This is a genomic window from Microbacterium foliorum (assembly GCF_006385575.1).
Taxonomy (GTDB): domain Bacteria; phylum Actinomycetota; class Actinomycetes; order Actinomycetales; family Microbacteriaceae; genus Microbacterium; species Microbacterium foliorum_B.
Genome location: NZ_CP041040.1, coordinates 3,166,276 through 3,396,386 on the forward strand (window position 1 = coordinate 3,166,276; position 230,111 = coordinate 3,396,386).

The following is a 230,111-nucleotide window of genomic DNA, read 5'->3' on the forward strand; positions in this document are numbered from 1 at the left end:
GAGCACCCGGCGAAGGCCCAGCACGTCGTCGATCTCGGCGGCGGTCACCGCACCGGCATCCGATGGCTGCGGCAACGGGTCCGCGACGAACGTGCCGCCGTACCGACCGCGCTTGGGCACCAGGTACCCGGTGTCCGCGAGCTCGCGGATCGCCTCGCGCACCGTGTCGCGGCTCACTCCGAAGGATGCCGCGAGCTCGCGCTCGGGTGGCAGCGACTCCCCCGGCGCGACCACGCCGAGACGGATGGTCTGCACGAGGCGAGCGACCGCATCCTCGAGGGCGTTGCCCCGGCGCAGCGGACGGTAGACCGCCCGGCGCACCCCGACGAGATCGCCGTCGGAAGGGTGCTCGCTCATGCTTCTCAGCCTGTCACAGCGACATGATCCCGCTTCACAGCGGGGTGACGTAGGCGTTGGTGATGCCGCCGTCGACGACGAAGGCACTGGCGGTGATGAACGATGAGTCGTCCGAGGCGAGGAAGGCCACGGCCGCCGCCAGCTCCGACGGTTCGGCGAAGCGCCCCATCGGCACGTGCACGAGTCGGCGCTGCGCGCGCTCGGGATCTTTCGCGAAGAGCTCCTGCAGCAGCGGGGTGTTCACCGGTCCGGGGCACAGCGCGTTGACGCGCACACCCTGCCGGGCGAACTGCACGCCGAGTTCGCGCGACATCGCGAGCACGCCGCCCTTCGACGCGGTGTAGCTGATCTGCGAGGTCGCCGAGCCCAGCAGCGCCACGAAGGAGGCCGTGTTGATGATCGACCCTCGACCTGCCGGCACCATGTGACGAAGCGCGGCGCGGCTGCACAGGTACACGCTCTTGAGGTTCACGTCCTGCACGCGATCCCAGGCCGGCAGCTCGGTCGTCTCGATCGAGTCGTCGTCGGCGGGCGAGATCCCGGCGTTGTTGAACGCGATGTCGATGCGTCCGAACTCGGCGGCGACCCCGTCGAAGAGCGTGTTGACCATGGCCTCGTCGGCGACGTCGACCGGGCGGAACACGCCGCCCACCTCGGCCGCTGCCGCTTCGCCCGTGGCGGGGTCGACGTCGGCGATGACGACGAACGCGCCCTCGGCGGCGAAGCGCTGGGCGGTGGCGAAGCCGATTCCACTCGCGCCACCCGTGATGATGGCGACGCGGTCCTTGAGGCGCTGGGTCAGATCGATGGTCATGTGTGTTCTCCGTTGCAGGGTGGTGAGCGGGTCAGGATTCGTCGGTCGCGAAGAAGACGTTCTTGGTCTCGGTGAAGTGCTCGGCGGCATCGGGCCCGAGCTCGCGCCCGAGACCGGATGCCTTCATGCCGCCGAACGGCGTCGCGTACCGAACCGACGAGTGCGAGTTCACCGACAGCACGCCGCTCTGCACCCCGCGCGACACACGCACGGCGCGGCCGAGGCTCTCGGTCCAGATCGAGCCGGCGAGACCGTAGGCGGTGTCGTTCGCCAAGCGGATCGCGTCGGCCTCGTCCTCGAACGGCATCACCGCGACGACCGGGCCGAACACCTCCTGCTGGGCGATGCGGTCGGAGGGATCGGCGAGCACCACGGCGGGCGCGAACCAGAATCCGTCGCCGCTCGGAGCGCTGCCGCGGAACGCGATGTTCGCGTCGTCCAGGAACCCCGACACCGTGTCGCGGTGCGCGGCCGAGATGAGCGGCCCCATGTCGGTGTCGGCGCTCGACGGGTCACCCACTCGCCAGGCGGCGACAGCCGGTTCGAGCATCTCGAGGAACCGGTCGTACACCGACCGCTGCACGAGCAGCCGACTGCGGGCGCAGCAGTCCTGCCCCGCGTTGTCGAACACCGACCCCGGAACCGCCGCGACCGCCTTCTCGAGATCGGCATCCGCGAAGACGATGTTGGCGCTCTTGCCGCCGAGCTCCAGCGTGACGGGTTTGAGCGCTCTGGCGCAGCCGGCGGCGACCTCGATGCCGACCTCCGTCGACCCGGTGAACACGACCTTGCGGACATCCGGATGCTCGACGAGCCGCTGCCCGACGACCGAGCCAGAGCCTGTGACGACCTCGAAGAGTCCTTCGGGGAGGCCCGCCTCGAGGGCGAGCTCGCCCAGGCGGATGGCCGTGAGTGGCGTGAGCTCGGCGGGCTTGAGCACCACCGCGTTGCCCGCGGCGAGCGCCGGCGCGAACGCCCAAGCGGCGATCGTCATCGGGAAGTTCCACGGCACGATCACGCCGACCACGCCGTACGGATCATGGAAGGTGACGTCGAGTCCGCCGGCCACCGGGATCTGCCGGCCCGACAGCCGCTCGGGGTCGGCCGAGTAGTAGTTGAGCACCTGGGCGACATGGCCCGCCTCCCACCGGGCGGACCCGATCGGATGCCCGGAGTTCAGCACCTCGAGCTGAGCGAGTTCTTCGACCGCGGCCTCGACGGCGCGCGCGAACGCGCGCAGCGCATCGGCTCGAGCGACCGGGGCCAGCGCCGCCCATCGGCGCTGCGCCGCGACGGCGCGCGCGATCGCGGCATCCGTCTCTCCGATGTCGGCTCTGGCGATCTCGCGGATCGCCGCTCCGGTCGACGGGTTGATGACTGTGAACGCGCTCATCGGGCGTCCTCCTTCCGCCGCGCGGCGAACGCACGGGCCTGTGAGACGAGATCTGTGAAGAGACGCCGGTCTTCGGCGTTCTCCTCGGGGTGCCACTGCACGCCGACGATGTGACCCGCCGAGGTGTCGACAAAAGCCTGCACGAGGCCGTCGTCGGAGTGCGCCGCAGCGACGAGTCCGTCGCCGAGACGATCGACGCCCTGGTGGTGGTAGCTGTGCACGCGCATCTCGGTCTCGCCGATGATCTCGGCGAGCGGGGTGTCGGTCGACACCTCGACGTCGTTCTCGGCGAAGACACCGCCGCCGATGCGGTACTTCTCGGTGCCGAGCGACTCGGGCAGGTGCTGCTGCAGGGTGCCGCCGCGGGCGACGTTCACGAGCTGCAGACCGCGGCAGATCGCGAGCACCGGGACGCCGCGGCGCTCCGCCGCCTGGAACAGCGCGAGTTCCCACGCATCGCGATCGACCCTGGCGGGGTCGGTGAGCGGATGCCTGTCCTCGCCGTACAGCTCGGGGGCGACGTCCGCCCCGCCGGAGAGCACGAGGCCGTGCATGCCCGAGATGGCCGCATCTGCAGCATCCGGATCCTGTGGCGGAAGAAGAAGTGCGATGCCGCCGACGGAGGTCACGCTCGTGAGGTACTGCTCGGGCAGGAACGCCGCTCGCACATCCCACACCCCCTGCTTCGCGCGCTCGAGATACGTGGTGACGCCGATCAGCGGCGCGGGGTCAGAGTCGCTCGAAGCCACGGATGCGCTCCCAGTCGGTGACGGCCGCGTCGTAGGCCTCGACCTCGATGCGGGCCTGGTTCAGATAGTGCTCGACCACGTCGTCGCCGAACGCGGCCCGCGCGATGGTCGACTCGCTGAAGAGCTTCGCCGCCTCGCGCAGAGTGGTGGGCAGGTGGTCGACCGCGTCCTCATAGGCGTTGCCGGTGAACCGCTCGGGCAGCGGGAGTTCGTTCTCGATGCCGTACAGGCCGCCCGCGATGATCGCCGAGATGGCGAGGTAGGGGTTCACGTCTCCGCCGGGCACCCGGTTCTCGACGCGCAGTCCCGATCCATGGCCGACCACCCGCAGAGCGCAGGTGCGGTTGTCGATGCCCCACGCGACTCCGGTCGGTGCGAAGCTGCCCTTCGCGAAGCGCTTGTACGAGTTGATGTTCGGTGCGAGCAACAGGGTGAACTCCCGCAGGGTCGCGAGGATGCCGGCGATCCAGTGCTCCATGACGGGGCTGAAGCCGTGCTCGCCGTCGCCCGCCATGACCGGAGCACCCGACTCGTCGCGCAGCGACAGATGGATGTGGCAGCTGTTTCCCTCACGCTCATTGAACTTGGCCATGAACGTGAGCGCCTTGCCGTGCTGCTCAGCGATCTCCTTCGCACCGTTCTTGTAGATCGCATGCTGGTCGGCGGTCTCGCGCACCTCCGCATAGCGGAACGCGATCTCCTGCTGACCGAAGTTGCACTCGCCCTTCACGCCCTCGCAATAGAGCCCCGCGCCGTCCATGCTGTTGCGGATGTCGCGCAGCAGCGGCTCCATGCGGGTCGAGGCGAGCAGGTTGTAATCGACGTTGTAGTCGGTCGCGGGCGTCAGCCCCTCGTACTTGCGCGCCCACGCGTCGCGATACGTGTCGTCGAAGACGATGAACTCGAGCTCGGTGCCTGAGTAGGCGGTCCAGCCCCGCTCGGCGAGGCGGTCGCGCTGGCGGTCGAGGATCGCGCGGGGCGACGGCCCGACCGGCTCGCCGTTCTGCCACACCAGATCGGCCATGACCAGCGCGGTGCCGTCGAGCCACGGGATGTTGCGCATCGTCTCGACGTCGGGCTTGAGCACCATGTCGCCGTAGCCGCGATCCCAGCCCGACATCGCGTAGCCGTCGACGGTGTTCATGTCGACGTCGACCGAGAGCAGATAGTCGCAGGCCTCCGCGCCGTGGGCCAGGATGTCCTCCTGGAACAGCCGCGCCGACACACGCTTGCCGACCAGTCGACCCTGCGCGTCGGCGAAGGCCACGATCACCGTGTCGATCTCGCCGGCGGCGATGCCGGCATCCAGCTGTTCGATGCTCAGGTTGCCCGCCATCTGACGCTCCGTTCTCGTGCTGTAAAGCGATCGGCCGACCGGCTTCGCCCTCAGAGTAGATCACCTTGCGGTTTAAAGGTAGACGAAACCACCATTGAATGTCACAATCATCCGCAAGGTGCACCCGGCGCCTGCACGCATGCGAACGGAGAGCGGATGTCCCAGCAGAGCAATGAATCCCGCAAGGTCGCCGGAGCGACCTATACACGCGCCGCGAGTGACTATTTCGAGAAGCGCACCCTGAAGAGGTCGGCCGGAGTCTGGGGACTGTGGGGCCTCGCGGTCGCCGCCGTGATCTCGGGCGACTTCTCGGGGTGGAACTTCGGCATCGACTTCGCAGGCTTCGGCGGGATGCTCATCGCCTTCGCGATCCTCGTCGCGATGTACTACGGCATGATCTTCGCGATCGGCGAGATGGCGGCCGCGATGCCGCACACCGGGGGCGCCTACTCGTTCGCCCGCTCGGCCATGGGTCCGTGGGGCGGCCTCGTCACCGGAGCCGCCGAGACGATCGAGTACGTCGCGACCACGGCGGTGATCGTCTACTTCTCGGCGTCGTATGCCAACGGCATCACGAGTGAGCTGCTCGGCCTCGAACTACCCGGATGGGTCTGGTACCTCATCCTCTACATCGTCTTCATCGCCCTGAACTCCGCGGGCGCCGCCATCTCGTTCCGCTTCGCGATCATCGTGTCGGTGATCTCGATCGGGATCATCCTGGTCTTCTCGGCCATGGCGCTCTTCTCAGGCGCGTTCTCGTGGGATGCCCTGTGGGACATCGTCCCCGACGAGGGCCAGTCGACCTTCCTCCCCCACGGCGTCCTGCCGATCCTCTTCGCGCTGCCGTTCGCGATGTGGTTCTTCCTGGGCATCGAGGAGCTGCCGCTCGCGGCGGAGGAATCGCACAACCCGACCCGCGACATCCCCAAGGCGGGATTCTGGGCTCGCGGCACCCTCATCGTCACCGGCCTCCTGGTGCTCTTCCTCAACACCGGCGTGCTCGGTGCCGAAGCGACAGGCACCGCGGGCGAGCCGCTGCTCGACGGCTTCCGCGCGATCGTGGGCGACCAGCTCGCCGCCGTGCTGGCGCTGTTCGCGCTGATCGGCCTGCTCGCTTCGCTGCAGGGCATCATGTTCGCCTACGGACGCAACATGTACTCGCTGTCTCGCGCCGGGTACTACCCGCGCTTCCTCTCGCTCACCGGCAAGCGCCAGACCCCCTGGGTCGCGCTCACCGTCGGCGCCGCAATCGGCTTCGTGGCGCTCATCGTGCTCGACGTGCTCACCGCGGTCGACTCCGAGGGCGCGGGAAACGTCGCGGGTGCGATCGTGCTGAACATCGCCGTCTGGGGCGCCGTCGTCGCTTACGCGCTCCAGCTCGTGTCGTTCATCATCCTGCGCAAGAAGTTCCCGAACGTCGACCGCCCGTACGTCAGCCCGTGGGGCATCCCGGGTGCCGTGATCGCGCTGGTGATCGCCGCGCTGATCTTCGTGGGCTTCCTGCTCAACCCGACCTTCGGCCCGGCGATCATCGCGATCGCGATCGTCTACGCGATCATCCTGCTCGGATTCGGCCTGTTCTTCCGGCACCGCCTCATCCTCTCCCCCGAAGAGGAGTACGCGCTGTCGGGCGGCTCACACGGAGACCCACAGGCCGAGGGGTACGACGCGATGGAGGGCGAGATCTTCGACGGCAAGCGGTGACGGCGCAGGAGCGCGGCTCTACTTGCGGTCGAAGTCGAACGCCTTGAGCAGCTCGTCGACAGCCTTGTCGCGCTCCTCCCCGCCCTCGTCGAACATGTGCGTCACGTGCGTCCGCAGATGATTCTCGAGCAGCAGACGGTTCAGCGACTCCAGTGAACGCTGGATCGCGCGGGACTGCGTGATGATGTCCATGCAGTACTCCTCGTTCTCGATCATCCGCGCGACGCCGCGCATCTGACCCTCGAGGATGCTGGTGCGGTGCAGGGCACGCTTCTTGATGTCTTCGATCACGTTTCGAGGGTACTCGGGTCCTGCGCGTATGGCGCTGGCCGAGCTCAGAGGGAACTCCGCGTGAAAGGATGACGTCATGCCGCGAACACCGATGGCGCTCCTGTCGCCCGCAGACCAGGCGCGGCTCCGCGCTCTCCGACGGATGAAAGCGGTGGCGCTGGGCGCGCTGATCTTCATGGCCGTCGTCTTCGTCTTCGCGTTCGCGTTCCAGGAACGGCAGCCCTGGCTGGGCTACGTGCGGGCAGCCGCAGAAGGCGGGATGGTCGGCGCGCTGGCCGACTGGTTCGCCGTGACCGCGCTGTTCCGTCGGCCGCTCGGCCTGCCGATCCCGCACACGGCGATCATCCCGAACCGCAAGGACGAGATCGGCCGCACGCTCGGCGAGTTCGTCGAGACGAACTTCCTCGAGGCGAGCGTCGTGCGCACCAAGCTCGCCAGCACCGCGATCGCCAAGCGCGCCGGCGAATGGCTGAGCGAGCCCGCCCACGCCGAGCGCGTGGGCGCCGAGGGAGCGACGATCGCGACTGCCGTGCTCAACGCCCTCAGCGACGACGACGTGCGGGACCTCATCACCGACCTCGCTCGCGAGCACCTCGTCTCCCCCGAGTGGGGCCCGCCCGCCGGCGCCTGGCTCGAGAAGATCGTCGAGGCAGACGCGCACCACGGAGCCGTCGACCTTGCCGCCGACAGCATCGGCCGGTGGCTCGATGCGAACGCCGAGTCGTTCTCGGGGCTCATCTCGCGGAGACTTCCCGGGTGGGTGCCGAAGCTCGCGCACCGGTTCGTCGACGACACCGCCTACAACGAGGCCGTCAAGTTCGTGCGCGCTGTGCAGGCCGATCCGCAGCACCCGGCCCGAATCGCCGTCGACGGGTACCTCGCCCGCCTCGCCGACAGCCTGCAGAACGACCCGGAGACCCGGGCCAAGCTCGAGAACGCCAAGTCCTCGCTGTTCGACAGCCCTCGCGTGGGCGCCCTCGCCGCCGAGGCGTGGAACACCGCCAAGAACGGACTCCTCGCCGCCCTCGCCGACCCCGAGAGCGGACTGCGCGTGCGCGCGGCTCAGGCCCTGCAGGAGGTCGGCCAACGACTGACGACGGATGCCGCGCTGCAGCACCGCGTCGACACGTGGGTGTCGGATGCCGCCGTCTTCCTCGTCGACCGCTACCGCCACGACATCGCGTCGATCATCACCGACACCGTCGAGCGCTGGGACCCGGTCGAGACCACCGAGAAGATCGAGCTCATGGTCGGCCGCGACCTGCAGTACATCCGCCTGAACGGCACGTTCGTCGGCGCGCTCGCGGGCCTCGCGATCTTCACGATCGCGCACCTGGTCATTCCCGGGGTCTGACCTCGCATCCGTGCCTAGCGACAGCGAGCTGCGCCAGGTCGGCACGCCGAACAGCACGGCATCCGCGTCATCCTCCGCTGCTGCGAACGTGGGCCGGCACGCGGCCAGAGGTCATCGTGCGGCAGTGCCGAGATTCCCCGCGGCACGAGCCGCGATGACCGCAGCACCGTCTTTCCAGACCTGATCGACGAGCGGCACTCCCGGTCGATACGCGAGATGGATGCGAGTGGGAGCTTTCAGCAGCACGAGATCGGCCCGCGCACCCGGCGTGATCACGCCGACGTCGTCGCGCCGCAGCGCGAGGGCGCCACCCGCGGTCGCCGCCCACACGGCTTCAGCGGGTGTCATCCCCATGTCGCGCACCGCGATCGCGATGCAGAACGGCATCGACGAGGTGAAGCTCGATCCCGGGTTCGTGTCGCACGCGATCGCCACCGTGACGCCCGCGTCGATGAGTCGACGCGCATCGGGGTACGGCTGGCGGGTCGAGAACTCGACGCCGGGCAGCAGAGTGAGCACGGTGTCGGATGCCGCGAGCGCGGCGACATCGGCATCCGTCAGGTAGGTGCCGTGGTCGACGGATGCCGCGCCGAGCTCGACCGCGAGACGGACTCCATCACCGGGGCCGAGCTGGCTCGCGTGCACGCGGGGCAAGAGGCCCTTCGCGATGCCGGCTTCGAGCACGCGCCGGGACTGCTCGACGGAGAACGCCCCGGTCTCGCAGAACACGTCGATCCACTTCGCATACGGCGCGCACGCCTCGAGCATCGGGCCCGCCACCAGCTCGACGTACTCGTCGGCACGGTCGGCATAGTCCGCGGGAACCACGTGCGCACCGAGGAAGGTGACCTCCGGCGTCACCTCGGCGGCGAGCCCGACCAGGCGCTCCTCATGCTCGACGCTCAGCCCGTACCCGCTCTTGATCTCGACCGTCGTCGTGCCCTGCTCGAGCATCTCGTCGAGGAATCCGCGCAGTCGTGCGCGCAGCTCGTCATCGCTCGCCGCTCGAGTCGCCGCGACGGTCGAGCGGATGCCGCCGGCAGCGTATCTCTGCCCCGCCATCCGCGCCTCGAACTCGGCGGCACGATCGCCGCCGAACACGAGGTGGCTGTGGCTGTCGACGAACCCGGGGATGACAGCGTGACCGGACGCATCCACGGTCTCGTCGGCATCCGGTGCGTCGGCGGCGGGTCCGACCCAGGCGATCCGCTGGCCGTCGATGAGAACGGCCGCGTCGACAAGGGTCCCGAAACGGTCGCCGCCGGATGAGCCGACGTTGGTCGTCAGCTCTCCGATGTTCGTGATCAGCGTGGTGCTCATAGCATCGGCACCTTCAGGCCGCGCTCCCGGGCGATGTCGCGAGCGTGCTCGTACCCTGCGTCGACGTGTCGCATGACACCGGTGCCCGGGTCGTTCGTGAGCACGCGTTCGAGCTTCTCCGCGGCGAGCGCCGAGCCGTCGGCCACGGTGACCTGGCCCGCGTGGATCGAGCGGCCGATCCCGACGCCGCCGCCGTGGTGCAGAGACACCCACGAAGCGCCGGATGCCGTGTTGAGCAGCGCGTTCAGCAGCGGCCAGTCGGCGATGGCATCCGAACCGTCCTTCATGGCCTCGGTCTCGCGGTAGGGCGATGCGACCGAACCCGAGTCGAGGTGGTCGCGGCCGATCACGATCGGCGCAGCCAGCTCACCCGACGCCACCATCTCGTTGAACTTGAGGCCCGCCAGGTGACGTTCCTTGTAGCCGAGCCAGCAGATGCGGGCGGGCAGTCCCTCGAAGTGCACCTTCTCGCCGGCCTTCTCGAGCCAGCGGTGCAGAGCCTTGTCTTCGGGGAAGAGCTCGGCGATCGCACGGTCGGTCTTGTAGATGTCCTCGGGGTCGCCCGAGAGCGCGGCCCAGCGGAAGGGCCCGCGGCCCTCTTCGAACTGAGGGCGGATGTACGCCGGCACGAATCCGGGGAACTCGAAGGCACGGTCGAAGCCGCCCAGCTGCGCCTCCGCGCGGATCGAGTTGCCGTAGTCGAAGACCGCGGCGCCTGCGTCCTGGAACGCGACCATCGCCGCGACGTGCTGCGCCATCGATTCGCGCGAGCGGCGGGTGAACTCCTCGGCATCCCGCTCGGCCTCGGCCCTCCACTCGGCGACGGTGATGCCGACCGGCAGGTACGCGAGCGGATCGTGCGCACTGGTCTGGTCGGTGACGATGTCGATCGGCACGCCCCGACGCAGCAGCTCGGGGAAGACCTCCGCCGCGTTGCCGACGACACCGACCGACAGAGCCTCGCCGGCATCCTTCGCCGCGACGACGCGGGCGATCGCCGCGTCGAGGTCTGTCGTGTACTCGTCGAGGTATCCGTGCTCCACCCGACGCGCGAGGCGCGACTCGTCGACGTCGACGATGAGCACGGCCCCGTCGTTGAGGGTGACCGCGAGCGGCTGCGCGCCGCCCATTCCGCCGGCGCCGCCGGTCAGAGTCAGAGTGCCCTTCAGCGATTCCCTGCCGAGGGATCGGGCGACCGCCGAGAACGTCTCGTACGTTCCCTGCAGGATGCCCTGGGTTCCGATGTAGATCCATGACCCTGCGGTCATCTGGCCGTACATGATCAGACCGAGCTCTTCGAGGCGGCGGAACTCGGGCCAGTTCGCCCAGTCGCCCACGAGATTGGAGTTGGCGATGAGCACCCGCGGTGCCCACTCGTGGGTGCGGAAGACACCGACCGGCTTGCCCGACTGCACGAGAAGCGTCTCATCGGGCTCGAGCTCGTCGAGGGTGCGGACGATCGCGTCGTACGCCTCCCAGCTGCGCGCGGCCTTGCCGGTGCCGCCGTAGACGACGAGGTCTTCGGGGTGCTCGGCCACTTCGGGGTCGAGGTTGTTCATCAGCATCCGCTTGGCGGCTTCGGCACCCCAGCTCTTGGCGGTGCGCTGGTTGCCGCGGGCGGCTCGGACCACGCGCGGCCCCGCCGCGGTCGGCGTCGAGGTTGCGGTCGTCGACGTGGTGATGGTGTCAGTCATGCGCGTGCTCCTTTGCGATGCGGGCGATGGCACCGGACTGCACGAGTGCGGTCACGGCTTCGATGTCTGGAGAGAGGTAGCGGTCGGGCCCCGGTCCCGCGGCGACGGTGCGCACCAGATCGCGCACGGCGCCGGTCGCAGGTCCGGCCTGCAGCGGAGCCCGCAGGTCGAGCGCGCGTGCCCCGGTGAGGATCTCGATGGCGACGACCCGGCCGAGTCCGTCGATCGCCCGACGGAGCTTGCGGGCCGCGGCCCAGCCCATCGACACGTGGTCCTCCTGCATCGCCGACGACGGGATCGAGTCGACGGATGCCGGCACGGCAAGGCGCTTGAGCTCCGAGACGATGCCTGCCGAGGCGTACTGAGCGATCATCAGCCCCGAGTCGACACCGACCTCGTCTGCCAGAAACGGAGGCAGCCCGTGGTTGCGTGCCGGATCGAGCGCCCTGTCGGTGCGACGCTCGGATATCGAGGCGACGTCTGCGACCGAGATCGCGAGGAAGTCGAGCACCGCAGCAACCGGCGCGCCGTGGAAGTTGCCGTTCGACTCGATACGGCCGTCGAGGGTGATGACCGGGTTGTCGATCACGCTGGCGAGCTCTCGCTCGGCGATCGTCGAGGCATAGCCCATCGTGTCGCGCGCGGTCCCATGCACCTGAGGCGAGCAGCGCAGCGAGTACGCGTCTTGCACGCGGCCGTCCTCCGGACCCTTGTGGCTGTGCACGATGGGCGAATCACCGAGGAAGGCCCGCAGGTTCGAGGCCGATTCCGCCTGGCCCGACTGCGGACGCAGCGCCATGAGGTCGGCCGCGAACACGGCATCCGTCCCCATCTGCGACTCCACCGACATCGCCGCCGCCATGTCTGCCGTGAGCAACAGCGTCTCGAGGTCATGCAGCGCCAGCACGAGCATTCCCAGCATGCCGTCGGTGCCGTTGATCAGCGCGAGTCCCTCCTTCTCGACGAGAGTGAGCGGTTCGATGCCTGCGGCTGAGAGCGCCTCGGATGCCGGAACGAGTTCGTCATCCGCCGTGCGGACGTCTCCCTCCCCCATCGTGGCGAGGGCGATGTGAGCCAGTGGAGCGAGGTCGCCCGAGCAGCCGAGCGAGCCGTACTCGCGGACGATCGGGGTGATGCCCGCGTTCAACAGAGCCGCATAGGTCTCGACGACGACCGGCCGTACGCCCGTTCTCCCCGAGGCCAGCGTCTGCAGGCGCAGCAGCTGCAGCCCGCGCACGACCTCGCGCTCGACCTCGGCGCCGGTTCCTGCCGCGTGCGAGCGGATGAGGCTGGCCTGCAGCTGCAGCCGGCGATCCGGGGCGATGAAGGTCGTGGCGAGTGCACCGAACCCGGTGGAGACCCCGTAGTGCGGGTGCGGGTCGGCGGCGAGGCCGTCGATGACCCGGCGCGTGTCCGCCACTCGGGCGAGAGCTGCGGGGCTGATCGTGACGGGGGCGCTGTGCCGGCCGACCGCGACGACATCGGCACTACTCAGGGGGGCATCGCCGACGAGGACGGGGGACAGTTCGGTCATGTGTCGATTCCACACCCGCCGAGTCGCGGGCGACAGCGGTTCGTGGGATCCTTTGTCTGTGATCCCAGACAGATCGGATGCCGCAACTCAGGTCCCGGCAGCGGACAACACGCTGCGTATCCTGCGCTACCTCGCCGGGCGGCCGGCCCCGGTCGCTGCATCGGCCATCGCTCGCGAGCTCGAGCTGCCGCGTTCGACCGTGTATCACCTGCTCACCACTCTTGCGGCGCACGGCTTCGTGCTGCACATGAAGGAGGACCGGCGCTGGGGCCTCGGCACTTCGGCGTTCGAGCTCGCGGGAGGCTATGCGCGACAGCAGCCTCTGGCACGTCTGGGGCGACCGCTCGTCGCGGCGCTGTCAGACCGCCTCGGCGAGAGTGCGCACCTCGCGGTGATGAGCGGTGGCGACGTGCTTTATATCGTCGAAGAGCGTGCGCCACGACGTCAGGCCCTCATCACCGATGTCGGAGTACGACTCCCGGCTCATCTGACCGCGTCGGGTCGAGCGATGCTGGCGGCGCTCCCCCGGGAACAGGTCCGCGCTCTCTATCCGAGCGCTTCAGCGTTTCCCGATCGCACCGGACTGGGGCCCCGCACACCGAGCCAACTGCGCGAACTGCTCCGCACGGTGCGCGCACGGGGTTATGCCACGGAAGACAGCGAGGTCGCCGACGGTCTGCGCAGTGTCGGCGCCGTCGTCCGGGATCATGCGGGGTGGCCCGTCGCCGCGGTCGCGGTGACCTGGGCGGGGGGCGAGCTCGATGGACGCACGCTCGCGGATCCCGTGATCGAGACGGCCGCCGTGCTCGAGTCCCGGATCAAGCGGTGATAACGCGCGCGGGCACGAACGCACGTTAACGCAGAAAAGCCACCCAACATTGGGTGGCTTTTCTGTGTAAAAGAAGTCCGGCGGTGTCCTACTCTCCCACAGGGTCCCCCCTGCAGTACCATCGGCGCTGTGAGGCTTAGCTTCCGGGTTCGGAATGTAACCGGGCGTTTCCCTCACGCTATGGCCGCCGAAACACTATAGATGTTTCAATCAAAACACATAACAAAGTCATTGTCATGCGGTTCTCGACCGTACATCGAGAACCACTCAGTGGACGCGTAGCACCAACAAACGGTGTGTTATCAAGTCATCGGCTTATTAGTACCAGTCAGCTGCATGCATTACTGCACTTCCACATCTGGCCTATCAACCCAGTAGTCTGGCTGGGAGCCTCTCACCCGAAGGTATGGAAATCTCATCTTGAGGCCGGCTTCCCGCTTAGATGCTTTCAGCGGTTATCCATCCCGAACGTAGCTAATCAGCGGTGCTCCTGGCGGAACAACTGACACACCAGAGGTTCGTCCAACCCGGTCCTCTCGTACTAGGGTCAGATCCTCTCAAATTTCCTACGCGCGCAGCGGATAGGGACCGAACTGTCTCACGACGTTCTAAACCCAGCTCGCGTACCGCTTTAATGGGCGAACAGCCCAACCCTTGGGACCTACTCCAGCCCCAGGATGCGACGAGCCGACATCGAGGTGCCAAACCATGCCGTCGATATGGACTCTTGGGCAAGATCAGCCTGTTATCCCCGAGGTACCTTTTATCCGTTGAGCGACAGCGCTTCCACAAGCCACTGCCGGATCACTAGTCCCGACTTTCGTCCCTGCTCGACCTGTCAGTCTCACAGTCAAGCTCCCTTGTGCACTTACACTCGACACCTGATTGCCAACCAGGTTGAGGGAACCTTTGGGCGCCTCCGTTACTTTTTGGGAGGCAACCGCCCCAGTTAAACTACCCACCATGCACTGTCCCTGAACCGGATTACGGTTCGAAGTTAGATATCCAGAGTGACCAGAGTGGTATTTCAACAATGACTCCACATGAACTGGCGTCCATGCTTCACAGTCTCCCACCTATCCTACACAAGCCACACCGAACACCAATACAAAGCTATAGTAAAGGTCACGGGGTCTTTCCGTCCTGCTGCGCGTAACGAGCATCTTTACTCGTAATGCAATTTCGCCGAGTTCGCGGTTGAGACAGTTGGGAAGTCGTTACGCCATTCGTGCAGGTCGGAACTTACCCGACAAGGAATTTCGCTACCTTAGGATGGTTATAGTTACCACCGCCGTTTACTGGGGCTTAAATTCTCAGCTTCGCCTTGCGGCTAACCGGTCCTCTTAACCTTCCAGCACCGGGCAGGCGTCAGTCCGTATACATCGTCTTGCGACTTGGCACGGACCTGTGTTTTTAGTAAACAGTCGCTACCCACTAGTCTCTGCGGCCTCCAAACGCTTTCGGAGCAAGTCCTAATACGTCGAAGGCCCCCCTTCTCCCGAAGTTACGGGGGCATTTTGCCGAGTTCCTTAACCACGATTCTCTCGATCTCCTTGGTATTCTCTACCTGACCACCTGAGTCGGTTTGGGGTACGGGCGGCTTGAACCTCGCGTCGATGCTTTTCTTGGCAGCATAGGATCATCCACTTTCTATCCGCATCGTGTCTCAGCCTCTGTGAGAGACGGATTTGCCTATCTCTCGGCCTACGCACTTGCACCGGGACAACCATCGCCCGGCTGGACTACCTTCCTGCGTCACACCTGTTAATACGCTAACCGCACCAGAATGGGGTCGTGCGCTAGGCCCAACGCGTCACCCCGAAGGGATCAGTCACTGGGATTCAGACACTTAGCACTACTGGATTAGTTTGGGCGGTTCTTCGCCGGTACGGGAATATCAACCCGTTGTCCATCGACTACGCCTGTCGGCCTCGCCTTAGGTCCCGACTTACCCAGGGAAGATTAGCTTGACCCTGGAACCCTTGGTCTTTCGGAGGACGTGTTTCTCACACGTCTTTCGCTACTCATGCCTGCATTCTCACTCGTGTAGCCTCCACGGCTGGTTTACACCGCCGCTTCGCTGGCCACACGACGCTCTCCTACCCATCAACACGGCTGGACCACGAAGGCCTACCAATAATGTCAATGCCACAACTTCGGTGGCGTGCTTGAGCCCCGTTACATTGTCGGCGCGGAATCACTTGACCAGTGAGCTATTACGCACTCTTTCAAGGGTGGCTGCTTCTAAGCCAACCTCCTGGTTGTCAAGGCAACTCCACATCCTTTCCCACTTAGCACGCGCTTTGGGACCTTAGTTGGTGGTCTGGGTTGTTTCCCTCTCGACTATGAAGCTTATCCCCCACAGTCTCACTGCTGCGCTCTCACTTACCGGCATTCGGAGTTTGGCTGACGTCAGTAACCTTGTAGGGCCCATCGGCCATCCAGTAGCTCTACCTCCGGCAAGAAACACGCAACGCTGCACCTAAATGCATTTCGGAGAGAACCAGCTATCACGAAGTTTGATTGGCCTTTCACCCCTATCCACAGCTCATCCCCTCAGTTTTCAACCTAAGTGGGTTCGGTCCTCCACGACGTCTTACCGTCGCTTCAACCTGGCCATGGATAGATCACTTCGCTTCGGGTCTAGGACATGCGACTGAATCGCCCTATTCAGACTCGCTTTCGCTACGGCTACCCCTCAACGGGTTAACCTCGCCACATATCGCTAACTCGCAGGCTCATTCTTCAAAAGGCACGCTGTCACAGCTACTAAGGCTGCTCCAACGGTTTGTAAGCAAACGGTTTCAGGTACTATTTCACTCCCCTCCCGGGGTACTTTTCACCTTTCCCTCACGGTACTTGTCCGCTATCGGTCATCTGGGAGTATTTAGGCTTATCAGGTGGTCCTGACAGATTCACACGGGATTTCACGGGCCCCGTGCTACTTGGGATACTCTTCGCGCCAAGGGAGGCATTTCGACTACGGGGTTGTCACCCTCTATGACCGGCCTTTCAAGACCGTTCGTCTATACCATCTTGTAACGCCGCCATCTCGGCAGAGATGACTGAAAAGTCCCACAACCCCCAACGTGCAACGCCTGCCGGCTATCACACACGCTAGGTTTAGCCTGTTCCGGTTTCGCTCGCCACTACTAACGGAATCGCGGTTGCTTTCTCTTCCTGTGGGTACTGAGATGTTTCACTTCCCCACGTTCCCTCTACCCGCCCTATATATTCAGGCGGGAGTCACTAGGTCGGCACGCCGCCCAGCGGGGTTTCCCCATTCGGACACCCTCGGATCAAAACTTGCTTATCAGTTCCCCGAGGCTTATCGCAGATTGCTACGTCCTTCTTCGGCTCCAGATGCCAAGGCATTCACCGTTTGCTCTTAAAGACTTGATAAATCACATGAGTTTGAATCAGAATCGACACCAGACACAAGGCCTGGCTTGAAATTGACTAATGATCTTTAAGATCATCTTGTGCAACCGACCGAAGCCGGCTGCAAGATGCTCGCGTCCACTGTGTAGTTCTCAAAGTACGGGCGGTACCCCTTCTCGCCTCCCCCACAAGGGAAACAACAAGAGGCCCAGAGGTACAGAAACGATCCGAAGATCGCATCCGGTCCCTCAGGACCCAACAGCGTGCAGGCACGACACCCGAAACCCTCCCCGTTCCCACCGCAAGCGGTGTACTAAGCGAGAGCTTCTTCCTTCGCACCATGTCAAATGTTCCACCCATGAGCTCCCAGCGAGAAACGAACGTCCTCGATCTGGGTTCTGGACTCCGAAGAGTCAGATGCTCCTTAGAAAGGAGGTGATCCAGCCGCACCTTCCGGTACGGCTACCTTGTTACGACTTAGTCCTAATTACCGATCCCACCTTCGACGGCTCCCTCCACAAGGGTTAGGCCACCGGCTTCAGGTGTTACCGACTTTCATGACTTGACGGGCGGTGTGTACAAGACCCGGGAACGTATTCACCGCAGCGTTGCTGATCTGCGATTACTAGCGACTCCGACTTCATGAGGTCGAGTTGCAGACCTCAATCCGAACTGGGACCGGCTTTTTGGGATTCGCTCCACCTCGCGGTATTGCAGCCCTTTGTACCGGCCATTGTAGCATGCGTGAAGCCCAAGACATAAGGGGCATGATGATTTGACGTCATCCCCACCTTCCTCCGAGTTGACCCCGGCAGTATCCCATGAGTTCCCACCATTACGTGCTGGCAACATAGAACGAGGGTTGCGCTCGTTGCGGGACTTAACCCAACATCTCACGACACGAGCTGACGACAACCATGCACCACCTGTTTACGAGTGTCCAAAGAGTTGACCATTTCTGGCCCGTTCTCGTATATGTCAAGCCTTGGTAAGGTTCTTCGCGTTGCATCGAATTAATCCGCATGCTCCGCCGCTTGTGCGGGTCCCCGTCAATTCCTTTGAGTTTTAGCCTTGCGGCCGTACTCCCCAGGCGGGGAACTTAATGCGTTAGCTGCGTCACGGAATCCGTGGAATGGACCCCACAACTAGTTCCCAACGTTTACGGGGTGGACTACCAGGGTATCTAAGCCTGTTTGCTCCCCACCCTTTCGCTCCTCAGCGTCAGTTACGGCCCAGAGATCTGCCTTCGCCATCGGTGTTCCTCCTGATATCTGCGCATTCCACCGCTACACCAGGAATTCCAATCTCCCCTACCGCACTCTAGTCTGCCCGTACCCACTGCAGGCCGGAGGTTGAGCCTCCGGATTTCACAGCAGACGCGACAAACCGCCTACGAGCTCTTTACGCCCAATAATTCCGGATAACGCTTGCGCCCTACGTATTACCGCGGCTGCTGGCACGTAGTTAGCCGGCGCTTTTTCTGCAGGTACCGTCACTTTCGCTTCTTCCCTGCTAAAAGAGGTTTACAACCCGAAGGCCGTCATCCCTCACGCGGCGTTGCTGCATCAGGCTTGCGCCCATTGTGCAATATTCCCCACTGCTGCCTCCCGTAGGAGTCTGGGCCGTGTCTCAGTCCCAGTGTGGCCGGTCACCCTCTCAGGCCGGCTACCCGTCGACGCCTTGGTGAGCCATTACCTCACCAACAAGCTGATAGGCCGCGAGCCCATCCCCAACCAATAAATCTTTCCAGTAACTGACCATGCGGTCGCTACTCGTATCCAGTATTAGACGCCGTTTCCAGCGCTTATCCCAGAGTCAGGGGCAGGTTGCTCACGTGTTACTCACCCGTTCGCCACTGATCCCACAGAGCAAGCTCCGTGTTCACCGTTCGACTTGCATGTGTTAAGCACGCCGCCAGCGTTCATCCTGAGCCAGGATCAAACTCTCCGTAAAAAAGAAATGCATACGACACCGGGAAAACGGTGACGCAGCGAGTTTGATGCTGACCAAAGAGACAAATTCATTGCTGACTTCATCCGAATGCCAACCCCCCGAAAGGAGTTGGTCTTTGATCCAAAGGAATTCTCACCCAGCCGAAGCTAGACGAGGATAATTTGGCATTTGACAAGTGCACGCTGTTGAGTTCTCAAGGATCGGATGCTCCCACGACCCAGTCATCACAACCAGGCCCGAAGGGCAACTTCTCTATCTTATCTTCGCATTTCCGGCTGTCAAATCGACACGCCGTAATGTTCAGAACCAGATCTGCAGCTCGGGGCTCAAGGCCGCCGAGGCAACTTCACTAGCTTATCCGTTCCGGAGTCGCTGTCAAATCGACCGCTTCTCCGTAGTGGAAGCTCCAGGTCAGACAGAAGTATGTCTGCGATCTGCTCCGAGGAGCTGATCGAGTGGAGGTGGTTCTCCGCTTGAGGGGGGTGAAGCTCTCGGCCTCTCCGCTTCCCTGTGGGGCGAACAAGTAATAAGTTACGTGGGTTCCGGGGTTACGGCAAATCCAGGCTGTCCGCCGGGCGTGTCGCCCGGCGGACAGGGGATTCAGTCCCCCAGTACCAGCTTCAGCTGCTCGACGGCCCAGTCGAGCTCGGTCGCGCGGATGACGAGCGGCGGCGCGATGCGGATGGTCTGCCCGTGCGTGTCTTTCACCAGCACCCCACGATCGAGCAGCTTCTCGGCGACCTCGCGTCCGGTGCCCTTTGCGGGGTCGATGTCGACGCCCGCCCACAGGCCGGCGATGCGCACCTCGGTGACACCATGACCCTTCAGCGGTTCGAGCCCGGCGGCGAGGTGGGCACCGAGTGCGCGAGCGCGCTCCTGGAACTCCCCCGACTCGAGCATCTCGACCACGCGCAGGCCCACAGCTGCGGCGAGCGGATTGCCACCGAAGGTCGACCCGTGCTCACCGGGACGGATGACTCCGAGCACATCGGAGTCGCCCACCACAGCGGACACCGGCAGGATGCCGCCACCCAACGCCTTGCCCAGCAGGTACAGGTCGGGCACGACACCCTCACGGTCGCATGCAAAGGTCTCGCCCACGCGTCCGAGGCCGGACTGGATCTCGTCGGCGATGAACAGCACGTTCTTCTCGTCGCAGATCTCGCGGATGCGGCGCAGGTACCCCTCCGGCGGGATCACCACTCCGCCCTCGCCCTGGATCGGTTCGATCAGCACGGCGGCGGTGTCTTCGGTGATCGCGGCGGCGATGGCATCCGCATCCCCGTAGGGAACCACGTCGAAGCCCGGCGTGTAGGGGCCGAAGTCGGCTCGCGCCTGCTCGTCGTCGCTGAAGCTGACGATCGTGGTGGTGCGTCCGTGGAAGTTCCCGGCGGCGACGATGATCCGCGCCTGACCGTCGGCGATGCCCTTGACCCGATATCCCCAGGCGCGGGCGACCTTGATGCCCGTCTCGACTGCTTCGGCACCGGTGTTCATCGGCAGCACCATGTCTTTGCCGGCGAGCTTCGACAGCGCCGCCGCGAACGGCTCGAGCCGATCGCTCTGGAACGCCCGGCTGACCAGCGTGACCCGACCGAGCTGCTCGGTGAGAGCCGCGACGAGAGCAGGATGCCGGTGGCCGAAGTTCACCGCCGAGTAGGCGGCGAGCAGATCGAGGTACCGCTTGCCCTCGACATCCGTCACCCAGGCTCCGTCACCGCGCGCGATGTTGACCGGCAGCGGGTGATAGTTGTGGGCGACGTGCGGCTCTGCCGACACGTCCGCGTCGACGGCGGTCACGCCTCACCGCGCAGTTCGAGAGTGCAGCACTTGATGCCGCCGCCGCCGAGCAGCAACTCGGACAGGTCGACCATGATCGGGTTGTAGCCGCGCTCGCGCAGCTGCTTCTCGAAGCCGAGGGCGCGCGGCGAGATGACCACGTTGTAGCCGTCGCTCGCCGAGTTGAGGCCGAACACGGACCCGTCCTCGTCGGACACGAGGATCGCGTCGGGGAACCGCTCCTCGAGGATCGCCCGACTGGCGTCGTCGAAGGCACCGGGCAGGTACGCGATGTTCGCGCGCTCGGGGCCGCCGTTCTCGACGCCCTGCACCGGGTCCAGCACGGCGATCGCGGTGTCGAGGTGGTAGAAGCGCGGGTCGACGAGGTTGAGCGACACGACCTCACGGCCGAAGACCTCACCGACCTCGCGGTGGCTGTCGCCTGTCGAGCGGAAGCCTGTGCCCGCGAGGATCACGTCGCCGACGAGCAGGAAGTCACCCTCGCCCTCATTGACCTCTTCGGGGATCACGGTGTCGTAGCCGGCGCCGCGGAACCAGTCGGCGAACGCGGGGGCCTCGCCCTGACGCTCGACGAAACGGAACTTCGGCACATACGCGCGACCGTCGATCAGGAACCCGCCGTTCGCGGTGTAGACCATGTCGGGGTACCCGGCGAGGGGCTCGATCAGCTCGACCTCGTGACCGAGCTCGAGGTAGAGGTCGTGCAGCTTCTGCCACTGCTCGACGGCCCGCGCGGTGTCGGTGGGCTTCGCCGGCTCCATCCACGGGTTGATCGAGTAGTTCACCGTGAAGTGCGACGGCTTGCACATCAGATAACGACGGTGGTGTGCGGTGCGGACCGGGGTTGCGGTCTCGGATGCCGGCGCAGTGGTTTCGACAGACATGGGGCTCCTCGAACGGATGCGGCGGACGCTGTCCAGGGGCCCGGCGGTCCTTCGACCCGCGTCGCTCGGTGAGAGCCGACGCCAGGGGAAGATGCGACTCGGGCACGCCAGCATCCATTCTGTCACCCGCCCCCTGGACGCCGCCAGAGCGCGGCGCCTCGGGGTCAGATTCCGCGCACGACCACCTTGCCCACCGTGTGGCCCGCCTCGAGGTGAGCGAGGGCGGCGGACGCCTCGTCGAAGGAGTACTCCCGCTCGATCACGGGCGTGATGCGCCCCTCCGCCGTGAGCTCGAGCAGCTTGGCCAGGATCTCGGGTCGAGCCGTCGCCGCCAGCGGATGGATGCGGCGACTCGACCCGATCGACAGGAACGCCGCCTTCAGCATCCGCGGGATCGGTCCGAGCACGTGCCCTCCGTCACCGGTCACGAGCACCACCGAGCCGCCGCGCACGACGAGTCGCTGCAGTTCGCGCAGCCCCATGCCGCCGGCGATGTCGATCACCGCGTCGAAATGCGCGGCAGGCAGATCGGCCAGCGGCGACGTGCGGTGGTCGAGGGTGCGCACGGCACCGAGGTGCTCGACGAGCCGGGCGTTGCGTTCGCCGCACGTGGCCCAGACCTCGGCGCCGCGCAGTGCGGCGAGCTGCACCGTGAACGTGCCGACTCCCCCGGAGGCTCCGATCACGAGAACGCGCGGAACGTGTCCGGCGGCGCTGCCTCTGGCCGGGCGAAAGCCGATCCCCGCGCGGTCGAGAGCCTGCCAGGCCGTACCCGCCGAGACCGTCAGGCACGCTGCGGTCTCGGATGTGACATCGGGCCGGATCGGCACGAGACGGGCAGCAGGCACAGCGACATGCGACGCGAGTCCTCCACCGCCGGTGAGCTCACCGACGACGCGTTCTCCGAGTTCGGCGCCGATCGCGTTCGGGCCCACCTCCACGACGGTTCCGGCGACCTCCATGCCGCGCACCGGATACTTGGGACGTGTCAGCCCGAAGATCGGGCGCACGAGCAGCGGATCACCGAGCATGAGACGGACGTCACCGGCGTGGAGCGCGGTCGCCTCGACTCGCAGCACCACCTCGCCGTGTCGAGGCACGGGAACGGGGATCTGCTCGAGTCGGAAGCCGTCGGCCGAGCCGTAGGTGTCGCGACTCCACGCCGGCATCATCTCGGTCTTGTTCGTCGGGGTCTTGTCGGTCTCGGTCATGTCACACCTCCGTGCTCGTGGGTTGCGGGTACTGGAACAGGTCGTCGAGCCCCACGCCGAAGGCGCGGGCGATCTGGAACGCGAGCTCGAGCGACGGGGAGTACTTCTCCTGCTCGATCGCGATGAGCGTCTGCCTGGTCACGCCGATGCTGCGGGCGAGTTCGGCCTGGGTGAGTCCGGCCGCTTCGCGGTGAGCGCGGATACGGTTGGAGACGAGTGTGGGCTTGACCATCAGACGAGTCCCCGGCGGTAGGCGACGACTCGCGCGACGCTGCCGACCATGGCCGAGACGGCGAACCCCGCGAACATCGTGTTGGCGATCCAGAAGAGGTCGGCGCCCACCGCGCACAGGGTGATCACGCCGAGACCGGCGATCACGACGAAGGACTGCTCGACGCGGCTGCCCATGCGACTGATGTCGCGGTCGCGGACATCGGACTTGCCGACCCCATCGGGATCCTTCGCGCCGGCGATCATCCCCCAGACGATGCTGAGCACGATCGTGGCCACGATGCCGACACCGATCGTCCACATCATGAGCGGAAACCAGTCGACGTCGGCCACCGGGCCGCCGGCGGCCTGCTGCAACACGATGACGACATATGCCCCGATCACCACCACGCCGACGATGAGCCCGGCCCAGGCATTGCGCTCTTCGTAGACCATGATGCCTCCCATGTAAAAGATTCTTGACACGAGAGTACGCCTGCGGCATCCGCGGTGTCAAGAATTCTTTACACATGTGCCGTGCGCCCCCAGCCGGGGTCAATAACGCATCCGCGCTCGCAGGCGGGGTCAAGAACGCACCGGAATCGCGCGATTCCGGTGCGAATTGACCCCGTACAGCGGCGGGGCGGAGCTCGGGACGCGGATGCCGACGCGCGGGAGCCTCAGATGACCGCGGCGCTCCAGTCGTCGGGGTTGCCGTAGCGGTGCGCGGTGATCGCGATCGCCTGCTCGTGCACGAAGGGCAGCAGCTCGATGCGCCCGGCAGAGGTGACCTCGCCGTCGTACACCGCGAGATCCGGGTCGCCTTCGACTGCGGCGGCCAGCGCACGGTGCAGTGCGGCCACCGAGTCTCGCGGGCCGACCAGCCGTGCCCGGCTCGGCCGCAGCTCGCCGTCGATCGACTCGAGCACTGCACGGGAGTCGTCGCCGCGGCGCCGCATCCGCTCGATCCATTCGTCGTCGGTCTCCATGTAGACGACGGCCCCGAGTTCGCCGAGCGCGTGGCGCACCGCAGGGGGCAGACCGACGGGGGTCGAGAGCACGAATCCTGCTCCGGCGCGCACCGCGGCGATGACGACGCGCAGCAGCTCCTGCCAGCCGGCATCCGCAGTGGCCCTGATCGCGACAGGCACGGGACGGTAGCGGAACAGGTTGCGCTCGACACCGAGGTGCGAGACGTCACGCACCTGCCCGAACTCGCGGTCCCAGGCGAGCGCATCCGCGAGCGCCGAGCGACGCAGCCACTCGAACGCCTCGAAGCCGAGCGAGGGCTGTGCCGACTCGATGAGGTCGGTGATGCGCGAGTCGAGTCCGCGCAGGTGCAGCGTGCTCGACACCGTGCCGGATCCGCTCGAGCGCCACGACCCGAGTCCGATCAGGTAGTTCGGTCCGCCCGCCTTGGCACCGGGTCCGACCGACGAGCGCTTCCACCCGCCGAACGGCTGCCGCTGCACGATCGCACCGGTGATGCCGCGGTTCACATAGAGGTTGCCGGCCTGCACCCGATCGAGCCACAGGGCGAGCTCGGCCGGGTCCTGCGTGTGCAGCCCCGCCGTCAGGCCGTACTCGACCGCGTTCTGCAGCTCGATCGCCCGCTCGAGCGTGGGTGCGTGCATGATGCCCAGCACCGGCCCGAAGAACTCCTCGGTGTGGAACCGCGACCCCGGTTGCACTCCGACGCGGATGCCCGGTCGCCACAGCCGACCGGTGGGGTCATCGTCCGAGACGGCCGGCTTGATGAGCCACTGCTCGTCACCCTCGAGTTCGGTGAGCGCCCAGGCGAGCTTGCCCTGGGGGCGTTCGATCACGGGTCCGACCTCGGCCAGCGGATCGGCAGGCCAGCCGACGTGTAACGAACGCGTGGCATCGGCCAGCTGTCGGGCGAATCTCTTCGACCGCCCGACCGGGCCGACGAGGATCGCGAGCGAGGCCGCCGAGCACTTCTGCCCCGCATGCCCGAAGGCGCTGCGCACCAGATCGGCGACCGCGAGATCGAGATCCGCCGATGGGGTGATGATCATCGCGTTCTTGCCGCTCGTCTCGGCGAGCAGCGGCAGGTCGGGCCGCCACGAGCGGAACAGCGCAGCTGTCTGCCACGAGCCGGTGAGGATGACGCGGTCGACCGACTCGTGCGAGATCAGCTCGCGACCGAGGTCGCCCTCTTCGATGTCGACGAGCGCGAGCACATCGCGCGGCACACCGACCTCCCACAGGGTCTCGGCGATGACGGCGGCGCAGCGACGCGACTGCGGGGCGGGCTTGAACACGACGCCGGAGCCTGCGGCGAGCGCGGCCAGCACTCCCCCGGCCGGAATCGCGAGGGGGAAGTTCCACGGAGGAGTGACGACCGTGACGCGCGCCGGTTCGAATGCGGCGCCGGCGACGGCATCCAGCTCTCTGGCCTTGGCCGCGTAGTAGCGGGCGAAGTCGACGGCCTCGCTGACCTCGACGTCGGCCTCGGCGAACACCTTGCCCGTCTCGGAGGCGGCGACCTCGATGAGGTCTCCTCGCCGCCCCTCGAGCGCTGCCGCCGCGCGCAGCAGCACCTCGGCGCGTTCGGTGGCGGGTCGCGCGCCCCAGAGGTCTGCGGCCTCACGCACCCCGGCGATCGTGCTCTCGAGCGTATCGGCGTCGTCGACGCGGGCCGCGTCGATGGTCGCGACACCGAGGGTCGAGTCGGCGATGCGCTCATGGATCTCGCGCGCCCAGTCGCGGTTGGCCGGAAGCGACGGATCGCTGTCAGGGGTGTTCACGAAGCCGGGAGCACCACCCGTCGCCTCGTCGAGCTCGCGCGGAGCGTAGACCGCCGTCTCGAGGAACGGCCCGCCGGTGTCATCCGACCCGCGGGAGATGCCGAGCACCGCCTGGGTGAGTCCTTCTTCGGGCGCAGGCGCCACGGGCACGGGGCGCATCGACTCGTGCACCGGCGCCAGCCGATCCTGGCTGCGCAGCGCGCCCACCCGCAGCGTCGGCGACGTCGAACGGTCGACGGCATCGAGGAACCTGTCGCGCTCTCGCACGAAGAGCGACTCGTCGTCGCCCAGCCGGAACGCGGCGGAGAGGAAGTTGTCGCTCGACGCGTTCTCTTCGAGCCGACGCACGAGATAGCTGATGGCGACATCGAACTCGCCCGGGTGCACGACCGGCACGTAGAGCAGCACCTCGCCGACCTCGCGCGACACCGCCTGCACCTGCCCCTGCGCCATGCCGAGCAGCATCTCGAACTCGACCGGCGGCTGGGAGTTCGCGGCCGCCCCGTCGACGGCACGCACCCCGCGCTCGCCCGCGAGCAGCCACGCATAGGCGATGCCGAAGAGGTTGTGCCCGGCGATGCCCAGACGCACCGCATCGACGTTCTCAGGACGCAGGGCCCAGTCGAGGCAGCGCAGATAGTTGGCGTCGGTGTCGAGCTTGGTGTCGTAGGTGGCCTGCGTCCACCCGTGCATGCGCGCCTCGACCCGCTCCATCGCGAGGTTCGCTCCCTTGACGAGCCGCACCTTGATGGGGGCTCCGCCGTGGTCGACGCGCTCGCGCGCCCAGGCGGTGAGCTGCTGCAGGGCCGGCAGGGCGTCGGGCAGATACGCCTGCAGCACGATGCCCGCCTCGAGGCCTTCGAGACGCGGATCCTCGAGGATGCGGGTGAACACCGCGATCGTCAGATCGAGATCGCGGTACTCCTCCATGTCGAGGTTGATGAAGGTGCGATCCGAGGTGGCCGTCAGGTACAGCGGAAGCAGTCGCTCGACGACCGACTCGACGACCTCGTCGAACGCCCACATCGAGATGTGGCTGATGATCGCCGACACCTTGACCGACACGTAGTCGACATCGGGGCGACGGATCAGCTCGTGGATGCCGTCGAGCCGCCGCTGCGCCTCGTCCTCACCCAGCACCGCCTCGCCGAGCAGGTTGAGATTGAGCCTGGCGCCCGATTCGCGGATCTTCGCGATCGCGGGCCCGAGCTTCGCCGGGCGGGCGTCGACCACCAGGTGGCCGACCATGTCGCGCAGCACCCGACGGGCGATGGGCACCACGGGTGTCGGCAGCATCTGGGCGACGCCGCCACCGAGCCGCACGGCCGACCGCAGGTACCAGGGCAGGAATTCGGGCACGATCGGAGCGATGCGGTGCAGCTGGGATGCCGCGGCGCTCAGGCTCTCGGGGCGCATGACGCCGTCGACGAATCCCAGCGTGAACGGCAGCCCGTTGGCATCCTGCAGCACACCGGCGAGGCGCTCTGCCGCCGGGTCGACATCGGCGGCCGCGGCCTCGATCACCCAGCGACGGGCGAGCTCGACCGCACGGTCCGCGAGCGAGACGGATTCGGGATCCGTGGTGGGCATCGGGTCGGCCATGAGCTCAGCCTAGGACTGCAGTGCCCGCCTGCCCGTGAGCGACGGTCGCGTCGGGTGGTTCCTGTCGCAGTCCGTGCCGTCGGCCGCGCGAACGGGCGGCACGAAGTGGACCGCAACCGAGAGGGAGCGCTCAGAGCGCGGCGATCATCTCGTCGTAGCCCTCACGGAAGGTCGGATACTCCAGATCGCCGAGGAACTCCTGCAAGAGGCGCCCCTCGAGCACAGTCCCGCCGCCGACCTCGGGATCGAGATACGGCGGAGGCGCGACTCCGAGCCGGGAGGCGATGTGCGCGACGACGTCTCCGAGCAGCACCGGCTCGCGATCCACGGCATGGATCAGCGGGGGCGCGGAGTCGGCTCGCAGCATCGCCTCGAGCAGCCGCACGAGATCGGTCTCGTGGATGCGGTTGGTGCGGCGGGTGTGGTCGACGGCCGCACCCTCGCGCACCCGTCGGATGAGGAAGTCGCGACCGGGTCCGTAGATGCCGGCCGGGCGCACGATGCGCGCACCGAACAGCTCCATTGCCAGGTGCTCGCCCTCGACCAGATCGCCGCCCCGCTCGCTCGACACCCGCGACGCATCCCGCTCGGTCAGCGGCGTCTCGCCGGGGCGCCCCTCGAACACCCGCGTCGACGACACGAACACGACCCGCTCCGGCATCGTCGGCAGGGCTTTCGCGAGGCCCCGCAGCGCGGGCGGATAGATCGAGGTGCCCTCGGTGCTCGGCGGCAGGGTGATCACGACCGAGTCGAACGCCGGGAGTTCGACTTCGAGCGGATGCCGCAGATCGGCCTCGATCGTCGGGAACGGCATGTCGCCCGCGTTGCGCCGCATGGCGGTGACGTGGGAGCCCGCTGCCGTGAGTCGCTCGCCGAGGCGGATGCCGAGCTTGCCGCATCCGACCAGCAGCACGTCGCCCGGTGCGCGTGTCTCGAGACCCCAGGGATCGGTCACGGCGTCAGTTCCACACGCTCGGCGCGGGGGTGCGCACGGGAGGCAGAGCGGATGCCGCGGCCCAGTCGTGCACCCAGGCGTCGATCTCGGGCACGCCCTCGGGCTTGCCGACGGCGGCGAACAGCTCTTCGTTGCTGACCGTGCCGCCGGTGCGACGCAGCATCCGCGAGCGCACGATCACCCGTGCATAGATCTCGCCGCCGACGACGGCTCGGTGCTCGAGGAACACGGCCTTGTCGTCATGTCCGATGAACCGGGACTGCACCTCGAACCGCTGCCACAGCTGCAGGGACTTGCGGAAGGTCACGGTCTCGCTCGACACCACGGCGTACCAGCCGCGCTCGTTCATCGCGTCGAACAGTCCCGTGCGGATCAGTAGGTCCCAGCGGCCGAGGTCGAACAGAGACAGGTATCGACCGTTGTTCATGTGGCGCAGGATGTCGATGTCGGTGGGGAGGGTCGTCAGTCTGATGCTGCTGACGGAGGCAGCGTCGAGGGTCTTGCCCCGGCGCACTCGACGTCGGGCGGAGAGAATCACGAGGAGAGTGCGCCAGATCACGTTCACGAGGATCGATCGTAGCCATCGACGAACGATTCGCGAACATCGTTGTGCGATCCCTCCAGGGGTGCATTCTCGGCCTGGGAACGCTCCCGCTCGATTTCCGGTTCGCGGAGGCCGCGCGTAGAGTCGCGCTATGAGCGCCGAAGCCCAGCCTGAAGTCATCGTCCGTCCGGTCCGTGATGTGGATGCGGAAGCCCTGGGTCGCGTGCACGCGCAGTGCTGGCACGAGACCTACGACCACCTGATCAGCAAGGCCGCGCTCGAGAAGGTCTCGCCCCGTCGCATGGCGGAGCTGTGGACGCACTGGGCCTCTCAGGGCCCCGATTTCACGATGCGTGCCGCCCTCGTCGACGGCGAGATCGTCGGCTTCGTCGGCTCGGGTCCCGCCCGCGACAAGGACGCCCCCGCGTTCCGCGAGCTGTACTTCATCTACCTGCTCGACGCGTACCACTCGACCGGCATCGGCCAGAAGCTGTTCGACGCGGCCGTCGAGAAGGACGAGCCCCTCTACCTGTGGGTCGCGGAGGACAACCCCCGCGCACACCGCTTCTATGCACGCAACGGCTTCGCGCTCGACGGCGCCAGCCACACCGAGCCGTTCCTCGGCGAGACGCTGACCGAGGTGCGCTTCGTGCGCTGATCCTCGCATCTCGTGAACGTCGCGTTCACGATTCAGCATGAACGGCCCCCTGCCACCGGCAGGGGGCCGTTTCGCTGGGTCTGGGAGAGATCTGTGCTGAATCGTGAACGGATCAGCGACCTGAGACGCTGCCGAACAGCTTCGCGATCGGGGCGATGACCAGCGGGCGGGCGGCGACCCAGCCGATGGCGATCACCACCAACGACGCCACGAAGACCCAGAACCCGGTCCAGCCGACGGCATCCGATGAGGCGTACATGTGGTTGAGGTTGCGCAGGAACCCGGTGAGGAACACCAGCGCGACGTGTCCGATGATGAATACGACGAAGTAGATCATGACCGGGAAGTGCAGCGCGCGCGCCCACTCGATCGGGTACGCCTTCGACAGCCGCTCGGCCTTCTTGGGCCACATGCCCGACATGCGGAAACCGGTCGCCGCGGCCAACGGGGCCGCGATGAACACGGTCACGAAGTACGCGAGCTGCTGCAGGCTGTTGTAGTTCACCCAGCCGTGCTCGGTCGGCCAGTCGAACGACACGTACTGCAGCGCCGCCGACAGCGCGTTGGGGATGACCTCCCAGCTGGTCGGCACGATGCGCGCCCAGTGTCCGGTGACGAACAGCAGCACGACGAAGATCACGCCGTTCACGAGCCAGAGGATGTCGAGCGCCTGGTGGAACCAGATCGTCAGACTGACCTTGCCCTTGGGATCGTTGCGCGGGGTCCAGAAGGCGGTGGGCCGCTTCTCGTTGCGGATGCGAAGGCCCGACCGGATGATCAGCACCATCAGGAACACGTTGAAGAAGTGCGCCCAGTTGACCCACGGCGCGAACCCGGGCTCGACGGCGACGGCCGGCTCGTACTCGCCGGGGAACGCCGCGAGGAAGTCCTGCATGACGGGGAAGCTCAGCAGTGCCCGCACGAAGGCCACGGCTGCCGCGGCCAGGATGCCGAGGGCTGCCGCCCCGAGCAGTCCGGCGATCGCCTGGGTCCAGGTGGGCCGAGGCCGGTCGGATGCCGGAGCGGTCGACGTGACGTGCCGCGGAGCGCTGCCGTTCCAGACCGTGCGAGGAGCCGGCAGCGGAATCGACGGATCGCCGAGAGCGGGCGCCGTGCGGGTGGCGACGGCGGTCTCGTCGTCGCCACCCGCCGCAGCATCCGCCCGCTCGTCGTCGACCGGCGCGGCATCCTCCCGCCCTTCGAGCGACGACGGCGCGGCATCCTCCCGGTCGTTGAGCGAGGACGGCGAAGCCGACCGAGACGAAACGCGCTCCGCGACCTGGGTGTCGGCAGGCGGCCAAGGCTCGCCGCCCGGCGTGCGCGGAAGACCGCGGCGTACGGATGCCGCGCGCTGTGCCGTCGCCCCGCCCAGCGCGGGGGCCGACACACCAGATGTCGGATGCTGCGGGGCGGACGGCCCTTCACGTGGTGTGTCGGACCCCGAAGTGGAAGGGGTGGCACCGCCCGAGGGTTCGACACCGGCGGCCGCGGCCGCGGGGGCCGCACCGGTGACGCCCGGCGCGGCACCTTGCGGCGCGGCACCTCCCGGCATCGCATCCGCCGGCGGCCATGGCTCGCCGCCCGGCACCCGCGGAAGCCCGCGACGCACGGAGGTGGAGCGCCGCGCTGCCGTCTCGTCCAGAACGGGGGCCGACACACCAGATGTCGAACGCTCCTGGACAGGCGACCCTTCGAGTGGCGTGTCGGCCCCCGAAGTGGCAGGCACGGCCGCAGCGGACGCGGGGGCGGAAGACGCGGCAGCGGCAGGCTCGTCCGCGTCGGCGACACCGTCACCGACGTCGACAGCGAGCCCGGGAGGCCACGGCTCACCACCGGGCACACGCGGGAGCCCGCGCCTGAGCGTTCGCGTCGCCATGACTACTTCTTCCGCGACTCGAGGCCCGCGATCACCTGCGGGACGATCGTGAACAGGTCGCCGACGATGCCGAAGTCGGCGACGTCGAAGATCGGCGCCTCGCCGTCTTTGTTGATCGCGACGATGTTCTTGGCCGTCTGCATGCCCGCGCGGTGCTGGATCGCACCCGAGATGCCGAGGGCGACGTACAGCTGCGGAGACACCGAGACACCTGTCTGACCGACCTGGTGCGACTGCGGGATGTATCCGGCATCCACCGCGGCCCGCGAAGCGCCGACGGCTGCGCCGAGCGCATCGGCGAGCTCTTCGACGAGCACGAACTTCTCTTTCGACGCGAGTCCGCGGCCACCCGAGACGACCCGGGTCGCACCGCGCAGCTCGGGGCGAGACGACGTGGCCTCGACCGCTTCGACAGCTCCCACGGTGGCGGCAGGGAAGCCGGATGCCGCAACGGTCAGGGTCTCGACGGTCGGCGATGCGACCGCCTCTGCCCGAGCATCGACAGCACCCTGGCGCACCGTGATCACCGGGGCGCCGAAGGTGGGGGCCGAGTCGGTGAGATAGGCACCGCCGTACACGGAGTGGTTCGCGACGATGCCCTCGTCATCGCGCGAGACGCCGACGGCATCGACCGACAGCGCCAGCTTCGCGCGCACCGCGAATCGGCCGGCGACGTCGCGCCCCGCGATCGAGTTCGAGAGGAGGACGGCATCCGGTCTCACCTGCTCGAAGGCGGCCTGCAGCGCATCGACGACCGGCATCGTGAGGATCGTCTCGTCGGCGTCGGCCGTCAGCACGACGGATGCTCCGGCGGCGGCCACCTGAGCTGCAGCCTCGGCCGAACCGCCGACGACGAGCGCGACCGGCGCGCCGACGGTCGAGGCGGCGCCGATCAGGGCCGCCGTGCTGCTGGCGGGGTTGCCTGCCGGGTCGAGGTCGACCACGACGAGGATCGGGTTCTCGGGGTAGGTCATGTCACACCAGCCTGTTCTGCACGAGGTATTCGACGAGCTTCTCGGCGGCATCGCCCTCATCGACGATCTTCACGCCGGCCGCGCGCGGCGGCTTCTCGGCGACCGAGGTCATGATCGTGCGGGGAGCCGCGGCCGGGTCGGCCGAGACGCCGAGGTCGTCGAGGGTCAGGACCTCGAGCGGCTTCTTCTTCGCCGCCATGATGCCCTTGAAGTTCGGGAAGCGCGCGTCGGGGAGCGCTTCGGTGATCGAGACCACGGCAGGGAGGGATGCCGAGATCGGCTGCGCTCCGGCATCCGCCCCTCGTGTGCCCGTGATGCCCTCGGGCGTGATCTCGACCGAGGTGAGCGCGGTCGCGTGTGCCCAGCCGAGGTGCTCGGCGAGCATGGCGGCCATCACTCCGCCCGAGCCGTCGGTCGACAGGTTGCCGGTGATCACCAGGTCGGGCCCTCCCCGTCGGATCGCCGCGGCCAGCGTCTCGGCCGTGAGTCCAAGGTCGGCACCCGCGAGCTGCTCGTCGGCGATGTGCACGGCCGACCCTGCGCCGATCGCGAGTGCCCTCCGCACCGACGCCGTGGAGCCGCCGGGGGCCATCGCGACAGCGACCACCTCGGTGCCCTCGTTCTTGTCGGCATGGCTGAGTGCGACCTCGAGCGCACGCTCCGTGATCTCATCGAGCACCACGTCGCCGGCACCTCGCTCGGCGAGGCCTGTCTCGAGATTCAGCTTGCGGTCGCCGTAGGTGTCGGGCACCTCTTTGACCAGGACGAAGATCTTCATCGATTGCTCCTCACGACTGCGTCGATTCTAGCGCCTTGATACTGAGTCCCACCCGACGAGCAACTGAGAACCAGCCGCCGTCCCGGCGGGCACATCCCCGGAGTCCGAGCGCGATGCCCTACCGTAGAACCGTGGTCCGACCCCGCCCCCTGCCCGTCGATCCGCTCGCCGAGGCGAAGCGGCAGTGGCTGGCGCACGGATGGACGGATGCCGCCGACGGCATGACCGTGGTCACCTCGGTGATGCGGGCCCAGCAGCTGCTGCTCGCCAGGGTGGATGCCGCGCTCAAGCCGTTCGCGCTGAGCTTCGCCCGCTACGAGATGCTGCGCCTGCTGGCGTTCAGCCGCTCCGGTCGTCTGCCGCTGTCGAGCGTGGTCGCCAGACTCCAGGTGCACGCCACGACCGTCACGAGCACGGCCGAGCGTCTGGTGCGTGACGGGCTGATCGTGCGCGAGCCGCACCCGCACGACGGCCGCGCTGCTCTGCTCGCTTTGACGGAGACGGGCCGCGAACTCGTCGAGCGCGCCACCTCCGCCCTCAACGCCGACGTCTTCGCCGACCCCGGCATCGGCAGGGAGGACGCGACCGAACTGGTCGCGATCGTCGCGCGCATGCGCAAGGCGGCCGGAGACTTCAGCGACCCGAAGCCGCAGCCGGACGCGCTCTGACGTGTCGGAGTTCGTGCTCGAACGCGTGATCGACGCTCCGCGTGCGACGGTCTTCGCTGTGGCACTCGACCCCGGGCTGCATCTGCGGTCGATGGCACGGTACGGCGAGACGATGGTCGAGGCCCCGGCGGGCGGCGTGTTCAGCGAAGGGTCGACCGTCACCTGGCGGGCGCGGCACTTCGGCATCCCGTTCCGGCTGCGTTCCGTCGTGTACGACGTCGATCCGCCGCGCGGGTTCCGCGACCGGCAGATCTCGGGGCCCTTCGGCTCGTTCTGGCACGAGCACGTGTTCGAGGAGCACCCGCGGGGCACGCTGATGCGCGACACGATCAGATTCCACTCGCCGTTCGGCCCGATCGGTCGCCTGGTCGACCGGCTCGTCCTTCGCGAGTACATGCGACGCCTGATCGAGCAGCGCAACGACCAGCTGGCCGCAGAAGCAGAGGCCGACGCAGAGGGGCGCGGGCGTACACTGCCCGCATGAGCGAACTGCGCCTGCACACGACCCTCGAAGGCCGTGGCCCGGCCGCCGCGATCATCCTCACCGACGACCAGGTCGCCTCGTTCGGGGCGGGCAAGACCTTCCCGGTCGCCGTGACGATCGACGGACGCACCGCACGCCTGCGCCTGGCCCGCATGGGCGGGCAGAACATGATCGGGTTCAGCAAAGCCGCCCGATCCGAGCTCGGGGTCGAGATCGACCAGGAGGTCGATGCCGTCATCCGTCTGGATGCCGCCGAGCGCGAGGTCGAGGTCCCACCGGCCCTGGCCGCGGCCCTCGATGCCGACCCTGGGCTGCGGCCTTCCTTCGATGCCCTGTCGTACTCGGTGCGCAAGGAGCATGCCCGCACGGTGGCCGAGGCCAAGCAGGACGCGACCCGAGACCGCCGCGTCGAGAAGATCGTCGAGGCACTGCGCGGCTGAACCGCCCGCCGCTCGTTCACAACTCAGCATCAACCGCTGACGGGCGTGCCGGATCGGCACCGACGGGCCGATCCGGCGCCATCCATGCTGAGTTGTGAACCGCGGCGCGGCGCCGCCTTCGCGGAACTCAGCGGTTCTGGAAGTCGGGCGCACGCTTCTCCCGGAAGGCCGACATGCCTTCCTTCTGGTCTTCGGTGTCGAACAGCGCGGCGAACGCCCGCTTCTCGTGCGCGAGCCCGTCGGCGAGCGTCGTCTCCATGGCGGCGTCGAGCGCGGCCTTGGCCGCGAACAGCGACGGCAGCGACTTCGACGCGATCGTCTCGGCCAGCTTCGTGGCCTCTGCGAGCAGCTCGGATGCCGGCACGACGCGCGACACGAGGCCGGACCGCTCCGCCTCTTCGGCGCCCATGAACCGGCCGGACAGCACCAACTCCGCCGCCTTGTAATACCCGACCGCGCGGATCAGGCGCTGCGTGCCGCCCATGCCCGGAATGACGCCGAGGTTGATCTCGGGCTGACCGAACTTGGCGGTGTCGGCAGCGAGGATGATGTCGCACATCATCGCGAGCTCGCATCCTCCCCCGAGCGCGAAGCCCGAGACGGCGGCGATCACGGGGGTGCGCACCGCGGCGAACTCGTGCCAGACGCCGAAGTGATCGGTCTCGGTCATCTCGGCAGCCGACATGCCCTCCATCTCCTTGATGTCGGCGCCCGCGGCGAATGCCTTCTCGGATCCGGTGACGACGATCGCGCCGACGCCGTCGTCGAGGTCGAACGCGACGGCGGCCGCCGTGACCTCCTCCGCGAGGCGGCTGTTCAGCGCGTTGAGGGCCTCGGGGCGGTTGAGGGTGATCCACCCGACTCGTCCGCGCTGCTCGACCAGGATCGTCTCGTACTCGGTCATCGTGAAGCCCTCTCCGTCGTGGTCATCTCAGTATGTCGCGGCCCGGTCGCCGCGTTTCGTCTCGGGCGCTGCGCCGTGCTCGCTCAACGGCCGGAGGGCGCATCGCGGATGTCGGTGATGATACCCGAGAAGTCGCGGGTCGCGCCCTCGCCCGCCGCGAAGGCGGCGTAGAGCTGCTGCGCGAGCCGCCCCATCTGCGCGTCGGTCGACGTCTGCTCGATCGCCTGCAGCGCGAGGCCGAGGTCCTTCGCCATCAGGGCTCCGGCGAATCCGGGCTGGTAGTCGCGATTCGCCGGGCTCGTCGGCACGGGCCCCGGCACGGGGCAGTTCGTCGTGATCGACCAGCACTGACCGGATGCCTGCGACACGACGTCGAACAGCGCCTGATGCTCGAGTCCCAGCCGCTCGCCGAGCACGAACGCCTCGGCGACGGCGATCTGCGACACCGCGAGCACCATGTTGTTGCACACCTTCGCGGCCTGCCCGAGTCCAGGGCCGCCGCAGTGCACGATGCGCTTTCCCATGACCTCGAGCACGGGCAGTGCGGCCGCGAAGTCCTCCTCCGAGCCGCCGACCATGAACGCGAGCGTGCCGTTCTCGGCACCCACGACACCGCCCGACACGGGTGCGTCGACGTTGCGATGCCCGGCCGCGAGCGCCAGCGCGTGGGCGGCACGGGCTTCGTCGACCGCGATCGTCGACGACTCGATGAACAGGGTGTCCGGTCGAGCGGCGGCCAGCAGCTCGGTGCGGTAGGCGTCGATCACGTGCCGTCCGGCCGGGAACATCGTGATCACGACGTCGGCCTCGCGCACGGCATCCGCCCCGCTGGCTGCCACCGGGATGCCGGCGGCCTGCGCCGCCTCGATCGCGGCAGGCACGAGATCGAAGCCGTGCACCTCATGCCCCGCCGCGACCAGGTTCTTCGCCATCGGCAGGCCCATGTGGCCGAGTCCGAGGAACGCGATGCGCACCTTCGTCGGCTCGCTCATGATGCGCTCCGCATCGGGTCTCCGCCGGTCCGCTGAAGGGACGCCGACCCAGCCGGTCGCAGCATCTCGCGGCCGACGATCAGGCGCATGATCTCGTTGGTGCCCTCGAGGATCTGGTGCACCCGCAGATCGCGCACGACCCGCTCGATGCCGTAGTCCTGCAGGTAGCCGTAGCCGCCGTGCAGCTGCAGAGCGCGGTTGGCGACGTCGAATCCGGCATCCGTCGCGAACCGCTTGGCCATGGCGCAGCGCATGGTCGCGTCCGGCGCCTGCTCGTCGACGGCCAGCGCGCCGTCTCTGACCATGAGGCGAGCGGCCTGCAGATCGGTGCGCATGTCGGCGATCGCGAACATGATCGACTGCTTCTCGGCCAGCGGTTCGCCGAACGCGACGCGCTCGTGCACGTACTGCACGGCGCGGTCGAGCGCCCACTGCGCGCCGCCCAGCGAGCAGGCCGCGATGTTGAGGCGGCCACCGTTGAGTGCCGACATCGCGATCGCGAAGCCACGGCCCTCGTCGCCGAGCATTCCGGATGCCGGGATGCGCACGCCGTCGAGGATCACCTGGCGGGTCGGCTGCGCATGCCAGCCCATCTTCTTCTCGGGTGCCCCGAAGCTCAGGCCCTCGGCGTCTCCGGGAACCAGGAAGGCGCTGATGCCGCGGGCACCCGGCTCGCCGGTGCGCGCCATGACGACGTAGACCGCGGCCTCGCCGGCGCCCGAGATGAATTGCTTCACACCCGTGAGCAGGTAGTCGTCTCCGTCGCGCACCGCACTCGTGGCGACGTTCGCGGCGTCGGATCCGACGCCAGGCTCGGTCAGGCAGTATCCGCCGAACTCCTGCATCGCGGTGAGTGCGGGCAGCCACCGGCCGCGCTGCGCGTCGTCTCCGTAGGTGTCGATCATCCAGACCACCATGTTGTGGATCGAGATGTAGGCGGCGACGGCAGGGTCGCCCTTGGCGAGCTCTTCGAAGATCGCGACCGTGTCGGAGCGGCTCAGCCCAGTGCCGCCGAAGTCCTCGCGCACGTAGATGCCGCCGAGCCCGAGCTCGCCCGCCTTGCCGAGCGACTCGCGGGGGAAGATGTGCTTCTCGTCGCGTTCGGCCGCGAACGGTGCGAGCTCGGTGTCGGCGAACTCGCGGACGGCGTCGAGAATGGCCTCGCGCTCTTCGGCGGTGGTGGTGACGGTGGTCATGGTCATGTCGATTCCTTGTGGGAGGTCAGCGCGGGGGTCAGTGCATCGTGGGGATGACGAAGCTCGCGCCGTCGCGGATCCCGGCAGCGGGCCAGCGGCTCGTGACGGTCTTGGTCTTCGTGTAGAAGCGGAAGGCGTCGGCGCCGTGCTGGTTGAGGTCGCCGAATCCGCTGCGCTTCCAGCCTCCGAACGTGTAATACGCGATCGGTACGGGGATCGGCACGTTCACGCCGACCATGCCGACCTCGACCCGGGCGGCGAAGTCTCGGGCGGCGTCGCCGTCGCGGGTGAAGATCGCGACGCCGTTGCCGTATTCGTGCTCGGATGCCATGCGCAGCGCCTCTTCGTAGTCGGCGGCGCGCGCGATCACCAGCACCGGTCCGAAGATCTCCTCGCGGTAGATCGCCATGTCGGTCGTGACGTGGTCGAACAGCGTCGGTCCGAGATAGAAGCCCTGCTCATGGCCCGGCACCGAGAAGCCTCGGCCGTCAGCGAGGAGGGTCGCGCCCTCGTCGACGCCCTGCTGGATGTAGCCCTCGACCCGCTCGACCGCTGCTCGTGTGACCAGCGGACCGTAGTCGACGTCGGCCGAGAGCGAGGGCCCGATGCGCAGCTGCGCCACACGCTCAGTGAGCTTGGCCGCGAGAGCATCCGCCGTCTCCTGTCCGACCGGGACCGCAACCGAGATCGCCATGCAGCGCTCGCCCGCCGAACCGTAGCCCGAGCCGATCAGAGCGTCGACGGCCTGGTCGAGGTCGGCGTCGGGCATCACGATCATGTGGTTTTTGGCACCGCCGAAGCACTGCGCGCGCTTGCCGTGCGCGGCCGCCGTCGAGTAGATGTACTCGGCGATCGGGGTCGAGCCGACGAATCCCACGGCCCGGATGCGGTCGTCGGTGAGCAGCGCGTCGACGGCCTCCTTGTCTCCGTGCACGACGTTGAGCACGCCGGCGGGCAGCCCCGCCTCGAGGAACAGCTCGGCGATGCGGACGGGGACCGAGGGGTCACGCTCACTGGGCTTGAGCACCACGGCGTTGCCGGCGGCGAGCGCGGGGCCCGCCTTCCACAGCGGGATCATGGCAGGGAAGTTGAAGGGCGTGATCGCGGCGACCACTCCGAGGGGCTGCCGCATCGAGTAGACGTCGATGCCCGCACCGGCGCCGGTCGAGTACTCGCCCTTCAGCAGGTGCGGAGCGCCCGCGGAGAACTCGATGACCTCGAGGCCCCGCTGGATGTCGCCCTTCGCGTCGTCGACCGTCTTGCCGTGCTCGCTCGCAAGCAGCTCGGCGAGCGACTGCATCTCGCGCTGTGCCAGATCGAGGAATCGCAGCAGCACGCGAGCGCGCTTCTGCGGGTTGGTCGCCGCCCACTCGACCTGCGCGGCCTCGGCGTTCGCGATCACCTCGGCGACCTCCGCGGTGGAGGCCAGCGGCACGCGCGCCTGGACGGATCCGGTGCTCGGATCGAACACGTCGGCGAAGCGGCCACCCTCGGGGGTGAAGTGCTTTCCGCCTACGAAGTGGGGAATGGTACGAGTCATTGTGCGATGTCCCTTCGCGCCGTCGTTGGCACTATGACTATAGTACTTCGGCATCCTGAGATTTACTAGGGCGTCCTTGCAGTTGCTTTCTCAAGATCGGGAAGAAAAGTCCTTGCCCGTATAGACGTCGCGATATAGAGTCTGAAACGTTTTAACCACCTGAAACGTTTAAAGTCCGTTTCGGCCCTTCGACAATGAGGTTGATCATGGCACTCGCTGCTGACCAGGATCTGGTTCTCCACGCTCGCAACATCTCTCGCCGGTACGGCGCCGTCACCGCTCTCGCCGACGCCTCGCTCGCCCTGCGCCGCGGCGAGGTCATGGGCCTGGTCGGTGACAACGGCGCCGGCAAGTCCACACTGCTCAAGGTGCTCTCGGGTGCGGTGGTGCCCGACGGCGGCACCATCAAGGTCGAGGGCAAGCCGGTCGACTTCCGTCGACCGACCGATGCTCTGGCCGTCGGCATCGAGACCGTCTACCAGGACCTGGCGCTCGTCGACACCATGTCGGCCGTGCAGAACGTGTACCTCGGTCGTGAAGAGCTGTCGACCAATCCGATCCTCAAGGCGCTGAACGTCGTGAACGACCGAGGCATGCGTGCCCGCTCGCGCGAGGTGCTCGCCGAACTCGGCGTCGGCATCCAGTCGGTCAACGTGTCGGTCAAGGGCATGTCGGGCGGACAGCGCCAGTGCCTCGCGATCGCCCGTGCCCTGCTCTGGGGCCGCAGCATCGTGATCCTCGACGAGCCCACCGCCGCGCTCGGCGTGCGCGAGTCGCAGCAGGTGCTCGACCTCATCGGCCGCCTGCGCGAGCACGGAGTCAGCGTGATCCTCGTGAGCCACAACATGCAGCAGCTGCACACCGTCGCAGATCGCGTCACCGTGATGCGCCTCGGCCGGTCGGTCGCCGTGCGTGACATCGCCGACGTCACCGCGCAGGACATCGTCGGCCTGATCACCGGGGCACTCCCCGCAGACGTCCCCACCCCGGAGGACACCGAGACCCTCGTCAGCTGACGACGAGCAGACTTCACCACTTCACCACTCGCACCACCCCCAACACACCCACTCAAGAGGAGCACTGCAATGACGCATCACTCATCCCGCACCGCCCTGCGCCTGCTCGGCGCAGGCGTGGCACTCGTCTCGGCCATCGCGATGGTCGGCTGCGCCGATCAGGCATCCGGCGGATCCGGCGGCGGAGACGACGACACCTTCACCCTCGGCTTCGCCGTCGGCGGTCAGGCCGACGCCGACTGGCAGGACTACCAGGGCGACGTCGCCCAGGCACTCGCCGAGCAGCGCGGCTGGAAGTACGTCGAGCTCAGCAACGACGGCGACGAGGCCACCGCGGTGAAGAACGCCGACCTCTTCGTGCAGCAGGGCGTCGACGCCGTGATGATGTTCAACGGACGCCCCGAGGCGAACCCGGTCATCGCGAAGAAGTACGCGGATGCCGAGATCCCGGTCATCACGTTCGACATCGCCCAGGAGGGCTGGTACTTCGTCGGCATCGACAACGCAGCAGCCGGCACCGAGGGCGGCACAGCCCTCGGCGAACTCGCCAAGAGCGAGTGGGACTGCGACGTCGACCTCGTCATCTCGGCGCAGGGCACCGCGGCCGGGCAGATCGACACCTGGCGCACCGGCAACGCCGCGACGGCGATCGGCGAGGTCTGCCCCGACATCCCCGAGGACGCGTACGTCGCGTACGAGGCCGACGGCAACCTCACCACCTCGCTGCAGAACGCGCCAGGCGTCTTCGCGGCACACCCGGATGCCGAGAACATCCTCGTCGTCGGACTCAACGACCAGGCGGTGGTCGGCGCCCTGCAGGCGGCGACGCAGCTGGGCCGCGACGCCAACATCATGGGCTGGGGCCAGGACGGCGGCCTGATCACGGGCGACAACGTCGACCCGAACCTCGCCGGCAGCGTCATGTACTTCCTCGAGGGGTACGCGGCCTACGCCTTCCAGATCCTGGACGAGATCGCAGCCGGCGATGCGCCCGAGGTCAAGGACACGGGCGACGACGCAGCGGTGAGCGTGCAGCCGTGCGCCGTGACGCAGGAGCAGGCCGCCGCGATCCCCGGCATCGAGGAACGCGTCGCTGAGATCTCCCAGGCCGACGAGGGCACGACCCTCTACGACCTCTACTGCAAGAACTAACCGTTCCTCCCGGATCGGTCTCGAGAAGAACGAGACTCACATGACGACTCCCACCCTCACGGCCGATCCGGCCGCCCCGCGTTCGGGTGCGCGCACAGCGCGCCCGGACGCGGGGAGCCGCACCGCCCTGCGCGATGCGCTCACCATCGCCGCGGTCTGGTTCCTGCTCGCCGCGGCGACCACCATCGTCCGCCCGGACTTCCTCTCGACGCAGTCGCTGCTCGCCATCACCTTCACGATGGCGATCTCGGGCGTCCTCTCGGTCGCGCAGGGCATCGTCGTCATCGGCGGCGGCCTGCTCGACCTCAGCCTGCCCGTCGCCCTGGTCGTCAGCGCCTGGGCCACCGTCACCCTCCTGGGTGCCGGTGTGCCCGACCTGCTCGCGGTACTCTGCGGCATCGTCGCCGGCGGCGCCTGGGGCCTGCTGAACGGCCTGATCGTCGTGTACGGCAAGCTCAACCCGATCATCGTCACGCTCGCCACCGGCTTCGGCGGCCTCGCGATCATGATGATCGGATTCAAGTCGGCGCAGATCCCGTCGGGCTCGGCTCTCCGCGCCTTCGGACTCGGGCAGTTCCTGGGCCTCCCGAACATCTTCTGGCCCATGCTCGTGATCCTGGTGGTCGCAGGGCTCGCGATCACGTGGACGCGCTGGGGTCGACGCCTCACCGCCGTGGGCGGCAACGCACAGGCCGCGCGTGCTCGCGGTATCTCGCTGCGCCGCGTGCGACTGGCGACGTTCTCGGGAGCAGGCGCGGTCGCCGGGGTCGCCGGCGTGCTGTTCGCCTCCGTCACCCCGAGCTTCACCCCCAACGCCGGAGCCAGCTACCAGCTCATCGTGATCGCCGCGGTGATCCTCGCCGGCATCAGCCTCTCGGGCGGCAAGGGCAACTTCCTGGTGCTGCTGCTCAGCGTCGGATTCCTCTCGACCATCCCGGTGTCGATCGCCTTCTTCGGACTCCCGCCGGCATTCGCGCTGATCTTCCAGGGCGCACTCCTCATCATCGCCGTCGGCATCGACGGCTTCCGCATCAAGAGAGGTGCACGATGACCACGGCATTCGCCCCGGCATCCGACGTGCAGACACCCCAGGCTCTGCTCCCCCGGGTGCTCTCGTACCTCAAGGGCCCGGTCGGCAGCATCGCGCTGATGCTCGCCGCCGTCGTCATCATCGGCGCGATCTCGGTCGGCCCGGCGTTCTTCTCGGCCTCGAACGTGCGCATCGTCGGCGTGGCCGTCGCGATCCCGCTCATCGTGGGCGTGCTCGCATCGTTCGCCCTGCTCGCCGGCGTCGTCGACCTGTCGATCGGCTCGATGGTCGGTTTCGGCGCCGTGGCCTTCAACCAGCTCGTCGCCTCGGGCATCGACCCGTGGATGGCCGCGGGCGTCACAGTCCTGCTCGGGGTCGTCGTCGGCTCGATCAACGCGTTCGTGATCGTGGGTCTCGGGGCCGAACCGCTCGCCGTCACGCTGGGTATGCTCACGCTGCTGCGCGGGGTGTGCCAGGCGATCGTCGTGCAGGCACCGCCCACGACTCTCATCGAGCCTCTCTACGACGTGACGCAGGGCACGACCTTGGGCATCCCGACTCTGCTGCTCATCGGCGTGGGCCTCACCCTCGTCGCGGCGGGCGTGGTCTCGAAGACGCGCATCGGCCGCAAGGTCCAGGCCGTCGGCGGTGACCCCCGGGCCGCACAGCGCGCCGGCATCTCGGTCGTCCGAGTTCGCACGGTCGCACTGATCGTCAGCGCGGTCGGCGCAGCGATCGGTGGCATCTTCTATGTGGGGCAGCTCGGCTCGGCATCCAACATCCTCGGCACGGGACTCGAGTTCCAGATCTACGCGGCGCTGATGATCGGCGGATACTCGATCACGCGAGGTGGCGTGGGCAACCCGATCGGCGCGCTGCTCGGCCTGCTCGTCGTCGCCGGCATCACGAACATCCTGAACGTGAGCTTCATCGATCCGGACTACCTCGACCTCATCGTCGCGGTGATCCTGCTCGCCGCGGTGCTCGTCGACCGCTTCCGCGGTGGGGACGCGTTCGAGTGAGCGCTCATCCGCAGACGGCTCTCGCGAGCCGGATCCTGGGCCGCACCGGCCTGTCGGTCTCGCCGATCTGCATCGGCACCGCGGCCTGGGGCGTCTCGTCTCCCGTGCACGGTCTGACCGTGCAGGAGGAGGATGCGGTGCAGCTCACGCTCGCCGCGTTCGACAGCCCCGTGACCTTCATCGACACCTCGAACAACTACGGCGACGGCGAGAGCGAGCGCCGCATCGGCCTCGCCGTGCGTCGAGCCGGCGGCGTGCCCGACGGGTTCGTGATCCAGACGAAACTCGATCGCGATCCCGAGACCGACTCGTTCGACCCCGACCGCATGCGTCGCTCACTCGATGAGAGCCTCGACCGGCTCGGCATCGACAGGGTGCCGATCCTGCACCTGCACGACCCCGAACACATCGGATTCGAGGCCGCGATGGCGCCGGGGGGTCCCATCGACGTGCTGCAGGCTCTGCGCGATGAGGGCTACGCCGACTTCATCGGCATCTCGGGAGGGCCGGCGCGCATGCTGACCCAGTTCGTCGAGACCGGTGTGTTCGACGTCCTCATCACCCACAACCGGGCGACGCTCGTCGACCGCACGGCCGATGCCCTGCTCGATGCCGCGACCGCAGCCCGGATCGGCGTGGTCAACGCGGCGATCTACGGCGGGGGGATCCTGGCGAGCTGGCCCAGGACCTCCGACCGCTACCACTACGCACCCGCCGCGCCCGAGATGCTCGCCGCGATCGATGCGATGGGAGCGGCATGTGAGCGCCACGGGGTCCCCCTGATCACGGCCGCCCTGCAGAGCTCGCTGCGCGACCCCCGCATCCATTCGACGGTGTGCGGACTGGTCACCCCGGCGCAGCTCGACCAGACTGTGCGCATGGCAGAGACCGTCGTTCCCGATGCCCTCTGGGAAGAGCTCGAGGCCCTGCGCCCGTCGAAGGAGACCTGGATCGATGACTGACCGCCCGGCCCTCCTCATCACCGGTGTCGGCGCGCACGCCGATCCGTGGCACGGCCTCGCCGCGACGAGCACCGCACTCGCGACCGTGCTGGAACAGCGGATGCCGGTGCACCGCCTCGACACCGACGAGGTCGCGGGCGGCCCTGCGCTGACCGACGCCGCACTGATCGTCGTCAACATCAGCGGCGACCTCGCGACCGATGCCGCTGCGGCGAGCGCGGTGCTCGATCCCCTGCTCGACGCCGTGGCGTCCGGCATCCCGCTGCTCGCCGTGCACTCCTCCTCACTCGCCTTCCGTGACGACCCTCGGTGGGCAGAGCTGCTGGGCGGACGGTGGGTGCCCGGGGTGACCATGCATCCGCAGATCGGGTGGAGCCTGGTGCAGCCGACGGCGCCGCTCGCCCCGTTCCGTGTCTACGACGAGCGCTATTCGCATCTCGAGGTCGGCTCGGGCTCGGACCTCCGTGCGGTCCACACCGACGACGGGATCACCCACGGACTCGCCTGGTCGCGGCGGGGAGCCGCCGGGCATGGCGGGGTCGCGTACTCGGCGCTCGGCCACGGCGTCGAAGCGTACCGATCGGCGGGGACCCGCGAGCTCGTACATGCACTGGTCGACGAACTGCTCGGCGAAAAGCACACGGCACGCCCTGTGCCCTCGTCGCCGCCGGCCACGGGCGCCAGTGCCGATCTCGAGGCCGCCGCACTGGACTACGAGCTCATCGCTCTCGCGCCGCACGGCGTGGCTGTCGCAGACACGGGTTTCACCGATCGCTTCGACGACGGCGAGCTGCTGACATCCGGATACCTGCTCGTCGAGCGTCTGCCGGAGGGCGGCGCGGCGCTGCACAGTCACGGTCGCGAGGTGGGACGGATAATCCCCGATGCCCGTGGGCTGCAGGTCGACCTGCCCGGCGCCGAGGTCGACGGACGGACGCTGCGCGCAGCGGCCGCCGGCATCGCGCTCGTCGCCGAAGCGGGCGAATGGCGAAGCACGGGCGATGGATCTGCGATCCTGCTCGGAGAGGACTGGCGCGTCGTCGTGGTGCACGGCCCGGCGTCGACCAAGCTCGACAATCGCATCCGGCTGCTCGACGACCTGAGGGCGCTGCCCGAGACGCAGAAGGAGCAGCATGCCTGACATCGGCCTGCGAGACGTCGCCGAACGTGCGGGGGTCTCGATCGGCACCGTCTCGAACGCGCTCAATCGACCCGAACTCGTGTCCGAGGCGTCGGCGGCCCGCGTCGCCGCGGCGGTCGACGAGCTCGGCTACGTGCCCAACATCGCCGCCCGCCAGCTCAAGGCCGGCCGCAGCGACGCCATCGGGTTCTCGGTGATCAACATCACCAACCCGTTCTTCGCCGACCTCGCGTTCGGTGCCGAAGAGCAGGCGCTGACCGCCGGGTACTCGGTGATCGTCGGCAACGGCTTCGACTCGGCCGAGCGCGAGTCGCGCTACCTCGACCTGTTCGAGCGGCAGCGGGTCGACGGGGTGCTCATCGCCCCGGTCGAGTACCACGAGGAGTATCTCGAGCGCTTCCGCCGCCGGGGCGTGCCGGTCGTGCTCGTCGATCAGCGGCATCCGAACGGCACGTTCTCGTCGGTCTCCGTCGACAACCGGCTCGGCGGACGCATCGCGGCGCAGGCGCTGCTCGACGGCGGATGCCGGCACCTCGCCTTTGTGGGCGGCCCGACGTCGCGCGAGCAGATGAGCGAGCGTCTCGCGGGGCTGCACGAGGTGGCGGATGCCGCGGGCGTGCGCACCACGCTCATCGAGACGACCACCCTCAACACCGGACTCGGCCGCGAGATCGGCGAGCAGATCGCCGACCTGCCGGAGGCCGACCGCCCGGACGGCGTTTTCGCCGGCAACGACCATCTCGCCCTCGGGCTGCTGCAGGGTCTCGTCGGACGTGGGCTGCGCGTGCCCGAGGACATCTCTCTCGTCGGCTACGACGACATCGAGTTCGCCGGCGCAGCAGTGGTGCCGCTGACCTCGGTACGCCAGCCGGCACGCGAGATGGGGGCCCGTGCGATCGAGCTGCTCATGCACCATCTCGCGGGATCCGACGATCCGATCGAAGCGCGCTTCGTACCCGAGCTCGTCGTGCGGGCGTCGACCCGCACCCCCTGACCGCTTCCGTCCGAGAACCCACCGCCCCGGTCATCGCGACCACCGACCCAGGAGACCCATGCACTACGGCGCCGACTACAACCCCGAGCAGTGGCCACGAGAGGTGTGGCCGGACGACGTCAGGCTCATGCGAGAAGCAGGGGTGACGATGGTGAGCCTCGGCATCTTCTCGTGGTCGCGCATCCAACCGGCTGAGGGCGAGTTCGACTGGGAGTGGCTCGACGAGATCATCGGGCTGCTGCACGAGGGCGGCATCCAGGTCGACCTCGCCACCGCCACCGCATCCCCGCCGCCGTGGGCCACGACCGCCTACCCCGAGATGCTGCCGCAGGATGCCGACGGCACGACCTTCTGGCCGGGCAGTCGACAGGCGTTCGCCCCCTCGTCTCCGGTCTACCGGCGCCTCGCCGCCGAGCTGGTCACCGCCCTCGCCGAGCGCTACGCGCAGCATCCGGCCGTCGTGCTCTGGCACGTGAACAACGAGTACGGATGCCATCTGCACTACGACTACTCCGACTCGGCACGTGACGCCTTTCGGCTGTGGGTGCAGCGCAAGTACTCGACGATCGACGCGCTGAACCACGCCTGGGGCACCGACTTCTGGTCGCAGCGCTACACGGCGTTCGAGCAGATCCTGCCGCCGCGCAAGGCTCCGTACAGCATCAATCCGACCAGTGTGCTCGACTTCAAGCGCTTCACCTCTGACACCCTGCTCGAGCTGTACCTCATGGAGCGCGACATCATCCGCGCCTCTGGTGCGACCCAGCCGATCACGACGAACTTCATGGGCGCGTTCCCGCCGGCCGACTACTGGAAGTGGGCGGCCGAGGTCGACGTGATCAGCGACGACAACTACCCCGACCCCAACGACCCCGAGTCGTTCCGCGGGGCGGCGTTCGCCCGCGAGCTGATGCGCGGCCTGAAGCCCGGCGTGCCGTGGATCCTCACCGAGCAGTCGACGAACGCCCTGAACTGGCGACCGACCAACGCCCCGAAGGCCCCCGGCCAGATGGCGGCGATCAGCGCCCAGGCGGTCGGCCGCGGCGCCGACGGCATCATGTTCTTCCAGTGGCGGCAGTCGCGTCGGGGCAGTGAGAAGTTCCACTCGGCGATGGTTCCGCAGGCAGGGCTCGACACCCGCACCTGGCGCGAGGTCGTCGAGCTCGGCGAGCAGCTCGCCCAGCTGCCCGAGATGCCGGACGTCTCTTCGGGCGCGAAGATCGCGCTCGTCTTCGACTGGGAGAACTGGTGGGCCATCGACGGCCGCGACCACCCGATCGTGCTCGACTACCTGACGCTCGCGCACCGCTGGTACGCGGCGCTGCACCGGCAGAACCTCGCCGTCGACATCGTGAACACCACGAGCGATCTCAGCGCCTACTCGCTCGTCGTCGCACCGCAGCAGTACCTGCTCGGCGACGAAGGTGCGGCGAACCTCTCGGCCTATGTCGAACGGGGCGGAAACCTGTTCGTCTCGGCGTTCAGCGACGTCGTCGACCAGGACGACGCGTTCCGCGAGGGCGGTTTCATCGTCTCGCTGCGGGGTGTTCTCGGAGTCGCTCTCGAGGACTTCGGGGCGCTGGTGCCGCCCGAGTCGGTGCGCTCGGCCGATTCGGCCGGAGAGGTCGCGAGCCACGCCGTGCCCGATGGACCCGGCCAGTCGGAGGCACCGCTCGACGGACCCGCAGGCCGGATCGTCGGTCAGTACTTCGCCGAAGAGCTGATCGTGCAGGATGCCGAGGTGCTCGGCCGCTTCACCGAGGGGCGCACCGCGGGGCGTGCGGCCTTCACGCGCAAGGCCTTCGGCGCAGGGCGCGGGTACTACCTCGCGACGATCCCCGACGACGACGGCATGGCCGCGGTGCTGCGCTGGCTCGCCGCCGAAGCCGGGGTGACGGCCGAGATCGAGGGATTGCCCGAGCACGTCGAGATCGCGCGCCGCGGCAGCATCCTCACCGTCATCAACCACAGCGCCGAGCCGATCGCCGTCGACGTGCCGGGAACCGATGTGCTCACGGCGTCGATCGACGCGCACCGCGAGCTCGGCGCGTACGGGTGGGCGTTCATCGACACGAGCGACTCGCCGTCATCGCAGCACTCACAGAAGGAGAACAGCTGATGCAGTACACACGTCTCGGACGAGCGGGGGCGCGCGTGAGCCGCCTGGCTCTCGGCACCATGAACTTCGGTCCGGTGATCGACGAGGACGCCTCGCGCGCCATCCTGGACCGCGCGACCGACGCCGGTATCGACTTCATCGACACGGCCGATGTCTACGGCGGCGGCCGGTGGGGCGACCACCCCGGACAGTCGGAGGAGATCCTCGGCCGCTGGATGAACGACCGCGGCAACCGCGACGACCTGATCGTCGCGACCAAGGTGTTCGGCGTGATGGGCCCTCGATCGAACGATCGGGGCCTGTCAGCGGTGCACATCCGCGCATCGGTCGAGGCCTCGCTGCGGCGGCTCGGCACCGACCACATCGACCTGTATCAGATGCATCACATCGACCGCGATGTGCCTCTCGACGAGACGCTCAGCGCCTTCGCGACGCTGCGCGAGCAGGGCAAGATCGTCTACCTCGGCAGCTCGAACTTCGCCGGCTGGCACCTTGCGCGCGTGCACGAGATCGCCGCGGCCGCGGGCTATCCGGCCCCGGTCACAGAACAGTCGCTGTACAACCTCACCGAGCGCACCGTCGAGCTCGAGGTCGTGCCCGCCGCAGAGCAGTACGGCATGGGGCTGCTGCCCTGGTCGCCGCTCGCCAGCGGACAGCTCGGCGGGGTGCTGCAGAAGACCGATCGCTCGCGGTCGAGCCTCGACGCGCTCGGCGATCGACGCCCCGCGATCGAACGCTACGAGAAGTTCTGCGCCGAGCTCGGCATCCGCCCCGGTGTCGTCGCGATCGCCTGGCTGCTGCACCAGCCGGCGGTGACCGCGTCCGTGATCGGTCCGCGCACGATCGACCAGCTCGACTCGGCCGTCGAGGCGCTCGAGGTGACGCTGGACGCCGACACGCTCGCCGAGCTCGACCGCATCTGGCCGGGCCCCGGCGGCACAGCCCCCGAGGCATACGCCTGGTAGCGAGCCCGCAACGAAGACCGGATGCCGGGGACATGCGCCCCGGCATCCGGTCTCTTCGTTCTAGTAGACGATCACGGGCAGACTGCGCGGGCCGCGGGAGTCCTGCCACGGCTCCGTGCCGTCGAATCGCACCGTGAGCAGGTGGATTCCACGACCGAGCTTCGGCACCGAGACCGTGACCCTGCCCCTGTCCGCCGGCGTCAGCTCGACCGTCGCGACGACCTTGCCGCGGTCGTGCACCGTCACGGTGCCCACCGGGGCCGTGTCGTCGGCGGCGGTGACCGTCACCTTCACGGTCGCGCTCTTGCCCGCCTTCACGAGGACGTCCGACGTAGCTCGCACCCGAGTGTCGATCGGCTGCACCTGGTCGTCGACGAGCACGGCGACCGAACGGGCGGGGATCGTCACGGTGCCGGTCGCGGCATCCCAGGTGGTGGTCTTGACGACGGCATCCGCTCCGTTCGCCTGGGCCGGCGTCAGCGCGAACGAGCGCCCGGCCAGGCCCGCAACCGTCTGCGTGACCGGCGTGGGTGACGAGTTGAACGCGACGAGTGCTCCGTCGAGCTCGGCGTCGGCATCGGGACCTGCCAGGTCGTCGATCTGCATGAGGATCACGCCGGGCGCTGCGTCCGCTCCACCGTTCGGGAAGGTGACCTTCTGCTGGATCAGCTCGGCAGAGCCGAGACGCAGCAGGTCGACCTCTTCGCGCACCCGCAGCAGATCGAGGGCGGATGCCTCGGCTGCCGCCATATCGGCGGGAGCCGGCTTGAGCGCGGGGTCGGCGAGCAGCGGCGCCATGATCGGCCACTTCTCCTCATTGTCGGCCGCGGCCGGAAGCCCGGAGCCGAACGTCGACTCCTGCCCCGTCCAGTCGATGCGGTTGAACCAGTCCCCGGCGTTGTAGCTGTTGCGGTCGAGGGACTTCGAGCGCAGCAGCTCGGTGCCGGCGTGCCAGAACGAGGGCGACTGCGAGAGCGTCACGGTCGCCAGCGACAGTGTGTTCATGCGCACGCGGTCGGCCATCGGAGTGTCCGCGGCCAGCTTGAGCACCGAGAGGTCGTAGAGCGTCTCGTTGTCGTGCGCGTCGACGTAGTTGATCACCTCGTCGGGCTGGTCGGCATAGCCGGCCGCTGAGCCGCGGTAGTCGATGGCGTCCCCAGCCGTCACCGCGCCGTCGCTCGTCGTGAACGAGAAGTCGCGCAGGTTGCCCGCGAGCCCGAGCTTGACCAGATCGGTCTCGTGTCCGAGGTCGGCGAGCGCCTGCTCGACGGTGCCGTTGATCGGGTCGCCGTTCGGATCGGTGCCGAGACCTGTGCCGAAGCCCTGGCGGAACGTCGACGACGAGTCGACCGGGCTGCCGCCGTGCACGGCATCGCGCAGCCGATCGTTGAACGTCCCGATGCCGGTGCCGCCGAGCTGGCCCTGCGTGGCCTGCTCGAACAGGGCGTTGTCGGCGACCTCGCCGAAGTTCCAGCCCTCGCCGTACAGGTGGATCGCGGATCCGTCGACGCCGTCCTTCTTGAGGGTCAGCGCGTCGAGCGCGTCACGGATCGCCTGCATGTTCGTCGTCGAATGGTGCCCCATGAGGTCGAACCGGAAGCCGTCGACCTTGTAATCACGCGCCCAGGTCACGACCGAGTCGACCATGAGCTTCTCTGCGGCGAGGTGCTCGGTTGCGACATTCTGGCAGCACGTCGAGGTCTCGACGCCACCCGCCGCGTTGAGCCGGTGGTAGTAGCCGGGAACCACCTGGTCGAGCACCGACTTCTCGGCCTGGCCGGATGCAGCGGTGTGGTTGAACACCTGGTCGAGCACGACCTGCAGGTCCATGTCGTGCAGCGCACCGACCATCGACCGGAACTCGCTCACCCGGGCGCCGCCCTCGGCGTCGACCGCGTACGAGCCCTCGGGGGTCGAGAAGTGGTGCGGGTCGTAGCCCCAGTTGAACGCATCGGCATCGGCGACGGCCTGGATGCACGCCTGCTGCGCCGAGTCGGCGGGGCCGAACGAGGCGAGGTCGCAGTCGGGCACGGCCTGTGCCGCTCTGTCTTCCTCGATCGACGCGATGTCGAATGAGGGCAGCAGATGAACGGTGTTGATACCGGCATCCGCGAGCTGCGTCAGCTGGTCGGTGCCCGCACTGTCACGCGTGAACGCGAGGTAGGTGCCGCGCTCCTCGGCCGGAACCGTCTCGTCGCTGATCGAGAAGTCGCGGATGTGCAGCTCGTAGATCGCGCGGTCGACCGCTCGCTCGACGACCGGCGCCTCGGCCTTCTGCCACTGCTTCGGCTGCCAGGCCTTGTCGTCGAGATCGATGGCGACCGAACGCCGCGAGTTCAGCGTGAGGGCGATCGAGTAGGGGTCGGTGACCTGGTTGGTCTCGATCGCGCCGGTGGTCGGAGCGTAGACGACGACCTCCCAGAGATACTCGTCACCCTTGAGATCCTTCTTGCCCTTGACCGACCAGACACCGGATGCGGAATCCCACGTGGCCTCGTGGCGCACCGGGTCACCCTCGGCACCCTCGTTCCAGGTGAGCAGCGTCGCGCTCTGCGCAGTCGGCGCCCACAGCCGGAACGTCGGGTTCTTGCCCGAGAACGTCACACCGAGCTCGACGTCGGCGAGGGCAGCGGCGTAGAGGTCGTCGAGCACTCCCGCGATCTGCACGCCGCTGAACGCCGTGAGCGTGCCCGCCTCGTCGCGCTGGGCGACCGCGAGCTGCGTGCGCAGCAGCGCGGCAGCATCCGCATCGGTCACCCGCAGGGCGAGGTAGCCGTCGAGCGCCGGGAATCGGGCGAGCTGCTCGTCGCTCAGGCCACCCTCGAGCACCTCGAGCGCAATCGGCTCGCCACCCGCGATGTCGCCGTCTGCCACAGCGAGTGACGCGTCAGCCGAGGAGTACAGCTGGTAGGCAGCCCTGTCGACCGACCCGAGGGTCGCCGGCCACGCGATCGTCTCGGCATCGACCCAGTGCGCGCGCTGTTCGCCGGCGCCGGGAAGCTGCGGGGTGTCGCTGCCGACCTCGAGGACGTGCGTCGCCAGCGTGTAGCGGAACGACGTCACCGTGCCCTCCGCGGCGCTGAACGAGATGTTCGCGCCGCCCGGCACTCCGTCGGCGCCGTAGTTCTCATCCCAGCTCAGGCCGTGCGCGACCTTGAGCTCATAGGCGCCGGTCGGCAGATCCGCGGTCGAGAACTCGTAGACGCCGTCGCGGTCTCCGTCGGCCATGAGCGTGCCGAGGCAGTCGGGCGACCAGTCGGCTGCGCAGCCGAGCTCGTCCTGCAGCGAGCCGGGCAGCGTCACGATGGGGCCGTCTGCCGTGGACTGCACGATGTTCGTGCGCGGATCGAAGTAGAAGGTGATCGGTCCGCCCGCGTGGGTGAGCGTGACGTTCGCACCGTCGGGTACGCCGTTCGCTCCGTAGTTGATCGCCCAGCTGCCGTTCACCGCGGCCTTGTACTCGTAGTCACCGGCAGGCAGGTCGAACGTGCCCGCCCACACTCCGTCGGCACGCAGAGTCAGCTTGGCTTTCTCGCACGCCGGGTCCCAGTCGCCCGCGCAGCCCATCTCGGAGTTGAGGCTGCCGGGAACCGTCAGCATGTCGATCGGCGACTCGGGCTCCTCGCCGACCTCGAGCGTCACGGCATTGCCGACCGACGCGTAGGTCGAGGCGGCGGCGTGGTTGCCGGCGGCATCCGTCGTCACGGCCCGATACTCGATCAGCGTGCCGTTCGCGAGATCGCGGATGTCGTGGAAGACCCGCGGATCCGTGTCTTCCGCCGTGCCGAGAGGTTGCCAGTCGTCCGAGCCGACGACGCGCCAGGCGAAGCTGGTCTGCGCCCACTGGTCGGCGATGTCGGCCTGCACGGCGGACTGTCCGGTGACACCGGCTCCGGCGGTCGGCACGGCTACCTCGACGGATGCCGCCTCGGTCGGCGCCGTGACGGTGGAGTCGGCCTTCCAGACCACGGCCGACAGAGCGGGCACCGTGATCGAGGCAGCCGCACCGGCATCCGTCGTGAGGGGTGCGGCGTCGCCGTAGAGCACCTCGTACGACGCATCGGCGGTGAGCGTCGCGAGGTCGACCGTCTGCGCGGTCGCGGCGTTGTTCACCGCGACCAGGTACTCGACCTTGTCGTCGGCATCGACCCGCGAGAAGGCGTAGACCCCCGCGCCGGCCGCCGCATAGCGCTCGATCTGCGCGCCCTCGCCGAGCGCCGGGTTCGCCTCACGGAGTTCGGAGAGCGCGGCGATGTGCTCGTAGAGCGCGGCATCCGTCGCGTAGCGGTCGACGGACCCGGCCTGCTCGCCGGTGATCAGGTTCTGGTCGGCGTACTCGGCGACCTGGGTGGCGAACAGCGACTGCCTGGCGTTCTTGTCGCCGCCGGCGCCCGTGAAGCCCTGCTCGTCTCCGTAGTAGACGACGGGCTGGCCGCGGGTGAGGAACATGAGCTCGTGCGCCAGCTCGTCGCGCTGCAGCGGAGCATCCGTCGACTGCAGGAAGGATCCGACCCGCCCCATGTCGTGGTTGCCGAGGAACGTGGGCAGGGCTGTCGACGACGAATCGGGCGTCGTGTAGCGATCGTCGCCCGCGAACAGCGACTGCAGCCCCTTGGCCGAGTTGCCCGACGCGTAGCTGACGGCGGAGGACTGGAAGGTGAAGTCGAGGATCGAGTTCATGTCGGTGTCTCGCACGTACGGCGCGAGCTTCACCGGGTCGGCGTCGTAGACCTCGCCGAACATGAAGAAGTCGTCGTTGCCCTGCTCATGCGCGTAGTCGAGGACGTCGGCGGTCCACTTCTCCCAGAACTCGAAGTTCACGTGCTTGACCGTGTCGATGCGGAAGCCGTCGATGCCGAGATCGATCCACTGGTTGTACACCTCGACGAAGCCGTTGACGACCGTCGGGTGCTCGGTCATCAGGTCGTCGAGCCCGTCGAAGTCGCCGTAGGTGACCGACTCGCCCGACCAGGTCGAGTTGCCGCGGTTGTGGTACAGCGTGGGGTCGTTCAGCCAGGCGGGGACCTTGACGTCGGCCTCGCTGTCGGCGACCACCGGCGTGTAGGGGAAGCTCGTCGCCGGGTCGAGCTCGGGGAAGCCGTCGGTGCCCGCGTGGTCGGCCGGATCGAACGCCGCGCCCGCGGCATCCGTGTAGGGGCTGGTCGCCTGGTCGATGTAGGAGTACTGGCCCTCGGCGTAGTCGATCACGTCGGCCGTGTGGTTCGTGATGATGTCGAAGTACACCTTGATGCCGCGGTCATGGGCCTCGGCGATCAGCGCCTGCAGCTCTTCGTTCGTGCCGAGGTGCGGGTCGATGCGCGTGAAGTCGGTGATCCAGTAGCCGTGGTACCCGGCCGAGGCGTTCGCGCCCTCGCCCTGCACCGGCTTGTTGGCGAAGCTCGGTGTCAGCCAGATGGCCGACGTGCCGAGGCCCTCGATGTAGTCGAGGTTGTCGCGGATGCCGGCGATGTCGCCGCCCTGGTAGAAGCCCTTGTCCGTGGGGTCGAACCCGGTCGTGAGCCTGTCGCCCTCGAGACCGCCGGTGTCGTTGGAGGTGTCGCCGTTCGCGAAACGGTCGGTCATCACGAAGTAGAACTGCTCACCGGCCCCGGCCTGGCGCACCGGGCTCGTGATCAGCGCGTCGTCGTCTGCCGTGTATCCGCCGCGCAGCTCGGTCGTCTCGAGACCCACCCGCTTGAGGGTGTCGTCGAACGTGAAGCGGAGCGTCGTGGGGCCCGCGACCGTGAGGGGGATGTCGTCTGCGCCGCCGTCGAGGCCATACGCCTCGTCCCAACCCTCGTTCAGCGCGACCTTGTACTCGTAGCTGCCCGCTGGCACCTCGAACTCGGCGGAGTAGATGCCCTCCGCGCCCGTGGGCTTGAGCTCGGTCTCGGCGCAATCGGGGGCCCAGTCGGCAGCGCAGCCGAGCTCGGACTGCAGTGAGCCGACGAGGGCCACGGTTCGATCGGCGGCAGAGGCGGGCGCGCCGCCGAGAGTGCCGGCTGCGCCGAACCCAGAGACGACGAGCGCGGCGGCGGCGAGAAGGGCGAGCGGACGTGAGGCGGTCGTCTTCGACCGAGCCGGCTTGAACAAGTGATGCTCCCTGGGTGGCGGGCGGACACGTCGACGTGTCCGAAGGCTTGCGAGTGAAGTTAGCAGGGCGGTGCGGCGGGCTGCAAGCGCTTGCAGGATTGCTTTAGCGAAAAGTCAGGGGTGTGCGAGACGCCGCTGGCCGAAAGTCGCAAGCGCTTCCAACGTCACGAATCCCCGAGGATGGGGATTTCTCGCCGCGTTCACCGCCCGGACACCTTCGCCGACTACAACTGCACATGCGCGGACACAGACTCAGACCGGATCGGGTAGTCACGTCATCCGCGCATACGGTGAGCGTCTGCTCCCGAAGAGACCCCCGCCGAATCGGGTCGGCGGGGGTCTTCTCCTGTCCTGTCTGGTTTGGGTGCGCGCGCTTGGCAAGTCCGTGTGCGCTTCGCAAGTCCGAATTCTCCGGATTCGGACTCGGCTGGCGCACATCGACTCGGCACGCGTACGCCGGATGCCGATGCGGATTCCGCGACGGATGCCGGAGGAGGGTGCGGATGCGGGGCTACAGCCGCTCGATGATGGTGGCGTTCGCCATGCCGCCGCCCTCGCACATGGTCTGCAGGCCGAATCGCCCTCCGACCGCGTCGAGCTGGTCGATGAGGGTTCCGAGCAGGCGGGTGCCCGACGATCCGAGAGCGTGCCCGAGGGCGATCGCCCCTCCGCGGGGGTTGAGCTTCGCGGCATCCGCTCCGACCTCGACGGCCCACGCCAGCGGCACCGATGCGAAGGCCTCGTTGACCTCGTAGGCGTCGAGGTCGTCGATCGTGAGTCCGGTGCGCTCGAGGATTCGCCGCGTGGCGGGGATCGGCCCGGTCAGCATCATCAGCGGGTCATCTCCGACCACCGAGAACGCGTGGAACCTCGCTCGCGGCGTGAGGCCCAGCGCATCGGCCCGCTCGGCGCTCATCAGCAGAGCGGCAGATGCTCCGTCGGTGAGCGGTGACGAGTTGCCGGGCGTGATCCGCCAATCGACCTCGGGGAATCGCGCGGAGAGCGCGTCGGTGCGGAACGCCGGGTTCAGCCCCGCGAGCCCCTCGGCCGTCGTGCCGGCGCGGACGGTCTCGTCGGCAACGGCATCCGGTGCTTCTGCGACCGGGATGACGGTGCGGTCGAAGAACCCCTCGGCCCAGGCATCCGCCGCACGGCGATGCGACTCGGCGGCGTACTCGTCGAGCACCGCACGATCGAGGCCCCAGCGCGCGGCGATGAGCTCGGCCGAGACGCCCTGGTTCACGAGCCCTTCGGGGTAGCGCTCACGCAGTCTCGGCGACATCGGGCTTCCACCGGCTGCCGACAATCCGAGCGGCACCCGGCTCATCGACTCGACACCGCCCACGATGACCGCGTCATATGCCCCGGCCATGATCCCCTGCGCCGCGAAGTGCACCGCCTGCTGGCTCGACCCGCACTGACGGTCGATCGTCGTGGCGGGGATGGTCTCGTCGAAGCCCGCCGCGAGCACGGCCTGACGGGCGATGTTCGACGACTGATCGCCCACCTGGCTCACACAGCCGAGGATCACGTCATCGATCTGCCGCGAGTCGAGGCCGTTGCGTTCGAGGATCGCGGCGAGCGCACCAGCAGCCAGATCGACGGGATGCACGCCCGACAGGGCGCCCCCCGGCTTGCCCCGGCCCACGGGTGTGCGGACGACATCGATCAGGACGGCTTCGCTGCGCGTGCTCATGCCTCCTATTCTCACCCCGTCGTGGAGTTCGGGACGGATGCCGCTTCGCTGCCCTGCGCCAGCCTCGGCCATGCACGTCTGCGAAGGCCGAATTTCCGGCATCCGGCCTTCGCAGGCGCAATTGGCCTCCCGAAGCGCCCGGCATCCGGCACCCGGCCTCAGGCATCCGGTCTCAGGCGCCCGGTCAGGGCCTCGGGATGCCGTCTTCGCGCGCCGCGAAAACGGGTAGTGGCCACCGGCATCCGAAATACAATCGATGGTGCGCCCGCACCCTGGCGCATCCCCCACCGTCGAGGCGCCCGTGATCCGGGCGACCGCACTTTCTGAGGACCCACCATGTCCAGCGAACCCATCACCGTCTCCATCCGCCGTGAGCTCGACCCCGAGCACGTGGCCGAGGCCACTGCCTGGGTGCAGACCGGCGTGAATCTCGCCCACCGGTACCCGGGGTTCCTCGGATCCGGGTGGGTGCGCGACGGCGAGGATTCGCACGTCTGGCACATGCTCTACCGGTTCTCCGACGAGAAGTCGCTCGTCGCCTGGGAGCAGTCCGGCGAGCGCGAGTGGTGGAAGTCGACCGGCGAGCAGTTCGTGCGCAGCGAGCGCGTGCGCCGCCGCAGCGGCATCGAGGGCTGGTTCGACGAGCCGACCACCGACACCATCACCCTCCCCCGGGCCGACGGCTCGACGACCACCGTGGCGATGGTCAGCACTCCCCCGCGCTGGAAGCAGGCCGTGTCGATCTGGCTCGGGTTCTTCCCCCTCAACCTCGCCTTCACCTATGCGATGAGCCCGATCCCCGGCTGGAACGAGCTGCCGATCTGGCTGCGCGTGCTCGCGACGACGGTCGTGCTGACGCCGATCATGACCTACTGGGTGCTGCCGTGGGTCACGCGTTCGCTGCGGAACTGGCTCAACCGCTGACGCGTCGGGCGGGCTCGGCTCGGCTCGGCTCGGCTCGGCTCGGCTCGGCTCGGCTCGGCTCGCGGCAGGGTGCGCGGGCCGGGTGGTCGGCGCGCTGCGGGGTCAAAAACGCACCGGAAACGCCTGTTTCGGATGCTCTTTTGACCACGCACCCCGCCGCGCGAGCTGAGCGCGGGCAGTCAGAGACCGGCGACGGCGGCGCGCAGCGCCTGCTCGACGACCGCGACCCCCTCGGCCAGCGGGCCGGGCCGGCGAACGAGGTGCAGAGTGTTGATCGGCGGGTCCTCAGTCGGACGCAGGTCGATGAGCCTCCCGTCGGTGAGCTCGTCGGCGATCAGGTAGGTCGGCAGCGCGGTGACGCCGGCTCCGGCCACGGCAGTGGCGGCGAGCGCACGCAGATCGGGGAAGACGAGAGCGGGCTCCCGATCGAGACGGATGCCGAAGACGTGCCGCCAGTAGCGCCGCACGATCGGCACGTCGCGGTCGTAGGCCAGCAGGGGCGCCTCTGCGAGAGCACTCGGCGCGAGGCTCGGTGAGGGTTCGATGCCCAGCGAGGGAGCGGCGACGAGCGCGAACTCCTCGTCGAAGAGCGGCGTGCTCGGCAGCGTGCGTCCTCGCGGACGCACCGCCGATATCACCAGGTCGAGGCTGCCGACCCTGAGCTGCTCGAGCAGATCGTCGGCCAGACCGGTGGTCACCGCGAGCCGCAGCCCGTCGGCGACAGCGGGGGCGAGGGCTGGAGCTGCGACGCGGGCCAGGAACTCGGCGGCGCCCCCCACGCGCACGATCGGCGATTCGGCGGCGGGGCGGGTGCCCAGAGCATCCGCCAGCGCGTCGAGAGGACCGGAGAGTCGAGCGGCGAACTCGTCGGCCCGCGGGGTCGGACGGATGCCGCGGGCATGACGCATGAACAGCGGCCCGCCGACGCTCGTCTCCAGCGCCTGCAGCTGCGACGTCACCGATGACTGCGCGAGTCCCAGTGTGCGCGCGGCCGCCGACACCGAGCCCGATCGGTGCGCGGCGAGGAAGGTGCGCCACAGTCCGAGGTCCTGCAACCCATCGGAATTCCGATTGCTCATATCGGCAATCTATCGGAATCGCTCCCCTACGCTCACGGTTGTCACGGATATCACGTACGCACGGCATCCGTCGTCCGATCCTTTGGGAGCAACCATGTCATCCGTCCTCTTCGTCGTCACCGGTGCCCGCACCTGGACCCTCACCGACGGCACCGAGCACCCCACCGGCTACTGGGCCGAAGAGCTGCTCGCCCCCTACCGCCTGCTCACCGCAGCGGGCCACGAGGTCGTCTTCACGACTCCGGGCGGCGTCGAGCCGGTCGCCGACGCCGGAAGCCTGGGCGACGGTGATGCCGCTGCGCTCGCGCAGATCCCGGGGCTCTCCACTCCCCTCGTGCTCGCCGACGTCGACGCCGCCGACTACGCGGCGGTCTACTACCCCGGCGGTCACGGTCCGATGCAGGACCTCGCAGTGGATGCCGACTCGGCGGCGCTCATCTCGGCGACCGTCGCCGCCGGCCACCCGCTGGCTGCCGTATGCCACGGTCTCGCCGCTCTGCTTCCTGCGCTCGATTCCACTGGTGAGCCCCTTGTCGCCGGACGCCGCATCACCGGCTTCTCCGACGAGGAGGAGCGCATCGGCGGGCTCGCCGACCGCGCCCCGTTCCTGCTCGAGACGTCGCTGCGCGACCTCGGAGCCGACGTCGATGTGACCGACCCCTGGAGCGATCACACCATCGTCGACGGACAGCTCATCACCGGACAGAACCCGCAGTCGTCGGCATCCGCCGCCCGGGCGCTGATCGCGGCTCTCGCCTGACGCATCGCCGGCGCGGCTCTGGCGCCGCGCCGTACGGGGTCTGTGCGGGGAAGTTTCGCACCGGGGTCTCGGTGCGGGGTCAGTTGCGCACCCAGCGTTAGCTGCGGGGTCACTTGCGCACTGGAAACGTGCGATCCGGATGCGATTCTGACCCCGCACGCTGCGGCATCCGCGGCTCACACCGGCCGCACCCACCCGGGCTCAGTTGCACACCCGACACGCGGGGTCAGTTGCGCACCGGGCCCACGCAGGGTCAGTGTCGCACCGTATCCGCGGAGTCAGTCACGCACCGGACCCAAGCGGGGTCAATTACGCACCGCAAACGTCTGATTCCGGTGCAAAATTGACCCCGCACCGGACATCCGATGCAAAACTGACCCCGCACCGGACGTAGGGTGCGAAATCGACCCCGCACCGCCCCGCGCCCAGGCCAGGGCTCGGCTCGGCTCGGCACCGCACGGCCGGCGACGCGCCTCAGACGGCGGAGATCCTCCAGGATGCCGCGTGCGTCGCGCCGGGTTCGAGCACGACGAGGTCCGTTCCCGAGTTGAAGGCGTCGGGCGGGCAGGTCATCGGCTCGACCGCGAGGCCGATGCGGTGGATCGCATCGATCCCCGGGTTGTCGGCCGTGTGCACCTGCACCCACGGGCAGCGCTCGTCGAACGTCATCGCGACGCCGGTTCCGGCATCCGTCACGAGTCGCACCTCTGCCACCTGGCCGTCACGAGCAAGACCCGTGAACGCGTGATCGATGAAGACATCGCCGATCGGGCGCGCAGCGCGGAAGTCCCACTCCGGATGCTCCGACACGGCCTCGAGCGCCACAGGGCTCAACCGTTCGGGGGTGACCGTGAGCACCTCGGATGCCGGCAGGGTCAGCGTCCAGTCGTCCACGCGACCGTCGGGGCCGGCGACGAGATAAGGATGCGGCCCCGTGCCCCAGGGCGCAGCATCCGCGCCGAGGTTGTGCGCGGTGACGGTCTGGCGGAGGCCGTCGGCGTCGATGCGGTACTCGGTCTCGACCTCGATACGGAACGGGTAGCCGGTCTGCGGCTCGATCACGGCGGCAAGCACGACGCGGTCATCGAGCACGAGGCGATCCTCGAACTCGGCCCACGCCAACAGTCCGTGCAGCGCCTGGCCACGGGCTGGCTCGGTGAGGGCCAGCTGGTGCTCACCGCCGCCGAACGTGTAGCGACCGTCGACGATGCGGTTGGGCCACGGCGCGAGAGTGGTGCCGCGGTATCCGGGCCTGACCTCGTCGGTGTCGAACGGCACGACCAGGTCGCGCCCGTCGAACGTGAGCACGCGCAGCGATGCGCCGACGCTCGCGATGACAGCCTCGTAGCCGTGACCTGCGATGCGCAGCTGACGCCCCGAGCGCGGACGCGCCGCGGTCGCGACCTCCACGGCCGCCGCGGAACCCTGCGTCATCACAGCCCCTGCGCGAGTCGGTAGTACGCCTGGTTCCAACGGACCTGCTTCTGGAACTCGGGCAGCGTGGTCGCATCATCGATCACGAGCAGCTCGACCTCGGCCATCTCGGCGAAGTCGCGGAAGGCCTCGAGCCCGACGGCGGTCGACATGACGGTGTGGTGCGCGGCACCGGCGGTCAGCCATGCGGCGGCGGACGTGTTGAAGTCGGGCTGCGGCTTCCACACGGCGCGGCCGACGGGCAGCTTCGGCAGCGACTGACGCGGCGGCACGTTCTCGACGACGTTCGCGGTGAGGCGGAACCGGTCGCGCATGTCGCTGAGCGCGACGACGATCGCGGGGCCGGGGTCGGCGGTGAAGACCAGGCGCACCGGGTCGCCCTTGCCGCCTATGCCCAGCGGGTGGATCTCGAGCGTCGGCTTCGCGGTGGTCAGCGACGGCGAGACCTCGAGCATGTGCGCCCCGAGGATCAGCTCGTCGCCGGGAGTCATGTCGTAGGTGTAGTCCTCCATGAGGCTCGCACCACCGGGCAGCCCCGCACCCATCACGTTGGCGACGCGCACGAGGATCGCCGTCTTCCAGTCGCCCTCGGCACCGAAGCCGTAGCCCTCGGCCATCAGGCGCTGCACCGCGAGACCGGGCAGCTGCGTCAGGGCACCGAGGTCTTCGAACGAGGTCGTGAAGGCGCCGAAGCCGCCCTCTTCGAGGAACGTCCGCAGACCGATCTCGATCGCGGCGCCGTCACGCAGCGACTGGTGGCGATCGCCACCGCGACGCAGCTCGGGCACGACCTCGTAGAGCTCTTCGTACTCGGCCACGAGCGCGTCGATCTCGGAATCGGATGCCGCGGCGACGGCCTCCGCCAGATCGTTCACGCCCCAGGTGTTGACCTGCACGCCGAAGCGCAGCTCGGCCTCGGTCTTGTCGCCCTCGGTGACGGCGACGAAGCGCATGTTGTCGCCGAAGCGGGCGAGCTTGAGCGAACGGGATGCCGCGAGGCCGGCGGCCGCACGCTGCCAGGTCGCGATCTCCTGACGCACTCGAGGGTCGCTCGCGTGACCGACGACGGTCTTGCGCGGCACACCGAGGCGCGTTTGGATGTAGCCGAACTCGCGGTCGCCGTGCGCCGCCTGATTGAGGTTCATGAAGTCGAAGTCGATGTCGGCCCAGGGCAGCTCGACGTTCGCCTGCGTGTGCAGGTGCGCGAGGGGCTTCTGCAGCGCGTCGAGACCGGCGATCCACATCTTCGCGGGGCTGAACGTGTGCATCCATGCGATCAGGCCGATGACCCGGTCATCGGCGTTGGCCTCGAGCGCGGTGCGCTTGATGGCGGCGGCATCCGTGAGCACGGGCTTCCAGACGATCTTCACCGGAACCTCGCCGGCCTCGTCCAGGATGCGGGCGATCTGCTGCGACTGCTCGGCGACCTGCGCGAGCGTCTCGGGGCCGTAGAGGTGCTGGCTGCCGGTGAGGAACCAGACCTCGTAGCCGTCGAGCGAGGTGGTGAGCGGGGTGCGGGTCATGAGGGGCCTTTCATAGTCGGTCGTTGAGCGAGGAGCGAAGCACCGAGACGAAACGTGGTGCGGCTCTCGCGCTCAGCGACGTGAAGAGATCAGAGGGAGTCGATCGCGGCAGCCTCGATGGCGAGGCCGGCACGGTAACGGTCGAGGTAGGCGGTGAAGCCGACGACGTCGGCAGGATCGGGGTCGGCGACCGAGAGGGATGCCGACGCGAACACGTCCCGTTCGAGGTACTCGCCGAGCGAGGCGGAATCGGCGTGCGCGAGGTATGACGCGAGCACCGCGATGCCCCAGGCGCCGCCCTCGGAGGCGAGTTCACCCACCGTGACAGGGGCGCCGAGCGCTCCGGCGAGGAAGCGCTGCGCGACTCCTGCCGTGCGGAACATGCCCCCGTGGGCGAACATGCGGTCGAGCTCGACGCCCTCTGCGGCGAGCACCTGCATCCCCAGCGCGAGCGTGCCGAACACGCCGTACAGCTGCGAGCGCATGAAGTTGCCGAGCGTGAAGGCGCTGTCGGGCGTGCGCACGAACAGCGGTCGTCCCTCGGTGAGGCCGGCGATCGGCTCGCCCGCGAGGTGGTTGTAGGCGAGCAGTCCACCGGCATCCGCCTCTCCGTCGAGTGCCTCGCGGAAGAGGGCGTCGAAGACGGCGTCTTCGCTCAGCGGCTGACCCGCTGCCGCCGAGAAGCGGGTGAAGAGACCGGCCCAGGCGGCGAGCTCGCTCGCGCCGTTGTTGCAGTGCACCATGGCGACGGCGTCACCCGCGGGAGTCGTCACGAGGTCGAGTTCGTGATGTACCTCGGCGAGCGGGCGCTCGAGCACGACCATCGCGAAGATGCTCGTGCCCGCCGAGACGTTGCCCGTGCGCGGAGACACCGAGTTGGTCGCCACCATGCCGGTGCCGGCGTCGCCCTCGGGCGGGCACAGCGGGATGCCGGCCTGCAGCGCGCCTGTCGGGTCGAGGAGCCTCGCACCCTCCACCGTGAGAGATCCTGCGGCGGCGCCGGCGGGGAGGACTTTCGGGAGCAGGTCTTTGGCGGTCGTCGGAAGGCGAACTGCGGCGAGGGCGTCGTAGGCATGCAGCATCCGCTCGTCGTAGTCGCCGGTGGCCGAGTCGATCGGGAACATGCCGGAGGCGTCGCCGACGCCGAGCACCCGCTCGCCCGTGAGCTTCGCGTGGACGTACCCGGCGAGGGTCGTGACCGCGTCGAGCCGGGGCACGTGCGCCTCTCCGTCGACGACCGCCTGGTGCAGGTGCGCGATCGACCAGCGCAGCGGGATGTTCACGCCGAGCAGATCTGTCAACTCCGCCGCCGCCACACCCGTGTTGGTGTTGCGCCAGGTGCGGAACGGCACGAGCAGCTCGCCCTGAGCGTCGAACGCGAGGTAGCCGTGCATCATCGCCGAGATGCCGATCGCGCCGAAGGTCTCGGGGCGCACACCGTGGCGCTCGTGCGCGTCGGCGATGAGCTCGGCGTAGGCGGCCTGCAGGCCCGTCCAGACCTCGTCGATCGCGTAGGTCCAGAGGCCGTCTTCGAGCCGGTTCTCCCACGCGAACGATCCGGTGGCGAGCACCTCGGTGGCATCCGAACCGATCAGGCAGGCCTTGATGCGCGTAGAGCCGAGCTCGATGCCGAGGCTGGTGCGGGCGGCGAGGATGTCGTCGCGGGCCGTGGTCGCATCTGCCGTGTCGCTCATCGTCGGGCGTCCGAGTTCTGTCCGTAGACGTTCTGGTATCGGTGGAAGAGGCTGTCGATCGCCTCCTGCGGAATCGGGACGAGCGGGCCGGCCTCGCGGGCGTGGTGCACCGTGCGGGCGACGTCCTCGACCATGACGGCAGCCTTCACGGCATCCTTCGCGTCGGTTCCGATCGTGAACGGGCCATGATTCTGCATGAGCACCGCGCGGCTGCGGTGGCCGCTGAGGGTCTGGACGATGCCGCGGCCGATCGAGTCGTCGCCGATGATCGCGAACGGGCCGACCGGGATCGGGCCGCCGAACTCGTCGGCCATGGCCGTGATGACGCAGGGGATCTCCTCGCCGCGGGCGGCCCAGGCGACGGCGAACGTCGAGTGTGTGTGCACGACACCTCCGACGTCGGGCATGTGGCGGTAGACGTAGGCGTGGGCGGCCGTGTCGCTCGAGGGCGAGCGGTCGCTGCCGGGCGTGCCGGGGATGACCGCACCGTCGAGATCGCACAGGATCATGTTGTCGGGGGCGAGGTCGTCGTAGCTCACGCCCGAGGGCTTGATCACGAACAGGTCGGCGCCGGGCACGCGGCCCGAGACATTGCCGCCTGTCCAGACGACGAGTCCGTAGCGCACGAGTTCGCCGTGCAGACGGGCGACGTCCTCGCGGACGGCCTGGATGGATGCGTCGATCTCGGCGGAGAAGACGTTCTCGTCAGAGAAAGCGGGGGCTTCGTTGCTCACGGGTACCTCAGGGTCGGCGGTGGTCACTGTGACCGGTCACAGTAGTGTGACACGAGGTGCGCGGGCGGTCAAGGCGCGGCGCACCCCGGTGGACGACCGCGGTGCGGGGTCACTTTCGCACCTCCCACCCCGTGCGGGGCCACTTGCGCACCGGATTCGGCCGTTTCCCGTGCACAATCGACCCCGCGAGGTCAGGTGCGAAATCGACCCCGCATGGGGCCACCGCAGGGCTCAGCGGGGCGGGGCGACCGAATCCCGGGTCACCAGCACCGGGGCGACCGGTGCGAGATCGGATGCCGATGCTCCGGCGCTGTCCGCGAGCACCGCCGCCACCGCGCGGCGCGCCAGCTCGCTGAAGTCCTGCCGCACGGTCGTGAGCTTCGGCCAGTAGTAAGCGGCATCGGGGGTGTCGTCGAAGCCGACCACGCTGATGTCGCCAGGCACCGAGAGCCCGGCCTCGTGCAAGCCGCCGAGCAGCCCGAGCGCCATCTGGTCGTTCGCTGCGAACACCGCCGTCACTCCCGACGAGCGCACGGCGTCGACCGCCGCGTAGCCCGAGCCTGCAGTCCAGTCGCCCTCGAACACGGCGCCGGCGGCGAGTCCACGAGCGGCGAGCTCGTCTGCGAATCCCTGCGTGCGGGACTCGGCTTCGAGCCAGTCGGCGGGTCCGGCCAAGTGTGCGATGCGCGTGTGCCCGGCGTCGGCGAGCGCCGCGACGGCGAGCCTCGCTCCGGCCGCCTGGTCGACCGAGAGGCCGCGGGCTCCCCGGTCGGCCGCATGCAGGGTCACGATCGGCACCCCGATGCGCAGTTCATCGAGGGCGTCGAGGGTGTGGGCGTGCGGGGCGACGACGACGACGCCCTCGACCCCCTGCATCACGAGGTGATCTACCGCGGCGACGACGGAGTCCGCATCACCCGCATCCGCGAAGGCCGCACTCAGCCAGTATCCGACCTCGCGGGCCGACGCCTCGAGCGCGGCGATGCTGCGCGAGGGACCGTAGTGCAGCGCGTCGGTGGCCAGCACGCCGAGCGTGCGGGAACGCCGGGTGCCCAGCGCCCGCGCGGCGTTGTTCATGCGGTAACCGAGCTCGGTCATCGCGGCGAGCACGCGCTCGCGGGTCTCGACGGCGACCTCGGGGTGGTCGTTCAGCACCCGCGACACCGTCTGCCGCGAGACCCCGGCGAGCACGGCGACGTCGCGCACTCCGACGGTGCGACGGGGCTCGCTGCTCGTGTCACTCACGCCGACGAGTGTATGCCGAGCGGCCCCGGCGCCTCTGCTTCGTGCCACTCTGGTGACATGCGCATCGCACTCACCGGATCATCGGGCAAGCTCGGCAGCGTCGTCGCGAGGGAGCTCCGCGCCCACGGATACGACGTCATCGGCATGGACGTCGCAGGCACACGCGGCCCCGACTTCGTGCAGGTCGATCTGACGGACTATGGCCAGGTGGTGGATGCTTTCACTGCGGTCGGCGACCGGCACGACGGCATCGACGCCGTGGTGCATCTCGGCGCGATTCCCGCCCCCGGCATCCGCAGCGATGTCGCGACCTTCCACAACAACATGCCCGCGACGTTCAACGTCTTCTGGGCGGCGGTGCGTCTCGGCATCCGCCGCGTCGTCTACGCCTCGAGCGAGACCGTGCTGGGCCTGCCGTTCGACGTGCCGCCGCCCTACGTGCCGGTCGACGAGGACTACCCGGCCCGCCCCGAGTCGGTCTACTCGCTGGTCAAGACGCTCGAGGAGCAGCTGGCGACCGAGCTCGTGCGCTGGCACCCCGATCTGTCGATCACAGCCCTGCGGTTCTCGAACGTCATGAACCCCGAGGACTATGCCGAGTTCCCCGACTTCGACGCCGACGCCCTGCGCCGCAAGTGGAACCTCTGGGGCTACATCGACGCCCGCGACGGCGCCCAGGCTGTGCAGCGAGCGCTCGAGGTCGCGGCTCCCGGGTTCGACAACTTCATCATCGCGGCCGCCGACACCGTGATGACGCGCCCCAACGCCGAGCTGCTCGCCGAGGTCTTCCCCGACGTGCCGGTCGCCCGCGAGTTCGGACCGAACGAGACACTGCTGTCGATCGACAAGGCCCGCCGCGTGCTGGGCTTCGACCCTCAGCACTCCTGGCGCAACCACGTCTGACCTCCAGGCCGCCTTCGAATCGCGCGAATGACCCTGTTTCGCGAAGAAATGTGGTCATTCGCGCGATTCGAACACCCGAGAGGGCTGTCAGCGCCGAGCGATGGTCGATCCGCGGATCACCAGCCGCACCGGCAGGTGGTGCGTGCCTTCGCCGATGTCGATGCCGTCGATCGCGTCGAACACCCGCAACGCCGCCTGACGACCGAGCTGCTGCAGGTTGGCGTCGATGCTGGTGAGCTCGGGCCTCGCGTTGGTCGCAAGCACCTCCCAGTTGTCGTAGCCGATCACCGCGAGGTCATCGGGCACGGTGCGGCCGAGATCCCTCGCCGAGTCGAGCACGCCACGCGCGATCTGGTCCGACCCGCAGAACACGGCATCGATGTCGGGATGCCGCTGCAGCAGCATCGCCGCGGCATCGCGGCCCCAGTGCTCCGTCCACTCCGAGAACATGGGCTCGCCGACGAGTTCGAGTCCTGCCTCGCCCAGCGCGGCCCGCGCTCCCGCGAGACGGTCCTGCGCGGCGGCGTACGCGGGATCACCCGAGATGTGCGCGATGCGCCGGCGCCCGCAGGCGAGCAGGTGCTCGATCGCGAGGCGCCCTCCGGCGTAGTTGTCGGGGGTCAATGACAGATCGCGCGGGTCATCTGACGGCGCGTACGCGTAGACCACCGGCACGGGGATCTCCTGGCCGAGCGACGGCCGCGGGTCGGTCTGCCGGCCGACCACGATGATGCCGTCGACCCGACGACTGAGCAGCTCGCGCAGGTGGTGCTGTTCGCGAATCGCGTCGCCGCGGGCGTCGCACAGGAACACGTTGATGCGACCGGCGCCGAAGGCGTCCTCGGCCCCCATCAGGATCGGCAGCATGAAGCGACCCTCGAGGTCACTCGTGAGCAGGCCGACCGTGCCCGTGCGCCCCGCGAGCAGGCCGCGGGCCATCGCATTGGGAGTGAAGGCGAGCTCCTCGGCGATCGCCCGCACCTTGGCCCGTGTCGCCGCCGAGACGTCACCGCGATCGTTCAGCGCCTTGGACGCCGTCGAGATCGACACCCCCGCGCGCGCGGCGACGTCACCGAGGGTCACAGCCCGCGCTCCAGTCGTATCGGTCATCCCACTCCCTGTTGCTGAAAGGTTATCGGAACAAGGGTTGACGCCCCCTCCACAACCACGCTATACCTTTTCGAAAGGGTTTTCGTAGATTTCGAAAAGCCCGATCGCGCACCACCTCACTCCCGGCGCTGCACTGTCGAAGCGCCACACCGCATCCGCTCGAGGAAGAGCCCAGAGGAGCCCCCGCCCATGAACACCACCCGAACCCAGGCCGCACGTCGGGCCGCAGCCGCCGTCATCGCGGCCGGCCTGATCGTCGGCGGCCTCGCCGCCTGCACCCCCGCCGCCGACGAGGCGTCGAACGAGCCGATCCCCGCCGAAGGCACCGACGACGGCACGACGCTGACGCTCTGGACCCGCGCGCCCATCGAGCGCCAGGCCAAGCTGCTCGTCGACGCCTACAACGAGAGCCACGAGAACCAGGTCGAGCTGACGGTCGTCCCCAACGACGACTACGTCGCCAAGGTCGGCGCCGCTGCGGGGTCGGGCGGTCTGCCCGATCTCTTCGCCGCCGACATCGTCTACGTGCCCAACTGGGCGCAGCAGGGCCTGTTCCAGGACATGTCCGAGCAGATCGACGGCCTCGACTTCAAGGACGAGATCAACCCCGGTCACCTCGCGGCCGGAACCGTCGACGACGCCGAGTACGTGCTGCCGTTCGCCCTCGACCTCTCGATGCTGTTCTGGAACAAGGAGCTGTTCGCCGAGGCCGGACTCGATCCCGAGAAGGCGCCAGCCACGCTCGAGGAGTTCGCCGAGGCCGCGATGGCCGTGCAGGCGTTGAACAAACCCGACACGTACGGCACCGCGACCGGCCTCAACTGCGGCGGCTGCCTGGTGTTCACCTGGTTCCCCTCGATCTGGGCGTCGGGTGACGAGGTCATGAGCGACGACGGCACCGAATCACTGCTCGATGGAGACTCGGCACAGGCCGTCTACGATACGTGGGCTGAGCTGCAGGATGCCGGGGCGATCCTCCCCAGCTCGACGGACGAGGCCGGCCCCACCTGGACCGCAGCGTTCAGCGAGGGCAAGGTCGGCGTGATGCCGTTCCCCGCGACGCTGCTCCCCTCCCTCGAGTTCGACGCAGGAGTCGCCGGCATCCCCGGTGTCGACGGCGGCGCCTCGACGTTCGTCGGCGGCGACGGCATCGGCATCTCGAAGGACTCTGAGAAGGCGGCGCAGGCCTGGAACTTCCTCAACTGGATGATGTCGGAGGAGGCGCAGGTCGAGGTGCTCGCGAAGGACGGCAACGCCGTCTCACGCGGCGACCTCGCCGACAACGAGTACGCGGCGGCCGACCCTCGGCTGGTCACGATCAACGAGGTCGCCGCTCAGGGCGACACCCCGGTGGCGCTGAACTTCCAGCAGGCGTTCAACGCACCGGGCAGCCCGTGGCTCACGCTCGTGCGCAACGCGGTGCTGGACGGCGAGGATGCCGTGCCGGCCGACAACGAGGAGATCACCGCGATCCTGTCGCAGTGACCCGCCGCGGGGGCGGCGCCGCGCGCCGCCCCCGCATCCACCTCGTCAGTCCCCCGATCGAAAGAGACCGAGATGACCTCGACCGCACCCCCGCTGCGTCGCCGCAGGCCGCGCACCGCATTCGGCGGCCCGGTGCAGGGCTGGCTCTACGCAGCGCCGACGGCGATCTTCGTCGCCCTGCTGTTCATCGTCCCGCTGGTGCTCGTGGTGCAGATGTCGGCATCCGACTGGCCGCTGCTGAGCGGCAACCAGGGCATCAACTTCCCCGAGAACTACACGGATGCGGTGACCCACCGCCTCTTCTGGGACTCGATCCGCTTCACCCTGCTCTACACGCTCATCACGACCGTCATCCTGATCGGCCTGGGGCTGGGTCTCGCCCTGCTGGTGCAGGAGTCGACGCGGTGGAAGGGCTTCCTGCGCACCGCGTTCCTGATCCCGAGCGCCCTGGGCCTGGCATCCGCGTCGCTCCTGTTCTACGTGCTGTACTCCCCCATCGCCGGCCCGTTCGCGAACCTGATGAAGTCGTGGGGAATCACCTTCCTCGGCACCCCCGAGGGCGCACTGTGGTCGACGATCTTCCTGATCGTCTGGCGGTATGCGGGGTTCTACATGCTGCTGATGCTGGTGGGCCTGCAGGGCATCCCCGACGATGTCTACGAGGCGGCGCGCATCGACGGTGCGAACCGCTGGCAGACGTTCCGGGACATCACGGTGCCGCTGCTGAAGCCGACCTTCGCGCTCACGACCGTGATGTGCGTGACCGGATCCCTGCTGGCGTTCGAACAGTTCTACATCCTCACCAAAGGCGGGCCCGACAACAGCACCATGACGGTCGTGCAGCTGATCTACAACGTGGCCTTCCAGGGGCAGAACAGCCTCGGCATCGCCGGCGCCCTCTCGGTGATCGTGCTGCTCGCACTCATCGTCATCAACGTCTTCCAGCTGCGCGCGTTCCGACGCACGGATGAGAACTGAAGCGAGAGCTGAGAATCATGTCCCAGACCATGACCCGCACCATCGTCGCGCCGAACCATCAGCCCACCGCGCCGCGGTACCGCTCGAAGGCCGCCCGCGTCGTCTTCGGCATCCCCTACTGGGTGTTCACGACCGCCCTCGCGGTGATCTTCCTCTACCCGCTCATCTGGACCGGCGTCTCGTCGGTGAGCCCGATGGCCGGCACCAGCCAGACCGACGGCTGGGGTTTCGGCAACTACGCCGCCCTCGGCGAATACCAGGCCGGCATCTGGGTGTACCTCGGCAACTCGCTGTTCGTCTCGGTGCTGACGGTCGCTCTGACGCTGTTCATCTCGCTGCTCGGCGGGTACGCGTTCGCGCGCTTCTCGTTCCCCGGCAAGAACGCGCTGTTCCTGCTCACCCTCGCGATCCTGATGGTGCCGTACGCGACTCTGCTGATCCCGCTCTACGTGATCCTCAACGCGGTAGGCCTGCAGAACTCGCTCGTCGGCGTCGCGCTCGTGATCACGATGTTCCAGCTGCCGTTCTCGATGTTCATGATGCGCATCTCGTTCGAGTCGATCCCGCGAGAGATGGACGAAGCGGCGATGGTCGACGGATGCTCCAGCTGGGGTGCACTGTGGCGGGTGCTGCTGCCCGCGGTGAAGCCCGGGCTCGTCACGGTCGGGCTCTTCGCATTCCTCACGGCATGGAACGACTTCATGGCCCCGCTGATCCTCATCAACGACACCAACCGCATGACGCTGCCGCTCGCGGTCGCCAACCTCCGTGGGCAGGTGCAGGGCGTCGTCGACTACGGCGCCACCGAAGCGGGCGTCGTCGTGCTGGCGCTCCCCTGCATCCTGCTCTTCCTGATCCTGCAACGACACTACGTGCGCGGCTTCATGTCCGGCGCTTTCAAGGGATGACCATGTTCGACACCACAACACCCGCCGCTCCCGTGGTCCCCACACGCGGCCGCCTGCGCCCTCTCGGCCTCGACGAGGTGCGCATCACCGGAGGATTCTGGGGTGAGCGCCAGACTGTGAACGGCGCTGCCACCCTCGCGCACATCGAGTCGCGCCTCGAGTCGGAGGGGTGGCTGCCGAACTTCGACCTCGCCGCGGCCGGCACCCTGCCGGCGGGGCGCCGCGGGCGCGAGTTCTCAGATTCCGAGATCTACAAGTTCCTCGAGGCGATGGCATGGGAGATCGGACGGACGGATGCCGCGGCCGACGGCGACCTCGAACAGCGGCTCCGCCGCGTGGTCGGCCGGATCGCCGCCGCGCAGGAGCCCGACGGGTACCTCAACACGATGTTCGGGCGCGAGGGGCAGGGCGAACGCTGGTCGGCGCTGCAGTGGGGGCACGAGCTCTACTGCCTCGGACACCTGTTCCAGGCGGCGGTCGCCCGGGTGCGCACGAGGCCGGATGCCGACGACGGGCTGGTCGACGTCGCCCGCCGCGCCGCCGACCTCGTGTGCCGGGAGTTCGGCGCTGACGGACGTGACGCGATCTGCGGACACGCCGAGGTCGAGGTCGGTCTCGCGGAGCTCGGCCGAGCGCTCGGCGAGCAGCGCTACGTCGACCAGGCTGAGCTCTTCGTCGAGCGACACGGCCGAGGATCGCTGGGCGAGATCGAGTGGGGGCAGGAGTACTTCCAAGACGACGTGCCTGTGCGCGACGCCGAGGCGCTGCGCGGCCACGCGGTGCGCGCCAACTACCTCGCCTCCGGAGCGACCGACGTCGCGATCGAGAAATCGGATGCCGAGCTGCTCGACGCCCTGCGAGGTCAGTGGGATCGCACGGTCGAGCGCCGCACCTATGTGACCGGTGGCCAGGGATCGCACCACCAGGACGAAGCGTTCGGCGACGACTGGGAGCTGCCGCCCGACCGCGCCTACTCCGAGACCTGCGCCGGGATCGGATCGATCATGTTCTCGTGGCGTCTGCTGCTCGCGACCGGTGACGTCAGGCATGCCGACCTCATCGAACGCACCCTGTTCAACGTGATCGCGACGTCACCGGCCGACGACGGCCGCGCGTTCTTCTACGCCAACACGCTGCATCAGCGCACGCCGGGGACGCCGGCGGATCCGGATGCCACGTCGCCACGCGCCTCGTCGTCGCTGCGCGCCCCGTGGTTCGAGGTGTCGTGCTGCCCGCCGAACGTGGCGCGCACCTTCGCGAGCCTCGGTGCCTATGTCGCCACGGCGGATGACGACGGCGTGCAGCTGCACCAGTACGCGCCGTCGTCGGTGCGGACCACCCTTCGGAATGGACGGGTCGTCGCGTTCGAGGTGTCGACGAACTACCCCGCCGACGGCGATGTACGGGTGGCGATCGCCGAGGATGCCGAGTTCACGCTCACGCTGCGCGTGCCGTCGTGGGCCGACGGCGCCGTCGTTCGGGTGCACAGCGGAGATGAGATGACGGAGTCACCGGCCCCTGCCGGCACCGTCGAGGTCACCCGGGCCTTCCGTGCCGGCGACATCGTCGAGCTGAGCCTGCCGATCGTGGCGCGCGCCACGTCACCGCATCCGATGGTGGATGCCGTGCGCGGCAGCATGGTGATCGAGCGCGGCCCCGAGGTGCTGGCTCTCGAGTCGATCGACCTCGGCAGCGACATCGGCGACGCGGTCATGGCGGGCGAGCCCGTCGAGCGCGACGGTCACGTCGTGCTGCCGGTGCGCCACCGCGCGACGGGTGAGACGGTCAATGCTCCCCTGATCGCTTATCACGACTGGGCTCGCCGCGGTCCGTCGACCATGCGGGTGTGGATCCCGACGGTGTGACGACGTTCCGACGCCGGATCAGCTCCAGAGGCCAGCGACGTGGGCTTCAGCCTCGCGAGTGCGCGCCTGCGCGCGGACGGCGGCGGTCGCGGCGCTGGTGAGAGCGGACTGCATGGCGTCGGCGCAGTCGGTCCATTCGTGTTGAGCGCGGACGTAGGCCTCCTGAGCGTGGCCGGTCCACTGCTGCCTCAACCCGGAGACCTCGGCATCGAGGCCGTCGAGAAGGTCGCGAATCCGCTGCGCGGTATCAGCGAGAACCGCGATCGACTGGGCGAGCGGTTCGTGATCGACGCGGATGCGCATCAGCCAGCGCCCTCATTGGCTTCGGGCTTCGGCCAGCTGAGGTGGAGATCGCGGAGCTCATAGGGCTGAGACACCTCATTCATGAGGAAGTACGTGTAGAACACGACGGCTGCTTCGTCAGCGGTGAAGACCTCGTGCGGGTAGACGGTGGTGCTGTGGCGGCCTTCGTCCCAGTGGATGACCTCGGTCGGCTCACCCGTGCGGTCGCCGCCGGGCTTGCCGACCGTGTACTGGTGGGCCGTGCCGTCAGGGTCGAGGCGACGGACCTCGATCGTGAGGGCGTCGGCTGTGCCGGCGCACTGCATGTACTCGTCGTTGAAAGGCAGATCTCGGAGAAGGTCGGCTCCTTCCGGCGCCCGCCACAGACCCCACGCCCAGAACGATGACCCATTCATCCGGTTCAGCGAGAATCGGATCTGATCCGGATACGGGCGAACACTATCGATCAAAGCCATGCGACTGTAGCCGTTTCGCTGTGTGACATGTGTGCGAGTGATAGCCATATGGTGACTCTCTTCTAGGCGTTGGCGGCTGGCAGGTTCACGGAACATGTTTGAGGATCACATCCACGATCCGGATGGGCTGGCCATTCAGCGTCGCGATCGCGGGGCGCTCGCGACTCACCATTGCGTCGAATCCCTCCTGCGCAGCATCACGGGACCCAGTACCGCCCTTCACTTCGATCGCTGTCCAAGTCCCGTCGCCGTTGCTGTAGAGGCCGTCAAAGTATCGGTGTTGATCCGAAGTCATCCCAGGCCGGTGATGGTACCCCTCGATCGTCGCACGCACCTTGTCGCGGATGACATCCGTTCCGACATCATCCGCGACTTCGTCCAACCCGATCTTCTCCGTGTCGACCCAGGGGCGTTGCCCGTCACCGTTGTAATGGCCGAGAACGTCACGACCCCCGTGCTCGGGGTGCGGTGGCGGTCGCTCCACGATGCGCACCGCATCGTCACCGGTCGCCTCGTTCATCCAGCGGCTGCTCGCGTGCCCGGCGGCCGCGAGGCCTGCTCCGGCGACACCGACGCCGGCCCACGCGAGTCCGCCACCGGGTGCAGCTCCCACCCCGGTGAGCGCGAGGGCGCCTCCGCCGCCGATCATGGTGCCGCCACCGACGACGAGTGCGACCCCGCCGAGGAGTTCGAGAAGGATGTCGGGGTGGTTGATGAGGGCGTTGCCCATGGAGGCGATGAAGTTCAGCTGGTCTATCGCCGGGTTGAGCACGGCGGTCTCGAACACGACCGTGCCGATCGCCCCCGCGACCGCCCAGTTCTTCGTGCTCTCCGCCTGCTTGGGCGTCTCGAGTGGCGCCGCGTCCGCCGCCTCGTAGATGGCATTCGCGGCCTCTGCGGCGTAGCGATCCAGCACGCCCCGCGCGTTGGTCAGGACCTCCACGGCCTGCGCGCGCAGTTCTGCCCCGCCATCGATGAACGGGACGTCGAGCTCGACGTGTCGCAGGCCGAGGTCGCGCTCCAGCTCCCGGACCTTCACCCGGTGCGCCTGGCGCGAGGCGATCGTCGCCGCCTCCGCCTGCTCCCACAGGTCGATCGTCCGCGCTGCCTCCTCCTGCGCCCACCGCAGAGCATCCCCATAGGCAGACAGAGCCGCGGCACCGCTCATCAGGTACTCGCCGCACTTCTGCCACGACGACCGCACATACTCGGCCCGTTCGAGGTACTTCTCGTACGGGTACCCCGTCCATGCGGACTCGACCTCGAGACCCCGCAACCCATCCCGCAGCGTCGTAGCGGCCTCCGACCGAGACCGCCACGCCGACGCGACCGTGTGCGCCGCGGCATACGAGCCCGGGATCAGTGCGACCGGGTCGTTCGTCATCCCCAACTCGGACATCAGTAGTCGCTCTCGGCCCAGATCATCTGGTCGAGTTCGCTGCTCGACGCCTCGTCTCCCCGGTCGAACACCTCAGCCGTCTGCCGCAGATTCTCGGCGAGCATGTCGACATCCCCGAGACGACGCCCCAGAGCCTTCGACCAGGTATCACCGAAGCGCGCCACTGCCTCGTCGATCGAGTCCGCTCCCAGCCCCGACGACTGTGCGACCACCGCCGACCCGAAGCCTCCCCGCACACTCTCCGCCTGTGTCGCGAAAGCTCGGAGCTCGTCGGTCTCCACATCTGTCATCGCGCCCCCACATGCCCGAATGAAGACGTTACATAGTCATATGAGGTGTTTTAAGATCTATCCGTGCTACATGCCGGTGTTCAGGGATACCGCGCGGTCGAGGCGAGGAGATTTTGCGGGGAACGCAAAAGACCCCCTGTCCATCGGGACAGGGGGTCCTTCACGCGATCGAACCGACAGCTACTCGCGTTTTCGGGTGACCGCCCGCTGCAGCAGCACGAACACGAGCAGGATGCCGCCGGTGATGATCGTGGTCATCTCGGGTGGGATCCCGCCGTCGCGAGTGATCAGCACGTTCATGAGTCCGAGCACCAGCGCCCCGATGACCGACCCGAGCACGTAGCCGTACGCACCGGTCAGCACGGTGCCTCCGATCACCGCTGCGGCGATCGCGTCGAGCTCCCACCCGATGCCGGTGATGTTCTGCGCGGTTCCGAGTCGTGCGGTATACAGCACCGCCGCAAGGCCGGCCAGGCCACCACTGATCACGTAGACCAGCACCTTTGTGCGCTGCACGGGAAGTCCCATCAGCAGAGCGGAGCTCTCGGAGCCGCCGATCGCATAGACCGTGCGCCCCGTGCGGGTGCGGTGCAGCACGAAGAACGCGGCGGCCACGACGATCACCGCGACGAGCACCGCGGGGGTGATCACGAGGTCGTTGACCTTGGGGCCGTCGATGATCTTCAGCTGCGTGCCGATCCAGCGGATCGGTGAGTCCTCGCCGAGTCGCTCGGGCTTGGTGCTGAGCAGCGATGCGAGGCCGCGCCCGAGGAACATCATCGCCAGCGTCGCGATGAACGGCTGCACGTTGAAGTACCTGATCAGCACGCCCGAGACGATGCCGAAGAGCATGCCGATGCCGATCATCGCGATGATCACGGCGTACGCGTTCCAGCCGGCGTTCGAGAGCATGACCCCGGCGACCGACGAGACCGCGATGATCGAGCCGACCGACAGGTCGATGCCGCCGGTGAGGATCACGAACGTCAGCGCGACGGCGAGCACGATGAGGTGCGCGTTGTTGATCAGCAGGTTCGACAGCGTGTTGAACTGCAGGATGCGGCCGTAGGCGACTTCCCCGAAGATCACCATTCCGACGAAGATGACGACAGAGGCGATCGTCGGCAGCACGGACGGGTTGGCCGTGATCATTCGGCGTACGCGGTCGATGACGGTCTCGGTCGCCTGCGGAGCGGGGGTGGCGGTCGCGATGCTCATGCGGACACCTCTTCCTTGGCGATGATCTGTTCGACCGGTCGGGCCTTGCGACGTGAGCGGAACCAGCTGCGCACCCGCTGCGACTGCAGCAGGCACAGCGCGACGATGACGATGGCCTTGAACGCCGGGGTCGCCGACGACGAGACGCCGAGATACAGCACGGTCTTGTCGAGCGTGGCGATGAGCAGCGCTCCGACGAATGCGCCGCTGAGCGAGAACTTGCCGCCGGCCAGCGATGCGCCGCCGATGACGACCGCGAGGATCGCATCGAGCTCGAGTTGATATCCGGTGCGCGAGATGTCGACGGTCATCACGCTGCCGACCGACATGATTCCGGCGATCCCCGCGAGGATACCGCTCATGATGTAGGCCGTGAGCAGCAGGCCCTTCGGCTTGATGCCGGCCATGCGACTGGCTCGGGGGTTGATGCCGATCGCCTCGATCATGAGACCCAGCGCGCTGCGCCTGACGACCCACCCGACGGCGATCACGATGAGCACGGCGAGGATGAACACCACGGGGATGCCGATCACGAAGCCGTTCGCGATCCACCGGAACGAGTCGTTCGACGCCGTGGTGTTCTGCCCGCCCGTGATCACTTTGGCGATGCCGCGACCCGCGAGCATGAGCACGAGTGTCGCGATGAACGGCTGCAGCCCGACATAGGCGACGAGCAGACCGTTGACCGCACCGAGGATGCCGGTGATGACCAGCGCGAGTCCGACCGCGGCGAGCGCCGCACCGAAGGAGTCGCCTGCGGCGCTGAGGAACTCCATCGAGACAGCCCCGGCGACAGCCATCAGCGAGCCGACCGAGAGGTCGATGCCGCCGGTGGCGATCACGAGCGACATCCCGATCGCGATCATCATGATCGGCGCCGCCTGGCGCAGGATGTCGATCAGGTTGCCGACGAGGTTGCCGTTGTTGGGGTTGATCGAGAGCGCGAGGTAGGTCGGGTCCTTGAGGACGTTCAGGGCGAGCAGCGCGAGGATCGCGACGATGCCCCAGAAGAACGGCTTGTGGATCAGATCCCGCCAGATGGCGGTGCCGGCTGACGCGGTCATCGCGCTGCCTCCTTGTCGGTCGTGGGGGCGATGCTATCGGGCACGGCGCCGTCTGTGTCGTCGAGCGTCTCGGCCGCGGCCTCCACTCCGTGAGCGGCGATTACATCGACGATCACCTGCGCGGTGACGTCGGGACCGTTCTGGATCTCGCCGATCTTGCGGTGGTCCTTCAGCACGACGATCCGCTCGGAGAGACGCACGACCTCTTCGAGCTCCGACGAGATGAACACCACGGCGACGCCGTCTTCGGCGAGCTCGGCGACCGCCTCCTGTATCTCGGCCTTCGCGCCCACGTCGATGCCGCGGGTCGGCTCATCGAGGATCAACAGCTCGGGCTGCGTGGCGAGCCAGCGTCCGAGCAGCACCTTCTGCTGGTTGCCGCCGGAGAGGTTCTTGATCATCCGGTCGGGGTCGGCTGGGCGGACGTGGAACTGCTCGATGTAGCGGTCGACGATCGCATCCTGCTCCTTGCGGCTCATGGGCCGCGCCCAGCCGCGCTCGGCCTGCACCGCGAGGATGATGTTCTCGCGCACGGTCAGGTCTCCGATGATCCCCTCGTCGCGGCGGTTCTCGGTCGAGAAGGCGATGCGGCGCGGCAGCGCATCGGCGGGCGACTTGAGGTCGACCCGGCGTCCGTGCAGCTCGATCGTGCCCTCGTCGGCGCGATCCGCTCCATAGAGCAGTCGGGCGAGCTCGGTGCGCCCGGAGCCCAGCAGACCGGCGAAGCCGATCACCTCGCCGGGGCGGATGTCGAGGTCGGTCGCCTCGACCGCGCCTCGTCGCGCGATGCCGGATGCTGCGAGCAGCGGCTTCTCGTCGGCGTCGCGCGGTGCGCGGCGGCGGTTGCCTCCGAGCGACGTGAGCGTGTCGAGGTCCTTGCCGATCATCTTCGAGATGAGGGCATGGCGGTCGAGGTCTCGAGTGAGGTACTCGCCCTCGTACTGGCCGTTGCGCAGCACCGTCAGTCGGTCGCTGATCGCGTAGACCTGATCGAGGAAGTGCGAGACGAAGAGGATCGCGACGCCCTGGTCGCGCAGAGCCCGGATCACGGTGAAGAGGCCTTCGACCTCGGCGGCGTCGAGACTGGAGGTCGGCTCGTCGAGGATGAGCACCTTGGCCTTGATCGCCATCGCGCGGCTGATGGCGACGAGCTGCTGCAGCGCGATCGAGAGCGTCGACAGCGGTTTGCGGGTGTCGAGGTGGCCGAGGCCGAGTCGGGAGAGGGCGTCGGTCGCAGCGCGGTGGGTGGCCGTCCAGTTGATGCCGAACACACCTCGCGTCTCATGACCGAGCATCACGTTCTCGCCGATCGAGAGGTTCGGGGCGAGGTTGACCTCTTGGTAGACCGTCGAGATCCCGGCATCCTGCGCGTCGCCGGCGCCGCCGAAGCTGCGCTCCTGCCCTGCGACGACGATCGACCCGGAGTCGATCCGGTAGACACCGGTCAGTGCTTTGATCAGGGTCGACTTTCCGGCGCCGTTCTCTCCCATGAGCGCGTGGACCTCGCCCTGGAACAGCCGGAAATCGACCCTGTCGAGGGCTTTCACGCCTGGGAACTCGATAGAGATCCCGCGCATCTCGACGATGGGCAGTGCTTCGTTCATCGCTGTCTCTCCGTCCGCAGAGCCCGGGTGGCGCAGTGCTCCTGCCCCACCCGGGCTCGCTGCCGGATCGCTCCGGCGTCGGTTTCGGTGCTCGGTCAGTACTTGCGGTCGGCGAGCACGGCCTGCGCCGCCTCGGCGGAGTCGAATGCCTCGCTGGGCACGACGATGTACGAGTCGACATCCTCGCCCGCGAGGGTCTTCTCGACGACCTCGAGCGCGGTCTCACCGAACAGCGGGTTGTACTCGTGCACGTAGCTGAGCTGGCCGTCGGCGAGCGCCTGCATGGCGTTCTTGGTGCCGTCGATCGTGGCGATCTTGACGTCCTCACCGACGACGAGGCCGGCCTCCTCGGCAGCCTGAGCCGCACCGAGACCCATCTCGTCGTTCTGTGCGAACACGAGCTGGATGTCGTTGTTCGAGGACTTCAGCATCGTCTCGAAGACGCTCTTGCCCTCTTCCGCCGACCAGTTGGCGGTCTGCGCGTCGAGCTTGGTCAGCGACGAGTCGCCGAGGCCCTCGTCGAAGCCCGTGTTGCGCTCGTTCACGACACCCACACCGGCCGGGCCCTCGAGCACGACGTAGTTGCCGCCGTCGGGGAACGTGGCCGCAGCCCAGGTGCCGACCTCCTTGGCGACCTCGACGTTGTCGGGGGCGATGCGCGTGACGTAGAGGCTGTCATCGTCGGGCTCGATGCCGCGGTCGAGCAGGATGACGGGGATCTCCGCCTCCTGTGCGCGCTTGAGCGAGTCCTCCCAGCCGGAGGCCTCGGTGGCCGACAGCAGGATGACGTCGACACCCTCATCGACGAACGACGTGAAGGCGTCGATCTGCGACTTCTGGTCGAGGTTGGTGGCAGGGGCGTACTTGAGCTCGTATCCGGCTTCCTCCGTGAAGGTGTCCTGGATGTTCGACTCGTTCGCCTCGCGCCAAGCGCCTTCGGGGCCGACGGCCACGAACCCGACGGTCGTGATCTCCTCCGAGCCTCCACCGCCGCCGGCGCCCGAATCGCCGGTCGAGCAGGCCGCAAGGCCGATGGTGAGTGCGCCGACTGCTGCCAGGCCGAACGCGACGCGGATGCGCTTCTTCGCGGACATTTCTTCTCCTCTTTGAGATGCCGGTGGTCACTCCGGCAGTGGCGGACCAGTCATGGTCCTGTCGTGATTGCAGGACAGCTGCTTCGCATGTCCTGCGGCGATGTTACCGGGAACAATTTCTGTAACACAAGAGTTCGTTATCAAATCGGCCCCATCAGGGCCGAGTTGGATTGTTACCGATCACAGTTCTGCGCTGTGACTCAGTTCGGCCGCGATCATTTCGACCACCGTGTCGACGGTCACGCCCGGACCGTTGCTGAGCTCGCCGATCTTCTCGCGGTCCTTCAGCACGATGATGCGATCGCTCAGCCTCACGACCTCTTCGAGCTCGGACGAGATGAACACGACGGCCACTCCGTCTCCGGCGAGCTGACTGATGCGGCGCTGCACCTCGACCTTCGCCGCGATGTCGATCCCCCGGGTCGGCTCGTCGAGGATCAGCACATGGGGGCGCACCGCCAGCGCCCTGGCGAGAAGCACCTTCTGCTGCGTTCCCCCCGACAGGAGGCCGACGGGACGGTCGAGGTCCGCGGGGTCGAGGTGCAGCGCCTCGACGTACGTCTCCACGAGACCCCTCGACTCGGCGTGCGAGAGGGGACGAGTCCATCCACGCAGCGCCTGCAGGGAGAGGATGATGTTCTCGCGTGCCGTGAGCTCGCCGATGATGCCCTGTGTTCCCCGATTCTCGGCCGACAGCGCGATGCGGTGCCGCAGCGCGGCCGAGGGACTCCGCAGCTGCACCCGTTCGCCGTCGACCCAGAGTTCCCCGCTGTCGGTGCGCACCGAACCGCTGAGCAACGAGGCGAGCTCGGTGCGACCAGACCCCCGGAGTCCCGCGAGCCCCACGATCTCACCCCGCTGGATCTCGACGTCCATCCGCTCCAGTTCGCCGCGTCGACCGACACCGGACGCCTGCATGGCAGGCTCCCCGTCGTACGCGTAGTGATGAGCCTTGCGCTCGGAGCCGAGCGCTCTCAGGCTGTCGATGTCCTTGCCGAGCATCTTCGAGATCAGATCGGCTCGGTCGAGATCGCGCGTCGCGTACTCGCCCACGCGTCGTCCACCGCGCAGCACCGTCATGCGGTCGCTGATCGCGAACGCCTGCTCGAGGAAGTGCGAGATGAACAGGATCGCGACCCCCCGCTGGCGCAGGCCCCGGATGACCCGCATCAGGGTGGCGACCTCGGCGACGTCGAGGCTCGAGGTGGGTTCGTCGAGGATCAGCACCCGCGGATCGTCGACGACCGCGCGAGCGAGTGCGACCAGCTGCTTCTGCGCCGGCGTCAGCATCGACAGCGGCGTCTTCGGGTCGAGGTCGTCGAGCCCGAGCCTGGCCAGCGCCTCGGCGGCATCCGCCCTGGTCCTGCGCCAGTCGATGCCGAACCGACCCCGACGCTCTCGCCCGAGCATCACGTTCTCCGCCACGCTGAGGTTCGGACTCAGCTGGGCCTCCTGGAACACCGTCGCGATGCCGGCCGCCCGACTGTCGGCGACTCCCGAGAAGCGACGCGGCTCGCCGTCGACGCACACCACGCCCTCGTCAGGAGAGAGCGTGCCGGTGATCACCGCGACGAGCGTCGACTTGCCCGCGGCGTTCTCGCCCATCACGGCGTGCACCTCACCGGGGAACAGGCGGAAGTCGACGCCGTCGAGCGCGCGCACGCCGGGGAACTCGACCGTGATGCCCTCGAGCCGCACCACCGGCTCGGGACCACGGTCGGAGGTCATCGCACCTCCCTGGGTGCGGCCGTCGACGCTCGGGCGACGAGCTCGGTCGGGATACGGGTGAGCGCCGGGATGTCACGACCCTCGATCGCCGCGCGCAGCATCTCGACCACCGCCACGCCCAGCGCCCCGAAGTCCTGGCGCACCGTCGTGAGCGGAGGGATGAAGTGCCGCGCGAGCGGGATGTCGTCGAACCCGACCACGCTGAGGTCCCTCGGCACCTCGAAGCCCCTGTCGTGCAGGCCGTGGATCAGGCCCATGGCCATGTCGTCGTTGGCGGCGAAGATCGCCGTGTAGTCCGGCAGCCGGGTGAGGCCCTTCGCGAAGTCGTAGGCGAAGTCAGCCGACCAGTCTCCGACGACGATCGGCCGTTCGCGGATGCCCCACGACTTGGCCCTCGTGTGGAAGGCACGCTCCCTCGCACGCGCGTCGAGCCAGTCGAGCGGGCCGGAGAGGTGCAGGATGTCGCGGTGCCCGAGCGCGACGAGGTGGTCGACCACTGACGTCGTGCCGGCGTGCTGGTCGATCGAGACCGTGAGGAAGGTCGGGTCGGCGTCGGCCTTGACGACGAGCATGGGCACCGTGATCGCGATGCGCCGCAGCGCAGCCACGGACGACGAGCGGGGCGCGATCACGCACAGCGCGTCGACCCCCTGCGTCACGAGATGGTCGACCGCCTCCTGGGGAGACAGCGCGTCGCCCTCGTGCAGAGCGATCGGTGTGACCGAGTATCCGGTGGCCCGCGCCGACAGCTCGACGGCCCGCAGAATGCTGGTGGGCCCGTGCGCCACCGCGCTCTCGACGATCACGCCGATGCGCCGGGTGCGTTGGGTGGCGAGCGCCCTGGCGACGAGATTCGGGCGGTAGTCGAGCTCCTCGATCGCCTCGAGGACGCGGCGCTTCGTATCGGGCTTGATGTTCGGGTGATCGTTGAGAACACGCGACACCGTCATGTGCGAGACGCCCGCGATGGTCGCGACCTGACGGATGTTGGGCTTGTCGGAGCCGACGTTCGCCATGCGCACCTCCGTCGGCCGGGCCTCGGAGAATGTTACCGAGAACAACCGGGGTGGTGCAATGGATCCTGCTACAGCCCGAGGCGCTCGAGGTACGGGTTCACGAGTCGGCGCTCGGGGTCGAACCGTCGCGCGAGGGCGGCGAAGTCGTCCCACCGCGAGTAGCGCGAGCGCACCTCTGCGGCATCGAGAGTGAAGACCTTGCCCCAGTGCGGGCGGGCGGTCTCGGGCAGTGCCGCCTCCAGCGTCGGCAGGAAGGCGCGCACAGCCGCCTCGTCGGGCTTCCACGTGAAGTGGATGCCGACGGCATCCGTGCCCTGCGACGAGCTCAGCCAGAGGTAGTCGGGGGCGACCGTGCGGATCTCGTTCACGAGCAGCAGCGGCGCGATCTGACCGGCGAGTGTGCGCACCGCCTGGATGGCGGCGACGGCGTCAGCCCGGGGCACGAGGTATTCGCTCTGGATCTCGGCACCGGCCGACGGCGTGAACTCGAGCTTGAAGTGCGCGAGGCGCTCGAACCACGGCCCCGGCTGGCCGAGCTGCTCGGTGCAGGCGACAGGATCGACGCCGATGATCGGATGCCGCTTGGCGGTCGCCGGATCTGCTCCGAGCCGGGCGAAGAGATCGGCACGGGTGTTCTCGCGAGCCTCCGGCTGGCGCTGCTTGACCCAGATCTGGTCGGCGACGTCGGTGTGCTCCCAGCGCGAGAAGATGCTGACGCTCGTGCCGATGCTCGTCACCTCGTCGAAGTCGGCGAGGATCGCATCCCACGACGGCTGCTCGAACACGTGCTGGGCGACCTCGTAGGACGGCTCGACGTCGAGCGTGAGGTCGACGACGGCGCCCAGCGCACCGAGGCTGACGACAGCGCCCTCGAAGTCGTCGTCACCGCGGGCGAGGGTGCGCGTCTCCCCCGCCGGGGTGACGATGGTCAGCGCGCGCACCGCCGAGGCCAGCGAGCCGATCGCGTCGCCCGACCCGTGCGTGCCGGTGGCGACCGCGCCGGCGATCGAGATGTGGGGCAGCGAGGCGAGGTTCGCGAGCGCGAGCCCCTCGGCGTCGAGCAGCGGAGCGAGGTCGCCGTAGCGCAGACCGCCCGAGACGCGCACCGCGTCACGCGCATCGTTCACCTCGAACACGACGGGCAGCCGATCGAGAGCGATGAGCACGCCGTCTGTGTCGGCGATGTCGTTGAAGCAGTGCCTCGATCCGAGGATGCGCACCGCTCCGCCCCGGGCGAGCAGATGCCGCAGCTCGTCGATCGAGCCGGGGTGCTCGACGGCGGATGCACGGTAGGTGAGGTTGCCGGCCCAGTTGCGTTCGATGGTCATCGGGCCATAGTAACCAGGGGGTGCGGACATGCATCGATGCGGTGCGCTCGCGGGCGAGGCGATGGATAGGCTGACCGGATGACAGCGATGCCACCGCCGCGCGCGACGATGAAAGACGTCGCCGCACTCGCGGGCGTCTCGCCCAAGACGGTCTCGAACGTCGTCACCGGCACCGTCGCGGTGCGCGAGGAGACCAGACTTCGGGTCGAGGCGGCGCTGACGCAGCTCGACTTCGTGCCGAACCTCAACGCCCGCGGGCTCCGCAAAGGACGCTCGGGCATCATCGCGGTGGCCCTGCCCGACCTCGCCACCGCGTTCTCGGCCGAGCTCATGCATCGCATCGTCGACGCCGCGCATGACCGCGGCCTCGCCGTGCAGATCGAGGAGACCGCGACCGACCCCGAACGCGAGAGGGAGCTCGTCTCCCGGGCTCGCGCGCACCTGGTCGACGGCCTGATCCTGAACCCCATCCGTCTCGAAGACAGCGTGCTGAAGTACGCCGACCGGCTGCCCCCGCTCGTCGTGCTGGGCGAGGTCGAGCAGAACAGAGCCGACCATGTGCGCATCGACAGCCGACGAGCCGCGGCCGATGTGACCAGGCACGTGCTGTCTCGCGGAGCGACGCGCATCGCCGTGATCGGCGCCGATGACGACCCTTCGGTCGCGACCGCGACGGGTCGTCTGCGACTCGAGGGGGTGCACGATGCGCTTCGTGAGGCCGGCATCCCCCGCGACTCCGCCTTGGAGATCAATCCGATGCCGTGGTCGATGACGGGTGGGGCGGATGGCGTGCAGACGCTGTTCCGTCGGGGCGTGGCATTCGACGCGATCATCGCCTTCACCGACTCGCTCGCGCTCGGCGCCCTGCACGCCCTGCACGACCACGGCGTGAACGTGCCGGACGACGTCATCGTGACGGGCTTCGACGACGTCGAGTTCTCGCGCTACACGTCTCCGTCGCTCACGACGATCGCCTTCGACCGCCGAGCCTTCGCCGATGCGGCCCTCACCCTGCTCGAGTCGCGCATGGATGACCGCGCCACCCCGCCGCGCGCACTCACGCTCTCGCACCATCTGCTCGAGCGCGACAGCACCCGGGGCCGCCCGCGCGGCCATCGCCCCTGACGCGGCGCGCCCTTCCCCTTCCTTCTCCTTTCGCCAGGCCAGACCTTGCCGTTTCGATTACATCGATGTAATGATGTACTCCGACCCCGCCCGCTGTCACGAAGGAGTGACGATGACGCCCCCGCTCGATCTGTCTCGGCGGCAGTTCCTGACTGCCGCCTCCGTCACGGCCGCCGCGGCGCTGCTCGCCGGCTGCGCCCCTGGCTCCGTCCCCGGTTCGAACACCACGACCCTGCAGTTCTGGCATCTGCTGTCGGGTGGCGACGGCGTGACCATGTCGCAGCTGCTCGACACCGCCAACGCGGCGCAGAGCGCGTACCGCATCCGCCCCACCGTGCTCGCGTGGGGCACGCCGTACTACACGAAGCTCGCCATGGCCGGCGCGGGCGGCCGGGCTCCCGACGTCGCGATCATGCACGCGACGCGCACGGTCGGCTGGGCGCCCGGTGGCCTGCTCGACACCTGGGACCTCGACCGGCTCGCAGACCTCGGCGTCGACGCCTCGACGTTCCCGAAGCCGATCTGGGAGAAGGGCTTCGTCGGCGAGAACATGTACAGCATCGCGCTCGACGCCCACCCGTTCGTCGCGATGTTCAACACCGACATCTGCGACGCCGCGGGTGTGCTCGACAGCGACGGACGCCTGCAGGAGACATCGTCTGCTGACGAATTCCTCGACCAGCTGCGCGCCATCGGCGGCCAGGCCGAGGGGCACGCGCTGTCGTACGGGTACCTCGGCGACGGCGCCCAGATGTGGCGCCTCTTCTACACCTTCTACTCGCAGCACGGTACGGCGATGGAGCTGCCGGCCGGCGGCAAGGCCGTGATCGACAAGGATGCCGCGGTCGAATCGCTCACCCTCATGCGCACCCTCCTCGACGGCGAGATCGCCCTCGCCCAGGCCGACTACGGCAGCGCGGTGGCCGAGTTCGCGACCGGCAAGAGCGGGATGCTGTTCACCGGCGTCTGGGAGCTGCGCACCATGCAGGCGGCCGAGCTCCCCCTGGGTGCCACGATGATCCCCACGCTGTTCGGCACGCCGGCGGTCTACGCCGACTCGCACTCGTTCGTGCTGCCCCACCAGACCAACGCCGATCCTGCGAAGCGTGACCTGACCTACCGGTTCGTCGCCGACATGCTCAAGGGCTCGTTCGGCTGGGCCGAGGCCGGGCACATCCCCGCGTTCCTCCCCGTCACCGAATCCCCCGAATACGCCGACCTGATTCCCCAGGCCAACTACGCCGAGGCCGCTCAGCACGTCGTCTACGACCCGACCGCGTGGTTCACCGGCTCGGGATCGAACTTCCAGGCCGAGTTCGGCGCCGCCGTGCAGGGAGTGCTGCTCTCGGGCGACGACCCCGCCGCAGCCATCGACCGCTTCGAGGCTCGCGTGAACACGCTCCTCCGGCAGCCCAACCCGGCCGACCCCGAGGGGACGTTCGCATCATGACCACGGCAACCGACTCCACGCGCACGATCGTCACCGGCTCCAAGGCGGCCGCCCCCGCACGCCGCGCCGGCTCCCGCAACCGCGAGCAGCTCATCAGTTGGGCGTTCCTCGCTCCCTTCCTCATCGCCTTCGTGCTGTTCCTCGCCTGGCCGATCGTGCACGGCATCATCCTCAGCTTCACCGACCAGTCGCTCACCGGGGCAGGCGGGTCGTTCATCGGCTTCGCGAACTATGCCGAGGCGCTCACCGACCCCAAGATGTGGCAGTCGATGGGCAACACGGTGTGGTTCACGCTGCTGTCGACGGTCCCTCTCGTCGTGATCGCGCTGCTCATGGCGGCGCTCGTCGACCGCGGGCTGCCGGGCCAGTGGCTGTGGCGGCTGTCGTTCTTCATGCCGTATCTGCTCGCATCGACCGTGATCTCGCAGATCTGGGTCTGGATCTTCAACCCGCAGATCGGCGCGGCCAACAACATCCTCGAGTTCTTCGGCCTCGAGCCGCTCGCGTGGTTGCAGAACCCCGAGACCAACATGCTGTCGATCGTCATCGCCACCGTCTGGTGGACGGTGGGATTCAACTTCCTTCTCTATCTCGCCGCGATGCAGAACATCCCACCGCAGCAGTACGAGGCGGCATCGCTCGACGGCGCAGGCCCGTGGCGTCAGTTCTGGTCGATCACGCTCCCCCAGCTCGGCCCCGCGACCGTGCTCATCCTGATCCTGCAGATCCTCGCATCCCTGAAGCTCTTCGATCAGGCCTATCAGATGCTCGGTGGCGTCGCGAGCGACACCACCCGCTCGATCGTCCAGTACATCTACGAAGCCGGCTTCGTCAGCTACCGATTCGGCTACTCGGCCGCGATCTCTTACGTGTTCTTCGCTCTCATCGTCATCATCGGCGTCGCGCAGGCTCTGATCATGCGCCGCCGGAAGGAGTCGCAGCTGTGATGTCCACCGCCACACTCACCGAGACCATCACCACGGCCAAGCCGCCGCGCGCGCGCCGCTCGCACCTGCCCGGCCAGAAGCCGTTCGGCGCGCTGCGCATCAGTGCCCTCGTCGTCCTGATCATCCTGGCGATCGGCTGGCTGCTGCCGTTCCTCTGGGCGGTCGCCACGGCGTTCAAGACCGAGACGGATGCCGCCAGCGGTGACCCGTCGTGGATCGGCGCCTCCGGGCCGACGATCGAAGCCTTCACGGCGATCCTGTCGCAGGGGAATGTCTACACGTGGGCGTTCAACAGCCTGTGGACCTCGGTCGCCGTGACACTGATCACGCTGACGATCTCCGCCCTGGCCGCCTATGCGTTCTCGCGCCTCGACTTCACCGGCCGCAAGTGGCTGTTCGTCGTCATCATCGCCTCGATCGTCGTGCCGCCGCAGGTGCTGATCATCCCGCTGTTCTACGAGATGCTCGCGTTCAACATGATCGACACCTACTGGGGTCTGATCCTGCCGCAGGTCGTGGCCCCCGCGATGGTGTTCATCCTCAAGCGCTTCTTCGACGCCATTCCGATCGAGCTCGAAGACGCGGCCCGCGTAGACGGCGCCGGGCGACTGCGCATCTTCTGGTCGATCGTGCTGCCGCTGTCGCGGCCGATCCTGGCATCCGTCGCGATCTTCGTGTTCATCGGAGCGTGGAACAACTTCCTCTGGCCGTTCCTCGTCATCAACGACACCACGCTGATGACCCTGCCGGTCGGACTCCAGACGGTGATCAGCGCCTACGGCGTGCAGTACGCGCAGGTCATGGCGCAAGCCGTGCTCGCGGCGCTGCCTCTGATCATCGTGTTCATCATCTTCCAGAAGCAGATCGTCAAGGGCGTCGCGACCAGCGGCTTCGGCGGTCAGTAGTCCCCCACCCGGCTCGAGAGCCAGAATCTAGGAGAGCAATGTCTCAGGCCCGCATCACCATCGACCGCGACTTCACCATCGCCGACGTCCCCCGGAGGCTCTTCGGATCGTTCGTCGAGCACATGGGGCGCTGCGTGTACACCGGCATCTACGAGCCGGGGCACCCGCAGGCCGACGAGCGCGGCTTCCGTCAGGACGTCCTCGCCCTGGTGAAGGAGATGGGTCCGACCGTCGTCCGCTACCCCGGAGGCAACTTCGTCTCGGGCTACCGCTGGGAAGACGGCGTGGGCCCGGTCGAAGACCGCCCCGTGCGCATCGACGGCGCATGGCACACCATCGAGACCAACGCGTTCGGTCTGCACGAGTTCATGGACTGGGCCAAAGAGGCCGACGTCGAGGTCATGGAGGCGATCAACCTCGGCACGCGCGGTGTCGAAGAGGCTCGTTCGCTCGTCGAGTACGCGAACCACCCGAGCGGCACCTATTGGTCTGACCTGCGTCGCAAGAACGGCGCGGAGCAGCCGTTCGACATCAAGCTGTGGTGCCTGGGCAACGAACTCGACGGCCCGTGGCAGATCGGCGGCAAGACCGCGACCGAGTACGGTCGCCTGGCGCAGGAGTCGGCCAAGGCCATGAAGCTGGTCGACCCGACGATCGAGCTCGTCGCGGTCGGCTCGTCGGGCCGGTCGATGCCGACGTTCGGCACCTGGGAGCACACGGTGCTCACGCACGCGTACGACGAGGTCGACTTCATCTCGATGCACGCCTACTACCAGGAGCACGACGGCGACGCCGAGTCGTTCCTCGCCGAGTCGGTCGACATGGACGCCTTCATCGACGGCGTCATCGCGACGATCGACGCCGTGAAGGCCGCCGGCAAGCACACCAAGCAGGTCGACATCTCGTTCGACGAGTGGAACGTGTGGGACCAGGTGAAGTTCAACGACGTCGAATCGGTCGAGATCGCGAAGGCGGGATGGAAGAAGCATCCGCGCGTGATCGAGGACACCTACAACGTGACGGATGCCGTCGTCGTGGGCACGCTGCTCAACAGCCTGCTGCGCCACGGCGACCGGGTGAAGATCGCCAACCAGGCGCAGCTCGTCAACGTCATCGCGCCGATCCGCTCGGAGGAGAACGGTCCGGCCTGGCGCCAGACGAGCTTCTGGCCCTTCGAGCGGATGGCCCGTCTCGCGAAGGGCCGCATCCTGCGACTCGCGGTCTCGGCTCCGCAGATCGAGACGAAGCGCTACGGCGGCGTCGACTCGGTCGATGCGGCGGCGACGTGGGATGAGGAGACCGGACGCGTCGTGGTGTTCGTCGCCAACCGCTCGCTCGACGAGGAGAGCGACCTGACGGTCGAGCTGCGCGGCCTCACCGGTCTGCGCGTCGTCAACGCCGAGACGCTCACGATCCCCGAGGGCGGCGATCGCCACACCGCGAACCTCGAGACCACGCAGGATGCCGTGCACATGGTGCCGCTCGCGGCCGCCGAGGTGGTCGACGGCGCGGTGCGCGCGACGCTGCCGCCGCTCTCGTGGTCGGTGATCGAACTCGCCTGAGGCTCGCCTCGACAGCAGAAGGCCCGGCATCGGATTCCGATGCCGGGCCTTCTTCTCTGCCGCGGCATCCGCGCACCGCACGTGTGCGGGCCCACGGCAGACGCGAAGAAGCCCGGTATCGACCGATACCGGGCTTCTCGGCGAGGGGTTCACGGCCGGGGCCGGTCACACCCTCAAGAGGTGATCAGTGTGTTCAGCTCTCGATGAGCTGGCGACGACGGAAGACCAGCAGCAGTCCACCCGACAGCAGCGCGAGCGCGATGGCTGCGGCTGAGAGCGGCACGAGCATGTCGGCACCGGTCACGGCGAGTCCGCCGTCACCGGGTGCGGCTGCGCCACCGTCACCGGGAGCTGCTCCGCCACCACCGGCGACCGGTGCGGCGAGGACAGCGAATGCCAGGTCGGTCGGAGCCGACGAGACGCCGTCGATGGCCTGCGTGGCCGAGACCGTGTAGGTGCCCGACTCGAGAGCCGCGCCGAAGTCGACGCTCCATGCACCGTCCTCGACCGTGGCCGTGAACGTGCCGCTCGCTGCGGCGAAGGCGCCCGCGAGAGCAGCCGTGTTCGCCGACGCCGGCTCAGCGCCGTTGAGCTTCACCGTGACGGTCGCGCCGTCGATGCCCGAGCCGGCGAGTCCGGAAGGACCGTCGTTGTGGGCGAACTCCGCGCCGTTCGTGACCGAGGTCACGGCCGGCGAGACGGGGCGGACAGCGAACAGTGAGGTGGCCTCAGGTGAGACCTCTTCTTCGCCGTCGATCGTGCGGGTCAGCGTCACGACGACGCTGTGCTCGCCGTACTCGAAAGAGAGTCCGTCGACGGTCCAGGAACCGTCTGCGGCGACCTCGGTCGTGCCGAGCACGTCGCCCTGGTCGTCCGCCACCGTCACGGTGGTGGTCGGCAGGCCGGTACCGCTGACCGCGGTGACGGTCTCGGTGACCGTCGAGCGGTCAGTCGGCGAGGTGATGACAGGCGCGACCAGCGGAGCCGGCACGACTGTCACGTCGATCGTCGTGCTGTCGGAGGAGCTGAGGCCGTTGCGCGCGGTGACCGTGATGGTCTGCGCACCGAGCTCGACAGGTCCGACGAACGAGAAGGCGCCGTCGACGACATCGACCGTCTGGTCGGCGCCGAAGCCGCTGACCGTGACCTCGGTCGCTCCGGGAGCGGTTCCGGTGACTGCCGTTCCCGGCTGCACCTCTGCGTTGTCGGTCGGGCTCGTGATGACCGGGGTGTCGAGGTCGAGTGCGACCTCGTAGCCACCCGTCTTGGGGAGCGCTGTGGTGAGCGATGCCGCCCAGGTCCACTGCTCCTGCCCTGGCCCAGCCTCGATACCACCCGAGATGAGGCCGACTGCGGTGTTGCCCTGGATGACGGCTCCACCCGAGTCGCCGGGACCCGCCTCTGTATTGCTGGAGAAGCCCTGCACCCAGCGGTCCTCGATCTGCAACCACCCATCGACGATGTCGTTGTCATCGATCGCACCGGTCGTGAAACCGGTCGTGCGACCGCTCTTCGACACGGCGCCAGGAACCACGGCGCCGACTGCCTTGACCGAGACTCCGCTGTCTGCGAGCGAGTCATAGGCCGTGGTGGCCGTGGTCCAGTCCGTGACGAACGGGAGCGGGTTCGTACCGGCTACGACATCGATCACCGAGATGTCGGTCGCATTCGTGTCGCCGTTGGAACCCGGAGCGTTGTTCGTGCTGCCGAACTGAGCGAAGCTGAAGGTGCCGAGAACCCTGGGGGTCGCGGGCAGCTCGTCGTCGCCGCCCGCTGCGGGCTGCTCGCTCGGAACACTCCAGAAGGTTCCGACCATCGAGTTGTTGTCGTCATCGAGCGCGCAGTGTCCTGCACTCAGCAGCGCCGGGTCACCCTGCGGGCTCCAGGCGGCGAAGCCGACGGAGCAGTTGTAGAGCAGATCGTCCTGATCCAGGCTCAGATATCCCTGTCCACCGACGATGTCGCCGTCGGCGAACGCCTTCGGAGTTCCAGCGACCGTCACGACAGTTCCTGTCGGGATGTCAGCCTCAGACGCGAAAGCCTCGACAGCGGCGTCATCGGTCGCGCCATCCTCAGAGATGACGGTGATCTTCCCACCGTCAGCGCCTACACCGCTGGCCACGAACTCGACGCCATGGTCGTCTGCGGCCTCCGCGATCTTCACGACGTCGGCCGGAGGAGCGTCCTGAGTCTCGACGGCAGGAGCCTCGGTCTCGACCGGCGCATTCGTCTCCGACGTCGCGGTCGGAGAGGGAGTCGGGGTCGACTCTGCGCCGTCCTCGGCATATGCCGGTCCCGCCACGAGCAGGCCCGAGAGGGCGATCGTCGTCGCGGCGGTCAACGCGAGTGCGCGCCGCCCCGTGGTTCTTTGCTTCATGTGATGTATGTCCTTGCTGGTCACGGATCGTCAGTCAGTTTCATATCCGGCAATGTGCGTTGCACACAGAACCTTTCGCCTCCCGGTGGAGGCGTGAACTGCGACGCTGGCCCCCCGACAAGCAGGATCCTGTTCGTCGGGACGAACAGGGATCTCTAGAAGAGTACCCAGTAAATCCACAGAATGGGAAAATTGTTTACCGGAATTTCACCCCTTGACCTGGACCTCCTCTATGCGATACGCGCGCACGCGCTGTCGGGTCCGAGAGGGCGGACCGGTCAGCACCGACCGGATCGGGATTGCGATTGTGTTCGCAGGCGGCACCGTTACCATGTCCAGCATGAGCACCCACCGCAGAGCACGAAACCTCGTCGGCCTCGCGATTCTGGGAGCCTTCGCCCTCATGGGTGCGGCCTGCGCGTCGGGTGCCCCCGGTGGCGCGCCGACATCGAGCAGCGACCCGAGCAGCGGAGACGACGCCGTCGTCGAGAACCTCGTCGGGCTGTGGGGAGAGGACGCGAAGGGCCAGCCGCACCTCGAGTTCACGGCCGACGGTGAGGTGCGCGGCAGCGATGGCTGCAACGGCATCGCGACGACCTACTCGGTGAACGGCGACCGCGTCGACCTCGCCCGATTCGCCTCGACTCTCAAGGCCTGCCCCGGCGTAGACGACTGGATGCGCGGCATCCGCGCGGTCGAGATCGACGGCGACGTGCTCGTGATCAAGGATGCCTCCGGCGCGGAGCTGGGCAACCTCTCGCGCGCGAGCTGATCGCCGCCGCGCCCGTCGCGACGTTTCGTCTCGCTCCGCTCGCTCAACGAACGGCAGCCTCCGGTCGTTGAGCGAGCCGCGAAGCACCGAGACGAAACGGAGTCAGTTCTCGATGTGCCGCTCGTCGACGCCGTTGTAGAGCGACAGCGGGCGGATCAGGGCGTTGGCGCCGGCCTGCTCGATCACGTGCGCCGTCCACCCGGTCACACGCGCCGCGACGAACAGCGGCGTGAAGGTGAGGGTGTCGAAGCCGATCAGGTTGTAGGCAGGGCCGGACGGATAGTCGAGGTTGGGGTAGATGCCCTTGCGCTCGACGAACTCCGATGCGAGCGCGTCGTACAGCTCAGCCACCTCGGCGCGGTCGTAGTGCTCGACGAGTGTGTCGAGCGCGGCCTTCATGGTGGGCACACGCGAGTCGCCGCTCTTGTAGACACGGTGGCCGAAGCCCATGATCTTGCGCTTCTCGGCGAGCGCGTCGTCGAGCCACGGCACCACGTTGGATGCCTCGCCGATCTCGTCGAAGATGTGCAGCACGGCCTCGTTGGCGCCGCCGTGCAGTGGACCCTTGAGCGCGCCGATCGCTCCGACAACGGCTGAGTAGAGGTCACTGAGCGTCGACGTGATCACTCGGGCGGTGAACGTCGAGGCGTTGAACGAGTGCTCGGCATACAGGATCATCGAACGGTTGAAGGCGTCGACGACCACCGGATCGGGCTCTTCACCGAACGTCATCCAGAGGAAGTTCGCCGAGTAGTCGAGGTCGTCCCGCGGCTCGATGAGCTGTTCGCCACGACGGCGGCGCTGACCGTAGGCGACGATCGCCGGCAGGGCGGCGAACAGACGGATGCTGCGCTCGAGGTTCTGCTCGGGGCTGCCACCGGCATCGAGCACCGATCCGCCCGCATTCGGGTCGGAGGCGCCGATCAGGCTGACCGCCGTACGCACCTCATCCATCGGGTGCGCCTCGACGGGCACCAGGTCGATCGCCGCCCTGACGTTGTCGGCGAGCGCGCGGTGCTGGCGCTCGGTCGCGCGCAAAGCAGCCAGCTGTGCGGCATCCGGCAGCTCGCCGTGCCAGAGCAGGTACGCGACCGCCTCGAAGGGCTGCGTCGCCGCCAGCTCCTGCACGGGGTAGCCGCGGTAGAGCAGGCTGTTCGTCTCGGGGTTGACCTTCGAGATCGCGGTCGTGTCGACGACGACCCCGGCGAGGCCCTTCTTGATGTCCGGCTCGGTCATGCTCACTCCTTCGTGACTGTGAAGCCTGCGACGCCCGAGTCGAACTGCGTGTAGGACTCGTAGTCGATCAGGTCGTAGAGATCTGCACGGTGCTGCATCTCACCGAGCTTCGAGGTGAGATGCCCCTCCTCTCCCAGCGTATCGAGCGCACGGCCCGCCGCGCCCATCGCGATGCGCAGCAGCGACACCGGCCAGATGACCATGTTGACGCCGGCATCCCGCAGCTGGTCGACCGAGAAGAGCTCGCTCTTGCCGAACTCGGTCATGTTGGCGAGGATCGGCACGTCGAGCGCGTTCGCCATGGCCTCGAACTCGGCGAGCGTGCGCATCGCCTCGGGGAACACGGCATCGGCTCCGGCATCCACCAGCGCCTTGGCGCGGTCGATCGCCGACTCGAGTCCTTCGACCGCGCGGATGTCGGTGCGCGCCATGATGAGGAAGTTCGGGTCGCGACGCGCGTCGGCCGCCGCACGGATGCGGCGGATCGCCGTGCGCTCGTCGACGACGCTCTTGCCGTCGAGGTGGCCGCAGCGCTTGGGGTTGATCTGATCTTCGATGTGGGTGCCGGCGAGCCCGGCATCCTCGAGCTCCTGGATCGTGCGGGCGACGTTCATCGGCTCGCCGAACCCCGTGTCTGCATCGACGATCGCGGGAATGTCTGTCATGCGCGCGATCTGCTTCGCTCGCCCCGCGACCTCAGTCAGCGTGGTGAGGCCGATGTCGGGCACGCCGAGGTCGGCAGACAGCACCGCGCCCGAGATGTAGACGCCGTCGAAGCCCTTCTGCTCGATCAGTCGCGCGCTCAGCGGATTGAACGCGCCGGGGAACCGCAGCAGCTCGCCGCTCGCGAGTCGCTCGCGGAACAGGCGGCGCTTCTCGGCCGGCGTGACATGGGAGTACAGCATCAGAACAGGCCCTTCGGGGCGTCGGCGCCCTCGAGCAGGCCGGGCTTCGCGATGATCGACAGCTCGCCGACCTCGGCGGCCGTCAGCTCGGGCAGACGCTGCACGAGCTCGAGGAAGCGCTCGATCTCGGCGGGCTCCAGCACCGGCTCGGCCAGCAGACGGAACTTCGCGATGTAGTTCTCGCGGGCGAACGGACGAGCGCCGAGCGGATGCGCGTCGGCGACGGCGATCTCGTCGACCACGGTCGTGCCGTCGGTGAGGCGGAACTCGACGCGACCGCCGAACGCCTTCACGTCGGGGTCTTCGGAGTGGTAGCGGCGCGTCCACTCGGCATCCTCGGCCGTGGTGATCTTGTGCCACAGCGCGACAGTGTCGTCCCGCCCGGCCCGCTCGGGTGTGTACGAGTCGACGTGGTGCCAACCGCCGTCCTGCAGCGCGACCGCGAAGATGTACGGGATCGAGTGGTCGAGCGTCTCGCGCGACGCCGTGGGGTCGTACTTCTGCGGGTCGTTCGCGCCCGAGCCGATCACGTAGTGGGTGTGGTGGCTGGTGTGCAGCACGATGGCCTCGATGTTCGCGGGGTCACGCAGCGCCGGGTTCTCGGTGCCGAGCTTGCGGGCCAGGTCGATCCACGCCTGCGCCTGGTACTCGGCCGAGTGCTCCTTCGTGTACGAGTCGAGGATCGCGCGCTTCGCCTCGCCGGCGGCGGGCAGCGGCACCTCGTAGGCGGCGTCCTTGCCGTCGAGCATCCAGGCGATCACGCCGTCTTCGCCCTCGTAGATGGGGGCGGGGCTGGTCTGGCCGCGCATCGCCCTGTCGACCGCCTCGACGGCGAGCTTGCCCGCGAAGGCCGGGGCGTGCGCCTTCCACGTCGAGATCTCGCCCTTGCGGCTCTGACGCGTGGCGGTGGTCGTGTGCAGCCCCTGACCGACGGCCTGGTAGATCGTCTCGATGTCGAGGCCGAGCAGGGTGCCGATGCCGGCGGCGGCCGACGGGCCGAGGTGCGCGACGTGATCGATCTTGTGCTTGTGCAGGCAGATCGCGCGCACGAGGTCCATCTGGATCTCGTAGCCGGTGGCGATGCCCCGCAGCAGCGCGCAACCGTCGGCCTGCACGTGCTGGGCGACCGCGAGGATCGGCGGGATGTTGTCGCCGGGGTGCGAGTACTCGGCCGCGAGGAACGTGTCGTGGTAGTCGAGCTCGCGCACGGCCACCCCGTTGGCCCACGCCGCCCACTCGGGGCTGGTGCGGTGATCGAGTGCCGCGCCGAACACGGTGGCGCCGATGCCGCCGGTCGAGACGGGGTGACTGAACGCCTGGGCGCGGGCGGCATTGATCGGCCCGCGGGTGAGGGATGCCGCGGCGACCGACGCGTTGTCGATGATGCGGTTGATGATCATGTCGGCGACGTCCTGCTCGACCTCGACCGGGTCGGCGGCGACCTCGGCGATCTTCCAGGCGAGCTGGTCTTCGCGGGCGAGGTTCTCGTCGCTGCGGTGGACGCGGACGTGGTGGGTGACGGTCATTTCACACCTTCGGGGTTGGCGGTCAGGGAGTCGAGGATGCCGGTGAGCGCATTGTGCAGGTGCACGTGCGTGGCGTGGGCGGCCAGGTCGCCGTCTCGGGCGGCCAGCGCTGCCGCGATCGTGCGGTGCTCGGCGGCTGAGGCGGCGAGGCGGGCGGGCTTGTCGCGGGCCATACGGCGCACCCGCACGAGGTGGGTGCGCACGGTGCGCAGCGCCGAGGCGATGTAGTCGTTGTCGACGGCCTTGTCGAGAGCTGCGTCGAAGCGGGCGATGAGGGCGTAGTAGGCGTCTCGCCCCTCGACGGCTGCGAGGTCGACGTGCGCGAACTCGTCGGCGAGCGCGGCGAAGAGGTCGGCGTCTCCTCGGTGGGCGGCGAGGCGGGCCGAGGTCTCCTCGAGCGCACGGCGGATCTCGAACAGCGCGCGGATGTCGTCGGCATCCAGATCCGCGACCACCGTCACCCTCGGCGACTGCTGCACGACCAGGCCGTCGGCCGCGAGGCGGCGCAGGGCCTCGCGCATCGGCGTACGACTGATGCCGAGGCGGGCGGCCTGCTCTACCTCGCCGAGCACGAAGCCGGCGGGGAGGGTGCCCGACTGGATCTCCTCCAGCAGTGTCGCGTGGGCTCGATCGCTCGCGCTGATGCGATCGGCGACGGAGCTCATACCTTCAGTGTATACATAAGCGCGACTCGTGGCACCCGAGGTGCACCTTGGACCGCTTCACGTATACATAGAGGGTCGCTGCGGTGACCCCACGACATCCGGAATCGGCTCGACGAACTCGGCGGGCCGCGGCTCGCCGAGCTTCACGACCACCACTCCGACCAGCACGAGCGCACCGCCGAGCGCCTGCAGCAGGTCGGGCAGCTGTCCGAGCAGCAGCCAGCCGAACAGCAGCGCGGCGACGACCTCGGAGAGAGCGACGAAGGATGCGAGGCGCGAGCCCAGCATCCGAGTCGAGGCGATGCCCAGCACGTAGGCGAGCGCAGTGGCGATGAGGCCGATCGCGATCACCGGCACGAACCACGGCACGGTCCCGAAGCGGTAGGTGATGTCGTCGGTCGTCCAGGCGATGGGCAGGATGCCGACGAGGCCCGCGATCGTCAGCGCCACGGCGCCGAGCAGCAGCCCTCCCCCGGCGAGCGCGATCGGCGGCAGGCCCGTGTCGGCCTTGGCGGAGAGCAGGAAGTACGTGGCCGCGCCGACCATGGCTGCGAGCGCCCAGAGGATGCCGGCGACGTTGACCTCGGCACCGGTGATGATGTCGAGCATCAGCACGAGACCGACGAAGGCGATGGCCGCGCCGATCACGCTGCGCCGGCTCGGGCGTTCGCCTCTGCGGAGCCACAGCCAGAGGATGACGGCGATCGGGGCCGTGTACTCGATGAGCAGGGCGAGGCCGACGTCCATCACCGCGACGGCCTGGAAGTAGCAGAGCTGCGTGGCGGTGACGGCGAGCAGTCCGTAGGCGGCGACCATGCCCGCGTTCTTCCTGAGCACTACCCACCGGCCCCGGAGCGAGAGGATCGTGGGCACGAGCAGCACGAGCGCGGCGACCCACACCCGCGCGGTCACTGCCGCGCCGGGGGTCCACCCCGCGTCGATGAGACCGCGAGCCCAAGCACCGGACATGCCGAACGCGAAGGCCGCGCCGATCGCCAGCGGCAGACCGAATCGCACGCCCGGCACGCTGATGTCATTTGCAACCTTGCTCATGACAAGTGACGCTACTCGCGTGGGATGTAAGGTGTCAACATGAACTTCACCGATGACACGGAAGAGGCTCTTCGCTCAGCCGTCTGGCTGGTGAACTCGGCGGAGGACCCCGAGACGCTCGAGAACCTCGCCGACTACGACGCCTTCCTCGCGGACTTCCCCTATTCGGGTCGACTCGATCGCGACGAGGCCGAACTCGCCTCGCTCCGTGACCTGCGCCCACGCCTGCGCGCCATGCTGGTCGCGCCCCGCGACGAGATGGCCGAGCACGTGAACGCCGCCCTCGCCGAGACTCACCTCGCCCCGAGGCTCGTGCGCCACGACGGAGTCGACTGGCACCTGCACGCGGTGGCCGACGAGCGCCCGCTGGCCGAGCGCGTGCTGATCGAGACCGCCATGGCGCTGATCGACGTCATCCGATCCGATGAGGGCTCACGCATCTCCATCTGCGCCGACGACACGTGCGAGGCGCTGGCCCTCGACCTCTCTCGCAACCGCTCCAAGCGGTTCTGCTCGACGACCTGCACCAACCGCAACGCGGTGGCCGCGTATCGCGCCCGCCGCACCCGGAGCGACACTCACGCATGACCTTCGCCTCGCCCCACGACACCTGGTTCCCCGACGCCGCCTTCGATGCCAGTTACGGTCACACGCTCAAGACGCTGCGCGGGATCGCTCCGATCGCACCGCCCGAGGGCTTCGCGAAGCGCTGGATGCGGTGGCGCGACGAGGCGCGGCAGGTGGATGCCGCCCCGGTCGTTCTGTCGGTCGATTCCGCAGCGGGCCGCCGCGTCTCGGTGATCGAGTACTCGGGGGCCGACGGAACGCGCCTGCGCGCGTGGGTCGTCGAACCTGTCTCGGGTGCCGCGCGCATCGGCGTCGTGCACAGCCACGGCTACGGAGGACGGGAAGCGATCGATCTCGCTCGCGTGCCCGATCATGCGGCCGCCGTCTTCCCCGTCGCCCGAGGCCTGCCGACGCTCAACGCCGGCGTGGGCGCCCCCGAGCCGATCGCCGAGCACGTGCTCGCCGGCATCGACGACCCCGATCGCTACGTGCTGGGTCTGTGCGCCCGCGATCTGTGGCTCGCGGCCGACGCTCTGCTCGCCCTGACCGGCGATACTCCTCTCTATTACGTGGGTGAGAGCTTCGGCGGCGGCATCGGCTCACTCGCCCTCCCCTGGGACGACCGCTACATCGGCGCGACACTGATCGTGCCGAGCTTCGGCCAGTACGACGAGCGATTGGCCGTGCACTGCCTCGGCAGCGGCGAGGTCGTGCGCGCTCACGTCGCCGCTCACCCCGAGGCCCGCGAGGTGCTGCGCTGGTTCGACGCATCGAGCTCGATGACGCTGACACAGGTACCTGTGCGCGTCGAGGCAGCGCTGTGGGATCCGTACGTGCCACCCCAGGGCCAGTTCGCGGTGGCGAACGCCGTCGGCGAGCTCGACCTCGAGGTGCTGCCCGCCGGGCATGCGGACTACCCCGGGTCGGAGGACGTCAGGGCCGCGGCGATCCGCCACGGCCGCGCGCACCTCGAACGCGTTCTCGGAGCCAGCTGAGTCCGGCAGAGTGAGATGCCGAACCGGCCGACGTCGAACCTCTCGCGGCACTTCGGGATGCTCGGTCGGACGACCATCGAGGCGTCACTCGCCGCGCAGCCAGCCCAGGAATCCACCGCGGCGCGGGCGGGGTTCGTCCACCGGCACCGCCGATCGCCGGCCGACGCGGTAGAACGCCTCGGCATTGCGCCACATGATGGCGTCGACGTCGTGCCCGCGGCGCTCGGCCCACGCGATCACGGCATCCGCCCACCGGCTGCGCGCCGTCGGCTGATAGGTGGGCGAGCCGTCTTCCGGAGCATAGGGATCGCCCTCCTCCGCAGGACCGATGACCGAGACCGGCCAGTCGCTGCCCCACATGAGCCGTTCGACTCCGAACGCGTCGGCCGCGGCATCGAGGAACGGATGCAGTTGCTCAGCCGACCAGTCGCCGCCGGCCTCCGCCGGAAGACCCGACAGCTTGCACCACGTGTTCGGATGCCGTGCGAGGTCGTCGAGATCGCGCACCCACTCCATGGTCGGCACCACGGGAGCATCCGCGGTGCCCACCTCGGGCTTGCCGAGGTGATCGAGCACGATCCGCAGTTCGGGCACGGCCCCGGCGAGGCGGGCGATCTCGGGCAGCTGCGCCGCGCGCACGCACGCGTCGAACGTCCACCCGCGGGCTGCGAGCTCGCGCGCACCGGTCACGAACGCGGCCGACACCGCGAGGCCGTCCGGTTCGATCTGCAGATCGTGGCGCACGCCGACCACGAGCGGCTCGGCGGCGAGTCCCTCGAGGTGCGCAGTGGTGTCGGTGCCGCGGTCGAGGCGTGCTCCCGCGACGATGCCGACCACGCCCACCTCATCAGCCTGTTCGACGACCCACCGCACCTCGGCGAGGAAGTCGTCTTCGATCGTCCCGGCCTGCACGAAGACCGACTTCTCGACCGTGGCGACGTCGATCGGCGAGTGCTCAATCTCGAGCGCAGCGAACTCCCACGCGAGCGGTCCCTCGAGCCACGTGTAGGTCAGAGTCGAGGGCGACCACAGGTGCAGGTGCGAATCGAGTATGCGCATGCCCCCATCCTGCCGCAGAGGTCGTCGAGCACGACATCCCTTCCCGCTCGTCCCACCTGTGGTTACAGGTTCGGATTCGGCTAATGTATGACAGCCGCGGAGGATGTCGACGCACCCCGCATCGACGACGATCAGGAGCGCCATGACAGCCGCCACCTCGCCCGATCGCACCGGCGTCGTCATCGTCGGCAGTGTGAGCGCAGACGTGACGACCTTCTCGACCCGGCTCCCGGCCCGTGGCGAGACCATCCTCGGAGACGAGTTCACCCTCATGCTCGGGGGCAAGGGCGCGAACCAGGCCGTCGCGGCCGGGCGCTCGGGAGCCCGCACGAGCTTCGTCGGATGCGTCGGCGACGACCTCTTCCACGACCTCGTCGTCACCGGGCTGAGCGAGGCCGGTGTCGACCTCACGCACCTTCGCACGGTGCCCGGCCCGACGGGCATCGCGCACATCCGCGTCGATGCCTCGGCGCAGAACGACATCGTCATGGTGCCCCTCGCCAACGCCGCCCTCGGCGCCGAGCAGATCGATGCGGCGCTCACGGCCCTCGCGCCGACCACGTCGGTGTTGCTCACCCAGCTCGAGACCCCCTCGGCACTCACTGCGCACATCACGTCGCGCGGACGCGAGCACGGCATGACGGTCATCCTCGACCCGGCACCGGCCGCTCCGCTCGACGACGCGGTGTGGGCGAACATCGACATCGTGACCCCGAACGAGACCGAGGCCTCGGTGCTCACCGGCATCGAGGTGACGGACGCCGACTCGGCCGCGCTCGCCGGACGCTGGTTCCTCGACCGTGGCGTCGGCGCGGCCGTGATCACGCTCGCGGGCCAGGGCTCGTGCGTCGTGACGGCGGCCGGCGCATCCGTCGTCCCGTCCTTCCCGGTCGCCGCCGTCGACACCACGGCGGCGGGCGACGCCTATGCCGGATATCTCGGTGCTGCGCTGGCGAACGGCCTGGAGCTGACGGATGCCGTGCGCATCGCCACCGCGGCCGGCGCCCTCGCCGTCACGAAGCAGGGCGCCTCACCGAGCCTGCCGCTGCGGGCCGACGTCGAGGCGTTCCTGGCCGCACGAGAAGCCCACTGACATGAATGACACGATCGACCGCCACTCCGCGGCACCCATGTACGACCAGCTGCGTCGGCTGATCATCGAGGGCATCTCGAGAGACGGCCTGCAGCCGGGCGACCCACTGCATGTCGACGACGCCGCCGGCACCTCGCGCGCCGGCACGGTTCGTTAGCCGAGTGCGCTGAGGCGGCTAGCCTGGCGGAAGACGACACGCCCCTTGGGGCGACGTGAGCGAGGGGGAGACACGATGGTCGATTCGAATGAGCCAGGACCCGAGCCGGTTGTCCCGCCGCCTCCGCCCGGAGCACCGGGCGCTTTTCCGACATCAGTCCCCTCGGGCATCCCGCTTGCACCCTCGTTGAGTGGGCCCCCCGCGCCTCCTGCCGGTCCGGCCGTGCCGCCGCCCCCTGCATTCACGGCGCCTCCCGCGCCGCCGCTGCCGCCGTATGCGTCGGCCGCCTACCCGCCACCGCAGCACGGCGGCCAGCCTCAGGGTGCCGTCTACGGCGCCGGGTACCCGATGTCGACGTTGCCACCCGACGCGCCGAAGTCCTCCGGCCGGACTGTCGGCATCGTGTTGGCCGCAGTGGGTGCGTTCGTCGTGCTCATCGTCGTCGGAATAGCGGTGGTCGTGGGGCTCCTGGTGGCGTCACGTTCGCCGGAGCCGGTGTCGGCCCCTGCGCCGGCCGTGACGGCAGCACCGACCGCTCCCTCCGACGACACGGATGCCGACGAGCCGCCGTCCGACGACTCGGGTGACGCCGATGCATCCGGAATAGCCGACGTTCTCCAGGCGAAGATCGACGAATACAAGCGCCTGCGCGACAGCGGCGCGCTGTGGGAGAGCATCCCCGACACCGAGTTCAACCGCACCGCCGTCTCGGCCTTCCTCTACTTTCTGACCGACATGAAGGTCGCGACGATCTGGGGTGTCGACGAGGCGCAGGCGCAGGAGTACGAGGAGCGGATGACGATGCTCGAGGAGCGCCTGCTCGCTGAGCAGCCGCTCGGCGACGACATCCAGATCACCCTCGAAGACGAGGTCTTCACCTACGACGGCCAGACGGGCGAGGGCGGCTACACCGCCAGATAGAGGAGCGTTACGCTCGAAGCATGAGCGACTGGACCAGCACCGCGATCGCCCTGCTGGAGGCCGACGCGAACCGCAGTGCCGACACGCACCTGCACCTCTTCCCGCTGCCGCCCGAGTGGGGCATCGATCTGTATCTCAAGGACGAGTCGGTGCACCCCACCGGGTCGCTCAAGCACCGTCTCGCGCGCTCGCTGATCCTCTACGGGCTCGTCAACGGCCGCATCACCGAGCACTCGACGCTGGTCGAGTCGTCGAGCGGCTCGACCGCCGTCTCCGAGGCGTACTTCGCGCGGATGCTGGGGCTGCCGTTCGTCACCGTCGTGCCGCGGTCGACCAGCCAGGAGAAGATCGACCTCATCGAGTTCTACGGCGGCCGCTGCCACTTCGTCGACCGCGCAGAGGACATGTCTCCCGAGGCCCAGCGCCTCGCGTCCGAATGCCACGGCCACTACCTCGATCAGTTCACGTATGCCGAGCGCGCGACCGACTGGCGCGGCAACAACAACATCGCCGAGAGCGTGTTCAGCCAGCTGTCGCAGGAGCGGCATCCGATCCCCCGCTGGATCGTCGTGGGCGCGGGCACCGGCGGCACGAGCGCGACGTTCGGGCGCTACGTGAAGTACCGCCGCCACGAGACGCAGATCGCCGTGGTCGACCCCGAGGGTTCGGCGTTCTACGACGGCTGGGCCGGCACGGTCGATCCGCCCGTCGGACGCCCGAGCCGCATCGAGGGCATCGGCCGGCCGCGCGTCGAGGCCTCATTCGTGCCCAGCGTGATCGACGAGATGATCCGCGTTCCCGACGCCGGCTCGATCGCCGCGATCCGGATGCTGCGCGAGCGCACGCTGCACCTCGCCGGTGGCTCGACCGGCACCAACCTCTACGGTGCCTTCCAGCTGATCGCACGCATGCGCGCGGCCGGCGAGACCGGCAGCATCGTCACCCTGATCTGCGACAGCGGCATCCGCTACGCCGGCACGTACTTCAACGACGAGTGGGTCGCAGGTCAAGGCTGGGACCTCGCCCCGCATCGCGCCCGCCTCGACCACTTCCTCGAGACCGGCGTCTGGGTCGACTGAGCAGGTTCGACTGGCCTGCTCGTTCACAATTCAGCACGGACTTCGTCGATCGGCCACCTGGCCACCCGTTTCGCTCGGGATCCGACCGGTGATGCTGAATTGTGAACGGCTACGCTGGCCGCATGACTACTCTCATCCTCACTGTCGCGGGTGCTGATCGCCCCGGACTCGTCGCCGCGGTCGCCGATGTCGTCGACGCCCACGAAGGCAACTGGGAGAACAGCTCGCTGGCCGAGCTCGCCGGAACCTTCGCCGGTGTGATCGAGGTGTCGGTCGCACCCGAGCACTCGGAGGGGCTGCAGGCGGCACTCCGCGAACTGCAGGGCCAGGGTCTGCTGACGCTCGCCGTTCTGACCGGCACGCCCGCGGCGGACGCCGAGGCGCAGGTGCTCGAGATCCGGATTCTCGGCAACGACCGATCCGGCATCGTCCGTGAGGTGTCCAACGTGCTGAACGCGCACGAGCTCAGCATCGAAGAGCTGGCGACAGAGACGCGGGATGCCGCGATGGCCGGCGGCCGTCTGTTCGAGGCATCTGTGATCGCACGGGTTCCCGAGTCGGTCGACCTCGACGCGCTGCGTCGCGACCTCGAGCGCATCGCCACCGAGATCCAGGTCGACATCACCCTCGCCTGAGCTGTCCCGATGGCCGACGAAATCAGCATCTCGATCGCGGACCGCCTCACGCCGAGCGACCTCCAGCAGATCGAGACACTTCTGCCCCAGATCTCGGCGACCGCTCGATTCGACGCGGCACGGGTGCTCTCGCTGCTCGAGGCGCCGAACGCAGACCTCTTCGTCGCGCGCGAGTCAGGACGGATCGTGGGGATGGCCACTCTCGCGATGGCCCCGCTCATCACCGGACGGCACGGCAGCATCGAAGACGTCGTGGTCGATCAGAGCACCCGTGGACGAGGCATCGCACGACTGCTGCTCGAGACGATCATCGAGGAGTCCGAACGGCGAGGACTGTCGAAGCTCGATCTGACCTCCCGTCCGTCTCGCGAATCGGCATTGCGCCTCTACGAATCGGTCGGCTTCGTCCGTCGAAACACGAACGTGATGCGCTTCGCACCGCAGGAGACCTGAATCGAGGCGCTCCTCGCTGCCCCGCCGCGCTCAGTCCGGCTCGACGGCCGGCGCCTCGGCGACGATGTCCGTCTCGGTGTACCGGCGCACCCAGTACTCGGTCTGCGCCACGTGCGCGGATGCCGCGGTCGACGCCGCGACCGGATCCGCTGCCGCGAGTCCACGGAGAATCGCCCGGTGCCCGGCGTCCGAGTGCAGCTTGAGTTCGGCCGCGTCGCCGGCATCCGGAATCCGATACGCCCGCGATCGTGAGCGCAGCACGTCGATCAGGCTCGTGAGGGCGTCGTTGCCCGCGACCTCCGAGATCGTCATGTGGAAGGCGTGGTCGAGACGCGAGTGATCCTCGAAGTCGTCGCTGGCCTCGATCTCGTCGAGCACGCCGCTGAGCTCCTCGATCGTCGCGGCGTCGATGCGCGCCGCCGCGAGCGCGGCGGCGTGCGGTTCGAGCACGCGGCGCAGCTCGGTCAGCTCGAGCACGCCTTCCATGGGCAGCAGGCCGACGGTGAGCGAGAGGCTGCCGATCAGGTCGGCGGCGCGCAGCTCGCTGACGTAGCTGCCCGAACCGTGGCGGGTCTCGAGCACCCCGAGCGCGGCCAGCATGCGGATGGCTTCGCGCAGCGATCCTCGCGAGACGCCGAGCGTCTCGCACAGCTCGCCCTCGCTGGGCAGACGGTCGCCGGGGCGCAGCGCGCCGTCGGCGATCAGCGCACGCAGCCCGTGCAGAGCCGTATCCAAAGCGCTCATCGTGATCCTCTCTGACACCGGCCACTCCTCTGTGAGTCTGTCGGACCCGCGCTCGTCATCAAATTCGTATGACAACTATCTTTCATATTCACCTTTCCATAGCCATATCGGAACCTCTGTGGCAAAGTTGTGCAACAACTCCCCCGACGCACCGACGAGGACCGATGCCCGCACCACTCTTCCCCGCACCGCTCACGCTGAATTCCGGCATTCGAGCCCGTGATGCGTGGCCGCTCGATCCCGACGTGATTCACCTGAACCACGGCTCTTTCGGCGCTGTGCCCACCGCGGTCGTCGAGCAGCAGGATGCGCTGCGGCGCCGAGCCGATCTCAGCCCGGTCGAGTGGTTCCCCCGCATCGCCGAGCGCGTGCGCGCCGCCAGAGAGCGCACCGCCCCGTTTCTCGGTGCCCACGCTGAAGACAGTGTCTTCGTGCCCAACGCCTCGGCCGCGGCCACCGTCGTCTACAACGCCCTGCACCTCGAGCGCAGCGACGAGATCCTCGTGACCGACCAGGGCTACGGCGCGATCACGATGGGGGCGCAGCGCCTGGCCCGCCGCTTCGGAGCATTCGTCCGGGCCGTCGAGCTGCCACTGCTCGCCTCCGACGACGAGGTCGTGCAGCTCTTCGCCGACGCGCTCACGCCCCGCACGCGTCTGATCGTGGTCGACCAGATCACCTCGCCCACCGCGCGGATGCTGCCCACCCGCCGCATCGCCGAGCTCGCCGCCGAGCGCGGCATCCGCACTCTGGTCGACGGCGCGCACGCTCCCGGGCTGGTTGCGGATGCCGCCGCAGTCGCCGGCGGCGACTGGTGGTTCGGCAACCTGCACAAGTGGCCCTGCGCCCCACGCGGATCGGCGCTGCTCGTCACGACAGCTCCCGACCGCGATGACCTCTGGCCGCTCATCGACTCGTGGGCCGCGAACGAGCCCTACCCCGAGCGCTTCGACACCCAGGGCACGATCGACGCGACGACCTACCTCGCCACCCCCGCGTCGATCGAGTTCATCGAGCGCGAGTTCGGCTGGCACAACGCCCGCCGGGCGATGGCGCAGATGGCGGATGCCGGTGCCGAGATCATCGCCGAGGGCCTGCGTCCCTACGGCGACGAAGACCCACTGACACCGCTGCCCTCTCCCGTGCCGTCGATGCGCCTCGTGCGCCTGCCGCTCGGACTCGGCTCGACCCGCGAGGAGGCCGACGCCCTGCGCATGGATCTGCTCGACGAGACCGGCGTCGAGACCGCGTTCACGAGCTTCCGCGGCGTCGGCTACTTCCGCCTCTCGGCGCACCTCTACACCGAGGCGTCGGACTTCGAGGCCTTCGTCGAGCGCTGCATCCCGCAGATCCTCCGCCGCGCCGGCATCCGCACCGCCGACTCGATCATCGTCACCTGACCCGCTCCACCCACCACCCGCTCCACCCACCACCCGCTCCACCCACCACCCGACCCACCACCATCACCAACTGAGAGGCACCTCGTGAAGAAGAACAGAATCTTGACGACCGCCGCGGGATTCGGCACCGTCGCCGCACTCGCGCTCACCGGCTGTTCCGCAAGCGGCGGCGAATCCGCCGACGGCACCGTCACCCTGCAGATGGTCGAGAGCCTGACCAACCCGACGCGCACCGATCTGCTTCGCGGATTCCTCGATGACTTCGAGGCGGAGAACCCCGACATCAAGGTCACTCTGGTCTCGCCGCCGACCGAGCAGGCCGACGCGAAGATCCAGCAGATGCTGCAGTCGGGCAAGGGCGTCGATGTGCTCGAGGTCCGCGACATCACCGTCGGGCCGTTCGCGAACAACGGCTGGCTGCACGACGTCTCGGGCGACCTCGAGGAGTGGGACGGCTGGGATGCCCTGACCGACAACGCGCAGGCCGCGTCGGTGGCCGCCGACGGCAAGAGCTACTTCGTGCCCTACGGCTTCTACGGGCTGTCGCTCTTCTATCGCACCGACCTGGTCGAGGAGGCGGGCTTCGACGGCCCGCCGCACAGCTGGAAGGATCTGCTCGAGCAGGCCAGCGCGATCCAGGACCCGTCGAACAACATCTACGGCTACGCCTTCCGTGGCGGCCCGAACGCGAACAGCAACGTGGTGGCGGCGATCGAGGCCTACACGATCGACGGCCTCGACGTCGATGACGCCTTTCTGATGGAAGACGGATCCACGATCTTCGCCGCCCCCGAGGCTCAGGAGGCCGTCGACGACTACTTCGATCTGTTCAAGGAGGCATCCCCGCCCTCGGCCGTCTCGTGGGGCTATCCCGAGATGGTCGCCGGCTTCACGAACGGCACCACGGCGTTCCTGCTGCAGGACCCCGAAGTCATCGCGACGGTGCAGGACTCATCGCTGACCGAAGACCGGTGGGACACCGCCCCGCTGCTCGTCGGCCCGTCCGGCAAGGCCGCGCAGCCGCTGGCCGTCGCCGGGTGGGGCGTCGCCGAGAACAGCGAGCACCAGGATGCCGCGGTCAAGCTCGTCGAGTTCCTCTCGTCGGCCGAGCCCGCGACCGAGTTCGCCCAGGCCAACAGCCTCGTGCCGATCATCTCGGAGGCGGCTGACGACGAGTTCTACTCGACCGGCCCGTGGACCAGCTACGTCACCATGACGGAGGACCCCGAGACGTACGTCAACGTGCGTCAGCCGCGCGGGGTCAGCTGGTGGACCGAGTGGATGCAGAAGTCCGACCAGGACGTGCAGAACGTGCTGCTCGGCAACATGTCGACCACCGAGCTGCTCGAGTCGTGGGACGCCTTCTGGACCGAGAAGTACGCAGCGGAAAAGGGCTGATCCGTGACCCGGACCACTCTCGAAGGGGGCTCCGTCGGCACCGCCGGCGGGGCCTCCCCGGCATCCCGCCGGCGCCGCCCGTTCCGTGGCCGCCACGCGCTGACGCTGCTGGCCTTCATGGCCCCGGCGATCGTGTTCGTGTGCTGGTTCACATACTGGCCCATGCTGCAGGGTGCACGCATGGCCTTCCACGACTGGAACCTGTGGGACCTCACGTCGACTCCCTGGGTGGGATTCGACAACTTCGTGACCGTCTTCCAGGACCCGGCGTTCCCGGTCGTCGCGTGGAACTCCGTACTCTGGGTCGTCGGCTCGCTCGTGCCTCAGCTCGTGATCGGCTTCCTGATCGCGCTCGCGCTGCGCAAGCGGTTCCGCTTCCGCGGGCTCTACCAGGCGCTCGTGTTCTTCCCGTGGGCTGTCTCGGGCTTCCTGATCGGCATGCTGTTCCGCTGGATGTTCAACGCCGAGTTCGGTGTCGTGAACGACCTGCTCATGAAGGCGGGCTTCATCGACGCCCCGCTCCCCTGGCTGGCCGATCCGAAGCTCGCGATGTTCGCGGTCATCGTGGCCAACATCTGGTACGGGGTGACGTTCTTCGCGATCATGATCCTCGCGGCGCTGCAGTCGGTGCCCGATGAGATGCTCGAGGCCGCGAGCCTCGACGGCGCAGGCAAGGTGCGCCAGCTGTTCTCGATCATCATCCCGTACATCTCGATGACGCTGCTGCTGACGATCCTGCTGCGCATCATCTGGATCTTCAACTTCCCCGACATCATCTACGCGATGACCAGCGGCGGGCCGGCGAACCAGACGCACATCATCACGACGTGGATGATCAACTACACGCAGCAGGGCAACTACGGCATCGCGAGTGCGATCGGACTCATCGTCGTCGCGTTCCTGTTCGTGTTCTGCGCGTTCTACTTGATGGCGATGCGGAAGGTGCAGCGATGACCATCACCGGCACAACAGTCACCGAGACCCGGCGTCTCACCGTTCCCGACATCGCCAAGGCTCCCCGCCCGAAGAGGAAGGTGTCGGTCGGCGGCGTCGTGCGCGTGGTCGGGCTTCTGCTCTGGCTCGTGATCACGCTGTTCCCGCTGTACTGGATCGCACTGACCTCGTTCAAGTCGCCGGGCACGATCAACTCGTTCCCGATCGAGTACTGGCCGAGCGAGCCGTCGTTCGACAACTACGTCAGCCTGTTCCAGCAGAGCTCGTTCGGGGTGTTCCTCGGCAACTCGGCTCTCGTGGCCACGATCGCGGGTGCGGTCGCGACACTGATCGCACTGCTGAGCGCCTACGTGATCGCCCGGTTCGAGTTCCGCGGCAAGGGCACGGTGCTGGTCGCGTTCCTGCTGACGCAGATGATCCCGGCGTTCATCGCACTCGGACCGCTGTACTCGATGATGACCGACCTCGGCCTGGTCGACACCAAACCCGGCCTCATCCTCGTGTACATCGCGGTCTGCATCCCGTTCTCCACGGTCATGCTGCGCGGGTTCTTCGAGAACGTCCCCGACGCGCTCGAAGAGGCGGCGATGATCGACGGATGCTCGCGATTCGGCGCCCTGTTCCGGGTGCTCGTCCCGGTGATGACCCCCGGCATCATCGCGGCGTTCATCTTCAACTTCGTCAACTGCTGGAACGAGCTGTTCCTGTCGGTCGTGCTGATGAACACCGACGCCAACCGCACGGTGCCCTCGGCACTGAATGGCTTCATCTCGACGTTCAACATCGACTGGGGTTCGATGTCGGCCGCGGCGGTGCTGACGATCCTGCCGACCATGGCGATGTTCGCCCTCGCGAGCCGCTGGATCGTGCAGGGCCTCACGGCCGGAGCCGTCAAGGAGTAGCCGCTCCCGCACCCGAACATGACGAAGGCCGCCGTTCATCACGAACGGCGGCCTTGGTCATGCACACCCTCAGACCAGGCGCGACTTCGGCGACCGCGAGTACGTCACCTCGACGTCGCGGTCGACCATGTCGCCGAGCGCGGCGTCGATCGCGGCGAGCGTGTCGTCGTCGAGTGTCACGCCCGAGGCCTTGACCGTGTCGGCCAGCTGCTCGGGACGCGAGGCGCCGACGAGGGCCGCGGCGACGTTCGGGTTCTGCAGCACCCAGGCGATCGCGAGCTGCGGCATCGACAGGCCCGCCTGCTCGGCGATCGGCTTGAGCCGCTGCACGGCGGTGAGGATGTCATCCTTCAGGAACCGCTGGATGAAGTCGGCACCGCTGTTCGAGTCCGTCGCACGCGACCCGTCGGGCACCGGCTGACCCGGCAGGTACTTGCCCGACAGCACGCCCTGGGCCATGGGAGACCAGACGATCTGCGAGATGCCAAGGTCCTGCGAGGTCGGCACGACCTTGCCCTCGATCACGCGGTGCAGCATCGAGTACTCGGGCTGGTTCGAGATCAGCTGCACGCCGAGCTCCTTGGCCAGCGCATGGCCGTCCCGCAGCTGCTCTGCCGTCCACTCCGAGACGCCGATGTAGAGCGCCTTGCCCTGACGGACGACGTCGGCGAACGCCTGGAACGTCTCCTCCAGCGGGGTCTCGTAGTCGAAGCGGTGCGCCTGGTAGAGGTCGACGTAGTCGGTGCCGAGGCGCTTGAGCGAGCCGTTGATCGACTCGAGGATGTGCTTGCGGCTCAGCCCGGTGTCGTTCGGACCCTTGGGACCGGTCGGGAAGTAGACCTTCGTGAAGATCTCGAGCCCCTCGCGACGCTGGCCTTCGAGAGCCTTGCCGAGCACGACCTCGGCCGCGGTGTTCGCGTACGTGTCGGCCGTGTCGAACGTCGTGATGCCGGCGTCGAGCGCCGCGTGCACCGTCTTGACGGCGGCGTCGTCTTCGACCTGAGAAGCATGGGTGACCCAGTTGCCGTACGTGATCTCAGAGACCTTGAGACCGCTGTTGCCGAGATAGCGATAGTTGACCATGCAACAACGCTACCTGCCGCTACAGACACCCGGGCCCGATCATCGTGACCGGTCTCAGACCCGGGGCTCGACCAGCTGCTCCTGCTCTTCGAGCGTCTGGGCCTGCGCACGCTTCTCCGCGAGCTCGCGCTCCTCGGCCTCCGCCCGCTCCTGCGCCGCCTGCTCAGCCTCCTTGCGCTCGGCCCGCGTCTGCGGCTCGGCCGGCGCAGCATCCGCCTGAATGCCCTCCGACTGCACGGTCACGATCGCTGCCCTGTCGCGGAACCCTTCGGCCGTCACCTTGTCGAGTGCGACCTGCCTGCGGATCGCGGCAGCCTTCTCGTAGAGCGACGGGTCGCCGTACGATGTGAGCACCTTCACGAGCACCGGCAGCAGCTCGATCATGAAGAACAGCGCGGCGATCAGGATATGCGCCCACAGGATCGTCGGCTCCTTCTCGCTCAGCCGGTTGAGTCCGCTGATCTGGCTCAGCAGCCCGATCGCTCCCGCATTGCCGGAGGCCACGGATTCTGCCCGTGCGTTGTATGCGTCGAGCGCGGCGTCATAGCTGTCGCGCGCGGCGGGCAGCTGCGACTGCGCCTCTTCGCGGTTCTGCGTCTCCGACGTGCTGGTGTTCTCCTTGGCGGCGGTGCCGGCCGCGGCGAGCTCCTCGTTGGCGGTGCGCAGCTGCGCGGCGAGTGCATCGTAGGTCTGCTGCGCCTCGGCGAGCTGGGCCTCGGCGGCATCCGAGCTCGCACCCTCGCCGTTCACGCCGGTGCAGCCCGGAACCGTGCCGGCACCCTCGCCCGTGAGCTCGCACTGATACAGGATGCGCGCCTGGTCGATCACGGCCTGCTGGGCGGTCATCTTGGCGGTGAGGTCGTCGACGGTCGCCTGAGCGGCGGATTCCGTCGCCGACGACGAGTCGGTGCCGGCGACGATTCCGGTGGCCGCCTGGTTCTCGAGCTCGGCGACGCGGTCGGATGCCGCGTCCAGCGCCTTCTTCTCGGGGCCCGTCTCCAGAGCCTCCTGATCGGACTGCGCCTGCGTGATGTTCGTCGCGGCGACCTCGCGGGCGATGTCGTTGTGGAAGATCTGCAGCACGAGCGGCTCTGCCACGACGAAGCCGATGATCGCGGCCATGATCACTCGCGGGATCGCGAGCCCGATGAGCTTCCAGACGTTGCGCGTCGACGTCATGGTCGACGTCAGGAACCGGTCGAGATTGAAGATGATCAGCGCCCAGACGACCGCCAGCGGCACGGCCAGCCAGATCGCGGCCTGCACGCCGGTGGTCAGCGCGAACAGCATCGAGATCGCCGAGACCAGCGCGGTGCCGGCCAGCACGAAGAACATCTGCACGAACCGCGGGGTCTCACCGGGAACCCGGTCGAGGATCTCGCCGTCCGCTCCGCCGAGGATCGCGAGCTTGCGCAGTCGCGAACCAGGCACGCGCGGCGCGCGCTCGCGCGGCTGCCGGGGCTGACGGCGGGGCTTCGGCTCGCGCACGGGCTCGGCGGATGCCGCAGCACCCGGCTCCGCGTCCGCTTCCGGCTCAGTGCCGCGCCTGGGTTCGACCGTGTCCGGCGCCTGCAGATCGGCGCCGGTGGGCTCGTACGCACGGAGGAAGTCGAGGTCATCCGTGTCAGCGTTCGGGTCGCTGTCGAGGATGATCCGACCCTGCGAATCGAACCGTCCGGGGCGGTGAGCGGAATAGGGCATTCCGACAATCTACGAAAGGTCGCCTGTGGAAAACGTGCACGAACCCTGTGTTTATGCCTCTGCAGGGGCCGCTCGCACAGGCGCAGCGGGTCAGCGCGGGAGCATGCGAGTGAGCGCGTCGGCGCTCGCGGCGAGGGCATCGTCGAGCGAGAAATGCCCCGCGGCGCACAGCGTTCCGAGCCCGTGCACGAGGCCCCACACGCCGGTCACGCTCTGCTCATTGAGCCCCGCGGCGACGGATGCCGCCCCCAGCAGCTCTTCGAGCTCGACGATCAGCGGGGCCATGGTCTTGCTCGGCTCACCGGGGATGCAGACCGTGGGGTCGTAGATGACGTCGAAGCCGTTCGCGTGCTCGACCGCGTAGCGGATGTACGCGCCGCCGCCCTCGATCACGGCGGATGCCGGGTCGGATGCTCCCTCGATCGCCACGCGTACCGCGGCGACGAGGTCGGCCATGCTCCGCTCGGCGAGCACCTTGAGCAGCCCACGGCGGTCGGAGAAGTGGTGGTACGGAGCGTTGTGGCTCACATCTGCGGCACGGGCTACCTCGCGCAGGCTGATCTCTCCCGCAGGTTTCTCGGCGAGCAGCTGCATCGCCGCCGCCTCGAGAGCGTGGGCGAGGTCGCCGTGGTGATAACCGGATCGAGAACTTGACACAAGCAACATTGTTTCCTATCTTGACAGTGTCCACCAGTTCTTGACACTGTCAACATAGGAGTCCGCATGTCTTCCGCCCTGATCATCGACGGCCACCCCGACGCCCGCTCCCTCACCGCCGAGCTCGCCCGGCGCTACGCCGCAGCGCACGGAGATGCGCGCATCCTCGCTCTGCGCGATCTCGATTTCGATCCGTCGCTGCGCTTCGGCTACCGCCAGCGCATGGAGCTCGAGCCCGATCTGATCGACGCCAAGCGCGCCCTGGCCGAGGCCGCGACGATCGTCGTGTTCACGCCACTCTGGTGGGGGTCGGTGCCCGCCCTGCTCAAGGGCTTCTTCGATCGCGCGCTGCTGCCGCAGCAGGAGTACCGCTACTCGGACCTCGGCCTCCCCGTGGGGCTGCTGCCGGCCCGCAACGGCCGGCTGTTCCTTCTGGCGGACACCCCGTGGTTCCTCACGCCGTTCACGGGCCTGCCCGCGCAGACGCACGTCGCCCGAGGGACACTGCGCTTCTGCGGCGTCCGCGCGGTGCGCACGACCCGGATGCTGGGCGTCAAGGACGCGAGCCCCGCGCGCATCGAGTCCTGGCTCGCACGCGCCGAGTCACTGGGTCGCCGAGACGGCCTCCGCGATCGAGGTCGCGGCGCAGAGGCTCAGGCCATCGCGGCCGAGGCCGCTTCGTCCTCGGTCGTCGCGACGAGCTGACCGCACGCGCCGTCGATCTCCTTGCCGCGGGTGTCGCGGAGAGTGGTCGGGATGCCGGCATCGTTGAGCCGACGCACGAACTCGTTCTGCACCGAGGGCTCCGACGAGGTCCAGATCGAGCCGGGGGTCGGGTTCAGCGGAATCGGGTTGACGTGCACCCATCCACGGCCGCGCTCGTTGAGCTTGTCGGCGAGCAGGTCGGCACGCCAGCCATGGTCGTTCATGTCCTTGATCAGCGCGTACTCGATCGAGACGCGACGGCCCGTCTTCTCGTAGTAGTACCGAGCGGCGTCGAGAGCCTCGTCGACCTTCCAGCGCGAGTTCACCGGGATCAGCTCGTCACGGAGGTGGTCGTCCGGTGCGTGCAGCGAGAGTGCGAAGGTCACCGGGATGCCCTCGTCGGCGAGCTTCTTGATCGCCGGCACGAGTCCGACCGTCGACACCGTGATGCCGCGAGCGCTCATGCCGAGCCCATCGGGCTGCGGGGCGACCATCGAGCGCACCGCGTCCATCACGCGCTTGTAGTTGGCGAGCGGCTCACCCATGCCCATGAAGACGATGTTCGAGACGCGCTCCATCGAGTGGTCGTCGGACTTCTTGCCACCCAGACCGCCGTCGGCGATCAGGCGGTTGGCGCGCACGATCTGCTCGATGATCTCGGCCGTCGACATGTTGCGCGTGAGACCGGCCTGGCCGGTCGCGCAGAACGGGCAGTTCATGCCGCATCCGGCCTGCGACGACACGCACAGCGTGATGCGGCCGGGGTAGCGCATGAGCACCGACTCGACGAGGGCGCCGTCGTGCAGGCGCCAGAGGAACTTGATCGTGTCTCCGCGGTCGGTCTCGAGGCGGCGCACCTCCGTGAGCAGCGGCGGCAACATGCCGGCGACGAGCTGCTCGCGGGTGTCGGCCGGAAGGTCGGTCATCTCCGCGGCATCCGACGTGTAGTGGCGGAAGTAGTGGGTCGAGAGCTGCTTCGCCCGGAATCCGGGGAGGCCGAGCTCCTTGACCTTCTCGATGCGCTCGGCGGGCGTGAGGTCGGCGAGGTGCACCGGAGGCTTGCCCCGCTTGGGGCTCGCGAACTGCAGCAGCGGGCGCCCCTCGGCATCCTTCTGCTGGGTCCACCCCTCGGTCGCAGGGCGCACCTGCGGAGTCTTGGTGGAACGGACGGCTCCCGAACGGGACGACGCGGGTGCCGTGGCGGGGCGCGTCTCGCGCGTGCGGGGAGTCTCGGTCATACCTCCAGGGTACGCGGTGCCGGGTGGGAAGGCCCTGGGGCCGGGGCACGCGCATCCCTAGACTGAGCGGATGGACATCATCATCGCTGTCGGCGCGGTCATCGCAGCTGTCGTCGTCGGCGTGGTGATCATCGGCGCAGCACTGCGGTCGATGCGTCCCCGGTCTCCCGAGCCCCACGTGTTCACCCCGTCGCCGACGATGGCCCGCTCGGTGGCCTCCTCGTCGACGTCGACCGCCTCGGCGTCGCAGCTGACCCCCGCGGCGATCGCCGAGATCGACCGACTCGTAGCCTCGGGGCACAAGATCCACGCCATCAAGCTCTACCGCCAGCGCACGGGCGTGCGCCTGCAGGAGGCGAAGGACCGCATCGACCACTGGTCCGTCAGCACCACGGCTCCACATCTCGCGGCCGTGTCGAACGCCTCGGCCGTGCATTCGTCGATCACCGCGACGCCGTCGTCGGTGCGCGGCGCGCTTCCGGCATCCGTCTCATCCGAGGTCGACCGCCTCGTGTCCGCAGACCAGAAGATCCAGGCGATCAAGCTCGTGAGAGAGCACACGGGTCTCGGACTCAAAGAGTCGAAGGACGTCGTCGAGGCCTGGCCGCGCCCGCGTCGGCTGTAATCACAGGTTGCGGTCGGGGAGAATGGTTGCGATCCCCCACTGAAGGAGAACCGATGCCCGACCGTCTCTCCCGCGCCCGCGCCACCGGGGTCCTCGCCGTGCTCCGGGCGCCCTCTCCTGAGCTCGCGCTCGAGGCGTCGGAGGCGATCATCCGCGGAGGCGTGACCGGCATCGAGGTCACCTTCTCGACACCGGACGCACCGGCCGTGATCCGTGAGCTCATCGCGCGCCACGGCGACGCCGCGTACATCGGGGCCGGCACCGTCACCACCGCCGAGCAGGCCGCCCTCGCCGCCGACGCCGGCGCGGACTTCCTGGTGAGCCCTGGAACCCTTCCCGCACTGACCCGCGCGATGCTCGACACCGATCGCGTCGTGATGACCGGCGCCATGACGCCGACCGAGGTCATGAGCGCGCTCGAGCTCGGCGTCGACGTGGTCAAGATCTTCCCTGCGTCGCTCGGCGGCCCGTCCTACCTCGGAGCACTCCGGGGCCCGTTCCCCGACGCCCCGCTGATGCCGACCGGCGGTGTCAGCCCCGACAACCTCGCCGAGTGGTTCCGCGCCGGTGCAGTCGCAGTCGGCGCGGGCGGCGACCTCGCGAACGGCGCCTCGCTCGCCGCATCGGACTGGGCCGACATCGAGCAGCGCTCGGCGCGATTCGCCGCCGCACTCGCTGCGTCCCGCAGCTGATGTGATCGAACTCGCACCCCTCGCGTGGGCCACGCTCGGCCTCGCCGCGGTCACGATCGGCATCTCGAAGACCGCGCTCCCCGGCGGCAGCATCCTGGCGATCGCCCTGTTCGCGACCGTGCTGCCCGCGCGCACGTCGACCGCCGCGATGCTCCTGCTGCTCATCGTCGGCGACGTGTTCGCGCTCATCACCTACCGCCGTCACGCGCACTGGCCGACGCTGCTGCGGTTGGCGCCCGCCGTGCTCGCAGGACTCCTGGCGGGCTTCGCGTTCCTCGCGATCGCGGGCGACGGCATCGTGCGGCGCGCTATCGGCGTGATCCTGCTCGCGATGATCGCCATCACCCTGTGGCGGCGGTGGCGGCAGAACCGGGCGGCGGATGCCGTGGCTCCCGCCCCCGGCGGCATCGTGCTCTCCGGCGTCTACGGCGCGCTCGGCGGCTTCACCACCATGGTCGCGAACGCCGGCGGCCCCGTCATGTCGATGTACTTTCTCGCGACGCGCACGCCCGTGCAGGTGTTCCTCGGCACCTCGGCGTGGTTCTTCGCGATCATCAACCTCGTGAAGATCCCGTTCCTCGCAGGGCTCGGCCTGTTCGACGGACACGTGCTGCTGATGGATGCCGTGCTGGCGCCCCTCGTCGTGCTCGGCGCGCTCGGCGGCATCCGCCTGGCGAAGCGCATGAACCAGGTGCTGTTCGACCGCATCGTGATCGCCCTGACGATCGCCGGCGCCGTCTACCTGCTCTTCTGACTCGCGCCCGACTGAAGCGCGATTGCACCGAGACTACACAACGCATAGAATCATGTTCAAGAAGGTGAGGACAAGGTCCCTCATCATGTGTTGAAAGAGTCTGTGGGACGCAAGCGCCCTCAGGCTCTTTCTTTTTACACGTCAGGACGGTCTCGAAGGATCACCGGTACACGGTTGGCCCCGGACACCCAGTTGGCGACGTCACGATCGATGCTCCGGACGAGCGCGAGCGCCTCCTGAATGCGATCAGCGACGTCTACGTCGAGCAACGGCTCCATGTGCGACACGCGGTTCCGCAACAGGTGAAGGTGCGCAACTCGCCAGAAGGTGATCCGACCGTCAGCGTCGGCCTCGTTGGGAAATGCCGCCTCAAGGCAATCCGTCCACAGGAACTCGCGGTTCGCGTTCACTGTGCTGTTGCTCGGATCGGCTGCGCCCGGTAGGTGGTTCGGCAGGAGTTCCTTCCACAGCCCAAACGTGATGTGCGCAAGAACATCGTCGTGCGTGACTGGCAGTCCGTGGCGTCGATGACCTGCAGGTCTCCGATCCGCCGCTTTCTGCGCCCTCTCTAGCGCTTCCTTGCGTTTGCCCGCCGACAAGCTTCGCAGGGGCGAAGCAGGCTCAGCGAGCAGCCAACTCCGAGTGCCGTTCGTCTGGTTGTTGTTCCAGCCTTGAAGTTCCCGGTCAATCGTGTTGCGCAGGACTACCTCGGCGATACCGAGAACAGCCTGCACTGCTGCCGTCAATTCGGTGTGCCACCTGTACAGGGAGAGCGCACGCTTCTCATTGTGGTGGGCAGCCACGAGATACGGCTCCATGCGCGAGCGATGCAAGGCATCGAGGATTCTGGTGCGGGGTTGAGGTGCGGGCACAGATTCCTCCCGTTGATGGCCGCGCCTGCTGCGCTGAGGCGACGGTATCAGCAGCCACCCGCATTCCCCTCGGGCCGCCGCAACCCGCACCCAAGCCTCAGTCGAGGAAGATGTCCGGGAACAGCCGGTCGTCGGGAGTTCCGGGCACAGCGGCGTACTTCGAGAAGTCGGTGACGCCGTCGGCTTCGAGCACGTCCTCGACGATCAGCGTCTGGCCGGTGTACTCGGCCGCCGGCTTGAGCAGCACCGCGTAAGCGGCGTCGGCATAGATGTCGGGTGTGCGGCTCGCGGCCATGACCTTGTCGCCGCCGAGCAGGTTCTGCACCGCGGCGGTCGCGATCGTCGTGCGCGGCCAGAGGGCGTTCGCGGCGATGCCGTCGCGGGCGAACTCCGCCGCGAGACCGAGCGTGACCATCGTCATGCCGAACTTCGCGAGGGTGTATCCGGTGTGCGCACCGAGCCACTTCGGCGTGGGGTTCAGGGGCGGCGACAGCGACAGGATGTGCGGGTTCTCGGCGTCCTTGAGAATCGGCACGGCTGCGCGCGACAGCATGAAGGTTCCCCGCACGTTCACATCCTGCATGAGGTCGTACTTCTTCGCACCGAGGTCGAGCGAGCGCGACAGGTCGATGACGCTGGCGTTGTTGATGACGATGTCGATGCCGCCGAACTCGCCCTGCGTCTTCATCACGGCCTCGGTGATGTCGTCGTCGTCGCGCACGTCGCCCACGATCGGCAGCGCCTGGCCGCCGGCGGCCCTGATCTGCTCGGCCGCCGAGTGCACCGTGCCCTCGAGCTTCGGATGCGGGGTGTCGGTCTTCGCGAGCATCGCGATGTTCGCGCCGTCAGCCGCGGCGCGCAACGCGATCGCGAGGCCGATGCCGCGGCTTCCGCCCGACATGAGGATGGTCTTTCCTGCCAGTGACATGGATTCTCCTTGGAGCGTGGGGCTGCGGGTTACTTCGGCGCCATGCGAATGGCACCGTCGAGACGGATCGTCTCGCCGTTGAGATAGCCGTTCTCGACGATCTGCTGCACGAGGGCGGCGTATTCGTCGGGACGTCCCAGGCGCGAGGGGAACGGCACCTGCTGGCCGAGCGAGTCCTGCGCGGCCTGCGGGAGGCCCATCAGCATCGGCGTCTCCATGATGCCCGGGGCGATGGTGCAGACGCGGATGCCGTAGCGGGCGAGCTCGCGAGCGACCGGAAGGGTCATCGCGTGCACGCCGCCCTTCGAGGCAGAGTATGCCGGCTGACCGATCTGACCGTCGAAGGCCGCCACGCTCGCGGTGTTCACGATCACGCCGCGGTCGCCGTCGTCTGTAAGATCGTTCTTCGCGATCACGGCGGAGGCCTGCGAGAGGACGTTGAAGGTGCCGACGAGGTTGATGCGCACGATGCGCTCGAAGTCGGCGAGCACGGCGGGGTTGCCCTCACGATCGAGCACCTTGGCCGGCGGGGCGATGCCGGCGCAGTTGACCACGATGCGCAGCGGGGCTGCCGCCTGAGCTGCGGCGACGGCCGCGGCGGCATCATCGGCGCTCGTCACGTCGCCGCCCGCGAAGACTCCAGCGAGCTCGTCGGCGATCTCGGCTCCGGCCGACGACGGCAGGTCGAGGATCGTGACGACGGCGCCAGCGGCGGCGAGGGTGCGTGCGGTGGCGAGGCCCAGACCGGACGCACCGCCGGTGATGAGAGCACTCGAGCCCTGGATCTGCATGCGGTTCTCCTTCGAAACGTGTGCGACTCAGTGTCAGTTTAGCTGATTCCGAGTTTCAGGCGACACGTCGGGAGCATGGCATCCGTCGACAGTGTCGATCCCGAGCCTACGCCGCGCACATCGAAGGGGCGGAGCCATGCCGGCTCCGCCCCTTCCGAGCGACTCGCGAGATCAGACCTCTATCTGCGCGGCGATGCCCTTCAGCTTGTGACGTGCGAGCGCGAGGTTCGCCGACGCGCTGTTGAGCACGAGGTAGATGAAGAGACCGTTCGCGCCCGTCGTGTTGAGCACGTTGATCAGGTGGTACTGCGAGCTCAGGGTGATGAGGATGTCGTCGATCTCGTCGGTGACCCCGAGGTCTCGCATCGTGGCGAGCTTGGCGCGCACGACGTTGGAGTTGCCGGCCGCGGCGATCCCGAGGTCGAACGAGGGGTTGCCGCCCTGGGCGAGTGCCATGCCGCTGCCGTAGTCGACGATCGCGGCGCCGGTGGCGCCCTCGATGGCCAGCAGCTGCTGCAGGGCGTCGTCAAGTGAACTCATGTTGTACTGCTCCTCAATGGTGATGCGTGCGCTCTCGACGGTGCCGTCGGGCGCGGATGGCTCAGCGTCTCCACTCCAGATCCACTCCACGAACTGGTCGAGATCCCGTTCGCCGGATTCCTGCGACGACACCGCCGGAGCCTTCGGCAGCCCAGCGGCGGTAGCCTGAGCGGCGTCCGACCCGAGAGCCTCGGATGCGGACGAGGCGGCGTCGGCATCGCTGCCGTGCCGCCGCCACCACTGCGACCGAGACGAAACGCGCACGAAGACCTCTGTGTGTCGAGTGGGATGGATGATGCGGTCGCCGACGGCGACCGGGACTGAGACTAACCGCGGATGACCCCCGAGAACCGGGAAAATACGTGCATACCGATATACGTTCAGATACGAAGCGAGCGGCCCATGAGCATCCCTTCCGCCACGACGACGATCCCACCGATCGTGCTGTCTCTGGCGGCGGGCGCCACCCTGACCCCGGTGTGGCTGAACGGCATCGGCGGGCTCACATTCCGCACCGACGACGGGCGCTACATCAAGTGGGGGCCGCACGACGCCGAAGCGAACATGCGCGACGAGGCAGAGCGGATGCGGTGGGCGCGGCAGTGGATCCCGGTTCCCGAGGTGCTCGATCAGGGCGAGGATGACGCTCACGAGTGGCTCGTCACCGCGGCGCTCCCCGGGCACAGCGCCGTCGATCACCGCTGGAGCGAAGCCCCCGAGACCGCTGTGCGCGCCGTCGGCGCCGCTCTGCGGGCGATGCACGACTCGCTGCCCGTCGAGCAGTGCCCCTGGGCGTGGGACCCTGCGTGGCGTATCGCGAACGCCGCAGACCGCGGCGTCACCGTGCCCGCCGACCTGCACCGACCCCCGCCGGTCGACCGGCTGGTCGTGTGCCACGGCGACGCCTGCATGCCCAACACCCTGCTCGACGACGCCGGTCGACCGCTCGCGCATGTCGATCTCGCGGCCCTCGGCACAGCCGACCGCTGGGCCGACATCGCCGTCGCCTCGATGAGCACCGAGTGGAACTTCGGACCCGGCTGGGCGGACGCCCTCATCGAGGCATACGGAGTCGCCCCCGATCGGGAGCGACTCGAGTACTACCGCCGGCTCTGGAACGAGACCTGAGGCTCAGGCATGAGCCTCAGGTCTGACGCTCATGCCCGCGTGCCGCCTTCTGCGGCATCCGACCCCGGCTCCTCGTGCAGAACCACCCGGATCTCGGCGATCCGCCGGCGGTCCACGGCGGTGACCCGGATCGTCGCACCGGGCACCTCGACCGAGTCCCCGACCACCGCGAGGCGTCCGAGCATCTCCATCACGAAGCCGGCGACCGTGTCTGAGGCACCTCGGGGCAGGGCGATGCCGGTGATCTCAGCGAAGTCCTGCAGATTCAGGCGCCCGTCGAGGGCTCCGCCGGCATCCTGCATCCGGTCTTCTGTGTCGTACTCGTCGAAGATCTCGCCGACGACCTCCTCGACGAGGTCCTCGAGGGTCACGATGCCGTCGGTGCCGCCGTACTCGTCGACGACGACCGCGATCTGGTGTCCGGCGGCGCGCATGCGGGTCAGGGTCGGCAGCACGCCCGCGGTCGACGGCACGTACTCGACCGGGCGCATGAGGCCGAGCACCTCGCGCGTCGAGTCGTCGTGCGCGGCCTCGAAGAGGTCGCGCACGTGCACGAAGCCCACGATGTCGTCGAGCGACGCGTCGATCACCGGGTACCGCGAGAACGGCAGCTCCCTGACCTGCGTGATCGCGTCGGCCAGCGTCGCCGCACCGTCGAGTGCGACGACCTCGGGGCGAGGTCGCATGACCTCGCTCACCTGACGGCCGCGCAGCGACAGCACGTCGTCGAGAATCCGACGCTCGTCGTCGGGGAGGCTTTGATGCGTCGCGACGATGTCGCGCAGCTCCTCGTCGCTGAGCTCGTCGGCGGCCTTGTTCGGGTCGCCGCCGAGCAGGCGCACCACGGCGTTGGTCGACACCGAGAGCAGCCAGATGACGGGGCGCATGACCGTGGCGAAGCCGTCGAGCACCGGCGCGACGGCATATGCGAACTGGGCGTTGCGCTGGATCGCGAGGCGCTTGGGCACGAGCTCGCCCAGCACGAGCGAGAGGTACGCGATCACCAGCGTCAGCAGCACGGTCGCCAGCGTCAGGGCCAACGGGGCCGCGACTCCTAGGTTCTCGAGCAGGGGCGCGACCGACGGGGCGATCGAGGTCGCACCGTATGCCGCCGACGCGAAACCGGCGACCGTCACGCCGATCTGCACCGCAGAGAGGAAGGTGTTCGGGTTGCGAGCCAGACTCGCGACCTTCTCTCCTCGCCTGCCGCGAGCCGCGATGGCGTTGATCTGGCTCTCGCGCAGCGTGACGAGCGCCATCTCGGTGGCGGCGAACACGCCGCCGACGAGGACGAACACGAACACCAGTGCGATGTTCACCGCGAGGTCGCCCATCAGCGGGTCACCTCGAGCGGTGCGGGGGTGCCCGAGGTCATTCGGGCACCGGGTCTGTCAGGGTCTGCGGACGCGTCTGAGCGGCGCGACTGGTTCACGAGTGTTCCTTCTGTGTGTCGGTGAGGGATGCAGAGGTGGAGGTGACGGAAGCGGCGGCGGGTGCATCGTCGGCCGAGACCGGAGAGGATGCCGCGTCGAGCGCATCGCGCTTGTCGTCGCGTCGCGTCTTCATGAGGCTCGCGATGGTGGCGACGGCGATGGTCGCGCCGATGAAGACCAGAGAGAACCAGATCGGGATCTCGGGCACCCAGAGCAGCGGCTCGCCGCCGTTGATGAACGGCAGCTCGTTGACGTGCAGGGCGTGCATGACGAGCTTGACGCCGATGAAGGCGAGGATGACCGCGAGACCCTGGGCGAGGTAGACCAGGCGCTGCAGCAGACCGCCGATGAGGAAGTACAGCTGACGCAGACCCATGAGGGCGAACGCGTTGGCCGTGAAGACGATGTACGCCTCTTCGGTCAGACCGTAGATCGCGGGGATCGAGTCGACCGCGAAGATCAGGTCGACGAAGCCGATCGCGATGATCACGAGGAACATCGGGGTGAAGAAGCGCTTGCCGTCGCGCTTCACCGTGAGGCGGTCGCCGTTGTACTCGTCGCTCACCGGCAGGATGCGACGCACGAAGCGCATGAAGCGGCCGTTGGCCGGGTCGGAATCACCGTGCGCGAACGCCTGTCGGTAGGCGAGGAACAGCAGCAGGGCGCCGAAGAGGTAGAAGATCCACGAGAAGTTCTCGATCAGCGTGGCACCGAGGGCGATGAAGCCACCGCGCATGATCAGCGCGATCACGATGCCGATCATCAGCACCTTCTGCTGATAGATCCGCGGCACGGCGAAGCCGGTCATCACGATCAGGAAGACGAAGAGGTTGTCGATCGAGAGCGCCTTCTCGGTGAGGTACCCGGCGAAGTACTCTCCGCCGTAGGTCCAGCCGGACACGGTGCCGATGCCGACGCCGAACAGCAGCGCGAGGCCGATGTAGAAAGCCGACCAGCGCGCGGACTCGCCGATGGTGGGCTCATGCGGCTTTCGCACATGGGCGAAGAACTCGTACACGAAGAAGGCGATCGTGACGGCGATCGTGATGATCCACACGAGAGGCGTGATGTTCAAGGAGGTCTCCAAAAGACGAGGCGTGACGATGTCGACGCCAAGGTCTTCTCCATTCTCGCGGACGAGAACCGGGGACCCGGGATGCAGGGACATCCGTAATGACGAGCCGCCCGTGGTGGAGTACTCCCCTTGGGTTCACTAGATGCTAGCGAATACATCGGGGTCTCAGCTATGAGAAAGCTGAATGGGCACTGTGGGTCGGCCGCTTCCCGCCGCCTCAGGCGGTCGGACCGAGGATGAAGTTCCAGGCCCCCGTCAGCACGGCCACCGTGATCGCGACCACCGGGATCACCGCCGCGACGACCACGAGCGCCGTGTCGCGTCGGTCCCACCTCGACTCCCGCGCCCACGAGCGTCGGCCGGTGCCGCCGAAACCACGAGCCTCCATGGCGGTGGCCAGCGAGGATCCGCGTCGGATGGCCAGCACGAACAGCGCGAAGGCCATGCCGAACGCTCGGCGCACCCGGCCCTCGTCGGCGACTCCGCGGGCTCTCCGCGCGAGGGACAGTGCACGCCAGTCGTCGGCGAGCAGGCCCAGCATCCGCATCCCGGCGAGCGCACCCACGACGAACCGCGCCGGCAGCCTGACCCGCTGTGCCAGGTCGTCGGCGAGGTCGGTGGGATCGACCGTGACGAAGAGCACCACGGCGGGCAGTCCGATCGCGAGGACCCGCACGGCGGTCGCGGCGGCGAGGGTGAGCGAACCGTCGCTGACGCGCATGACCAGCCACTCGAAGTGCACCGTGCCGCTGGTCGCGCCGTAGAGCGCGATGGTGACCGCGCTCAACGGTGCGGCGATCCACAGCACGGCGGTGCGGGTCCAGAACTCCTTGGCCCGCAGGCCCGCGAGAAGGAGCAGCGGGATCTCGAGCAGCAGGGCGACGGATGCCGAGACGACGTCGATCGTCAGCACGAGGGGCAGCGCGATCAACAGTGCGGCGGCGAGCTTCGCCAGGGCTGAGCGGGGGGCGATCGGCCCCGCTCTTTCGATGCGGGCGGTCAGCGGATCGATCATCGGTCGACCTCGCCGATCTCCAGCCGCCGCGCGTGCAGGGCCTCCAGCACGGCTTCGTCATGGCTGATCGCCACGATCGCCGTGCCCTCATCGCGCAGGCGTGCGATCAGGCCGACGAGTTCAGCCCAGGTCGTGGCGTCCTGCCCGAAGGTGGGCTCGTCGAGCACCAGCATCCGCGGCCGTGTGGCGAGCGCCGCCGCGACAGTGAGCCGCCGTTTCTCCCCTCCCGACAGCGTGTAGGGGTTGGCGCCGGCCAGCGAGGTGAGGCGCAGCCGTTCGAGCAGGTCGTCGACACGGGCGGCGATCTCGGCGTCGGAGAGCTTCAGCGCCCGCGGTCCGACCGACAGCTCCTCGCGCACAGTCTTGGCGAGCAGCTGGTGCTCGGGGGTCTGCATGACCGATGCGATGCGGGTGAGCAAGGCGCGAGACGACCAGCGGATGGGGTCGGGGTTCTCTCCCGCGGCGAGCGCAGGCAGAGCCGAGACCCGGCCGTCCTCGGCCGGGATGAGCCCCGCGAGCGTGAGTCCGAGCGTCGACTTGCCCGCGCCGTTCGCACCGGTCACGCCGAGCACCTCGCCCGCGCGCACCTCGACGTCGAACGGACCGGCGACCGCGAGCCCGCGCCTCCGGGCGACCGTGAGGCCACGCGCTGCGAGCAGGGTGTCCCCCGGCAGGTGCGCAGGTGCGGGCGGAACGGCCGGCGGGTGTCCGGGAACCCACACACCGGATGCTGCGAGCTCGGCCCCTCGTGCGCCGAGAACCTCGTCCGGGCTGCCATCGGCGAGCACGACCGTGCCCTCCGGCTCGGCGCCGAGCACGATCACTCGGGTGACGAGCGGCAGCCAGACGTCGATACGATGCTCGATCACCACGAGGGTCGCGCCCGTGGCATCGAGGGCGGCGGCGACGGCATCCCGCACGTCCCGCACTCCCTCGGGGTCGAGGTTCGCCGTCGGCTCGTCGAGCAGGATGGCGCCCGGACGCATCGCCAGCACGCCGGCGAGTGCGAGACGCTGCTTCTGACCGCCCGACAGCGCCGCCGTCGACCGATCGAGTGCGACGTCGAGCTCGACCGCATCCAGCGCCATGCGCACCCGCTGCCAGATCTCGTCACGGGGGATTCCGAGGTTCTCGCAGCCGAAGGCGACGTCGTCGCCGACCCTGGCGAGGATCGTCTGGGCGTCCGGGTCCTGCAACACCATGCCGACGCGACCGCGTGCCTCGGTGGGCGGCACGCCGTCGACGAGCAGCCCGCCGTGCGTCTCGCCCTCGTCGGCGCCTCCCAGCACCCCACCGAATCCCTGCAGCAGGGTCGACTTGCCAGAGCCCGAGGCCCCCAGCAGCAGCACCCGCTCGCCGGGTTCGATGCGCAGGGCGATGTCGCGCACCGCCCAACGCAGTCGCGTCGCGTACCGCCACCCCCAGCCGCGGGCTTCGAGGGTGGCGGGTGTCAGGGGCGAGCTCACACGCGTGCGGTGACCTCGCGGCCGGCGGCGAACCGGCTGAGGGCGCCTGTGGCTGCGAGTCCTCGGGCGATCAACCACGCTCCGAGTCCGGCGATGACGGCACCCGAGACGGTCGTCGAGACGATGTACGCAGTCGTGAAGAGCGTGTCCGCACCGGCGTACCAGAGGATGCGGTCGTTGATGCCGCACGCGAGTCCCGCTCCGGCACCCGCCAGCATCGCGACGGGCAGACGCCAGACTCCGTAGAGGAACACGAAGAAGATCAGCTCAGCTCCGAGACCCTGCACGAGGCCCGAGACGATGGTGAGCGGACCCCACGCGTTGCCGACGAGCGCCGAGATGATCGCGGCGACCAGCTCGGTGTAGAGCGCGGCACCCGGCTTGCGGATGATGAGACCGCCGAGCACACCGGCGATCAGCCAGGGGCCGGCGAGCAGGCCCTGCACGCCGGGGAGCAGGGGGGTCAGGATGCTGCTCGGTACCTCGTAGCCGACGTTCCAGAGCAGGAAGATCAGCGCGCAGGCGACGGCGATGACGCTGGCGACGACGATGTCGACGACCCGCCAGCGCCAGAGCTCGGGGCGACCGAGGCCCTTCGAGGCGCGCGAGACGGATGCGGATTCCGTGGTGGATCCGGACGTGGATGTACTCATCAGTGACTCCTCCCTGCGCTGGCATTACCCAGATCAGGTTCGACGGTCGAAGCGCGATTCGCTCCCTCTCAGCCCGGCTCGCCGGACTCCCGTGGTTGTTCTGACGATCTTACCCAGTGCCGACACTCGCGTCTGCTCCTGTTGCAGCGACACGGAACTCTGCGCGAGTTCGGTACCGTGAGGAGGTGACCGCTCCTGATTCCGCCGAGGCCACCGCCTCCGCCGTTCCTGCGGGCGACGCGTCGACGCCCGATGCGTCAGCGCCTGCGGGTCCGACGGCTGAGGCGTCGGTGCCTGAGGCGACAGCGCCTGCCGGTTCCGCGGCTGATGCGTCGGGGCCTGCCGGTTCGACGGTGGCGCTGCCTGAGGCCGACGTCTCAGCGGCCGTCGAGACGGATGCGGCGCCCGAATCGGGTGCGGATGACGAGGCCGCTGCGATCTTCGCTCCTGACACGACTCCCGACACGGCTCCCGAGGCCCAGTGGGCCGAGGGCGCGAGCGGTGGGACGCCGTTGACGTGGGTCGACGCGGTCGAAATCGCTCGACACCCGGCGACCGAGGCGCTCGATGACACGCCTCCCGCGGCGAGCGGCGGCGCACTTCTGACCGGAGCGCACCTGCGCCCGGCGATCACCCGCCCCGGCGTGCTGGTTCCGCTCGGCGTTCTCGTCGGATTGCTCGGCACCTATGTCGGGTCGGCCATGCTGTGGCCGTTGCACGAGGTGGCGCCGGCCGTGCAGGCGGTCGAGCTGACGACGATCGCCGCGCCCGCAGCCGCCATCACCTGGCCCGCCCAGGGAAGCGCAGCCGTGGGAATCGGCGGCATCGGCACGACGTCGTCGTCGCTCGATGCGGCGGCGATCGCGAGTGTCACCAAGGTCGTCTCGAGCCTGATGGTGCTCGATCGGATGCCCCTCGCCGTGGGCGAGCAGGGCCCGGAGTTCTCGTTCACCCGTGCAGACAACCTGGCGTACTGGGACTACCGCCGCTCCGACCAGTCGGCACTCGACGTGCCCGTGGGCGGCACGCTCACCGAGTTCCAGCTCCTGCAGGGAACGCTGCTCGGTTCGGCGAACAACTACATCGATCGTCTCTCCCAGGAGATCTGGGGGTCTCCGTCGGCGTTCACCGCCGCGGCGGAGGTGTGGCTGCGCGACCGCGGCCTCGACGACATCACGATCGTGACCCCGTCGGGGTTCGACGACCGCAACAGGGCCACGCCCGAGTCACTGGTCGCGCTGGCCGAGCTGGCGATGCAGAACCCGGTGTTCGCCGGCATCGTCGGCACCCCGTCTGTCGATCTTCCGGGCGCGGGGACCGTGGTGAACACGAACGGGATGCTGGCGGATCCGGGCGTGGTCGGCGTCAAGACCGGCACGCTCGGCGACAGCTGGAACCTGCTGACCGCGAAGGTCATCACGCTCGACGACACGACGGTGCGCCTCTACGCATCCGTTCTCGGCCAGGCCGATGATGCACAGCGCCTGACCGAGACCCGTTCGCTGTTCGCTCAGGTCGAGACGGCGCTCGAGCAGCTGCCTCCCGCTGTCGCGGCCGGCACCGTCGTCGGCACGGTGACCACTCCGTGGGGCGCGACCACCGACGTCGTGACGGATGCCGATGCCGACGTCGTGCTCTGGAACGGCGCAACGGCCCAGGCTTCGACGGACTTCTCCCTCGGCGACAACCGCGAGTCGGGCGACGAGGTCGGCACGATGACGAGCGCCGGACCGTTGAACACCGTGACGACGTCGCTGTCACTCGCAGACGACGTCGATGCCCCGAGCCCGTGGTGGCGCCTGACCCATCCGCTCGAGCTGCTCGGCATCACCGCAGCGCAGCGCTGAGGTCGCGGCACAAGCCCAGGCTCAGGCTCAGCAGAACGCCCCGCCCCCGGATCAACGGGAGTCGGGGCGTTCTGCTTGTCGGACCGTGTGCGGATCGGCCGTCGTGCGGATCGATCCTCGTGCGAATCAGGCCTTGTGGCCGCCGTCATCCGAGCGCTCGACGACGGACTGTGCCGCAGCGGCCTCGGCGGCGGGAACCTGCGCTCCCACCGAGACCCCGACCTGTGCTGCGGCAGCCGCTTCTTCGGCGTCGCCGCTCACGACGACAGGGGTCGAGCCCGTGAGCGCGTCCTCTGCGTCGATGTCGGTGGCCGCCTGCTCGAACTGCGACTGGTAGAGACGCCAGTATGCGCCCTGGGCGGTGATGAGCTCGTCGTGCGTGCCCTTCTCTACGATGTCGCCGTGCTCCATCACGAGGATGAGGTCGGCATCGCGGATGGTCGACAGACGGTGAGCGATCACGAACGACGTGCGTCCCTGTCGCAGCGCCGCCATCGCGTGCTGCAGCAGCACCTCGGTGCGGGTGTCGACCGCCGACGTCGCCTCGTCGAGGATCAGGATCGAGGGCTGAGCGACGAACGCTCGCGCGATCGTGATCAGCTGACGTTCACCCGCCGAGACATTCGACGCGTCTTCGTCGAGCACCGTGTCGTACCCCTCGGGGAGGGAGCGCACGAAGCGATCGACATACGTCGCCTTTGCCGCCTCGAGTACCTCGTCGTCGGTCGCGGTGGAGCGTCCGTATCGGATGTTCTCGCGGATGCTGCCGGCGAACAGCCACGGGTCCTGCAGCACCATGCCGGTGCGTGAGCGCAGCTGTTCGCGCGTGACCTCGGAGATGTCCTGACCATCGAGCAGGATCCACCCGCCGTTCAGTTCGTAGAATCGCATGATGAGGTTGACGAGCGTCGTCTTGCCGGCTCCGGTCGGACCGACGATCGCGACCGTCTGACCGGGCTCGACCCGGAACGAGAGGTCGGTGATGAGCGGACGCTCGGGTGTGTACGAGAACGCGACGTTCTCGAACTCCACGACGCCCTTGCCGTCGGCGAGCTTCGGAGCATCGACGGCGTCGGCCTCCTGCTCTTCGGTGTCGAGCAGCTCGAACACCCGCTCGGCGGACGCCGTTCCTGACTGAACGACCGCGGCCATTCCACCGAGCTCCGACAGCGGCTGCGTGAACTGCTGCGAGTACTGGATGAACGCCTGCACGTCACCGAGACGCAGCTGCCCGCTCGCGACCATGAGGCCGCCGAGCACAGCGATGCCCACGTAGGTGAGGCTGCCGACGAAGGTCATCGCCGGCATGATGATGCCGGAGAGGAACTGCGCCTTGAAGCTGGCCTGGAACAGCTCCTCGTTCTCGTCCTTGAACTTCTCGAGCGCATCCTGCTCGCGACCGAAGACCTTGACCAGCGCGTGGCCGGAGAAAGCCTCCTCGACGCGGGCGTTCAGGCGGCCGACCTTGCGCCACTGCGTGCCGAAGGCCTTCTGCGAGCGAGGGCCGATGACACCGAAGATCACACCCATCAGCGGGAGCGCGACCAGGGCGACGAGGGCGAGCTGCCACGAGATCGAGAACATCAGCACCAGCACACCCACGACCGTGAGCACGGCCGTGATCGCACCCGACAGCGACTGCTGCATCGTCTGCGTGATGTTGTCGATGTCGTTGGTCACACGCGATATCAGGTCGCCGCGCTGCACCTTGTCGAAGTACGACAGCGGCAGACGGTTGATCTTTGCCTCGACCGCTTCGCGCAGGCGCCACATGGTGCGGACCATGATGACGTTGATCACGTAGCCCTGGAGCCAGCTGAGGAAGGCGGCCGTGACATAGATCGCCAGCACCGCGATGATGATCCACCGCAGCGCGTCGAAGTCGACGCCGTCACCGACCCGGAAGCTGCCGAGTGCCGCGACCTGGTTGGCGAAGTCGTCCTGCCCGCCCCGGCGGAGCGCCGCGACGACGTCGTCCTGTGGGGTGCCGGCGGGGAAACCGGGGAAGTCTCCGTTCGCCTGAGCGAGCTGCACCGAGATGAAGCCCTTGTAGATGAGGTTCGTGGCCTCGCCGAGCACCTTGGGCGCGGCGACCGTGAGCACGACGCCGACGGCGCCGGCGATCGACACGAGGATGAACCATACGGCCGACGGCTTGAGCAGCCCGATCATCCGGCTGAAGCTCTTGCCGAAGTTGTCGGCCTTGCCCGGTGCGACGCTGTCCCAGCCGCCGCCGTCCTGGCGCGCCTTCTCGGCGAGCTCGGCTTCGTACTTCTCTTCCTCGGTCATTTCGGGCTCGACCGCAGTGGTCGCGGCCGAGGCCTTGGCCGCGCGACCACGGCGGGTCTTGGAGGTGTTCTGCTCGCTCATGCGTCCACCCCCAGCTGCGATTCGACGATCTCTCGGTAGGTGGTGCTCGTCTCGAGGAGCTCCTCGTGCGTGCCCACGCCGACCATGGTGCCCCCTTCGAGCACGACGATGCGATTCGCATCGGTGATGGACGAGACGCGCTGTGCGACCACGATCTTGGTCACGTGCGGCAGCTCACGCCATAGCGCCTGCCTCAACCGGGCGTCGGTGGTGAGGTCGAGAGCCGAGAACGAGTCGTCGAACACCAGGATCTGCGGCTGACGCACGATCGCTCGGGCGATCGCCAGACGCTGACGCTGTCCGCCCGACACGTTCGTGCCGCCCTGGGTGATGCGCGATTCGAGGCCCTGCGGCATCTCCTCGACGAAGTCACGACCCTGAGCGATCTCGAGGGCGTGCCAGAGCTCTTCATCGGTCGCGTCCTCCCTGCCGTAGCGGAGGTTCGACGCCACCGTGCCGGTGAAGAGGAACGGACGCTGCGGGACCAGACCGATCGTCGCCCACAACGACTCGACGTCCGCCTCACGGACATCTGCGCCGCCGACGAAGACCGCTCCGCCCGAGACGTCGAAGAGCCGCGGGATCAGCGACACGAGTGTCGTCTTGCCCGCGCCCGTCGAACCCACGATCGCGACGGTCTCGCCGGGCTCGGCCGCGAAGCTGATGCCCTTGAGCACCGGGGAGTCGGCCCCGGGGTAGGTGAACTCGACATCGTCGAAGGCGACCGAACCGGGGGTCGGGAAGTCGGTGACGCCGTTCGCCGGACGCTCCATGCTCGACTGCGTCTCGAGGACCTCGCCGATGCGCTCGGCCGAGACCGCGGCGCGAGGGATCATGATCGCCATGAAGCTGGCCATGATGACACCGCCCATGATCTGGCCGATGTACTGCATGAACGCGAAGATCGTGCCGACCTGCACCGTGCCGCTGTTGACCTCGATGCCGCCGAACCACACGACCGCAACGATCGTGACGTTGAGGATCAGCATGAACAGCGGGAACAGCAGGACGAACAGCGAGCCGACCTTGCGGCCGACCACCATGATGTCGGTGTTGGCGCCGCGGAAGCGCTCTTCTTCGATGCTCTCTCGCACGAAGGCTCGCACCACGCGCACGCCGGTGAGCTGCTCGCGCAGCACGCGGTTCACGGTGTCGAGCTTGCCCTGATAGCTGCGGAACAGGGGAACCATGCGGCTGACGACGAGCCCGGCGACGATCAGCAGCAGCGGCACGGACACCGCGATGAGCCAGCTCAGCCCGATGTTCGTCTGCACGGCGAAGATGATTCCGCCGATCGCGAGCAGTGGCGCGGTGACGAGCATGGTGGCGCCCATCATCGCGAGCATCTGCACCTGCTGCACGTCGTTGGTGTTGCGCGTGATGAGCGAACCGGCACCGAACTGCGACACCTCGCGCTCGGAGAATCCGCTCACCTTGCCGAAGACGTCGGCGCGGATGTCGCGCCCCGCACCCATCGACGCGCGGGCGGCGAAGTAGGTCGCGATGACCGAGGCGATGATCTGCCCCAGCGAGACGGCGAGCATGAAGAGTCCGGTGCGCCAGATGTAGGCGGTGTCCGACTGGGCGACGCCCTTGTTGATGATGTCTTCGTTCAGGCGCGGGAGGTAGAGGGTGGCGAGCGCGCTGGCGAACTGGAACACCAGGACGGCCGCGAGCAGCCACTTATAGCGGGCGAGATAGCGGAGGAGGATTTTTCCCAGCACAGGCGGACTTTCTAGGAAGGATGAGTCGGCGGATCTCCCGACGGGCGGACGCAGGCCGACGATCACGCACAAGCAAGAGTGGCATGAACTTCGGACATTCGTATCCCCTGGTGGGTGGACCTTCGCTGACAGCGAACCATTTCGTGCGCGGCCAGCGGTTTATGCACCGCGGCGAACAACCACGGATATACCGAAATGTCTCAGAAGAGCGAGCGTTCGGGCACGAAATCCCGAGCCTCGGCACCGGCATCCGACGGGAGTTCGGCGATCGTCGCCGGGTTCCACTTCGGATTGCGGTCCTTGTCGATGAGCTGGGCCCGGATCCCTTCGACGAGATCGGGATGCCGCGTCACGAACCACATCACGCGGCGGTACTCACCCTCGAGCGCGGCTCGCAGATCCGGGAGTCGACGCGCCTCCCTGACGGCGTCGAGCGTGACCGCCAGTCCTGTCGGGGCCAGGCTCTCGAGCAGGTCCGCGGTCGTCGAGGCATCCGCAGCCTCCTCGGCACGCAGTCGCGACACGATCTCCGCGATCGTGTCGGCCGAGAACGCGCGGTCGATCCAGTCGCGGGAGGCCGGCAGCGCAGACGGCTCAGGAGTCTCGTCGAACAGCAGCACGATCTCGGCCGGCCCGGTCGGGTCGGCGCGGTAGGCGAGAGCCTCGCGCAGTGCATCGAGTCGATCGGACGGCACGAAGTGGTCGGCGAAGCCGAGCAGCACGGCATCCGCTCCGGTCATCGTCGAACCCGTGAGTCCGAAGTACTCGCCGAACCGGCCGGGCGTGCGCCCCAGCAGCCGCGTGCCGCCGACATCGGGGGTGAATCCGATGCGCGTCTCGGGCATCGCCAGCTTCGAACGCTCGGTGACGATGCGGATGGCCGCGTGACCCGAGAGGCCGACGCCGCCGCCCATCGTGATGCCGTCGGCGATGGAGACGATGGGTTTCGGGTACTCGGCGATCATCGCGTTCAGCGCGTACTCGGCGCGGAAGAACTCGGTGGTCTCCTCCGTGCGTCCTGCCACGATCTGTCCATGCAGTCCGCGAACGTCTCCCCCGGCGCACATGCCCCGCTCGCCCGCGCCGTCGATGACGACGATCTGCACGTCGGTGTCGTGACGCCAGTCCTCGAGCGCCTGCGTCAGCAGCTGGATCATCCCGGGGTCGAGCGCGTTGATCGCTTCCGGGCGGTTCAGGGTCAGCCTGCCGAGGGCTCCTTCGGTACGGACGAGGACCCGGGGAGCTGCGCTGGATTCGGTCACGGGTGCCAGGCTACCCGGTGGACCGACCCTTGCATCCGGCGGCGTTTGTAGGGTAAATGCACGATCCTGCGGCTTTTCCGGCAGGATAGACAGAACTGCCCACTGCAACGAGAGGTCGCAGATGCCCGACGGACAGGTGCTCGAGTTCACGCACGTCACGAAGCGCTTCAACGACGTGACGGCGGTGTCCGACTTCTCCGCGCGAGTCGAGCCCGGTGTCGTGACCGCTTTCCTCGGCCCGAACGGCGCCGGAAAGACCACCACCCTGCGCATCCTCCTCGGGCAGGTGCGCGCCACGAGCGGCACCGCCACGATCGGTGGAACTGCGCATTCAGAGCTGCGCCACCCGCTGCGCACGATCGGCTCCGTCCTGGAGGAGACCGCGTACCGCCCTCGTCGCTCGGCTTCACGCCAGTTGACGATCGCGGCCAAGGCCAACGGCATCCCACTCTCGCGTGTCGACGAGGTCCTCTCGCTGGTCGGTCTCGAGCACGAAGCCGAAGGTCGCATCGGCAGCTTCTCGCTCGGAATGCGTCAGCGACTGAGCGTGGCGCACGCGCTGCTGGGCGATCCCGGCGCTCTGGTCTTCGACGAACCGGCGAACGGCCTCGACCCGGAGGGCATCCGCTGGATCCGCCTCCTCCTGCGCCGCCTCGCAGACGAGGGCCGCACGGTTCTCGTCTCCTCTCACGTGCTGAGTGAGATCGAGCAGGTCGCAGACCACGTGCTCGTGCTCTCGAAGGGCCAGCTCGTGCTCTCGAGCGGCATCGAGAAGCTCGCCGATCCGTCGGCAGGATCGGTCGTGGTCGACGCGGTGGATCGTGCCGCGCTGAAGTCGGCGCTCTCAGCGGCAGGCCTCGAGGTCGAGGTGCTCCGCTCGGGTCTCACGGTTCGCGGCAGCAACGCGGGTGCGGTCGGCGCCATCGCGGCATCGGCGGGCATCGCCCTCGCCACTCTCGTGCAGCGCGGCCCGACCCTCGAAGACGTCTTCATCGAACTCGTCCGCGGCGGCAGGCTCGCACCGCAGGCCATCACCGCCGCGCCGGTCGTCGAGGCCGCCCCGCCGGTCGTCGAGGCCGCCGCGCCGGTCGCGGAGGCCGATGAGGACGAAACGCCGGTCATCGGTGGTGCGGCGGCATCCGAATCCTCGACCGCCGATTCCGCCGAGACGGACTCCGACGCTGCCGACTCCGACACCTCCCCGGCTGAGGATGTCTCCGAGTCCGACGCAGCAGCCGCACCTGAGTCCTCCGAGTCCGATGCAGCCGCGTCAGACGCCGCTCGCGCGGCGGCCGACGCGGCGGATGCCGAGGCCGACGACGCGGCGGATGCTGCAGATGCCGCTCGTGATGTCGAGTACGCCGCGGCAGAGCTCCGCTACGCAGCGGACGCCTCGGATGCCAACGACGCAGAGGATGCGGCCGACATCGCCTCCGAGGCAGCCCATGCGGGCGGCGATGACGCCCCCGGCGATGCAGACTCGACTGGCGGATCGATGGAGCCGGAGACGTCTGCCGAACCTGAGGCGGAGAGCACCCGACCGTCGTTCGACGACATCCTGTTCGGCACGGCACCGGCCGACGGTGCCGACGCTCCTGTCGCCGCGGACACCGACGCCGACATCGCTGAAGACGGTGCCGACGCTCCTGCCGCCGAGGACTCCGACACGGCCGCGAACGAGGACGGCAACGACGAGCACTCTGGAGTCGAGTTCTTCGCCGAGGTGCACGAGTCCGACGAGTCGGAGGAGGCTTCCCCTCGCGAAGACGACCCTCGCTCGGCGGCCGTCACCTCGATGCTCGCCGCCGCCGCGCGCGCCTACTACGAGGACGAACCCAAGGACTATCCGCTCGGTGAAGCCGACGCATCAGCGGAGACGGAGACAGGCGCGGAGGTGGCGACGGACGCGGACGCGGATGCCGCTCCGGAAGCGGACCACGGCCGCGACGAAGAGCAGCACGAGGGCGAGCACCACGAGCACCACGACGGCGAGCACGACCGTCCCTGAGATCAGCTGAGCGGGCCTCGATGCGAACGCCCTCCGTGCCTCGAGGCTGCGGAGGGCATTCGCTCGTTCCAGGGTCTCTCAGGCGGGTCGCGGGCGGATCACCGGACGGCGACTCCCCTTCGACACCGGCGTCGGCGACGTCGCCACGATCTCCTCGACGTCCGCCGGCTCATCCGAGACGTCGAGTCGGAGTGCCTGGGTCAACGCCAGGCCGTGACTCGTCGTGAGTATCAGCCGTCGGTACTGCGCGTCACCCGAGAGATCGATGACCACGCTGGGACGTCGGCGGCGGATGAGGACGAAATCGACGCTGCCCGCGGCCTTCCACGTTCCTGCGGCGAGCACGCCGGGGATGTGGGTTCCCGGATTCGGCACGCCACGCAACCAGGTCCACGCGTCGTCGATCAACTGGACCTTGGTGATGGTGTCGCGCACGAGCCGCACGTTGTCACGGTGGAAGCTCGCCGCACGCTCGATCGGCGAGAGCACGATCTCGAGTTGCGTCTGGTCCAGCAGCAACGTCACCATGCGTCCAGTCTGCCAGCGGCACCCTTCCAGATGTCTGTGTCTTGTTCACAGGAAGGCAACGATCCGTTGTCGGTTCCCACGATTCCACCCCTCTTCCATTCCGTTGTTCTGCTCGACCTTCGAACAAATCTACTAGAGTCGAAGCATGACATCCGCCACCGATCCCGACCTCGAGCAGCGCGCTGAGCTGCTCGACTCATGGGTCGAGAAGCGGAGACAGATCGCCGTTCTCGAGGCCGAGGCATCCGCTCTCCTCGCCGAGCGGATGCGCCTGAGCCAGTCGGACTGCGACGAGAACCCGTTCCATCGCGATGTCATCCACCGATCGATGATCGCGGAGCACTCCGCGGCAGGTCGCATGGCGCAAGGCAGCATCGAGTACGCGTTCACCGACGCGGCTTTCCTCGAGCGAGGTCATCCGCGTGTGCAGCAGGCGTTCCGCGACGGTATCGTCACGGCCGCGCACGTCCGCGAGATCGTCCGTGCAGCGGGGGTCGTCCGCGAGGCGGTCAACAACGGCAGAGCGGATGCCGAGGCGCTCGAGGACTACGACATCGCTGCCGTGACCGTCGCAGAGAGGGAGACCCCCGCACGGACGAGAGTGCACCTCAGGGCGCTGGCAGCAGTCCTCGCGGGTTCCACGGTCAATGAGCGGCACGCACGGGCACTGTCTGAACGCACGGTGACCGTACGGCCCGCCGGCGATGGGCTCGCCGTGCTGACCGCGGTGCTCCCCGAGCATCTCGCCGTGGCGATCCTCGACCGCCTGACGCAGCTGGCCCGCGCCGTCATCGCCGGCCGGGCAGACCGCGAGCCGGTGCTCGAGCCCATCGATGACGGCGAGAACCCGATCTACCCCGACGACATCGCCGCCGACTCCGCGGCTCGCGATGACTACGCGATCTTCGGGGAGGGCACGTTCACCACCGATCCCACGGTCGAGCACATCCCGGCAGACACGCGCACGATCGACCAGGTCAGAGCCGACCTGCTGATCGATCTCCTCCTTGCCGCCGATCCCAGTGCCGCGAACGGCTCAGGGCTCGATAACATCCGTGGGCGGATCCACGTCACTGTCGCCTCGACGACGCTCGCAGGCTGCGATGAGCGTCCCGCCGAACTCGACGGTCACGGCCCCCTGCATCCCGGTGTGGCCCGCGATCTCGCCGGTCGCATGCGCGGATGGTCTCGCCTGTTCCTTGATCCGACAGGCCTCGTCGTCAAGACCGACAACTATGCGCCCACCGAGGCGATGCGTCGATTCCTCCGCGCCCGAGACCAGCACTGTCGGTTCCCCGGCTGCAGGATGCCGGTGCATCGCTGCCAGGTCGACCACACCTTCGATCATGCCAAGGGCGGACGGACCGAGATCCATAACCTGGCTCACCTCTGCGCGAGCCACCATGTGCTGAAGCATCCCGATATAGCCGACGAGCATCGCTGGTCGGCCAGGCAACTCCCCGACGGCACGATCGATTGGGTGAGCCCACTGGGCCGAACCTATCGAGACGATGCGAGACGACGAGTCATGTTCGCCTGAGGTTCTCAGACGCCGCGAGCCGCCGCAGCGGCGGCGCGTGCAGCGATCGGCAGCGCCGCTTCGATGCGCTGAAGCTCTTCCTTGCCGTGCGCGGCTGTGAGGAACCAGGCCTCGAACACGCTCGGCGGCAGCGCGACTCCCTGCTCGCGCATCGCGTGGAAGAACGGCGCGTACCGGAACGACTCCTGAGCCTGCGCCTCGGCATACGTGCGGGGCGCCGAAGCCCGGAAGGAGGCGCTGAAGAGGTTCCCCGCGTGTGCGACGGCGTGGGCGACGCCGGCGTCCGCGAGAGCGGCCTCCAGAGCGCTGGAGACCCTGGCTGCGGCGGCGTCGACGGCCGTGTAGACCTCGGGGGTCGCCAGGCGCAAGGTCGCGAGGCCAGCGGCGACCGAGAGCGGATTGCCCGACAGTGTGCCGGCCTGGTACACCGGCCCCAGAGGAGCGAGCAGATCCATGACCTCAGCACGTCCACCGAGCGCGGCCAGGGGCATGCCGCCGCCGACGACCTTGCCGAACGTGATGATGTCGGGCAGGTATTCCTCGCCGGCCGCAGCCTGGAGTCCCCAGAAGCCTGCGGAGTGCACGCGGAAGCCCGTCAGCACCTCGTCAAGGATCAGCAGAGCACCATGCGCATGGGCGGTCTCGGCCAGCAGCCGGTTGAACCCCGGCAGCGGCGGAACCACGCCCATGTTCGCGGCTGCGGCCTCGACGATCACCGCCGCGATGCGGTCACCGTGCTCGGCGAACACCGCGGCCAGCGCGTCGGGGTCGTTGTAGTCGATCACGAGGGTCTGCGCGGCGATCGGCGCGGGCACCCCCGCAGAGCCGGGCAGAGCGAGAGTCGCGACGCCCGAGCCGGCCGCGGCGAGGAGACCGTCGGAATGCCCGTGGTAGTGGCCGGCGAACTTGACCAGCAGGTCGCGTCCGGTGGCACCGCGCGCGAGGCGGATGGCCGTCATGGTGGCTTCGGTGCCGGTCGATACGAGCCGCACTCGTTCGACGGGCCGGATCTCTCCGAACCGCACACGGTCGGCGATCAGCTGAGCGAGTTCCACCTCGCCCTCGGTCGGGGCGCCGAACGAGAGTCCTCGTGTGGCTGCCTCCTGCACGGCGGCGACGACCTCAGGGTGCGCGTGGCCGAGCAGCGCCGGTCCCCACGACGCGACGAGGTCGACGTACTCGTTGCCCGCGGCATCCGTGACCGTCGCGCCCTTCGCCGAGGCGAGGAAGCGCGGCGTGCCGCCGACAGAGCCGTACGCACGCACCGGCGAGTTCACGCCACCGGGGATCACCGTGCGGGCAGCGGAGAACAGGTCGTCATTGCGGTCGGTCACAGCACACTCCTCAGCGATGCGCGGAACTCTCCCGGCATCGCCTCCAGGCTAGTCCGCAGACCTGAGGAAGGGACTCAGCCGACCCCGCCACGAGCGAGGCGAGGAAGCGCTGTCAGTGGCGCAGCCAACGCGCGGCCTCGGTCGCCCAGTAGGTCAGGACGACATCGGCACCGGCTCGGCGGATCGAGAGCAGCGACTCGAGGATCGACGCGCGGCGGTCGATCCATCCGTTCGCCGCGGCGGCCTCGATCATCGCGTACTCGCCGGAGACCTGGTATGCCCACACCGGAATATGCACAGTGTCGCGCACCTCGCGCAGCACGTCGAGGAAGGCCATGGCCGGCTTCACCATGACGATGTCGGCGCCCTCCTGCTCGTCGACGACAGCCTCCCGCACACCCTCGCGGCGGTTGCCCGGGTCGAGCTGGTACGTGCGGCGGTCGCCTTTCAGCTGCGAATCCACGGCCTCACGGAACGGGCCGTAGAACGCACTCGCGTACTTCGCGGCGTAGGCGAGAAGGAGCGTGTCGGTGAAGCCCTTGGAATCGAGCGCCTCGCGGATGACGGCGACCTGGCCGTCCATCATTCCCGACAGGCCGAGCAGCTGAGAACCGGCTCGAGCCTGAGCGAGCGCCATCGACGCGTAGCGCTCGAGAGTTGCATCGTTGTCGACCGAGCCGTCTGCCGCGAGCACGCCGCAGTGACCGTGGTCGGTGAACTCGTCGAGGCACAGGTCGGTCTGCACGACGAGGGCATCGCCGACCTCGGCCGCGAGCGCCTCGGTGGCCACGTTCAGAATGCCCTTCGGGTCGTCGGCGCCCGAGCCCTGAGCATCTCTGACGGCCGGAACTCCGAACAGCATCACACCGCCGACACCCGCCTCGGCGGCCTCGACTGCGGCGGCCCGCAGAGAGTCGAGCGAATGCTGCGCGACGCCGGGCATCGACCCGATCGGCGCAGCCTCGGTGATCCCCTCGCGGACGAACAGCGGCAGCACCAGCTGCCGCGGCTCGAGAGAGGTCTCCCGCACCAGGCCACGGACGGCAGGAGACTGCCTCAGGCGACGCAGTCGGATATCGGGGAAGCTCACGGCGCCAGCTCGTCCGCCGCGTGCGGAAGGGTGTAGCTCGATACGGCATCGATGAGCGCGTCGACCGTCTGACGATCGGCGACGACCGTGATCGGCAGACCCGCCTTGTCGGCATCCTTCGCGGTCCGCGGACCGATCGCCGCGAGCAGGGTCTCATCCGGGATCAGGGGGAACTGCTCGCGCACCTGCTCGGCGACCGAACCGCTCGTGATCAGGATCGCGTTGATGCGTCCGTTCTCGACGTCGCGCTTGATGCGGTCGGTGACCGGCACGCCGACGGTTCGGTAGGCGACGACGCTGTCGACGTCGTGACCGGCCTCCTGCAGCAGGACGCTGAGCACGGGCTTCGCGATCTCGCTGCGCAGCGCCAGGATGCGACGCGGTTCGGCCTCGAGGGCGATGAGCTGCTCAGCCATGCCCGCCGCCGAGTTGTCTTCGTCGGGCACCATCGCCACTTCGTACCCGACCGCCTGCAGAGCGGCCGCGGTGGTCTCGCCGACCGCCGCGATCTTCGTACGACGCGGCACCACCGCGCGGTGCGCGAACATCACGTCGACGGTCGTCGCGCTCGTCACCGTCAGCCAGTCGTACTCTCCGGCGGCCAGCCGGGTCAGTGCCACGTCGAGCGCGGCCTGATCGGTGGTGGCCGCGAAGTTGATCAGCGGCGCGACGACGGGCACCGCTCCCCGCGAACGCAGACTGGCGGCGACGCCGTCGCCCCACGGGCCTCCGCGGGGTACGAGGATGCGCCAGCCGTCGAGCGGCCGGTCCTGCTTCGAATTGGTCATGATGAGGAATGCTCTCGGGAGACGAGGTCGGCCGCCCCTTGCTCGAGCAGCCGATGGGCGACAGACAACCCGAACTCGCGTGCTGTGCGCATCGGGTCTGCACCACCGGCAGCATCCGCTCCATTGCCGCTGCCGTTCCGACGAATATACTCCCCGTTCAGAGTCTCCGTGACGTCGAGGCCGATCCGGCGTCCGCCGTCGGTCGAGTAGACGACCGTTCTGACACGGATCTCATCGCCGTTGACGACAGCATGAGCGGCCATCGGAGCCTGGCATCCGGAGTCGAGTCCTTCGAGGATTCCTCGTTCTACCGTGATGGCCAGTCGGGTGTCGTGGTCGTCGAGTTCAGCGAGTGCGGCGAGCAGCTCAACCGGAGCGTCGGAGCGCGTCTCGACCGCGAGCGAACCCTGTCCGGGAGCGGTCGGCCACTCGGAGAGACCCAGCTCCTCACGGTGAAGCGGCGAGTCGGTCCCGAGGCGCGACAGACCGGCGGCAGCGAGGATGACAGCATCCAGCTCGCCGGATGCGACCCGCTGCAGACGCGAATCGACGTTGCCGCGGATGTCGACGACCTCCGCGCGCGGCGCCCTGCGGTGCACCTGAGCGATGCGACGGGGAGATCCGGTGCCCACCTTGCTGCCGGAGCGCAGCTGGTGCAGCGGGGTGCCTCCGCGCGTGATCGCGACATCACGGGCGTCCTCACGCACCGGAGTGGCCGCGATGACCAGCCCCTCGGGGATCGCCGTGGGCAGGTCCTTGAGCGAGTGCACCAGGAAGTCGCACTCCCCGGCGAGCAGCGCCTCACGCAGACGTGTGGCGAAGATGCCCTGGCCGCCGATCTCCGACAGTGACGCACGATTCGTGTCGCCTTCGCTGGTGATCGGCACGAGCTCGACGGGCCGACCCGAGATCTTCTCGAGGGCGGCGGCGACATGACCCGACTGCGCCTGCGCCAGCGCGCTGCGGCGGGTGCCCAGTCGGATCGGGACGGCTGTGTGACTCTGAGTGCTCATCGTCGACCTACTGCAGCACGTCCGCGATCTCGTCGAACCGGAGGCGACGGCCCGTGTAGAACGGGATCTCCTCCTTCACGTAGAGACGCGCGTCGGTGTAGCGCAGGTCACGCATGAGGTCGACCAGCTCGGTGACCTCATCGGCTTCGAGCGGCAGGATCCACTCGTAGTCGCCCAGGGCGAACGCGGCGACCGTGTTGGCGATGACGCCCGTGAACGCGGCCCCCTTGCGACCGTGATCGGCGAGCATCTTGCGACGCTCCTCCTCCGGTGCGAGATACCACTCGGGCGTGCGCACGAACGGGTACAGGCACAGCCAGTCCTTGGGCTCGACTCCGCGGAGGAACCCCGGCACGTGCGCACGATTGAACTCAGCATCGCGGTGCACACCCATGACGTTCCAGACGGGCAGCAGGGTGCGCAGCAGCTCGGTGCGCCTCAGGCGCCGCAGAGCCTTCTGCAGGTCTTCCGCCGTGTCGCCGTGCAGCCACACCAGCAGGTCGGCGTCGGCCTTCAGGCCTGAGACGTCGTAGAAGCCGCGGACCGTGACGCCGGAGTCCTCGATGTAGGACACGATCGTCTCGAGCTCCGTGGAATCGGACTCGGTGACCGCGATATCGGGGTTTCGTCGCCAGACGGCCCAAAGGGTGAAACCGGACGGGTTCTCTTCGCGTGCATCGGACATGGATCCAGTCTGCCCCCTTTGTGAATCACTCGCGAACGCGAGTCAGGATGCGAGGATTCGCCTCCGGTCAGCGAGCGAGCGCGCGGGCGATCGCCCAGACGGCGCCTCCCACGATCACGGCGCCCCCCACTGCTCCGGCGATCGCCGCAGCAGGGTTGCGGTCGGCGAAGACCCGTGCCTTCGCAGCGGCACGCTTCGATGCCTTGTCGATCCGCCGAGGGAAATTGCCCTTGACCTCGATCGCTGCGAGCGCGGCCTTGAGCTCGGCGCGGGCGGACTGCACCGGATCGACGATCCCTGCAGGAACGGCCGTCTTGGGCAGCGGCCTCGTGATCTCAGAGTTCGTCATAGCCGGCTTCCTTCACGAGTCTGATGTCCTCGCCCACCGCCTGGGCGGGGTTCTTGCGAGCGAGCACCTTGCGGAACTTCAGGATGCCGAGCAGCGCGAACAGCAGCACGGCGAGGATCAGGATTCCGAACACGGCCAGCGCGGAGAGCCAGACGGGCCACCACGACGACAGCCCGGCGATCGCGAAGACCAGGATCACCGGAACGGCCCAGAACAGGAAGAAGAGAGCGACGAGGAACCAGACCGAGCCGATCCCCGCGTCCTTCGCGGTCTTCGAGATCCATGTCTTGGCCGCATCGATCTCGGCCTTGACGAGGCTGCTGATGAGTTCGGGAAGATCGCCGATCAGGGACAGCAGGCTGTCCTCGGCACGATCGCGGTATCCGCGGGGCATGTCAGCTGCCAGACTTCGCGGCGGTGGAGCGCGGGGATGCCGGCTTCTTGGCCGCAGGCTTCTTCGCGTCGTCCTTCTTCGCGGCGTCCTTGACCTCTTCGACGGCGTCTTCGGTGGCGTCGACGATGTCGTCAGCGGCCTTGCGTCCCGCAGCGACAGCGGAGTCGAGTCGCTGTCCGGCGGTCTTGTCTCCGCCGCTCGCCGACTTGACGACCTTCTGCACGCCGGTCCAGATCGCGCCGGGCACTGCCGCAGCCTTGTCGCCGACGTAGCCCTTGACCTTGTCGACCTGATCCTGCACCTGGTCGAGGTTCCAGACCTTCAGCCACTGCGTCTTGATCTGCTCGTAACGCTCGCGGCCCGCACGGGTTCCGAGCACGTATCCCACGCCGATTCCTACGACGAGTCCGATCTTCCCCTTCATGGGGTCTCCTCACGTTGTTCCGGTGTGAACGCCTGGGGCGAACCGACGGCGCGGAGCCGCCTGCCAGGTGTCCAGCGTAGCCCCGTATGCCGATTTCGGCATCTGTCAGGCAGAGGGTTGACAGCAGAGCGACTTTCGGGGTGGCCTCAGCGGGCGCGTCGCGCGCGGGAGCGCGGCCGACGACCCCGACACGCTCGGGTCAGTCCCAGAGCAGTGACCGCCGCAGCCGATCGGCTTCTTCTCGCGCATCGGGGATCACCTGCGCGAGTCCGGTGCCGGCGAGCCACGCACCCACCGCTGCAAGGCCGGGAACGCCCTGGATCGCCGATCGTGCCGCCTCTCGTCGCTCACCGGAGCCGATGATCGACGCGGGCTGCGATTGCACGAACCGCGAGCGGTGGGAACCGATGAGATCGCCGGCCGCGAGCGGGACGCCGAGGAGAGCGGATGCTTCGCGGAGCGCGAGACGCGCGGCCTCGTCATCGTCGAGGCCTGCGGTCGCTGCCGGTTCTCCCTGGGCGCCGAACGAGACGCGCACCAGGTGCCGATCGCCGGCGGCCGCCCGGAGCCACTCCCACTTCGCCGTCGAGTGCGTGAGCGCCTTCGCGGTGTGGCTGCCGGGGACGGTCAGCACGCCTGTGCCCCGAGGTGCGCCCTGCAGCGCAGAGGCCTGCAGCAGCAGCGTCACGATCTCGATCTCCGGCGCATCCGCCACCGCGGTCTCGGCGAGAGCAGGTGCGATGATCTCGAGCAGACTCCGCGCCACCGCCTCCGAGGTCGCCAGCACGACGCCGTCGGCGGTGAACTCGAGCTCCTCCGGGGCCGGCTCCGCACTAGCAACAGCATCCGCATCCGCATCGGCGAGCGGTTGCCCCTCGGCACGCACGGTCCAGCTCGCGGCGGACTGCGTGATCTCGGTCACCCGGCCGCCCGTGCGGACGACGCCGCCGAGCTTCTCGATGTCGGCGACCAGTGCGTCGATCAGGACCATCATGCCGCCGGCGAGGCCCTCGACGGCAGCACCGGGCGCCTGCGCCGCAGCGGCCTGTGCCGCACGCGCCGCGCTCTCGTCACGCAGAGCCTGCACAGCGCCCGACAGCGAACCGACGCGCGTGAGGGCGGCGTTGAGCCCGGGCGCAGCGATGTCGACGTCGACGTCTTCGGGCGACGCCGAGTACACGCCTGTCGTCACCGGAGCCACCAACCGGTCTCGCACCTTGACACCCATGCGCGAGGACACCAGCTTGCCGAGACTCTGATTGTGGCCGATCGTGAGAGGCGGACGCACGCGGTCGAGGTACGCACGCCACACACCGGACCAGCCGATGATGCGCCGCACGTCCTCCTGGAACGGATTGCTCGGGATGCCGAGGATTCCGCCGACCGGCAGCGGTGCGGCCCCGATGCCGGGGATGCCCGCCAGCCATGCGCTGCCGGCCGCGGGGGCGACGATGTGATCGGTGAGGCCGAGTTCGGTCAGGAGAGCGCGCACTCGGCCGCCCCTGGTCGCATAGCTCTCCGCCCCGGCATCCACGACGACACCGTCGATCTCGGCCTGACGGATCGCGCCGCCGACGGCATCCGACGCCTCGAGCACCGTGACGTGCATGCCGACCTTGACGCACTCGCGCGCCGCGATCAGTCCCCCGACGCCTCCGCCGATGACGATGATGTGGCGCGTGGCCGCGCGGGCTGCCAGAGTCGCGGACTCGGCTGGGGACGACTCACGGTTCGCGGGGTTCGACGGCATGCGTCAATCCTTTCACTCGCGACCCGGACGCCTCACCGATCGCGGCCGGAGAAACGGACACAGTGCGGAGAACGATCGGGGTGCTCTGGCGCGGATGCGCGGCTCAGGCCTCGACGGCCGCGGTGGGGGCGCGTCCGGAGCCGCGCTTGCGCACCTCGCGGAGCACCATCTGCTCGGGGCACACCGTCGAGAGGAAGTCGCCGACAGAGAGCGCGAGACGCTCGCCGACGAGTGAGTACAGGATGCGGTTGGCATCGCGACGCTCGCTGATGAGGCCCGCCTGACGCAGCACGCTCAGGTGACGCGAGATCGTGGGGCCGCTCGCCGAGAACCGCGAAGCGATCTCGCCCGCCGCGAGCTCGCCGTCCTTGAGGTCCTGCAGGATCTGACGACGCGTCGGATGGGCCAATGCCGCGAAGATGTCTGACGCATTGTCTGTCATGTTTGCAATATAGCACTCGTGCTAGATACCGATCGGTAGAAGCACGATCGGGCGTGAGCCCTCAGATCGAGTGCACCAGCTCGACGATGCGGGTGAGCTGATCGGGGTCGGTCTCGGGCGGAACACCGTGTCCGAGGTTGACGATGTGGCCTCGGGCCGCGCGCCCGCGCTCGACCACGTCGCGCACGTGCGCCTCGAGCACCGGCCACGGCGCGAAGAGCAGCGCGGGGTCGATGTTGCCCTGCACGGAGACGTCGGGCCCGAGGATCGCCGCAGCCTCGTCGAGCGGCAGGCGCCAGTCGACGCCGACGCCGTCGGCGATTCCGCCCAGGCGCATGTCATCGAGGAAGGGGCCGGTGCCCACGCCGAAGTGGATGCTGGGCACGCCGATGCCGTCGAGTGCGACACGAGAGTGCGGGGCGACGAAGGCGCGGTAGTCGGCGGTGCTCAGGGATCCGGCCCACGAGTCGAACAGCTGCACCACGGATGCTCCGGCGTCGCGCTGGATCTCGAGGAACCGGCGCGAGACCTGCGCGAGCCACCCCGCCAGACGATTCCACGAGTCGGGGTCGGCGTGCATCATGGCGCGGGCGCGCAGGTGCTCCTTCGACGGGCCGCCCTCGACGAGGTACGCGGCCAGTGTGAACGGAGCGCCGGCGAAGCCGATCAGCGGGGTGTCCCCCAGCTCTGCGGTGACGATGCCCACGGCCTCGGCGATCGCGGTGCCGTCGAGCGAGAGGGGATCGATCGCCGTGATGCGATCGACATCGGCCGCGGTGCGCACGGGGTTCGCGAACACGGGGCCACGGCCGGCTTCGATCTCGACCTCCACGCCGGCCAGGCGCAGCGGGATCACGATGTCGCTGAAGAACACCGCGGCGTCGACGCCGTGGCGTCGCACCGGCTGCAGAGTGATCTCGGCGGCGAGGTCAGGCGTGAGGCAGGCGTCGAGCATGCGTGTTCCGACCCGCAGCTCGCGGTACTCGGGCAGCGATCGGCCGGCCTGTCGCATGAACCACACGGGGGCATGCTCGGGTCGGGGGCCGGTGAGGGCGCGCAGCAGCGGAGCGTCGGAGAGGGCCATGCCTCCATCCTCCCATCCGCCCCTGGGCCGACCTGCATGAAGCCTCAGGTAGAATCGAACGGTGCTGCTGGTTGTCACGGCGAGTCACAAGACCGCCCCCTTCGAATTGCTCGAACGCCTGAGCCGCACCCCCGATGACGTCGCCTCCACAGTCGTGGACATGGCGTCCTGCGTGCAGGGTGCGGTCGTTCTTGCTACCTGCAACCGCTTCGAGGCCTACGTCGAGATGGACGAGCCCGTCACCGCAGCAGGTGCGATCGGCGTCGAGGCAGTGCTCGAGGCCGTCGAGGCGTCCACGGGCATCCGCGCCACCGAACTCGACGGCGCCTACGAGGTGCACTCCGGCCGCCGCGTGGCAGAGCACCTCTTCTCCGTCGCATCCGGTCTCGAGTCCGTCGTCTCCGGCGAAGGCGAGATCGCCGGGCAGGTGCGCCGAGCGCTGAAGGCCGCACGCAAGGAGGGCACCACCTCCCCCGAACTCGAACGCCTCTTCCAGCGGGCCAGCCAAGCGCAGCGCAAGGTCAAGAACGTCACGGCGCTCGGCCGCGCCGGCCGCTCACTCGTGCGCCTCGCTCTCGAGCTCGCCGACAGCCGCATCGTCGACTGGTCGACTGAGCGCGTGCTGCTCGTCGGCACCGGTGCCTATGCGGCCGTCACCCTCGCGACGCTCCGCGAACGCGGAGCCGTCAACATCTCGGTGTACTCGCCCTCGGGTCGCGCAGAGAAGTTCGCCGCGAAGCACGGCATCCGTGCGGTCTCCGCAGAGGACTACGCGCGCGTCGCCTCGCGATCGAGCCTGCTGATCACCTGCACGACCGCGGCCGCTCCCGTGCTCACTCCCGAGCACCTGCAGGCGCCGACCGGCATCGCTCCTGAGGGCTGCCCCGTCGCATCCCACAACCAGATGGTCGTCGACCTCGGCATGCCGCGCAACGTCGACCCCGCCGTCGCCGCCCTCGAGGGCGTCGCCCTGCTCGATCTCGAGACCATCAGCCTGCACGCACCGCTCGAGGAGCTGCAGGCGACGGATGCCGCGCGCACCGTCGTGCGCGAAGCAGCCGACACCTTCCACGTCGTCGGCAGCCGGCAGAGCGTCACCCCATCGGTCGTCGCGCTGCGGTCGCACATGTTCGCGCTGCTCGAGTCCGAGATCGCCCGAGCGCGGGCACGGGGCGACGATGACGGCAAGGTCGAGCAGGCCCTGCGCCACCTGACCGGTGTGCTGCTGCACGTGCCGACCACGCGCGCGCACGAGCTCGCCGCCACCGGACGCGCAGACGACTTCGCCGCCGCGCTCTCGACGATGTACGGCATCGAGCCGATCGAGCCCGCGCAGGCGTCTGACGCCGACGACGCCGCGACTGCCTGAGGGACTCACCCTCACTGCACGATCCGTCTCCGCGGAGATCTGTCCCCCGACTCCGGGTATCTCGCCTCGGACGCCTACACGCATCGCCCATGCTTCATATCGTCGAACCATGACAAAGCCCATCCCCGCGCGCAGACTGGGAGGATGCTCGTGGATCCCGATGTGATCAGCATCATCATCGCCCTCTTCGCCTTCAGCGCGACCGTGCTCGGCGGGGTCTCCAGGATGCTCGCGAAGCAGTCGAAGGCACTGGACACCCGCTTCGACAGCATCGATGAGAGATTCACGAAAGTCGAGACCGAGCTGACCAACGTCAAGACCGACATCGCTGACGTGAGAGTCGAGATCGCCGACCTTCGCACCGAACTCAAGACCGACATCGCCGAACTCCGCACCGAACTCAAGACCGACATCTCCGAACTCCGCACAGAACTCAAGACCGACATCTCCGAACTCCGCACAGAACTCAAGACCGACATCTCCGAACTCCGGGTCGAACTGAAGACGGAGATCGCTGACGTCAAGACCGAGCTCAAGGCCGACATCGCCGATGTGAGAGTGTCGATCGCACGACTCGAGGGCCCGCTCCCGAAGCTTCAGCGCATCTGACTCCGCCGCCATCATCGGGGGGTGCCAGACTGGAGGCATGGCCCTTCACATCACCGGAGACACCGCCGCTGACGCTCTGCTCACCGACAACCCGCTCGCGCTTCTGGTCGGGATGCTGCTCGATCAGCAGGTTCCGATGGAGACGGCGTTCGCCGGACCGCTCAAGATCGAGCAGCGCACCGGCGCGACCGACGCCAGCACGATCGCGGCGATGGACCCCGACGAGTTCCTCGAGGCGTTCAAGACGACCCCGGCCGTGCATCGATTCCCGGGCTCGATGGCGACTCGCGTGCAGACGCTATGCCGGGAGATCGTCGATCAGTGGGGCGGAGATGCCTCGGCGCTCTGGACCGAAGGAGACCCGTCAGGCGCCGAGGTGCTCAAGCGGCTCAAGGCGCTGCCCGGCTTCGGCGAGCAGAAGGCGAAGATCTTCCTGGCTCTGCTCGGCAAGCAGTACGGGTTCACCGGCGCAGGATGGCGCGAGGCCGCGGGCGACTACGGCACCGAGGGTTCCTACCGCAGCGTCGCCGACATCGTCTCGCCCGAATCGCTCACCAAGGTGCGCGAACACAAGAAGGCCATGAAGGCCGCGGCGAAGGCGAACGCATGAAGCCGACCGGCGACGACGTCGCCGGACTCATCGCCCGATCCACTCCGGCGGTCCGCCGTCGGGATGCCGAGACGCTGACCGCCCTCATGCAGGAGATCACGGGCCGCGACCCTCAGACCTGGGGCACGATCATCGGATTCGGAAGTTGCCACTACCGGTATCCGACCGGCACCGAGGGCGACAGCGGTCTGCTCGGCTTCGCCCCGCGCAAAGCGGCGACGACGATCTACCTCTTCGACGGGGTCGACGCCCACACCGAAGCGCTCGAGAAGCTCGGCCCGCACAGCACGGGCGTCGGATGCCTCTACATCAAGGATCTCGAGAAGATCGACCTCGATGTGCTCCGCGGCATCCTCGAACGCTCTCTCGCCTGGGTCGAGGCGGGCGGCACCGAACAGGTGCAGCTGACCGTCACCGGCTGACGAGAGAGGCCCGCCATCCTCTCGGACAGCGGGCCTCTCGTTCGGATCGTCCGCGCGTCAGGCGCCCTTGAGACGCTCAGCCAGGTACTCGTGCAGCTCGTCGATCGAGACGCGTTCCTGCGCCATCGTGTCGCGGTCGCGCACGGTGACGGCGCGGTCGTCGAGCGAGTCGAAGTCGATCGTGACGCAGAACGGCGTGCCGATCTCGTCCTGTCGGCGATACCGGCGACCGATCGCACCCGCGTCGTCGAAGTCGACGGCCCACGAGCTGCGCAGCGTGTCGGCGACCTCGCGCGCCAGGGGCGACAGGCGCTCGTTGCGACTCAGCGGCAGCACGGCGGCCTTGACCGGCGCGAGACGAGGGTCGAGCTTGAGCACGGTGCGCACGTCGGTGCCGCCCTTGGCGTTCGGCACCTCTTCCTCGCGGTACGCGTCGACGAGGAACGCCATCATGGCGCGCGTGAGACCGAACGACGGCTCGATCACGTACGGCGTGTAACGGTCACCCGTGGCCTGGTCGAAGTAAGTGAGGCTCTGACCCGAGGCCTCGCTGTGGCTCGACAGGTCGTAGTCGGTGCGGTTCGCGACGCCCATGAGCTCGCCCCACTCCTTGCCCGTGAAGCCGAAGCGGTACTCGACGTCGATGGTGCCTGCGGAGTAGTGCGCGCGGTCGTCTTCGGGCACATCGAACTGGCGCATGTTCTCGGGGTCGATGCCGAGGTCGATGAACCAGTTCCAGCACGCCTCGACCCAGTGCTCGAACCACTGCTGCGCGTCTGCGGGGGGCGTGAAGAACTCGATCTCCATCTGCTCGAACTCGCGCGTGCGGAAGATGAAGTTTCCGGGGGTGATCTCGTTGCGGAACGCCTTGCCGACCTGGCCGATGCCGAACGGCGGCTTCTTGCGGCTGGCCGTGAGCACGTTCGAGAAGTTCACGAAGATGCCCTGCGCCGTCTCGGGGCGCAGGAAGTGCAGGCCCGACTCGTCGTCGACGACACCCAGGTACGTCTTGACGAGACCGGAGAACGACTTGGGCTCGGTGTACTGGCCCTTGGTTCCGCAGTTGGGGCACGGCACGTCGGCGAGGCCGTTCTCGGCCTTGCGGCCCTTGCGCGCCTCGAAATCCTCGATGAGGTTGTCGGCACGGAAGCGCTTGTGGCAACTCAGACACTCGACCAGCGGGTCGGTGAAGGTGGCGACGTGACCGGAAGCCTCCCACACACGCTTGGGCAGGATGATGCTCGAGTCGAGGCCCACCATGTCGCCACGGCCGCGCACGAACGTCTGCCACCACTGGCGGCGGATGTTCTCCTTGAGCTCGGTGCCGAGGGGCCCGTAGTCCCACGCGGACCGCGAACCGCCGTAGATCTCACCCGCCTGGAAGACGAACCCGCGGTGGCGGGCAAGGGCGATGACCTTGTCGAGACGGGACTGTTCGGCCACGGTGGCTCCAATGGTCGGCTGTGGGAAAGCCCGTGATCACGGGCACGTCAATCTTATCCGCGACCGGTTCACGTCAGGACCCTGGCCGGGTCGGGGCTGACCCCTCAGGCGGTGAAGAGGTAGCCCTTCTCGACATCGAACCCCGAGAGCGTCAGGCCGCTGCTCAGCAGACCCTCCATCTGCGCTCGCAGACGCATGCGCCACTCGTGCGCGGCGTCCGGATCCTCGACACGCATGGTCTCGATGTCCGAGGGGATCTCCAGCGTCTCCGCGACCGCATCGGATGTCGGCGACTTGGCGATGTCGGCGAGCGCCCACTCGACGTCGAGCCGATCGCTCTCGTCTCCGGCATCCCCTCCGCCGAAGATGCCGTAGCGGTTCACCGAGTACCCGGTCACGCGGGCCCCGAGAACCGTGAGGAAGAAGTGCGCGTTGCGGGCGACGAGCGGGTCGAAGGTCCAGGTGATGCGACCGACGTCGCGAGAGAACGCCCACTGGCGCTGGTGCTCCTTGAGCTCCCGCCCCCAGCCGCGTCCGCGGTACTCGGGCAGCAATGCCGTGATGTGCGAGTGCATCGCCCGGCGTCCGGGGGCGCCGAAGAAGGCGATCGAGGCACCCACCATCCGCTCTTCGCCGCTCTCGGCGTCGAAGAGCCCGACGACATAGTTGCCCGATTGCTGCAGCGCTCGCAGAGTGCCGGCGTCGATCACGCGCTCGGGGCCGCGGATGGAGTCGAGCAGGCCCTGCGCGGCGATGATGAGTTCAACGGTGTCCAGATCACGAATGGTTCGCACGCCCCCAGTCTGCCCCTCCGGTCGCAGATATCGGAATCGAACACGGCTGCTCAGACCCGCTCGCGCTCCGGGAAGGCCGTGCCTCCCCCAGCGGCGAGCGACGTGGCGACGATCTCGAGGAACTCGTTCATCATCTCGACGGTCATCTCGGGGAGCATCCCGTCCCAGTACGAGAGCACGGCTCCTCGGCCCTGCATCATCCCTGCCGGCCGCGCGAACGCCCAGAGGTGAAGGTGCGCCGAACCGTCGTTGAACCTGCTGAAGTGACACCGCGCGACACCGGGGATGCTCTTCACCGCCTCCGAGATCCGCTGCATCAGGGGCCCGAGCGCGGCGAGGACCTCGACGGGAGCATCTTCGAGCAGCCAGTGCTCGCGCGGGGCGATCGCCCCGATGAACGGGAGCCCGCCCGGCTCCCATCCGGCCCTCACCTGCCAGAGGTCGTCGTGCCAGATCGTATGCTCATCGGGCTTGCACGAGCCGCAGTTCTCGGGGTCGAGCTCTCCGTTGCGCGGCTTCTCTGGCACCAGCATCGGCTCGAGCGGACGCATGACGACCGATTCGTACGCGTTGGCCGGCCCGTGCGTCATCCACGAGCCGTCGGGCCGCGCGCCGTAGACGAGCCTGCTGTGGAAGGGGGTGTCTGCCGGATGCTGCTCGAAGTCGATGCTCATGCCGATATCGAATCACGTCGCGACCGGGCGTACCGTGGAGTAATGGCAACCAGCGATACGACGGCCGAGAAGTCCGACACCCGGTTCTTCGGGCAGCCCTGGGCACTCGTCCACATCTTCGGTGTCGAGATGTGGGAACGGTTCAGCTTCTACGGCATGCAGGGCATCCTGCTCATCTACCTGTACTTCTCTGTCACCGAGGGAGGCCTCGGACTATCCCAGGCCGTCGCGGGCGGGATCGTCGGTGCCTACGGCGGGTCGGTGTACCTCTCGACGATCCTCGGCGCGTGGATCGCCGACCGGATGCTGGGTTCGGAGCGGGTGCTGTTCCTCAGTGCGATCGTGATCGTCGCAGGACACGTCGCCCTCGCCCTTCTCCCCGGGTTCATCGGCGTGGGCGTCGGCCTCGTGCTCGTCGCGCTCGGCTCGGGCGGCCTGAAAGCGAACGCGACCTCGGTCGTCGGCACCCTTTACAGCGCAGACGACACACGTCGGGATGCCGGATTCTCGCTGTTCTACCTCGGCATCAACCTCGGCGCCTTCATGGGTCCGATCCTCACCGGCATCCTGCAGTCGTCCCTCGGATTCCACTACGGGTTCGGTCTCGCCGCGATCGGCATGACGCTCGGACTCGTGCAGTACTCCTTCGGCCGCAAGGCGCTGCCGGACGAGGCACGACGCGTGCCCAACCCGCTGCCCTCCTCGCGCTACCCGCTCGTCGCGATCATCGCGATCGCAGCCGTCGCTCTCATCGCGGTGCTGGTGCTCATCGGAGTGATCCGTGCCGACAACCTGGCGTCCATCGTGATCATCGGAACGATCGTCGCGACGGTGGCCTACTTCGCGGTCATCCTCAGCAGCCGCCGGATCGACGGCACCGAGCGCTCGCGCGTCTGGGGGTTCCTGCCCCTCTTCGTCACGAGCGTCGCCTTCTGGTCGCTGTACCAGCAGCAGTTCACCGTGCTCACGGTCTACTCCGACGAGCGCCTCGACCGCAACATCTTCGGATTCGAGATGCCCGTCTCGTGGGTGCAGTCGATCAATCCCGTGTTCATCATCATCCTGTCCGGCGTCTTCGCGGCGATCTGGACCCGCCTCGGCCGCCGTCAGCCCTCGACTCCCGTCAAGTTCGCACTGGGGGCGATGATCATGGGAGCCGCCTTCCTGCTGTTCCTGCCGTTCGCGGGCGGTGGCGCCAACTCCACCCCGTTGATCGCGATCGTCGGCATCCTGTTCGTGTTCACGATCGCCGAGCTGCTGATCTCACCGGTCGGCCTGTCGGTGACCACGAAGCTCGCCCCCAAGGTGTTCCACACCCAGATGGTCGCCCTGTTCTTCCTGTCGATCGCCCTGGGCACGGCGATCTCGGGCTGGCTCGTGCAGTTCTACGACCCGACGAACGAGGTTCCCTACTTCTCGATCCTCGGCGTCATCGCGATCGTGGTCGGCCTCGGACTGCTCTTCGCCGTCAAGCCGGTGCTGCGGCTGATGAAGGGCGTGAGCTGACGATCGCGGCACGGGCGCTCGCGCCTCGGGTGTCTCAGACGCCGATAGCCTGAAGCGATGGGAGAGAACGATGATCGCGCGCGCAGAAGACTCTCCCGAACATCACCGAAGTGGGCGATCGTCGCGGTCCTGGCGTTCGCCGGTCTCTGCTCGTCGTTCATGTTCACGCTGGTCGTGCCGCTGCAGGCCGAGCTTCCTCGACTGCTGAACGCATCCCGCGAGGACACCACGTGGGTCGTCACGATCACGCTGCTCGTCGCGGCGGTCGCCACCCCGATCTCGGGCCGACTGGGCGACATGTACGGCAAGCGCCGCGTCGTGATCGTGCTGCTCGGGCTGCTGATCCTCGGGTCGCTGATCGCCGCACTGTCGGGCTCGATCGTCGGCGTGATCATCGGCCGGGCGCTGCAGGGTGCGGTGACCGGCGTGGTCCCGCTGGGCATCGCCATCATGCGCGACGTGCTGCCGCCCGAACGTCTGGGCACCGCCGTCGCCCTGATGAGCGCCACGATGGGCGTGGGCGGCGCGATCGGGATGCCGGTGGCCGCCCTGCTCGCAGTGAATGCCGACTGGCACTGGCTGTTCTGGCTCGCGGCCGCTCTCGGGGTCATCGGCCTCGCCCTCGTGCTGCTCGTGATCCCCGAGGACGTGCTGCGATTCCCCGGACGCCTCGACGTGATCGGCGCGATCGGACTCGCGATCGGCCTCACCGGCATCCTGCTGTTCGTGTCCCGAGGCGCCGAGTGGGGCTGGACGGCCCCGCTGACGCTCGCGTGCATCATCGGCGGAGTCGGCGTGCTGCTGGTGTGGGGCTGGTATCAGCTGCGCACCACGGATCCGCTGCTCGATCTGCGCGTCGCGGCGCGCCCCGCCGTGCTGTTCACCAACATCGCCGCGATCGGCATGGGCTTCGCGCTGTTCGCGTCGAACGTGACGTTCCCGCAGCTTCTCGAGGGCCCGGCCGCCTCTGGTGCGGGCTTCGGACTCGACATGGTCTCGGCCGCACTCATCATCATGCCGGCAGGGCTCGTGATGATGGTGATCTCGCCACTGTCGGGCTGGCTCGAGCGCACCGTCGGCCCTCGCCCGCTGTTCACCGTCGGCGCCGGCGCGATCGTGCTCGCCTACGTGTTCGTGCTGCTGTGGTCGAGCGAGGTCTGGCACATTCTCATCGGCAACCTGCTGATCGGCGTCGGCATCGGATTCACCTTCGCCGCCATGCCGATGATCATCATGCGATCGGTGCCGGCTAACGAGACGGGCGCATCGAACGGACTGAATGCGCTCTTCCGCTCGATCGGCACGTCGAGTGCCTCCGCCGTGATGGGCGGGGTGCTCGCCGCCATGAGCATCGACGTCGGCGGGGTCTCGGTGCCCACACGGGCGGCGTTCGATCTGTGCTTCTGGTTGGCGATCGCAGCCGGCATCGTCGCCCTGGTCCTGTCGCTGTTCATCCCTCGGCAGCGTTCGACAGAGGCGCATCCCTCTCTGCCGGGATGACCCCGGCCCGAGCTCAGTGCGTGTACTCCATGAGCTCGACCCCGAGCACGCGGAAGGCATCGTGTGCGCGCAGCCTGTGCGTGATCGACAGGTCGTCGAAGCAGACGATCAGCGAGTAGGCGACACCCGCGCGGGGCCCGGCGAGCACGCCAGCCTCTGCACGCACACCGCGATCGCGGCCGGTCTTGTTGATGAACAGCAGACCGTGCGCGTCATGGTCGTGAGCGAAGGGGTCGAGGCCCGTCGAGGAGGCCACCAGGCTCAGGTCCTGATTCAGGCTGAGCCACTCGGACACCTGGGCGCTCACTGATGCACCCACCACCTGCGAATTGACGAGCGCCGAGAACAACCCGGCGAACTCGCGCGCTGACCCGACCGCGACCTGCGGCGCGTCATCAGGACCCCGCTCGTCGCGGAAGCGATCGAGAAGAGCCGTGCGGCGGAGTCCGAGGGCCTCGATGCGCTCACGCACGCGATCGTGACCGACCCGCTGCAGCAGGGCATTGACCGCGATCGGGTCACCGGCTGTCGCTGCGAGCACGGCGAGGTCTTCGAGCGGCAGCGCGGGCGCATGCAGGTGTCGCCAGAGTCCCGAGGTCGACACAGCCTCGACGGCGGAGCGCTCGACGATCTCGAGCGGGTCGAGGGTGCCCGCCTCGAATGCGGCCGCCACCTCGATCAGCAGGGGCACGACGCCGAGCCCGGCGACCGGCATGGTCACATGGTCATCACCCGAGAGGACGTGCGTGTGGTTGTCGAGATCGACGACATGCACCGACACCTGGGCCCCCGCGTCCGCGAGCTGCTCGAGCGCGCGCAGGGTCGAGGTGAACGACCGACGCCCCGTGGCGGCACGCCGCGGCAAGCGTCGGCTGGGCCGCTGAGAGCGGCGCAGCGAGGCCAGTGGCGGGCCGTCGGCAGGCTCGGAAGCACCCACGCGTGATCCTTAATAGGGGGGTTGGATTGGCGGGATGCTGCGGTGTCCATCCTCCGCAGCACGGATATCGTAACCCCGTCAGGTGAGGATGCCCTACATACTCCGGTATACGGTCATCAGATCGTCATGCAGGAGACAGCAGGGCACCCTCGGGGCCTGATCGGCTAGGCGGGACGACTCACCAGATCGTCACGCGCGAGCCCTGCGGCAGCCACAGTGCGTCGGATTCGGCGACGTCGAATGCCTCGTAGAAGGCGTCGATGTTGCGGACGATCTGGTTGCAGCGGAACTCGTTCGGCGAGTGCGGATCGATCGTGAGCAGTCGCAGCGTCTCGGCGTCGCGGCTCTTCTGCTGCCAGACCTGCGCCCACGACAGCAGCAGGCGCTGCACGCCCGTGTAGCCGTCGATCACCGGGGCCTCTGCGCCGTCGAGCGAGATCTCGTAAGCCTTGAGCGCGATGCCGAGGCCGCCCAGGTCGCCGATGTTCTCGCCGATCGTCAGCGCACCGTTGACGTGGTGCTCTGCGTCGAGGCCCTCCGGCACGAGTTCGTCGTACTGCGCGATCAGGGCTTTGGTGCGCTGCTCGAACGCGGTGCGATCCGCGTCCGTCCACCAGTCCTCGAGTTTGCCGTCGCCGTCGTAGCGGCTGCCCTGGTCGTCGAAGCCGTGACCGATCTCATGGCCGATGACCGCGCCGATCCCGCCGTAGTTGGCGGCCGCGTCACGCGATGCATCGAAGAACGGGTACTGCAGGATCGCCGCCGGGAACACGATCTCGTTCATCGACGGGTTGTAGTAGGCGTTGACCATCTGCGGCGGCATGTGCCACTCGTCTCGGTCGATCGGCTTGCCGACCTTCGCGACGTTGCGGTCGTGCTCGAAGATCGCCGCACGACGCACGTTGCCGAACAGATCGGCTCGGTCGATCTCGAGGCTCGAGTAGTCGCGCCAGACGGCGGGGTGACCGATCTTCGGAGTGAACGAGTCGAGCTTGGCGAGCGCGCGCTCCCGCGTCTCGGCAGTCATCCATTCGAGGTCGGTGATGCTCTGCCGGTACGCCTCGATGAGGTTCGCGACGAGTTCGTCCATCGCCGCCTTCGCCGTCGGCGGGTAGTGCCGCTCGACGTACACCTTGCCGATCGCCTCGCTCAGCGCGCCCTCGGTCACCGAGACGCCGCGTTTCCAGCGCTCGCGGATCGAGGGGACGCCGGTGAGCTCGGTGCCGTAGAACGAGAAGTTCTCCTGCACGAAGTCGTCGGTCAGGTACGGAGCCGCCGCGTGCACGACCTGCGCACGCAGCCACGCCTTCCAGTCGTCGAGGCGCTCGGCGGTGAGCAGCGAGCCGAGCCCTTCGAGGAAGCTCGGCTGCGAGACGACGACCTCGGCGAAGGCTTCGGGGTGGGCCGGCGCGACGGAATCGCGCCACGGCTCGAGGTCGACACCCGCGAGCTCCTGGATCTCGGCCCACGACTTGAGGTTGTAGGTGGCGACGGCGTCACGACTGCGCACGTTGTCCCAGTGGTGGCCGGCGAGCTCGGTCTCGAGGGCGATGGAGCGGTCGGCGGCGCCCGCTCCATCCGCGATTCCGGCGAGCGCCAGCAGCCGCTCGAGGTGCGCGCGGTAGGCCGCCCGCGTCTCGGTGAAGGTGTCGAGTCTGAAGTAGCTCTCGTCGGGCAGCGACAGACCGGACTGCACGATCACGGGCAGGTATCGCTCGGGGTTTCCGGGGTCGCCGTCGACGTAGAACCCGATCAGGTGCGCCCGACCGTCGCGGTCGTAGGTGCCGACCGTGCGCAGGAACGCGGGGATGTCGTCGATCGCCTCGATCTCGGCGAGCGTCTCGGCGAGCGGCGCGACGCCGGCCGCGGCGATGCGCTCGGTGTCCATGAAGCTCGCGAACAGGTCGCCGATCTTGCGGGCGAGGGTGCCCGGTTCGGCATCCTGCGACTCCTCGATGATCGCCCTGACGTCTTTCTCCGCCTGCTCCGCGAGCAGATGGAACGAGCCCCAGCGCGCCTTGTCGCCGGGGATCTCGGTGCGGGCGAGCCACGCACCGTTGACATGGCGGTACAGGTCGTCCTGCGGGCGGATGTCGGAGCTGAACTCGGAGGTCTCAAGGCCAGAAGAAAGCACGTCGGTCATGCCGACCAGCCTAGGCGTCGCTCCGACATTCGGGCGGGAACGGTCGTGCGGTCCGCGACGACCTCAGCCACGGCGACGGATGCCGAAGCGTCGCCTGCGCGGCTGTACAGGCTCCTGTGTCGACCGGGTGGACAGGCGCGCCGCGCGACGCTCGGCCCACGCGGCGACCTCGGCGTCGATGTCGCGTGGACTCGTCACGACGGGCGGGCCGCCCTGCAGCTGACGTCGGGCCTCGAGCACACGCCGGTTGAAGTCCTCGAGCACCGAACGCACGTCGGCCTCTCGGCCGAGCAGGTCGAGCTGGTCGTCGAGCTCGCGATCCTCGGTCCGCAGCAGGATCGCGGGCGGGCCGAGACCCGTCAGGTTCTCCTGCTCGATCTTGCGGCGGATCCACCAGTCGGGATCATGATGCGTGCCGAGGCCCTCGAGCGGCTTGCCCGCCCCGGGCAGATCGTCGAAGTCGCCGCGGCGGATCGCGACCTGGATCGCCGTCTCGATGAAGGCCGCTCGATCCGTGGCCGCCGCGATGCCGGGGGCCGTGCCGGATTCGGCGTCATCCTCACCCTCGCCACCGCTACGCTGCCGCGCGCGGTATCTCGCCGCGGCCTCTCGTGGATCCGTCATGGGCGCCTCCGTCGCATCCGATGCTTCCAGGGTACGACCGGAGGGGCGTCGGAGGCCCTGTCGGCACCAGCCCATAGGCTCGGAGGATGACCGAGCGCACTCTCAACCGCGAGATCCTGCGCCTCGCCGTTCCCGCCCTCGGCGCACTGATCGCAGAGCCCGCGTTCCTGATCGTCGATGCGGCTCTCGTCGGGCACCTCGGCACGACGCCGCTCGCAGGCCTCGGCATCGCGGGTGCGGTGCTGCAGACGATCGTCGGGCTCATGGTCTTCCTCGCCTACTCGACCACCCCGGCTGTCGCCAGACTGTTCGGCGCCGGCAGGCCCGGAGAGGCCGTCTCGGTCGGCATCAACGGCATGTGGCTGGCGCTGGCGATCGGGGCCGTGCTCGCCGCGGCCGGGGCCGTGGCGTCTCCGTGGCTCGTGTCACTGTTCGGCGCGAGCGACGCCGTGTCCGCCGACGCCAACGCCTATCTGGTCGTCTCGATGTGGGGGCTCCCGGCGATGCTCATCGTGTTCGCCGCGACCGGACTGCTGCGCGGGATGCAGGACACCATGACCCCCCTGTGGATCGCCGGAATCGGCTTCGCCTCCAACGCGCTGCTCAATGTGGTGTTCATCTACGGCCTGGGTTGGGGCATCGCCGGATCGGCAGCCGGCACGGTCGTCGCCCAGTGGGGCATGGTCGGCGCCTACGTGCTGGTGATCCGGCGCCTCGCGGCGAAGCACGACGCGTCGCTGACGGTGCAGCGAGCGGGCATGGGCAGCACTGCCCGTTCGAGTGGCTGGCTGTTCCTGCGCACCGTGAGCCTGCGAGCCGCGCTGCTGGCGACCGTCGCCGTCGCCACGGGCATCGGCACCGAGGAACTCGCCGGGTGGCAGATCGTTTTCACCATCTTCTCGGCGGCCGCATTCGCTCTCGATGCCCTCGCGATCGCAGCCCAGGCGCTGATCGGCAAGGAGCTCGGCGCGGGCGACGAACGGCAGGTGCATCGCGTGCTCAGACGCACGGTCGCCTGGGGCGTGTGGTTCGGCGTCCTGGTCGGCGCTCTCATCGCGGCGCTCTCGGGTGTGCTCGGCATCGTGTTCACGGGCGATCCGTCGATCGCCGCACTCGTGCAGCCGGCGCTCCTCATCCTCGCGGTCGCGCAGCCGATCGCGGGTGTCGTCTTCGTGCTCGACGGGGTGCTGATGGGGGCGAACGACGCGCGCTATCTCGCGATCGCGGGTGCACTGAACCTCGTGCCGTTCCTGCCGTCGCTCTGGATCATCGCCGCGACGGGCGTCGACGCGTCGGCCGGTCTCATCTGGCTCTCCGTCGCTTTCTTCGGGGTCTACCTGCTCGCACGACTCGGCACCCTCGGGTGGCGAGTGCGCTCCGGGCGGTGGGTCACGGCGGGCGCCTGACGCCACGAGACCTCCTGCACCGATACCGGGCAGCAGGAGATATCAACGCATGCCGGAATCTCGCGAATCGAGGCATCCCAGCCATGGCATTCTCATCCGAGTCGGTCGAGAATCGGGGGGTGCTGACCATGAACGAGCCTCAGGTGTGGGTGCTGATCGGCGTCTTCACCGCCTCGATGTTCGGCATGATCACGGTCGTGTCGACGCTCTTCGTCCACGTCGTCAGAACGGAGATCCGGAGCGTGCACCGACGGATCGACACGCTCGACCACGACGTCACCGCCCTCTACCGGAACACGTTCGGCATCGACAGGGACTGACTTCGGCCCGAGGACAGGACGCGTCAGTCGGCGTATCTCCGGCACCACTCATACATGATCACGGCGGCTGCCGCGCTGGCATTGATCGAACGCGTCGAGCCGTACTGCGTGATCTCGATGTGGGCGGATGCGGCGGCGAGCGCGGCATCCGACAGCCCGGGCCCCTCCTGACCGAACAGCAGCACGCAACTCTGCGGCAGGTCGGCGCGGTCGACGCGCACCGCGCCCTCGACGTTGTCAACCGCGATGATCGGCAGCCCCTCTGCCGCGGCCCAGGCGGCGAAGGTCTCGACGTCTTCGTGGTGCACGACGTGCTGGTAGCGGTCGGTGACCATCGCACCCCGCTTGTTCCAGCGGCGACGCCCGATGATGTGCACGGTGTCGGCGAGGAACGCGTTCGCGCTGCGCACGATCGAGCCGATGTTCATGTCGTGCTGCCAGTTCTCGATGGCCACGTGGAACGGATGCCGCTGGGTGTCGAGGTCGGCGACGATCGCATCCATCCGCCAGTAGCGGTAGCGATCGATCACGTTGCGCGTATCGCCGACGGCCAGCAGCTCCTGGTCGTACTGCTCACCCTGCGGCCATTCCGCTTCGCCGCCGGGCCAAGGCCCTACCCCGTAGCCGGGCTGCGTCGACGATCCGCCTGTCTCGGCCGCATCCGCGGGCGCCTGCTCTTCCATTCCGCCAGGCTATCCGCCGCACACCTCACCACATATTTAGGTACGCCGAAAAATCCGCTACGATTTCGGCATGCCTAAAAATTCCGCGCTCGAGGCGGCGGCGCCGACCGCTCGCGCAACCGCGCCCCGCAGCCTGTGGCTTCTCGGCCCCGCGCTCGTCGCCGGAGTCGCCTACCTCGACCCGGGCAACGTCGCGAGCAACATGACCGCGGGCGCCCAGTACGGATACCTGCTGGTGTGGGTGGTGGTCGCCGGCAACATCATGGCCTGGCTGATCCAATACCTGTCGGCCAAGCTCGGAGTCGTCACCGGGCAGAGCCTCCCCGAAGTGCTGGGAACTCGGCTGAAGAACCCGTGGGCCCGACGCGCATACTGGCTGCAGGCAGAGCTCGTCGCGATGGCGACCGATCTGGCCGAGGTCATCGGCGGTGCAGTGGCGCTCTACCTGCTGTTCGACATCCCGCTGCTGCTCGGCGGGGTCATCACGGGGGCAGTGTCGATGATCCTGCTGGCGGTGCAGAGCCGCCGAGGGCCCCGCCCCTTCGAGTTCGTGATCATCGCGCTCATGGTGATCATCACCGTGGGTTTCATCGCGGGCCTCTTCGTCGCGCCGCCCGACGCCTCGAGCATCGTCGGCGGCCTCGTGCCCCGCTTCGAGGACACCGGATCGGTGCTCCTCGCCGCATCCATCCTCGGGGCCACGATCATGCCCCATGCGATCTATGCGCACTCGTCGCTCACTCGAGACCGCTTCGGCTCGACGACGACCGATGCGTCGACGGAGGCCGTCCGCACCGATACCTCGCGCATCCGGCGTCTGCTCACGGCGACCCGCTGGGACGTCTCGATCGCGATGGTGATCGCGGGCACTGTGAACCTCGGCATCCTGCTGCTCGCGGCCGCGAACCTCGCCGGCGTCGACGGCACCGACTCCCTCGAAGGCGCGCACGCTGCGCTGGCCGCCGGGCTCGGCCCTGTCGTCGCGACGTTCTTCGCGGTCGGGCTCCTGGCCTCCGGTCTCGCCTCGACGTCGGTGGGCGCCTACGCCGGAGCCGAGATCATGCACGGACTGCTGCACGTGCGCATCCCGCTGCTCGCGCGTCGGCTCGTGACTCTGATCCCCGCCCTCGTGATCCTCGGCATCGGCTTCGATCCGACGCTCGCCCTCGTGCTCAGCCAGGTCGTGCTCTCGTTCGGCATCCCCTTCGCCCTGATCCCGCTCATCGCGCTCACGGCTCAGCGCCGCACGCTCGGCGTCTGGGCGAACCGCGCGTGGACGACGGCGGCCGGCATCATCGCATCCGTCCTGCTCATCGCCCTCAACGGCGCCCTGCTCTGGCTGGTGCTGACCGGATCCTGAGACTGCAGGCCCTCGGGCAGACACACACCAGAACGCACAGAACCGCCCCGAGTCGGCACGGGAAGAGTCGACTCGGGGCGGCGTCCTGTCACCGCAGCATTCACCGCAGTATTCGCCGGGGCGTTCAGCGCGAGCGGAGGTTCTCCGTCCACTGCGAGGTCGCGCCGTCGGCGATGCGGTAGCCGGGCTCAGGCACCGCCACCACGGTGACCTCGCCGGTGACCCGTACCTTGCCGTTCCGAGACTCGACCTTCTCGCCGTTCACGAAGTAGCTGACGCCCTTCACGTTCGTCGGCACCTTGACCTCGTCGCGAGCAGTGCCCGGCTTGTCGGTGAACTTCGGCTCCTTGGGCGTCGTCGGGGCGGTCAGCACCGGAACCTTCGACCAGTCGAGGTCACTCGCGAGGTAGAACGAGGTGTACGCCGGCTGGTTGTAGGTCGTCTGCTGACGCGCGGTCTCGGCGCGGTACTGCACGTCGTGCATCAGGGTCGTGAGCTTGTGCGTCGTCGGCTCGGTGGTCGTGAAGAACCGCAGCGCGCTCGAGTCCGTCGTGCGCACCAGCAGCTCCTCACGCCAGTCGCCCAGCACATCGGCGACGAGAGAGGGATTGCCCTTCGTGCCGTTGTTCGTGAGGGTTCCGCTCGCGGTGAGCACCGTGCCACGGGTCCAGTCGTCGATGGTCGGCGTCTGGTCGCCGCTGCCGTTGACGAGCTGGGTCGTGAGGTCACCCGCCCAGCGGATCGACATGTTCGTCCCCGGCGTCTGGGCCTGCAGCACCTCACCCGCCGCACTCAGCAGGCCACTGCCCTCGGTGCCGCCCGGCATGCTCGACCACACCTCGATGCCCGGCACGTCCGGACGCACGTCGCCGATCATCGCCCGACCCGTGTCGCGGCCCGAGTAGGCGCCGAACAGCGATTCTCCCGTGGCGGCATCACGCATCACCGACCCGTAGGGGGCGTAGGTGCCACCCTCGTGGGCCGTCCAGATCTCGAGCCCGGGGCGGCTGGGGTCGATGTCGGTCACGTGCATCGCGTCTCCGTGACCGAGCCGCACGGATGCTCCGGGGTCGGCGCTGCCCTCGGGCAGCACGTCGAACGAGCTGTACAGCAGGCTGCCGTCGTCGTCGATCGTCGCAGCGCCGTAGACCAACTCCTGCCTGCCGTCGGCATCGACGTCGGCGAAGCTCAGCGAATGATCGCCCTGGGTCGTGATCGTTCCGAACTCGGGGTCGGTGCCGTCCCTGCCGTGCGGGGAGTCGTTGAACGGGTTCGTCATCGGGGCGTGACCGCTGTCGACATCCCACCGCTGCGTCAGCCGCTTGCCATCCCAGTCGAAGGCGGCGACGGTCGTGCGCGTGTAGTACCCGCGAGCGAAGACCGCAGAGGGATGCTGACCGTCGAGGTAGCCGACGCCCGCGAGGAAGCGGTCGACGCGGTTGCCCGGTTCGATGCGCGACATCGCGTAGTCGCCCCAGAGCAGGCCGTCGTCGCCGCGCTCGGTCGGGTACGGGATGGTCTGCAGCTCCTTGCCGGTCGCGCTGTCGAAGACGGTGAGGTACTCGGGCCCGTCGATGATGAAGCCCTCGAACTCGCGCAGCAGGTTGCGAGCGCTGCGACTGGGTGCGTACACGTCGATGAAGGTGGTGGCGAGCTCTTGCGCCGACTCCGGCGAGAGCGGGTACTCGTGCGTGACGGGCATGCCCCACGCCTCTTCGAGCGTGGCCGGCCACTGACCCGACACCACCTCTTCGCGCTCACTCCAGCCGAGGAACATCTCGACGAGGTGCTGCTCGTAGTCCGCGGCGCTGAGGCGGTAGTCGTCGTCGTTCGAGTACCCCGCCTTACGGTCGGCCTTGGGAAGCGTGATGTACGACTCCTTCATCACCGAGCCGTCTGCCGCGTACTGCACCGCCTTGGTGCCGGGGGCCGTCTTCAGCATCGTCTCGGAGCGGCCGTCACCGTCGAAGTCGTAGACGAGGAACTGCGTGTAGTGGGCGCCGGCGCGGATGTTCACCCCGAGATCGAGCCGATTCAGCAGTGTGCCGTCGAGCTCATAGGTATCGAGGTAGACGGGGCCCGTGTAACCGCGCTGCGAGACGTCCTTCGAGTTCGAGGGATCCCACTTCACGACGTACTCGTACTGCCCGTCACCGTCGACATCGCCGACCGACACGTCGTTCGCCGAGTACGTGTACGCCTCACCCTTCGGCGTCACGCCGTCAGCCGGCTTCTGCAGCGGAAGGTCGTAGTGCCCCTCCGCCCACGCGGTGACGGATGCCGAGGCGGATGCCGTCAGCTCGACGCCGTTCACCACCGGCACGACGGAGTACTGCGACGTGGCCGCGCCGTCGGCATCCGCGTAGTTCGTGCTGTCGGTGACCGTGGCGATCTTCGTGCCGTCGCGGTAGACGGCGAAGTCGGGGCCGGCGAGGCCGGTGTCGGTGGCTCCGCTCGCCTCGGTGGCGAGCAGTCGCCAGCTGAGGAAGATGCTGTCGGACGTCGACACGGCGACGAGACCGCGGTCGAGTTCCTCGAGCTGGGGCGTCTTCGGCCCGGAGTCATGGCGACCGGCCGTCGGCGCCGCAGGCGAGGCTGCGGTCGCACTCTGCGCACCTCCCACGAGGAGGCAGCCGGCTGCGGCCACCGCCACGACGGCGCGGAACGATTGGTGTCGGATATTCATCGTCGAAATCCTTCTCTGGGCGCGAAGCCCGCTCGGATAGCGTTTTCCCGTGCCCGGTCGAAGCTACCCGCAGAGCCCGTCCCCGTCAAGGAATCCGGCCCGATTGACACGATTCACAGCGTGCGTCGCGGTGGCCGCAGACGATTAGGCTCGAAGGATGTCTGCCGAAACCGCGCGCCGCAACGTCCGCATCCTCACCTGGATCGGCATCGCGACCGGCGTGATCGGCGGGCTCCTCGTCGCCTTCCCCACCGTGCTGCCCTTTGGCGGCCCCTGGGTGCAGCTCGCTCTGGGCACCGCGACCCTCGTGCTGGCCTTCCGCGCGCGCAAGATCGGCATCGCCGAGATCGAAGGGTTCGACGGTCGCCTCTCGCTCTTCGCCGCACTGCTCGGATTCCTCATCGTGTTCTTCGCGGGGCAGGTCGCGTTCGGCATCCTCGTCGACCTGGCGAACCCCTGAGCACCACAAGCCCCCTGATCTAGGCTGGACCCGTGGCATCCCCCGCAGCAGACGACTACCTGAAGACCGTCTACGCCCACACCGAGTGGCAGGACGCGCCGATCACCCCCTCGGTGCTCGCGGCGAAGCTCGGCATTGCCCCGTCGTCAGTGACCGAGATGGTCAAGAAGCTCGCCGCCGCCGGGCTCGTCTCGCACATCCCCTACGGCGCGGTGCGTCTGACGGATGCCGGCACGCAGCGCGCCCTGGCGATGGTGCGTCGCCACCGTCTGATCGAGACCTGGCTGGTGCAGGAGTTCGGCTACGGGTGGCACGAGGTGCACGACGAGGCCGAGGTGCTCGAGCACACGATCAGCGATCGCCTTCTCGAGGGCATCGACGCCCGCCTCGGACGCCCGCGCTTCGATCCGCACGGCGACGCGATCCCCGATGCCTCGGGTGTCGTCGAACGTGAGGCCTTCGTGCTTCTCGCCGACGCACCGGTGGGGCACACCGGACGCGTGCTGCGCGTCGACGACCGAGACCCCGAGCTGCTCCGTGCCCTCGAGGCCGCGGGCGTCACCGTCGCGGCGAACATCACGACGACCCCCTCGGGCATCGAGCTCGACGGCACCGAGACCGAGCTCCCTGACGGCGCCGCGCAGGTGGTCTGGCTCAGCGCCTGAGAACCTCGTCAGAACCTGACACCTGCCCGTAACCGCCGCCCCATAGGCTGGGCATATGGCACACCGCGACAACATCGAATGCTGGTTGACCGACATGGACGGCGTGCTCGTTCATGAGAACGACGCCATCCCCGGGGCATCCGAGCTGCTCGCCGGGTGGGAGCAGAACGAGATCCCCTACCTGGTGCTGACGAACAACTCGATCTTCACGGCTCGTGACCTGTCGGCCCGCCTTCGCGCGAGCGGTCTCATCGTGCCCGAGGAGCGGATCTGGACCTCGGCACTCGCGACGGCCGACTTCCTCGCGCAGCAGCTGCCCGGCGGCTCGGCCTTCGTGATCGGCGAGGCGGGCATCCTCACGGCGTTGCACGAGGCCGGCTTCATCATGACCGAGACGAATCCCGATTTCGTGGTCGTCGGCGAGACCCGCAACTACTCGTTCGAGGCGATCACCAAGGCGATCCGCCTCATCATCAAGGGCGCGCGCTTCATCGTCACGAACCCCGATGCCACCGGGCCCTCGGCCGACGGCGTCATGCCCGCGACGGGCGCGATCGCCGCCCTGATCACCAAGGCCACGGGCAAAGAGCCCTATGTCGTCGGCAAGCCGAACCCGATGATGTTCCGCTCGGCGCTCAACAAGATCGGCGCGCACTCGAAGAAGACCGGAATGATCGGCGACCGCATGGACACCGACATCATCGCCGGCATCGAGGCGGGGCTGCACACCGTGCTCGTGATGACCGGGATCAGCGACGAGGCCGAGGTCGAGAAGTATCCGTTCCGCCCCGACGAGATCGTCGATTCGGTCGCCGATCTGCTGCCGACCGTCACCGAGTCGATCCCGACGCTCGACGAGGACTGACGTGGGCGCGCTCGACGAAGGAGGGCGGGTCGTCGCAGAGGATGCGGCCGCCTGGCGCACCTGGCTCGAGGAGCATCACGAGCGCACCTCCGGCGTCTGGCTCTTGAGCGTGCGCGGCCAGAACATCGGCAGGGTCGGATACGACGACGCCGTGCGTCAGGCCCTCTGCTTCGGATGGATCGACGGGCCCGTGCGCACGTTCGACGACGAGACGGTGGGCCAGTGGTTCTCGCCGCGACGTCGCGGCAGCGGGTGGGCGGCGACCAACAAGGCGCGGCTGGTCGACCTCGAAGCCGCCGGGCTGCTCGCGCCCGCCGGCATCCGCGTGCTCGAGGCCGCCAAGGCCGACGGGTCGTGGACGCTGCTCGACGGCCCGGAGGCGGGTATCGAACCGCCGGAGCTGACCGAGGCGCTCGATGCCGTGCCCGTCGCACGAGCCAACTGGGACGCCTTCCCGAAGTCGGTCAAGAAGTTCGGCCTGACGCAGATCGCGATGGCTAAGCGTGCAGAGACGCGATCCGCCCGGATCGCGAAGATCGTGGCGGATGCCGCCGAAGGGAAGCGCCCATGAACCAGTCCGACCTGCTGTTCCTGGTGATCTTCGTGATCCTGCTCAGCTCGCTCACCGTGTTCATCGTGCAGTTCGTCCGCTCACGTCGCCGCGGCGGGAGCGAGGGAGACGGCCGCGCCGGCTGGTGGGAAGGCCCCTGGGACGACGACGACCGCAAGCGCTGAGCCGGTCGGCGTCAGCGCAGCGTCAGGCTGCGCACCTGCGCGACCGGCTCGGGCATCCGCAGCGGACCCGCTCCCGGCGTGATCGTGCCGAGGATGCGCGGCTCGCGAGCTCCCGTGCCGCCGGGCGTCACGGCCGCGACTCCGTGCATGGTGCACCACCCGATCAGGGCGAACAGGATCGCCTCCTTGCTGTCGACGGGGGCACCGAGCTCGTCGGCGAGCACGACCTCGACGTCGGGGAGCGCATCGCGCAGCCCCTGCATGATCAGCGGGTTGTGGCATCCGCCGCCCGAGACGGCCAGGAACCGGATGCCGGCGGCGCGCACGTCCTGAGCCACCGTGCGCACGGTGAGTTCGGTGAGGGTGCGGATCAGGTCTGCCGGCGCGATACCGGGCCGCACCCCGTCGACGTGCGCCCGCACGTAGTCGAGGTGGAAGTGCTCCTTGCCGGTGCTCTTCGGGGCAGGGAGCGAGTAGTACGGGTCGGCGAGCAGGGTCTCGAGGAGGTCGTCGTCGACCGTTCCGGTACGCGCGATGGCCGCATCCGCGTCGTACCCGCGCTCGTTCAGCCCTTCGGCGACCACGACTGCGTCGACCAGCGCGTTCGCCGGACCGATGTCGTACGCCGAGAGCCCGTCGGGGCTCACGACGGTCATGTTCGCGATGCCGCCGAGATTGACCGCCGCCGACACCCCGGCGCGGCCGCGCAGCAGCAGCTCGTCGAGGAACGACACCAACGGGGCACCGTGGCCGCCGGCGGTGATGTCGCGGATGCGCACGTCAGACACCACCGGCGCTCCCACCCGCTCGGCGATCCAGGCGGGCTGCCCGATCTGCAGGGTGCCGAGAGCGTGGCCGTCGGCGACCCAGTGGAAGACGGTCTGCCCGTGCGTGCACACGGCATCCACTCCCCCGACCGCGTCGGATGCGGCGGCGGCGACCTCAGCGAAGGCCTGCCCGATCAGAGTGTCGAGCTCGCAGACCTCGGCGAGCGTCGTGGGCGCCGGAGGCAGCGCAGCGACGAGACGAGCGCGGAGCTCGGGCGCATAGGGGATGCTGCCCTCGTGCAGCACGGTGCCGTGCAGCGCGCCCTCGCTCTCCTCGAAGTCCACGACCGTGACATCGATGCCGTCGTGCGAGGTTCCCGAGAGCAGTCCGAGTACGCGCATGCGTGTTCCTTCCGTCGCCTGCTACGAGCGTATGCCGATTTTGTTAGGGAGGCGAACGGAATTCACGACGAACCCGTAATACTGCAGAATCGACAGGAGCCTTGATGCACTCGAGGCGGATATCGGGGCTGCCCTCGACAGATTGGCGAAGTGTGGCGCTGACGTCAGCGCAGAACGAGTGCCGCGGCGCCGATGAGCGGCCCCTCGTCACCGAGGCCCGAGCGCACGACACGTGTGCGACGCGAGTACTCGTGCGCGGCGCTCGCGGTGAGGGCCTGCTGCACGAGGTCGATGTAGTCGGCGGAGACCCGAGAGAACCCGCCACCGATCGCCACCATATCGAGGTCTACGAGGGTCGCTGCGTCTGCGAGCGCTTCGCCTACGGCCTTCGCCGATCGCTCGATCGCTGCGCGGGCGATGGAGTCTCCGGCGGCGGCATCCCGTGCCAGGTCTTCGCCAGTGGCTCCCGTCCAGCCCTGTTGCTGCGCCCAGGCGGCGCTCGCCGGCCCCGAAGCGATCTCCTCGAGAGTCAGTCCGCCTTCGCGGCGCACCTGGCCCAGGTGACCGGCGTTGCCAGTGGCGCCGGGGATGTATGCGCCGTTCACGACGAATCCGCCGCCCACGCCCGTCGAGACGACGATCGACAGCGAGGCACCGGCATCCTGCGTGGCACCGAGCCACGACTCGGCCAGTGCCAGCGCACCGCCGTCGTGGCCGAGAGTCGTCGGGACCTCGCGGCCGAGCACCTTGGTAGCTGCGGCCCGCACCGACTCCGCGAGTCCGAAGCCGCGGGCGAGCGGCATGTTCACCGGGACGATGGATCCTGTGCCGCGGTCGATCGGGCCTGCGCTGCCTGCCCCCGCACCCACCAGCTCGGCATCCGCGGGCAGCGCTGCCAGCGCGTGCGTGACGATCGCGAGCACCGCGGCGTTCAGCGACTCGAGCGTCGCTTCGCGGCCTGTCGCCTGGCGCGAACGGCTGCCGTCGACCAGCACACCGTGCTCGTCGACGAGCGCGGCCTCCATCTTGGTGCCGCCGACGTCGACGGCGAGTGCGTAGCGGGTCACTGGGGGTCGAGTCCGAGGTCGTCGAGGTCGAAGGCTGCGCGCCATTCGAGACCCTCGGCTTCGATCGCGGCCTGCGCCCCGGTCTTGCGGTCGACGATCACGGCGACGGCGACGATCTCGGCACCCTCCTTGCGCAGCGCCTCCACGGCCTTGAGCGCGGACTGCCCCGTGGTCGAGGTGTCTTCGAGCACGACGACGCGCTTGCCCTTGACGTCTGCGCCCTCGATCTGGCGGCCGCGGCCGTGGTCCTTCGGCTCCTTGCGCACGACGAACGCGTCGAGCGGCTTGTCGGCGGCGACCGAGGCGTGAAGGACCGAGTTGGCGATCGGGTCGGCGCCGAGCGTCAGACCTCCAACGGCCACGACGTCGAGGTCGCCGATCAGGTCGAGCATGATGCGGCCGATCGCGGGGGCCGCGCGGTGGTCGAGGGTGAGCTTGCGCATGTCGACGTAGTACGTCGCCTTCTTGCCGCTCGAGAGGGTGAAGTCTCCGTGGAACACGGCCTCTTCCTTGATGAGGTCGAGGAGGGTCTGGCGGTCTACGTCGAGTGCGGTCACGGCATCCAGTGTAGGAGGTGGGCCCTAGGCTTGACGCATGCGCTTGGCCACCTGGAACGTCAACTCCATCCGCACCCGTGTCACCCGCACCGTCGAGTTCGCCGTCCGCGAGGACATCGACGTGCTGTCGATGCAGGAGATCAAGTGCAAGCCCGAGCAGTTCCCTTATGGGCCGTTCGAAGAGGCCGGCTATCACGTCGAGGTCCACGGCCTCAATCAGTGGAACGGCGTCGCGATCGCGAGCCGCCTGCCGATCACCGACGTGCGCACCGCGTTCGACGGCATGCCTGGGTTCGCCAAGGGGCATGAGGGGCCGGATGCTCCGCTCGAGGCACGCGCCCTGGGAGCGCTCGTCGACGGCGTGCGCGTGTGGAGCCTGTACGTGCCGAACGGCCGCTCGCTCGACGACCCGCACTACGCCTACAAACTGCACTGGCTCGAGGCTCTCAAGCAGGCGACCGCGGCAGAGCTCGCGGCGAACCCCGATCTGCCGCTCGCCCTGGTCGGCGATTTCAACATCATCCCGTTCGACACCGACAACGGCGACCCCGACATCGTCGAGGGTGTCTCGACCCACGTCTCGCCGGAGGAACGCCAGGCCTTCTTCGCGTTCGGCGATGCGGGCGTCACCGACGTCGTGCGCCCGCTGATCCCCGAGGGCTTCACCTACTGGGACTACCAGCGCCTGAAGTTCCCCCGCAACGAGGGCGTCCGCATCGACTTCGTGCTCGGGTCGAAGGCGCTGGCGGATGCCGTCACGGGCGCATCCATCCACCGCGACGAGCGTAAGGGCGAACAGCCCAGCGACCACGTCCCGGTGGTCGTCGAGTTCGATCTGGGCGGCGCCGATGAAGACGACGACGACCTGCCGATGATCTTCTCCTGACCCTTCGACGACCTCAGGGACCCAGCGACGTGACCCTCCGCCTGATCGCGACCGATCTCGACGGGACCCTGCTCGACTCCTCGTCGTCGGTCACCAGGCGCACCCGCGCGGCGCTCGATGCGGCGCGGGCCCGCGGCATCCATGTCGTCCCGGTGACGGCCCGTCAACCGATCGGGCTGCGCGCGCTCGCGGGTGACGCGGGGTTCGACGGCTGGGCACTGTGCAGCAACGGCGCGTACGCGACGCACCTCGTCGACGGACGGATGCTGTTCGCCGAGGAGCTTCCGGCCGAGACGATCCGCACCCTGGCCGAGGCGCTGCGCGCCAGCATCCCCGGACTGCTGTTCGCGAGCGTCCGCGAGGGCGGCGAGACGTTCGTCGCCCAACACGGCTACGCCGAGATCGCGGCCCTCGCCGACCACAAGCGCGATCCGCGCACGATGGGCGGCGTCGAGCTCGACCACGTGCTCGCCGCCCCCAGTCTCAAGCTGGTGATCCGGCATCCCGAGCTCGCCCCGGCGGCCCTGTTCGACGCGCTGTGTGCGCTCGGGCTGACCGGCTTCGAAGCGACGCTCTCGGGTGCTCCGTTCCTCGAGGTCATGGCCGAGGGCGTCACCAAGGCCACGGGACTGGCTCGCCTCTGCGCGCACCTCGACATCGAACGCCGCGACGTCATCGCCTTCGGCGACGCCCTCAACGACGTCGAGATGCTGCGCTGGGCCGGCCACGGCGTCGCGATGGCCGGCGCCGCGGATGTCGTGCAGGATGCCGCCGACGAGACGACCACCTCGAACGACGACGACGGGGTGGCGAGGGTGATCGAGCGGATGCTCGGGATCGGCTGACGGTCTCCTGCCGCCGCTTCACCCCTCGAAGGTCCCGACCTCCGGCACCCGATCCGTGCGTCCGTAGCGCAGCAGCATCACACCGCTCTCGTCGACGACCGGCGGCTCGAGCAGCCGCAGCACCGACGGCTTCGCCCCGTCGTCGAAGACCTTCTTGCCCGTGCCGAGCAGGATCGGATACACCCACAGGTTGAGCTCGTCGAACAGCCCCGCGGCGAGCAGCGAGTGCACGAAGTCGATGCTGCCGATCACGTGCACCTTGTCGTGCTGTGCCCGCAGTTCGGCGATCTCGGCGGCAAGATCGTCGCCGATGCGGTGACTGTTCTGCCACGCGAGTGCGATGTCGGCGTTCCGCGAAGCGACATACTTCGGCACACGGTCGAAGAGCCTGCCGATCTCCCCGGACGGGCCGTCGGTGTGGTGCGGCCAGTACGACGCGAAGATGTCATACGTACGGCGGCCGAGCAGCAGCGCGTCGAGCCCCTGCATCCCCTTCGAGACGGTCTCCCCCATGCCCGAAGACGGGTACCCGGCCTGCCACCCGCTGAACTCGAACCCTCCGGCCGTGTCCTCGTCGATGCCGCCCGGCCCCTGTGCGACGCCGTCGAGGGTCATGAAGAGGTCGATCAGGATGCGTCCGGTCATGGAGTGCTCCCACTCAGGCAGGGTCGCCGTGCTCCGCGAGGTACGCGTCGGGGCCCTGCTCGGCGGCTGCGGGATCCATGTACATGAACTCGATCACGTTGCCGTCTGGGTCCTCGAGGTCGCGGGAGTACATGAAGCCGTAGTCCTGCGGGTCCTTCGGTTCGGTGCCGCCCGCGGCGAGTCCGGCGGCGAGCACGGCATCCACCTCGTCGCGCGAGTCACGGCTGATCGCGACGAGAACCTGGGCCGCATCCTTCGGGTCCACGACCGCCTTGTCGGTGAACGTCGAGAAGTACTCGCGGGTGAGCACCATGAAGAAGACGTCGTCGCTCCACACGACGCAGGCGGCGTTCTCATCGGTGAACATCGGATTGATCTCGCAGCCGAGGGCCGTGTAGAACGCCTTCGAGCGCTCGAGATCGCCCGTGGGCAGGTTGACGAAGATCTTGGTCACGCTGACTCCTCTGTCGATGCTGTCGCAAGCATGCTCGCGAAAGATCCTCGACCCGTCAAGGCTTCCCACACATCCGGCACAGCACGATCCCCCGCACGGGGGATGCCGCCGCATCCGCCGCGGCTCTACGGTGGGGGGATGCCCGCAGCGCCGTTCACCCGCATCCCCAGTGTCCGCGAGAAGCGCGGTGATCTCGTGCTCGCTGCGGTGATGTTCGTCGGGGCGGTCCTGAGCGCGGCGCTCTCGACGGTGGCCGAGATCTACGGCGACACCAGGGCAGAACCGTGGACCGCATTGGTCTATGCGGTGGCCGTCACAGCACCGCTCGCGGTGCGGCGGCGCTGGCCGGCCCAGGTCGCCATCGCCATCTCCGTGGCGTACTTCCTCGCGATCTCGTTCCAGGTGCCCGAGATCTACGTCGGCAACATCGCCATGTTCGTCTCGCTGTACACGGTGGGCGCGTGGATGAACAACCGCAGAGCAGCGATGATCGTGCGCGTCTCGATCATCGTCGGCATGTTCGTGTGGCTGATCATCACGATGTACCGCCAGGCGATCGAAGAGGCCGACAAGGCCGAGGTCGTGGCGGGACTTCTGTCGCCCTACCTCGCCTTCATGCTCATCCAGCTACTGCTGAACGTGCTGTACTTCGGGGGCGCCTACTACTTCGGCGAGCGCTCATGGCATGCCGCACAGGAGCGCGCGGTGCTCGAGCAGCGCACGGTGGAGCTCGAGCAGGAGCGCGAGGTGACGGCAGCACAGGCCGTGGCTCTCGACCGCGTGCGCATCGCCCGCGAGCTGCATGACGTGGTCGCCCACCATGTGTCGGTGATGGGTGTGCAGGCGGGTGCCGCACGGCTCGTGATCGATCAGGACCCCGAGAAGTCCAAGAGCATCCTGAGCGGGATCGAGGAGTCGGCGCGCGATGCGATCCACGAGCTGCGGCATCTGCTCGAGACCCTCCGCACCCCCGGCGGCGAGACGACGGATGCCGCGTCGACCGTGACGCTCGACGACATCCGCTCACTCGCCGAGGCGTCGACCGAGGCGGGGTTGCCCACGCACTACGTCGTGATCGGTGAACCGGTGCCCGTGCCCTCGCTCGTCGCTGTGAACCTGTACCGCATCGCCCAGGAGTCGCTCACGAACGCCCGGCGCCACGCAGGCGTCGGCGCCACGGCCGATGTGCGCGTGCGCTACGACGACGCCGGTGTCGAGGTCGAGATCGTCAACACCGGCCGCGCCGTGGCGGCGCTTCGCCCCGGGCTCGGCCAACTCGGCATGCGCGAGCGCGCAGCGGCATCCGGGGGCACGCTCGACATCGCTCCGCGTCCGGCCGGAGGGCTGCGGGTGCGGGCTCGCGTTCCGCTGACCGGCAAGGGCGTCGACCAGACCGAGCCAGCAGAGCCGCTGATCGAGACGGGCACCTCCTCATGAGCCATACCGACGCGCCGATCCGAGTCCTGCTCGTCGACGACCACGCGATGCTGCGCGCCGGATTCCGGACGATCCTCGACACGCAGCGCGACATCACGGTGGTCGGCGAGGCGGCGACCGGTGCCGAGGCGGTGGCGCAGGCATCGACTCTTCGCCCGGACGTCATCACGATGGACGTGCAGATGCCCGACATGGACGGCATCGAAGCCACGCGGCGGATCGTCGCAGACCCGCAGGTCGGGGCGGCCATCGCGATCGTGACGACGTTCGATCGCGACGACTACCTCTATCAGGCGCTGGATGCCGGAGCGAGCGGGTTCCTGCTCAAGAACGCCGGCGCGGAGGATCTCATCGCGGCGGTCCGCGCTCTCGCAGCGGGCGACGGGATGCTGGCGCCCGAGGTCACGCGCCGGGTGCTGGCTCGGTTCACCACAGCATCCGCCACAGCATCCAACCCGGCATCCGCGCCGACATCCGCGCCGGCGTCCGCCCCCGCGCCGTCGCAGGTCGCCGCGACTGTGCTCGCCGACCCGCTCACCGACCGAGAGGCCGAGGTGCTCGTGCTGCTGGCTGACGCCCGCAGCAACGCCGAGATCGCGAGCGCCCTGTTCATCGGCGAGGCCACCGTGAAGACGCACGTCTCACGCATCCTGCAGAAGCTCGGCGCGCGGGACCGCGTGCAGGCCGTCGTGCTCGCGCACCGCATGGGACTCACGTAGCCCTACCCCGATACCCTCGGATCCATGCCCGAAGCCGCACCCCTCTCGCGTCCGATCCTGGCCGGGGTGGTCACCGCACTGGTCGGATTCACGAGTTCGTTCGCCGTCGTGCTCACGGGCCTCGGTGCCGTGGGTGCCACGCCTGCGCAGGCGGCCAGCGGGCTGCTCGCCGTCAGCCTCACGATGGGGCTCGCCTGCATCGTGCTCGCCTGGCGGTATCGGATGCCGATCACCGTCGCCTGGTCGACCCCCGGCGCCGCGCTCCTCGCCGCGACCGGCGTGGTCGACGGCGGATGGTCAGCCGCCGTCGGCGCTTTCCTGGTCGCGGCCGCGCTGATCCTGCTCACGGCGCTCTGGCCGGCGCTCGGTGCGCTGATCGCCCGCATCCCCCCGTCGATCGCGCAGGCGATGCTCGCCGGAGTGCTTCTACCGCTGTGTCTCGCGCCGATCACCGGACTCGTGGCGAACCCGTGGGGCGTGGTTCCCGTCGTGCTGACGTGGCTGGTCTTCGCACGCCTCGCGCCGCGGTGGGCCGTGCCGCTCGCCTTCGTCGCGGCAGCGGTCGTGGTCGCGGTCTCGCTGCTGCAGGAGCGCTCCGCCGTCGACGCCGGCCTCCTCGTGCCCCGGATCGAGCTCACCGCCCCGACCTTCACGGTCGGAGCTCTCGTCGGTCTCGCGCTGCCCCTGTTCATCGTCACGATGGCCTCGCAGAACGTGCCGGGCATCGCCATCATGCGCAGCTTCGGCTACGAGGTGCCATGGCGCCCTGCGATGCTCGTGACGGGTGTCGGAACAGCGCTCGGCGCGACGGCCGGCGGTCATGCCATCAACCTCGCAGCGATCAGCGCAGCCCTCGCCGCCTCACCCGACGCCGACCCCGATCCGAAGCGGCGCTGGGTCGCCGGCGTCTCGACCGGCGTCTCGTACCTGGTGCTCGGCGGCTTCTCGGCTGCATTCGCCACGCTGGTGCTGCTGGCTCCCGAGGCGGTGATCCCGGCGGTGGCAGGGCTCGCGCTGTTCGCCGCCTTCGGGTCTTCCGTGCAGCAGGCGATCGACGACCCCGGCGAGCGCATCCCCGCGGTCGTGACCTTCCTGGTCGCGGCATCCGGCATCGCGGTGCTGGGAGTCAGCGCCGCCTTCTGGGCTCTCGTCGCGGGCCTCGTCGTGCGCGCGGTGCTGCATGTCGGGCGCCGCTGACAACGGCACCCTGACACCGGGCGCCGCTGACCCGCACCGAGCGCGCTCGGCTACCGTGGACGCGTGACAGTTCCCACGCCTGCTCCTGCGCCGTCGGCCGGCGCGCCAGCCGGATTCTTCGACGCACGCGCACTGCTCGACCCGGTGAACCCCGCCGAGGTCGACGCTTTCGCTCGAGCGCAGCGCGCGGCGAACCCCACCCCGGCCGGCCGGATCATCGCCTGGGTGGTCGCCGGGTTCGCGCTGCTGTGCGTCGTGCCGGTGATCGGGATCATGATCCTGGGTCTGGGCTATGCGATAGGTCGCGAGACGGGGGTCGCCGTCGCCGCGCTCATCGGACTGATGCTGCTCGCCGGCCTCGTCATCGGCATCGTGATGCTCGTGCGCCGCAGCATCCGCCTGCGCAATCTCACCCGGTTCCGCCTCGCGCGCTTCGCCAGGGCGAATGCGATGAACTACATCGAGAGGATCGACGACCCGCCGCTGCCCGGCATGATCTTCTCGTCGGGGTCGAGCCGTATGTCGACCGACGTGCTGCGCGGCGCCGAACCGCGCTTCGTCGAGTTCGGCAACTACCAGTACACGACCAGCAACGGCAAGCAGTCGACGACCCATCGCTGGGGATACGTCGCCGTCAAGCTCGACGTGCCGCTGCCGAACATCGTGCTCGACGCGCTCGGCAACAACACCCTCGGCAGCACGCTCGCAGCCGCGTTCAGAAGCGACCAGCGGCTCTCGCTCGAGGGCGACTTCGACAGGTACTTCTCGTTGTACTGCCCGACCGGATACGAGGTCGACGCCCTCTACCTGTTCACCCCCGACGTCATGGCGCGGTTCATCGACCACGCGGCGCAGCTCGACGTCGAGATCGTCGACGATTGGCTCTTCCTCTATGCCCGCCGCAACCTGTCGACGCTCGACCCCGCGACCTGGGCATGGCTTTTCGGCGCGGTCGGGGCGCTGCTGACCAAGCTCGATCAGTGGGCGCGGTGGCGCGACGACAGGCTGCGGCTCGCAGCGCAGCATCCGCCCCTCCCGGCCTACGGCGGCCCGGCTCCGGCTCCGGTGCCGGCCCCGGCCGGAGCAGCCGCACTGCCGTTCGCAGCTCCGACGGGGATGCTGACCCCTCCGCCCATCGGTGTCGCCCCGCCCGGTCAGCGCCTCAAGCGCCGCAGCCCTTGGCTGATCGTCGGGATCATCCTCGGAGTCACGTTCGTCGTGACCATGGCTCCGTTCGCGCTCGGGATCTTCTCGGTGCTGTTCCTGCGCTGATCGCCTCGCTCTCCCCCGCTCTCCCCCGTTCTCCCCCGCACGGCTGACGACCGGCCGCTCGGCGCGCCTGCAGATCCCCCTACAGATCCGCCACAGGGGGGATGCCGAGGCCGAGCGCCGCGCCATAGCGTGAGGGCATGCGATGCACTGAGCGAACGGAGTAAGTCGAAGTGACCACAGGAAAGCTCGTACTCACCGGCATCACCAAGAGCTACGGCTCTCGGCGCGTGCTCGACGACGTCTCGTTCGAGGTGTCCCCCGGGCGCCTCACCGGGTTCGTCGGCGGCAACGGCGCCGGCAAGACCACGACGATGCGCATCGTCCTCGGGCTGCTCGGGTCCGACGGCGGACGCGTCGAGCTCGACGGCGTCGCCCTGACCAGCGCAGACCGCCGTCTCTTCGGTTACATGCCCGAGGAGCGTGGCCTGTATCCGAAGATGAAGGTGCTCGAGCAGATCGTGTACCTCGCCCGGCTGCACGGGATGAGCAAGACGGATGCCGCGGCACGCGCGACCGCCCTGCTCACCGAGCTCGGACTCGAGGAGCGCCTGAACGACACGATCGAGTCGCTGTCGCTCGGCAACCAGCAGCGCGCGCAGATCGCGGCAGCCCTCGTGCACGACCCCGAGGTGCTGATCCTCGACGAGCCGTTCTCGGGTCTCGACCCGCTCGCGGTCGATGTGGTCGCGTCCGTGCTGCAGGGATCAGCCGCCAAGGGTGCGTCGATCCTGTTCTCATCGCACCAGCTCGACGTGGTCGAGCGGCTCTGCGACGACCTCGTGATCCTCGCCGGCGGCACGATCCGCGCATCCGGCTCGCGTGACGGGCTGCGCACACAGCACGCCGGCAATCGGTACGAGCTGGTCTCCGCAGGGGATGCCGGATGGCTGCGCGCCGAGCCCGGTGTCACCGTGGTCGACTTCGAGGGGGGCTACGCCCTGTTCGACGCCGAAGACGCCGACACCGCCCAGCGCGTGCTGCGCACCGCCGTCGAACGCGGTGATGTCGCCAGCTTCGCGCCCAAGCATCCGTCCCTCGCCCAGATCTTCAAGGAGGTCATCCAGTGAGCACCTCGAACCCCACCGGCTCGCCGTCGCAGGCATCGCTGATCTGGCTCGTCGCCGAGCGCGAAATCGGATCGAAGCTCCGCAGCAAGGCCTTTCTGATCTCCACCGGCATCCTGCTGATCCTCGCCCTCGCCGCCATCGTGATCGGAGGCTTCGCGAGCAAGAACACCGATGCGATGCCCGTGGCCGTGACCTCGGAGACGGCATCCGCAGTGTCTGCCCTGCCCGGTATCGAGATCACCGAGGTGGCAGACCAGGCCGCAGCCGAAGAGCTCGTACGCTCGGAGAAGGTCGACGCCGCGGTCGTCCCCGGCGAGGGCCCGACCGGGGTCACGATCGTCGCTCTCAAGGACGCGCCGACCAGTCTCGTGTCTGCGCTCTCACAGGCGCCGGACGTCGAGATCCTCGAACCGGCGACGACGAACCCGCTGCTGCGGTACTTCATCGCGATCGCGTTCGGCGCCGTCTTCATGGGCGCTGCGGCGACCTTCGGCGGCACGATCGCGCAGAGCGTCGTCGAAGAGAAGCAGACCCGCGTCGTCGAGATCCTGCTGTCGACCATCTCGGCACGCACCCTGCTCGCCGGCAAGGTGATCGGCAACACGATCCTCGCGATGGGGCAGATCCTGGCGCTGGCGGCGGTCGCGACGATAGGGCTCATAGCGACCGGTCAACGCGAGGTGCTGTCGACTCTCGGCGCCCCCATCATCTGGTTCGCCGTGTTCTTCCTGTTCGGGTTCATCCTGCTCGCGGCGCTGTTCGCCGCCGCCGCATCGATGGTCTCGCGCCAGGAGGACATCGGCTCGACCACGACCCCGATCACGATGCTGATCATGGCGCCGTACATCCTGGTCATCTTCTTCAACGACAACCCGCTGGTGCTGACGATCATGTCCTACGTGCCGTTCTCGGCTCCGGTCGGCATGCCGATGCGACTGTTCGTGGGCGAGGCGCAGTGGTGGGAGCCGCTGCTCAGCCTCGTGATCCTGCTCGCCAGCTGCGTCGCGGCGATCATGATCGGCGCGAAGATCTACGAGAACTCGCTGCTGCGCATGGGCAGCCGGGTCAAGCTGGGCGAGGCACTGCGGGGCTGATCACAGCCCCGCCCCCTGACGTCCTCTCCATCGACGAGGCCCCACCCCGCAGACGTCTGCGGGGTGGGGCCTCGTCGTTCAACAGGATCAGACGGAGTCAGATCAGGCCCTCCGACAGGGTGGTGGGGTTTCCGAATCGGTGGTTGGTGATCGACACGGCCTGCTCGTGCAGGAACGGCAGCATCTCGACGCGTCCGGCACCCGTGACGGCGTGCGACCAGACGGCGACATCCGGAGTCCCGCCGAGCGCCTCGAACAGCGCAGACGCGTCGCCGCCGACGAGGCGCACGCGCTGCCAGCTGTGCTCGGCCTTCGCCGCTGCCTTCGCGTAGCGCTTGACCCAGGCGGCGTCGTTCTCGAGCTTCGGAGTCACGCCCTGGGCGCGCAGCGCCTTCTCGACCCGCGAGGGCAGAGCGGATGCCGACACCGTGAACGGGCTGCCGCTGCGCAGGGCCGCGGCGATCACGCGGATGCCCTCGGCGAGCGGTGCGTCCTCGGCGATGCGCACGTCGACCGCGACCGGGCGGTAGCGGAACACGTTGCGCTCGACGCCGAGGCCCGACTTGTCGCTCACGGCGCCGAATTCGTCGACCCAGGCACGCTCGTCGGAGGCCGCGGCGCGGTGCAGCCACTCGATCTCGACGGCGCCGAGGTCGGAGCCGGCCGCACCGAGCACCGCCTCGACCGAGGGGTTCACCGCAGCCCCGGGCGCCGCGGCGGGGAGCTCGGCAGGAGTCCACTCACCGAGACCGAACAGGTAGTTCGGGCCACCGGCCTTGGCGCCGGCGCCGACTGCCGACCGCTTCCAGCCGCCGAACGGCTGGCGCTGCACGATCGCGCCGGTGATTCCGCGGTTGACGTAGAGGTTGCCGGCCTCGACGCGGTCGAGCCAGGTGGCGACCTCGTCGGAGTCGAGCGAGTGGATGCCGGCGGTGAGGCCGTAGTCCACGGCGTTCTGCAGGCGGATCGCCTCGTCGAGGTCCTTGGCGTGCATGATGCCGAGCACCGGTCCGAAGAACTCGGTCATGTGGGTCGTCGACCCGGGGGCGACGCCGATCTTGACACCCGGCGTCCACTGCGTGCCCTCGTCATCGAGCTTCTTCGGCTCGACGAGCCAGCGCTCGCCCTTCTCGAGGGTCGTGAGTGCGGTGAGCAGCTTGCCGTTCGCCGGCTCGATGATCGGTCCCATCTGCGTCGCCGGGTCTTCGGGCAGACCGACGCGCATCGAGGTGACGGCGTCGACGAGCTGACGCTCGAACCGCTGCGAGTCGGCGACCGAGCCGACGAGGATCGCGAGCGATGCCGCCGAGCACTTCTGCCCCGCGTGCCCGAAGGCGCTGCGGGCGACATCGGCGGCAGCGAGGTCGAGGTCGGCCGACGGCGTGACGATGATCGCGTTCTTGCCGCTCGTCTCGGCGAGCAGCGGCAGGTCGGAGCGGAACGAGCGGAACAGTTGCGCCGTCTCATATGCACCGGTGAGGATCACGCGGTCGACCTCGGGGCTGGCGACGAGGCGGGTGCCGAGATCGCGGTTCGCGAGGTCGACCAGTGCGAGCAGGTCGCGCGGAACGCCCGCAGCCCACAGCGCCTCGACCATGACCGCACCGCAGCGCTGCGTCAGCTTGGCCGGCTTGATGATCACGCCCGAGCCCGAAGCGAGGCCCGCAAGCACGCCACCGGCCGGGATGGCGACCGGGAAGTTCCACGGCGGGGTGACGACGGTCACCTTCGACGGCACGAACTCGGCGCCCGAGATGTTCTCGAGGTCGAGGGCGCGCTCGGCGTAGTAGTGCGCGAAGTCGATCGCCTCCGAGACCTCGGGGTCGGCCTCGGCGATGGTCTTGCCCGCCTCGTGCGCCATGATCTCGATCAGCTGTCCGCGTCGGGCCGCGAGCTCGTCGCCCGCGCGGTGCAGCACGGCGGCGCGCTCAGCGGCCGGAAGCGCTGCCCATCGGGCGGCGGCGGCGGATGCGGCGGCGAAGATCCCGTCGAGCTCGTCGGTCGTCTCGACCTTGGCCAGAGCGATCGAGTCGAGGCCCAGCGTCGAATCGACCGATCGCTGCAGGATCTCACGACCCCAGGTGCGGTTCACGGCGATCGCCGGGTCGCTGTCGGGCTGGTTCTCGAAGCCGGTGGTGACGGCCGCGACCGCACCGACGGCTGCCTCTGCTGCGCGGTCCTGCACGCGGTTCGACGAGGGCACCGAGCGGTCGGCCTCGAGGCCGGCGAGCGAACGCTCGAAGCGCTCGCGCTCACGGCTGAGCAGCGCGGGGTCAGAGGCCAGCTCGAACACGGCCGACATGAAGTTCTCGGGGCTCGCGTTCTCTTCGAGGCGACGCACGAGGTAGGCGATGGCCACGTCGAACTCGGCCGGGTTCACCACGGGCGTGTAGAGCAGCAGCTGGCCGACGTCCTTGCGGACGGCCTCCGCCTGGCCCGTCGCCATGCCGAGGAGCATCTCGTATTCGACGGCCTCCGTCACTCCGCGCGCCTGCGCGAGCAGCCACGTGTAGGCGATGTCGAAGAGGTTGTGTCCGGCGACGCCGATGCGCACGGCATCCAGTCGCTCCGGCGTCATCGACCAGTCGAGCACGCGCTTGTAGTTCGTGTCGGAGTCCTGCTTGGTGCCGTAGGTGGCCAGCGGCCAGCCGTGCACCTTCGAGTCGACCTCTTCCATCGCCAGGTTCGCACCCTTGACGACGCGGACCTTGATCGGCGCTCCGCCCTTCGCACGACGAGCGGCGGCCCACTCCTGCAGCTGCTGCATCGCGCCGAGCGCGTCGGGCAGATAGGCCTGCAGCACGATGCCGGCCTCGAGGTTCTCGAGCCCTGGCTGGTCGAGGATGCTGGTGAACGCCGCGATCGTCAGGTCGAGGTCGCGGAACTCCTCCATGTCGAGGTTGATGAACTTGGTCCTGCCTGCGGCCTCCGACGTTGCGGCGAGCTCGTAGAGCGGGGTGAGCTTGTCGACCACGTCGGCGACGGCCTCGTCGAACGACCACATCGACAGCTGGCTGACGACGCTCGAGACCTTGATCGACACGTAGTCGACGTCCTTGCGGGCGAGGAAGTCGTAGGTGCCCTGCAGGCGGCGTCCGGCCTCGCGCTCACCGAGCACGGCCTCGCCGAGCAGGTTGAGGTTGAGGCGGTTTCCGGTCTTGCGCAGCTTCGCGATCGCGGGGCCGAGCTTCGACGGGGTCGCGTCGAGCACGAGGTGTCCGACCATGGCACGCAGCACACGGCGCGAGATCGGCACCACGACGCCGGGGAGCTTCGGCGCCCAGAACCCGCCGGTCTTGATCGCGGCCCGCAGGTATCCGGGCAGCAGCGAGGGGGTGATCGCCGAGAGGTCGGCGAGCGCACGGCCGGCGACGCTGAGGTCTTCCGGACGCATCACGCCGTCGACGAAGCCGACCGTGAACGCGAGCCCGTTCGGGTCCTTGAGGACCTCCGACAGGCGCTGGGCGGCGGGCTCGACCGGGTGGGTCTCGCTCTCGGCGAGCCAGCGCTGCACGAGGGCTGCGACCTCTTCGGTGCGGGGTGCGGCGCCTCGGGGTGTGGCGTCGGGGGTGGTGGTGTCGGCGGCGACAGTCATCGGGGAACCTTCCAGGGGGATCGCACACCCGGGTACGTGTGCGGCTCGATCATTGTCAGGCGCGCGAGTAGGCTACGTCTATCAACCGATTCGTGAGCATTCTGTTCAGCCAGAGTGAACGATGACTCCGGTTCAGAAAGGCCACGAATGCTCGACGTCAACCGACTCCGGATGCTGGTCGAACTGTCACGTCGAGGAACCCTCTCAGCCGTGGCCGATGCCCTCTCGTACAGCAAGGCCTCGGTGTCTCAGCAGCTCAGCGCGCTCGAGAGGGACGTCGGCGTCCCACTGCTCCGCCGCGTCGGGCGCGGGGTGCAGTTCACCCCGCAGGGCAACGTGCTCGTGGCGGAGGCCATCGGCATCCTCGATCAGCTCGAGCACGCCGAGGTCGCTGTCGCCGAATCGCTGACCGAGGTGACCGGAACGGTGCACATCGCCGTCTTCCAGTCGACGGCACACTCCCTGCTTCCGGGCGCGCTCAACACGCTGCGCGAACAGCATCCGGCCCTCCGCGTCGAGGTCACCGAGAGCGACCCCGAGACCGGGCTCGTGGGCGTCTCGAGCCGCGACTTCGACCTGATCCTCGCCGAGCAGTATCCCGGGCGCACCCGCCCGATCCATGCCGACCTCGACCGCGTGGTGCTCGTGCACGACTCGATCGCGCTGGCCAGACGCCCCGGAACACCCGAGACCGCGGATGCCACAGCTGCCGTTGCCACAGCTGCGGATGTCACGGCTGCGCATGCCACAGCGGCACTGTGGTCGACCAGGGATGAGCCGTGGGTGCTCGAGCCGGCGGGTACAGCGTCACGGGCATGGGCCGAGCAGCTGTGTCGCACCGCCGGCTTCGAACCCGATGTGCGCTTCGAGGTCGCCGACCTCACGGCGCACGTGCGTCTGATCCGGGCAGGACTCGCGGTCGGCCTGCTGCCCGAGCTCGTGTGGGCAGGCGAGACCCCTACCGTGGCGCTCACGCCTCTGCCGGATGAGCCGCGTCGGGAGATCTTCTCGTCGGCTCGCCGAGTGTCGGCCGCAGCCCCGTCGATCCGCGCGGTGCGCCGCGCGCTGGCATCCGCCGCCTCCCGCAACCTGCTGGATTGAGCCGTCTGCCCCGTCGCCGGCGTTGTGCCGGCGTCACGAAACGTCATCGGGAATATGCATTCACATGCATCTGTTGAGATCCTCGTACCCGGACGAAGGAGTCCGATCGACTCCTTTCTGAAAGGCACTTCCGTGAGCACTCCTGTGATCGACCGCACCGCCCCCACCGAGCACCCCGTGCTCGACGTCCTCGCCGGACGCTGGAGCCCCCGCGCCTACGACGCGGAGAACGCGATCGACGACGCCAAGCTGAACGCCGCCCTCGAGGCCGCGCGCTGGTCGCCGTCGGCCTACAACCTGCAGCCGTGGCGGTTCATCGTCGCTCGGCGCGGCACCGCGCTGTTCGACCAGGTCGTCGACTCCCTGGTCGAGTTCAACCAGCTCTGGGCCTCCAAGGCCTCGGCTCTCGTCGTCGCGATCGCCGAGACCGAGTCCGAAGACGGCAAGGCCATCAGCCACGCGGTCTACGACCTCGGCCAGGCCGTGGCGCACTTCTCGGTGCAGGCCCACCACGAGGGTCTTCTCGTTCACCAGATGAGCGGCTTCGACCCCGAGGCCGTCCGCGAGTTCGCCGACCTGTCGCCGCGGTTCTCCGCCATCACCGTGATCGCCGTCGGCGAGCTCGGCGACGCCGCAGGTCTTCCCGAGGGGCTCCAGCAGGGCGAGACCGCCCCGCGCGTCCGCCGCCCGATCGGCGAGACGGTCATCCTCAGCGCCTGACGCTGCGCCTGACACAGCAGTCGCTCCCGTCAGGGAGCACACAAGAGGGGCGGATGCCACGGCATCCGCCCCTCTTGTCGTATCCGGCTCTAGTCGTCGAGCAGCTCGGCCTCGATCACCTCGTCGTCGTCACCGGACCCGAGGTCGGGTTCGGGCTCGGGCGACGTGGACGTGAGCACGAGCCCCGCGCCGTCGACCGCGACATCGACCCTCACCAGGTCGCCGTCATGCACACCGCCTGAGAGCAGCGCGGTGGCGAGCTTGTTCTGCACCTCGGTCTGGATGAGACGTCGCAGCGGGCGAGCGCCGAACATCGGATCGTAGCCGCGTTCGGCGAGCCACGACCGGGCATCGGGCGTGACCGCCAGGGTGAGCCGACGATCGCGCAGCCGGTCGTGCAGCTGATCGATCGACAGCTCGACGATCTGGGCAAGGTCGTCTTGACTGAGCGCCGAGAACATCACGATGTCGTCGAGACGGTTGAGGAACTCGGGCCGGAACGCCTGGTGCACGAGAGCCATCACCTGCTCGCGCTTCTCATCGGGCGACAGCGTCGGGTCGATGAGGATCGGCGAACCGAGGTTCGAGGTCAGGATCAGGATGACGTTCGTGAAGTCGACCGTTCGACCCTGGCCGTCGGTCAGACGACCGTCGTCGAGAACCTGCAGCAGCACGTCGAACACTTCGGGGTGCGCCTTCTCGACCTCGTCGAGCAGCACGACGCTGTACGGACGCCGCCGCACGGCCTCGGTCAGCTGACCGCCCTGCTCGTAGCCGACGTATCCGGGAGGGGCGCCGACGAGCCTGGAGACCGAGTGCTTCTCGCCGTACTCCGACATGTCGATGCGCACCATGGCGCGCTCGTCGTCGAAGAGGAAGTCGGCCAGGGCCTTCGCGAGCTCGGTCTTTCCGACACCGGTCGGGCCGAGGAACAGGAACGATCCGGTCGGACGACCGGGGTCGCTGATGCCCGCGCGCGAACGACGGACTGCGTCGGACACCGCCTTGACGGCATCCTTCTGCCCGATGAGGCGCTTGCCGAGCTCGGATTCGAGGTGCAGCAGACGCTCGCTCTCGCCCTGCAGCAGGCGCCCGACGGGGATGCCGGTCCACGCGGCGATCACGGCGGCGATGTCTTCATCCGTGACCTGCTCGTTGACCATGCGACCCTCGGTCGAGACCGTCGCCTCGGCCTGCTCGGCCTCGGCGATGTCGCGTTCGAGGCGTTTGATCGTCTCGTACTCGAGCTTCGATGCGCGGGTGTAGTCGGCCTCTCGCATCGCGAGGTCGCGCTGCGTGATCGCGTCGTCGAGCTGCTTCTTCAGTTCGCCGACCCGGTTCAGGCCCTGACGCTCGCGCGCCCAGCGGGCCTCGAGCTCGGCGAGCTGCGCCTCCATGCCGACGAGCTGCTCGCGGAGAGCCGCGAGTCGTTCTTTCGACGCGGCATCCTTCTCGCGCTTGAGAGCGAGCTCCTCGAGCTTCATGCGGTCGACCTGACGCTTGAGCTGGTCGATCTCGACGGGGGACGAGTCGATCTCCATCTTGAGACGCGACATCGACTCGTCGATCAGGTCGATCGCCTTGTCGGGCAGCTGCCGCGCGGGCAGGTAGCGGTTCGACAGAGCGGCGGCGGCGACCAGCGCGCTGTCGGCGATCGTCACCCCGTGGTGCGCCTCGTAGCGGCCCTTGAGTCCTCGCAGGATCGCGATCGTGTCTTCGACCGTGGGCTCGCCGACGTAGACCTGCTGGAAGCGACGTTCGAGCGCGGCATCCTTCTCGATGAACTCGCGGTACTCGTTGAGAGTCGTCGCGCCGATCAGACGCAGCTCACCCCTGGCGAGCATCGGCTTGAGCATGTTCGATGCGGCCACCGAGCCTTCGCCGCCTCCGGCGCCCATCAGCACGTGCAGCTCATCGATGAAGGTGATGATCTGCCCGTCGGATTCGGTGATCTCCTTGAGCACGCTCTTCAGTCGCTCCTCGAACTGCCCGCGGTACATGGCACCCGCGACGAGGGCCGAGATGTCGAGCGACACCAGCTCTTTGTCCTTGAGGGACTCGGCGACGTCGCCGGCGACGATGCGCTGTGCCAGACCTTCGACGACGGCGGTCTTGCCGACGCCGGGCTCGCCGATCAGCACGGGGTTGTTCTTCGTGCGACGGGTGAGCACCTGGCTGACGCGGCGAATCTCACTGTCGCGCCCGATCACCGGGTCGAGTTTTCCCTGGCGGGCGCGGTCGGTGAGGTTGATCCCGAACTGCTCGAGGGCGGACTGCTGGTCGTCGTTCTGCGTGCTCTGTGGGCTGGGCATGTGTTCCTCCTGAGGAGACTCCTTCTGATCACTGTCTTGTTGTCATGGTCCGCAAAGTTGAGTGGACTTGACTCAAGTTTAGCGCATTCTGCGCACGGCATCCAGGATCGCTCGTGCGACCTCACGCTTCGAGCCTGACGCGGATGCCACGACCGCGCCACCCCCTCCTACGATCTCGACCGCGTTGTCTCGCTTCTCGAACCCGTGCTCGGCGTTCGCGAGGTTGACGGCGAGCAGGTCGACGCCCTTGCGCTCGCGCTTGCGGTGAGCGCGTTCCCGGCGCTCCGCAGGATCCTCCGACGTCTCGGCGGCGAAGGCGACGATCGTCTGGCCCTCCGGGGCGCGGCCATCGGCGCGGGATGCGGCGAGCGCAGCGACCACGTCTTCGTTCTCGACCAGATCGACATGCGTCAGCACGCCCTGCTCCTTCGTGAGCTTGTGCTCAGACACCGTTGCGGGGCGGTAATCGGCGACGGCTGCGGCCATGATCACGATGTCGGCCGTCGGCGCTGCCTGCTTCATCACGTCCGCGAGCTCTGCCGCGGTTCCGACCGGGACGACCCGGATGGACGGATGCCGCGCATCGGCGAGCACATCGGTCGAGATGTTCGCGGCGACCACCGTCACATCCGCCCCGCGCGCGGCGGCATCCGCGGCGAGCGCGATGCCCTGCCGACCACTCGACCGGTTGCCGAGGAACCGCACCGGGTCGATGGGCTCACGCGTGCCGCCCGCCGAGACGACCACCCGAAGCCCCTCGAGATCACCCGGCGCGAGCAGGGCGAGAGCGGCCTCGAAGATCTGCTCCGGTTCTGACATACGGCCGGGTCCGCTGTCACCCCCGGCGAGCTCGCCGTCGGCCGGACCCACCAGGTGGACTCCGCGGGATCTCAGCGTCGCGATGTTCGCCTGTGTGGCGGCGTTGCGCCACATCTCGGCGTGCATGGCGGGCGCGAGCAGCACCGGCGCCTCGGTGGCGAGCAGCGTGGTGCCGAGCAGATCGTCGGCGATGCCCGCGGTGATCTTGGCGATCGAGTTGGCCGTCGCGGGGGCGACCACCACGAGGTCGGCGTTCTGCCCGAGCGCGACGTGGCGCACACGGGCGACGTCGTCGTGCACGCTGGTCGTGACCGGATGCCGGCTGAGCGCCTCCCAGGTCGGGTTGCCGACGAATCGCAGTGCGTCCTCGGTCGGGACGACGGTCACATCGTGTCCCGCCTTGGTCAGCAGACGCACCAGGTGCACTGTCTTGTATGCGGCGATGCCACCCGTAACCCCGACGACGATGTTCACGGTTCGATTCTGCCCCAGCATCCGCCGCCTCGGGCCCGAGACTGCTCGGCCGCTTCTAGACTGAAGCACGTGTGCACCGTGGTGATCGATGTGGCCGGACGCGAGATCGCGCGGTTGCTCGCGGTGCGAGACGAAGACCCGCAGCGCGAGTGGGATGCCCTCGGCGAGTGGTGGCCTGAGGCGCATCCCGGAGTCTCCGGCATCCGCGACCGGCGAGCGGGCGGCGCCTGGCTCGCGGTGAACCCCGCCGAGCGACGACTCGCGGTGCTGCTGAACCGCGCCGACGTCGTCGACCTCGCGGCAGACGTGGCGGTGTCGCGCGGTTCGCTCGCCCTGGAATCGGTCATGGGCCGCTCTCCGGTCGCCCCTCTGCCCATGCACGGGTTCAACCTGCTCGAGGTACGCCCCGAGGGTGCGCGCGTGCTGAGTTGGGACGGCGCGGACCTGCGCGAGACGTCGCTCACAGACGGCATCCACATGATCGCGCACGATGACCTCGACGACCTCGACACTCCGCGCATCGCTGCATGGCTGCCCGAGTTCCGCGCTCTGGGCGCGACCGGCGACAGCCTCGACTGGTCAGGCGAATGGACGACGCTGCTCGCCTCTTCCGCTCGGCTCGACCCCGAGGACGATCGGGCGATCATCCGCGACAACCGCCCGCACGGCTATCCGACCCAGTCGCTGCTGTACTGCACCGCCTCGGTCACCCCCGACGGGGTCGACGTCGACTATCGCGCACTCCCGAGCCCCGGGCACTGGGACCACTGAGCGCATGGCGCCTCGCCGGGCTTCTCGGCCGCGCCTCTCGCTGAGCGGCCGAGCCGCCGAGTCGCAGGGCGGCGGAGCCGAGTCGCAGGGCGGCTGAGCCGATCAGCGCTGAGCGGTCAGGCCGCCGACGACTCCGCGTCATCCGCACACGAGAAGCGCGCGCGGTAGGCCGTCGGAGTGGTGCCGAGCACCCGCGAGAAGTTCTGCCGCAGCACGGCCGCCGATCCGAAGCCGCACTCGTCGGCGATCTGCTCGAGCGACAGATCGCTGCGCTCGAGCATCCGCTGGGCGTGCAGCACACGCTGTCTCGCGAGCCAGGCCGCGGGAGTCGCGCCGTATTCGGCCTTGAATCGGCGCGCGAAGGTGCGGGGAGACATGAGAGCGCGGGCCGCGAGCTGATCGACGCCCAGGTCGTCGCGCAGGTGCTCGACCGCCCAATCGGCGACGGCAGCGAGCGAGTCGTTCTGGGCGACCGGAATGGGGCGATCGATGAACTGCGCCTGGCCACCGTCGCGCTGCGGCGGCACGACCATGCGACGGGCGATGCGATTGGTGAGTTCGGCACCGAGCTCGATGCGCAGCAGGTGCAGGCAGGCGTCGATGCCGGCTGCGGTGCCGGCGCTCGTGATGATCCGGTCGTCCTGCACGAAGAGCACGTCGGGGTCGATGTCGATCTCGGGGTACATCTCAGCCATCACCTCGGAGTACATCCAGTGCGTGGTCGCGCGGCGTCCGTCGAGCACGCCTGCGGCGCCGAGGATGAACGAGGCACTGCAGATCGTGAGCACCCAGGCGCCTCTCGCCACCGCGTCTCGGGCGACATCGAGGAGCAGCGGATCGATCTGGCCCCAGTACTCACGAGGCACGGGGGAGAACACGACGAGGTCGGCCTCGTATGCGAACGACAGGTCGTGCTCGACGTTGATCGAGAAGCCCAGTTTCGACGTCACGACGCCAGGGTGCGGCGCGATGACCCGGAAGTCGAAGTTCGGCACACCGTCGTTCGACCGGTCGAGGCCGAAGGCCTCGCACGCGAGACCGAACTCGAACGGCGCGAATCCGTCTTGGACGATGCAGGCGACCGTCTTCATCATGTCTCTCTCCCGGTTTGGCAGTTTTCCTACGAGCAGAGTCTATTCTGCCACTCGTGGCAGATCAAGAGTGATCGTAGCGTTTCTGCCATGATCATTATCATTGCACTCATCGCCCTCGCCGTGTGGGCCGTCGTCGCCACTGTCATCGAACTCCGCCGCGACGGACACCGACACGTTCCCACCGACTGGACACGCGTCGCCGAAAGAGACGCCCTCGACCGCGCGGAGGCCGGGCACGCCTACCGCTGACCCGGAGTGAGCAATCTCCCCATCCGACGACGCACGCGGCTACGCTCGTGACCATGAGCGAGCCTCAGCAGCCTCCCGCGCAACCATCCGGAACTCCCCCGCACTACCCGGGCTCGCACTATCCGACCCAGCCGCCTCAGCCGTCGCAGCCCTCACGGCCGTCTCAGCCGGCGCAGCCCTCACAGCCGTCGCAGCCGTCGCAGCCGTCACCGCCTTACAGTGGCCAGCCCTACGGCGGGCAGGCGTACGCGGGTCAGCCGTTTCCGGCGCAGCCGTACCCGGAGCAACAGCGTCCGGCCTCCTCGGGCGGCTCGGGACTCGGTCGTATCGCTTTCCTCCTCGCCGTGATCTCACTCGGGATCGGACTCCTCGTCACACTGTCGTATCCACTCATGTACCGGATGATGGGCGACCCCTCAGCCATCGGTGTGTTCGGAGCGGTCGGCAACGGGCTCGTGCTGATAATCGCCGTCGCGGGACTCGTCCTCGGCCTGATGTCGGTGCGGCGACCAGGGCCGCAGGTCCTCGCGGGCATCGCGATCGGCGTCACCGCGTCGCAGCTCGTCGGAATCGTCGTGTCGTGGGCATCGAATCTCTTCTACGCCCTTTCCTTCTGATCGTCCGGAGAATCGATGAGCGAGCAGCAGCATCCAGACCGGCCGCAGCAGCCCGGCCAGCCCTACGCGCAACCCGGCCAGCCCTACGCGCAACCCGGCCAGCCCTACACGCAGCCCGGCCAGCCCTACACGCAACCCGGCCAGCCCTACACGCAACCCGGCCAGCCCTATGGAGTCGCGGCACCCCCGCATGCACCGGGACAGGGCGCACCGCGCTCCGGAGGCCTCGGCCGCACGGCAGTGATCGTCGCTGCGAGCGCCGTGGCGATCGGACTGCTCTGGCAGCTCGTCACCCCGTTCCTGTACGCGAGCGTCGGCTTCGGCGTCGTCGAGCTGCTGTCGAACCTCATGAACCTGGTCGTGCTGGCAGGCGCAGGCGCCGGCCTGCTGCTCGGAATCATCGCGCTTCGACGCCCGGCACCTCATCTGCTCGCGGCGATCGCCATCGGCGTGGGCGGCAGCACGGTCATAGGCACCCTCGTCGCGTGGGTGTCGAACGTGTTCTACTACCTCGGGTTCTGAGCCAGGGGGTCAGTCCGCGAGCACGCGCTCGTAGACTTCGATCATCGCCGCGGTGCGCGACGACTGCCGGAACGACTCCGAGACTTCGCGCATCGGCTGCGGCGCGATTGAGGCGGAGATGTCGGATGCCGCGCGGCGCAGCGTCTCGACAAGGCCCGCTCGGCGCTGCTCCTCGGTGCCGGCGGCTCCGGGCACGGCCCAGAGTCCGCCGCCGAGCTCTGCCGCGATGTCGGGATCGCTGATCACGGACGGCGTACCGAGGGTGGCCGCCTCGAACGGCGTCATGCCCTGCGTCTCGAAGCCGATCGATGTCTGCACGAGTGCGTCGGCGGCGGCGATGCGGGCGAGGGTGTCGGCGTAGCTGAGCGTGCCGGCGAAGTGCACGTTCGACAGGCCAGAGACGATCTTCTCGGCGGCGGCGCGCTGGGCGCCACCGCCGATGATCTCGAGGTCGGCGTCGACTCCCGACTCGACGAAGGCCTCGAGGAACGGCAGCAGACGCTTCTCGGGGCTCATGCGTCCGAGCCAGACGAAGCGGGGGCGCCCGGGCGCGCGCTCAGTCGGTGCGGCGGCGAGCGTCGCCTCGCGTATGTCGTCGTCGATGCCGTTCCACACCACGTCGACGGGGCTGAAGACTCCGTGCTCTTCGAGGCGGCGTGCGAAATGCGTCGACGGGGCGGTCACCGCGGATGAGCCACTCGCGATGCCACGGAGAAAGGCCCATCCGTCACTCCCCCGCACCTGGTCCGCCACGCCTCGCAGCGCGCGCCGGCGCCAGAGGTTCAGCGCTCGGAGCACCGGTCCGTGCAGCGGCGTGACCGCGGCTATTCCGACGTCGACGCGGTTGTGCATGGTGTGGACCACGGGGATGCCGTGGCGAGCCGCGTACCGGTGACCGATGAAGGCGCCCCAGAAATCGGCCTGCACGTGCACCAGGTCGACCGGCGGGCGGTGCGTCATCGCGCGGTCGAGCGCACGGTCGGTGGCGCGTCCGGGCCAGCTCATCGAGTACTCGCGGTCGGCGGTGATCGGCACGGACGGCAGATCGATGTTCGACGGGTGGGCGATGCGCGAGGCGCGTGTCCCGTGCATCTTCGGCGCGACGACGGTCACCGTGTGGCCGGCGCGCTCGAGGAACTCCCGCTGCAACCGCATCGACACCTGGGCTCCGCCGAGCGAGTCCAGGTGCTGATCCCCGAAGAAGGCGATGTGCATGACGCGCGTCGTCACTCGGGAAGCGGCTCGTCGCGGTACAGCGCCTCGAACGTGTCGAGCGTGCGGTTGATGTCGTGGATCGCGACGCCGTCGAGCGATGCCTGCTGCATCCGCGCGTACTCGCCCGGCGATGCAGTGAGCACGTCGGTCAGTCGCGCGGCGAGGGCATCGGCGTTGCCCGGCTCGAACAGGTGGCCGTTCTCGCCGTCGTGCACGAGGTGCGGCAGGGCGACGGCATCCGCTGCGACGATCGGCAGCGCCGAGGCCATCGCCTCCATGGTCGCGATCGACTGCAGCTCGGCGATCGACGCGATCGTGAACACCGAGGCGCGCGACAGCAGCGCACGCAGCTGCTCATCCGTCGTGCGGCCGTGGAAGGTGACGCGGTCTGCGAGGCCCAGCTGACCTGCCAGGTTCTCGAGCTGCTTGCGCTGGTCGCCGCCGCCGACGATGTCGAAGGTCGCGTCGAGCGCCGGGTCGAGCTTCGTCATGGCCTCGAGGATCACCTCGACCTGCTTCTCGGCGGTCAGGCGTCCGACGAAGATGATGCGGTTCTTGTCGCGAGGGGCGATCACCGGGGTGTACTGCGTGCGGTCGATGCCGCAGCTGACCGGGATGACGCCCTGAAGCTCGACCGTACGCTCGAGGAAGTCGGCGGCGCGGCGCGTCGGTGTGGTGATCGCGCGAGTCAGGGCGAAGGTGCGCTTCGCGTCTCCCCATGCCCAGCGCAGCACGAGGTCATCGACGAACTTGGGCATGGTGGTGTGGTCGAGGATGTTCTCGGCCATCACATGGTTTGTGGCGATCACCGGGATGCCGCGCTCGTGTGCGATGCGAGAGAGACCCCGACCGATCACGATGTGAGACTGGATGTGCACCACGTCGGGCTGCACGGTGTCGAAGATCTTGCGGGCGTAGTGCTTCACGCGCCACGGCCAGACGAAGCGCAGCCAGTCGTGGGGCGCCCAGCGCACCGACGGCAGCCGGTGCAGGGTCATCGGCTCGCCCTCGATCACCTCGGTGCGCGGTGCGGCCCGCCGGTAGGCCTGGTTCGGTGCGACGACGTGCACGTCATGACCGCGCTGCACGAGCCCCGCGGCGAGGCGCTCGGCGAAGCGGGCGGCGCCGTTGATGTCGGGCCAGAAGGTGTCGCATCCGATCAGGATGCGAAGCGGACGCTGCCCGGAGTCGGGGGCGACGTCGGGAGCACTCGTCGGATCGGAGGTAGAGGAGGACATTCTGCCTTACGGTACGGCGGTCAAAGAGCCCGATCGGGCGCTGGCCACTCTACCCGAGGGGCCTGATCCGGCCGCCGAGGCATACCGGCATCCCTCAGCCTGACCCCCTAGCGTGGAGCCATGCGACTGACTGCCGACGCCGACCCCCGACTGTGGATCCCCGTCACCGATTCGCTCGGCTGGAAGGGGCGCCGGCATCGCAAGGCAGCGATAAGGATGCTGCTGGGGCAGGTGAACACGGCGATCGGCGTCACCGAACGCCCGGGTTCGCGCATCGGAGCGTGGGCGATGAGCCAGGCGGCGCCGATGCTGATGCGCCGGGCGGACGGTCGCGTGCTCGTGTGGACCTGGAAGGCGGATCCGGAGCTGGTCGTCGCGATGGCCACCGTGCAGGCGCTGACCCCTCAGGTTCGAGTCGCTCGGGCGTCGATGCCGATGGACTATGACGACACCCAGTCGTTCTCGAGCCGTTGGCTGGGCACGGGAGAGAAGCTCGTGGTGGCGATGCCGCCGTCGCCCGCGTCACCGCCTTTCGCCACCTACACCTGGGACACCGGGACGCATCTGGTGACACTGACCGCGATGTGCAGCGACCGCGAACGCTTCGGCACGCTCGACGGGGCGCTCGACGATCTGGCGCGCAGCATCCGCGTCGTCGACGAAGTCGCGGGCGGCGAATCTCCTGAGGTGCTGAGGCTCGACCCGGCGTGATGTCCCGCCGGGGTGCGCGCCGTTTCCATCCGGGCGCGCTCAGACGCGAAGCGGGGTGCGGGGAACCCGAGCGGCTGCCGGCAGGATGAGTCGTGGTGTGCGCCATCGCTGTGCAGGGTCCCACCATGCCGGTCCGCGCACCTGCGGGAGGCCCCCGTTCATGCGGATCTCCCATCCGGAGGTGCCGAGGGATCGGTGGTGCCACCAGCACAACGGCACACCGTTATCCGTATGCGTCGGGCCGCCCTTTGCGTGTTCGGTGACGTGGTGGATCTCGCACCACGACGCGGGGACGTGGCATCCCGGGATCAGGCACGCTTTGTCGCGGGCGATGATCGCCCGGCGTTGGTGCACGGTGAAGATCCGGTCGGTGGTCGTGATGCCGATGATGCGGCCTTCATCCATGAGTACCCGCTGGATCGCTCCCGAGCACGCGATCTGCGCCGCGAGCGAGACGGGCACATGGGCGCCGGATCCGGGGATCGTCGCCCACCCACCGTTACCGTTCGCTCCACTCGCTCCGCCCCCAGCGCTCCCGAAGGCGGCGGCTCCGAAGACGGCACCGGCGGCACCGGTCGCACCGGTGGCATGAGCGGTGTGGGTGGCGAGGTCTTTCGCGTCGACGGTCACGACGACGACCGGCGATGAGCCACCGAGAGTGGGCATGTCCTTGTGCCGGGCAGCGATCCCGAGAGCTGCAGTCAGGGCGTCGTGGCGCTTCTGCGCCGCAGTACGGTCATCGAGCACACACCGCGGATCGGAGTTGAACGGATCGGTCTCCTCCGGATCCGCCTCCACGTCAGCGTCTGCGCAAGCACCCGCACCCGCACCCGCACCCGAACCCGAACCCGAATCCGATTCCGAAAAGTCGGTATCGGGAGAATCCACGTCACCACCGGAACCGTCACTCGGGGCGAAGAACACCCCCGGCATCGGCGGGCCGTCACCCTTCGGGTTGAGGAACGCATCCATGATCAGCTGCAACTGGGCGGCCGCCTCGGGGGTCAGGTACCCGCGAATCGCATGCATGCCGTCCGTCAACCGGCCGATCGTGATCCCCCGACGACGACGCGCATCCTCATCCTTCGGTTCCTCACCATCCGGGTCGAACATCGACGCGAGATCCTCCGCGAGGCCCTTCAAGTCCTGCACCGTCGGCGACGGACCAGCCGCATCCTCATCAGCATCCCGGGCCTCATCAGCATCCGGGTCTTCGTCGTCCCCCGCGTCGAGTCCGTGACCGCGCGCGCACCCCGCCAACGCGACATCGGCCGCCAACCGCTGCTCGACCGTGAGCCGATCCCAGACCTTCTCGATCGGGCCCGTCGCCGCCAGAAACCCCGCGACACCGACCACCCCGTCCAACAGCGCCAACCGCATCTCCGACCACCGCGCCGGCATCCTCTCCCCCGCCAGACTCAACGGCCGCCGCACCAGATCGACCACCCTGTCGACCCGGGCCGCACCCCGCACATCCACCAACAGCGTCCGCTGCAACAACTCGTTCAGACCCCGACACCCCGCCGCATGCGGAAAGTCACCCATGTCAGCCGTCGCAACCGTCTCCACGATCACCGCCTCCGCACGCCGGAACGCCGCCCCCGCACCCTGCAACACCGCGACCCGCTCCGCATCGCTCAGCCCCGCCAGCGCATCATCCGACAGCACCGCATCCAGGTCAGCGATGACCCGATCCAGAAGCTCCGCAGTGCTGTTCATACCCCCTAGTCAACCCGCAGCCACCGACATTCGAGACCCGAAACCGCTCGCATTTACCCCCGATCAACGCCATATTCCAATCTCCCAATACAGCGCAGAGCAGGGCGCGGGCCCGGTGGCGGCCAGCAACAGAAGGGGGACGACGAAGGCGGAAAGGGGGGAGAGAGAAGGAGGAGAGAGTGCGCAACTAGTGAATATAGGTAACTATGTAGTACCATCACAATCATGGAACCGCTCTTCGTCGACCGCCTGCTGCTGATCGCAGACCTCTTCCAGAGGGACATGGCCCGTGCCTTCTACGGCACCGGCCTCACGACAGCCCGCGTGCACCTGCTCTGGGTGCTCCAGCACGCCGGGCCGTCGACGCAGCAGGCGCTGGCGCAGCTCTGCGAGGTCACCCCTCGCAACATCACCGGACTCGTCGATGCTCTCGAGAAAACGGGGCATGTGCGCCGCACCCCGCACCCGACCGATCGACGCGCCGTTCTTGTCGAGCTGACCGGCACCGCCACCGAGACGATGGCGCGGATGCAGGAGGAGCACGCTCAGCTCAACGAGACTCTGCTGTCGGCGATCGCCCCTGCAGACCGCGCGGCCGTCGATCGAGGCCTGTCGGCCGTCGCCGCACATCTCGAGCACCTCGTGACCACCGCCGCAAGCTCCGCCCCCACCCCTGCCCCTGCCCCTGCCCCTGCCCCTGAAGACGCACGCGCGACCGGTACCCCCGAGGACACGCCATGACCGAGCAGCTGCAGACCACCGCTCCGAGCCCGACCCCGATCGCGCGCATCCTCAACTTCCTGCATCGCGCGTGGATCGCCGAGCTTCGCGTCTACTCGAGCATCGCCCGTGCGATCGCCCGTCGTCCCGCAGTGCCGAAAGGCGGCACGGGGATCGGCTACCACCGCCCCGTGCTCACGGTGCTGTTCATCTTCATCGGCCTCTCAGCCGTCGAGATCCCGATCCTCGACCTCATCGTGCACCAGTGGCCAACCGTGCGCATCACACTGCTGGTGCTCGGCATCTGGGGCGTCACGTGGATGGTCGGCCTGCTGTGCGCGATGCTCATGCGGCCGCACTCCGTGGGGCCTGACGGCGTCCGCGTGCGCAGCGGACTCGAGCTCGACGTGCCGATCGGCTGGGACGACATCGCGTCGGTCGCGATCAGCCGCCGGGTCGACGAACCCAAGCAGCCTCGGGTCATCGGCTCGGAGTACGCCGAGCGGATGCAGGATGAGACCAACGTCGAGATCGAGCTCGAACGCCTGGTCGCGATCCGCCTCCCGGGTCTCGCGCCGAAGGGCGGAGTGCACCATGTCGACAGCATCCGGCTGTGGGCCGATGATCCTCGCGCCTTCCTCGACGCCGCTCGACCGTTTCTGACAGCGGCCTGATCAGTCCAACCCGCGATCGGCGAGCCACTGCTTCGCCACGAGCACAGGAGCCCTCACGAGCCACGCATCCGCGATGATCTCAGCCAGTCGGTCGCGGTCCATCGCGTCGAGCTGCACCAACACCCCGGGGTACCCGTCGAAGTGCGGGATCGAGAACAGACCCTCGGGCTCTGCCGCCAGCAGCGTCTCCTTCTCTTCGAGGCTTGCGACTCGCACGCCCAGAACGGGGCCTTCAGGCCACACGAGTCCGAGATCTGCGAGCTGCCGCAGATCGACCTTGCTGGGCCCGCGCACCCAGGCGATCTGACCGCTCGGCAGCCGCCAGGAGGGCTCGCCGGTGTGACCGCCGACGCGCTCGGTCACACCGGGCAGCGCGAGAGCGATCTCTCGGACATCATCGACGGTCGCCATCCGCCCATCGTCCTCCCGTTGTGAAGACGCCCGGTCAGCGCGAGTCGCGCTTCGCCTGTCTGCGAGCACCCTGAGCACGACTGGATGCGTCTCGCTTCACACCGCCGGTCGTCTGCTGATGCTCCCGCATGCGGCCACCCGACACGCCTTCATCGAGCGGTGCGTCAGAACCGGGACCGCTCCACTTGCCCTCGCGGGCTCGGGCCAGCCTCTCGTCCTTGAGCGCCTCCGCCTCCTCGTGCGCCACTCGAGCGAGCTCTGCGCTGATCAGCGAGAGCGCCTCCTCGAACACGTACGCGCGCCCTCTGGCCTTGTCCGACCCTGCGGCGGCGGCACCTCGGCCGCCCGCCTGCTCAACCCGCTCGGCAGCGCCGCGGCGATAGTTCGTCGTGTGCTTGTTGCGTGCCCGCCGAATCCGCTTGTGCAGCGCCAGCAGACCGTCTTCATCGAGCTCGGCGAGCCGATCCGGCTCGAGCTCGCGGATGAGGTCGCGCTCTTTGTCCTTCAGAACCCACAGGTACTGGTCCATCTCGTGCTCCTTCGGTCGAGGCTCCCCATCGCCAGTCGTGCAACCGAGTATGCAGTCGGAGCGCACCCAGCGCCAGGGGTTCTTGCGTCGTGGAAACCCGTCGCAGCCGCATCCATCCCCGGGCGCCCGAGAGGGACCGTCTTGCGCACATTGCGTGACCCCGCACCCGACCGACGCGGCCGCGGGGTCTCGAGACCGACTGCCTCAGCGCACGATGCGCAGCGTACGCACCTCGAACGGCCGCAGACGCAGCTCTCCGCCCACGCGCCCGTCGTCCAGCGCGTCCTCGATCAGCGAGACCTCACGGATCTCGCTGTGCTCGAAGTCGGCGGCGAGCGACCCGACAGCACGGCGCCCGAGCGCCTCGTAGAGGCGCACGATCACGTCGCCCGAACCGTCGTCGGCGAGCTTCACACCCGAGACCACGATGCCCTCACCATCGACGGTCACGAGCGGCGTGACCTCACGAGCGCCGCGCACCAGCGTCGGCAGCGAGTTGAGGCGGATGCCCTCGGCGGTCGCGATCGCAGCATCCGCGCCGACCACGAAGCCGATCTCGATCTGGTGGTGGCCGTGATCGGTGTCGGGGTCGGGGAACCGGGGCGCGCGCAGGAGCGAGAGCCGCACCGTGGTCGTGACGGCATCATCCGACACCTCCCTCGAGGTGTCGTAGCCGTAGATCGAGTCGTTCACGAGCGCGACGCCGAAGTCCTGCTCGCGCACCAGCACGAAACGGTGCATCGAGGTCTCGAACTTCGCCGCCTCCCAGCTGGTGTTCGTGTGCGTCACGCGCGACTGGTAGCCGAACTGCGTCTCGGCCTCGGTGTGCGTGGCCTGGATGTCGAGCGGGAACGCGAGCTTGAGCAGCTTCTCGGTCTCATTCCAGTCGATGTCGTTGCGGAGCAGCACGGTGCGCTGACCGGGAGCAAGGGTGATGGTCTGCTCGATCGTCGACTCCGAGAACGACCGCGTGACGACGACGGAGGCTGTGCCATCGACGACGGATGCCGAGATCGAGTCGACGGCGGTGAGGTCGTCGACGCTGTTGCGGTAGTACTTGTCGATGTCCCATGCGTCCCACATGTTCGGGAAGTCCTGGTGCAGCTGGAACAGGTTCGCCGGGCGCCCTTCGGCCACCGCCTCGCGACCCGAGGTCTTGTCGACCGCCGAGACGATGAGCCCGTCGGCGGAGATCAGCACGGAGACGAGCTCGTTCTCGAGGCGCCACCCGCCGTCCTCTCCCGAGAGCATGACGGATGCCGGGGCAGGCGCCTCGACGAAGCCCGCTCCGAGCGCGCGGCCACCGCTGCCGACCGACGTCGGCACGAACCGCAGCTCGCGATCGCCCTCGCCCGCGAGCGAGCGCCGAGCGGCGACCGAGATGTCCTCCGCATCAGACAGCACGTTCGTGAGCACCTCGACGGCCTCGCGATGCACCCAGGCGACCGACGTGCCCGGCAGGATGTCGTGGAACTCGTGCAGCAGCACGGTCTCCCACAGCCGGTCGAACTCGGCCTGCGGGTATGCGGCGCCGGTGCGCACGGCATCCGTCGCGGCCCACAGCTCGGCCTCGACGAGCGCGTGCTCGGCCCAGCGGTGCAGCGCCTTCGTGGCGTGCTGGCTGGTGAGGGTGCCGCGGTGCAGCTCGAGATAGAGCTCGCCGACCCACACGGCCGGGTTCGGCAGCTCGGCGCGGGCGGCATCGAAGAAGGTGTCCGGGTGCTCCCACACGACCCGCGCGCTGCCCTCGAGGTTCTCGAGGCGCTTCGCCTTGCCGGTCATCTCACGCGTGGTGCCGCCGCCGCCGTCGCCCCAGCCGACCGGGGCGATCGACCGGGAGGTCACGCGGTTCTCCTTGAACTGGCGAGAGGCCTTGGCGACCTCCATGCCGCTCAGCTGCGAGTTGTAGGTGTCCATCGACGGGAAGTGCGTGAACACCTGCGACCCGTCGATGCCCTCCCAGAGGAAGGAGTGGTGCGGGAAGACGTTCTGCTGGTTCCACGAGATCTTCTGCGTGAAGAACCACTCGAACCCGGCGCGGCGCATGAGCTGCGGCAGCGCCGGCGAGTAGCCGAAGCTGTCGGGCAGCCAGACACCCTTCGAGCGGATGCCGAACTCGCGCTCGAAGAATCGCTGACCGTAGGAGAACTGGCGCACGAGCGACTCGCCCGTCGGCATCACGGTGTCGGATTCGACCCACATGCCGCCGAGCGGCAGGAAGCGTCCCTCGGCGACGGCGGCCTTGACCCTGGCGTAGACCTCTGGGCGGTGCTCCTTGAGCCACGCGTACTGCTGCGCGCTCGACATGCCGTAGAGGAAGTCGGGCTGCTCGTCGATCAGCGTCGTCATCGACGAGGTGGTGCGGGCCACCTTGCGGATCGTCTCGCGCACCGGCCACAGCCAGGCGGAGTCGATGTGCGCGTGGCCGATCGCCGAGATGCGGTGAGCGCTGGCCTCGGCGGGGGCTGCGAGCACGCCCGCCAGGCGAGCGCGAGCGTCGGATGCCGTCTGCACGATGCGCTGCAGATCGAGCACGTCGAGGGCATCGTCCATGGCCTGCAGGATCTGCATGCGGCGGGGCGAGGTCGCCGGCAGCTCGGCCTGCAACTCGAACAGCACCTCGAGGTCGAGCGACAGCTCGAACACGTCCTGCTCGAAGACGGCGAGGTCGATGCGGCGGGTGCGATAGAGCGGCTCACGTGAAGACGTCTGGATGTCGCCCTCCTGCGTCGGCAGGAAGGGGTGGTAGTCGAGCAGCACCGGGTTGGCTGCCGCCTCGAGATACAGCTCGACGGGCTCGTCGCCGTGCGCATCCTCGGTGATCGGCAGCCACTGGTTGCGCGGGTTGATGCTCTTGACCGGGCTGCCGTCGGGCCGGTAGACGAGTGCCTCGCACTGGAATCCGGGCATGTTGATGTCGAATCCGAGGTCGATGACGGCCTCGACCCGACGGCCGGCCCATTCGGCGGGCACGCGACCGGTGATCTTGAACCAGGTCGTCGACCAGGCAGGACCCCACATGCTCGGCACGGATGCCGGAGTGAATTCGAGAGCGAGGCCGTCTGCGGGGCTGATCGGCTCGCCCGGGAGCTGGTTCACCTCGATCGTGAGGGGCACGGACGCGGAGTGGACGGCCGGGCGGATGCGCTCGTCGAGCACCCGCTTGACGCGGCCGACGGTGAGCGAGGTGTCGTCATGCATGGTGTGATTCTCCGGGCTCGGCGGTGAGTGGGCGTGACTCGCGCCCGGGAGTGGGGCGGTTGCCGACAATGCTATCGGATTTACTAAAGCGATCTAGTAGATCGGTTGCAACCGCGTTCGGCGGCTTTCTCGCGGCTAAACCGATCAAGTAGGGTGAGGCGCATGGCTTCGGGCAAACGCGTCACCATCGCGGACATCGCGCGCATGGCCGGCGTCTCGCCCGGAGCCGTGTCGTTCGCACTCAACGGGCGCCCCGGCGTGAGCGACGAGACCCGCCAGCGGATCCTCTCGATCGTCGAAGAGAACCACTGGCAGCCGAGCTCCGCGGCGCGCGCCCTGGTCGGCGCCCGAGCCAACACGGTCGGCTTCGCGCTCGCGCGTCCGGCCCGCTCGCTCGGATCCGAGGCCTTCTTCACCGACCTCATCGCCGGCATCGAGTCGCGGCTCTCCGAGAGCAAGGTCAGCCTGCAGCTGCGCCTGGTCACCGACATCGCCGAGGAGATGGAGGTGCATCGTCAGTGGCGGTCGTCTAACCAGGTCGACGGCATCATCCTCATCGACCCCCGCGACGACGACCCCCGCAGCGACCGGATCGCGGCGCTCGATGCTCGCGCGGTGCTGATCGGCTCGAAGCCCTCCCCCGAGGGCGCCGTGCCGAGCGTCTGGATCGCCGACGACGAGGTGGCCGAGACGCTCTTCTCCTACCTCGCGGCCCTGGGGCACACGCGCATCGCCTACGTCGCCGGTCCGGCCGAGCTCGAGCACACCCGCCTGCGCGCCGAGGTGCTCGACCGCATGGCGGCCGACGGCGTCTCGGGTGACGTGATCACGACCGACTTCTCCCCCGCACGAGCATCCGCAGTCACCCGGTCACTGCTCTCGGGACGCCTTCGCCCGACGGCGATCGTCTACGACAACGACGTGATGGCCGTGGCGGGACTCCGCGTCGCGCAGGAGATGGGCCGCGCCGTTCCCCGCGACGTCTCGATCGCATCGTTCGACGACTCGGTGATCGCCGGCCTGATCAATCCGTCGATCACCGCGATGACCCGCGACACGTTCGAGCTCGGCGAGCAGGCCGCGACACTGCTGCTGCAGCAGATCGTCGCCGGGATCAACCTGCCCAGCGCTCAGGGCCCGACACCGACCCTCACCGCCCGCGAGAGCACGGCTCCGCCGGCGGCAGCATCCTGACGAAGACCCACCGGTGTCTCGCGACTCCGTCGTCAGGCGTCGACGACGGTGTTGACGGAGCCGTAGGGGTCGACGCCGTTCGTCGACAGATCGGGACGGATGAGGCGACGGATGCCGCGCGCGGCGAGCGCCGCGTCGTCTAGGGCCGTCTGCGAGGTCACGAACGCGGGGTCGACGCCGGCCTCGCAGGCATCCACCCAGGCCTGGAACACCGCGCCGCCGGGGCTGAGCGCCGCCCGACTCACCGGCACCTCGCGCTCGTCGACATCGACCACGATCGCGGTCTCGCGCTCGGGCACCGCGGTGCGCTCGCGCAGTTCGGGGATCAGCTCGGCGAATCGCCGGCCGAGGGGCTTGGCCGCGCCGCTCTGATCGATCAGGCCGAGCGAGTACTCCAGTTCGGGGAAGTCGCCGAGATCGCGGCTCACGTCGTGCGAGCACCACCAGGTCACGCCCCAGAGGTTCTCGGTGCGCGCCGCCGACCGCAGGGTCGCCTCGAGGAAGCCGGGCATCTCGCTCTTGTCGAGGCAGTTCGACGGGGCCCCCACCTCCTGCAGCCAGACGGGACGCTCGAGGTCGGTGGCGAAGGCCCGGGACAGCTCGATGAGGTACTCGGCGTGGCGGTCTGCGGCGACCGACCGGCCTCCGTAGCGCTGCGCCGTGCCGTTGAAGATCCAGGAGTGGATCGTGGTCATCTCACCCAGACGCGATGCGTGCGCGGGGGTGAAGCCGTGCCCGTCCATGTACCAGACCGCGTCGTACTCGCTGTGGACATGAGAGAGACCGGGTGCCGCCTCCTCGGCGGCGGTGAGCAGCGACTCGATCCAGTGGCCCGCCTCGTCGATCGTGACCGGCCACGGCGACGGATGCGTGTGCGCCGAGAACTGGTTCGTCTCGTTGCCGAGGGTCAGCCCGAGGAAGTTGGGGGCGTCGCGCAGCGCGCCGGCGAGCGTCTGCACGAGGTCGACCTGCCCGCTGAGCGCGGTCGGGTCGGTGAACATGTTGCGGTCGTGCCAGGTGTACAGCCAGGACGGCACGAAGTCGAAGCTCGACAGGTGCCCCTGGATGACGTCGACGCTGGTGTCGAGCTCGAACTCGGCCGCGATGTCGACCATGGCGCGGACATCGTCGATCGCCTTCGTGCGGATGAGCGTACGGTTCGGCTGCAGCACCGTCCACAGCGGGAAGACCCTCACGTGGTCGAGCCCGAGCTCCGCGAGGGCCGCGAAGTCGCGCCGCACATCGTCTGGCGTGAAGTCGAGCCAGGAGTGCATCCAGTCCTTCGACGGCGTGTAGTTCGCCCCGAATCTCAGGCGAGCATCGAGAGCGCGGCGCTGCGTCATGTGTCCGGACCTTTCCGACAGAGCCCTCCGACGAGGACATGTCGCACCACTATAACGCTTGAGCGCAGAGCCACCACCCGGAATTCCAGTACTCGCCTGCAGACGAAGTGTCGAGACCTTGACAGAGACCGCAGCGGATGGTTTCATCTGCTAAAGCGTTGTAGTCCGCCGGACGGACACCGCCAATCGCCCGCCTCGAGGAAGAAGCACGATGAAAGTTCCCGCACGCATTGTCGCTCTGGCAACATTCACGATCGGCGCCATGGCGCTCGCCGGCTGCACCGGAGGCGGTGCGACATCGGGGGCCGCCGGTCCGATCGACACCTCCGGTGAGCTGAGCGGAACCATCCAGTTCCAGACCTGGTCGCTGAAGAACGAGAAGTTCACCCCCTACTTCGAAGACCTGATCGACGCGTTCGAGAAGGAGCACCCCGACGTCACGGTCGAGTGGCTCGACCAGCCGGGTGACGGCTACCAGGAGAAGATCCTGAGCCAGGCGAACGCCGACACCCTCCCCGACGTGCTGAACCTGCCGCCGGACATCGCCTACCCCCTCGTCGCCGCCGGCAAGCTCGTCGACATCGAGACGGCGGATCCCGAGCTGAAGTCCGGGTACAACGCCGGTGCGTGGGACGCATACAGCCAGTACCCCGACGCCGAGGGCACCTACGGTCTGCCCTGGTACCTGTCGAGCGACGCCTCGTGGTGGAACCTCGCCCAGCTCGCCCCCTACGGCGTCACCGAGGAGAATCTCCCCACGACGGTCGACGAGCTGCTCACCCTCGCGAAGGACGTGGCCACCGAGTCCGGCGGCAAGGTGCAGCTGCTGTCGTCGATCCCCGCTCTCGACACCTTCACCTCCGCAGGCATGGAGGTCATCAACGACGAGGGCGAGTTCGACTTCAACACCGAGGAGGCCGCAGCGATCATCGAGAAGTATGCCGACGCGTACGCGGCCGGAGCCATGCCCGCCGAGGCCCTGACCGGCGACTACGGCGGAAACGCCGAGGCGTACATCCAGGAGAAGGTCGCGTTCACGACCGGCGGCACCGGCTTCACGACCGACCTCGCCAAGGACGCCCCCGCGCTGCTGGAGAACACCGTCGCCACGCAGCGACTGGGCATCCCGCCGCTCTACGTGCAGGGGCTCAACATCTCGGCCGACTCCGACAACAAGGAGGCCGCTCTCGCGTTCGCCGAGTTCGCGACCAACGAGGAGAACCAGGTCGCCTTCTCATCGCTCGCGGTCGGCACAGCGCCCGGCACGTCGTCGGGTGGCGACGCCGTCGTCGAGAACATCTCGTCGTCGATCACCGACGAGAAGCAGCTCACCGCGATCGACACCGTGTTCACCGCCATGGAAGACGCCAAGGCCATCCCGTTCCAGTGGACATCCGACATGGCGACCTACATGACCCAGCAGATCGCGCTCGCCGTGAACGGCGAGGCCGACGCGCAGGAGCAGCTCGACAAGATCGTCGAGTACGCCAACGCGAACCGCGTGGACCAGTGAGCATGAGCGCGGACACCAGCAGCCGGAGCCGGAGCCGGAGCCGGAGGAAGACCATCACGTCCCACCGGTGGTTCACCCCGTGGCTCCTCCTCGGCCCCGCCGTCATCTGGGTGCTGGTGTTCGCGCTCTGGCCGTTCCTCAACACCGTCTTCCTGAGCTTCACCGACGCGCGTCCCCTGCGGACCCCCGAGTTCGTCGGCTCGGCGAACTACGAGCGGATGTTCGGCGACGAGATGTTCTGGAACGCCCTCACCACCTGCATCATCTACGTGGTGGTCTGCGTACCGCTGCTCACGATCCTCCCGCTGCTGCTGGCGCTGCTCGTGCAGAAGAAGCTGCCGGGCATCGCGTTCTTCCGCACCACCTTCTACTTCCCGGTCATCGCCTCGGTGGTCGTGGTCGCCCTCATCTGGACCTGGCTGTTCGACAGCCGCGGCATCATCAACCAGACGCTCGAGTTCCTCGGGCTCGTCGACAAGCCGATGGCCTTCCTCGTCGATCGCTGGCTGCTGCTCGGCTGCGCGATCCTGCTGACCGTGTGGAAGGGGCTCGGCTACTACATGGTCGTGTACCTCGCCGCCCTCGGCAACGTCGGCAAGGAGCTGCACGAAGCGGCGATGCTCGACGGCGCAGGCTCGTTCCGCCGCTTCCTGTCGGTGACGATCCCCTCGGTGCGCGGCGCCATGCTGCTCATCGCGGTGCTCATAGCGGTCTCGGCGATGAGGGTGTTCGCCGAGCTCGACGTGCTCTCCAAGAGCACGGGCGGGCCGGGCGGCTACGACATGTCGCTGGTCATGCTGATCCGTCAGGTCGGCTCGGGCCTCAACGGCAACATCGGCTACGCCTCCGCGATCAGCGTGGCCCTGTTCCTGCTCACCCTCATCCCGCTGGCTGCGATCGCGTTCATGAATCGCGAGAAGAAGGCGAAGGCCCCCGCATGAGCACCCTGACTCCGCCCCGTGTCGACGACGACCGCCGGCCCGACGAACAGCCCGCTCCGACCACGCGCGAACCCATCTTCCGCCGCCGCGGCTCAGGCGACTTCAGCAAGCCGACGCTCGGCGGTCTGATCGGTCGCTACGCTCTCCTGCTGTTCGTGCTCGTGATCGTCATCGGCCCGTTCCTGTGGCAGCTCTCGACCTCGTTCAAGGGACCGCAGGAGAACATCTACTCCTTCCCGCCGAACCTGATCCCTCGCGAACCGACTCTGCAGAACTACGTCACGGTCGCCGAGATCGTGCCGGTCTACCTCTACGCCTGGCACTCGCTGCTCGTCTCGGTCGGCACCGTGCTCAGCAACGTGATCCTCGCGACGTTCGCGGGCTACGCTCTCGGATGCATGCGGTTCCGCGGCAAGTGGATCGTCATGGCGATCCTGCTCTCGACCCTGCTCTTCCCCGGTGAGGTCACCGTGACGAGCAACTTCCTCACGATCCGCGCGCTCGGACTCGCCGACACCCTGTGGGGCGTGTTCCTGCCCGGTGCCATCAGCGCCATGAACGTGCTCCTCGTCGCCACCGCCTGCCGCATGATCCCCCAGGACGTGCTCGATGCCGCGACCGTCGACGGCGCCACCACCTGGCAGCGCATCCGGCACATCGTCTGGCCCAACATCCGGGGCATGGTCTCGGTGGTCGCGGTCTTCGCGTTCATCGGCGCATGGGACGACTACCTGTGGCCGCTCATCGTGCTCTCCGATCCGTCGAAGTACACGCTGACCGTCGGCATGGCATATCTGAACAGCAGCTTCTCTGTCGACCCTCGCCTGATCGCGGCGGGAACCATGATCGCGCTCGTGCCGATCGTCATCATGTTCTCGTTCACGCAACGGTTCTTCTTCAAGGGCGTGCAGGAGGGCGCGGTCAAGGGGTGAGCGCCGTGCAGCTCATCCCCGCCGACGGTCCGGCAGATCCTCCGTCGTCCCGCCCTCGCGCGGGCGTGCTCCGCGGCCAGGTCTTCGCCTTCTCCTTCGACCCCTCGGCGGGCGAGCAGCGAGTCGACGTGCCTGGACTCGCCGGCATCCGCGTCACTCCCGACACCGTGCTGCACTGGGCGTTCTACGCCGACGGCGTCGAGGCGACCCTCGCCCCACACGCGGCGCTCGCGGTGACGGTCGATGTGCGCGGCGCCGACGATGCGAGGCTCGGCGAGATCGCCGCTGTGCGCGACCGCTATGACTTCCCTCTCACCGCAACGGCGCAGTTCGCGGCGCGCTGGAGCCTGCCCGAGCAGTGGAACGCCGACACCGTGTCGTTGGCGCCGATGCTCGCGGATTCGGAGCCGCACACCTCGGTCACCGTCGAGCTCGTCCTCGGCACCGCCTCGCTGGCCGCCGAGCCGAACCTGCCGTCGCGCGTCAGCGGCTTCGTGCAGTGCGTCGTGGAGCAGTTGCCGACGCCTGTCGTTGCGGACGAGCGTCCTCCGGTCGAACGCGTGGACACCCGTCGAGGCACTCACTCAGGGCCGCGTTTCTCGCGCGGCAACACGATCCCCGCGGTCGCCGTGCCGCACGGCTTCACGTTCGTCACTCCGGCCACCGATGCCTCAGACACCCGCTGGCCGTACCGACCCAGCATCCATGACGACCCGCCAGGGCGGCGCCTCGAAGCACTGCAGTTCGCTCATCAGCCGAGCCCGTGGATCGGCGACCGCTCGGTGCTCCAGGTCATGCCGTTCGACGGGCGTCCGATGTCTGGCCATGCCGAGCGTCGACGCTGGATCACCCCCGGGTCCGAGCGCGCCCGCCCGCACGAGTACTCGGTCGACCTCGGTGGACTGCGCGCAGAGATGACCGCGACCTCGCACGCCGCCGCCTTCCGGGTGCACGGCGCCGACCCCGACGCCACCGTCGGATTCGTGATCGATCAGCCGAGCGACGAGGGCCGACTCATCTGGACGGATGCCGACGGCTTCGAGGGCTGGACGCCCGAGGGCCCCGAGGACTGGGGCAACGCTCCGCGCTGCTACTTCGCCGGCGTCGTGCTGCGGGGCGAGGGTGACGGATCCTCGGGCACGCGCGGCGCGCTCGACGACGACGGACGGATCCGCGTCGCCGGCTACGTCGGCGGACGCGGCTCGCTCGAGGTGCGGGTGGCGGTCTCGTTCCTGTCGGTCGAGCAGGCCAGGCGCAGCCTCGCGCTCGAAGCACCGGCAGAGGTGACCTACGAGGAGCTGCGCGCGGCATCCGCAGAATCCTGGAACCGCGTGCTGGGGCGCGTGACCATCCCGCCTCTCCCCGTGGCGGAGGCGCCGTATCGCCGACTCGCGTTCGAGGAGCACCTGGGTCGGATCGCCGCTGCCCTGCACCGGATGCATCTCTATCCGAACACCGCCGCCGAGAACGCGGGAACCGCCGATGCGCCGCTCCACCGGTTCGCCGACGTCTTCGCGGCGCGACAGCCGTTCGGCGAACGCGCGACCAGCGCCCCGATCGTCGATGGCGAGCTCGTGGTGAACAACGGATACTGGGACACCTACCGCACCGAATGGCCGGCGCTCGCACTGCTCGATCCGGCGCTCACGGGCAGGCTGCTCGACGGACAGATCGAGCAGTATCGCCGCGGAGGCTGGATGGCGCGGTGGAGTGCTCCGGGCTACGTCGACAGCATGGTGGGAACGTCGAGCGACCAGATCTTCGCCGACGCCGCCCGGTGGGGCGTGGAGTTCGACCGCACGGAGGCGTTCGAGAGCGGCTGGCGCAATGCCTGCGAACCGGGACCCGACGCGCTGCGCGGACGCAAGGGCGTCGCTCGCGGGCGATTCACCGGATTCATCTCGTCCGACGTGCCCGAGGGCATGAGCTGGACCATCGAGAACGCCGTGAGCGATGCCGCACTCGGCCGGTTCGCCGCGCAGCTGGTCGGTGACGCGGAATCAGCGCACCACGCCGCGCGCTACCGCTCCTTCGCTCGCTACTTCGCGAATCGGGCGCTGTCGTACCGCACGCTGTTCGATGCAGACTCCGGCTTCCTCCGCGGCAAGGATGCCGGCGGAGACTTCGCCCCTGGCTTCGATCCGCGCATCTGGGGCGGCGACAACGTCGAGACGAACGCGTGGGGCATGTCGGTCGGCGCCGTGCACGACGGAGCAGGACTCGCGGCGCTGCATGGTGGCCGCGACGCCTTCGGTCAGCATCTCGACGCACTCTTCGCGGAGCCCGAGACCGCCGACGAGCGATTCGGCGGGGCATACGGCACGGTGATCCACGAGCAGCGCGAGGCGCGGGCGCTGCGGTCGGGAATGTGCGCGATCTCGAATCAGCCCGCCCACCACATCCCATTCATGTACGCGTTCAGCGAGCGGCCATGGCGCACGGCAGCGATCGTCAACGAGCTGGCCGGCCGTCTCTTCGCGGGCGCGCACATCGGTCAGGGCTTCCCCGGCGACGAGGACAACGGCGAGATGAGCGCCTGGTGGCTGTGGGCGGCCCTCGGGCTCTACCCGCTCGAGCTCGCATCGGGAGTGCTGCGGATCGGGTCTCCCCTCTTCGACGACATCCGCGTGGACCGCGCGGACGGCTCCTCGCTGCGCATCCGCTCTCACCGCAGCGGACCGGCCGCCCACGTGCTGCAGAGCGCTCGCCTCGACAGGGTCGCTCTCGCACGCGCCGAGCTGCCGATCGATGAGATCGTCGGCGACGCCGAGCTGGAGCTGATCTTCGGCACCGCCTCTTCGGATGCCCTGGAGCCGGGCGAACGCGCACCGGCAGACGTCGCCTCATGGTGCCGCGATCTGACGACCGACGCAGCGGACGTGATCGCGTCAGCATCCGTCGTCGATGCCGGGCGCCTCTTCGATGACGGAGATCCGAGTGGTTCGACCGGCGTCGCCCTCGCTGCCGGAGAGTGGGCCGGATGCCGCTTCGCCGAACCTCGCGCCGTCAGCGACCTCACCGTGACGATGGTGGCCGCGGCCCCGTCGTCGTGCCTGCAGTGGGAGGTCCTCGACGAGGACGGGAACTGGGCCGCGGCACCGACCACGCACGACGCAGGGCTTCCGGCCGACCGCACCACCCCGTTCGAGCTGGTGTCACGGGTCGTGACCCCGGCGATCCGCGTGCGAGCGGAGGCCGGGGTCACGATCCGTCAGATCGAGGTCTTCGACCTCGGGTGATGACGCCTGGCTCGGGTGATCACTCACCTCGGGCGATCACTTCGACAGGACGAACGCCACCTCGGTGGTGTTCCCGGCGACGTCGACGACCTGCAGCGTGTTCGCACCCACGACCGCGCCGAAGGCGCCCGGCTTCACGAAGTTCAGGTCGCTCCACGCGTCGTCGGTGAGGTCCTTGAGCACGCCGTTGACGTAGAGCCTGTCGATCTTGCCCTCGTCGTACAGCTTGAAGCTCACGCGCTGGTAGGCCCCGTCGGTCTTGCTCTTCGTGAACTTCGACCCTTCCTTGATCGTGACGGTCGGGGGCGTCGTGTCGCGCGGCGCCGCCCGGTACTCCGTCGCCTCCCCCTTGAGCGCCTCGGTGATGCCCGAGAGATACGCCGACTGGTCGGCCGCGGTGAGGTTGTAGGCGACGTAGACGCCATAGCCGTCTGCGACGGTGCGGTTCGCGAAGTCGGTGGCCGTCGCGGCGCTCGTCTGGGAGAGGTCGATCGCCGCAGCTCCGAGCCGAGTGCGATCGTCGAGCCCCGGAACAGTGGGTGCGTCGTACGTCGGGTAGTAGGGGTTCCAGGCGTAGTCGAGCACGCTCGCAGCGTCGAACAGCGTGAAGTCGGTCGTCGTGTAGCTCGGGCCGATCGCGTAGAGGCTGATGATCTTGTCGGGGCCGAGACGATCGCGCAGCGCCGTGGCCAGCCATCCGAACGACTCCGCGTTGGGCTGAGGTGTGCCGTTCGCGCCGTAGTTCGTCCACTCGTCATCGAAGTCGATGCCGTCGAGACCGTAGGTGGTCACTGCGTCGGCGAGCTGGGCGGCGAACGCATCGGCCTGCGCATACGAGGTGAAGTTCGCGAAGCCGGCGCCCTGGTGGTTGCCGAGCACCGAGAGCAGCACCTTCGTGCCGTTCTCCTGCACGGGGCGGATCTGCGTCTCGGCATTGTCGAGCGTCTCGGTGACGCGCTCATTGAAGTGCAGATACGCCTTCTCGCCGTCGTAGTTGATGTTGGCGGCGAAGATCATGGCCATGTCGATCGCGGCTTCGCCGGACTCGGCGAGCGTGTAGTCGGCGACATTGGCTAAATCGTTCGAGTTCACCTCGACATAGACGGCGAGCTTCGGGTCTGCGGGCTCTGCGGTCTCGGCAGCAGCCCCCAGCGAACCGGTGAGAATGCCTGCAGCAGCGACCGCGAGCACTCCCAGCCCGGCGATGCCCTTTCGCAATCGGTGATTCCTGACGTTCTGACTCATAGCGGATCGTCTCCTTCGGCGTCGTTGTCGAATCCGGCCGCGGCGTCGCGACCTGCCGCCGACTATAGCGCTTAAGTGGTTCGCTCGAAAGGTTCGTCGATCGGTCAGTCCGAGAGCATCCGATCCCGCACCTGCCGGCGCAGCACCTTGCCGATGAGCGAACGAGGAAGCTCGTCGACGGCGACGATCCGCTTGGGCACCTTGTAGGGGGTCAGCCGAGTGCGACAGAAGTCGCGCAGCGCACCCGAGTCGAGTGTCGCGCCGTCACGCAGAACGACGGCGGCGGCGACCTCCTCGCCTCCGCTCGACCGGGGCAGGCCCACGACTGCAGCCGCGGCCACGTCGGGGTGCGCCTCGAGCGCATCCTCGACCTCGCTGGGCGAGACGTTGAACCCGCCGGTGATGATGAGCTCCTTGAGGCGGTCGACGATCGTCACGAAGCCGTCGGTCGAGACCTCGGCGATGTCGCCGGTGCGCAGCCAGCCGTCGGCGAGCAGCACGTCAGCGGTGTCGCCCGAGCGACCCCAGTAGCCCTGGAACACCTGAGGGCCGCGGATCAGCAGCTCGCCCCGCTCGCCCACCGGCATGTCGACGTCGGTGTCGGCAGGATCGACGACGCGGATCTCGGTGCTCGGGAACGGCACGCCGACCGTGCCGGGGCGGCGGCTGCGGCCCATCGGGTTGCCGAGCGCGACGGGTGAGCTCTCGGTCATGCCGTAGCCCTCGACGAGCAGACCTCCCGTGGCCTCCTCCCACCGCTGCACGGTCGCGACCGGAAGACTCATCGCACCCGAGATCGCGAAGCGGACGGTGGAGAGGTCGATGGTCCCGCGTGACGCGGCGCGCGCGAGCTGGTCGTAGATCGGCGGCACGGCGGGGAGGAAGGTCGGCGGACTCGTGCGCGCCGCCTTCGTGACGAGGCCGAGATCGAAGGTCGGGAACAGCACGAGCTTCGCGCCGATGCTCATCGCGAACGTCAGGCAGAGCGTCATCCCGTAGGCGTGGAACAGCGGCAGCACGCCGTAGAACGTCTCCTTGCCGTCGACGAGCCCGGGCACCCACGCCCGGCCCTGCATCGCGTTGGCGCGCAGATTCGCGTGGGTGAGGATCGCACCCTTGGGATCACCTGTCGTTCCGCTCGTGTACTGCAGCAGTGCGGTGTCGCCGAGCGTGGGGCCGTCGACGCGGCGCGAGAGCGGACGATGGTCGACCAGCTTCTTCCACGCCAGCGCGCGACGCGTCTTCGGGGTGGCCGTCAGCTTGGCCCTCGACGCCCGCGCCCGGGGTATGGGCAGCCGCAGCAGCAGGCGCTGCGATGCGGGCATCGCCTCAGTGAGGTCGACGCTCACGATGTGCTCGACCCGCAGGTCGGAGGGGAAGTCCGCGATCGTATCGACGGTCTTGTCCCACACGATCGCGACCTTGGCGCCGTGATCCTCGAACTGATGCCGCAGCTCCCTGGCCGTGTAGAGCGGATTGTGCTCGACGACGATGGCACCGAGACGGAGTGCCGCATAGAAGGCCACGACATGCTGCGGGCAGTTGGGCAGCACCAGCGCGACCCGGTCGCCCTTGTGCACCCCGAGACGCCGGAGTCCCTCTGCGGCACGCAGGATCTGCTCGCCCAGCTCGCGGTAGGTGGTCACCGCACCGAAGAACTCGAGCGCCGGTCGACGGCCGAACGTCGCGATGCTCGCGGACATCATCTCGGGCAGCGTCTGGGTCGGAGCCTCGATCTCCGGGGGAACGTCGTCTGCATAGGAGGCGAGCCATGGCCGGGATTCGTGCGGGTTGACGGACATGGCTCCATCCTGCCCGGATCGGCTGTGAGCCGCCCTCCAAGATGCCAGTATGAGAGGAGCTACGAGGGAGGCGGAGCATGTTCGACGAGCTCAGAAGACAGCAGGCACTCGAGGAACTCGGGATCCTGGACACCCCACGGGATGAACGGGTCGATCGAGTGGCCCGGCTGGCGAAGCAGATGTTCGGCGTGCCGATGGTGAGCGTCTCTCTCCTCGACGGCGATCGCCAGTGGCGCAAGTCCGAGATCGGCCTCGGTGGCGACGAGGCCCCGAGGCAGGATTCGTTCTGCGACTACACGGTCGGCCAGGACCGCACGGTCGTGATCGAGGATGCCAGCGCGACCGAGACGTTCGCCACGAACCCGTTCGTGATCGGCGATCCGCACCTCCGGTTCTATGCCGGCCATCCGCTCCATGCACCCGGCGGAGAGCCTGTCGGCACCCTATGCGTGCTCGACACGGAACCCCACTCGTTCTCGGAGGCGCAGCGCGGCCTGCTCCGCGACCTCGCCTTCTGGGTGCAGAGCGAGATCGCCTCCGACGTCGAACTCGATCAGGCCACCCTGATCCAGAGCGCACTGAGACCGCAGTCGATCCCCACGATCACCGGATACACGGTCGCGGGTGGCGGTGCCTCGCGCGGCCGCCTGGCGGGAGACTTCTACGATCTGCGTCTGCATGACGGGGCTCTGCGGATCACCCTCGCCGATGCGATGGGCAAGGGCACGGGCCCGGCCATCGTCGCGGCCGGGGTGCGTGCATCGCTGCGCACGGCTCCCGACCGCAGCATCGCCGAAGCGATCGCCGACGCCGACCGCCTTCTCGAGGAGGACCTCTCGGAGACGACGATGTTCGTCACGGCCGTGCACGCCGAGCTGCAGCCCGAGACCGGCGACCTCGAGGTGATCGACGCCGGTCACAGCCTGGCGTTCATCCTGCGCGGCGACGGCTCGTGGGAGCATCTTCGTTCGACCGGCCTGCCTCTCGGAATGGGCGCCGCACTGCCCGACCAGGACGCTCGCGAGTCGCGGCACACCCGCCTCGAGCCCGGCGACGCGTTCGTCTGCTGCAGCGACGGTCTGCTCGACGTGCTCGACGCCGACGATCCCTTCGCCCACGTCGCCAGGGTGCTCGACACGCTCGGCCCCGACGGAGCGATCGGCGAGGCTCTGCGACTCATCTCGGACGACCGGGCGACCGACGACATCACCGTGGTCGTGGTGAGGCGCGACGCATGACAGCTCGCTTCGCGGCCATCCGGATCATCGCCGTCCTCTCGGTGCTGCTGGGAGTGAACTACGTCGCTTGGCGGTGGATGGAATCGGTCAACTGGTCGGCGTGGTGGATCGCCGTGCCCCTCGTGATCGCCGAGACCTACAGCCTGATCGACACCTTCTTCTTCTGCCTGACGATGTGGCGGGCCAAGGAGCGCCCGGCACCCGTCTCCCCGCCCCAGGGCACGGTCGACGTGTTCATCGCGACCTACAACGAGCCGATCGAACTCGTGATGACCACGGCACGCGCCGCTCGAGGGATCGCGTACCCTCACACGACCTGGATCCTCGACGACGGAGCCCGCCCCGAGCTCGAGCAGGCTGCTCGTGAGGCCGACATCGGCTACCTCACCCGCTCGGACGACTGGACCGGCAAGCCGCGCCACGCGAAGGCCGGCAACCTCAACAGCGCGCTGTTCGAGACCGACGGGGAGTTCCTCCTCATCCTCGACGCCGACCAGATCCCCGACCCGCTGATCCTGCACCGCACCCTGGGATACTTCGCCGACGACCCCGAGGTCGCCGTGGTGCAGACGCCGCAGTGGTTCATCAACGTCGACGAGGCCGACCCTCTCGGCAGCCAGGCACCGCTGTTCTACGGCCCCATCCAACAGGGCAAGGACGGATGGAACGCGGCGTTCTTCTGCGGGTCCAACGCCGTGCTGCGTCGCGACGCACTGATGCAGTTGGGCATCATCGGCTATGTGCGCGAGGTGACCGACACCGCAGCGCGCGCGCTGCGCACCTCCGAGACCCTGATCGAGAAGGAGATGCGCTCGGCATCCGATCCGGAGCTCCGCCGCGAGCTCTTCGCCCTGCACGTGGCGATCGGCCGGAGCCGTCGCGATCTCGCCGCCGGCGCCCCCGTCAGGGAGGTCGCGGATGCCGTACTGGCTGCGGTGCACAACGCCTCGGTGATCCTCGTCGCCAAGGACCTCGCCGGCATCCGATCCGATCTCGCAGAGCTGGGATCGCTTCCGATCGCTCACGACGCGCAGCTCGATGCGATCGTCGTCGACGAGGTGGGCCTCACCGCGCTCGCCGACTCCGATCTCTCCCCCATCACCGCACTGGATGCCGTCAGGGCGCTGCTCGACGCACTCCGGCTCGATCGAAGCGATGAGGCGCAGCCGATCCTGCCCCTCGCCACGATCTCGGTGACGGAGGACATGGCCACGGCGATGCAGCTGCACTCGCTGGGCTGGCGCAGCGTCTACCACCACGAGATCCTGGCCAAGGGGCTCGCCCCCGAGGATCTTCGTACGATGCTGACGCAGCGGCTGCGCTGGGCGCAGGGCACCCTGCAGGTCATGCTGCGCGACAACCCGCTCGCGAAGCGCGGGCTGTCGATCGGCCAGCGGCTGATGTACTTCGCCACGATGTGGAGCTATCTGTCCGGGTTCGCCGCCGTGGTCTACCTCACGGCGCCCGTCGTCTACCTCGTCTTCGGCGTGCTGCCCGTGACCGCCTGGTCGGTGGACTTCTTCGTGAGATTCCTCCCCTACTTCCTGGTCAACCAGGTGCTGTTCCTCGTGGTCGCCAAGGGGTTGAGAACCTGGCGCGGGCAGCAGTACTCGCTCGCGCTCTTCCCGGTCTGGATCCGCGCCTGCTGGACCGCGTTCGCCAACGTCGTGTTCCACCGCCCCCTCACGTTCGCCGTGACACGCAAGGACGGGCGGGATCCCCGTGGAGTGCCGTGGCGCGAGATCTGGCCGCAGCTGACCGCGATGGTCGTGCTCGGCATCGCCCTCGTGATCGGCGTGACCAAGGTCATCATCGGCACCGGCGACGGCACGGGAACTCTCGTCAACACGGTGTGGGTGCTGTACGACCTCGTCGTGCTCAGCGTCATCATCCAAGCCGCCCGCTACCGCGGACCGGCCCGAACCCTCGAGGAGGAGAACCATGGATCTCAGAACTGACATCAGAGACGGCTTCGCCGTGATCGCCCTGTCCGGCCGCCTCACGGCGACGGGAGCACCACTGCTGCGCAAGGCGGTCAACGACCTCGTCGCCGGTGGCGACTCGCGGATCGTCATCGACATGACCGAACTGCAGTTCGTCGACTCGTCGGGGCTCGGCGCTCTCGTCGGCGGGCTGAAGAGCGCCAGGGTCGCGGGGGGCGATCTGCGTATCGCCGCGGTGCCGGAGGCCGTCCGGACGGTGCTGCACCTGACCAACCTCGACCGCGTCCTGCTCGACCACCCCACGCCCGAGACGGCGTTCGATGGGCGCTGACCGGCGCACCGCGCACGTCGCGGGCCTTGCCGGCCCCGCCTTCGTCGAGCACGTCCTCGACGCCCTCGACGCGCTGTGGCAGTCTGCCCCGCACGTGACCCCCGAAGATCGCACGCTGTTCGCACTGGCGGTCAGCGAGGTGTCGACGAACATCGCCGCGCACGGCGAGGCACAGGCCGAGCCGGATGCCGGCATCACCGTCGAGGTCGACATCGAGGTGGGCACCGACGAGCTCGTCGCGACCTTCGTCGACACGGCCGATCCGGCGAGGATCGACTGGGATGCGGTGGCGATGCCCGGCGTCGACAGCGAGAGCGGCCGCGGCCTGGCCCTGACGACCGCTGTGCTCGACGACTTCGAGCACAGCGTCGACGCGACCGGCAACACGTGGGTGCTCCGGCGCCGTCTCACTCCTTCCGCCTGAGCCCGGCACCGGGCGCCGCCGCGCGGCAGCCGCCGTCAGGCCGACTTCGTCAGCTGAGCCAGGCGGGAACCCGGCCGCGCAGGAAGGCGCCGTCGATCGAGAACCGCCCGGCGCCGGTGAGCGCGAGAGCCAGCGCGGCCGCACCGAGCACGGCGACGAACTCGTATCCGCCCTCACCCACCCAGAGCCCCGCAGCGAGGTGCACGAGCACCAGTGCCACCACCATGTCGATCGCGAGCAGGATGCCGGCGAGGCGGGTGAAGAGGCCGAGCACCAGCAGGATGCCGCCGATCAGCTCGACGAAGGCGACGAAGGGAGCGGCGATCTCAGGCATGGGCACCCCCATTCCCGCGAAGCTGCCGATGGTGCCGGGGATCGTGTGTTCGAAGATCTTCTGCGCTCCGTGAGCGGCGAATACGGCGCCGACCACGACGCGCAGGACGAGCAGTCCCAGCGAGGCGGCGGCAGAGGGGGCGGTGGTGTTCGTCATGAGGAGGTGTTCCTTCGTGGCAGGACACCGCGCGCCAGGCGCGGAGCAGGGGCTATCCCTGCCTCCACGCTATTCAGGCCACTTTTCCGTCTCCTGTGCGCACGTCACCGTAGCCCCGACCACTGCCGCCTTCCGTAGACTCGCCGGATGGGAGATGCGCCGTCTGGACGACGATGCGCACAGCCGGAAAGGGGCATGGGGCGAGAGTGAGGGCACGATCGGCGTTCGGCGTGCTGCGCTTGGCCACGGCCGCAGTGTGCACCGTCGCGCTCGTGCACCGGCTGTTCTGGGGCCTCAGCTCCCGATCGATCGCGGGCGAGAACTTCTTCGCGTATCTGACGGTCCAGTCCAACTGCGCGCTCGTGGTGGTGCTGCTGATCGGCGCGGTGCTCGCCTTCATCCGAGCGACGGATCCTCGCTGGTTCACCGTCGCCCTGGCGCTCGTGCTCACCTGGACCATCACGGCAGGACTCGCCTTCGCGCTGATCGTCTGGCAAGCGGGGCTGCGCGGCATCCGCGTCGACGTTCCCTGGTCTGATCAGGTGCTGCACTTCTGGCTGCCTGCGTGCACCGCCATCGCCTGGGTGCTCACGCCGGGCCACCGCGGCGTGCCGTGGTGGGTGGTGCCCACGGCGCTCACCTTCCCCCTCGCATGGGGCGGCGTCACGATGTGGCGCGGGCCGTCGGTGGGGTGGTATCCGTACTACTTCCTCGACCCCCGACAGGTCTCCGGCCCTCCCGAGTTCCTGCTCACCAGCGCCGTGGCGCTGGCGATCTTCGCGCTCGTCGCGACATTCATCGTGCTGGCCAGCCGGATGCGACGACGCGGTCAGGAGCGCCCGGAGGTCTGAACCCCTTCAGCCAGGTGCGGTTCAGGCAGGCGAGGCGAGGAACGGCGCGAGTGAGGCGATCGCCGCCTCGAGCGCCTTCTGCTCGCTCAGCTCGGCGAACGTGCCTGCCGCTTCTCCGCCGACGATGCCCACCACGACGTTCTCGCCGGTGGCCGGTGCGAGATTGATCCAGGTGCGGATCAGCGCATCGCCGCCGACGACGTGCCAGACCGTCGCAGCGGACTCGGCTTCAGCATCGGCTTCAGCATCGCCTTCGGGCTCGGGCTCGGGCTCGGGCTCCGACACGATCAGGGGATCGTCGAAGCGCAGCCAGACCGTCTCGATGAGTCCCATGCCGAGCTCGGCGATGGCACCGCGGTGGCCGAAGGGCAGCGCGGGAGCGAACTCCAGGCCCTCGCCCTTCAGCACGCCCAGCGGCACCGTGATCAGGACTCGGTCGAACGACAGCGACTCTCCCGAGGCGATGCCGAGGCTGACGCCCGCCTCGTCGTAGGCTACGCGACTGACGGGCGACGAAAGGCTCAGCTTCGCGCCCTCGAGAAGCTCGTCGATGGCCGGGGTCAGGTCGCCGAGGGGTGCCACCATCTGGTCGGCAGGGAGCCGAGGGGGGAACCACGTCGACTCGTCGGAGGCATCGGCCCCCGATGCGGCCGCTATCGAGGCGAGCAGCGCCGCGAGTCCCGGCTCCTCAGGGTCAGCGCCCGCTGCCGTCAGCGCATCCTCGAGCGACGAGTCGGTCGGCCCCTGCTGGGCGGTGGCGATCGCCGCCTGCACCGGTTCGATCGGCACCGGCTCGACGTCTCCGTCGGTCGATCGCCACAGCGAACCGGCGATCGGAGCCGTCCGGATGTCGCGCGCATTGAGAGTCTCGAGCAGGACGTCGTCGTAGGAGCCGAGCAGCCAGCCGCCCAGCTGCGCCGGGAAGGGCCAGGCCGTGTCGTCGACGACCGAGTGGACGCGGCCGCCGACACGGTCGCGCGCCTCGAACACCGTGACCTGCAGCCCCTCCGCGACGAGTCGGGCGGCGGCGGCGGCACCGGCGAGACCCGCGCCGACGATCGCCACACGCTCACCGCTGTCGGCGGCACGAAGAAGCTCGTCGGCTGCTCGGTCTCCGGATCGGAGCGCTGCGGCGATCGTGCCCGGCGCCTCGACATCGGTCGCTTCGCCCGAGAAGAACAGCCGGTCGTCGATCGGCTCGGCCAGCGCCTCGCGCGCCCTCGCCTGCGTGCCGACCGGAGTGAAGCTCGCAGCGCCGAGCGCGAACGGGTCGGTGGTCCACGAGCTGCGGGCGAACGCAGCGGGGGTGATCGCCCCGGCGGTCGGCTTCGGAGTGGGCGAGCGGTCGGGCGTGGGCGACGGCGCCGGCTCGGGTGTGCAGGAGGCCAGAAGGACTCCCAGGACACCGGCTCCGGCGCCCATCAGCAGTGTGCGACGCGTCATCCTCATCGTGTCGCAACGATACCGCGCGCGGATGGATGACGTGCGCGGCGGGCGTGTCTCAGCTCCGGCCGCTGCCCGGGTGCCAGAGCACGACTTCGGCCGAACGGCGGATGCGGCGGCCGCTCGGCACCGGGATGACCCCGGCGGATCCTGCGGCGAACACGCGCATGCCCGGACGATTGTCTCGCTCGGCGCGCAGCGCGGCGTCGAGCTCGGCGACGCGACGTCGCAGCATCCGGTTCTCGTCTTCGAGGTCGAGAACGCGCGCGATCGCCGGAAGGCTCATGCCTTCGGATGACAGCTGGGCGACCTCGCGGAGCTGTTCGATGTTGCGGGTCGAATAGCGACGAGAGCCGCCGGAGGTGCGACCGGGCACCACGAGTCCGATGCGGTCGTACTGTCGCAGGGTCTGCGGGTGAAGACCCGAGAGCTGGGCGGCGACGGCGATCGCGAACACCGGGGTGTCGGCGTCCATGCGCTGGTCAGCCATGTTCCCTCACCTCTTCCTCGGTGTTCGCGTTCGTCATGATCTTCTAGCGCCTGGCCTTCGCCATGAGGTCGGCGCGCGGGTTATCCGCCGGCTCGAGCGACTGGAACTTCTCCAGTGCCTCCCGAGCCGCCTCGTCGAGGTGCGACGGCACCGCGATCTGCAGCTCGGCGAGCAGGTCGCCCGTGCCCTTCGAGGTGGTGACACCGCGACCCTTGACGCGCAGGACGCGCCCCGACGGCGTGCCGGGCGCCACACGGAGCTTGACCGTGTCGCCACTGAGCGTGGGAACCTCGATCGTCGCGCCGAGTGCTGCCTCGGTGAAGGTCACCGGAACGACCACGCGCAGGTTCAGCCCTTCACGGGTGAACACCGGATGCGGTCGCACCGCGATCTGCACCACGACGTCGCCGTTCTCCCCGCCGTCCGGCGAGGGGCGACCGCGTCCGCGGAGCCTGATCTTCTGCCCGTCGGCGACGCCGGCCGGGATCTTCACCTTGAACGGCTTGCCGTCGTCTCCCTGCAGGCTGATCGTCTCACCCTGCACGGCGGTGGCGAAGTCGAGCGTGGTGCGCGCCGTGACATCGGCCCCCTTCTGGGGTCCGCCGAAGCCGCGGTATCCGCCGGAGGTCTGCCCGAAACGGCCGGAGCCGAACGAGCCGCCCTGACCCTGATTGAACATCGCGAAGATGTCCTCGAAGTCGGCGGACTGCTGCTGCCCGCGCCCCTGCTGCCCGAACCGGCTGAAGACGTCTTCGAAGCCGCCTGCTCCTGCACCGCCCGCCGTGAAGCGTGCGCCCGAGCCCATCGCGCGGATCTCGTCGTACTCCTTGCGCTGTTCGGCATCCGAGAGCACCGAGTACGCCTCGCTGATCTCTTTGAACTTCGCCTCCGCCTTCTCGTCACCCTGATTGGAGTCGGGGTGATACTTGCGAGCGAGCTTGCGGTACGTCTTCTTGAGATCGGCGTCGCTGACGTCCTTCGAGACCCCGAGGATCTTGTAGAAGTCCTTGTCGAACCAGTCCTGGCTAGCCATCGATCACCTACTCTGCGGGTACGGCGACGACGACCTTCGCGGGACGCAGCTCGACGTCACCGAGGCGGTAACCCACCTCGACGACCTCGAGCACCGTGGTCTTGTCGGCGCCCGGGGTGGGCTGCTGGAAGATCGCCTCGTGGCGCTGAGGGTCGAACTCCTCGCCCTTCTCGCCGTACGAGACGACACCGAGACGCTCGACGACCGTGCGCACCTTGCCGGCGATCACGGCGAAGGGCGTGCCCTCGACCAGATCACCGTGCTGGGCGGCGCGATCGAGATCGTCGAGCACGGGGATCAGGCCCTTGGCGGCCTCGCCCTTCGCGCGCTCGATCTCGACCTGGCGCTGCTCTTCGGTGCGGCGGCGGTAGTTGGCGTACTCGGCCTGGAGGCGCTTGAGGTCGTTGAGCAGCGCGTTCTCGGCGTCGGCGATCGCGTCATCCCCCGCAGCGGCCTCAGCCGTCTGGTCGGCGTTCAGGATGTCGTCGATCGTGAAGTCCGCGTCGTCAGAGCCTTCCGCAGCCCGGGCCTCGTCAGAGTCCGGGTTGTGCGGCGCGGGGCCGGATGCCTGAGCATCCGACCCCTCGCTGTGACCTTCGGCGGGCTCAGGAACCTGATTGTCGTCGAAGTTCTTGTCCGTCATGATTACTTCTTCTCGTCCTCGTCGTCGACGACCTCGGCGTCGATGACATCCTCGTCGGAGGAGCTGTCATCGGCCGGAGCCTCGCCCGCGGCGTCGGCGCTCGGAGCGCCCTCCGCCTGGGACTGTGCGTAGATGGCCTCGCCGATCTTGCCCTGCGACTGGTTCAGCTTGTCGAACGCGGTCTTCACGGCCTCGTCGTCTTCGCCGGCCAGAGCCGTCTTGAGAGCGTCGACGTCGGCCTTGACCTCGGTCTTGACGTCTTCGGGCAGCTTGTCGTCGTTCTCGGTGATCAGCTTGTCGATCGAGTACGCGAGCGTCTCGGCCTGGTTGCGGACCTCGGCGGCCTCACGGCGCGCCTTGTCTTCAGCCGCGTGCTCCTCGGCCTCGCGCACCATGCGCTCGATGTCCTCCTTCGACAGCGACGAGCCGCCGGAGATGACGATCGACTTCTCGGTGCCGGTGCCCTTGTCCTTGGCGGACACGTGCACGATGCCGTTGGCGTCGATGTCGAACGTGACCTCGATCTGCGGGATGCCACGGGGAGCCGGGGCGATTCCGGTGAGCTCGAACGTGCCCAGCGGCTTGTTGTCGCGGGTGAAGTCGCGCTCGCCCTGGAAGACCTGGATCGCGACGGACGGCTGGTTGTCGTCTGCCGTGGTGAAGGTCTCGCTGCGCTTGGTCGGGATGGCCGTGTTGCGCTCGATGAGCTTGGTCATCATGCCGCCCTTGGTCTCGATGCCGAGGCTCAGGGGGGTGACGTCGATGAGCAGGACGTCCTTGCGCTCGCCCTTGAGGACACCGGCCTGAAGGGCGGCGCCCACGGCGACGACCTCATCGGGGTTGACGCCCTTGTTCGCCTCTTTGCCGGTCTCGCGCTTGACGAGCTCGGCGACGGCGGGCATGCGGGTCGATCCACCCACGAGCACGATGTGATCGATGTCGGCGACCTTGATGCCGGCTTCGCGGATGACGTCCTCGAACGGCTTCTTGGTGCGGTCGAGCAGGTCCTTGGTGAGGTCCTCGAACTTCGCGCGGGTGATGGTCTCGCTCAGCGACACCGGGCCCGACTCGGTCAGCGACAGGTAGGGGAGGTTGATGCTGGTGCTGGTCGAGGAGGAGAGCTCCTTCTTGGCCTGCTCGGCAGCCTCCTTGAGACGCTGCAGGGCGATCTTGTCGCCCGAGACGTCGACGCCGGTGGTCTCCTTGAACTGCTTGATCAGGTGGTCGACGAGGCGCTGGTCCCAGTCGTCACCGCCGAGGCGGTTGTCACCTGCGGTGGAGCGCACCTGGATGGTCGAGAAGTCGTCGTCCTTGCCCACCTCGAGCAGCGAGACGTCGAACGTTCCGCCACCGAGGTCGAAGACCAGGATGAGCTCGTCTTCCTTGCCCTTGTCGAGGCCGTAGGCCAGAGCAGCGGCGGTGGGCTCGTTGATGATGCGCAGGACGTTGAGTCCCGCGATCTCGCCGGCCTCCTTGGTGGCCTGACGCTCGGCGTCATTGAAGTACGCGGGGACCGTGATGACGGCATCCGTCACCGTGTCGCCCAGGTACGACTCGGCGTCGCGCTTGAGCTTCTGGAGGATGCGCGCGGAGATCTCTTGCGGCGTCCACTTCTTGCCGTCGACGTCGAACGTCCAGTCCGTGCCCATGTGGCGCTTGACGGATGCGATGGTGCGGTCGACGTTCGTGACGGCCTGGCGCTTCGCGGT

General features: G+C 68.4%; 202 protein-coding genes, 3 rRNA genes and 1 riboswitch (2 of these 206 only partly in view). Of the genes, 90 read left to right on the forward strand and 115 right to left on the reverse strand.

Translation table 11 applies throughout. The features are described 5' to 3' along the window. The 5 genes in view from FIV50_RS15370 to FIV50_RS15390 are tightly spaced (at most 34 nt apart) and all read right to left on the reverse strand, a layout consistent with a single transcriptional unit that may run on beyond the window. A protein-coding gene (locus tag FIV50_RS15370; protein WP_140038179.1) for a FadR/GntR family transcriptional regulator crosses the window boundary here: on the reverse strand, positions 1-357 show its start. The gene continues 372 nt to the left of window position 1, outside the view; only the first 357 of its 729 coding nucleotides appear in the window; the start codon lies at positions 355-357; its stop codon lies off the left edge, out of view. Positions 358-391: 34 nt separating this feature from the next. After that, positions 392-1,171, reverse strand: coding sequence for a 3-oxoacyl-ACP reductase (locus FIV50_RS15375; protein WP_140038180.1), 780 nt, complete (start codon positions 1,169-1,171; stop codon positions 392-394). 31 nt (positions 1,172-1,202) lie between these two features. Next, positions 1,203-2,564 (reverse strand): aldehyde dehydrogenase family protein, encoded by a 1,362-nt coding sequence (locus FIV50_RS15380; RefSeq protein WP_140038181.1) that lies wholly within the window; start codon positions 2,562-2,564, stop codon positions 1,203-1,205. Continuing rightward, the gene (locus FIV50_RS15385; RefSeq protein WP_140038182.1) at positions 2,561-3,313 is read right to left on the reverse strand and encodes a gamma-glutamyl-gamma-aminobutyrate hydrolase family protein; all 753 of its coding nucleotides are present in this window, start codon (positions 3,311-3,313) and stop codon (positions 2,561-2,563) included. Before FIV50_RS15385 ends, FIV50_RS15380 begins: the two co-directional genes overlap by 4 nt. Then, positions 3,294-4,649, reverse strand: coding sequence for a glutamine synthetase family protein (locus FIV50_RS15390; protein WP_140038183.1), 1,356 nt, complete (start codon positions 4,647-4,649; stop codon positions 3,294-3,296). Before FIV50_RS15390 ends, FIV50_RS15385 begins: the two co-directional genes overlap by 20 nt. A gap of 156 nt (positions 4,650-4,805) precedes the next feature. On the opposite strand from FIV50_RS15390, the gene FIV50_RS15395 reads away from it, so the two are divergent. Beyond that, positions 4,806-6,353 carry an amino acid permease gene (locus tag FIV50_RS15395; protein WP_140038184.1) on the forward strand — a complete coding sequence of 516 codons (1,548 nt, stop codon included), beginning with the start codon at positions 4,806-4,808 and terminating at the stop codon, positions 6,351-6,353. Positions 6,354-6,371: 18 nt separating this feature from the next. On the opposite strand, the gene FIV50_RS15400 is transcribed toward FIV50_RS15395, so the two are convergent. Next, positions 6,372-6,644, reverse strand: a complete 273-nt coding sequence (locus FIV50_RS15400; protein WP_042537810.1) for a metal-sensitive transcriptional regulator — start codon at positions 6,642-6,644, stop codon at positions 6,372-6,374. Positions 6,645-6,720: 76 nt separating this feature from the next. On the opposite strand from FIV50_RS15400, the gene FIV50_RS15405 reads away from it, so the two are divergent. Continuing rightward, the gene (locus FIV50_RS15405) at positions 6,721-7,998 is read left to right on the forward strand and encodes a DUF445 domain-containing protein (RefSeq protein WP_140038185.1); all 1,278 of its coding nucleotides are present in this window, start codon (positions 6,721-6,723) and stop codon (positions 7,996-7,998) included. A gap of 111 nt (positions 7,999-8,109) precedes the next feature. Here the strand turns inward: FIV50_RS15405 and hutI are convergent, their stop codons facing one another. From hutI to hutH, 3 genes are read right to left on the reverse strand one after another with little or no spacing between them, the layout of a single operon-like run. After that, on the reverse strand, positions 8,110-9,318 hold the full coding sequence (gene hutI / locus FIV50_RS15410; protein WP_140038186.1) for an imidazolonepropionase: 1,209 nt from the start codon (positions 9,316-9,318) through the stop codon (positions 8,110-8,112). Continuing rightward, positions 9,315-11,012 carry a urocanate hydratase gene (gene hutU, locus FIV50_RS15415; RefSeq protein ID WP_181164241.1) on the reverse strand — a complete coding sequence of 566 codons (1,698 nt, stop codon included), beginning with the start codon at positions 11,010-11,012 and terminating at the stop codon, positions 9,315-9,317. Before hutU ends, hutI begins: the two co-directional genes overlap by 4 nt. Next, positions 11,005-12,546: a histidine ammonia-lyase gene (hutH, locus tag FIV50_RS15420; RefSeq protein WP_140038187.1), complete on the reverse strand. Its 1,542-nt coding sequence runs from the start codon at positions 12,544-12,546 to the stop codon at positions 11,005-11,007. Before hutH ends, hutU begins: the two co-directional genes overlap by 8 nt. 58 nt (positions 12,547-12,604) lie before the next feature. On the opposite strand from hutH, the gene FIV50_RS15425 reads away from it, so the two are divergent. Then, a complete protein-coding gene (locus FIV50_RS15425) occupies positions 12,605-13,375 on the forward strand; it encodes an IclR family transcriptional regulator (RefSeq protein WP_375137382.1) in 771 nt (256 codons plus the stop codon). A gap of 75 nt (positions 13,376-13,450) precedes the next feature. On the opposite strand, the gene rrf is transcribed toward FIV50_RS15425, so the two are convergent. The 11 genes from rrf to FIV50_RS15480 form a co-directional block, all read right to left on the reverse strand. After that, positions 13,451-13,567: ribosomal RNA gene (gene rrf, locus FIV50_RS15430) — 5S ribosomal RNA — on the reverse strand. A gap of 106 nt (positions 13,568-13,673) precedes the next feature. Then, a 23S ribosomal RNA gene (locus FIV50_RS15435) occupies positions 13,674-16,777 on the reverse strand. 407 nt (positions 16,778-17,184) lie between these two features. Continuing rightward, positions 17,185-18,709, reverse strand: a 16S ribosomal RNA gene (locus tag FIV50_RS15440). The 16S, 23S and 5S rRNA genes sit together here, the layout of an rRNA operon. 600 nt (positions 18,710-19,309) lie before the next feature. Beyond that, positions 19,310-20,509 carry an ornithine--oxo-acid transaminase gene (gene rocD / locus FIV50_RS15445; protein WP_140038189.1) on the reverse strand — a complete coding sequence of 400 codons (1,200 nt, stop codon included), beginning with the start codon at positions 20,507-20,509 and terminating at the stop codon, positions 19,310-19,312. Further along, positions 20,506-21,393, reverse strand: a complete 888-nt coding sequence (gene ddaH / locus FIV50_RS15450; RefSeq protein WP_140038190.1) for a dimethylargininase — start codon at positions 21,391-21,393, stop codon at positions 20,506-20,508. The genes rocD and ddaH overlap by 4 nt, the downstream gene beginning before the upstream one ends. 164 nt (positions 21,394-21,557) lie before the next feature. Then, complete coding sequence (locus tag FIV50_RS15455) at positions 21,558-22,604, reverse strand: NAD(P)-dependent alcohol dehydrogenase (RefSeq protein WP_181164242.1); 1,047 nt, start codon at positions 22,602-22,604, stop codon at positions 21,558-21,560. Position 22,605: 1 nt separating this feature from the next. Continuing rightward, positions 22,606-22,836, reverse strand: a complete 231-nt coding sequence (locus FIV50_RS15460) for a helix-turn-helix transcriptional regulator (protein WP_042541438.1) — start codon at positions 22,834-22,836, stop codon at positions 22,606-22,608. Then, positions 22,836-23,282 (reverse strand): hypothetical protein, encoded by a 447-nt coding sequence (locus tag FIV50_RS15465; protein WP_258184303.1) that lies wholly within the window; start codon positions 23,280-23,282, stop codon positions 22,836-22,838. The genes FIV50_RS15460 and FIV50_RS15465 overlap by 1 nt, the downstream gene beginning before the upstream one ends. Before the next feature lie 212 nt (positions 23,283-23,494). After that, positions 23,495-27,187, reverse strand: a complete 3,693-nt coding sequence (locus FIV50_RS15470) for a proline dehydrogenase family protein (protein WP_140038191.1) — start codon at positions 27,185-27,187, stop codon at positions 23,495-23,497. Positions 27,188-27,317: 130 nt separating this feature from the next. Continuing rightward, positions 27,318-28,142: a hypothetical protein gene (locus FIV50_RS15475; protein WP_181164243.1), complete on the reverse strand. Its 825-nt coding sequence runs from the start codon at positions 28,140-28,142 to the stop codon at positions 27,318-27,320. Between the two features lie 4 nt (positions 28,143-28,146). Continuing rightward, on the reverse strand, positions 28,147-28,707 hold the full coding sequence (locus FIV50_RS15480; RefSeq protein ID WP_140038192.1) for an acyl-CoA thioesterase: 561 nt from the start codon (positions 28,705-28,707) through the stop codon (positions 28,147-28,149). 130 nt (positions 28,708-28,837) lie between these two features. On the opposite strand from FIV50_RS15480, the gene FIV50_RS15485 reads away from it, so the two are divergent. Then, the gene (locus FIV50_RS15485) at positions 28,838-29,344 is read left to right on the forward strand and encodes a GNAT family N-acetyltransferase (RefSeq protein ID WP_140038193.1); all 507 of its coding nucleotides are present in this window, start codon (positions 28,838-28,840) and stop codon (positions 29,342-29,344) included. 112 nt (positions 29,345-29,456) lie between these two features. On the opposite strand, the gene FIV50_RS15490 is transcribed toward FIV50_RS15485, so the two are convergent. The 3 genes from FIV50_RS15490 to FIV50_RS15500 are packed head-to-tail and all read right to left on the reverse strand — an operon-like array spanning position 29,457 to position 32,972. Continuing rightward, positions 29,457-31,220, reverse strand: a complete 1,764-nt coding sequence (locus FIV50_RS15490; protein WP_181164244.1) for a cytochrome b/b6 domain-containing protein — start codon at positions 31,218-31,220, stop codon at positions 29,457-29,459. Between the two features lie 2 nt (positions 31,221-31,222). After that, on the reverse strand, positions 31,223-32,194 hold the full coding sequence (locus FIV50_RS15495) for an electron transfer flavoprotein subunit alpha/FixB family protein (RefSeq protein ID WP_140038194.1): 972 nt from the start codon (positions 32,192-32,194) through the stop codon (positions 31,223-31,225). Position 32,195: 1 nt separating this feature from the next. Further along, positions 32,196-32,972, reverse strand: coding sequence for an electron transfer flavoprotein subunit beta/FixA family protein (locus FIV50_RS15500; protein ID WP_140038195.1), 777 nt, complete (start codon positions 32,970-32,972; stop codon positions 32,196-32,198). A 131-nt stretch (positions 32,973-33,103) separates the two neighbouring features. Here FIV50_RS15500 and FIV50_RS15505 point away from each other — a divergent pair, with 131 nt between their 5' ends. Genes FIV50_RS15505 through FIV50_RS15515 form a run of 3 tightly spaced genes read left to right on the forward strand, consistent with a single transcriptional unit; the run spans position 33,104 to position 34,564 of the window. After that, positions 33,104-33,640, forward strand: coding sequence for a MarR family winged helix-turn-helix transcriptional regulator (locus FIV50_RS15505; RefSeq protein ID WP_140038196.1), 537 nt, complete (start codon positions 33,104-33,106; stop codon positions 33,638-33,640). 1 nt (position 33,641) lies between these two features. Next, positions 33,642-34,124, forward strand: coding sequence for an SRPBCC family protein (locus tag FIV50_RS15510; protein ID WP_140038197.1), 483 nt, complete (start codon positions 33,642-33,644; stop codon positions 34,122-34,124). Continuing rightward, the gene (locus tag FIV50_RS15515; RefSeq protein ID WP_140038198.1) at positions 34,121-34,564 is read left to right on the forward strand and encodes a YdeI/OmpD-associated family protein; all 444 of its coding nucleotides are present in this window, start codon (positions 34,121-34,123) and stop codon (positions 34,562-34,564) included. Before FIV50_RS15510 ends, FIV50_RS15515 begins: the two co-directional genes overlap by 4 nt. Before the next feature lie 127 nt (positions 34,565-34,691). Here the strand turns inward: FIV50_RS15515 and FIV50_RS15520 are convergent, their stop codons facing one another. From FIV50_RS15520 to FIV50_RS15535, 4 genes are all read right to left on the reverse strand, one after another. After that, positions 34,692-35,468 carry an enoyl-CoA hydratase gene (locus FIV50_RS15520; RefSeq protein WP_140038199.1) on the reverse strand — a complete coding sequence of 259 codons (777 nt, stop codon included), beginning with the start codon at positions 35,466-35,468 and terminating at the stop codon, positions 34,692-34,694. Between the two features lie 83 nt (positions 35,469-35,551). After that, the gene (gene mmsB, locus FIV50_RS15525; protein WP_140038200.1) at positions 35,552-36,460 is read right to left on the reverse strand and encodes a 3-hydroxyisobutyrate dehydrogenase; all 909 of its coding nucleotides are present in this window, start codon (positions 36,458-36,460) and stop codon (positions 35,552-35,554) included. Beyond that, complete coding sequence (locus tag FIV50_RS15530; protein WP_140038201.1) at positions 36,457-37,662, reverse strand: acyl-CoA dehydrogenase family protein; 1,206 nt, start codon at positions 37,660-37,662, stop codon at positions 36,457-36,459. Before FIV50_RS15530 ends, mmsB begins: the two co-directional genes overlap by 4 nt. Before the next feature lie 31 nt (positions 37,663-37,693). Further along, entirely contained in the window at positions 37,694-39,196 is a 1,503-nt protein-coding gene (locus tag FIV50_RS15535) for a CoA-acylating methylmalonate-semialdehyde dehydrogenase (RefSeq protein ID WP_140038202.1), read from the reverse strand. A gap of 206 nt (positions 39,197-39,402) precedes the next feature. Here FIV50_RS15535 and FIV50_RS15540 point away from each other — a divergent pair, with 206 nt between their 5' ends. From FIV50_RS15540 to FIV50_RS15580, 9 genes are all read left to right on the forward strand, one after another. Then, on the forward strand, positions 39,403-40,212 hold the full coding sequence (locus FIV50_RS15540) for an ATP-binding cassette domain-containing protein (RefSeq protein WP_219846222.1): 810 nt from the start codon (positions 39,403-39,405) through the stop codon (positions 40,210-40,212). A 69-nt stretch (positions 40,213-40,281) separates the two neighbouring features. Further along, positions 40,282-41,364, forward strand: a complete 1,083-nt coding sequence (locus FIV50_RS15545; protein ID WP_140038204.1) for a sugar ABC transporter substrate-binding protein — start codon at positions 40,282-40,284, stop codon at positions 41,362-41,364. Between the two features lie 40 nt (positions 41,365-41,404). Further along, a complete protein-coding gene (locus FIV50_RS15550; RefSeq protein ID WP_140038205.1) occupies positions 41,405-42,415 on the forward strand; it encodes an ABC transporter permease in 1,011 nt (336 codons plus the stop codon). Continuing rightward, the gene (locus FIV50_RS15555) at positions 42,412-43,416 is read left to right on the forward strand and encodes an ABC transporter permease (protein WP_140038206.1); all 1,005 of its coding nucleotides are present in this window, start codon (positions 42,412-42,414) and stop codon (positions 43,414-43,416) included. The genes FIV50_RS15550 and FIV50_RS15555 overlap by 4 nt, the downstream gene beginning before the upstream one ends. Then, on the forward strand, positions 43,413-44,378 hold the full coding sequence (locus FIV50_RS15560; RefSeq protein ID WP_140038207.1) for an aldo/keto reductase: 966 nt from the start codon (positions 43,413-43,415) through the stop codon (positions 44,376-44,378). Before FIV50_RS15555 ends, FIV50_RS15560 begins: the two co-directional genes overlap by 4 nt. Then, positions 44,371-45,519: a ThuA domain-containing protein gene (locus tag FIV50_RS15565; protein ID WP_181164245.1), complete on the forward strand. Its 1,149-nt coding sequence runs from the start codon at positions 44,371-44,373 to the stop codon at positions 45,517-45,519. Before FIV50_RS15560 ends, FIV50_RS15565 begins: the two co-directional genes overlap by 8 nt. Next, complete coding sequence (locus FIV50_RS15570; protein ID WP_140038209.1) at positions 45,512-46,513, forward strand: LacI family DNA-binding transcriptional regulator; 1,002 nt, start codon at positions 45,512-45,514, stop codon at positions 46,511-46,513. The genes FIV50_RS15565 and FIV50_RS15570 overlap by 8 nt, the downstream gene beginning before the upstream one ends. 58 nt (positions 46,514-46,571) lie before the next feature. Beyond that, positions 46,572-48,632 (forward strand): beta-galactosidase, encoded by a 2,061-nt coding sequence (locus FIV50_RS15575; protein ID WP_140038210.1) that lies wholly within the window; start codon positions 46,572-46,574, stop codon positions 48,630-48,632. Further along, positions 48,632-49,597 carry an aldo/keto reductase gene (locus FIV50_RS15580; RefSeq protein WP_140038211.1) on the forward strand — a complete coding sequence of 322 codons (966 nt, stop codon included), beginning with the start codon at positions 48,632-48,634 and terminating at the stop codon, positions 49,595-49,597. The genes FIV50_RS15575 and FIV50_RS15580 overlap by 1 nt, the downstream gene beginning before the upstream one ends. 60 nt (positions 49,598-49,657) lie before the next feature. On the opposite strand, the gene pulA is transcribed toward FIV50_RS15580, so the two are convergent. Beyond that, entirely contained in the window at positions 49,658-55,690 is a 6,033-nt protein-coding gene (pulA, locus tag FIV50_RS15585; protein WP_140038212.1) for a pullulanase-type alpha-1,6-glucosidase, read from the reverse strand. Between the two features lie 511 nt (positions 55,691-56,201). Next, on the reverse strand, positions 56,202-57,386 hold the full coding sequence (locus FIV50_RS15590) for a thiolase family protein (protein ID WP_140038213.1): 1,185 nt from the start codon (positions 57,384-57,386) through the stop codon (positions 56,202-56,204). 336 nt (positions 57,387-57,722) lie between these two features. Here FIV50_RS15590 and FIV50_RS15595 point away from each other — a divergent pair, with 336 nt between their 5' ends. Further along, entirely contained in the window at positions 57,723-58,310 is a 588-nt protein-coding gene (locus FIV50_RS15595) for an antibiotic biosynthesis monooxygenase (RefSeq protein ID WP_140038214.1), read from the forward strand. Positions 58,311-58,489: 179 nt separating this feature from the next. Here the strand turns inward: FIV50_RS15595 and FIV50_RS15605 are convergent, their stop codons facing one another. Beyond that, on the reverse strand, positions 58,490-59,389 hold the full coding sequence (locus FIV50_RS15605) for a LysR family transcriptional regulator (protein ID WP_140038216.1): 900 nt from the start codon (positions 59,387-59,389) through the stop codon (positions 58,490-58,492). 94 nt (positions 59,390-59,483) lie between these two features. Between FIV50_RS15605 and FIV50_RS15610 the strand changes: the two genes are divergently transcribed. Further along, on the forward strand, positions 59,484-60,149 hold the full coding sequence (locus FIV50_RS15610; protein WP_140038217.1) for a type 1 glutamine amidotransferase domain-containing protein: 666 nt from the start codon (positions 59,484-59,486) through the stop codon (positions 60,147-60,149). A gap of 474 nt (positions 60,150-60,623) precedes the next feature. Here FIV50_RS15610 and FIV50_RS15615 read toward each other — a convergent pair whose 3' ends face one another. The 5 genes from FIV50_RS15615 to FIV50_RS15635 form a co-directional block, all read right to left on the reverse strand. Further along, on the reverse strand, positions 60,624-61,583 hold the full coding sequence (locus FIV50_RS15615; protein ID WP_140038218.1) for an aldose 1-epimerase family protein: 960 nt from the start codon (positions 61,581-61,583) through the stop codon (positions 60,624-60,626). Continuing rightward, positions 61,583-63,106: an L-arabinose isomerase gene (araA, locus tag FIV50_RS15620; RefSeq protein WP_140038219.1), complete on the reverse strand. Its 1,524-nt coding sequence runs from the start codon at positions 63,104-63,106 to the stop codon at positions 61,583-61,585. Before araA ends, FIV50_RS15615 begins: the two co-directional genes overlap by 1 nt. A gap of 89 nt (positions 63,107-63,195) precedes the next feature. Next, a complete protein-coding gene (locus FIV50_RS15625) occupies positions 63,196-64,800 on the reverse strand; it encodes a xylulokinase (RefSeq protein WP_140038220.1) in 1,605 nt (534 codons plus the stop codon). Beyond that, positions 64,797-65,483 (reverse strand): L-ribulose-5-phosphate 4-epimerase, encoded by a 687-nt coding sequence (locus FIV50_RS15630; protein ID WP_140038830.1) that lies wholly within the window; start codon positions 65,481-65,483, stop codon positions 64,797-64,799. The genes FIV50_RS15625 and FIV50_RS15630 overlap by 4 nt, the downstream gene beginning before the upstream one ends. 282 nt (positions 65,484-65,765) lie before the next feature. Next, positions 65,766-66,779 (reverse strand): LacI family DNA-binding transcriptional regulator, encoded by a 1,014-nt coding sequence (locus FIV50_RS15635; RefSeq protein WP_140038221.1) that lies wholly within the window; start codon positions 66,777-66,779, stop codon positions 65,766-65,768. A gap of 57 nt (positions 66,780-66,836) precedes the next feature. Here FIV50_RS15635 and FIV50_RS15640 point away from each other — a divergent pair, with 57 nt between their 5' ends. Further along, on the forward strand, positions 66,837-67,682 hold the full coding sequence (locus tag FIV50_RS15640; protein WP_140038222.1) for an NAD-dependent epimerase/dehydratase family protein: 846 nt from the start codon (positions 66,837-66,839) through the stop codon (positions 67,680-67,682). A gap of 87 nt (positions 67,683-67,769) precedes the next feature. On the opposite strand, the gene FIV50_RS15645 is transcribed toward FIV50_RS15640, so the two are convergent. After that, a complete protein-coding gene (locus FIV50_RS15645; protein WP_140038223.1) occupies positions 67,770-68,792 on the reverse strand; it encodes a LacI family DNA-binding transcriptional regulator in 1,023 nt (340 codons plus the stop codon). A gap of 189 nt (positions 68,793-68,981) precedes the next feature. Between FIV50_RS15645 and FIV50_RS15650 the strand changes: the two genes are divergently transcribed. From FIV50_RS15650 to FIV50_RS15665, 4 genes are all read left to right on the forward strand, one after another. Beyond that, positions 68,982-70,277 (forward strand): ABC transporter substrate-binding protein, encoded by a 1,296-nt coding sequence (locus tag FIV50_RS15650; RefSeq protein ID WP_140038224.1) that lies wholly within the window; start codon positions 68,982-68,984, stop codon positions 70,275-70,277. Positions 70,278-70,349: 72 nt separating this feature from the next. Continuing rightward, a complete protein-coding gene (locus FIV50_RS15655; RefSeq protein ID WP_140038225.1) occupies positions 70,350-71,255 on the forward strand; it encodes a carbohydrate ABC transporter permease in 906 nt (301 codons plus the stop codon). 29 nt (positions 71,256-71,284) lie between these two features. Then, positions 71,285-72,163, forward strand: a complete 879-nt coding sequence (locus FIV50_RS15660) for a carbohydrate ABC transporter permease (protein WP_258184304.1) — start codon at positions 71,285-71,287, stop codon at positions 72,161-72,163. Next, on the forward strand, positions 72,160-74,028 hold the full coding sequence (locus FIV50_RS15665) for a glycoside hydrolase family 127 protein (RefSeq protein WP_140038227.1): 1,869 nt from the start codon (positions 72,160-72,162) through the stop codon (positions 74,026-74,028). Before FIV50_RS15660 ends, FIV50_RS15665 begins: the two co-directional genes overlap by 4 nt. 18 nt (positions 74,029-74,046) lie before the next feature. On the opposite strand, the gene FIV50_RS15670 is transcribed toward FIV50_RS15665, so the two are convergent. The 11 genes from FIV50_RS15670 to FIV50_RS15720 all read right to left on the reverse strand — a co-directional run bounded on the left by FIV50_RS15670 (position 74,047) and on the right by FIV50_RS15720 (position 85,527). Further along, positions 74,047-74,331 (reverse strand): WXG100 family type VII secretion target, encoded by a 285-nt coding sequence (locus FIV50_RS15670; protein ID WP_140038228.1) that lies wholly within the window; start codon positions 74,329-74,331, stop codon positions 74,047-74,049. After that, positions 74,331-74,786, reverse strand: a complete 456-nt coding sequence (locus FIV50_RS15675) for a hypothetical protein (protein ID WP_258184306.1) — start codon at positions 74,784-74,786, stop codon at positions 74,331-74,333. Before FIV50_RS15675 ends, FIV50_RS15670 begins: the two co-directional genes overlap by 1 nt. Positions 74,787-74,871: 85 nt before the next feature. Next, entirely contained in the window at positions 74,872-76,170 is a 1,299-nt protein-coding gene (locus FIV50_RS15680; RefSeq protein ID WP_140038230.1) for a putative T7SS-secreted protein, read from the reverse strand. A gap of 14 nt (positions 76,171-76,184) precedes the next feature. Continuing rightward, on the reverse strand, positions 76,185-76,475 hold the full coding sequence (locus FIV50_RS15685) for a type VII secretion target (RefSeq protein WP_140038231.1): 291 nt from the start codon (positions 76,473-76,475) through the stop codon (positions 76,185-76,187). A gap of 180 nt (positions 76,476-76,655) precedes the next feature. Next, a complete protein-coding gene (locus tag FIV50_RS15690; RefSeq protein WP_140038232.1) occupies positions 76,656-77,693 on the reverse strand; it encodes an ABC transporter permease in 1,038 nt (345 codons plus the stop codon). Beyond that, on the reverse strand, positions 77,690-78,757 hold the full coding sequence (locus FIV50_RS15695) for an ABC transporter permease (RefSeq protein WP_140038233.1): 1,068 nt from the start codon (positions 78,755-78,757) through the stop codon (positions 77,690-77,692). The genes FIV50_RS15690 and FIV50_RS15695 overlap by 4 nt, the downstream gene beginning before the upstream one ends. Beyond that, positions 78,754-80,361, reverse strand: a complete 1,608-nt coding sequence (locus tag FIV50_RS15700; RefSeq protein ID WP_140038234.1) for a sugar ABC transporter ATP-binding protein — start codon at positions 80,359-80,361, stop codon at positions 78,754-78,756. Before FIV50_RS15700 ends, FIV50_RS15695 begins: the two co-directional genes overlap by 4 nt. Before the next feature lie 95 nt (positions 80,362-80,456). Next, positions 80,457-81,455 carry a substrate-binding domain-containing protein gene (locus FIV50_RS15705; RefSeq protein ID WP_140038235.1) on the reverse strand — a complete coding sequence of 333 codons (999 nt, stop codon included), beginning with the start codon at positions 81,453-81,455 and terminating at the stop codon, positions 80,457-80,459. 180 nt (positions 81,456-81,635) lie between these two features. Further along, positions 81,636-83,183, reverse strand: coding sequence for a sugar ABC transporter ATP-binding protein (locus FIV50_RS15710; protein ID WP_140038236.1), 1,548 nt, complete (start codon positions 83,181-83,183; stop codon positions 81,636-81,638). Then, positions 83,180-84,199: a LacI family DNA-binding transcriptional regulator gene (locus FIV50_RS15715; protein ID WP_140038237.1), complete on the reverse strand. Its 1,020-nt coding sequence runs from the start codon at positions 84,197-84,199 to the stop codon at positions 83,180-83,182. Before FIV50_RS15715 ends, FIV50_RS15710 begins: the two co-directional genes overlap by 4 nt. 68 nt (positions 84,200-84,267) lie before the next feature. Next, the gene (locus FIV50_RS15720; protein ID WP_140038238.1) at positions 84,268-85,527 is read right to left on the reverse strand and encodes an FAD-binding protein; all 1,260 of its coding nucleotides are present in this window, start codon (positions 85,525-85,527) and stop codon (positions 84,268-84,270) included. 78 nt (positions 85,528-85,605) lie between these two features. On the opposite strand from FIV50_RS15720, the gene FIV50_RS15725 reads away from it, so the two are divergent. From FIV50_RS15725 to arfA, 5 genes are all read left to right on the forward strand, one after another. Next, positions 85,606-86,652 carry a LacI family DNA-binding transcriptional regulator gene (locus FIV50_RS15725; RefSeq protein ID WP_140038239.1) on the forward strand — a complete coding sequence of 349 codons (1,047 nt, stop codon included), beginning with the start codon at positions 85,606-85,608 and terminating at the stop codon, positions 86,650-86,652. Positions 86,653-86,764: 112 nt separating this feature from the next. After that, entirely contained in the window at positions 86,765-88,102 is a 1,338-nt protein-coding gene (locus FIV50_RS15730; RefSeq protein WP_140038240.1) for an extracellular solute-binding protein, read from the forward strand. Beyond that, a complete protein-coding gene (locus FIV50_RS15735) occupies positions 88,099-89,049 on the forward strand; it encodes a carbohydrate ABC transporter permease (protein WP_140038241.1) in 951 nt (316 codons plus the stop codon). The genes FIV50_RS15730 and FIV50_RS15735 overlap by 4 nt, the downstream gene beginning before the upstream one ends. Continuing rightward, the gene (locus tag FIV50_RS15740) at positions 89,049-89,954 is read left to right on the forward strand and encodes a carbohydrate ABC transporter permease (protein WP_140038242.1); all 906 of its coding nucleotides are present in this window, start codon (positions 89,049-89,051) and stop codon (positions 89,952-89,954) included. Before FIV50_RS15735 ends, FIV50_RS15740 begins: the two co-directional genes overlap by 1 nt. 38 nt (positions 89,955-89,992) lie before the next feature. Further along, positions 89,993-91,516: an arabinosylfuranosidase ArfA gene (gene arfA / locus FIV50_RS15745; RefSeq protein WP_140038243.1), complete on the forward strand. Its 1,524-nt coding sequence runs from the start codon at positions 89,993-89,995 to the stop codon at positions 91,514-91,516. A gap of 193 nt (positions 91,517-91,709) precedes the next feature. Here arfA and FIV50_RS15750 read toward each other — a convergent pair whose 3' ends face one another. Further along, on the reverse strand, positions 91,710-93,893 hold the full coding sequence (locus FIV50_RS15750) for a S1 family peptidase (RefSeq protein WP_140038244.1): 2,184 nt from the start codon (positions 93,891-93,893) through the stop codon (positions 91,710-91,712). A gap of 340 nt (positions 93,894-94,233) precedes the next feature. On the opposite strand from FIV50_RS15750, the gene FIV50_RS15755 reads away from it, so the two are divergent. Then, on the forward strand, positions 94,234-94,665 hold the full coding sequence (locus FIV50_RS15755; protein WP_181164247.1) for an META domain-containing protein: 432 nt from the start codon (positions 94,234-94,236) through the stop codon (positions 94,663-94,665). A 102-nt stretch (positions 94,666-94,767) separates the two neighbouring features. Here the strand turns inward: FIV50_RS15755 and FIV50_RS15760 are convergent, their stop codons facing one another. The 5 genes from FIV50_RS15760 to FIV50_RS15780 are packed head-to-tail and all read right to left on the reverse strand — an operon-like array spanning position 94,768 to position 100,050. Then, a complete protein-coding gene (locus FIV50_RS15760; RefSeq protein ID WP_140038246.1) occupies positions 94,768-95,901 on the reverse strand; it encodes a bifunctional 2-methylcitrate synthase/citrate synthase in 1,134 nt (377 codons plus the stop codon). A 2-nt stretch (positions 95,902-95,903) separates the two neighbouring features. Further along, complete coding sequence (prpB, locus tag FIV50_RS15765) at positions 95,904-96,806, reverse strand: methylisocitrate lyase (RefSeq protein WP_140038247.1); 903 nt, start codon at positions 96,804-96,806, stop codon at positions 95,904-95,906. Further along, positions 96,806-98,332, reverse strand: a complete 1,527-nt coding sequence (locus tag FIV50_RS15770; protein WP_140038248.1) for an MmgE/PrpD family protein — start codon at positions 98,330-98,332, stop codon at positions 96,806-96,808. The genes prpB and FIV50_RS15770 overlap by 1 nt, the downstream gene beginning before the upstream one ends. Beyond that, complete coding sequence (locus FIV50_RS15775; protein WP_140038249.1) at positions 98,329-98,997, reverse strand: GntR family transcriptional regulator; 669 nt, start codon at positions 98,995-98,997, stop codon at positions 98,329-98,331. Before FIV50_RS15775 ends, FIV50_RS15770 begins: the two co-directional genes overlap by 4 nt. A 57-nt stretch (positions 98,998-99,054) precedes the next feature. Then, positions 99,055-100,050, reverse strand: coding sequence for an EamA family transporter (locus FIV50_RS15780; protein WP_140038250.1), 996 nt, complete (start codon positions 100,048-100,050; stop codon positions 99,055-99,057). 39 nt (positions 100,051-100,089) lie between these two features. On the opposite strand from FIV50_RS15780, the gene FIV50_RS15785 reads away from it, so the two are divergent. Together FIV50_RS15785 and FIV50_RS15790 are read left to right on the forward strand one after the other, a co-directional pair. Further along, positions 100,090-100,638 carry a CGNR zinc finger domain-containing protein gene (locus FIV50_RS15785; RefSeq protein ID WP_140038251.1) on the forward strand — a complete coding sequence of 183 codons (549 nt, stop codon included), beginning with the start codon at positions 100,090-100,092 and terminating at the stop codon, positions 100,636-100,638. After that, the gene (locus tag FIV50_RS15790; protein ID WP_140038252.1) at positions 100,635-101,612 is read left to right on the forward strand and encodes an acetylxylan esterase; all 978 of its coding nucleotides are present in this window, start codon (positions 100,635-100,637) and stop codon (positions 101,610-101,612) included. The genes FIV50_RS15785 and FIV50_RS15790 overlap by 4 nt, the downstream gene beginning before the upstream one ends. Positions 101,613-101,696: 84 nt before the next feature. Here FIV50_RS15790 and FIV50_RS15795 read toward each other — a convergent pair whose 3' ends face one another. Beyond that, positions 101,697-102,671, reverse strand: coding sequence for an amidohydrolase family protein (locus tag FIV50_RS15795; RefSeq protein WP_140038253.1), 975 nt, complete (start codon positions 102,669-102,671; stop codon positions 101,697-101,699). Positions 102,672-102,813: 142 nt separating this feature from the next. Here FIV50_RS15795 and FIV50_RS15800 point away from each other — a divergent pair, with 142 nt between their 5' ends. The 6 genes from FIV50_RS15800 (at position 102,814) to FIV50_RS15825 (ending at position 107,009) form a co-directional block, all read left to right on the forward strand. After that, positions 102,814-103,764 carry a ribokinase gene (locus FIV50_RS15800; protein WP_140038254.1) on the forward strand — a complete coding sequence of 317 codons (951 nt, stop codon included), beginning with the start codon at positions 102,814-102,816 and terminating at the stop codon, positions 103,762-103,764. Position 103,765: 1 nt separating this feature from the next. Further along, positions 103,766-103,921, forward strand: coding sequence for a hypothetical protein (locus tag FIV50_RS15805; protein WP_258184307.1), 156 nt, complete (start codon positions 103,766-103,768; stop codon positions 103,919-103,921). Between the two features lie 222 nt (positions 103,922-104,143). Beyond that, positions 104,144-104,842, forward strand: a complete 699-nt coding sequence (locus FIV50_RS15810) for a hypothetical protein (protein ID WP_140038255.1) — start codon at positions 104,144-104,146, stop codon at positions 104,840-104,842. A gap of 20 nt (positions 104,843-104,862) precedes the next feature. Next, positions 104,863-105,921, forward strand: a complete 1,059-nt coding sequence (locus FIV50_RS15815; protein ID WP_140038256.1) for a PLP-dependent cysteine synthase family protein — start codon at positions 104,863-104,865, stop codon at positions 105,919-105,921. A gap of 122 nt (positions 105,922-106,043) precedes the next feature. Beyond that, positions 106,044-106,556 (forward strand): glycine cleavage system protein R, encoded by a 513-nt coding sequence (locus FIV50_RS15820; protein ID WP_140038257.1) that lies wholly within the window; start codon positions 106,044-106,046, stop codon positions 106,554-106,556. A 9-nt stretch (positions 106,557-106,565) separates the two neighbouring features. Continuing rightward, positions 106,566-107,009 carry a GNAT family N-acetyltransferase gene (locus FIV50_RS15825; RefSeq protein ID WP_140038258.1) on the forward strand — a complete coding sequence of 148 codons (444 nt, stop codon included), beginning with the start codon at positions 106,566-106,568 and terminating at the stop codon, positions 107,007-107,009. Between the two features lie 30 nt (positions 107,010-107,039). Here the strand turns inward: FIV50_RS15825 and FIV50_RS15830 are convergent, their stop codons facing one another. Continuing rightward, on the reverse strand, positions 107,040-107,753 hold the full coding sequence (locus tag FIV50_RS15830) for a FadR/GntR family transcriptional regulator (RefSeq protein WP_140038259.1): 714 nt from the start codon (positions 107,751-107,753) through the stop codon (positions 107,040-107,042). Positions 107,754-107,917: 164 nt separating this feature from the next. On the opposite strand from FIV50_RS15830, the gene FIV50_RS15835 reads away from it, so the two are divergent. The 4 genes from FIV50_RS15835 to FIV50_RS15850 all read left to right on the forward strand — a co-directional run bounded on the left by FIV50_RS15835 (position 107,918) and on the right by FIV50_RS15850 (position 112,407). Then, positions 107,918-109,153 carry an aminotransferase class V-fold PLP-dependent enzyme gene (locus FIV50_RS15835; protein ID WP_140038260.1) on the forward strand — a complete coding sequence of 412 codons (1,236 nt, stop codon included), beginning with the start codon at positions 107,918-107,920 and terminating at the stop codon, positions 109,151-109,153. Between the two features lie 84 nt (positions 109,154-109,237). Next, the gene (locus FIV50_RS15840) at positions 109,238-110,551 is read left to right on the forward strand and encodes an ABC transporter substrate-binding protein (RefSeq protein ID WP_140038261.1); all 1,314 of its coding nucleotides are present in this window, start codon (positions 109,238-109,240) and stop codon (positions 110,549-110,551) included. A gap of 3 nt (positions 110,552-110,554) precedes the next feature. Further along, complete coding sequence (locus FIV50_RS15845; protein WP_140038262.1) at positions 110,555-111,505, forward strand: carbohydrate ABC transporter permease; 951 nt, start codon at positions 110,555-110,557, stop codon at positions 111,503-111,505. After that, positions 111,502-112,407: a carbohydrate ABC transporter permease gene (locus tag FIV50_RS15850; protein WP_219846223.1), complete on the forward strand. Its 906-nt coding sequence runs from the start codon at positions 111,502-111,504 to the stop codon at positions 112,405-112,407. Before FIV50_RS15845 ends, FIV50_RS15850 begins: the two co-directional genes overlap by 4 nt. Positions 112,408-112,476: 69 nt before the next feature. Here FIV50_RS15850 and FIV50_RS15855 read toward each other — a convergent pair whose 3' ends face one another. From FIV50_RS15855 to FIV50_RS15865, 3 genes are all read right to left on the reverse strand, one after another. Further along, positions 112,477-113,490, reverse strand: coding sequence for an aldo/keto reductase family protein (locus FIV50_RS15855; protein WP_140038263.1), 1,014 nt, complete (start codon positions 113,488-113,490; stop codon positions 112,477-112,479). A gap of 54 nt (positions 113,491-113,544) precedes the next feature. After that, on the reverse strand, positions 113,545-115,191 hold the full coding sequence (locus FIV50_RS15860; RefSeq protein ID WP_140038264.1) for a DUF4407 domain-containing protein: 1,647 nt from the start codon (positions 115,189-115,191) through the stop codon (positions 113,545-113,547). A 90-nt stretch (positions 115,192-115,281) separates the two neighbouring features. Continuing rightward, a complete protein-coding gene (locus FIV50_RS15865) occupies positions 115,282-115,848 on the reverse strand; it encodes a TetR/AcrR family transcriptional regulator (RefSeq protein WP_140038265.1) in 567 nt (188 codons plus the stop codon). 66 nt (positions 115,849-115,914) lie between these two features. On the opposite strand from FIV50_RS15865, the gene FIV50_RS15870 reads away from it, so the two are divergent. After that, entirely contained in the window at positions 115,915-116,553 is a 639-nt protein-coding gene (locus FIV50_RS15870; protein ID WP_140038266.1) for an NAD(P)H-dependent oxidoreductase, read from the forward strand. Here FIV50_RS15870 and rlmN read toward each other — a convergent pair. Next, the gene (gene rlmN, locus FIV50_RS15875; RefSeq protein WP_181164248.1) at positions 116,502-117,791 is read right to left on the reverse strand and encodes a 23S rRNA (adenine(2503)-C(2))-methyltransferase RlmN; all 1,290 of its coding nucleotides are present in this window, start codon (positions 117,789-117,791) and stop codon (positions 116,502-116,504) included. The genes FIV50_RS15870 and rlmN overlap by 52 nt on opposite strands. Before the next feature lie 70 nt (positions 117,792-117,861). On the opposite strand from rlmN, the gene FIV50_RS17805 reads away from it, so the two are divergent. From FIV50_RS17805 to FIV50_RS15890, 3 genes are read left to right on the forward strand one after another with little or no spacing between them, the layout of a single operon-like run. After that, the gene (locus FIV50_RS17805) at positions 117,862-118,416 is read left to right on the forward strand and encodes a ribosomal protein L7/L12 (RefSeq protein ID WP_219846224.1); all 555 of its coding nucleotides are present in this window, start codon (positions 117,862-117,864) and stop codon (positions 118,414-118,416) included. Positions 118,417-118,469: 53 nt separating this feature from the next. Further along, entirely contained in the window at positions 118,470-119,108 is a 639-nt protein-coding gene (locus FIV50_RS15885) for a bifunctional 4-hydroxy-2-oxoglutarate aldolase/2-dehydro-3-deoxy-phosphogluconate aldolase (RefSeq protein WP_140038267.1), read from the forward strand. 1 nt (position 119,109) lies between these two features. Continuing rightward, positions 119,110-119,862, forward strand: coding sequence for a sulfite exporter TauE/SafE family protein (locus tag FIV50_RS15890; protein ID WP_140038268.1), 753 nt, complete (start codon positions 119,110-119,112; stop codon positions 119,860-119,862). Between the two features lie 134 nt (positions 119,863-119,996). Here the strand turns inward: FIV50_RS15890 and FIV50_RS15895 are convergent, their stop codons facing one another. The 4 genes from FIV50_RS15895 to FIV50_RS17955 form a co-directional block, all read right to left on the reverse strand. Next, positions 119,997-120,734 (reverse strand): hypothetical protein, encoded by a 738-nt coding sequence (locus tag FIV50_RS15895; RefSeq protein WP_258184308.1) that lies wholly within the window; start codon positions 120,732-120,734, stop codon positions 119,997-119,999. A gap of 97 nt (positions 120,735-120,831) precedes the next feature. Then, complete coding sequence (locus tag FIV50_RS15900; protein WP_140038269.1) at positions 120,832-121,662, reverse strand: SDR family oxidoreductase; 831 nt, start codon at positions 121,660-121,662, stop codon at positions 120,832-120,834. 29 nt (positions 121,663-121,691) lie between these two features. Next, positions 121,692-122,453, reverse strand: coding sequence for an SDR family NAD(P)-dependent oxidoreductase (locus tag FIV50_RS15905; RefSeq protein ID WP_140038270.1), 762 nt, complete (start codon positions 122,451-122,453; stop codon positions 121,692-121,694). Between the two features lie 171 nt (positions 122,454-122,624). Further along, a complete protein-coding gene (locus FIV50_RS17955; RefSeq protein ID WP_258184309.1) occupies positions 122,625-123,257 on the reverse strand; it encodes a hypothetical protein in 633 nt (210 codons plus the stop codon). A gap of 138 nt (positions 123,258-123,395) precedes the next feature. On the opposite strand from FIV50_RS17955, the gene FIV50_RS15915 reads away from it, so the two are divergent. Beyond that, a complete protein-coding gene (locus FIV50_RS15915; protein ID WP_140038271.1) occupies positions 123,396-124,121 on the forward strand; it encodes an aminoglycoside 3'-phosphotransferase in 726 nt (241 codons plus the stop codon). A gap of 29 nt (positions 124,122-124,150) precedes the next feature. Here FIV50_RS15915 and FIV50_RS15920 read toward each other — a convergent pair whose 3' ends face one another. The 5 genes from FIV50_RS15920 to FIV50_RS15940 all read right to left on the reverse strand — a co-directional run bounded on the left by FIV50_RS15920 (position 124,151) and on the right by FIV50_RS15940 (position 129,763). Continuing rightward, positions 124,151-125,455, reverse strand: coding sequence for a hemolysin family protein (locus FIV50_RS15920; protein ID WP_140038272.1), 1,305 nt, complete (start codon positions 125,453-125,455; stop codon positions 124,151-124,153). Between the two features lie 94 nt (positions 125,456-125,549). Beyond that, complete coding sequence (locus tag FIV50_RS15925) at positions 125,550-126,629, reverse strand: TerC family protein (RefSeq protein WP_181164249.1); 1,080 nt, start codon at positions 126,627-126,629, stop codon at positions 125,550-125,552. A gap of 217 nt (positions 126,630-126,846) precedes the next feature. Further along, positions 126,847-127,644, reverse strand: coding sequence for an energy-coupling factor transporter transmembrane component T family protein (locus FIV50_RS15930; RefSeq protein WP_140038273.1), 798 nt, complete (start codon positions 127,642-127,644; stop codon positions 126,847-126,849). After that, positions 127,641-129,110 (reverse strand): ABC transporter ATP-binding protein, encoded by a 1,470-nt coding sequence (locus FIV50_RS15935; RefSeq protein WP_258184310.1) that lies wholly within the window; start codon positions 129,108-129,110, stop codon positions 127,641-127,643. The genes FIV50_RS15930 and FIV50_RS15935 overlap by 4 nt, the downstream gene beginning before the upstream one ends. After that, the gene (locus FIV50_RS15940) at positions 129,107-129,763 is read right to left on the reverse strand and encodes an ECF transporter S component (protein WP_140038274.1); all 657 of its coding nucleotides are present in this window, start codon (positions 129,761-129,763) and stop codon (positions 129,107-129,109) included. Before FIV50_RS15940 ends, FIV50_RS15935 begins: the two co-directional genes overlap by 4 nt. Next, positions 129,757-129,866: riboswitch (TPP riboswitch) on the reverse strand. Its footprint overlaps the gene before it by 7 nt. A gap of 82 nt (positions 129,867-129,948) precedes the next feature. On the opposite strand from FIV50_RS15940, the gene FIV50_RS15945 reads away from it, so the two are divergent. Next, positions 129,949-131,610, forward strand: a complete 1,662-nt coding sequence (locus FIV50_RS15945) for a D-alanyl-D-alanine carboxypeptidase family protein (RefSeq protein WP_258184311.1) — start codon at positions 129,949-129,951, stop codon at positions 131,608-131,610. Between the two features lie 126 nt (positions 131,611-131,736). Here FIV50_RS15945 and FIV50_RS15950 read toward each other — a convergent pair whose 3' ends face one another. From FIV50_RS15950 to FIV50_RS15960, 3 genes are all read right to left on the reverse strand, one after another. Beyond that, positions 131,737-133,980, reverse strand: coding sequence for an ABC transporter ATP-binding protein (locus tag FIV50_RS15950; protein WP_140038276.1), 2,244 nt, complete (start codon positions 133,978-133,980; stop codon positions 131,737-131,739). Then, the gene (locus tag FIV50_RS15955) at positions 133,977-135,704 is read right to left on the reverse strand and encodes an ABC transporter ATP-binding protein (protein WP_140038277.1); all 1,728 of its coding nucleotides are present in this window, start codon (positions 135,702-135,704) and stop codon (positions 133,977-133,979) included. The genes FIV50_RS15950 and FIV50_RS15955 overlap by 4 nt, the downstream gene beginning before the upstream one ends. Before the next feature lie 200 nt (positions 135,705-135,904). Next, complete coding sequence (locus FIV50_RS15960; RefSeq protein ID WP_140038278.1) at positions 135,905-136,966, reverse strand: enoyl-CoA hydratase/isomerase family protein; 1,062 nt, start codon at positions 136,964-136,966, stop codon at positions 135,905-135,907. A gap of 121 nt (positions 136,967-137,087) precedes the next feature. Here FIV50_RS15960 and FIV50_RS17810 point away from each other — a divergent pair, with 121 nt between their 5' ends. Then, on the forward strand, positions 137,088-138,974 hold the full coding sequence (locus FIV50_RS17810) for an ATP-binding cassette domain-containing protein (RefSeq protein WP_219846225.1): 1,887 nt from the start codon (positions 137,088-137,090) through the stop codon (positions 138,972-138,974). A 78-nt stretch (positions 138,975-139,052) separates the two neighbouring features. Here the strand turns inward: FIV50_RS17810 and FIV50_RS15970 are convergent, their stop codons facing one another. Then, a complete protein-coding gene (locus FIV50_RS15970; RefSeq protein ID WP_140038279.1) occupies positions 139,053-139,502 on the reverse strand; it encodes a hypothetical protein in 450 nt (149 codons plus the stop codon). Between the two features lie 145 nt (positions 139,503-139,647). Between FIV50_RS15970 and FIV50_RS15975 the strand changes: the two genes are divergently transcribed. Further along, positions 139,648-141,042 carry an HNH endonuclease signature motif containing protein gene (locus tag FIV50_RS15975; protein ID WP_140038280.1) on the forward strand — a complete coding sequence of 465 codons (1,395 nt, stop codon included), beginning with the start codon at positions 139,648-139,650 and terminating at the stop codon, positions 141,040-141,042. Between the two features lie 5 nt (positions 141,043-141,047). On the opposite strand, the gene FIV50_RS15980 is transcribed toward FIV50_RS15975, so the two are convergent. From FIV50_RS15980 to hemE, 11 genes are all read right to left on the reverse strand, one after another. Then, positions 141,048-142,376, reverse strand: coding sequence for a glutamate-1-semialdehyde 2,1-aminomutase (locus FIV50_RS15980; RefSeq protein ID WP_140038281.1), 1,329 nt, complete (start codon positions 142,374-142,376; stop codon positions 141,048-141,050). A gap of 112 nt (positions 142,377-142,488) precedes the next feature. Further along, positions 142,489-143,466, reverse strand: coding sequence for a porphobilinogen synthase (hemB, locus tag FIV50_RS15985; RefSeq protein WP_140038282.1), 978 nt, complete (start codon positions 143,464-143,466; stop codon positions 142,489-142,491). Continuing rightward, entirely contained in the window at positions 143,463-144,254 is a 792-nt protein-coding gene (locus tag FIV50_RS15990) for a uroporphyrinogen-III synthase (protein WP_056374518.1), read from the reverse strand. Before FIV50_RS15990 ends, hemB begins: the two co-directional genes overlap by 4 nt. Beyond that, entirely contained in the window at positions 144,251-145,267 is a 1,017-nt protein-coding gene (gene hemC, locus FIV50_RS15995) for a hydroxymethylbilane synthase (protein WP_140038283.1), read from the reverse strand. The genes FIV50_RS15990 and hemC overlap by 4 nt, the downstream gene beginning before the upstream one ends. Positions 145,268-145,274: 7 nt before the next feature. After that, positions 145,275-145,952 carry a hydrogen peroxide-dependent heme synthase gene (gene hemQ, locus FIV50_RS16000; RefSeq protein ID WP_140038284.1) on the reverse strand — a complete coding sequence of 226 codons (678 nt, stop codon included), beginning with the start codon at positions 145,950-145,952 and terminating at the stop codon, positions 145,275-145,277. A gap of 67 nt (positions 145,953-146,019) precedes the next feature. After that, on the reverse strand, positions 146,020-146,301 hold the full coding sequence (locus FIV50_RS16005; protein WP_140038285.1) for a hypothetical protein: 282 nt from the start codon (positions 146,299-146,301) through the stop codon (positions 146,020-146,022). After that, entirely contained in the window at positions 146,288-146,695 is a 408-nt protein-coding gene (locus tag FIV50_RS16010; RefSeq protein ID WP_140038286.1) for a phage holin family protein, read from the reverse strand. The genes FIV50_RS16005 and FIV50_RS16010 overlap by 14 nt, the downstream gene beginning before the upstream one ends. Before the next feature lies 1 nt (position 146,696). Beyond that, entirely contained in the window at positions 146,697-147,119 is a 423-nt protein-coding gene (locus tag FIV50_RS16015; protein ID WP_140038287.1) for a hypothetical protein, read from the reverse strand. Between the two features lie 199 nt (positions 147,120-147,318). Then, on the reverse strand, positions 147,319-148,869 hold the full coding sequence (gene hemG / locus FIV50_RS16020) for a protoporphyrinogen oxidase (RefSeq protein WP_140038288.1): 1,551 nt from the start codon (positions 148,867-148,869) through the stop codon (positions 147,319-147,321). A gap of 103 nt (positions 148,870-148,972) precedes the next feature. Continuing rightward, positions 148,973-149,311 (reverse strand): metalloregulator ArsR/SmtB family transcription factor, encoded by a 339-nt coding sequence (locus tag FIV50_RS16025; RefSeq protein ID WP_140038289.1) that lies wholly within the window; start codon positions 149,309-149,311, stop codon positions 148,973-148,975. Between the two features lie 61 nt (positions 149,312-149,372). Beyond that, positions 149,373-150,395: a uroporphyrinogen decarboxylase gene (hemE, locus tag FIV50_RS16030; protein ID WP_140038290.1), complete on the reverse strand. Its 1,023-nt coding sequence runs from the start codon at positions 150,393-150,395 to the stop codon at positions 149,373-149,375. A 61-nt stretch (positions 150,396-150,456) separates the two neighbouring features. On the opposite strand from hemE, the gene FIV50_RS16035 reads away from it, so the two are divergent. The 4 genes from FIV50_RS16035 (at position 150,457) to FIV50_RS16050 (ending at position 153,405) form a co-directional block, all read left to right on the forward strand. Further along, positions 150,457-151,764, forward strand: a complete 1,308-nt coding sequence (locus tag FIV50_RS16035; RefSeq protein ID WP_140038291.1) for a glutamyl-tRNA reductase — start codon at positions 150,457-150,459, stop codon at positions 151,762-151,764. A gap of 144 nt (positions 151,765-151,908) precedes the next feature. After that, positions 151,909-152,373 (forward strand): apolipoprotein A1/A4/E family protein, encoded by a 465-nt coding sequence (locus tag FIV50_RS17715; RefSeq protein ID WP_181164250.1) that lies wholly within the window; start codon positions 151,909-151,911, stop codon positions 152,371-152,373. A 37-nt stretch (positions 152,374-152,410) separates the two neighbouring features. Further along, positions 152,411-152,983: an HhH-GPD-type base excision DNA repair protein gene (locus FIV50_RS16045; protein ID WP_140038292.1), complete on the forward strand. Its 573-nt coding sequence runs from the start codon at positions 152,411-152,413 to the stop codon at positions 152,981-152,983. Next, complete coding sequence (locus FIV50_RS16050) at positions 152,980-153,405, forward strand: DUF1801 domain-containing protein (protein ID WP_140038293.1); 426 nt, start codon at positions 152,980-152,982, stop codon at positions 153,403-153,405. The genes FIV50_RS16045 and FIV50_RS16050 overlap by 4 nt, the downstream gene beginning before the upstream one ends. A gap of 57 nt (positions 153,406-153,462) precedes the next feature. Here FIV50_RS16050 and FIV50_RS16055 read toward each other — a convergent pair whose 3' ends face one another. The 3 genes from FIV50_RS16055 to FIV50_RS16065 form a co-directional block, all read right to left on the reverse strand. After that, the gene (locus tag FIV50_RS16055; protein WP_140038294.1) at positions 153,463-154,848 is read right to left on the reverse strand and encodes a glycine--tRNA ligase; all 1,386 of its coding nucleotides are present in this window, start codon (positions 154,846-154,848) and stop codon (positions 153,463-153,465) included. 104 nt (positions 154,849-154,952) lie between these two features. After that, the gene (locus tag FIV50_RS16060) at positions 154,953-155,642 is read right to left on the reverse strand and encodes a GNAT family N-acetyltransferase (protein WP_140038295.1); all 690 of its coding nucleotides are present in this window, start codon (positions 155,640-155,642) and stop codon (positions 154,953-154,955) included. Between the two features lie 50 nt (positions 155,643-155,692). Continuing rightward, a complete protein-coding gene (locus FIV50_RS16065; protein ID WP_140038296.1) occupies positions 155,693-156,316 on the reverse strand; it encodes a hypothetical protein in 624 nt (207 codons plus the stop codon). A gap of 42 nt (positions 156,317-156,358) precedes the next feature. Between FIV50_RS16065 and FIV50_RS16070 the strand changes: the two genes are divergently transcribed. Together FIV50_RS16070 and FIV50_RS16075 are read left to right on the forward strand one after the other, a co-directional pair. Next, positions 156,359-157,822 (forward strand): peptide MFS transporter, encoded by a 1,464-nt coding sequence (locus FIV50_RS16070; RefSeq protein WP_140038297.1) that lies wholly within the window; start codon positions 156,359-156,361, stop codon positions 157,820-157,822. Positions 157,823-157,879: 57 nt separating this feature from the next. Next, entirely contained in the window at positions 157,880-159,322 is a 1,443-nt protein-coding gene (locus FIV50_RS16075; RefSeq protein ID WP_140038298.1) for an MFS transporter, read from the forward strand. Positions 159,323-159,335: 13 nt separating this feature from the next. On the opposite strand, the gene FIV50_RS16080 is transcribed toward FIV50_RS16075, so the two are convergent. The 3 genes from FIV50_RS16080 to FIV50_RS16090 form a co-directional block, all read right to left on the reverse strand. Continuing rightward, positions 159,336-160,259, reverse strand: coding sequence for a serine hydrolase (locus FIV50_RS16080; RefSeq protein WP_140038299.1), 924 nt, complete (start codon positions 160,257-160,259; stop codon positions 159,336-159,338). Positions 160,260-160,437: 178 nt separating this feature from the next. After that, positions 160,438-162,402, reverse strand: coding sequence for a M13 family metallopeptidase (locus FIV50_RS16085; RefSeq protein WP_140038300.1), 1,965 nt, complete (start codon positions 162,400-162,402; stop codon positions 160,438-160,440). Positions 162,403-162,465: 63 nt separating this feature from the next. Beyond that, a complete protein-coding gene (locus tag FIV50_RS16090) occupies positions 162,466-163,026 on the reverse strand; it encodes a J-domain-containing protein (RefSeq protein WP_140038301.1) in 561 nt (186 codons plus the stop codon). 86 nt (positions 163,027-163,112) lie between these two features. Between FIV50_RS16090 and FIV50_RS16095 the strand changes: the two genes are divergently transcribed. Together FIV50_RS16095 and FIV50_RS16100 are read left to right on the forward strand one after the other, a co-directional pair. After that, a complete protein-coding gene (locus FIV50_RS16095) occupies positions 163,113-164,432 on the forward strand; it encodes an MATE family efflux transporter (protein ID WP_140038302.1) in 1,320 nt (439 codons plus the stop codon). A gap of 83 nt (positions 164,433-164,515) precedes the next feature. Beyond that, positions 164,516-164,752, forward strand: coding sequence for a hypothetical protein (locus FIV50_RS16100; protein ID WP_258184312.1), 237 nt, complete (start codon positions 164,516-164,518; stop codon positions 164,750-164,752). Positions 164,753-164,775: 23 nt separating this feature from the next. Here the strand turns inward: FIV50_RS16100 and FIV50_RS16105 are convergent, their stop codons facing one another. Next, entirely contained in the window at positions 164,776-165,435 is a 660-nt protein-coding gene (locus FIV50_RS16105) for a TrmH family RNA methyltransferase (RefSeq protein WP_140038303.1), read from the reverse strand. 70 nt (positions 165,436-165,505) lie between these two features. Here FIV50_RS16105 and FIV50_RS16110 point away from each other — a divergent pair, with 70 nt between their 5' ends. Continuing rightward, the gene (locus tag FIV50_RS16110) at positions 165,506-166,795 is read left to right on the forward strand and encodes an Nramp family divalent metal transporter (RefSeq protein ID WP_140038304.1); all 1,290 of its coding nucleotides are present in this window, start codon (positions 165,506-165,508) and stop codon (positions 166,793-166,795) included. Between the two features lie 124 nt (positions 166,796-166,919). On the opposite strand, the gene FIV50_RS16115 is transcribed toward FIV50_RS16110, so the two are convergent. Continuing rightward, positions 166,920-169,481, reverse strand: coding sequence for a rhamnogalacturonan lyase (locus FIV50_RS16115; protein WP_140038305.1), 2,562 nt, complete (start codon positions 169,479-169,481; stop codon positions 166,920-166,922). A 157-nt stretch (positions 169,482-169,638) separates the two neighbouring features. Between FIV50_RS16115 and FIV50_RS16120 the strand changes: the two genes are divergently transcribed. From FIV50_RS16120 to FIV50_RS17720, 5 genes are read left to right on the forward strand one after another with little or no spacing between them, the layout of a single operon-like run. Continuing rightward, entirely contained in the window at positions 169,639-169,941 is a 303-nt protein-coding gene (locus tag FIV50_RS16120) for a hypothetical protein (RefSeq protein WP_140038306.1), read from the forward strand. A 32-nt stretch (positions 169,942-169,973) separates the two neighbouring features. After that, positions 169,974-170,606, forward strand: coding sequence for a metal-dependent transcriptional regulator (locus FIV50_RS16125; protein WP_140038307.1), 633 nt, complete (start codon positions 169,974-169,976; stop codon positions 170,604-170,606). A 55-nt stretch (positions 170,607-170,661) separates the two neighbouring features. Beyond that, entirely contained in the window at positions 170,662-171,471 is an 810-nt protein-coding gene (locus FIV50_RS16130; protein ID WP_042541273.1) for an HAD-IIA family hydrolase, read from the forward strand. A 1-nt stretch (position 171,472) separates the two neighbouring features. After that, positions 171,473-172,042: a YdeI/OmpD-associated family protein gene (locus FIV50_RS16135; protein WP_140038308.1), complete on the forward strand. Its 570-nt coding sequence runs from the start codon at positions 171,473-171,475 to the stop codon at positions 172,040-172,042. Further along, a complete protein-coding gene (locus FIV50_RS17720) occupies positions 172,039-172,206 on the forward strand; it encodes a hypothetical protein (protein WP_181164251.1) in 168 nt (55 codons plus the stop codon). The genes FIV50_RS16135 and FIV50_RS17720 overlap by 4 nt, the downstream gene beginning before the upstream one ends. An 11-nt stretch (positions 172,207-172,217) precedes the next feature. Here the strand turns inward: FIV50_RS17720 and FIV50_RS16140 are convergent, their stop codons facing one another. From FIV50_RS16140 to pyrE, 3 genes are all read right to left on the reverse strand, one after another. Further along, positions 172,218-173,375, reverse strand: a complete 1,158-nt coding sequence (locus FIV50_RS16140; protein ID WP_140038309.1) for an anhydro-N-acetylmuramic acid kinase — start codon at positions 173,373-173,375, stop codon at positions 172,218-172,220. A 164-nt stretch (positions 173,376-173,539) separates the two neighbouring features. After that, complete coding sequence (locus FIV50_RS16145) at positions 173,540-174,442, reverse strand: ROK family protein (protein WP_140038310.1); 903 nt, start codon at positions 174,440-174,442, stop codon at positions 173,540-173,542. After that, positions 174,439-174,999 (reverse strand): orotate phosphoribosyltransferase, encoded by a 561-nt coding sequence (gene pyrE / locus FIV50_RS16150; RefSeq protein ID WP_140038311.1) that lies wholly within the window; start codon positions 174,997-174,999, stop codon positions 174,439-174,441. Before pyrE ends, FIV50_RS16145 begins: the two co-directional genes overlap by 4 nt. Before the next feature lie 37 nt (positions 175,000-175,036). On the opposite strand from pyrE, the gene FIV50_RS16155 reads away from it, so the two are divergent. Both FIV50_RS16155 and FIV50_RS16160 read left to right on the forward strand, forming a co-directional pair. Next, positions 175,037-175,885 (forward strand): exodeoxyribonuclease III, encoded by an 849-nt coding sequence (locus FIV50_RS16155; RefSeq protein ID WP_140038312.1) that lies wholly within the window; start codon positions 175,037-175,039, stop codon positions 175,883-175,885. Positions 175,886-175,914: 29 nt separating this feature from the next. Beyond that, positions 175,915-176,730, forward strand: a complete 816-nt coding sequence (locus FIV50_RS16160; RefSeq protein WP_140038313.1) for a Cof-type HAD-IIB family hydrolase — start codon at positions 175,915-175,917, stop codon at positions 176,728-176,730. Between the two features lie 18 nt (positions 176,731-176,748). Here FIV50_RS16160 and FIV50_RS16165 read toward each other — a convergent pair whose 3' ends face one another. Together FIV50_RS16165 and FIV50_RS16170 are read right to left on the reverse strand one after the other, a co-directional pair. Next, positions 176,749-177,375: a dihydrofolate reductase family protein gene (locus tag FIV50_RS16165; RefSeq protein ID WP_140038314.1), complete on the reverse strand. Its 627-nt coding sequence runs from the start codon at positions 177,373-177,375 to the stop codon at positions 176,749-176,751. A gap of 13 nt (positions 177,376-177,388) precedes the next feature. Then, on the reverse strand, positions 177,389-177,829 hold the full coding sequence (locus FIV50_RS16170; RefSeq protein ID WP_140038315.1) for a VOC family protein: 441 nt from the start codon (positions 177,827-177,829) through the stop codon (positions 177,389-177,391). Positions 177,830-177,967: 138 nt separating this feature from the next. On the opposite strand from FIV50_RS16170, the gene FIV50_RS16175 reads away from it, so the two are divergent. From FIV50_RS16175 to FIV50_RS16200, 6 genes are all read left to right on the forward strand, one after another. Then, the gene (locus FIV50_RS16175) at positions 177,968-179,266 is read left to right on the forward strand and encodes a sensor histidine kinase (RefSeq protein WP_140038316.1); all 1,299 of its coding nucleotides are present in this window, start codon (positions 177,968-177,970) and stop codon (positions 179,264-179,266) included. After that, a complete protein-coding gene (locus FIV50_RS16180) occupies positions 179,263-179,985 on the forward strand; it encodes a response regulator (protein ID WP_140038317.1) in 723 nt (240 codons plus the stop codon). Before FIV50_RS16175 ends, FIV50_RS16180 begins: the two co-directional genes overlap by 4 nt. A 24-nt stretch (positions 179,986-180,009) precedes the next feature. Beyond that, on the forward strand, positions 180,010-181,182 hold the full coding sequence (locus FIV50_RS16185; RefSeq protein WP_140038318.1) for a benzoate/H(+) symporter BenE family transporter: 1,173 nt from the start codon (positions 180,010-180,012) through the stop codon (positions 181,180-181,182). A 63-nt stretch (positions 181,183-181,245) separates the two neighbouring features. Beyond that, positions 181,246-182,454 (forward strand): hypothetical protein, encoded by a 1,209-nt coding sequence (locus tag FIV50_RS16190; protein ID WP_181164252.1) that lies wholly within the window; start codon positions 181,246-181,248, stop codon positions 182,452-182,454. A 170-nt stretch (positions 182,455-182,624) separates the two neighbouring features. After that, the gene (locus FIV50_RS16195) at positions 182,625-183,521 is read left to right on the forward strand and encodes an ABC transporter ATP-binding protein (protein ID WP_140038319.1); all 897 of its coding nucleotides are present in this window, start codon (positions 182,625-182,627) and stop codon (positions 183,519-183,521) included. Then, a complete protein-coding gene (locus FIV50_RS16200) occupies positions 183,518-184,615 on the forward strand; it encodes an ABC transporter permease (protein ID WP_140038320.1) in 1,098 nt (365 codons plus the stop codon). The genes FIV50_RS16195 and FIV50_RS16200 overlap by 4 nt, the downstream gene beginning before the upstream one ends. 97 nt (positions 184,616-184,712) lie before the next feature. Here the strand turns inward: FIV50_RS16200 and FIV50_RS16205 are convergent, their stop codons facing one another. Continuing rightward, entirely contained in the window at positions 184,713-188,210 is a 3,498-nt protein-coding gene (locus FIV50_RS16205; RefSeq protein WP_140038321.1) for a proline dehydrogenase family protein, read from the reverse strand. Between the two features lie 147 nt (positions 188,211-188,357). On the opposite strand from FIV50_RS16205, the gene FIV50_RS16210 reads away from it, so the two are divergent. Further along, positions 188,358-189,311, forward strand: coding sequence for a LysR substrate-binding domain-containing protein (locus tag FIV50_RS16210; protein WP_140038322.1), 954 nt, complete (start codon positions 188,358-188,360; stop codon positions 189,309-189,311). A 132-nt stretch (positions 189,312-189,443) separates the two neighbouring features. Then, a complete protein-coding gene (locus tag FIV50_RS16215) occupies positions 189,444-190,031 on the forward strand; it encodes a nitroreductase family protein (protein ID WP_140038323.1) in 588 nt (195 codons plus the stop codon). 89 nt (positions 190,032-190,120) lie between these two features. Here FIV50_RS16215 and FIV50_RS16220 read toward each other — a convergent pair whose 3' ends face one another. After that, positions 190,121-192,343 carry an ATP-dependent Clp protease ATP-binding subunit gene (locus tag FIV50_RS16220; RefSeq protein WP_140038324.1) on the reverse strand — a complete coding sequence of 741 codons (2,223 nt, stop codon included), beginning with the start codon at positions 192,341-192,343 and terminating at the stop codon, positions 190,121-190,123. A 78-nt stretch (positions 192,344-192,421) separates the two neighbouring features. After that, positions 192,422-193,636: a bifunctional phosphopantothenoylcysteine decarboxylase/phosphopantothenate--cysteine ligase CoaBC gene (gene coaBC, locus FIV50_RS16225; protein WP_140038325.1), complete on the reverse strand. Its 1,215-nt coding sequence runs from the start codon at positions 193,634-193,636 to the stop codon at positions 192,422-192,424. A 69-nt stretch (positions 193,637-193,705) separates the two neighbouring features. Between coaBC and FIV50_RS16230 the strand changes: the two genes are divergently transcribed. Further along, positions 193,706-194,407, forward strand: a complete 702-nt coding sequence (locus FIV50_RS16230) for an NRDE family protein (protein WP_140038326.1) — start codon at positions 193,706-193,708, stop codon at positions 194,405-194,407. Between the two features lie 116 nt (positions 194,408-194,523). Here FIV50_RS16230 and FIV50_RS16235 read toward each other — a convergent pair whose 3' ends face one another. After that, entirely contained in the window at positions 194,524-195,498 is a 975-nt protein-coding gene (locus FIV50_RS16235) for a GlxA family transcriptional regulator (protein WP_181164386.1), read from the reverse strand. A 90-nt stretch (positions 195,499-195,588) separates the two neighbouring features. Here FIV50_RS16235 and FIV50_RS17725 point away from each other — a divergent pair, with 90 nt between their 5' ends. From FIV50_RS17725 to FIV50_RS16245, 3 genes are read left to right on the forward strand one after another with little or no spacing between them, the layout of a single operon-like run. Beyond that, positions 195,589-195,750 (forward strand): hypothetical protein, encoded by a 162-nt coding sequence (locus FIV50_RS17725; protein WP_181164254.1) that lies wholly within the window; start codon positions 195,589-195,591, stop codon positions 195,748-195,750. 53 nt (positions 195,751-195,803) lie between these two features. Next, on the forward strand, positions 195,804-196,367 hold the full coding sequence (locus FIV50_RS17730) for a hypothetical protein (RefSeq protein ID WP_181164255.1): 564 nt from the start codon (positions 195,804-195,806) through the stop codon (positions 196,365-196,367). A 15-nt stretch (positions 196,368-196,382) separates the two neighbouring features. Beyond that, a complete protein-coding gene (locus FIV50_RS16245) occupies positions 196,383-196,889 on the forward strand; it encodes a hypothetical protein (RefSeq protein WP_140038328.1) in 507 nt (168 codons plus the stop codon). Between the two features lie 9 nt (positions 196,890-196,898). On the opposite strand, the gene FIV50_RS16250 is transcribed toward FIV50_RS16245, so the two are convergent. Then, positions 196,899-198,119, reverse strand: a complete 1,221-nt coding sequence (locus tag FIV50_RS16250; protein WP_308810377.1) for a glycosyltransferase — start codon at positions 198,117-198,119, stop codon at positions 196,899-196,901. Then, positions 198,116-199,342 (reverse strand): glycosyltransferase, encoded by a 1,227-nt coding sequence (locus FIV50_RS16255; protein ID WP_140038329.1) that lies wholly within the window; start codon positions 199,340-199,342, stop codon positions 198,116-198,118. The genes FIV50_RS16250 and FIV50_RS16255 overlap by 4 nt, the downstream gene beginning before the upstream one ends. Positions 199,343-199,462: 120 nt before the next feature. Between FIV50_RS16255 and FIV50_RS16260 the strand changes: the two genes are divergently transcribed. Beyond that, the gene (locus FIV50_RS16260) at positions 199,463-200,053 is read left to right on the forward strand and encodes a hypothetical protein (protein WP_140038330.1); all 591 of its coding nucleotides are present in this window, start codon (positions 199,463-199,465) and stop codon (positions 200,051-200,053) included. A gap of 39 nt (positions 200,054-200,092) precedes the next feature. On the opposite strand, the gene FIV50_RS16265 is transcribed toward FIV50_RS16260, so the two are convergent. Continuing rightward, positions 200,093-201,772, reverse strand: coding sequence for an HNH endonuclease signature motif containing protein (locus FIV50_RS16265; protein WP_140038331.1), 1,680 nt, complete (start codon positions 201,770-201,772; stop codon positions 200,093-200,095). A 225-nt stretch (positions 201,773-201,997) separates the two neighbouring features. On the opposite strand from FIV50_RS16265, the gene FIV50_RS16270 reads away from it, so the two are divergent. Next, a complete protein-coding gene (locus tag FIV50_RS16270) occupies positions 201,998-202,513 on the forward strand; it encodes a MarR family winged helix-turn-helix transcriptional regulator (RefSeq protein WP_140038332.1) in 516 nt (171 codons plus the stop codon). Then, the gene (locus FIV50_RS16275) at positions 202,510-203,166 is read left to right on the forward strand and encodes a hypothetical protein (RefSeq protein WP_140038333.1); all 657 of its coding nucleotides are present in this window, start codon (positions 202,510-202,512) and stop codon (positions 203,164-203,166) included. Before FIV50_RS16270 ends, FIV50_RS16275 begins: the two co-directional genes overlap by 4 nt. On the opposite strand, the gene FIV50_RS16280 is transcribed toward FIV50_RS16275, so the two are convergent. The 3 genes from FIV50_RS16280 to FIV50_RS16290 form a co-directional block, all read right to left on the reverse strand. Continuing rightward, the gene (locus FIV50_RS16280) at positions 203,167-203,577 is read right to left on the reverse strand and encodes an MmcQ/YjbR family DNA-binding protein (protein ID WP_140038334.1); all 411 of its coding nucleotides are present in this window, start codon (positions 203,575-203,577) and stop codon (positions 203,167-203,169) included. It abuts the gene before it with no gap. Positions 203,578-203,611: 34 nt separating this feature from the next. Beyond that, positions 203,612-204,106, reverse strand: coding sequence for a hypothetical protein (locus FIV50_RS16285; protein WP_140038335.1), 495 nt, complete (start codon positions 204,104-204,106; stop codon positions 203,612-203,614). 204 nt (positions 204,107-204,310) lie between these two features. Continuing rightward, entirely contained in the window at positions 204,311-207,307 is a 2,997-nt protein-coding gene (locus FIV50_RS16290; RefSeq protein ID WP_140038336.1) for an alpha-mannosidase, read from the reverse strand. A gap of 162 nt (positions 207,308-207,469) precedes the next feature. Between FIV50_RS16290 and FIV50_RS16295 the strand changes: the two genes are divergently transcribed. After that, the gene (locus FIV50_RS16295; protein WP_140038337.1) at positions 207,470-208,501 is read left to right on the forward strand and encodes a LacI family DNA-binding transcriptional regulator; all 1,032 of its coding nucleotides are present in this window, start codon (positions 207,470-207,472) and stop codon (positions 208,499-208,501) included. A 32-nt stretch (positions 208,502-208,533) separates the two neighbouring features. Here FIV50_RS16295 and FIV50_RS16300 read toward each other — a convergent pair whose 3' ends face one another. Further along, positions 208,534-209,844, reverse strand: coding sequence for a glycoside hydrolase 5 family protein (locus FIV50_RS16300; protein WP_140038338.1), 1,311 nt, complete (start codon positions 209,842-209,844; stop codon positions 208,534-208,536). A 211-nt stretch (positions 209,845-210,055) separates the two neighbouring features. On the opposite strand from FIV50_RS16300, the gene FIV50_RS16305 reads away from it, so the two are divergent. From FIV50_RS16305 to FIV50_RS16320, 4 genes are read left to right on the forward strand one after another with little or no spacing between them, the layout of a single operon-like run. Beyond that, entirely contained in the window at positions 210,056-211,357 is a 1,302-nt protein-coding gene (locus FIV50_RS16305; RefSeq protein WP_140038339.1) for an ABC transporter substrate-binding protein, read from the forward strand. 2 nt (positions 211,358-211,359) lie between these two features. Next, positions 211,360-212,298 (forward strand): carbohydrate ABC transporter permease, encoded by a 939-nt coding sequence (locus FIV50_RS16310; RefSeq protein ID WP_140038340.1) that lies wholly within the window; start codon positions 211,360-211,362, stop codon positions 212,296-212,298. After that, a complete protein-coding gene (locus FIV50_RS16315) occupies positions 212,295-213,230 on the forward strand; it encodes a carbohydrate ABC transporter permease (RefSeq protein WP_140038341.1) in 936 nt (311 codons plus the stop codon). The genes FIV50_RS16310 and FIV50_RS16315 overlap by 4 nt, the downstream gene beginning before the upstream one ends. 5 nt (positions 213,231-213,235) lie before the next feature. Continuing rightward, on the forward strand, positions 213,236-216,469 hold the full coding sequence (locus FIV50_RS16320; protein ID WP_258184313.1) for a glycoside hydrolase domain-containing protein: 3,234 nt from the start codon (positions 213,236-213,238) through the stop codon (positions 216,467-216,469). A 36-nt stretch (positions 216,470-216,505) separates the two neighbouring features. Here FIV50_RS16320 and FIV50_RS17960 read toward each other — a convergent pair whose 3' ends face one another. Both FIV50_RS17960 and FIV50_RS16330 read right to left on the reverse strand, forming a co-directional pair. Next, on the reverse strand, positions 216,506-217,714 hold the full coding sequence (locus FIV50_RS17960) for an endo-beta-N-acetylglucosaminidase H (protein WP_258184314.1): 1,209 nt from the start codon (positions 217,712-217,714) through the stop codon (positions 216,506-216,508). A 104-nt stretch (positions 217,715-217,818) separates the two neighbouring features. After that, positions 217,819-219,516 (reverse strand): long-chain-fatty-acid--CoA ligase, encoded by a 1,698-nt coding sequence (locus FIV50_RS16330; RefSeq protein WP_140038343.1) that lies wholly within the window; start codon positions 219,514-219,516, stop codon positions 217,819-217,821. Positions 219,517-219,593: 77 nt separating this feature from the next. Here FIV50_RS16330 and FIV50_RS16335 point away from each other — a divergent pair, with 77 nt between their 5' ends. Genes FIV50_RS16335 through FIV50_RS16350 form a run of 4 tightly spaced genes read left to right on the forward strand, consistent with a single transcriptional unit; the run spans position 219,594 to position 223,452 of the window. Then, entirely contained in the window at positions 219,594-220,754 is a 1,161-nt protein-coding gene (locus FIV50_RS16335; protein ID WP_140038344.1) for a PP2C family protein-serine/threonine phosphatase, read from the forward strand. Continuing rightward, positions 220,751-222,712 (forward strand): glycosyltransferase family 2 protein, encoded by a 1,962-nt coding sequence (locus tag FIV50_RS16340; RefSeq protein ID WP_140038345.1) that lies wholly within the window; start codon positions 220,751-220,753, stop codon positions 222,710-222,712. The genes FIV50_RS16335 and FIV50_RS16340 overlap by 4 nt, the downstream gene beginning before the upstream one ends. Continuing rightward, entirely contained in the window at positions 222,696-223,028 is a 333-nt protein-coding gene (locus FIV50_RS16345) for an STAS domain-containing protein (RefSeq protein ID WP_140038346.1), read from the forward strand. Before FIV50_RS16340 ends, FIV50_RS16345 begins: the two co-directional genes overlap by 17 nt. After that, positions 223,018-223,452, forward strand: coding sequence for an ATP-binding protein (locus tag FIV50_RS16350; RefSeq protein WP_140038347.1), 435 nt, complete (start codon positions 223,018-223,020; stop codon positions 223,450-223,452). Before FIV50_RS16345 ends, FIV50_RS16350 begins: the two co-directional genes overlap by 11 nt. A gap of 49 nt (positions 223,453-223,501) precedes the next feature. On the opposite strand, the gene FIV50_RS16355 is transcribed toward FIV50_RS16350, so the two are convergent. Beyond that, positions 223,502-223,942 carry a DoxX family protein gene (locus FIV50_RS16355; RefSeq protein ID WP_140038348.1) on the reverse strand — a complete coding sequence of 147 codons (441 nt, stop codon included), beginning with the start codon at positions 223,940-223,942 and terminating at the stop codon, positions 223,502-223,504. Positions 223,943-224,148: 206 nt separating this feature from the next. Between FIV50_RS16355 and FIV50_RS16360 the strand changes: the two genes are divergently transcribed. Next, entirely contained in the window at positions 224,149-224,793 is a 645-nt protein-coding gene (locus FIV50_RS16360; protein ID WP_140038349.1) for a Pr6Pr family membrane protein, read from the forward strand. Positions 224,794-224,814: 21 nt separating this feature from the next. On the opposite strand, the gene FIV50_RS16365 is transcribed toward FIV50_RS16360, so the two are convergent. The 5 genes in view from FIV50_RS16365 to dnaK are tightly spaced (at most 58 nt apart) and all read right to left on the reverse strand, a layout consistent with a single transcriptional unit that may run on beyond the window. After that, a complete protein-coding gene (locus tag FIV50_RS16365) occupies positions 224,815-226,236 on the reverse strand; it encodes an FAD-dependent oxidoreductase (RefSeq protein WP_258184315.1) in 1,422 nt (473 codons plus the stop codon). 58 nt (positions 226,237-226,294) lie between these two features. Next, positions 226,295-226,726, reverse strand: a complete 432-nt coding sequence (locus FIV50_RS16370) for a heat shock protein transcriptional repressor HspR (protein ID WP_140038351.1) — start codon at positions 226,724-226,726, stop codon at positions 226,295-226,297. A 43-nt stretch (positions 226,727-226,769) separates the two neighbouring features. Beyond that, entirely contained in the window at positions 226,770-227,759 is a 990-nt protein-coding gene (locus tag FIV50_RS16375) for a DnaJ C-terminal domain-containing protein (protein WP_140038352.1), read from the reverse strand. Between the two features lie 7 nt (positions 227,760-227,766). Next, entirely contained in the window at positions 227,767-228,402 is a 636-nt protein-coding gene (locus tag FIV50_RS16380) for a nucleotide exchange factor GrpE (RefSeq protein ID WP_140038353.1), read from the reverse strand. A 2-nt stretch (positions 228,403-228,404) separates the two neighbouring features. Next, positions 228,405-230,111 carry the 3' portion of a molecular chaperone DnaK gene (dnaK, locus tag FIV50_RS16385; protein WP_140038354.1) on the reverse strand. The gene runs 156 nt beyond the window's last position, so 1,707 of the gene's 1,863 nt are visible here — the last part of the coding sequence; the start codon falls outside the window, past its right edge; it ends in the stop codon at positions 228,405-228,407.

Bases quoted from the DNA above. Each gene is read 5' to 3' on its own strand.
- FIV50_RS15375 (WP_140038180.1), bottom strand. From the start codon at position 1,171: ATGACCATCGATCTGACCCAGCGCCTCAAGGACCGCGTCGCCATCATC.
- FIV50_RS15380 (WP_140038181.1), bottom strand. From the start codon at position 2,564: ATGAGCGCGTTCACAGTCATCAACCCGTCGACCGGAGCGGCGATCCGC.
- FIV50_RS15390 (WP_140038183.1), bottom strand. From the start codon at position 4,649: ATGGCGGGCAACCTGAGCATCGAACAGCTGGATGCCGGCATCGCCGCC.
- FIV50_RS15395 (WP_140038184.1), top strand. From the start codon at position 4,806: ATGTCCCAGCAGAGCAATGAATCCCGCAAGGTCGCCGGAGCGACCTAT.
- FIV50_RS15405 (WP_140038185.1), top strand. From the start codon at position 6,721: ATGCCGCGAACACCGATGGCGCTCCTGTCGCCCGCAGACCAGGCGCGG.
- hutI (WP_140038186.1), bottom strand. From the start codon at position 9,318: ATGAGCACCACGCTGATCACGAACATCGGAGAGCTGACGACCAACGTC.
- hutU (WP_181164241.1), bottom strand. From the start codon at position 11,012: ATGACTGACACCATCACCACGTCGACGACCGCAACCTCGACGCCGACC.
- hutH (WP_140038187.1), bottom strand. From the start codon at position 12,546: ATGACCGAACTGTCCCCCGTCCTCGTCGGCGATGCCCCCCTGAGTAGT.
- ddaH (WP_140038190.1), bottom strand. From the start codon at position 21,393: ATGTCTGTCGAAACCACTGCGCCGGCATCCGAGACCGCAACCCCGGTC.
- FIV50_RS15455 (WP_181164242.1), bottom strand. From the start codon at position 22,604: ATGACCGAGACCGACAAGACCCCGACGAACAAGACCGAGATGATGCCG.
- FIV50_RS15460 (WP_042541438.1), bottom strand. From the start codon at position 22,836: ATGGTCAAGCCCACACTCGTCTCCAACCGTATCCGCGCTCACCGCGAA.
- FIV50_RS15465 (WP_258184303.1), bottom strand. From the start codon at position 23,282: ATGGGAGGCATCATGGTCTACGAAGAGCGCAATGCCTGGGCCGGGCTC.
- FIV50_RS15470 (WP_140038191.1), bottom strand. From the start codon at position 27,187: ATGGCCGACCCGATGCCCACCACGGATCCCGAATCCGTCTCGCTCGCG.
- FIV50_RS15485 (WP_140038193.1), top strand. From the start codon at position 28,838: ATGAGCGCCGAAGCCCAGCCTGAAGTCATCGTCCGTCCGGTCCGTGAT.
- FIV50_RS15490 (WP_181164244.1), bottom strand. From the start codon at position 31,220: ATGGCGACGCGAACGCTCAGGCGCGGGCTCCCGCGTGTGCCCGGTGGT.
- FIV50_RS15495 (WP_140038194.1), bottom strand. From the start codon at position 32,194: ATGACCTACCCCGAGAACCCGATCCTCGTCGTGGTCGACCTCGACCCG.
- FIV50_RS15500 (WP_140038195.1), bottom strand. From the start codon at position 32,972: ATGAAGATCTTCGTCCTGGTCAAAGAGGTGCCCGACACCTACGGCGAC.
- FIV50_RS15515 (WP_140038198.1), top strand. From the start codon at position 34,121: ATGAGCGAACTGCGCCTGCACACGACCCTCGAAGGCCGTGGCCCGGCC.
- FIV50_RS15520 (WP_140038199.1), bottom strand. From the start codon at position 35,468: ATGACCGAGTACGAGACGATCCTGGTCGAGCAGCGCGGACGAGTCGGG.
- mmsB (WP_140038200.1), bottom strand. From the start codon at position 36,460: ATGAGCGAGCCGACGAAGGTGCGCATCGCGTTCCTCGGACTCGGCCAC.
- FIV50_RS15530 (WP_140038201.1), bottom strand. From the start codon at position 37,662: ATGACCATGACCACCGTCACCACCACCGCCGAAGAGCGCGAGGCCATT.
- FIV50_RS15535 (WP_140038202.1), bottom strand. From the start codon at position 39,196: ATGACTCGTACCATTCCCCACTTCGTAGGCGGAAAGCACTTCACCCCC.
- FIV50_RS15540 (WP_219846222.1), top strand. From the start codon at position 39,403: ATGGCACTCGCTGCTGACCAGGATCTGGTTCTCCACGCTCGCAACATC.
- FIV50_RS15545 (WP_140038204.1), top strand. From the start codon at position 40,282: ATGACGCATCACTCATCCCGCACCGCCCTGCGCCTGCTCGGCGCAGGC.
- FIV50_RS15550 (WP_140038205.1), top strand. From the start codon at position 41,405: ATGACGACTCCCACCCTCACGGCCGATCCGGCCGCCCCGCGTTCGGGT.
- FIV50_RS15555 (WP_140038206.1), top strand. From the start codon at position 42,412: ATGACCACGGCATTCGCCCCGGCATCCGACGTGCAGACACCCCAGGCT.
- FIV50_RS15565 (WP_181164245.1), top strand. From the start codon at position 44,371: ATGACTGACCGCCCGGCCCTCCTCATCACCGGTGTCGGCGCGCACGCC.
- FIV50_RS15570 (WP_140038209.1), top strand. From the start codon at position 45,512: ATGCCTGACATCGGCCTGCGAGACGTCGCCGAACGTGCGGGGGTCTCG.
- FIV50_RS15575 (WP_140038210.1), top strand. From the start codon at position 46,572: ATGCACTACGGCGCCGACTACAACCCCGAGCAGTGGCCACGAGAGGTG.
- FIV50_RS15580 (WP_140038211.1), top strand. From the start codon at position 48,632: ATGCAGTACACACGTCTCGGACGAGCGGGGGCGCGCGTGAGCCGCCTG.
- FIV50_RS15590 (WP_140038213.1), bottom strand. From the start codon at position 57,386: ATGAGCACGCGCAGCGAAGCCGTCCTGATCGATGTCGTCCGCACACCC.
- FIV50_RS15595 (WP_140038214.1), top strand. From the start codon at position 57,723: ATGTCCAGCGAACCCATCACCGTCTCCATCCGCCGTGAGCTCGACCCC.
- FIV50_RS15605 (WP_140038216.1), bottom strand. From the start codon at position 59,389: ATGAGCAATCGGAATTCCGATGGGTTGCAGGACCTCGGACTGTGGCGC.
- FIV50_RS15610 (WP_140038217.1), top strand. From the start codon at position 59,484: ATGTCATCCGTCCTCTTCGTCGTCACCGGTGCCCGCACCTGGACCCTC.
- FIV50_RS15615 (WP_140038218.1), bottom strand. From the start codon at position 61,583: ATGACGCAGGGTTCCGCGGCGGCCGTGGAGGTCGCGACCGCGGCGCGT.
- araA (WP_140038219.1), bottom strand. From the start codon at position 63,106: ATGACCCGCACCCCGCTCACCACCTCGCTCGACGGCTACGAGGTCTGG.
- FIV50_RS15625 (WP_140038220.1), bottom strand. From the start codon at position 64,800: ATGAGCGACACGGCAGATGCGACCACGGCCCGCGACGACATCCTCGCC.
- FIV50_RS15640 (WP_140038222.1), top strand. From the start codon at position 66,837: ATGCGCATCGCACTCACCGGATCATCGGGCAAGCTCGGCAGCGTCGTC.
- FIV50_RS15645 (WP_140038223.1), bottom strand. From the start codon at position 68,792: ATGACCGATACGACTGGAGCGCGGGCTGTGACCCTCGGTGACGTCGCC.
- FIV50_RS15650 (WP_140038224.1), top strand. From the start codon at position 68,982: ATGAACACCACCCGAACCCAGGCCGCACGTCGGGCCGCAGCCGCCGTC.
- FIV50_RS15655 (WP_140038225.1), top strand. From the start codon at position 70,350: ATGACCTCGACCGCACCCCCGCTGCGTCGCCGCAGGCCGCGCACCGCA.
- FIV50_RS15660 (WP_258184304.1), top strand. From the start codon at position 71,285: ATGACCCGCACCATCGTCGCGCCGAACCATCAGCCCACCGCGCCGCGG.
- FIV50_RS15665 (WP_140038227.1), top strand. From the start codon at position 72,160: ATGACCATGTTCGACACCACAACACCCGCCGCTCCCGTGGTCCCCACA.
- FIV50_RS15670 (WP_140038228.1), bottom strand. From the start codon at position 74,331: ATGCGCATCCGCGTCGATCACGAACCGCTCGCCCAGTCGATCGCGGTT.
- FIV50_RS15675 (WP_258184306.1), bottom strand. From the start codon at position 74,786: ATGGCTTTGATCGATAGTGTTCGCCCGTATCCGGATCAGATCCGATTC.
- FIV50_RS15680 (WP_140038230.1), bottom strand. From the start codon at position 76,170: ATGACGAACGACCCGGTCGCACTGATCCCGGGCTCGTATGCCGCGGCG.
- FIV50_RS15685 (WP_140038231.1), bottom strand. From the start codon at position 76,475: ATGACAGATGTGGAGACCGACGAGCTCCGAGCTTTCGCGACACAGGCG.
- FIV50_RS15690 (WP_140038232.1), bottom strand. From the start codon at position 77,693: ATGAGCATCGCGACCGCCACCCCCGCTCCGCAGGCGACCGAGACCGTC.
- FIV50_RS15695 (WP_140038233.1), bottom strand. From the start codon at position 78,757: ATGACCGCGTCAGCCGGCACCGCCATCTGGCGGGATCTGATCCACAAG.
- FIV50_RS15700 (WP_140038234.1), bottom strand. From the start codon at position 80,361: ATGAACGAAGCACTGCCCATCGTCGAGATGCGCGGGATCTCTATCGAG.
- FIV50_RS15705 (WP_140038235.1), bottom strand. From the start codon at position 81,455: ATGTCCGCGAAGAAGCGCATCCGCGTCGCGTTCGGCCTGGCAGCAGTC.
- FIV50_RS15710 (WP_140038236.1), bottom strand. From the start codon at position 83,183: ATGACCTCCGACCGTGGTCCCGAGCCGGTGGTGCGGCTCGAGGGCATC.
- FIV50_RS15715 (WP_140038237.1), bottom strand. From the start codon at position 84,199: ATGGCGAACGTCGGCTCCGACAAGCCCAACATCCGTCAGGTCGCGACC.
- FIV50_RS15720 (WP_140038238.1), bottom strand. From the start codon at position 85,527: ATGACCATCGAACGCAACTGGGCCGGCAACCTCACCTACCGTGCATCC.
- FIV50_RS15725 (WP_140038239.1), top strand. From the start codon at position 85,606: ATGACAGCGATGCCACCGCCGCGCGCGACGATGAAAGACGTCGCCGCA.
- FIV50_RS15730 (WP_140038240.1), top strand. From the start codon at position 86,765: ATGACGCCCCCGCTCGATCTGTCTCGGCGGCAGTTCCTGACTGCCGCC.
- FIV50_RS15735 (WP_140038241.1), top strand. From the start codon at position 88,099: ATGACCACGGCAACCGACTCCACGCGCACGATCGTCACCGGCTCCAAG.
- FIV50_RS15740 (WP_140038242.1), top strand. From the start codon at position 89,049: ATGTCCACCGCCACACTCACCGAGACCATCACCACGGCCAAGCCGCCG.
- arfA (WP_140038243.1), top strand. From the start codon at position 89,993: ATGTCTCAGGCCCGCATCACCATCGACCGCGACTTCACCATCGCCGAC.
- FIV50_RS15750 (WP_140038244.1), bottom strand. From the start codon at position 93,893: ATGAAGCAAAGAACCACGGGGCGGCGCGCACTCGCGTTGACCGCCGCG.
- FIV50_RS15755 (WP_181164247.1), top strand. From the start codon at position 94,234: ATGAGCACCCACCGCAGAGCACGAAACCTCGTCGGCCTCGCGATTCTG.
- FIV50_RS15760 (WP_140038246.1), bottom strand. From the start codon at position 95,901: ATGACCGAGCCGGACATCAAGAAGGGCCTCGCCGGGGTCGTCGTCGAC.
- prpB (WP_140038247.1), bottom strand. From the start codon at position 96,806: ATGCTGTACTCCCATGTCACGCCGGCCGAGAAGCGCCGCCTGTTCCGC.
- FIV50_RS15770 (WP_140038248.1), bottom strand. From the start codon at position 98,332: ATGACCGTCACCCACCACGTCCGCGTCCACCGCAGCGACGAGAACCTC.
- FIV50_RS15775 (WP_140038249.1), bottom strand. From the start codon at position 98,997: ATGAGCTCCGTCGCCGATCGCATCAGCGCGAGCGATCGAGCCCACGCG.
- FIV50_RS15780 (WP_140038250.1), bottom strand. From the start codon at position 100,050: ATGAGCAAGGTTGCAAATGACATCAGCGTGCCGGGCGTGCGATTCGGT.
- FIV50_RS15785 (WP_140038251.1), top strand. From the start codon at position 100,090: ATGAACTTCACCGATGACACGGAAGAGGCTCTTCGCTCAGCCGTCTGG.
- FIV50_RS15790 (WP_140038252.1), top strand. From the start codon at position 100,635: ATGACCTTCGCCTCGCCCCACGACACCTGGTTCCCCGACGCCGCCTTC.
- FIV50_RS15795 (WP_140038253.1), bottom strand. From the start codon at position 102,671: ATGCGCATACTCGATTCGCACCTGCACCTGTGGTCGCCCTCGACTCTG.
- FIV50_RS15800 (WP_140038254.1), top strand. From the start codon at position 102,814: ATGACAGCCGCCACCTCGCCCGATCGCACCGGCGTCGTCATCGTCGGC.
- FIV50_RS15805 (WP_258184307.1), top strand. From the start codon at position 103,766: ATGAATGACACGATCGACCGCCACTCCGCGGCACCCATGTACGACCAG.
- FIV50_RS15815 (WP_140038256.1), top strand. From the start codon at position 104,863: ATGAGCGACTGGACCAGCACCGCGATCGCCCTGCTGGAGGCCGACGCG.
- FIV50_RS15820 (WP_140038257.1), top strand. From the start codon at position 106,044: ATGACTACTCTCATCCTCACTGTCGCGGGTGCTGATCGCCCCGGACTC.
- FIV50_RS15825 (WP_140038258.1), top strand. From the start codon at position 106,566: ATGGCCGACGAAATCAGCATCTCGATCGCGGACCGCCTCACGCCGAGC.
- FIV50_RS15830 (WP_140038259.1), bottom strand. From the start codon at position 107,753: ATGAGCGCTTTGGATACGGCTCTGCACGGGCTGCGTGCGCTGATCGCC.
- FIV50_RS15835 (WP_140038260.1), top strand. From the start codon at position 107,918: ATGCCCGCACCACTCTTCCCCGCACCGCTCACGCTGAATTCCGGCATT.
- FIV50_RS15850 (WP_219846223.1), top strand. From the start codon at position 111,502: ATGACCATCACCGGCACAACAGTCACCGAGACCCGGCGTCTCACCGTT.
- FIV50_RS15855 (WP_140038263.1), bottom strand. From the start codon at position 113,490: ATGGTCAACTATCGCTATCTCGGCAACAGCGGTCTCAAGGTCTCTGAG.
- FIV50_RS15860 (WP_140038264.1), bottom strand. From the start codon at position 115,191: ATGCCCTATTCCGCTCACCGCCCCGGACGGTTCGATTCGCAGGGTCGG.
- FIV50_RS15870 (WP_140038266.1), top strand. From the start codon at position 115,915: ATGTCTTCCGCCCTGATCATCGACGGCCACCCCGACGCCCGCTCCCTC.
- rlmN (WP_181164248.1), bottom strand. From the start codon at position 117,791: ATGACCGAGACTCCCCGCACGCGCGAGACGCGCCCCGCCACGGCACCC.
- FIV50_RS17805 (WP_219846224.1), top strand. From the start codon at position 117,862: ATGGACATCATCATCGCTGTCGGCGCGGTCATCGCAGCTGTCGTCGTC.
- FIV50_RS15885 (WP_140038267.1), top strand. From the start codon at position 118,470: ATGCCCGACCGTCTCTCCCGCGCCCGCGCCACCGGGGTCCTCGCCGTG.
- FIV50_RS15900 (WP_140038269.1), bottom strand. From the start codon at position 121,662: ATGTCACTGGCAGGAAAGACCATCCTCATGTCGGGCGGAAGCCGCGGC.
- FIV50_RS15905 (WP_140038270.1), bottom strand. From the start codon at position 122,453: ATGCAGATCCAGGGCTCGAGTGCTCTCATCACCGGCGGTGCGTCCGGT.
- FIV50_RS15915 (WP_140038271.1), top strand. From the start codon at position 123,396: ATGAGCATCCCTTCCGCCACGACGACGATCCCACCGATCGTGCTGTCT.
- FIV50_RS15920 (WP_140038272.1), bottom strand. From the start codon at position 125,455: ATGGGCGACCTCGCGGTGAACATCGCACTGGTGTTCGTGTTCGTCCTC.
- FIV50_RS15930 (WP_140038273.1), bottom strand. From the start codon at position 127,644: ATGATCGATCCGCTGACCGCCCGCATCGAAAGAGCGGGGCCGATCGCC.
- FIV50_RS15940 (WP_140038274.1), bottom strand. From the start codon at position 129,763: ATGAGTACATCCACGTCCGGATCCACCACGGAATCCGCATCCGTCTCG.
- FIV50_RS15950 (WP_140038276.1), bottom strand. From the start codon at position 133,980: ATGAGCGAGCAGAACACCTCCAAGACCCGCCGTGGTCGCGCGGCCAAG.
- FIV50_RS17810 (WP_219846225.1), top strand. From the start codon at position 137,088: ATGCCCGACGGACAGGTGCTCGAGTTCACGCACGTCACGAAGCGCTTC.
- FIV50_RS15970 (WP_140038279.1), bottom strand. From the start codon at position 139,502: ATGGTGACGTTGCTGCTGGACCAGACGCAACTCGAGATCGTGCTCTCG.
- FIV50_RS15975 (WP_140038280.1), top strand. From the start codon at position 139,648: ATGACATCCGCCACCGATCCCGACCTCGAGCAGCGCGCTGAGCTGCTC.
- FIV50_RS15990 (WP_056374518.1), bottom strand. From the start codon at position 144,254: ATGACCAATTCGAAGCAGGACCGGCCGCTCGACGGCTGGCGCATCCTC.
- hemC (WP_140038283.1), bottom strand. From the start codon at position 145,267: ATGAGCACTCAGAGTCACACAGCCGTCCCGATCCGACTGGGCACCCGC.
- hemQ (WP_140038284.1), bottom strand. From the start codon at position 145,952: ATGTCCGATGCACGCGAAGAGAACCCGTCCGGTTTCACCCTTTGGGCC.
- FIV50_RS16005 (WP_140038285.1), bottom strand. From the start codon at position 146,301: ATGACGAACTCTGAGATCACGAGGCCGCTGCCCAAGACGGCCGTTCCT.
- FIV50_RS16010 (WP_140038286.1), bottom strand. From the start codon at position 146,695: ATGCCCCGCGGATACCGCGATCGTGCCGAGGACAGCCTGCTGTCCCTG.
- FIV50_RS16015 (WP_140038287.1), bottom strand. From the start codon at position 147,119: ATGAAGGGGAAGATCGGACTCGTCGTAGGAATCGGCGTGGGATACGTG.
- hemG (WP_140038288.1), bottom strand. From the start codon at position 148,869: ATGCCGTCGAACCCCGCGAACCGTGAGTCGTCCCCAGCCGAGTCCGCG.
- FIV50_RS16025 (WP_140038289.1), bottom strand. From the start codon at position 149,311: ATGACAGACAATGCGTCAGACATCTTCGCGGCATTGGCCCATCCGACG.
- hemE (WP_140038290.1), bottom strand. From the start codon at position 150,395: ATGGCCCTCTCCGACGCTCCGCTGCTGCGCGCCCTCACCGGCCCCCGA.
- FIV50_RS17715 (WP_181164250.1), top strand. From the start codon at position 151,909: ATGCTCGTGGATCCCGATGTGATCAGCATCATCATCGCCCTCTTCGCC.
- FIV50_RS16045 (WP_140038292.1), top strand. From the start codon at position 152,411: ATGGCCCTTCACATCACCGGAGACACCGCCGCTGACGCTCTGCTCACC.
- FIV50_RS16050 (WP_140038293.1), top strand. From the start codon at position 152,980: ATGAAGCCGACCGGCGACGACGTCGCCGGACTCATCGCCCGATCCACT.
- FIV50_RS16065 (WP_140038296.1), bottom strand. From the start codon at position 156,316: ATGAGCATCGACTTCGAGCAGCATCCGGCAGACACCCCCTTCCACAGC.
- FIV50_RS16070 (WP_140038297.1), top strand. From the start codon at position 156,359: ATGGCAACCAGCGATACGACGGCCGAGAAGTCCGACACCCGGTTCTTC.
- FIV50_RS16075 (WP_140038298.1), top strand. From the start codon at position 157,880: ATGGGAGAGAACGATGATCGCGCGCGCAGAAGACTCTCCCGAACATCA.
- FIV50_RS16085 (WP_140038300.1), bottom strand. From the start codon at position 162,402: ATGACCGACGTGCTTTCTTCTGGCCTTGAGACCTCCGAGTTCAGCTCC.
- FIV50_RS16090 (WP_140038301.1), bottom strand. From the start codon at position 163,026: ATGACGGATCCACGAGAGGCCGCGGCGAGATACCGCGCGCGGCAGCGT.
- FIV50_RS16095 (WP_140038302.1), top strand. From the start codon at position 163,113: ATGACCGAGCGCACTCTCAACCGCGAGATCCTGCGCCTCGCCGTTCCC.
- FIV50_RS16100 (WP_258184312.1), top strand. From the start codon at position 164,516: ATGGCATTCTCATCCGAGTCGGTCGAGAATCGGGGGGTGCTGACCATG.
- FIV50_RS16105 (WP_140038303.1), bottom strand. From the start codon at position 165,435: ATGGAAGAGCAGGCGCCCGCGGATGCGGCCGAGACAGGCGGATCGTCG.
- FIV50_RS16110 (WP_140038304.1), top strand. From the start codon at position 165,506: ATGCCTAAAAATTCCGCGCTCGAGGCGGCGGCGCCGACCGCTCGCGCA.
- FIV50_RS16115 (WP_140038305.1), bottom strand. From the start codon at position 169,481: ATGAATATCCGACACCAATCGTTCCGCGCCGTCGTGGCGGTGGCCGCA.
- FIV50_RS16120 (WP_140038306.1), top strand. From the start codon at position 169,639: ATGTCTGCCGAAACCGCGCGCCGCAACGTCCGCATCCTCACCTGGATC.
- FIV50_RS16130 (WP_042541273.1), top strand. From the start codon at position 170,662: ATGGCACACCGCGACAACATCGAATGCTGGTTGACCGACATGGACGGC.
- FIV50_RS17720 (WP_181164251.1), top strand. From the start codon at position 172,039: ATGAACCAGTCCGACCTGCTGTTCCTGGTGATCTTCGTGATCCTGCTC.
- FIV50_RS16140 (WP_140038309.1), bottom strand. From the start codon at position 173,375: ATGCGCGTACTCGGACTGCTCTCGGGAACCTCGCACGACGGCATCGAT.
- FIV50_RS16155 (WP_140038312.1), top strand. From the start codon at position 175,037: ATGCGCTTGGCCACCTGGAACGTCAACTCCATCCGCACCCGTGTCACC.
- FIV50_RS16165 (WP_140038314.1), bottom strand. From the start codon at position 177,375: ATGACCGGACGCATCCTGATCGACCTCTTCATGACCCTCGACGGCGTC.
- FIV50_RS16175 (WP_140038316.1), top strand. From the start codon at position 177,968: ATGCCCGCAGCGCCGTTCACCCGCATCCCCAGTGTCCGCGAGAAGCGC.
- FIV50_RS16180 (WP_140038317.1), top strand. From the start codon at position 179,263: ATGAGCCATACCGACGCGCCGATCCGAGTCCTGCTCGTCGACGACCAC.
- FIV50_RS16185 (WP_140038318.1), top strand. From the start codon at position 180,010: ATGCCCGAAGCCGCACCCCTCTCGCGTCCGATCCTGGCCGGGGTGGTC.
- FIV50_RS16205 (WP_140038321.1), bottom strand. From the start codon at position 188,210: ATGACTGTCGCCGCCGACACCACCACCCCCGACGCCACACCCCGAGGC.
- FIV50_RS16210 (WP_140038322.1), top strand. From the start codon at position 188,358: ATGCTCGACGTCAACCGACTCCGGATGCTGGTCGAACTGTCACGTCGA.
- FIV50_RS16220 (WP_140038324.1), bottom strand. From the start codon at position 192,343: ATGCCCAGCCCACAGAGCACGCAGAACGACGACCAGCAGTCCGCCCTC.
- FIV50_RS16235 (WP_181164386.1), bottom strand. From the start codon at position 195,498: ATGAAGACGGTCGCCTGCATCGTCCAAGACGGATTCGCGCCGTTCGAG.
- FIV50_RS17725 (WP_181164254.1), top strand. From the start codon at position 195,589: ATGATCATTATCATTGCACTCATCGCCCTCGCCGTGTGGGCCGTCGTC.
- FIV50_RS17730 (WP_181164255.1), top strand. From the start codon at position 195,804: ATGAGCGAGCCTCAGCAGCCTCCCGCGCAACCATCCGGAACTCCCCCG.
- FIV50_RS16245 (WP_140038328.1), top strand. From the start codon at position 196,383: ATGAGCGAGCAGCAGCATCCAGACCGGCCGCAGCAGCCCGGCCAGCCC.
- FIV50_RS16255 (WP_140038329.1), bottom strand. From the start codon at position 199,342: ATGTCCTCCTCTACCTCCGATCCGACGAGTGCTCCCGACGTCGCCCCC.
- FIV50_RS16260 (WP_140038330.1), top strand. From the start codon at position 199,463: ATGCGACTGACTGCCGACGCCGACCCCCGACTGTGGATCCCCGTCACC.
- FIV50_RS16265 (WP_140038331.1), bottom strand. From the start codon at position 201,772: ATGAACAGCACTGCGGAGCTTCTGGATCGGGTCATCGCTGACCTGGAT.
- FIV50_RS16270 (WP_140038332.1), top strand. From the start codon at position 201,998: ATGGAACCGCTCTTCGTCGACCGCCTGCTGCTGATCGCAGACCTCTTC.
- FIV50_RS16275 (WP_140038333.1), top strand. From the start codon at position 202,510: ATGACCGAGCAGCTGCAGACCACCGCTCCGAGCCCGACCCCGATCGCG.
- FIV50_RS16280 (WP_140038334.1), bottom strand. From the start codon at position 203,577: ATGGCGACCGTCGATGATGTCCGAGAGATCGCTCTCGCGCTGCCCGGT.
- FIV50_RS16285 (WP_140038335.1), bottom strand. From the start codon at position 204,106: ATGGACCAGTACCTGTGGGTTCTGAAGGACAAAGAGCGCGACCTCATC.
- FIV50_RS16290 (WP_140038336.1), bottom strand. From the start codon at position 207,307: ATGCATGACGACACCTCGCTCACCGTCGGCCGCGTCAAGCGGGTGCTC.
- FIV50_RS16295 (WP_140038337.1), top strand. From the start codon at position 207,470: ATGGCTTCGGGCAAACGCGTCACCATCGCGGACATCGCGCGCATGGCC.
- FIV50_RS16300 (WP_140038338.1), bottom strand. From the start codon at position 209,844: ATGACGCAGCGCCGCGCTCTCGATGCTCGCCTGAGATTCGGGGCGAAC.
- FIV50_RS16305 (WP_140038339.1), top strand. From the start codon at position 210,056: ATGAAAGTTCCCGCACGCATTGTCGCTCTGGCAACATTCACGATCGGC.
- FIV50_RS16310 (WP_140038340.1), top strand. From the start codon at position 211,360: ATGAGCGCGGACACCAGCAGCCGGAGCCGGAGCCGGAGCCGGAGGAAG.
- FIV50_RS16315 (WP_140038341.1), top strand. From the start codon at position 212,295: ATGAGCACCCTGACTCCGCCCCGTGTCGACGACGACCGCCGGCCCGAC.
- FIV50_RS17960 (WP_258184314.1), bottom strand. From the start codon at position 217,714: ATGAGTCAGAACGTCAGGAATCACCGATTGCGAAAGGGCATCGCCGGG.
- FIV50_RS16330 (WP_140038343.1), bottom strand. From the start codon at position 219,516: ATGTCCGTCAACCCGCACGAATCCCGGCCATGGCTCGCCTCCTATGCA.
- FIV50_RS16335 (WP_140038344.1), top strand. From the start codon at position 219,594: ATGTTCGACGAGCTCAGAAGACAGCAGGCACTCGAGGAACTCGGGATC.
- FIV50_RS16340 (WP_140038345.1), top strand. From the start codon at position 220,751: ATGACAGCTCGCTTCGCGGCCATCCGGATCATCGCCGTCCTCTCGGTG.
- FIV50_RS16345 (WP_140038346.1), top strand. From the start codon at position 222,696: ATGGATCTCAGAACTGACATCAGAGACGGCTTCGCCGTGATCGCCCTG.
- FIV50_RS16350 (WP_140038347.1), top strand. From the start codon at position 223,018: ATGGGCGCTGACCGGCGCACCGCGCACGTCGCGGGCCTTGCCGGCCCC.
- FIV50_RS16355 (WP_140038348.1), bottom strand. From the start codon at position 223,942: ATGACGAACACCACCGCCCCCTCTGCCGCCGCCTCGCTGGGACTGCTC.
- FIV50_RS16365 (WP_258184315.1), bottom strand. From the start codon at position 226,236: ATGACGCGTCGCACACTGCTGATGGGCGCCGGAGCCGGTGTCCTGGGA.
- FIV50_RS16370 (WP_140038351.1), bottom strand. From the start codon at position 226,726: ATGGCTGACCAGCGCATGGACGCCGACACCCCGGTGTTCGCGATCGCC.
- FIV50_RS16375 (WP_140038352.1), bottom strand. From the start codon at position 227,759: ATGGCTAGCCAGGACTGGTTCGACAAGGACTTCTACAAGATCCTCGGG.
- FIV50_RS16380 (WP_140038353.1), bottom strand. From the start codon at position 228,402: ATGACGGACAAGAACTTCGACGACAATCAGGTTCCTGAGCCCGCCGAA.